General features: G+C 59.7%; 210 protein-coding genes and 6 pseudogenes (2 of these 216 running past the window's edge). 115 read left to right on the top strand and 101 right to left on the bottom strand.

What is annotated here, in order from left to right; translation table 11 throughout:
• A protein-coding gene (locus tag H097_RS02140; RefSeq protein ID WP_032856928.1) for an ATP-binding cassette domain-containing protein crosses the window boundary here: on the bottom strand, window positions 1-6 show its 5' end (the start). Its footprint begins 1,905 nt before the window's first position; only the first 6 of its 1,911 coding nucleotides appear in the window; the start codon lies at window positions 4-6; its stop codon lies beyond the left edge, outside the window.
• A 50-nt stretch (window positions 7-56) separates the two neighbouring features.
• Here H097_RS02140 and H097_RS02135 point away from each other — a divergent pair, with 50 nt between their 5' ends.
• Entirely contained in the window at window positions 57-521 is a 465-nt protein-coding gene (locus H097_RS02135; RefSeq protein WP_032856926.1) for a TIGR02444 family protein, read from the top strand.
• On the opposite strand, the gene H097_RS27435 is transcribed toward H097_RS02135, so the two are convergent.
• Entirely contained in the window at window positions 518-1,585 is a 1,068-nt protein-coding gene (locus H097_RS27435) for an AlgP family protein (protein ID WP_082445507.1), read from the bottom strand. The genes H097_RS02135 and H097_RS27435 overlap by 4 nt on opposite strands.
• 192 nt (window positions 1,586-1,777) lie before the next feature.
• On the opposite strand from H097_RS27435, the gene H097_RS02120 reads away from it, so the two are divergent.
• The gene (locus H097_RS02120; RefSeq protein ID WP_032856921.1) at window positions 1,778-2,443 is read left to right on the top strand and encodes an FKBP-type peptidyl-prolyl cis-trans isomerase; all 666 of its coding nucleotides are present in this window, start codon (window positions 1,778-1,780) and stop codon (window positions 2,441-2,443) included.
• Between the two features lie 54 nt (window positions 2,444-2,497).
• Here H097_RS02120 and H097_RS02115 read toward each other — a convergent pair whose 3' ends face one another.
• From H097_RS02115 to H097_RS02085, 7 genes are all read right to left on the bottom strand, one after another.
• Window positions 2,498-2,956 (bottom strand): Rsd/AlgQ family anti-sigma factor, encoded by a 459-nt coding sequence (locus tag H097_RS02115; RefSeq protein WP_032856919.1) that lies wholly within the window; start codon window positions 2,954-2,956, stop codon window positions 2,498-2,500.
• A 205-nt stretch (window positions 2,957-3,161) separates the two neighbouring features.
• Window positions 3,162-3,683: a disulfide bond formation protein B gene (locus H097_RS02110; protein WP_032856918.1), complete on the bottom strand. Its 522-nt coding sequence runs from the start codon at window positions 3,681-3,683 to the stop codon at window positions 3,162-3,164.
• A gap of 236 nt (window positions 3,684-3,919) precedes the next feature.
• Window positions 3,920-5,161 (bottom strand): heme biosynthesis protein HemY, encoded by a 1,242-nt coding sequence (locus H097_RS02105; RefSeq protein WP_032856917.1) that lies wholly within the window; start codon window positions 5,159-5,161, stop codon window positions 3,920-3,922.
• A gap of 5 nt (window positions 5,162-5,166) precedes the next feature.
• A complete protein-coding gene (locus H097_RS02100; protein ID WP_032856915.1) occupies window positions 5,167-6,279 on the bottom strand; it encodes a uroporphyrinogen-III C-methyltransferase in 1,113 nt (370 codons plus the stop codon).
• 19 nt (window positions 6,280-6,298) lie between these two features.
• A complete protein-coding gene (locus H097_RS02095) occupies window positions 6,299-7,066 on the bottom strand; it encodes a uroporphyrinogen-III synthase (protein ID WP_032856912.1) in 768 nt (255 codons plus the stop codon).
• Window positions 7,063-8,004, bottom strand: coding sequence for a hydroxymethylbilane synthase (gene hemC / locus H097_RS02090; RefSeq protein ID WP_032856911.1), 942 nt, complete (start codon window positions 8,002-8,004; stop codon window positions 7,063-7,065). The genes H097_RS02095 and hemC overlap by 4 nt, the downstream gene beginning before the upstream one ends.
• 138 nt (window positions 8,005-8,142) lie before the next feature.
• Window positions 8,143-8,889: a LytTR family DNA-binding domain-containing protein gene (locus tag H097_RS02085; protein ID WP_032856909.1), complete on the bottom strand. Its 747-nt coding sequence runs from the start codon at window positions 8,887-8,889 to the stop codon at window positions 8,143-8,145.
• 551 nt (window positions 8,890-9,440) lie between these two features.
• On the opposite strand from H097_RS02085, the gene argH reads away from it, so the two are divergent.
• Window positions 9,441-10,835: an argininosuccinate lyase gene (gene argH, locus H097_RS02075; protein ID WP_032856907.1), complete on the top strand. Its 1,395-nt coding sequence runs from the start codon at window positions 9,441-9,443 to the stop codon at window positions 10,833-10,835.
• A 170-nt stretch (window positions 10,836-11,005) separates the two neighbouring features.
• Here the strand turns inward: argH and H097_RS02070 are convergent, their stop codons facing one another.
• Window positions 11,006-11,665, bottom strand: coding sequence for a glutathione S-transferase (locus H097_RS02070; RefSeq protein ID WP_032856905.1), 660 nt, complete (start codon window positions 11,663-11,665; stop codon window positions 11,006-11,008).
• 126 nt (window positions 11,666-11,791) lie between these two features.
• Between H097_RS02070 and H097_RS02065 the strand changes: the two genes are divergently transcribed.
• The 3 genes from H097_RS02065 (at window position 11,792) to H097_RS02055 (ending at window position 15,523) form a co-directional block, all read left to right on the top strand.
• Window positions 11,792-12,076 (top strand): hypothetical protein, encoded by a 285-nt coding sequence (locus H097_RS02065; RefSeq protein WP_032856903.1) that lies wholly within the window; start codon window positions 11,792-11,794, stop codon window positions 12,074-12,076.
• A 186-nt stretch (window positions 12,077-12,262) separates the two neighbouring features.
• Window positions 12,263-12,517 carry a TIGR02647 family protein gene (locus H097_RS02060; protein ID WP_032856902.1) on the top strand — a complete coding sequence of 85 codons (255 nt, stop codon included), beginning with the start codon at window positions 12,263-12,265 and terminating at the stop codon, window positions 12,515-12,517.
• Window positions 12,518-12,685: 168 nt separating this feature from the next.
• Window positions 12,686-15,523, top strand: a complete 2,838-nt coding sequence (locus H097_RS02055; protein WP_032856901.1) for a class I adenylate cyclase — start codon at window positions 12,686-12,688, stop codon at window positions 15,521-15,523.
• On the opposite strand, the gene rnk is transcribed toward H097_RS02055, so the two are convergent.
• From rnk to cyaY, 3 genes are all read right to left on the bottom strand, one after another.
• On the bottom strand, window positions 15,520-15,930 hold the full coding sequence (gene rnk, locus H097_RS02050; protein ID WP_032856900.1) for a nucleoside diphosphate kinase regulator: 411 nt from the start codon (window positions 15,928-15,930) through the stop codon (window positions 15,520-15,522). The genes H097_RS02055 and rnk overlap by 4 nt on opposite strands.
• Before the next feature lie 143 nt (window positions 15,931-16,073).
• Window positions 16,074-16,292: a DUF1289 domain-containing protein gene (locus tag H097_RS02045; RefSeq protein WP_032856898.1), complete on the bottom strand. Its 219-nt coding sequence runs from the start codon at window positions 16,290-16,292 to the stop codon at window positions 16,074-16,076.
• A 2-nt stretch (window positions 16,293-16,294) separates the two neighbouring features.
• Window positions 16,295-16,627 (bottom strand): iron donor protein CyaY, encoded by a 333-nt coding sequence (gene cyaY, locus H097_RS02040; protein WP_032856896.1) that lies wholly within the window; start codon window positions 16,625-16,627, stop codon window positions 16,295-16,297.
• Between the two features lie 239 nt (window positions 16,628-16,866).
• On the opposite strand from cyaY, the gene H097_RS27425 reads away from it, so the two are divergent.
• Genes H097_RS27425 through H097_RS02015 form a run of 6 tightly spaced genes read left to right on the top strand, consistent with a single transcriptional unit; the run spans window position 16,867 to window position 21,453 of the window.
• Window positions 16,867-17,028 (top strand): lipoprotein, encoded by a 162-nt coding sequence (locus H097_RS27425; protein ID WP_032856894.1) that lies wholly within the window; start codon window positions 16,867-16,869, stop codon window positions 17,026-17,028.
• Window positions 17,029-17,037: 9 nt separating this feature from the next.
• The gene (gene lysA / locus H097_RS02035; protein ID WP_032856892.1) at window positions 17,038-18,285 is read left to right on the top strand and encodes a diaminopimelate decarboxylase; all 1,248 of its coding nucleotides are present in this window, start codon (window positions 17,038-17,040) and stop codon (window positions 18,283-18,285) included.
• A gap of 4 nt (window positions 18,286-18,289) precedes the next feature.
• Entirely contained in the window at window positions 18,290-19,120 is an 831-nt protein-coding gene (gene dapF, locus H097_RS02030; RefSeq protein ID WP_032856890.1) for a diaminopimelate epimerase, read from the top strand.
• Between the two features lie 13 nt (window positions 19,121-19,133).
• Window positions 19,134-19,859 carry a DUF484 family protein gene (locus H097_RS02025; protein WP_032856888.1) on the top strand — a complete coding sequence of 242 codons (726 nt, stop codon included), beginning with the start codon at window positions 19,134-19,136 and terminating at the stop codon, window positions 19,857-19,859.
• Between the two features lie 2 nt (window positions 19,860-19,861).
• Complete coding sequence (xerC, locus tag H097_RS02020; RefSeq protein WP_032856886.1) at window positions 19,862-20,761, top strand: tyrosine recombinase XerC; 900 nt, start codon at window positions 19,862-19,864, stop codon at window positions 20,759-20,761.
• Window positions 20,758-21,453, top strand: a complete 696-nt coding sequence (locus H097_RS02015) for an HAD-IA family hydrolase (protein ID WP_032856884.1) — start codon at window positions 20,758-20,760, stop codon at window positions 21,451-21,453. The genes xerC and H097_RS02015 overlap by 4 nt, the downstream gene beginning before the upstream one ends.
• Window positions 21,454-21,636: 183 nt before the next feature.
• Here the strand turns inward: H097_RS02015 and sutA are convergent, their stop codons facing one another.
• The 4 genes and pseudogenes from sutA to glnK form a co-directional block, all read right to left on the bottom strand.
• The gene (sutA, locus tag H097_RS02010; RefSeq protein WP_032856883.1) at window positions 21,637-21,963 is read right to left on the bottom strand and encodes a transcriptional regulator SutA; all 327 of its coding nucleotides are present in this window, start codon (window positions 21,961-21,963) and stop codon (window positions 21,637-21,639) included.
• Between the two features lie 103 nt (window positions 21,964-22,066).
• A pseudogene (locus H097_RS27415) lies at window positions 22,067-22,228 on the bottom strand (YjbQ family protein); the annotation flags it as partial.
• 249 nt (window positions 22,229-22,477) lie between these two features.
• On the bottom strand, window positions 22,478-23,815 hold the full coding sequence (locus tag H097_RS02005) for an ammonium transporter (protein ID WP_032856882.1): 1,338 nt from the start codon (window positions 23,813-23,815) through the stop codon (window positions 22,478-22,480).
• 34 nt (window positions 23,816-23,849) lie between these two features.
• Window positions 23,850-24,188, bottom strand: coding sequence for a P-II family nitrogen regulator (gene glnK, locus H097_RS02000; protein ID WP_002555808.1), 339 nt, complete (start codon window positions 24,186-24,188; stop codon window positions 23,850-23,852).
• 420 nt (window positions 24,189-24,608) lie between these two features.
• Between glnK and H097_RS01995 the strand changes: the two genes are divergently transcribed.
• Both H097_RS01995 and H097_RS01990 read left to right on the top strand, forming a co-directional pair.
• Window positions 24,609-24,869, top strand: coding sequence for an accessory factor UbiK family protein (locus H097_RS01995; RefSeq protein ID WP_032856880.1), 261 nt, complete (start codon window positions 24,609-24,611; stop codon window positions 24,867-24,869).
• A 208-nt stretch (window positions 24,870-25,077) separates the two neighbouring features.
• Window positions 25,078-25,284, top strand: a pseudogene (locus H097_RS01990) (magnesium chelatase domain-containing protein); the annotation flags it as partial.
• Window positions 25,285-26,257: 973 nt separating this feature from the next.
• On the opposite strand, the gene H097_RS28550 reads toward H097_RS01990, so the two are convergent.
• The 3 genes from H097_RS28550 to H097_RS01970 form a co-directional block, all read right to left on the bottom strand.
• Window positions 26,258-27,319, bottom strand: a complete 1,062-nt coding sequence (locus H097_RS28550) for a hypothetical protein (RefSeq protein WP_050593289.1) — start codon at window positions 27,317-27,319, stop codon at window positions 26,258-26,260.
• On the bottom strand, window positions 27,316-29,052 hold the full coding sequence (locus tag H097_RS01975; protein WP_032856876.1) for a hypothetical protein: 1,737 nt from the start codon (window positions 29,050-29,052) through the stop codon (window positions 27,316-27,318). Before H097_RS01975 ends, H097_RS28550 begins: the two co-directional genes overlap by 4 nt.
• 65 nt (window positions 29,053-29,117) lie before the next feature.
• Entirely contained in the window at window positions 29,118-29,594 is a 477-nt protein-coding gene (locus H097_RS01970) for a helix-turn-helix transcriptional regulator (protein ID WP_032856875.1), read from the bottom strand.
• 177 nt (window positions 29,595-29,771) lie between these two features.
• On the opposite strand from H097_RS01970, the gene H097_RS01965 reads away from it, so the two are divergent.
• The 4 genes from H097_RS01965 (at window position 29,772) to H097_RS01950 (ending at window position 32,205) form a co-directional block, all read left to right on the top strand.
• On the top strand, window positions 29,772-30,506 hold the full coding sequence (locus H097_RS01965) for a metallophosphoesterase (protein WP_032856874.1): 735 nt from the start codon (window positions 29,772-29,774) through the stop codon (window positions 30,504-30,506).
• 76 nt (window positions 30,507-30,582) lie between these two features.
• Window positions 30,583-30,897, top strand: a complete 315-nt coding sequence (locus tag H097_RS01960; RefSeq protein WP_032856873.1) for a hypothetical protein — start codon at window positions 30,583-30,585, stop codon at window positions 30,895-30,897.
• Window positions 30,898-30,995: 98 nt separating this feature from the next.
• A complete protein-coding gene (locus tag H097_RS01955; protein WP_032856872.1) occupies window positions 30,996-31,493 on the top strand; it encodes a hypothetical protein in 498 nt (165 codons plus the stop codon).
• An 82-nt stretch (window positions 31,494-31,575) separates the two neighbouring features.
• Window positions 31,576-32,205 (top strand): HAD family hydrolase, encoded by a 630-nt coding sequence (locus tag H097_RS01950; protein WP_032856871.1) that lies wholly within the window; start codon window positions 31,576-31,578, stop codon window positions 32,203-32,205.
• Window positions 32,206-32,620: 415 nt separating this feature from the next.
• On the opposite strand, the gene H097_RS01945 is transcribed toward H097_RS01950, so the two are convergent.
• From H097_RS01945 to arsN2, 4 genes are all read right to left on the bottom strand, one after another.
• Window positions 32,621-33,811 (bottom strand): MFS transporter, encoded by a 1,191-nt coding sequence (locus tag H097_RS01945; RefSeq protein WP_082445503.1) that lies wholly within the window; start codon window positions 33,809-33,811, stop codon window positions 32,621-32,623.
• A gap of 37 nt (window positions 33,812-33,848) precedes the next feature.
• On the bottom strand, window positions 33,849-34,934 hold the full coding sequence (locus tag H097_RS01940; RefSeq protein WP_032856866.1) for an NAD(P)/FAD-dependent oxidoreductase: 1,086 nt from the start codon (window positions 34,932-34,934) through the stop codon (window positions 33,849-33,851).
• A 38-nt stretch (window positions 34,935-34,972) separates the two neighbouring features.
• Complete coding sequence (locus H097_RS01935) at window positions 34,973-35,320, bottom strand: metalloregulator ArsR/SmtB family transcription factor (protein ID WP_032856864.1); 348 nt, start codon at window positions 35,318-35,320, stop codon at window positions 34,973-34,975.
• Window positions 35,321-35,500: 180 nt separating this feature from the next.
• A complete protein-coding gene (gene arsN2, locus H097_RS01930) occupies window positions 35,501-35,962 on the bottom strand; it encodes an arsenic resistance N-acetyltransferase ArsN2 (RefSeq protein ID WP_032856862.1) in 462 nt (153 codons plus the stop codon).
• A 129-nt stretch (window positions 35,963-36,091) separates the two neighbouring features.
• Between arsN2 and H097_RS01925 the strand changes: the two genes are divergently transcribed.
• The 7 genes from H097_RS01925 to H097_RS01895 are packed head-to-tail and all read left to right on the top strand — an operon-like array spanning window position 36,092 to window position 40,968.
• A complete protein-coding gene (locus H097_RS01925; protein ID WP_032856861.1) occupies window positions 36,092-36,514 on the top strand; it encodes an arsenate reductase ArsC in 423 nt (140 codons plus the stop codon).
• The gene (locus tag H097_RS01920; RefSeq protein WP_032856860.1) at window positions 36,511-36,867 is read left to right on the top strand and encodes a metalloregulator ArsR/SmtB family transcription factor; all 357 of its coding nucleotides are present in this window, start codon (window positions 36,511-36,513) and stop codon (window positions 36,865-36,867) included. Before H097_RS01925 ends, H097_RS01920 begins: the two co-directional genes overlap by 4 nt.
• Window positions 36,868-36,891: 24 nt before the next feature.
• Window positions 36,892-38,175 (top strand): arsenic transporter, encoded by a 1,284-nt coding sequence (locus tag H097_RS01915; RefSeq protein ID WP_032856859.1) that lies wholly within the window; start codon window positions 36,892-36,894, stop codon window positions 38,173-38,175.
• A gap of 16 nt (window positions 38,176-38,191) precedes the next feature.
• A complete protein-coding gene (locus H097_RS01910; RefSeq protein ID WP_032856857.1) occupies window positions 38,192-38,662 on the top strand; it encodes an arsenate reductase ArsC in 471 nt (156 codons plus the stop codon).
• A gap of 46 nt (window positions 38,663-38,708) precedes the next feature.
• Window positions 38,709-39,422, top strand: coding sequence for an arsenical resistance protein ArsH (gene arsH, locus H097_RS01905; RefSeq protein ID WP_032856856.1), 714 nt, complete (start codon window positions 38,709-38,711; stop codon window positions 39,420-39,422).
• Between the two features lie 20 nt (window positions 39,423-39,442).
• Window positions 39,443-39,865 carry an arsenate reductase (glutaredoxin) gene (gene arsC / locus H097_RS01900; protein WP_032856855.1) on the top strand — a complete coding sequence of 141 codons (423 nt, stop codon included), beginning with the start codon at window positions 39,443-39,445 and terminating at the stop codon, window positions 39,863-39,865.
• Window positions 39,866-39,894: 29 nt separating this feature from the next.
• Entirely contained in the window at window positions 39,895-40,968 is a 1,074-nt protein-coding gene (locus tag H097_RS01895) for an ArsO family NAD(P)H-dependent flavin-containing monooxygenase (protein ID WP_032856853.1), read from the top strand.
• A gap of 26 nt (window positions 40,969-40,994) precedes the next feature.
• Here the strand turns inward: H097_RS01895 and H097_RS01890 are convergent, their stop codons facing one another.
• Window positions 40,995-41,555: an arsinothricin resistance N-acetyltransferase ArsN1 family B gene (locus H097_RS01890; protein WP_032856852.1), complete on the bottom strand. Its 561-nt coding sequence runs from the start codon at window positions 41,553-41,555 to the stop codon at window positions 40,995-40,997.
• A gap of 830 nt (window positions 41,556-42,385) precedes the next feature.
• Here H097_RS01890 and H097_RS28095 point away from each other — a divergent pair.
• Window positions 42,386-42,733 (top strand): hypothetical protein, encoded by a 348-nt coding sequence (locus H097_RS28095; RefSeq protein ID WP_152979033.1) that lies wholly within the window; start codon window positions 42,386-42,388, stop codon window positions 42,731-42,733.
• Window positions 42,734-42,820: 87 nt separating this feature from the next.
• On the opposite strand, the gene H097_RS01880 is transcribed toward H097_RS28095, so the two are convergent.
• A complete protein-coding gene (locus H097_RS01880) occupies window positions 42,821-43,912 on the bottom strand; it encodes a TauD/TfdA family dioxygenase (protein ID WP_141687980.1) in 1,092 nt (363 codons plus the stop codon).
• Window positions 43,913-44,056: 144 nt separating this feature from the next.
• Between H097_RS01880 and H097_RS01875 the strand changes: the two genes are divergently transcribed.
• The 4 genes from H097_RS01875 to H097_RS01860 all read left to right on the top strand — a co-directional run bounded on the left by H097_RS01875 (window position 44,057) and on the right by H097_RS01860 (window position 52,575).
• A complete protein-coding gene (locus tag H097_RS01875) occupies window positions 44,057-45,022 on the top strand; it encodes a hypothetical protein (RefSeq protein ID WP_141687981.1) in 966 nt (321 codons plus the stop codon).
• Window positions 45,023-45,024: 2 nt separating this feature from the next.
• Window positions 45,025-48,330, top strand: a complete 3,306-nt coding sequence (locus tag H097_RS01870) for a UvrD-helicase domain-containing protein (protein ID WP_032856850.1) — start codon at window positions 45,025-45,027, stop codon at window positions 48,328-48,330.
• A 117-nt stretch (window positions 48,331-48,447) separates the two neighbouring features.
• Complete coding sequence (locus tag H097_RS01865) at window positions 48,448-49,161, top strand: hypothetical protein (protein ID WP_032856848.1); 714 nt, start codon at window positions 48,448-48,450, stop codon at window positions 49,159-49,161.
• Window positions 49,162-49,347: 186 nt separating this feature from the next.
• Window positions 49,348-52,575: a hypothetical protein gene (locus H097_RS01860; RefSeq protein ID WP_032856847.1), complete on the top strand. Its 3,228-nt coding sequence runs from the start codon at window positions 49,348-49,350 to the stop codon at window positions 52,573-52,575.
• A gap of 258 nt (window positions 52,576-52,833) precedes the next feature.
• On the opposite strand, the gene H097_RS01855 is transcribed toward H097_RS01860, so the two are convergent.
• A complete protein-coding gene (locus H097_RS01855) occupies window positions 52,834-53,334 on the bottom strand; it encodes a hypothetical protein (RefSeq protein ID WP_032856846.1) in 501 nt (166 codons plus the stop codon).
• Between the two features lie 387 nt (window positions 53,335-53,721).
• On the opposite strand from H097_RS01855, the gene H097_RS01850 reads away from it, so the two are divergent.
• Window positions 53,722-54,135: a hypothetical protein gene (locus H097_RS01850; protein ID WP_032856845.1), complete on the top strand. Its 414-nt coding sequence runs from the start codon at window positions 53,722-53,724 to the stop codon at window positions 54,133-54,135.
• Window positions 54,136-54,341: 206 nt separating this feature from the next.
• On the opposite strand, the gene H097_RS01845 is transcribed toward H097_RS01850, so the two are convergent.
• Genes H097_RS01845 through H097_RS01830 form a run of 4 tightly spaced genes read right to left on the bottom strand, consistent with a single transcriptional unit; the run spans window position 54,342 to window position 59,752 of the window.
• Entirely contained in the window at window positions 54,342-54,764 is a 423-nt protein-coding gene (locus tag H097_RS01845; RefSeq protein WP_050593288.1) for a hypothetical protein, read from the bottom strand.
• Window positions 54,757-56,814, bottom strand: a complete 2,058-nt coding sequence (locus tag H097_RS01840; RefSeq protein WP_032856844.1) for a hypothetical protein — start codon at window positions 56,812-56,814, stop codon at window positions 54,757-54,759. The genes H097_RS01845 and H097_RS01840 overlap by 8 nt, the downstream gene beginning before the upstream one ends.
• Window positions 56,811-58,445: a hypothetical protein gene (locus H097_RS01835; RefSeq protein ID WP_032856843.1), complete on the bottom strand. Its 1,635-nt coding sequence runs from the start codon at window positions 58,443-58,445 to the stop codon at window positions 56,811-56,813. The genes H097_RS01840 and H097_RS01835 overlap by 4 nt, the downstream gene beginning before the upstream one ends.
• Complete coding sequence (locus H097_RS01830) at window positions 58,442-59,752, bottom strand: tyrosine-type recombinase/integrase (protein WP_162237629.1); 1,311 nt, start codon at window positions 59,750-59,752, stop codon at window positions 58,442-58,444. The genes H097_RS01835 and H097_RS01830 overlap by 4 nt, the downstream gene beginning before the upstream one ends.
• 531 nt (window positions 59,753-60,283) lie before the next feature.
• Here H097_RS01830 and H097_RS01825 point away from each other — a divergent pair.
• Window positions 60,284-61,582 (top strand): annotated as a pseudogene (locus H097_RS01825) (YifB family Mg chelatase-like AAA ATPase); the annotation flags it as partial.
• On the opposite strand, the gene H097_RS01820 reads toward H097_RS01825, so the two are convergent.
• Window positions 61,579-62,163, bottom strand: a complete 585-nt coding sequence (locus tag H097_RS01820; protein WP_032856840.1) for a TetR family transcriptional regulator C-terminal domain-containing protein — start codon at window positions 62,161-62,163, stop codon at window positions 61,579-61,581. The pseudogene H097_RS01825 and the gene H097_RS01820 overlap by 4 nt on opposite strands.
• A gap of 113 nt (window positions 62,164-62,276) precedes the next feature.
• Here H097_RS01820 and H097_RS01815 point away from each other — a divergent pair, with 113 nt between their 5' ends.
• Window positions 62,277-63,188, top strand: a complete 912-nt coding sequence (locus H097_RS01815) for an ABC transporter six-transmembrane domain-containing protein (RefSeq protein WP_032856839.1) — start codon at window positions 62,277-62,279, stop codon at window positions 63,186-63,188.
• Window positions 63,189-63,194: 6 nt separating this feature from the next.
• Here the strand turns inward: H097_RS01815 and H097_RS01810 are convergent, their stop codons facing one another.
• On the bottom strand, window positions 63,195-65,171 hold the full coding sequence (locus tag H097_RS01810) for a methyl-accepting chemotaxis protein (RefSeq protein ID WP_032856838.1): 1,977 nt from the start codon (window positions 65,169-65,171) through the stop codon (window positions 63,195-63,197).
• 190 nt (window positions 65,172-65,361) lie between these two features.
• A complete protein-coding gene (locus H097_RS01805; RefSeq protein WP_032856837.1) occupies window positions 65,362-66,282 on the bottom strand; it encodes a LysR substrate-binding domain-containing protein in 921 nt (306 codons plus the stop codon).
• Between the two features lie 152 nt (window positions 66,283-66,434).
• Between H097_RS01805 and H097_RS01800 the strand changes: the two genes are divergently transcribed.
• Window positions 66,435-67,802 carry a NorM family multidrug efflux MATE transporter gene (locus H097_RS01800; RefSeq protein ID WP_032856836.1) on the top strand — a complete coding sequence of 456 codons (1,368 nt, stop codon included), beginning with the start codon at window positions 66,435-66,437 and terminating at the stop codon, window positions 67,800-67,802.
• Between the two features lie 61 nt (window positions 67,803-67,863).
• Here the strand turns inward: H097_RS01800 and H097_RS01795 are convergent, their stop codons facing one another.
• Window positions 67,864-69,537 carry a bifunctional diguanylate cyclase/phosphodiesterase gene (locus H097_RS01795; RefSeq protein ID WP_032856835.1) on the bottom strand — a complete coding sequence of 558 codons (1,674 nt, stop codon included), beginning with the start codon at window positions 69,535-69,537 and terminating at the stop codon, window positions 67,864-67,866.
• A 267-nt stretch (window positions 69,538-69,804) separates the two neighbouring features.
• On the opposite strand from H097_RS01795, the gene rep reads away from it, so the two are divergent.
• Together rep and H097_RS01785 are read left to right on the top strand one after the other, a co-directional pair.
• Window positions 69,805-71,814, top strand: a complete 2,010-nt coding sequence (gene rep, locus H097_RS01790) for a DNA helicase Rep (RefSeq protein WP_032856834.1) — start codon at window positions 69,805-69,807, stop codon at window positions 71,812-71,814.
• Window positions 71,815-71,871: 57 nt separating this feature from the next.
• Window positions 71,872-72,444, top strand: coding sequence for a xanthine phosphoribosyltransferase (locus H097_RS01785; protein ID WP_029289761.1), 573 nt, complete (start codon window positions 71,872-71,874; stop codon window positions 72,442-72,444).
• 130 nt (window positions 72,445-72,574) lie between these two features.
• On the opposite strand, the gene H097_RS01780 is transcribed toward H097_RS01785, so the two are convergent.
• The 6 genes from H097_RS01780 to dadA all read right to left on the bottom strand — a co-directional run bounded on the left by H097_RS01780 (window position 72,575) and on the right by dadA (window position 78,668).
• Window positions 72,575-74,497, bottom strand: a complete 1,923-nt coding sequence (locus tag H097_RS01780; RefSeq protein WP_032856833.1) for an acetyl-CoA hydrolase/transferase C-terminal domain-containing protein — start codon at window positions 74,495-74,497, stop codon at window positions 72,575-72,577.
• 133 nt (window positions 74,498-74,630) lie between these two features.
• Entirely contained in the window at window positions 74,631-75,044 is a 414-nt protein-coding gene (locus H097_RS01775) for a c-type cytochrome (RefSeq protein WP_032856832.1), read from the bottom strand.
• A gap of 181 nt (window positions 75,045-75,225) precedes the next feature.
• Window positions 75,226-75,774, bottom strand: a complete 549-nt coding sequence (locus tag H097_RS01770; protein WP_032856831.1) for a cupin domain-containing protein — start codon at window positions 75,772-75,774, stop codon at window positions 75,226-75,228.
• Between the two features lie 116 nt (window positions 75,775-75,890).
• Entirely contained in the window at window positions 75,891-76,964 is a 1,074-nt protein-coding gene (alr, locus tag H097_RS01765; RefSeq protein WP_032856830.1) for an alanine racemase, read from the bottom strand.
• A gap of 77 nt (window positions 76,965-77,041) precedes the next feature.
• Window positions 77,042-77,395, bottom strand: a complete 354-nt coding sequence (locus H097_RS01760) for a RidA family protein (RefSeq protein ID WP_032856829.1) — start codon at window positions 77,393-77,395, stop codon at window positions 77,042-77,044.
• Window positions 77,367-78,668 (bottom strand): D-amino acid dehydrogenase, encoded by a 1,302-nt coding sequence (gene dadA / locus H097_RS01755; protein ID WP_032856828.1) that lies wholly within the window; start codon window positions 78,666-78,668, stop codon window positions 77,367-77,369. The genes H097_RS01760 and dadA overlap by 29 nt, the downstream gene beginning before the upstream one ends.
• A 156-nt stretch (window positions 78,669-78,824) precedes the next feature.
• On the opposite strand from dadA, the gene H097_RS01750 reads away from it, so the two are divergent.
• Window positions 78,825-79,313 (top strand): Lrp/AsnC ligand binding domain-containing protein, encoded by a 489-nt coding sequence (locus tag H097_RS01750; RefSeq protein WP_003206849.1) that lies wholly within the window; start codon window positions 78,825-78,827, stop codon window positions 79,311-79,313.
• Between the two features lie 126 nt (window positions 79,314-79,439).
• Here H097_RS01750 and H097_RS01745 read toward each other — a convergent pair whose 3' ends face one another.
• A complete protein-coding gene (locus H097_RS01745; protein WP_029289779.1) occupies window positions 79,440-79,793 on the bottom strand; it encodes a YkgJ family cysteine cluster protein in 354 nt (117 codons plus the stop codon).
• 115 nt (window positions 79,794-79,908) lie between these two features.
• Here H097_RS01745 and H097_RS01740 point away from each other — a divergent pair, with 115 nt between their 5' ends.
• Complete coding sequence (locus tag H097_RS01740; protein ID WP_032856827.1) at window positions 79,909-81,201, top strand: FAD-binding oxidoreductase; 1,293 nt, start codon at window positions 79,909-79,911, stop codon at window positions 81,199-81,201.
• Between the two features lies 1 nt (window position 81,202).
• Here the strand turns inward: H097_RS01740 and H097_RS01735 are convergent, their stop codons facing one another.
• Window positions 81,203-81,436: a DUF1127 domain-containing protein gene (locus tag H097_RS01735; RefSeq protein ID WP_032856826.1), complete on the bottom strand. Its 234-nt coding sequence runs from the start codon at window positions 81,434-81,436 to the stop codon at window positions 81,203-81,205.
• Window positions 81,437-81,602: 166 nt separating this feature from the next.
• Between H097_RS01735 and H097_RS01730 the strand changes: the two genes are divergently transcribed.
• Both H097_RS01730 and H097_RS01725 read left to right on the top strand, forming a co-directional pair.
• The gene (locus H097_RS01730; protein WP_032856825.1) at window positions 81,603-83,036 is read left to right on the top strand and encodes a PLP-dependent aminotransferase family protein; all 1,434 of its coding nucleotides are present in this window, start codon (window positions 81,603-81,605) and stop codon (window positions 83,034-83,036) included.
• Window positions 83,037-83,098: 62 nt separating this feature from the next.
• Entirely contained in the window at window positions 83,099-84,667 is a 1,569-nt protein-coding gene (locus tag H097_RS01725) for a phospholipase D family protein (RefSeq protein ID WP_032856824.1), read from the top strand.
• Between the two features lie 22 nt (window positions 84,668-84,689).
• Here H097_RS01725 and H097_RS01720 read toward each other — a convergent pair whose 3' ends face one another.
• Window positions 84,690-85,832 (bottom strand): MFS transporter, encoded by a 1,143-nt coding sequence (locus tag H097_RS01720; RefSeq protein WP_032856823.1) that lies wholly within the window; start codon window positions 85,830-85,832, stop codon window positions 84,690-84,692.
• Between the two features lie 163 nt (window positions 85,833-85,995).
• Complete coding sequence (locus H097_RS01715) at window positions 85,996-87,489, bottom strand: aldehyde dehydrogenase (RefSeq protein ID WP_032856822.1); 1,494 nt, start codon at window positions 87,487-87,489, stop codon at window positions 85,996-85,998.
• 228 nt (window positions 87,490-87,717) lie between these two features.
• Between H097_RS01715 and H097_RS01710 the strand changes: the two genes are divergently transcribed.
• Window positions 87,718-88,080, top strand: coding sequence for a cupin domain-containing protein (locus tag H097_RS01710; protein WP_032856821.1), 363 nt, complete (start codon window positions 87,718-87,720; stop codon window positions 88,078-88,080).
• Window positions 88,081-88,160: 80 nt separating this feature from the next.
• Here the strand turns inward: H097_RS01710 and rpmG are convergent, their stop codons facing one another.
• Both rpmG and rpmB read right to left on the bottom strand, forming a co-directional pair.
• A complete protein-coding gene (rpmG, locus tag H097_RS01705) occupies window positions 88,161-88,316 on the bottom strand; it encodes a 50S ribosomal protein L33 (protein WP_003176906.1) in 156 nt (51 codons plus the stop codon).
• Between the two features lie 11 nt (window positions 88,317-88,327).
• Window positions 88,328-88,561, bottom strand: a complete 234-nt coding sequence (gene rpmB, locus H097_RS01700; protein ID WP_007920377.1) for a 50S ribosomal protein L28 — start codon at window positions 88,559-88,561, stop codon at window positions 88,328-88,330.
• 458 nt (window positions 88,562-89,019) lie between these two features.
• Between rpmB and H097_RS01695 the strand changes: the two genes are divergently transcribed.
• Window positions 89,020-90,612: an ABC transporter substrate-binding protein gene (locus H097_RS01695; RefSeq protein ID WP_032856819.1), complete on the top strand. Its 1,593-nt coding sequence runs from the start codon at window positions 89,020-89,022 to the stop codon at window positions 90,610-90,612.
• A gap of 47 nt (window positions 90,613-90,659) precedes the next feature.
• On the opposite strand, the gene radC is transcribed toward H097_RS01695, so the two are convergent.
• Entirely contained in the window at window positions 90,660-91,334 is a 675-nt protein-coding gene (gene radC, locus H097_RS01690) for a DNA repair protein RadC (protein ID WP_032856818.1), read from the bottom strand.
• Between the two features lie 131 nt (window positions 91,335-91,465).
• On the opposite strand from radC, the gene coaBC reads away from it, so the two are divergent.
• The 4 genes and pseudogenes from coaBC to argB all read left to right on the top strand — a co-directional run bounded on the left by coaBC (window position 91,466) and on the right by argB (window position 95,617).
• Window positions 91,466-92,674: a bifunctional phosphopantothenoylcysteine decarboxylase/phosphopantothenate--cysteine ligase CoaBC gene (coaBC, locus tag H097_RS01685; RefSeq protein ID WP_029289805.1), complete on the top strand. Its 1,209-nt coding sequence runs from the start codon at window positions 91,466-91,468 to the stop codon at window positions 92,672-92,674.
• A 5-nt stretch (window positions 92,675-92,679) separates the two neighbouring features.
• Window positions 92,680-93,135, top strand: a complete 456-nt coding sequence (dut, locus tag H097_RS01680) for a dUTP diphosphatase (protein ID WP_029289808.1) — start codon at window positions 92,680-92,682, stop codon at window positions 93,133-93,135.
• A gap of 148 nt (window positions 93,136-93,283) precedes the next feature.
• Window positions 93,284-94,690 (top strand): annotated as a pseudogene (locus H097_RS01675) (phosphomannomutase/phosphoglucomutase); the annotation flags it as partial.
• Window positions 94,691-94,711: 21 nt separating this feature from the next.
• Window positions 94,712-95,617 (top strand): acetylglutamate kinase, encoded by a 906-nt coding sequence (argB, locus tag H097_RS01670; RefSeq protein ID WP_029289812.1) that lies wholly within the window; start codon window positions 94,712-94,714, stop codon window positions 95,615-95,617.
• An 80-nt stretch (window positions 95,618-95,697) separates the two neighbouring features.
• Here argB and pyrE read toward each other — a convergent pair whose 3' ends face one another.
• Window positions 95,698-96,342 carry an orotate phosphoribosyltransferase gene (pyrE, locus tag H097_RS01665; RefSeq protein WP_021492595.1) on the bottom strand — a complete coding sequence of 215 codons (645 nt, stop codon included), beginning with the start codon at window positions 96,340-96,342 and terminating at the stop codon, window positions 95,698-95,700.
• Between the two features lie 82 nt (window positions 96,343-96,424).
• On the opposite strand from pyrE, the gene H097_RS01660 reads away from it, so the two are divergent.
• Window positions 96,425-97,204 (top strand): exodeoxyribonuclease III, encoded by a 780-nt coding sequence (locus H097_RS01660; protein ID WP_029289816.1) that lies wholly within the window; start codon window positions 96,425-96,427, stop codon window positions 97,202-97,204.
• 58 nt (window positions 97,205-97,262) lie between these two features.
• Here the strand turns inward: H097_RS01660 and H097_RS01655 are convergent, their stop codons facing one another.
• Both H097_RS01655 and rph read right to left on the bottom strand, forming a co-directional pair.
• On the bottom strand, window positions 97,263-97,631 hold the full coding sequence (locus tag H097_RS01655; protein WP_029289818.1) for a DUF4870 domain-containing protein: 369 nt from the start codon (window positions 97,629-97,631) through the stop codon (window positions 97,263-97,265).
• 23 nt (window positions 97,632-97,654) lie between these two features.
• Window positions 97,655-98,377, bottom strand: coding sequence for a ribonuclease PH (gene rph, locus H097_RS01650; protein WP_029289820.1), 723 nt, complete (start codon window positions 98,375-98,377; stop codon window positions 97,655-97,657).
• Between the two features lie 232 nt (window positions 98,378-98,609).
• Between rph and H097_RS01645 the strand changes: the two genes are divergently transcribed.
• The 7 genes from H097_RS01645 (at window position 98,610) to H097_RS01615 (ending at window position 104,719) form a co-directional block, all read left to right on the top strand.
• Window positions 98,610-99,473 carry a YicC/YloC family endoribonuclease gene (locus H097_RS01645; protein WP_032856813.1) on the top strand — a complete coding sequence of 288 codons (864 nt, stop codon included), beginning with the start codon at window positions 98,610-98,612 and terminating at the stop codon, window positions 99,471-99,473.
• Between the two features lie 10 nt (window positions 99,474-99,483).
• Window positions 99,484-100,104: a guanylate kinase gene (gene gmk, locus H097_RS01640; protein WP_032856812.1), complete on the top strand. Its 621-nt coding sequence runs from the start codon at window positions 99,484-99,486 to the stop codon at window positions 100,102-100,104.
• Between the two features lie 167 nt (window positions 100,105-100,271).
• Entirely contained in the window at window positions 100,272-100,535 is a 264-nt protein-coding gene (gene rpoZ, locus H097_RS01635; RefSeq protein ID WP_032856811.1) for a DNA-directed RNA polymerase subunit omega, read from the top strand.
• 60 nt (window positions 100,536-100,595) lie between these two features.
• A complete protein-coding gene (gene spoT / locus H097_RS01630; protein ID WP_032856810.1) occupies window positions 100,596-102,701 on the top strand; it encodes a bifunctional GTP diphosphokinase/guanosine-3',5'-bis pyrophosphate 3'-pyrophosphohydrolase in 2,106 nt (701 codons plus the stop codon).
• 38 nt (window positions 102,702-102,739) lie between these two features.
• Complete coding sequence (locus H097_RS01625) at window positions 102,740-103,120, top strand: RidA family protein (protein ID WP_025130815.1); 381 nt, start codon at window positions 102,740-102,742, stop codon at window positions 103,118-103,120.
• Between the two features lie 55 nt (window positions 103,121-103,175).
• Window positions 103,176-103,919 (top strand): hypothetical protein, encoded by a 744-nt coding sequence (locus tag H097_RS01620; RefSeq protein WP_032856809.1) that lies wholly within the window; start codon window positions 103,176-103,178, stop codon window positions 103,917-103,919.
• A gap of 65 nt (window positions 103,920-103,984) precedes the next feature.
• Window positions 103,985-104,719 carry a hypothetical protein gene (locus H097_RS01615; protein ID WP_032856808.1) on the top strand — a complete coding sequence of 245 codons (735 nt, stop codon included), beginning with the start codon at window positions 103,985-103,987 and terminating at the stop codon, window positions 104,717-104,719.
• Between the two features lie 44 nt (window positions 104,720-104,763).
• Here the strand turns inward: H097_RS01615 and H097_RS01610 are convergent, their stop codons facing one another.
• Window positions 104,764-105,615 carry an NAD-dependent epimerase/dehydratase family protein gene (locus H097_RS01610; RefSeq protein WP_032856806.1) on the bottom strand — a complete coding sequence of 284 codons (852 nt, stop codon included), beginning with the start codon at window positions 105,613-105,615 and terminating at the stop codon, window positions 104,764-104,766.
• Window positions 105,616-105,805: 190 nt separating this feature from the next.
• Here H097_RS01610 and exbB point away from each other — a divergent pair, with 190 nt between their 5' ends.
• From exbB to H097_RS01580, 6 genes are all read left to right on the top strand, one after another.
• Window positions 105,806-106,807, top strand: coding sequence for a tonB-system energizer ExbB (gene exbB, locus H097_RS01605; RefSeq protein ID WP_032856804.1), 1,002 nt, complete (start codon window positions 105,806-105,808; stop codon window positions 106,805-106,807).
• Between the two features lie 6 nt (window positions 106,808-106,813).
• A complete protein-coding gene (gene exbD, locus H097_RS01600; RefSeq protein WP_032856802.1) occupies window positions 106,814-107,239 on the top strand; it encodes a TonB system transport protein ExbD in 426 nt (141 codons plus the stop codon).
• On the top strand, window positions 107,236-107,982 hold the full coding sequence (locus tag H097_RS01595) for an energy transducer TonB (RefSeq protein WP_032856801.1): 747 nt from the start codon (window positions 107,236-107,238) through the stop codon (window positions 107,980-107,982). The genes exbD and H097_RS01595 overlap by 4 nt, the downstream gene beginning before the upstream one ends.
• A 159-nt stretch (window positions 107,983-108,141) precedes the next feature.
• Window positions 108,142-109,062 (top strand): hydrogen peroxide-inducible genes activator, encoded by a 921-nt coding sequence (locus H097_RS01590; RefSeq protein WP_032856799.1) that lies wholly within the window; start codon window positions 108,142-108,144, stop codon window positions 109,060-109,062.
• Window positions 109,063-109,070: 8 nt separating this feature from the next.
• Complete coding sequence (gene recG / locus H097_RS01585) at window positions 109,071-111,146, top strand: ATP-dependent DNA helicase RecG (RefSeq protein WP_032856798.1); 2,076 nt, start codon at window positions 109,071-109,073, stop codon at window positions 111,144-111,146.
• A 212-nt stretch (window positions 111,147-111,358) separates the two neighbouring features.
• Window positions 111,359-112,759 (top strand): aminoacyl-tRNA deacylase and HDOD domain-containing protein, encoded by a 1,401-nt coding sequence (locus H097_RS01580; protein WP_032856797.1) that lies wholly within the window; start codon window positions 111,359-111,361, stop codon window positions 112,757-112,759.
• 122 nt (window positions 112,760-112,881) lie between these two features.
• On the opposite strand, the gene H097_RS01575 is transcribed toward H097_RS01580, so the two are convergent.
• From H097_RS01575 to tagH, 13 genes are all read right to left on the bottom strand, one after another.
• On the bottom strand, window positions 112,882-113,259 hold the full coding sequence (locus H097_RS01575) for a hypothetical protein (RefSeq protein ID WP_029289848.1): 378 nt from the start codon (window positions 113,257-113,259) through the stop codon (window positions 112,882-112,884).
• 125 nt (window positions 113,260-113,384) lie between these two features.
• Complete coding sequence (gene tagQ, locus H097_RS01570) at window positions 113,385-114,314, bottom strand: type VI secretion system-associated lipoprotein TagQ (protein ID WP_032856795.1); 930 nt, start codon at window positions 114,312-114,314, stop codon at window positions 113,385-113,387.
• A gap of 83 nt (window positions 114,315-114,397) precedes the next feature.
• Window positions 114,398-116,110 carry an SUMF1/EgtB/PvdO family nonheme iron enzyme gene (locus tag H097_RS01565; protein WP_032856794.1) on the bottom strand — a complete coding sequence of 571 codons (1,713 nt, stop codon included), beginning with the start codon at window positions 116,108-116,110 and terminating at the stop codon, window positions 114,398-114,400.
• A complete protein-coding gene (locus H097_RS01560) occupies window positions 116,103-117,287 on the bottom strand; it encodes a membrane protein (protein ID WP_032856792.1) in 1,185 nt (394 codons plus the stop codon). Before H097_RS01560 ends, H097_RS01565 begins: the two co-directional genes overlap by 8 nt.
• The gene (locus H097_RS01555; RefSeq protein WP_032856791.1) at window positions 117,287-117,991 is read right to left on the bottom strand and encodes an ABC transporter ATP-binding protein; all 705 of its coding nucleotides are present in this window, start codon (window positions 117,989-117,991) and stop codon (window positions 117,287-117,289) included. The genes H097_RS01560 and H097_RS01555 overlap by 1 nt, the downstream gene beginning before the upstream one ends.
• Window positions 117,991-120,966 (bottom strand): serine/threonine-protein kinase, encoded by a 2,976-nt coding sequence (locus H097_RS01550; protein WP_032856789.1) that lies wholly within the window; start codon window positions 120,964-120,966, stop codon window positions 117,991-117,993. The genes H097_RS01555 and H097_RS01550 overlap by 1 nt, the downstream gene beginning before the upstream one ends.
• Entirely contained in the window at window positions 120,963-121,682 is a 720-nt protein-coding gene (locus H097_RS01545) for a protein phosphatase 2C domain-containing protein (RefSeq protein WP_032856788.1), read from the bottom strand. The genes H097_RS01550 and H097_RS01545 overlap by 4 nt, the downstream gene beginning before the upstream one ends.
• Window positions 121,683-122,336, bottom strand: coding sequence for a type VI secretion system-associated protein TagF (gene tagF / locus H097_RS01540; RefSeq protein ID WP_032856786.1), 654 nt, complete (start codon window positions 122,334-122,336; stop codon window positions 121,683-121,685). It lies immediately after the preceding gene.
• On the bottom strand, window positions 122,333-125,833 hold the full coding sequence (gene tssM, locus H097_RS01535; protein ID WP_032856785.1) for a type VI secretion system membrane subunit TssM: 3,501 nt from the start codon (window positions 125,831-125,833) through the stop codon (window positions 122,333-122,335). Before tssM ends, tagF begins: the two co-directional genes overlap by 4 nt.
• A complete protein-coding gene (locus H097_RS01530; RefSeq protein WP_032856783.1) occupies window positions 125,830-127,119 on the bottom strand; it encodes a DotU family type VI secretion system protein in 1,290 nt (429 codons plus the stop codon). Before H097_RS01530 ends, tssM begins: the two co-directional genes overlap by 4 nt.
• Window positions 127,120-127,125: 6 nt before the next feature.
• The gene (gene tssK, locus H097_RS01525; RefSeq protein ID WP_032856782.1) at window positions 127,126-128,460 is read right to left on the bottom strand and encodes a type VI secretion system baseplate subunit TssK; all 1,335 of its coding nucleotides are present in this window, start codon (window positions 128,458-128,460) and stop codon (window positions 127,126-127,128) included.
• 18 nt (window positions 128,461-128,478) lie between these two features.
• Window positions 128,479-128,985 (bottom strand): type VI secretion system lipoprotein TssJ, encoded by a 507-nt coding sequence (gene tssJ, locus H097_RS01520; RefSeq protein WP_032856780.1) that lies wholly within the window; start codon window positions 128,983-128,985, stop codon window positions 128,479-128,481.
• 43 nt (window positions 128,986-129,028) lie between these two features.
• Window positions 129,029-130,360 (bottom strand): type VI secretion system-associated FHA domain protein TagH, encoded by a 1,332-nt coding sequence (gene tagH / locus H097_RS01515; RefSeq protein WP_032856777.1) that lies wholly within the window; start codon window positions 130,358-130,360, stop codon window positions 129,029-129,031.
• Window positions 130,361-130,762: 402 nt separating this feature from the next.
• On the opposite strand from tagH, the gene tssA reads away from it, so the two are divergent.
• From tssA to tssC, 3 genes are read left to right on the top strand one after another with little or no spacing between them, the layout of a single operon-like run.
• Window positions 130,763-131,782 carry a type VI secretion system protein TssA gene (tssA, locus tag H097_RS01510; protein ID WP_032856776.1) on the top strand — a complete coding sequence of 340 codons (1,020 nt, stop codon included), beginning with the start codon at window positions 130,763-130,765 and terminating at the stop codon, window positions 131,780-131,782.
• A gap of 54 nt (window positions 131,783-131,836) precedes the next feature.
• Complete coding sequence (gene tssB, locus H097_RS01505; RefSeq protein WP_010207547.1) at window positions 131,837-132,343, top strand: type VI secretion system contractile sheath small subunit; 507 nt, start codon at window positions 131,837-131,839, stop codon at window positions 132,341-132,343.
• A gap of 2 nt (window positions 132,344-132,345) precedes the next feature.
• Window positions 132,346-133,842, top strand: a complete 1,497-nt coding sequence (gene tssC / locus H097_RS01500) for a type VI secretion system contractile sheath large subunit (protein ID WP_032856774.1) — start codon at window positions 132,346-132,348, stop codon at window positions 133,840-133,842.
• A gap of 23 nt (window positions 133,843-133,865) precedes the next feature.
• Here the strand turns inward: tssC and H097_RS28545 are convergent.
• A pseudogene (locus H097_RS28545) lies at window positions 133,866-133,985 on the bottom strand (outer membrane lipoprotein carrier protein LolA); the annotation flags it as partial.
• Between the two features lie 32 nt (window positions 133,986-134,017).
• On the opposite strand from H097_RS28545, the gene H097_RS01495 reads away from it, so the two are divergent.
• From H097_RS01495 to H097_RS01420, 16 genes are all read left to right on the top strand, one after another.
• Window positions 134,018-134,506 carry a type VI secretion system tube protein Hcp gene (locus H097_RS01495; protein WP_029289879.1) on the top strand — a complete coding sequence of 163 codons (489 nt, stop codon included), beginning with the start codon at window positions 134,018-134,020 and terminating at the stop codon, window positions 134,504-134,506.
• An 81-nt stretch (window positions 134,507-134,587) separates the two neighbouring features.
• On the top strand, window positions 134,588-135,046 hold the full coding sequence (locus tag H097_RS01490; protein ID WP_032856772.1) for a type VI secretion system amidase effector protein Tae4: 459 nt from the start codon (window positions 134,588-134,590) through the stop codon (window positions 135,044-135,046).
• Complete coding sequence (locus H097_RS01485; protein ID WP_032856771.1) at window positions 135,043-135,492, top strand: hypothetical protein; 450 nt, start codon at window positions 135,043-135,045, stop codon at window positions 135,490-135,492. The genes H097_RS01490 and H097_RS01485 overlap by 4 nt, the downstream gene beginning before the upstream one ends.
• A complete protein-coding gene (locus H097_RS01480; protein WP_032856770.1) occupies window positions 135,486-135,773 on the top strand; it encodes a hypothetical protein in 288 nt (95 codons plus the stop codon). Before H097_RS01485 ends, H097_RS01480 begins: the two co-directional genes overlap by 7 nt.
• 3 nt (window positions 135,774-135,776) lie before the next feature.
• Complete coding sequence (locus H097_RS01475; RefSeq protein WP_032856767.1) at window positions 135,777-136,226, top strand: type VI secretion system amidase effector protein Tae4; 450 nt, start codon at window positions 135,777-135,779, stop codon at window positions 136,224-136,226.
• Window positions 136,226-136,660, top strand: a complete 435-nt coding sequence (locus tag H097_RS01470; RefSeq protein ID WP_032856766.1) for a hypothetical protein — start codon at window positions 136,226-136,228, stop codon at window positions 136,658-136,660. Before H097_RS01475 ends, H097_RS01470 begins: the two co-directional genes overlap by 1 nt.
• Window positions 136,654-137,169, top strand: coding sequence for a type VI secretion system baseplate subunit TssE (gene tssE / locus H097_RS01465; RefSeq protein ID WP_032856764.1), 516 nt, complete (start codon window positions 136,654-136,656; stop codon window positions 137,167-137,169). The genes H097_RS01470 and tssE overlap by 7 nt, the downstream gene beginning before the upstream one ends.
• Window positions 137,166-139,022, top strand: coding sequence for a type VI secretion system baseplate subunit TssF (gene tssF, locus H097_RS01460; RefSeq protein ID WP_032856762.1), 1,857 nt, complete (start codon window positions 137,166-137,168; stop codon window positions 139,020-139,022). The genes tssE and tssF overlap by 4 nt, the downstream gene beginning before the upstream one ends.
• On the top strand, window positions 138,986-140,029 hold the full coding sequence (tssG, locus tag H097_RS01455) for a type VI secretion system baseplate subunit TssG (RefSeq protein ID WP_032856760.1): 1,044 nt from the start codon (window positions 138,986-138,988) through the stop codon (window positions 140,027-140,029). Before tssF ends, tssG begins: the two co-directional genes overlap by 37 nt.
• Entirely contained in the window at window positions 140,022-142,685 is a 2,664-nt protein-coding gene (gene tssH / locus H097_RS01450; protein WP_032856758.1) for a type VI secretion system ATPase TssH, read from the top strand. The genes tssG and tssH overlap by 8 nt, the downstream gene beginning before the upstream one ends.
• Before the next feature lie 158 nt (window positions 142,686-142,843).
• A complete protein-coding gene (locus H097_RS01445; RefSeq protein WP_032856756.1) occupies window positions 142,844-144,784 on the top strand; it encodes a type VI secretion system Vgr family protein in 1,941 nt (646 codons plus the stop codon).
• 15 nt (window positions 144,785-144,799) lie between these two features.
• Window positions 144,800-145,234, top strand: coding sequence for a DcrB-related protein (locus tag H097_RS01440; RefSeq protein ID WP_032856755.1), 435 nt, complete (start codon window positions 144,800-144,802; stop codon window positions 145,232-145,234).
• A gap of 12 nt (window positions 145,235-145,246) precedes the next feature.
• Complete coding sequence (locus tag H097_RS01435; RefSeq protein ID WP_082445501.1) at window positions 145,247-149,644, top strand: RHS repeat-associated core domain-containing protein; 4,398 nt, start codon at window positions 145,247-145,249, stop codon at window positions 149,642-149,644.
• A 21-nt stretch (window positions 149,645-149,665) separates the two neighbouring features.
• Window positions 149,666-150,313, top strand: coding sequence for a hypothetical protein (locus H097_RS01430; RefSeq protein ID WP_032856754.1), 648 nt, complete (start codon window positions 149,666-149,668; stop codon window positions 150,311-150,313).
• A 126-nt stretch (window positions 150,314-150,439) separates the two neighbouring features.
• Entirely contained in the window at window positions 150,440-151,126 is a 687-nt protein-coding gene (locus H097_RS01425) for a hypothetical protein (RefSeq protein WP_032856752.1), read from the top strand.
• A gap of 41 nt (window positions 151,127-151,167) precedes the next feature.
• Complete coding sequence (locus H097_RS01420; RefSeq protein ID WP_032856750.1) at window positions 151,168-151,482, top strand: hypothetical protein; 315 nt, start codon at window positions 151,168-151,170, stop codon at window positions 151,480-151,482.
• A gap of 220 nt (window positions 151,483-151,702) precedes the next feature.
• Here the strand turns inward: H097_RS01420 and H097_RS01415 are convergent, their stop codons facing one another.
• From H097_RS01415 to H097_RS01405, 3 genes are all read right to left on the bottom strand, one after another.
• The gene (locus H097_RS01415; protein WP_003213368.1) at window positions 151,703-151,978 is read right to left on the bottom strand and encodes an HU family DNA-binding protein; all 276 of its coding nucleotides are present in this window, start codon (window positions 151,976-151,978) and stop codon (window positions 151,703-151,705) included.
• A 190-nt stretch (window positions 151,979-152,168) separates the two neighbouring features.
• Window positions 152,169-153,317 carry an FAD-dependent oxidoreductase gene (locus H097_RS01410; RefSeq protein ID WP_032856749.1) on the bottom strand — a complete coding sequence of 383 codons (1,149 nt, stop codon included), beginning with the start codon at window positions 153,315-153,317 and terminating at the stop codon, window positions 152,169-152,171.
• Between the two features lie 38 nt (window positions 153,318-153,355).
• Window positions 153,356-153,523 (bottom strand): rubredoxin, encoded by a 168-nt coding sequence (locus tag H097_RS01405; RefSeq protein WP_032856748.1) that lies wholly within the window; start codon window positions 153,521-153,523, stop codon window positions 153,356-153,358.
• Window positions 153,524-153,719: 196 nt separating this feature from the next.
• Between H097_RS01405 and H097_RS01400 the strand changes: the two genes are divergently transcribed.
• The gene (locus tag H097_RS01400; RefSeq protein ID WP_032856747.1) at window positions 153,720-154,283 is read left to right on the top strand and encodes a chorismate lyase; all 564 of its coding nucleotides are present in this window, start codon (window positions 153,720-153,722) and stop codon (window positions 154,281-154,283) included.
• On the top strand, window positions 154,283-155,173 hold the full coding sequence (gene ubiA / locus H097_RS01395; RefSeq protein ID WP_032856746.1) for a 4-hydroxybenzoate octaprenyltransferase: 891 nt from the start codon (window positions 154,283-154,285) through the stop codon (window positions 155,171-155,173). The genes H097_RS01400 and ubiA overlap by 1 nt, the downstream gene beginning before the upstream one ends.
• A 31-nt stretch (window positions 155,174-155,204) precedes the next feature.
• Here ubiA and H097_RS01390 read toward each other — a convergent pair whose 3' ends face one another.
• Window positions 155,205-155,585: a hypothetical protein gene (locus H097_RS01390; RefSeq protein ID WP_032856744.1), complete on the bottom strand. Its 381-nt coding sequence runs from the start codon at window positions 155,583-155,585 to the stop codon at window positions 155,205-155,207.
• Window positions 155,586-155,737: 152 nt separating this feature from the next.
• Here H097_RS01390 and phoB point away from each other — a divergent pair, with 152 nt between their 5' ends.
• The 4 genes and pseudogenes from phoB to H097_RS28540 form a co-directional block, all read left to right on the top strand.
• On the top strand, window positions 155,738-156,427 hold the full coding sequence (gene phoB, locus H097_RS01385; protein WP_003176964.1) for a phosphate regulon transcriptional regulator PhoB: 690 nt from the start codon (window positions 155,738-155,740) through the stop codon (window positions 156,425-156,427).
• An 81-nt stretch (window positions 156,428-156,508) separates the two neighbouring features.
• On the top strand, window positions 156,509-157,795 hold the full coding sequence (gene phoR, locus H097_RS01380) for a phosphate regulon sensor histidine kinase PhoR (RefSeq protein ID WP_229689200.1): 1,287 nt from the start codon (window positions 156,509-156,511) through the stop codon (window positions 157,793-157,795).
• 258 nt (window positions 157,796-158,053) lie between these two features.
• The gene (locus H097_RS01375) at window positions 158,054-159,394 is read left to right on the top strand and encodes a hemolysin family protein (protein WP_032856740.1); all 1,341 of its coding nucleotides are present in this window, start codon (window positions 158,054-158,056) and stop codon (window positions 159,392-159,394) included.
• Window positions 159,395-159,418: 24 nt separating this feature from the next.
• Window positions 159,419-159,505: pseudogene (locus tag H097_RS28540) on the top strand (outer membrane lipoprotein carrier protein LolA); the annotation flags it as partial.
• Between the two features lie 6 nt (window positions 159,506-159,511).
• On the opposite strand, the gene H097_RS01370 reads toward H097_RS28540, so the two are convergent.
• The 10 genes from H097_RS01370 to H097_RS01325 all read right to left on the bottom strand — a co-directional run bounded on the left by H097_RS01370 (window position 159,512) and on the right by H097_RS01325 (window position 170,732).
• Complete coding sequence (locus H097_RS01370) at window positions 159,512-160,192, bottom strand: M23 family metallopeptidase (RefSeq protein ID WP_032856738.1); 681 nt, start codon at window positions 160,190-160,192, stop codon at window positions 159,512-159,514.
• A 65-nt stretch (window positions 160,193-160,257) separates the two neighbouring features.
• Window positions 160,258-160,557 (bottom strand): XRE family transcriptional regulator, encoded by a 300-nt coding sequence (locus tag H097_RS01365; RefSeq protein WP_032856736.1) that lies wholly within the window; start codon window positions 160,555-160,557, stop codon window positions 160,258-160,260.
• Between the two features lie 3 nt (window positions 160,558-160,560).
• Window positions 160,561-160,884, bottom strand: a complete 324-nt coding sequence (locus tag H097_RS01360) for a type II toxin-antitoxin system RelE/ParE family toxin (protein WP_032856735.1) — start codon at window positions 160,882-160,884, stop codon at window positions 160,561-160,563.
• Window positions 160,885-161,074: 190 nt separating this feature from the next.
• A complete protein-coding gene (locus tag H097_RS01355) occupies window positions 161,075-161,974 on the bottom strand; it encodes a response regulator (protein WP_032856733.1) in 900 nt (299 codons plus the stop codon).
• A gap of 170 nt (window positions 161,975-162,144) precedes the next feature.
• Window positions 162,145-162,906: a phosphate signaling complex protein PhoU gene (gene phoU / locus H097_RS01350; RefSeq protein ID WP_029289933.1), complete on the bottom strand. Its 762-nt coding sequence runs from the start codon at window positions 162,904-162,906 to the stop codon at window positions 162,145-162,147.
• 70 nt (window positions 162,907-162,976) lie between these two features.
• On the bottom strand, window positions 162,977-163,810 hold the full coding sequence (gene pstB / locus H097_RS01345; RefSeq protein ID WP_029289934.1) for a phosphate ABC transporter ATP-binding protein PstB: 834 nt from the start codon (window positions 163,808-163,810) through the stop codon (window positions 162,977-162,979).
• Between the two features lie 204 nt (window positions 163,811-164,014).
• Window positions 164,015-165,685, bottom strand: a complete 1,671-nt coding sequence (pstA, locus tag H097_RS01340; RefSeq protein ID WP_032856731.1) for a phosphate ABC transporter permease PstA — start codon at window positions 165,683-165,685, stop codon at window positions 164,015-164,017.
• Between the two features lie 15 nt (window positions 165,686-165,700).
• On the bottom strand, window positions 165,701-167,734 hold the full coding sequence (locus tag H097_RS01335) for an ABC transporter permease subunit (protein WP_174553315.1): 2,034 nt from the start codon (window positions 167,732-167,734) through the stop codon (window positions 165,701-165,703).
• A 486-nt stretch (window positions 167,735-168,220) separates the two neighbouring features.
• A complete protein-coding gene (locus H097_RS01330) occupies window positions 168,221-169,207 on the bottom strand; it encodes a phosphate ABC transporter substrate-binding protein PstS (RefSeq protein WP_032856729.1) in 987 nt (328 codons plus the stop codon).
• Window positions 169,208-169,451: 244 nt separating this feature from the next.
• The gene (locus tag H097_RS01325; RefSeq protein WP_175403868.1) at window positions 169,452-170,732 is read right to left on the bottom strand and encodes an MFS transporter; all 1,281 of its coding nucleotides are present in this window, start codon (window positions 170,730-170,732) and stop codon (window positions 169,452-169,454) included.
• Between the two features lie 562 nt (window positions 170,733-171,294).
• On the opposite strand from H097_RS01325, the gene H097_RS01320 reads away from it, so the two are divergent.
• Together H097_RS01320 and H097_RS01315 are read left to right on the top strand one after the other, a co-directional pair.
• A complete protein-coding gene (locus H097_RS01320) occupies window positions 171,295-171,699 on the top strand; it encodes an acyl-CoA thioesterase (RefSeq protein ID WP_003176975.1) in 405 nt (134 codons plus the stop codon).
• 57 nt (window positions 171,700-171,756) lie between these two features.
• Complete coding sequence (locus tag H097_RS01315; RefSeq protein WP_032856726.1) at window positions 171,757-172,644, top strand: D-hexose-6-phosphate mutarotase; 888 nt, start codon at window positions 171,757-171,759, stop codon at window positions 172,642-172,644.
• Between the two features lie 32 nt (window positions 172,645-172,676).
• On the opposite strand, the gene H097_RS01310 is transcribed toward H097_RS01315, so the two are convergent.
• The 5 genes from H097_RS01310 to H097_RS01290 form a co-directional block, all read right to left on the bottom strand.
• Window positions 172,677-173,213 carry a DUF3299 domain-containing protein gene (locus tag H097_RS01310; protein WP_032856725.1) on the bottom strand — a complete coding sequence of 179 codons (537 nt, stop codon included), beginning with the start codon at window positions 173,211-173,213 and terminating at the stop codon, window positions 172,677-172,679.
• A gap of 77 nt (window positions 173,214-173,290) precedes the next feature.
• Complete coding sequence (locus tag H097_RS01305) at window positions 173,291-173,536, bottom strand: GlsB/YeaQ/YmgE family stress response membrane protein (protein ID WP_029289950.1); 246 nt, start codon at window positions 173,534-173,536, stop codon at window positions 173,291-173,293.
• 100 nt (window positions 173,537-173,636) lie between these two features.
• Window positions 173,637-174,722, bottom strand: coding sequence for a 5-(carboxyamino)imidazole ribonucleotide synthase (locus H097_RS01300; protein ID WP_032856724.1), 1,086 nt, complete (start codon window positions 174,720-174,722; stop codon window positions 173,637-173,639).
• 9 nt (window positions 174,723-174,731) lie between these two features.
• Entirely contained in the window at window positions 174,732-175,223 is a 492-nt protein-coding gene (gene purE / locus H097_RS01295; RefSeq protein ID WP_029289954.1) for a 5-(carboxyamino)imidazole ribonucleotide mutase, read from the bottom strand.
• Between the two features lie 316 nt (window positions 175,224-175,539).
• Complete coding sequence (locus H097_RS01290) at window positions 175,540-176,463, bottom strand: LysR substrate-binding domain-containing protein (protein WP_029289957.1); 924 nt, start codon at window positions 176,461-176,463, stop codon at window positions 175,540-175,542.
• A gap of 180 nt (window positions 176,464-176,643) precedes the next feature.
• Between H097_RS01290 and aspA the strand changes: the two genes are divergently transcribed.
• The 7 genes from aspA (at window position 176,644) to H097_RS01255 (ending at window position 189,111) form a co-directional block, all read left to right on the top strand.
• Window positions 176,644-178,068 (top strand): aspartate ammonia-lyase, encoded by a 1,425-nt coding sequence (gene aspA, locus H097_RS01285; RefSeq protein ID WP_017739004.1) that lies wholly within the window; start codon window positions 176,644-176,646, stop codon window positions 178,066-178,068.
• Between the two features lie 482 nt (window positions 178,069-178,550).
• Window positions 178,551-179,996 (top strand): alanine/glycine:cation symporter family protein, encoded by a 1,446-nt coding sequence (locus H097_RS01280; RefSeq protein ID WP_032856722.1) that lies wholly within the window; start codon window positions 178,551-178,553, stop codon window positions 179,994-179,996.
• A gap of 76 nt (window positions 179,997-180,072) precedes the next feature.
• On the top strand, window positions 180,073-181,050 hold the full coding sequence (locus H097_RS01275) for an asparaginase (protein WP_032856720.1): 978 nt from the start codon (window positions 180,073-180,075) through the stop codon (window positions 181,048-181,050).
• Window positions 181,051-181,100: 50 nt separating this feature from the next.
• Window positions 181,101-182,093: an AraC family transcriptional regulator gene (locus H097_RS01270; RefSeq protein WP_032856718.1), complete on the top strand. Its 993-nt coding sequence runs from the start codon at window positions 181,101-181,103 to the stop codon at window positions 182,091-182,093.
• A gap of 165 nt (window positions 182,094-182,258) precedes the next feature.
• Entirely contained in the window at window positions 182,259-183,293 is a 1,035-nt protein-coding gene (locus H097_RS01265) for a histone deacetylase family protein (protein WP_032856717.1), read from the top strand.
• Complete coding sequence (locus tag H097_RS01260) at window positions 183,290-184,381, top strand: polyamine ABC transporter substrate-binding protein (RefSeq protein WP_032856715.1); 1,092 nt, start codon at window positions 183,290-183,292, stop codon at window positions 184,379-184,381. The genes H097_RS01265 and H097_RS01260 overlap by 4 nt, the downstream gene beginning before the upstream one ends.
• Before the next feature lie 116 nt (window positions 184,382-184,497).
• Window positions 184,498-189,111: a DUF6543 domain-containing protein gene (locus H097_RS01255; protein ID WP_032856714.1), complete on the top strand. Its 4,614-nt coding sequence runs from the start codon at window positions 184,498-184,500 to the stop codon at window positions 189,109-189,111.
• Window positions 189,112-189,114: 3 nt separating this feature from the next.
• Here H097_RS01255 and H097_RS01250 read toward each other — a convergent pair whose 3' ends face one another.
• Complete coding sequence (locus H097_RS01250) at window positions 189,115-190,668, bottom strand: PLP-dependent aminotransferase family protein (protein WP_032856712.1); 1,554 nt, start codon at window positions 190,666-190,668, stop codon at window positions 189,115-189,117.
• 103 nt (window positions 190,669-190,771) lie between these two features.
• Here H097_RS01250 and H097_RS01245 point away from each other — a divergent pair, with 103 nt between their 5' ends.
• From H097_RS01245 to H097_RS01235, 3 genes are read left to right on the top strand one after another with little or no spacing between them, the layout of a single operon-like run.
• Window positions 190,772-191,407, top strand: a complete 636-nt coding sequence (locus H097_RS01245; protein WP_032856710.1) for an FMN-binding negative transcriptional regulator — start codon at window positions 190,772-190,774, stop codon at window positions 191,405-191,407.
• Window positions 191,404-191,850, top strand: coding sequence for a GNAT family N-acetyltransferase (locus tag H097_RS01240; protein WP_032856709.1), 447 nt, complete (start codon window positions 191,404-191,406; stop codon window positions 191,848-191,850). The genes H097_RS01245 and H097_RS01240 overlap by 4 nt, the downstream gene beginning before the upstream one ends.
• Window positions 191,851-191,860: 10 nt before the next feature.
• Window positions 191,861-192,541 carry a GNAT family protein gene (locus tag H097_RS01235; protein ID WP_032856708.1) on the top strand — a complete coding sequence of 227 codons (681 nt, stop codon included), beginning with the start codon at window positions 191,861-191,863 and terminating at the stop codon, window positions 192,539-192,541.
• A 3-nt stretch (window positions 192,542-192,544) separates the two neighbouring features.
• On the opposite strand, the gene H097_RS01230 is transcribed toward H097_RS01235, so the two are convergent.
• A complete protein-coding gene (locus H097_RS01230; protein ID WP_032856706.1) occupies window positions 192,545-193,444 on the bottom strand; it encodes a homocysteine S-methyltransferase family protein in 900 nt (299 codons plus the stop codon).
• Between the two features lie 113 nt (window positions 193,445-193,557).
• Here H097_RS01230 and H097_RS01225 point away from each other — a divergent pair, with 113 nt between their 5' ends.
• Together H097_RS01225 and H097_RS01220 are read left to right on the top strand one after the other, a co-directional pair.
• Complete coding sequence (locus H097_RS01225; RefSeq protein WP_032856704.1) at window positions 193,558-194,379, top strand: ABC transporter substrate-binding protein; 822 nt, start codon at window positions 193,558-193,560, stop codon at window positions 194,377-194,379.
• The gene (locus tag H097_RS01220; RefSeq protein ID WP_032856702.1) at window positions 194,376-195,191 is read left to right on the top strand and encodes an amino acid ABC transporter permease; all 816 of its coding nucleotides are present in this window, start codon (window positions 194,376-194,378) and stop codon (window positions 195,189-195,191) included. Before H097_RS01225 ends, H097_RS01220 begins: the two co-directional genes overlap by 4 nt.
• Window positions 195,192-195,194: 3 nt before the next feature.
• Here H097_RS01220 and H097_RS01215 read toward each other — a convergent pair whose 3' ends face one another.
• Both H097_RS01215 and H097_RS01210 read right to left on the bottom strand, forming a co-directional pair.
• Window positions 195,195-195,473: a helix-turn-helix transcriptional regulator gene (locus tag H097_RS01215; protein ID WP_032856701.1), complete on the bottom strand. Its 279-nt coding sequence runs from the start codon at window positions 195,471-195,473 to the stop codon at window positions 195,195-195,197.
• Complete coding sequence (locus H097_RS01210) at window positions 195,470-196,804, bottom strand: HipA domain-containing protein (RefSeq protein ID WP_032856699.1); 1,335 nt, start codon at window positions 196,802-196,804, stop codon at window positions 195,470-195,472. Before H097_RS01210 ends, H097_RS01215 begins: the two co-directional genes overlap by 4 nt.
• A gap of 321 nt (window positions 196,805-197,125) precedes the next feature.
• Here H097_RS01210 and H097_RS01205 point away from each other — a divergent pair, with 321 nt between their 5' ends.
• A complete protein-coding gene (locus tag H097_RS01205) occupies window positions 197,126-198,406 on the top strand; it encodes an autotransporter outer membrane beta-barrel domain-containing protein (protein ID WP_032856697.1) in 1,281 nt (426 codons plus the stop codon).
• Between the two features lie 70 nt (window positions 198,407-198,476).
• On the opposite strand, the gene oadA is transcribed toward H097_RS01205, so the two are convergent.
• Entirely contained in the window at window positions 198,477-200,285 is a 1,809-nt protein-coding gene (gene oadA, locus H097_RS01200) for a sodium-extruding oxaloacetate decarboxylase subunit alpha (protein WP_032856696.1), read from the bottom strand.
• Window positions 200,286-200,296: 11 nt separating this feature from the next.
• Entirely contained in the window at window positions 200,297-201,712 is a 1,416-nt protein-coding gene (locus H097_RS01195) for an acetyl-CoA carboxylase biotin carboxylase subunit (protein ID WP_032856695.1), read from the bottom strand.
• Window positions 201,713-201,907: 195 nt separating this feature from the next.
• Here H097_RS01195 and H097_RS01190 point away from each other — a divergent pair, with 195 nt between their 5' ends.
• Complete coding sequence (locus H097_RS01190; RefSeq protein WP_032856693.1) at window positions 201,908-202,882, top strand: LysR family transcriptional regulator; 975 nt, start codon at window positions 201,908-201,910, stop codon at window positions 202,880-202,882.
• On the opposite strand, the gene H097_RS28535 is transcribed toward H097_RS01190, so the two are convergent.
• The 3 genes from H097_RS28535 to H097_RS01180 form a co-directional block, all read right to left on the bottom strand.
• Window positions 202,812-203,009, bottom strand: coding sequence for a hypothetical protein (locus H097_RS28535; RefSeq protein WP_082445499.1), 198 nt, complete (start codon window positions 203,007-203,009; stop codon window positions 202,812-202,814). The genes H097_RS01190 and H097_RS28535 overlap by 71 nt on opposite strands.
• Before the next feature lie 158 nt (window positions 203,010-203,167).
• Window positions 203,168-204,034, bottom strand: a complete 867-nt coding sequence (gene hexR, locus H097_RS01185; RefSeq protein WP_029290040.1) for a transcriptional regulator HexR — start codon at window positions 204,032-204,034, stop codon at window positions 203,168-203,170.
• Between the two features lie 162 nt (window positions 204,035-204,196).
• Entirely contained in the window at window positions 204,197-207,070 is a 2,874-nt protein-coding gene (locus tag H097_RS01180; RefSeq protein WP_032856691.1) for a GGDEF domain-containing phosphodiesterase, read from the bottom strand.
• A gap of 279 nt (window positions 207,071-207,349) precedes the next feature.
• Here H097_RS01180 and uvrD point away from each other — a divergent pair, with 279 nt between their 5' ends.
• From uvrD to H097_RS01135, 9 genes are all read left to right on the top strand, one after another.
• Window positions 207,350-209,533, top strand: a complete 2,184-nt coding sequence (gene uvrD / locus H097_RS01175; RefSeq protein WP_032856689.1) for a DNA helicase II — start codon at window positions 207,350-207,352, stop codon at window positions 209,531-209,533.
• Window positions 209,534-209,777: 244 nt separating this feature from the next.
• Window positions 209,778-210,650, top strand: coding sequence for a Tim44 domain-containing protein (locus H097_RS01170; RefSeq protein ID WP_032856687.1), 873 nt, complete (start codon window positions 209,778-209,780; stop codon window positions 210,648-210,650).
• 186 nt (window positions 210,651-210,836) lie between these two features.
• Window positions 210,837-211,334, top strand: coding sequence for an RNA polymerase sigma factor (locus H097_RS01165; RefSeq protein WP_032856686.1), 498 nt, complete (start codon window positions 210,837-210,839; stop codon window positions 211,332-211,334).
• A 43-nt stretch (window positions 211,335-211,377) separates the two neighbouring features.
• Window positions 211,378-212,358, top strand: coding sequence for a FecR domain-containing protein (locus H097_RS01160; protein WP_239695215.1), 981 nt, complete (start codon window positions 211,378-211,380; stop codon window positions 212,356-212,358).
• A 121-nt stretch (window positions 212,359-212,479) separates the two neighbouring features.
• On the top strand, window positions 212,480-215,593 hold the full coding sequence (locus H097_RS01155; RefSeq protein WP_032856684.1) for a TonB-dependent receptor: 3,114 nt from the start codon (window positions 212,480-212,482) through the stop codon (window positions 215,591-215,593).
• A gap of 37 nt (window positions 215,594-215,630) precedes the next feature.
• Window positions 215,631-216,380, top strand: coding sequence for a Slam-dependent surface lipoprotein (locus H097_RS01150; protein ID WP_032856682.1), 750 nt, complete (start codon window positions 215,631-215,633; stop codon window positions 216,378-216,380).
• 128 nt (window positions 216,381-216,508) lie between these two features.
• On the top strand, window positions 216,509-217,267 hold the full coding sequence (locus tag H097_RS01145) for a Slam-dependent surface lipoprotein (protein ID WP_032856681.1): 759 nt from the start codon (window positions 216,509-216,511) through the stop codon (window positions 217,265-217,267).
• Between the two features lie 159 nt (window positions 217,268-217,426).
• Window positions 217,427-218,860, top strand: a complete 1,434-nt coding sequence (locus H097_RS01140; protein WP_032856679.1) for a surface lipoprotein assembly modifier — start codon at window positions 217,427-217,429, stop codon at window positions 218,858-218,860.
• Window positions 218,861-218,959: 99 nt separating this feature from the next.
• Window positions 218,960-219,367 carry an SMI1/KNR4 family protein gene (locus H097_RS01135; RefSeq protein ID WP_029290059.1) on the top strand — a complete coding sequence of 136 codons (408 nt, stop codon included), beginning with the start codon at window positions 218,960-218,962 and terminating at the stop codon, window positions 219,365-219,367.
• Here the strand turns inward: H097_RS01135 and H097_RS01130 are convergent, their stop codons facing one another.
• Window positions 219,368-221,131: a cation:proton antiporter gene (locus H097_RS01130; protein ID WP_032856677.1), complete on the bottom strand. Its 1,764-nt coding sequence runs from the start codon at window positions 221,129-221,131 to the stop codon at window positions 219,368-219,370.
• Between the two features lie 292 nt (window positions 221,132-221,423).
• On the opposite strand from H097_RS01130, the gene H097_RS01125 reads away from it, so the two are divergent.
• Window positions 221,424-221,909, top strand: a complete 486-nt coding sequence (locus H097_RS01125; RefSeq protein ID WP_032856676.1) for an acyl-CoA thioesterase — start codon at window positions 221,424-221,426, stop codon at window positions 221,907-221,909.
• 68 nt (window positions 221,910-221,977) lie between these two features.
• On the opposite strand, the gene pdxY is transcribed toward H097_RS01125, so the two are convergent.
• Complete coding sequence (gene pdxY / locus H097_RS01120; RefSeq protein WP_032856675.1) at window positions 221,978-222,850, bottom strand: pyridoxal kinase PdxY; 873 nt, start codon at window positions 222,848-222,850, stop codon at window positions 221,978-221,980.
• Window positions 222,851-222,966: 116 nt separating this feature from the next.
• Between pdxY and H097_RS01115 the strand changes: the two genes are divergently transcribed.
• Entirely contained in the window at window positions 222,967-223,359 is a 393-nt protein-coding gene (locus H097_RS01115; protein ID WP_032856673.1) for a DUF3301 domain-containing protein, read from the top strand.
• Here H097_RS01115 and H097_RS01110 read toward each other — a convergent pair.
• The 4 genes from H097_RS01110 to dksA are packed head-to-tail and all read right to left on the bottom strand — an operon-like array spanning window position 223,353 to window position 226,644.
• The gene (locus tag H097_RS01110) at window positions 223,353-224,315 is read right to left on the bottom strand and encodes a CobW-like GTP-binding protein (RefSeq protein ID WP_032856982.1); all 963 of its coding nucleotides are present in this window, start codon (window positions 224,313-224,315) and stop codon (window positions 223,353-223,355) included. The genes H097_RS01115 and H097_RS01110 overlap by 7 nt on opposite strands.
• 45 nt (window positions 224,316-224,360) lie before the next feature.
• Window positions 224,361-225,005 (bottom strand): DUF1826 domain-containing protein, encoded by a 645-nt coding sequence (locus tag H097_RS01105; RefSeq protein ID WP_032856671.1) that lies wholly within the window; start codon window positions 225,003-225,005, stop codon window positions 224,361-224,363.
• The gene (gene zigA / locus H097_RS01100; RefSeq protein ID WP_032856669.1) at window positions 225,005-226,213 is read right to left on the bottom strand and encodes a zinc metallochaperone GTPase ZigA; all 1,209 of its coding nucleotides are present in this window, start codon (window positions 226,211-226,213) and stop codon (window positions 225,005-225,007) included. The genes H097_RS01105 and zigA overlap by 1 nt, the downstream gene beginning before the upstream one ends.
• A 26-nt stretch (window positions 226,214-226,239) precedes the next feature.
• Window positions 226,240-226,644 (bottom strand): RNA polymerase-binding protein DksA, encoded by a 405-nt coding sequence (gene dksA / locus H097_RS01095; RefSeq protein WP_032856668.1) that lies wholly within the window; start codon window positions 226,642-226,644, stop codon window positions 226,240-226,242.
• Window positions 226,645-226,770: 126 nt separating this feature from the next.
• Here dksA and H097_RS01090 point away from each other — a divergent pair, with 126 nt between their 5' ends.
• On the top strand, window positions 226,771-227,139 hold the full coding sequence (locus H097_RS01090) for a hypothetical protein (RefSeq protein WP_032856666.1): 369 nt from the start codon (window positions 226,771-226,773) through the stop codon (window positions 227,137-227,139).
• Here H097_RS01090 and H097_RS01085 read toward each other — a convergent pair.
• On the bottom strand, window positions 227,136-228,311 hold the full coding sequence (locus H097_RS01085; RefSeq protein ID WP_032856664.1) for an N-acetylmuramoyl-L-alanine amidase: 1,176 nt from the start codon (window positions 228,309-228,311) through the stop codon (window positions 227,136-227,138). The two genes, H097_RS01090 and H097_RS01085, sit on opposite strands and share 4 nt — an antisense overlap.
• Window positions 228,312-228,392: 81 nt before the next feature.
• On the opposite strand from H097_RS01085, the gene folE2 reads away from it, so the two are divergent.
• Together folE2 and H097_RS01075 are read left to right on the top strand one after the other, a co-directional pair.
• The gene (folE2, locus tag H097_RS01080; RefSeq protein ID WP_032856663.1) at window positions 228,393-229,289 is read left to right on the top strand and encodes a GTP cyclohydrolase FolE2; all 897 of its coding nucleotides are present in this window, start codon (window positions 228,393-228,395) and stop codon (window positions 229,287-229,289) included.
• A protein-coding gene (locus H097_RS01075) for an ATP-binding cassette domain-containing protein (RefSeq protein ID WP_032856981.1) crosses the window boundary here: on the top strand, window positions 229,286-229,314 show its 5' portion. 640 nt of this gene lie beyond the right edge of the window; the window shows 29 of its 669 coding nt (coding positions 1-29); it begins with the start codon at window positions 229,286-229,288; the stop codon falls past the right edge of the window. Before folE2 ends, H097_RS01075 begins: the two co-directional genes overlap by 4 nt.

The following is a 229,314-nucleotide window of genomic DNA, read 5'->3' as shown; positions in this document are numbered from 1 at the left end:
GATCATAATGGCGGCGGAGTCTACCAGCTTCGTTGGCCGCTGGCTTGGGTGTGAATATGTGCGCTGACCTGTGGAGCTTTGCTCTTTCGACCTACGCCCGTGCGGGCGTGGAAGACACGTGCCTGCGCTTGCAGGAACAAGGGACGGATGTGTGCCTGTTGTTGTGTGGGCTGTGGCTGGAGCAACGCGGGGCCGTACCTGAGCCTGAACGTGTGCGGGCGCTGCGAACAATTGCCGAGCCCTGGCAGGTAACCGTAGTGGAGCCCTTGCGCAAGGTACGCAAGCAATGGCGCGCTATGGCGCAGCAGGATGCCGGGCTGGGAGCGTTGCGCGAGCAGGTCAAGGCCCTGGAACTGGAAGCCGAACGGCAGTTGCTGTTACGTCTGGAGGCGTTGGCACAGGCTTGGCCAACGGGAGGAAGCGCCACGGATCAGAAATGGCTTGAAGGACTGGCGACCGAGGCCGCCAACCTCGACCACGGCGCGCTGCATCAACTGCGCGCCGCGGCCACCGGCACTTAGGAAGCGCTGGTTGGGGTGGTGCCTGGTGCTACCGGGGCAGACGTGCTGCTGGCCGGTGCAGTTGTAGCGGCTGGAGCGGCAGGGGTCGCTGGTTTGGCAGCAGCTGGAGCTGGCGCTGGTTTGGCGGCTGGTTTCGCAGCAACAGGTTTGGCAGCTGGCTTGGCAGCAGCAGGTTTGGCAGCCGGCTTGGCGGCTGGTTTCGCGACAGCAGCTTTAGCAACTGGCTTGGCGGCTGGTTTCGCGGCAGCAGCTTTAGCAACTGGCTTGGCGGCTGGTTTCGCGGCAGCAGCTTTAGCAACTGGCTTGGCGGCTGGTTTCGCAGCAGCAGTTTTAGCAGCAGGCTTGGCGGCTGGTTTCGCGGCAGCGGTTTTAGCAGCGGGCTTGGCGGCTGGTTTTGCGGCAGCAGTTTTAGCAGCGGGCTTGGCGGCTGGTTTTGCGGCAGCGGTTTTAGCAGCGGGCTTGGCGGCTGGTTTCGCGGCAGCCGTTTTAGCAACTGGCTTGGCGGCTGGTTTTGCGGCAGCAGTTTTAGCAACTGGCTTGGCGGCTGGTTTCGCAGCAGCGGTTTTAGCAGCTGGCTTGGCGGCTGGTTTCACAGGCGCTTTTTTAGCAGCAGGCTTGGCCGCAACTTTAGCCGGTGCCTTGGCAGCAACTGCCTTGGCCGGTGTACGAGTGCTCAACACTTTAGCCACCGCTTCTTTCACGCGACCAACGCCCTGCGCCAGTTTCAGGCTCTCTTGGGCATCGCGCTTGAGTTGAAGGATGTAGGTGCGGGTTTCGGATTGACGATCCTTGAGGGCATCGAGCAAGTCCTCAAGTTCTTTTACGGCGCCCTTGGCTTTGGTTTGTGCCTTGGCTTTGCCGGCGGTCGCGGCATCTTGCAGTTTGGTGCGGGATTTATGCAGTTTTTCCTGAGCCTTGCCGCGTTGCTTTTCCAGCTTGGCGAGCAATTTCTCTGCATCAGCCAAGGCTTGTGAGCAAGCGCTTTCCAAATGTTCGAGCAGGCTGCCCGAGAGTTGTTGGAGCAAGTGCAACGGGGTATTAACAGGCTTCTGTTTGGCCGACATGGTTTACCTCCTGGCTGACGTGGGTGCGGCTCATACTAGCCCTCTGCTCTTACCGCCGCTAGGGCATGTTGACAGTATCGAATGCGTTGCGTTGCACCGCACAGAAATTCTTATCGATATAACGAAAAACCACTCCGTTATTTACCCCTCCACACTGGCATAATCCACCGCACTTTCGGCTGGAGAATACCCATGTCGCGTTACCTTTTTTTCATCCTGGGTTTGTCGCTTTCAGTGGCCAACGCGAGTGAGCCGGCGGCGTCCAAAGACAGCCACGACCTGGCCTACAGCCTGGGCGCCAGCCTGGGTGAACGCCTGCGCCAGGAAGTTCCCGACCTGCAGATACAGGCCTTGCTCGACGGCCTCAAACAAGCCTATCAAGGCAAGCCCCTGGCACTGGATGACGCACGCATCGAACAGATTCTGGCCCAGCACGAAGCGCAGGCAAGCATCGAGTCACAGGTGCCGCAAAGCGAAAAGGCACTGGCCGCCGAACAGAAATTTCTCAGCACGGAAAAAGCCAAGTCCGGCGTGCGTGAATTGGCTGACGGCATCCTGCTCACCGAACTGACTCCCGGCAGCGGGAAAAAACCGGGCGCCAATGACCGTGTGCAAGTGAAGTATGTTGGACGATTGCCCGATGGGACGATTTTCGATCAGAGCACGCAGCCCCAATGGTTTCGCCTGGACAGCGTGATCAGCGGCTGGCAAAGCGCGCTGCAACAGATGCCGGTAGGCGCAAAATGGCGCCTGGTGATTCCTTCTGCACAGGCCTATGGCGCAGACGGTGCGGGCCAGTTGATCGCACCTTACACACCACTGGTTTTCGAGATTGAGTTGCTCGCCACAGGTGCCTGAACCCAACGAAAAACGGTGCGCCATGCGCACCGTTTTATGTCTTGCCGCCGGGGCTCAAGCCTGGGTTGCAGGCTCTTCCTTGTGGGCGTTGTGCAGCACTTCGATCAGGCAGTCTTCCAGCTCGAAACGCTCATGGAGCAGGCCGCCAAGCTCTTTGAATTTCGCGGCAACGCACTCGCCCTTGTCACAGAGGTCGTTGAAGGCGAGGAGCTTTTCGGTGATGACATCAATGCGCGGGTAAATGGTCTCGGCCAATTCCAGGCCACGTTGGTCATCGAAAGCCTCGGCCTCCTTGGTCAGTTGCTCATAGACCCCGAAGTGCCCTGCCGAAACGTAATCCACCAGCACTCCACAGAATTCCTGCAAAGGCCCACGGTTCTCAGCCAACGCCTCAGGCTTCTCGCCAAGCGCATCAAAGGAGCGGACCAGTTCGTGACGTGCCTTCAACCAGCTATCGATCAGCTTGTGCACACCACCCCAGCGTTCCTGAGCATTCTGACAACTTTCCAACATGATGATCTCTTCCCTTATGGGCGGTGCCGCTTTTGCCCGCGCAACACTTCGAGGATAAAGCGGCAACCGGACAACGCCGCATCGAACAAACTGTTTCAATAACGCGTGCGGGCCAGATTATGCCCGCATGACTATGGCTTCAAGGTACGCAGACCAGAAAGTTCATACAAGTGTTTAATCCCTTCCTACGCCCCAACACACCCAATCAGTGCTTCACGAACCGCAAACCCTGACCGGACAACAAGCGGGAAAACTGCGTTGCCCCCAGTATCAGCATGGCCACGAAGAACAGCAGGCTCCATTCCGGAATGCTCAGGTCGAACAACGTCCAGTTGATTTCCACACAGTCGACGGTGCCCTTGAATGCCAATTGCAGAGCTTGCCCCAGCGACAGGTTATCGATCATGTACTCCAGGCTTGGCCAGCAGTTGGGCATCTGGTCAGGGGGGATGTTCTGCAATAACACCTGGCGCACCGCCGTCACTGCACCGAGCAACGCACACCCCGTGCTCGCCGCCCAATACAGGTAAATGCCTACACGCCTGGGGCCATGGATCGCTGCTATCAGGTTGATCAGCGTGAACACCGCCAACAGGCTGCGCTGGATCAGGCACAGGAAACAAGGTCGCAAAAGAGCCCCGTATTCCAGATAAAAAGACGCGCCCAACGTCAACACACCGGCCATGAACGCCAGGAAGAACAAGGAGCGTGAGGGGGCCAAAGACATTGTTTATCCGCAACGCAAGAGATAGGTAGTTACGGTAGAGGAAAGACCTTACCCCTTTCAATACGCGCTGGAGCAGACGCTTCCGCGAGATTGCAGGGATATCCCGTCAGAGGGCAGGTAACTTTACGCGGTGCCGTGTGGGAAACCACCTCAAGCCCCTGAAGCCCGCAAAACCGAAGGATTTTGAAGAGTTGGTTGCCAGATGCTTCTGAGCCAACCCTTCAAAATATCCTACGTTAAACCCGGGCAGGCACCGGTAGCGGTGAAGCCAGCAGGCGACTGTCCAACAGACCCAGGCCCTCCTGGAACAGTTGATTACTGCGCTCGGTATCACCCAACTGCGCCAGCAACCGCGCCAACTCGGCACAGGCCTCGGGGTTGCGTTGCACCTGCAGGCTGCTTTCCAGATAGTCCCGCGCCTTGCCCCACAAACTGTTTTGCAGGCAGAGCCGACCCAGCGTCAGCAACAGGCTGGCATCCCCCGGATGGTCCTTGAGCCAGCCTTCGGCGAATTTCAACTGGCGGGCCGGATCCCCACCGCGCAGCAGGCCATACAAGCGGATCAGGTGACTGTCGTAACCGCGCTTGATCGCGCCACGCAAAGCCTCCTCGGCCTTGGTATCGGCGCCCAGTTGACGCAATTGTTCGGCATAAGCCAGCACCAGTTGCGGCTCCTGGCGCTGGGCCGAGGTCAATTGCTGCCAGGCCCGCTCAAGGGATTGCAGGCCGGCTTCACCGTGCTCTTCGCGCTGGACGGCCAGGCTCAGGTTTTCACCCCAGGCCCGGCGCTCCAGATCCGCCAGCTCGGTGGCGGGCAGTACTTTATCCTTGCGCAGTTCCGGCAATAACCGGATCACCGAGGACCAGTCACCCCGCTGCTGGTGCAAGCGCTGGAGCTGACGCAACACCTGGGCGTTGTGCGGATGGCGCTCATGCATGGCCTGTAGCGTCACCAGGGCGGCATCCGTGTCGCCACGGTCCATCTGCAACTGTGCATGGCTCAAAGCAATGGCCAACTCGGCCTGGGGCTGACGCTCCAGGGCACGCTCCAGCAAGCTGTCAGACTCTTCATAACGCCCCTGCTCGTTGGCTGCCCGGGCCGCACCAAGGTAATACAGCAAGGGTTGGCGCTCAGCTTGCGCAGCACGGTGCAAATGCCGCTCCGCACTGGCCCAACGCCCTTCCGCCAGGTCCATCTGACCCTGTTCGATAGCCACCTGCACCCGCCGGCTACGGTTGCGCCGCGACCAGGGATTGACCACGCCACCGGAGGTCGTCACCAGGCCCAGCAGCACCCGCAGCAGGTAGATCGCCAGACCGACGACAAACACCGCCACCAGGGTCGACCACAGGCCAGACTCGTAATGCAGCACATGGGGATAGCTGATCAGCACATAGCCGGTGTGTTTCGAGATGCCCACCGCCAGCGCCAGGGCGAGCGCAATCGCCAGCACGAGGATCACATAGAAACGCTTCATCGGCGTTACTCCTGGGTCGCCGGCTTACCGGCGGAAGCCTTGGCTTCGTCGGCAGACAGATGGCGGCGTTCAAGGTAAGCCTGCACCGCAGACAAACTCGCGGCGAGGTCCGGGGTCACCACCGAGACGGCCTTGGGCTCAAGCTCGGTGATGCGCGCCAGCATGGCCTGGCTTTGCGGGTTGTCCTGGTTGAAGTTGCCCTGCAACACACTGCGGGCCTCGCCCAATGCGCGGGCGTACACCGCTGGCTCGCCATTGAGCGCAGCCCATTGGGCTTGCTCAAGCGCCAGGCTCAGGGCCAGTCGCACCTGGTTCAGGCCTTGGCCTGCCAGCAGCGGACGGATGTTGTCGTCGGGGTTGAAATCGATGCGGAAGTAGCGGGAAATCTGCTCCCACCATTGGCTCCAGCGACTGTCCGTATCGGTAGTCGGGCGGCCCTGTGCGGTTTCTTGAAGCTGGAACTCCGGGGAAACGGCTGCCAACTGCACCACCTGGTCACGCAAGGCAGCCAACTGCAAGTACAGCCCGGTACGATCCGGCTGCTCGACACTGCGCAACGCCACCAGGCTCTTGGCCAACTGCTCACGGGCGGCGTAGGAGCCGGGGTCGCTCTGCTCACGCAGGATCTCATCGGCGCCCTGCACCAGCGCCTGGGCACTGTTGATGTCCTGCAGCGCTGACAGGCGCAGGCTGGCCAGACGCAACAAGTGCTCGGCCTCAGCCAGGCGCCAATCCTTGCGGCTGGCGCCCAGGACGGTTTCCAAACGCTGGTTCAGGCGTTGCTGGTCGCCCTGCAACTGCGCCACCAACCGACGGCGCTCCTCCAACTCATCAGCGCCCGGCAATTGTGCCAGGCGTGCGGCCAACTGCTGTTGTGCCTGCTTGATGCCCTGGGCTTGTTCGTCCAGGGTCTGTACCTGGCCAAACTGCTGCTGGCTGCTGGCTTGCAGGGCCCGGACCTGCCAGATCCCCCAGCCGCCGGCCGCAACACCTGCGGCACCGAGCAACAAGGCGAGGACCGCCAGGCCGTTACCACGGCGAGGCGCAGTGACCGGGGTCTCAACAGGCGCATCAAGCGCAGGCTGAGCTTCATCTTTAGGCAAGGCTGTTTCGCTCACGTGTCCATCCTTTGCGTTATTAGAGAGTGGGAACGGGCTGGCTCCGTAACGCCACTAGCAAAGCCGCGGCACTGGCACCGCGACAATCCACAACTTTTTCCGCGCCCGCCGCCCGCGCCATTTCGGCGACGCGTGGACTGGGCACGAACAACGGCAACTGTGCCACGCGTGGCCAATCGGCGCCGGCGAGCGCTTGCAGATGTAAAAAACCCTGCCCACTGCTGACCACCACGCCGTTCAAGCGTTCCACTTCAATGCGCTGCATCAGCACACCGGTGTCGTAGGCCGGAAGAAAACGACGATACAACTCCAGATAATCGACACTAGCACCTTGGCCGCGTAAACGCTCAGCCAGCAACTCGCGCCCACCCTGCCCGCGCAGGATCAAGACACGGGCAGCGTCGACAGCGACAGCCTCGCGCAACCTGGGCAAAGCAAGCAAGGCCTCGCTGTCATCCCCAAGCTCGGGGTAACTCACGTCCAGGCCATGCTCGGCCAGGACCTGGGCTGTTGCCGCACCGACGCTGAACCACGGCAAGCTCGGCACCGCTGGCGCGTATCGGTCGAGCAATTGCAGCGCCAGGCGCGCGGCCGGCTTGCTCACGACGATCACTGCGCAATAGCGATCCAGGTCCTGGAAAACCACCGAGTGTTCGCCAGCAAAGGGCAAGGCTTCGGTTTCCAGCAACGCCAGGCTGCTGCTGAAGATACCGGCATCAGACAGCGACACCGCCAGGGCTGCCGATTCCTCCGCAGGCCGTGTCAGCAGCACACGCCAGCCGGTCACTGCGGACCGGCCTCGCCATAGACTTTTTGCAGAATGGCACCGGCGCCTTTTGCCAGGAGTTCTTCGGCCACCTGGACACCCAGGTTCGCGGCGTCGGCTTGTGGCCCGCGGATTTCGGCAGTGAGCAGCAAGCCGCCGTCGGGGTCGCCCACCAGGCCGCGCAGCCAGAGGTTATCGCCCTCAAGCACCGCGTAACAGGCGATCGGCACCTGGCAACCACCGTTGAGGTGTTTGTTCAAGGCACGCTCGGCGGTGACGCGAATTTCGGTTTGCTGGTGATCCAGAGGCTTGAGCAGCGCCTGGATTTCGCGGTCAGCGGTGCGGCATTCGATACCGACGGCACCCTGGCCACCCGCAGGCAGGCTGTCCTCGACACTGATGGCCGAGGTGATGCGATCCTCAAAACCCAGGCGGATCAGGCCGGCTGCAGCCAGGATGATCGCGTCGTACTCGCCGGCATCCAGCTTGGCCAGGCGAGTGTTGACGTTGCCCCGCAGGAAACGGATTTGCAGGTCTGGGCGGCGGGTCAGCAGTTGCGCCTGGCGACGCAGGCTGGAGGTGCCGACGATGCTGCCCAGCGGCAGCTCATCCAGGGAGGCGTAGGTATTGGACACGAAGGCATCACGCGGGTCTTCACGCTCGCAGATGCAATACAGGCCCAGGCCCTCAGGAAAATCCATCGGCACGTCTTTCATCGAGTGCACGGCGATGTCGGCTTCATTCTCCAACAGGGCGGTTTCCAGCTCCTTGACGAACAGGCCCTTGCCACCGATTTTCGACAGCGGCGAGTCGAGCAGCTTGTCGCCGCGACTGACCATGGGTACCAGGGACACCGTGAGGCCCGGATGGGCCTGCTCAAGGCGGGCTTTGACGTATTCGGCCTGCCACAAGGCCAGGGCGCTTTTACGGGTGGCGATGCGGATTTCGCGAGAGGACATGGATCAATCCGTACTGAATAGATACGGCAGATAATAACAGCTCAGGCACAAGCGCCTTGATTTGAATCAGCAAGTGCGGGGCCTCCCTGGCCGCATCGCACCGGGATATGGGACATGAACATCGCCGCAACCCTTGGGCTAAAGCTGCTGCATCATCTTGCGCACACCTGCGACATGGCGCCGGCTGACGATCAACGCGTCGCCGTTAAGCCCTTTGAGGAATAACTGGAAATGCCCCAGGGGCGTGCGCTGCAGGCGCTCGATGCGCTCGCGGGCCACCAGCGCATTGCGGTGGATACGCACGAAGCGCTCGCCGAATTCATCTTCCAGGGCCTTGAGCGGCTCATCGAGCAGCACTTCACCGTGCTCGTGACGCAAGGTCACGTACTTGTGATCGGCAATAAAATAAACCACCTGATCCACAGGAATCAGCTCAATGCCCTTGCGGGTCCTGGCGCTGATGTGGCTGCGCGGGCCGTTGCCACTTTGCGCTGCGGGCTGGGTCAGGGCGGCAAGCTGGACGCGATTGGGTCGCTCCGCCTTCTTCAAGGCCTTGAGCACTGCATCGGCAGAGACCGGTTTGACCAGGAAGCTGACACCACTGGCCGCCAGGGCATCCGAGGAAAATTCCTCCTCGGTGGCGCACAACACCAGTGCTGGCGGCGACTCGCGCTCGCTCAACCGGGCGGCTACCTGCAAGCCATCGAGGCCCGGCATGCGGATATCGAGGAGCACGACATCCGGCTTCAAGCTTTCGATCAAGGTCAAGGCCTCGTCGCCACTTGCGGCGCTCGGCTCTAGGGCAGTGTATCCCTCAAGCTCACTGACCATACGGTTCAGTCGCTCGCGGGCTTGGGGTTCGTCATCAACGATCAGGACATTCATATTGCGCTGGATTCCTGCGTGAGTCTCGCACAAGGATAGCGTAGACAGGTGCGGTGACTTCCGTCACGGCGATCCACGCTAAGACTAGCGGGAGCGGCAAAAAGTGCCCCGAGAGCGGCACCAATATTTACCCGGACCTGCTCAATACCGCCAGAAGCCCGATACCGCAGGGCATCGTCATAGGGTTTGCTGATACACAATATGAACACCCCCTCTACTTTATGGTTAGCCTGGAGTTCGACTTCACCACCCGGCAATGGTGCACTGCACCCCTGTCAGTGGAACTGTAGACGCTCATGAAGACGATATAGCTCAATCGTCAAATATCGTTTCAATAAACACCCCATGTTTACCTCAGGAATCGCCCGCGTTAAAGCCCTTGTGCAATCCTGCCTCCAGTCTCATCCCGGACGCGGTCGACGGCAAGGCACTTTGCCATCCATCAAACAAATAAAAATGCCGATGCGGCGTATCAACGCCTCCACGGGCAACCCTGTTATTATCGACGGCACACTTTCATGCCCTCTTTTAAGCAGATCACGAGCGAATCCATGAGCACCGACAAGACCAACCAGTCCTGGGGCGGCCGCTTCAGTGAGCCCGTCGACGCCTTCGTCGCGCGCTTCACCGCCTCCGTCACCTTCGACCAGCGCCTCTATCGCCACGACATCATGGGCTCCATCGCCCACGCCACCATGCTGGCCAAGGTCGGCGTGCTGACCGATGCCGAGCGCGACAGCATCATTGATGGCCTGACCACCATCCGTGGCGAAATCGAGGCTGGCACCTTCGACTGGCGCGTGGACCTTGAAGATGTGCACATGAACATCGAAGCCCGCCTGACTGACCGTATCGGCGTGACGGGCAAGAAGCTGCACACCGGACGTAGCCGCAACGACCAGGTGGCCACCGATATCCGCCTGTGGCTGCGCGATGAAATCGACCTGATCCTGGGCGAAATCACCCGCCTGCAAAAAGGCCTGCTGGAACAGGCCGAGCGTGAATCGGACACCATCATGCCCGGTTTCACCCACCTGCAGACCGCGCAGCCCGTGACTTTCGGCCACCACCTGCTGGCCTGGTTCGAAATGCTCAGCCGCGACTACGAGCGCCTGGTCGATTGCCGCAAACGCGCCAACCGCATGCCGCTGGGCAGCGCCGCGCTGGCGGGCACCACCTACCCGATCGACCGCGAATACACCGCGCAACTGCTGGGTTTTGACGCCGTGGGCGGCAACTCCCTGGACGGCGTGTCGGATCGTGACTTCGCCATTGAGTTCTGCGCCGCGGCCAGCATCGCGATGATGCACTTGTCGCGGTTCTCCGAAGAACTGGTGCTGTGGACCAGCGCGCAGTTCCAGTTCATCGACCTGCCGGATCGTTTCTGCACCGGCAGCTCGATCATGCCGCAAAAGAAAAACCCTGACGTGCCAGAGCTGGTTCGTGGCAAGAGCGGCCGTGTTTTCGGTGCCTTGATGGGCCTGCTGACCCTGATGAAGGGCCAGCCCCTGGCCTACAACAAGGACAACCAGGAAGACAAGGAACCGCTGTTCGACGCCGCCGACACCCTGCGCGACTCGCTGCGCGCGTTTGCCGACATGATCCCGGCGATCAAGCCCAAGCACGCGATCATGCGTGAAGCGGCCCTGCGCGGTTTCTCCACCGCCACTGACCTTGCGGACTACCTGGTGCGCCGTGGCCTGCCGTTCCGTGACTGCCATGAAATCGTTGGCCATGCTGTGAAATACGGCGTGGACACCGGCAAGGATCTGGCGGAAATGAGCCTGGAAGAGCTGCGTAAGTTCAGCGACCAGATCGAGCAGGACGTGTTCGCGGTGCTGACCCTGGAAGGTTCGGTGAATGCCCGCAACCACATCGGCGGCACCGCACCGGCCCAGGTCAAGGCCGCCGCTGCGCGCGGCCAGGCACTGCTCGCCAGCCGCTAAAAGCATCGCAGGCAAGCCAGCTCCCACCTTTGACCGGGGCCTCCAATACAACTCGGTCAAAATGTGGGAGCTGGCTTGCCTGCGATAGCATCACCTTAGTGTCACTGACACACCGAGGTGCCTGCATCGCGGGCAAGCCCAGCGCCCACACAAGCCCGCTCCCACCGTTATTACTTCTTCGCCGCGATCATCGCCATGAAGGCTGGCATCGCCGCCTCCTTGTCCGCCGCCACTCGCTGGGCGTTAGGCATGTCTTGCAGCTTCTTCAGCAAGGCCTTGGCCTGCGGAAACTCAGCCAACAGATCCAGGCCAAACAGCTTCCCACCGACCGCACACGCCAAGTCCACGCTGTACAGGAAGTACAAGTCGGCCAACGTAAGACTCTCCCCCGCCACATACGGCGCAAACTTGCCGTGGCGCCCCAGCGACGCAATCCCCAGCAGCAGCTCGGCCCTGGACTTGTCCTTGATCGCTTCTGGCACCGACATGCCAAAGAACGCCTCGGCATAACACGCGCGGGCTGGCAGTTCGATGTACAACTCGATTTCCCTGCACAACGCCAACACCTGGGCACGCTGGAACGCATCGCCAGGCAGCAGGGCCGGGCCCGACTGTGTCTGTTCGAGGTATTCGAGAATCACGCTGGTTTCATTGATGAAGCCTTTTTCGACCTTCAGCACCGGCACCTTGCCGCGCGGGCTCACCGCCAGGGCTTCGGGGGTTTGCCCGGCATAAAACGGCACTTCCTCGAAGGGCAAGCCCTTTTCCAGGAGCGCCAGCTTGACCATGTTGTAGTAGTTACTGACCGAAAATCCGTAGAGCTTGAGCATCACAAAGCCTCCAGGCCGTGCAGGGGGTTGGCTGGGTAGGTTATAGATCGTGATGAGCCACCTGACCAGCAGCATCACCTGGCTGAATGGAGGTAAACTGGCGCCCTTTCCTGACAGGAGGCTGCCATGAGCGAGCCAACCGATATCGACAACGACGAAGAAGAGTTCGCCGAGTCCACCCTGACCCAAGCGATCGAAAACCAGATCGAAAGCGACAACCCGCCTGCGGCCAAGGCCACGTTCAACAAGCTGACCCTGGTGGGCTACGAGCGCGAAGACATCCTGAACCTGATGGCCCACGTGCTGGCCGTCGAAATCGACGCGATGCTGGAAGAAGACCGCCCGTTCAATACCGATTGGTATGAAACGGCGCTGCGCGCACTGCCAGAGCTGCCGCCCGAAAACCAGTGACCCTGCCCTTGTAGGAGCGAGCTTGTTCGCGAAAAACCTGAGCGCGCTGCGGTTACTCAACTGCCCCGCGTCAACGTTAGCGCTTTTCGCGAGCAAGCTCGCGCCTACACACTGGACAGTTCGCTCAAGTACGTTCACCTTAGGCTCTGCTAGCGTCTGACAATTCCTAGAACGTCTGGAGTCCTTATGTCGTATACCCCTGAGTTGGTTGCCGAACTGGAAATCCTTGTACTTTTCCCCCTGGATAGCACTCATGAAGGTCTGAAAGTCCACCAGACCGCCGCTCCAACTGCCATTGCTGCTGCCAAGCGCCTGTTCGAGAAAAAACTGATCGACCAGCCAGATGGCGGCTACCTGACCAGCCTGGGTCGTGACGCTGCCGAACAAGCCCAGACCTTGCTGACGATTCTGACCACCGCGACCACCAAAGAAGCCGCTTGATACCTCGTATCGCCCACGGGATCCTCTGTTCATGGATTCCGCGGGCACTCCTGCGCCCGCGATAAAATTCTGACGTCAAAAACAGATTCCTCTTAAACCTCCTACGATTCTGTCTGTAAACTCCTACACGGCTGCCCACGCCGGGCCCTGCGAGCCATTGAGTTCGACATGACCAGTACCCATGAAATCCGCCCTGACTTGGATGAAGGCATTGACCGCAAGGTACTGGCCCAACTGCGCGCGCGTTTCCTGACCCTCAACGCAGGCCGCATGGCCCGTGCCGTCGAAGGACTGACCCCGCGCCAGCAAAGCGTGCTGGCGCTGCTGCCGTTGTTTTTCCACGTCAATCACCCGCTGCTGCCGGGCTATGTCTCGGGCAGTACCCCGGCCGGGCTGTCGAATTTTGAACCGGACGCCCAGGTCCTGGCCGAAGCCCAACGCCTGACCCGCTCGTTTTCCTACAAGCCACGCCACGGCAACTCGCCAACCCCGATCCACGGTCTGTTTCTGATGGGCAGCCTCGGCACACTGGCCCAAGCCGACCAGAGCGATATGGACGTCTGGGTCTGCCACGCCGAAGACCTGGACGAGGTCGAACTGGGCGAATTGCGCAAGAAATGCCAGTTGCTGGAGACCTGGGCCCTGAGCATGGGGGCCGAGGCGCACTTTTTCCTGATCGAACCCAAGCGTTTTGTACAGGGTGGTCGCGATACCCAGCTCAGTTCGGATGACTGCGGTACCAGCCAGCACTATCTATTGCTGGACGAGTTTTACCGCACCGCAATCTGGCTGGCCGGACGCACGCCGATCTGGTGGCTGGTACCGGTCTACGAAGAAGCGCGCTATGCCGAATTTACCCACGCGCTGGTTTCCAAACGTTTTATCCGCGCCGACGAAACCCTCGACCTCGGGCATCTGGCTCATATTCCACCAGGAGAATTCATCGGCGCCGGTTTGTGGCAACTGTTCAAGGGCATCGAGTCGCCCTATAAGTCCGTGCTCAAGCTGTTGCTGACCGAGGTGTATGCCAGCGAGCACCCCAAGGTGCAGTGCCTGAGCCTGCGCTTCAAACGGGCGGTGTTCGCCAACCAACTGGATCTGGATGAGCTGGACCCGTACATCGTGGTCTATCGGCGTATCGAGGAATACCTGCTGGGCCGCAACGAGCCCGAGCGCCTGGAACTGGTGCGGCGCAGCCTGTACCTGAAGGTCAACCGCAAGCTCACCACCGGCCAGCGCACCACCGGGTGGCAACGTGCGCTGCTGGAGCGCCTGGCCAATGAATGGGGCTGGGACCCGCGACAACTGGCCCTGCTCGATAGCCGCAGCCAGTGGAAAGTGCGCCAGGTGGCGTCCGAGCGCCGCGCGCTGGTCAACGAGCTCAATTACAGCTATCGCTTCCTGACCCAGTTCGCCCGCACCGAGCAGACCGTCAGCCTGATCAACAAACGCGACCTCAATGTGCTGGGCCGGCGCCTGTACGCCGCCTTTGAACGCAAGGCCGGCAAAGTCGAGTTCATCAACCCAGGGATTGCCCCGGACCTGGCCGAAGACACCCTCACCCTGGTCCACTCGCCCAACCGCAAGGAGCCGGGCCAGTCCCATTGGGGCCTGTACAACGGCAGCCTGACCGCACTGGAATGGGAACACTTTGCCCCGATCAAGCGCAGCCGTGACCTGCTGGAGATGCTCACCTGGTGCCATCGCAACGGTGTGATCGACAGCAGCACCCGCCTGGCCTTGCACCCAGGCACCAGCGACTTGAGCGAGTTCGAGCTGTTCAACCTGCTGGGCAGCCTGCAACAAACCGTCGCCCTGCCCCTGACCACGGTCGATGAAGAGCGCTTGCTGCGCACAGCGATACCCGATGAAGTGCTGTTGCTGGTCAACGTCGGTGTCGACCCGCTCAAGCACCACCGCGATTTGAATATCCTGATGACCACCGAGCGCACCGACTCGTTGAGTTACGCCGGCGTCAGGGAAAACCTGGTGCTGACCCTGGATCAGGTGACGCTCAACAGCTGGAACGAGGTGATGGTCAGCCGCTACGACGGGCCCCACGCCCTGCTCGACTGCCTGCGCGACTATCTGAACCAGTTGCCGCGCAACCAACTGCCACGGCTGCGGGTGCGCTGTTTCTGCCACAACCGGGCACAGTTCATTGCCCAGCGTGTGGAAGAGATTTTCGATACCGCGCAAAACCTGATGCTCAGCCAGCTCAACCACCGCTACCTGATCCAGGTGCAACAGCATTATCACGTCATGGAACTGGCCCCAGGGCAAGCCACTCATGTGCCACTGGCCAGCCAGCAGGCGCTGGTGGATTACCTCAGCGAAGAATTGGCCAGCTACAGCCCGCTGCACCTGGATGCCATGGCCCTCGAAGACCACGACCTGGCAGCCTTGCTGCCCATGGGCCAGGCCGATTGTGTGCAAGTGTTTTATCGCATCAACGAGGGCTTCGCCGAGCTGTACGTGCTCGACGAGTTCAATGCGCTCTGGCAACAACGCCTGCCGTTTCACGATGAACAGAGCCTGTTGGTGCCATTGCAACGTTTCCTGCAATCGGTCATTTATCGGCGTGACGCGCTGTCACCGCTGGACCCGCAGCAGCCACTGGGGGCTGTGCAGGTGCTGTATTACCAACTGTCATCGGCAGGCGGCCGCGCCCGGCGGGTCGAGCCACGACCTGCGCCCCAGACGCCGGCCAACAAACCGTTCTACGACGTGCAGGCAATTATCGGCAAGGGCGCACCAGGGCAGGTGAGGATTACCCTGTACTGCAATCAGCGGGAGTTTTGCGAGCTGGAATTTGGCGACCAACTGTTTGCAGTCGTCGCCCAGGAGATCGTCGGGCAGCGCCGGGAAACCGAGCGCTATCGTTGCTACATCACCGATCTGGACCTGTCCGGCCTGCTCGGTGATGTTCAAAGCCCGAGCAATCTGTACCTGCGCTACAAGGCCGAGTTGGAGCAGGCGCTCAACCAGGCGTTGAACCAGGTTTAGAGTGGGAACGCGCCGCCGTCCTTGGGCTGGCCTTCGACACTCAGCAGCTCAAGCTTGAGGGTCTTGCCGCCCGGGGCTGGCCAATCGATATGCTGGCCGACTTGCAGGCCCAGCAACGCACTGCCCACCGGGGCCAGGATCGAAATTTTGCCTTCGTCGGCATTCGCATCCTTGGGGTAGACCAGGGTCAGGTGATAGTCCTTGCCGCTGCTTTGCTCACGGCAATGGACGCTGGAGTTCATGGTCACGACACCGGCAGGCACTTCATCGTGGCCGACCACTTCGTCAGCGCGGTCAAGTTCGGCTTGCAGGGCGATGACGCCTGGCAATTTGTCGTCCATACGGTCGATCAGTTGCTCAAGACGTTGCACATCGAGACGGGTGAGGATGATGGAAGGTGCAGTCATGATTGCGGCAGTCTCCTTTTTTTCTGCACAAAAAAGCAAAACCCCGCCAGGAAAAGGCGGGGTTCTCACGGACCTCGATGAGTTGAGGCGTACCCGGACACTACCACAGCACAACAAATAAACAAGATGGGCCGGCCTGAAGGTCAGGCGCCGGCCTTACGTTGCTCGGCCTGGGCGACAATCACGCGGCGCCGCTGATCGTCAGCGGAGCGCCATTCGCGGATGTCTTCCACGTGTCGGAAGCAGCCAAGGCAGACTTTTTGCTCATCCAGCCGACACAAACTGATACAAGGTGACGGCACTGCCGGGCTGACATTGCTGAACAGCGGCTTGGGCGCTCGGGCGGGTGCGGGCTGAGTCACAATCAGATCTCGTCGAAATCCAGCTCGACGCCGGCTTGTTCCTGGACGAGGCGCGCGAGCATTTCGCCCAACTGCTCTTCGGTTTTGTCACACATCCAGTGGCCACTTTCTTCGTCGTAGTCAAAGTGGAAACCACCGGAACGCGCGGCCAGCCAGAGCTGACGCAGCGGCTCCTGGCGACTGAAAATCAACTGGCTGCCGTTTTCGAACTTGACGGTGAGCACACCGGCGGAGTTCTCCTGATCCAGGTCTTCGCCACTCTCGTCGAAAATATCCTCCAGCGCTTGCTGGGTCGCATCGACCAGGTCGTGGAAGCGGGCTTCGGTCAAACTCATGGTGGGAACCTCAAAAAGTGTCTACTCACGCTCAAGCGGCGCACGATACGGACGCGCCATGATGATTGCAAAGGATACCGATTTCATTCCCGTCAGCCGCGTGAAATATCCGCGATTGATGTAGGCCACTTCACGACATACTCGGCAAAGCCCCGCCGGACGGGTGTCCCGGCGCATAGGCAAGCTGGCGGGTGGTCGGTATACTCGGGCGCAATTAATGCATATTCAAGGATTTAGCCATGAAGCGCCTGATCTCTTCCCTTGCTGCGCTCGTCGCGGTCGCTTGCCTCGTCAGTGCCTGTGGTCAAAAAGGCCCGCTGTACCTGCCCGATGACAGCAAAGACCCGAATGAACAGGCGCAAACGTCGCAATCCAAAGCGCACAAGCACGACACCAACTAAGGGAACATCATGGACGCTTTTAACTACCGGGACGGCGAGCTGTTCGCGGAAGGCGTGGCGCTGTCCGCGATTGCCGAACGCTTCGGTACCCCGACCTACGTGTACTCCCGTGCCCACATCGAAGCGCAATACCGCTCCTTTACCGATGCGCTCGTCGGCGTACCGCACCTGGTGTGCTACGCGGTCAAGGCCAACTCCAACCTCGGCGTGCTCAATGTCCTGGCGCGCCTGGGCGCTGGTTTCGACATCGTGTCCCGTGGTGAGCTGGAGCGTGTATTGGCCGCTGGCGGCCAGGCCGACAAGATTGTGTTCTCCGGTGTCGGCAAGACCCGCGAAGACATGCGCCGCGCCCTGGAAGTAGGCGTGCATTGCTTCAACATCGAATCCACCGACGAGCTGGAGCGCCTGCAAGTGGTAGCCGCCGAGATGGGCGTGCGCGCGCCGATCTCCCTGCGCGTCAACCCGGACGTCGATGCCGGCACCCACCCGTACATTTCCACCGGTCTCAAAGAAAACAAGTTCGGCATCGCCATTGCCGACGCCGAAGACGTGTACATCCGTGCCGCCCAGTTGCCAAACCTGGAAGTGCTGGGTGTGGACTGCCATATCGGCTCGCAATTGACCACTTTGCCACCGTTCATCGACGCCCTCGATCGCCTGCTGGCACTGATCGACCGCCTCGGTGAGTGCGGCATCTACCTGCACCACATCGACCTCGGTGGTGGCGTGGGCGTGCGTTATCGCGATGAAGAGCCGCCGCTGATTGCCGACTATATCCAGGCCGTGCGCGAGCGCATCGAAGGCCGCGACCTGACGCTGATGTTTGAGCCGGGCCGCTATATTGTCGCCAATGCGGGCGTGCTGCTGACCCAGGTCGAGTACCTCAAGCACACCGAACACAAGGATTTCGCCATCGTCGATGCGGCGATGAACGACCTGATCCGCCCGGCGCTGTACCAGGCCTGGATGAATGTCACCGCCGTGACGCCGCGCGCAAGCGTTGCCCGCGCCTATGACATCGTCGGCCCGATCTGCGAGACCGGCGATTTCCTGGCCAAGGACCGTGAACTGGCCCTGGAAGAAGGCGATCTGCTGGCCGTGCATTCGGCCGGTGCCTATGGGTTTGTCATGAGCTCCAACTACAACACCCGCGGGCGTACCGCCGAGGTGTTGGTGGACGGTGATCAAGCGTTTGAAGTGCGTCGCCGCGAGACGGTAGCCGAGTTGTTTGCTGGCGAAAGCCTGCTGCCGGAGTAATCCCATGCTGCTGCGTTTTACCAAGATGCACGGCCTGGGCAATGACTTCATGGTCCTTGACCTGGTCAGCCAGCACGCGCACATCCTGCCCAAGCACGCCAAGCTGTGGGGCGACCGCCATACCGGCATCGGCTTCGACCAGTTGCTGATCGTCGAGGCGCCGAGCAACCCGGAGGTGGATTTCCGTTATCGGATCTTCAACTCCGACGGTTCCGAAGTGGAACAGTGCGGCAACGGTGCGCGTTGTTTCGCCCGTTTTGTGCTGGACAAGCGCCTGACCGCCAAACGGCAGATTCGCGTCGAGACCAAAAGCGGCATTATCGAGCTGGATATCCGCAGTGACGGCCAGATCAGCGTCGACATGGGCGCCCCGCGCCTGGTGCCAGCCGATATTCCGTTCCAGGCTGACGCCCAGGCGCTGAGTTATCCGCTGGATGTCGACGGCACTGTCGTCGAGGTGGCAGCCGTGTCCATGGGCAACCCCCATGCCGTGCTGCGGGTCAACGACATCAACAATGCGCCGGTGCATGAACTGGGGCCGAAGATCGAACATCACCCGCGCTTTCCGGCACGGGTCAACGTCGGCTTCCTGCAGGTCATCGACCGCTCCCGTGCGCAATTGCGTGTGTGGGAGCGCGGCGCCGGGGAAACCCAGGCTTGCGGCACTGGCGCCTGCGCCGCTGCCGTGGCTGCGATCAGCCAGGGCTGGATGGATTCGCCACTGCTGATCGACCTGCCCGGCGGACGCCTGTCCATCGAATGGGCAGGCCCAGGCCAACCGGTGAAAATGACCGGCCCGGCATCCCGTGTATACGAAGGACAAGTCCGTCTATGAGAGCGCCTCGCCAATGACCGATAAGCCCCAGGCACCCGCCAAGCAGCCCGAAGGATCCCCTTGCGAAAGCCTGGAGGCAGCGGCCGTCGCCGCTTACCTGGAGGCTAATCCGGACTTCTTCGTCGAACACGAAGAACTGCTGCCGGCCTTGCGCATTCCCCACCAGCGCGGCGATACCGTGTCGCTGGTGGAACGGCAGATGAAAATCCTGCGCGAGCGCAACATCGAAATGCGCCATCGACTCTCGCAGCTGATGGACGTGGCCCGCGACAACGACCGTCTGTTCGACAAGACCCGCCGCCTGATCCTGGCGCTGCTGGATGCAGGCAGCCTGGAAGACCTGACCATTGCCGTCGAAGACAGCCTGCGTCAGGACTTCCAGGTGCCGTTTGTCAGCCTGATCCTGTTCAGCGACAACCCGATGCCGGTTGGGCGCTGGGTCAAGGGCAGCGAGGCGCAGACCGCCATTGGTGGCCTGCTGTCGGAAGGCAAGACCATCAGCGGCACCCTGCGTGAGCATGAGCTGGACTTCCTGTTTGGCGAGGACCAGCGCGTGCAGATCGGCTCTACCGCGGTGGTCGCCCTCAGCCATCAAGGCTTGCACGGTGTCCTGGCCATCGCCAGCCGTGATCCGCAGCACTACAAGAGCACCGTAGGCACGCTGTTTTTGACCTACATTGCCGAAGTGTTGAGCCGCAGCCTGCCGCGCTTCACCACCGCCCTGCGCGCGGTGCGCTAGCCATGGAACGACAACTGGACGCCTACTGCGCTCATCTGCGCAGCGAGCGCCAGGTGTCTCCCCATACGCTGGAGGCCTATCGGCGGGACTTGAACAAGGTCCTGGCGTTCTGCGAGAAACAACAGATCGGCAGCTGGAAGGCCCTCGATATCCAGGGCCTGCGCAGCCTGATTGCCCGCCTGCACCAGCAAGGCCAGTCCTCGCGCAGCCTGGCGCGCCTGCTGTCGGCGGTGCGCGGCCTCTATCACTACCTCAACCGCGAAGGCCTGTGCGATCACGACCCGGCCAACGGCCTGGCACCGCCCAAGGGCGAACGCCGCCTGCCCAAGACCCTGGATGCCGACCGCACCCTGCAACTGCTCGATGGCGCGGTCGAGGATGACTTCCTGGCGCACCGTGACCAGGCGATCCTGGAGCTGTTCTACTCTTCGGGCCTGCGCCTGTCGGAGCTGACCAGCCTCAACCTCGATCAGTTGGACCTGGCCGATGGCCTGGTGCAAGTACACGGTAAAGGCAGCAAGACCCGCGTGCTGCCCATCGGCAAAAAGGCCCGGGATGCCCTGCTGGTGTGGTTGCCCCTGCGGGCATTGAGCAATCCGCCGGACGCTGCGGTGTTTGTCAGCCAGCAAGGCCGACGCCTCGGGCCACGAGCCATTCAGTTACGGGTCAAGGCCGCCGGCGAGCGAGAGCTGGGGCAAAACCTGCATCCGCACATGCTGCGGCACTCCTTTGCCAGCCACCTGCTGGAATCGTCACAAGACTTGCGCGCAGTGCAGGAACTGCTCGGCCACTCGGATATCAAGACCACCCAGATCTACACCCACCTGGACTTCCAGCACCTGGCGACGGTGTACGACAGCGCCCATCCACGGGCCAAACGCGTTAAAGGCGGCGACTCATGAGCATCAAGCTAATCACCTTCGACCTGGACGATACCCTGTGGGATAACGTCCCCGTCATCATCAGCGCCGAAGCATCGATGCGCCAATGGCTGGCCACCCATGCGTCCAAGGTCGGCGACTTTTCCCTGGAGCATTTCGCCAGCCTGCGCCAGCAGGTGTTGCAGCGTCATCCCGAGCTCAAACACCGGATCAGCATCCTGCGCCACCGGGTGCTGATGCACGCCTTTGAAGAGGCCGGTTACCCACAACCGCAAGCTACGCAAATGGCCGATACCTGCTTTGAGGCGTTCATTCACGCGCGACACCAGCTCACGGTATTCCCGGAAGCAGAGCCAATGCTTGATGCCCTGCGCCAGCACTTTCTGCTGGGGGTGATCACCAATGGCAACGCCGATGTACAGCGCGTGGGCCTGGCGGATTACTTCCACTTTGCCCTGCGGGCCGAAGATATCGGCATCGCCAAGCCGGATGTGCGCTTGTTTCAGGAAGCATTGCAGCGGGGCGGGGTGGAGGCCAGTGCGGCGGTGCATATTGGCGATCACCCGGGTGATGACATCGCCGGGGCACAGCAGGCGGGGCTGCGGGCAGTGTGGTTCAACCCGACGGGCAAGGCCTGGGAAGGCGAGAAATTGCCGGATGCGCAGATTCGTAGCTTGACCGAGCTGCCCTCACTGCTCCACAGCTGGAAATAACTGTAGGAGCCGGCTTGCCGGCGAAAAACCCGAGAGCACCGCGTGACGTCAGGCACCCCGCATTATCGTTGACGATCTTCGCCGGCAAGCCGGCTCCTACAGAAGTCATCACCGCAGAAAAAGAGTCGCCCATGAAAAAGCCCGCAGCGACGGCGGGCTTTTTCAGCAAGCAAGTAACCGACCTCAGATAGGACGGCTGCCGTACTTGTTATCCGGCTTTTTCGGTGGATCTGCCACCACGTTGGCCTCGACTTCCTGCACTTTGCCGCCCTTGGCGAGGAATTCTTCCATCGCACGGGCCAGCGCATCGCGCTCTTTGTTCTTGGCTTCAACGCTCGGCAACTCGTCAACCGACACAGCAGCCTTGGCCTTGCCTTTGGCTGTCGGGGCCGGCGCGTCATCGCCGCCGTCGTCGTCAGCTACGTCTTCGGCAGCCGCCTCAAGACCTTCTTCGGTTTCATCGTCGTCACCTACTTCGAGGTCGTCGTTTTCCAGATCATCGTCGCTCATGTTCTACCTCATGACTTGCGAAAAGCAGATTAGTTATAGCCCAGCTTCACCATCTGTCGAAGGCTGCCGGAAAAAAATCAACGTCCACCGGATAACCAGTGGCTTATGCCCCATCACCATGCAAAGTGGCGAGGACTTCACGAGCACCGTCATGATCACGCTGCTCGCCCAGATAAACGCTTTGCCATGTGCCCATCACCAAGTGGCCGGACTTGACCGGCAAACTCAGTTGGCGGCTCGACAGGCTACCCTTGAAATGACCCGGGGCCTGGCCCGCAGAGTAATCAGAGCCTGTTGCCACCTACAGTTATGCGCCCATCGGCGCGCATTCTAGCGCGCTCTGGGAAAAAACAAAGTGCCGAATACGCCTACATGCCTGTAAGACATTCGCACAGTGAAAAGTACTTTGTGGATCCAATCACAAACTCGGCACAAAAAATCTCACACGCGTTCATGACAGCAAATACCAGACAAAAAAATGCCCGGCAAGCCGGGCATGTTTTTTCAAGCGTACTTACAAGTTGTAGCCGCGTTCGTTGTGCTCCGCCAGGTCCAGGCCAACAGCCTCTTCCTCTTCGGTCACCCGCAGGCCAATGGTCAGGTCCAGCGCCTTGAGAATCACAAAGGTCACGATACCGGTATAGATCACGGTGAAACCAACGCCCTTGGCCTGGATCCAGACCTGTGCGGCAATATCGGTCACCGTGCCGAAGCCACCCAGGATCGGAGCCGCGAACACACCGGTGAGGATTGCGCCGACGATACCGCCGACACCGTGCACACCGAAGGCATCCAGGGAGTCATCGTAGCCCAGCTTGCGCTTGAGGCTGGTGGCGCAGAAGAAGCAGATCACACCCGAAGCCAGGCCGATCACCAGGGCACCCATCGGGCCCACTGTACCGGCGGCCGGCGTAACGGCCACCAGGCCGGCAACCACACCAGAGGCAATGCCCAGGGCGCTTGGTTTGCCGTGGGTGATCCACTCGGCGAACATCCAGCCCAGCGCCGCAGCAGCGGTGGCGATCTGGGTCACCAGCATCGCCATGCCGGCGGTGCCGTTGGCCGCTGCAGCGGAGCCGGCGTTGAAGCCGAACCAGCCGATCCACAGCATCGCGGCACCAATCAGGGTGTAACCCAGGTTATGCGGGGCCATCGGGGTGGTCGGGTAGCCTTTACGCTTGCCGAGCACGATGCACGCTACCAGGCCAGCCACACCGGCGTTGATGTGCACCACGGTGCCGCCAGCGAAGTCCAGCACGCCCCAGTCCCACATCAGGCCGCCGTTGCCGCTCCAGACCATGTGCGCGATCGGCGCATAGACCAGGGTGAACCAGATGGCCATGAACAGCAGCATGGCGGAGAACTTCATGCGCTCAGCAAACGCACCGACGATCAGCGCCGGGGTGATGATCGCGAAGGTCATCTGGAAGGTGATGAACACCGCTTCCGGGAACAACGCCGCAGGGCCTGTGATGCTGGACGGAGTGACACCCGCCAGGAACGCCTTGCCCATGCCGCCGAAGAACGAGTTGAAGTTGACGACGCCCTGCTCCATGCCAGTCGTGTCGAACGCAATGCTATAGCCGTAGACGACCCACAGGATGCTGATCAGACCGGTAATGGCGAAACACTGCATCATCACGGAAAGAATATTCTTGGAGCGGACCATGCCGCCGTAGAACAGCGCGAGGCCAGGGATGGTCATGAACAGCACCAGCGCGGTAGCTGTCAGCATCCAGGCGGTGTCGCCGGAATTGAGGACTGGAGCCGCCACTTCGTCTGCCGCCATGGCCAGGCTGGGCATTACGATGGACAACAGGGCTCCTAGCCCTGCGAATTTACGCAGAGTCATATTGTTTTCTCCTGGGGCGTTGGGGTTTGGCGGCTTAGATTGCGTCGGTATCGGTTTCGCCGGTACGGATGCGAATAGCCTGTTCCAGATTGACCACGAAGATCTTGCCGTCACCGATCTTGCCGGTGTTGGCCGCCTTGGTTATCGCCTCGATAACCCGATCAAGATCCTTGTCGTCAATGGCGACATCAATCTTCACCTTCGGCAGGAAATCGACTACGTATTCCGCGCCGCGATACAGCTCGGTATGACCCTTCTGCCGACCGAAGCCTTTGACCTCAGTGACGGTAATGCCCTGCACGCCGATCTCGGACAGTGACTCGCGTACATCGTCCAACTTGAACGGCTTGATGATGGCAGTGACTAGCTTCATGAAAACTCTCTCCCGAATTGGTGGACTTGCCCCAGGAAAACAAACCCGTCTCAAGTCTAAGCGCAGTGCCTGGCTTTGTAACGCATCGTCGCCTCGGCAATTGCCTTTGCGACGCCAGCTAACCGTTGGTGACGAAACATGTACCCTGGTCCGTCAGCGCACTGCATTCGTCACAGCGACTGCATCAGTGCATGGGTCATGATCGTCTAAGCAGAAACCTTGCCAGCTCCGTAAAAATCACTGAAATCAATCCGTTGCCGGCTTACGTCCACCCATGGGCCCGTGCAGCGGCCTGGATACGCACAAAAACAGTGCACCACCATTCAGGCCAATGCGCGAAAACCGTGCGCAGGGCACATGAAAAAGACTATAGGCACTGCGTGATACACTGCCGGCCAACTGTTTTCCGGAATGTTTCCCATGCTCGCGCCCAAAGACCTCCTCGACGCCCTGAGCGGCCACGCCTCTCGCCTGTTCAGCGGCGACACCCCGCTGCCCCGCAATGAAATCGAAAGCCAGTTCAAGGCCTTGCTGCAAAGCGGGTTCAGCAAACTGGACCTGGTCAGCCGCGAAGAATTCGACAGCCAGATGGTCGTCCTGGCCCGCACCCGTGCACGGCTGGAGAGCCTGGAAGCGAAGGTGGCGGAGCTGGAAGCACGGTTGAAGCCCAGCGAGCAATAACACGCCGCCCCTGTAGGAGCGAGCTTGCTCGCGAAAAACCTGAGAACGCCGCGTGCATCCAGAAGCCCCGCGTTATCGTTGACGTTTTCCGCGAGCAAGCTCGCTCCTACATGGATACGTTCTGTAAAACCTGCGCACGGCATCCTCCCCTCCCTCGTCTACCCTTGAAAAACCCGCAGGAAGCGGTCGCCCATTTCAAGGATCGAGCATGTCCCTCGCCATCGTCCACAGCCGCGCCCAGATCGGCGTCGAAGCCCCTGCCGTCACGGTCGAAGTGCATATGGCCAATGGCTTGCCGTCGCTGACGTTGGTGGGCCTGCCGGAGACCGCCGTCAAGGAAAGCAAGGACCGCGTGCGCAGCGCCATTCTCAACAGCGCGCTGCAGTACCCCGCACGCCGCATCACCCTCAACGTCTAAAGGTCATCAATGAGGGGTATGGACACGGTTTTGAGCCCGCACTCTGGGGCCGTAGCCATCTTAGGTATGGACGTCAATAGCTGCGGCGATGTCCACGCTGATTTCTGTAATATTGAGATAGCCAATCCACCTCGCGTCTAGCGACATCGCTGCCCGCCAGATAGAGTTTCGAGACGAACAGAGTGCAATGCTCGATGCGTACGATCTGTACATGCGTGGATATCGTTCTGGTGCACACGCGACTTGCGAGGGCTTAAATGCCGCGTACCACCCAATGGTCAATCGTGCTCAGGTTGTCATGAAAGACAACAGGTTAGCCAGGCTACTGTGTCTTGGGCGACCTCAACGCCTTCAAGGCCCCAACCCAACTTTGGGGCGGAAGGGGAAGATGGTAGTGCCGACAAGCCATAACGAGAATGGGGTGGTGTCCAGACTCAATCACGGACAGTGCGCGGTATGCGGCATCGGCATCGCAGACGGCTTCTAGCCTCTGCATCGCCAACTCGCCATCGGCGGTGATGGGGATCTCACTGAAGGTAGCACCGTGACGTTGATCATTAGTGTAGAGGTGGCCTTCCGAATCGTTACTTACCATCCAAAACTGATGGTTGCAGTGCCGCAATGACTCATTCGCGAACTGCGCAAAGCCTTGAGTCATTTCGTTAGCCCCATCAATACTCGCCCAGAGCACCAGCAGGGGAATCAATGTGCTCCCTGACGTGTGCCATTGTCGGTATTGATCGGTCTTCTCCAATGGATGAGAGATTAGATCGCGATACCGGGAAATGTGCGTAGGGTATCGATCATGAAAACTGTACGCGAATTGGTAATGATCCAGAGATACAAGACAGTAGTCCCGAACAAAATCACGAAACTCGTCATAATTGGAAAGAAAAAGCAATGCGGTAGAAATTTCTACTGACTGTATGTCTGTGCATGGACTAAATAGGCAATCGTTATTATCAACCAGTTAAAAAATATGATCTGCAAGTGCCTTGGCGGCGCTCCGGTGTTGAGATTCAAGGTCTGGCTTAACACCCTTTTGACCTGCCTCCCAAAGCTTCCAGAGCCCCCGCTGAGCAAGCCTACCCAAGACTTCAAATAGCTTTAGGTTGGTATCAACAGGGCTATTACCCTGTACCGCTGCAGAAATAGCATGCTTCTTTCCCACAAAGGGAATTATTTTCTCACCGTAGTATTCATCCCAGATTCGAAAATGCAAGTGTAGAAGCTCTAGGAAGGTGTCACGCAGCTTTTTCGAATTGAGGCCCTTTGATCTTGTCTTTATGAAGTTCCAGGCATATAGAATGGCAAGCTCGCTGGCTCTATATGGGGCTTCTAGATTCTCAGCCTCTCGTGCCCATACGTAAAGTACAGAAAGACAGACATACGTCTGCCGGAACGAGCTCAGACAACGCTTACGATCTGATAGCTCATCAGGCAGCAGCCCCTTCAATAAAATAGAAAAATTTTGGTATGAAACCTCTGGTTCATCGAGCATGGCCACTGCCTTTTGAAAGCAGCTGCGCAGGTTCTTACTGACCAGTTGCTCTCGAAGAATTCCGGTACTGAGGAGTTCCGCGAGCTTGTCCCCATTCCACTCATCAAACGTCACATTATGCTGCTGTGAGTAGACTTCGGTCAGACCAGTCAAGCGGTCTCGCAGAGGCTCAGCCACATCACCCCCGAAGCAAATACAGATGACCTTTTCCAAATGCTTGTACTGGGAAGGAACTCGGGATCGAAAGTAAACGAATATAATGTCGTCTATTGAGCTCTTGAGAGACTGATGCGTTTTAGACCAATCATCACGCGTCAAGTCGCCTTTTTTTATGGTGAATGCGTAGAGCTTTTTTGTACCATTAGCGTCGCCAGGCCCTACCGCCAGAACGTCCACACCAGCTTGATCAGTGCCTCTGCCAGGGCGAGATATCACGTTGTAGCCCAACTCGCTTAACAGATCAGGCAAAACAACATCCAACTCATCCCGCTCACGCAGTGCCGCAACGTATTGTTTGAAAACCAGATTCACGGTCTGCTCTCCACCTTGTATAAATATATTCGCCTGTGCAACGCGACAGGTTCGTAGAAATATTGACAGGGCAAATTAAGTTTATGGCTAAAATGAGTGGCTTCGGTTTCTATGGGCTTAAGCTTTCCATGCTTGGGTATCAAGCTTATGGCTCCATTACCATGAAGTAGCGTCCGCTCTACGAATATGTCAGCGAAAAACGAAGCCTTTCTGCCTTCGTCAACCGCTTGCTGTACCTGGTCGCTGTGCCGCTCATATTCCAACTGCCTATGCAGTGCAGGAGGCTTCAGCTCATTCAGCGCGCCAACATTGTTAACTCCTGCTAAGTACACATCGAACAATCCCAGCGCACTCTTCACCATGCCACCCGCCAAGTCGTTCGCGTCGGCTGACACGGCAAGGCATCCGTGAGCAAGATCTGGATAGTTAATGAGAACGGGGTCAAACAGCAGATCCCGAATGACCTCGCGCTCATGTGCCGGCGCAGATGCCCCTAGTAGAACAAGGAATGACGCCAAGGAAGTCGGATAACTGAACAAGTAGCCAACAGCCTTTCGGGCAACAAAACCATATTCCCAAGGTTCCAAGGTCAATGGCGCGCTTCCAGGGATGAAGCAGTAGGGTTCTTCTCGGCCAAAGAAGAGACCCTGCTGGACGTCACTGCATAGCCGATGATTGCCAGTACGTAGCCAACTGATGACCCATGCGCTCAAGGTCGCCGGATCGCCTTGCATCAGCTCTCGCACTACGTCCTGAAAGTGGCTAAGACGATATTCTGAAGTTTCGTCACGCTTGGACAACAGCCGCCCCAAAAACGTACGTACCCGCCCAGACTCACCACTCCTCATCAGATGCCCCAGAAGAGTATCCAGAAAGTTGCAATCGCCAATCTGCAGGCGAGCGTTTTGAAGAACGGTAAGCAATGAGTCGAACAGAGGTTGTGGCAGGTGCCTAGAGTTGTGTCCGAGCGTTTTCGCGATTTCGGTGGTGACGGCTGGCGTCAGAAATTGCGTGATCTGCGCTATGAAGGCTTGTATGACGGGATGAGCGGTTGCTGGGGCCACCTCGAACCAACAGAGAACGGCTTCCAATACGCTTGCACGTAATTCCTCCGCTTGGTCGTGGTCGAGGGTTAGGCGCAAGAAGTCAAGGGTCGCCGGCCACGTCGCCTCCTCTTGGAAGTGAGCGTACCTCAGTCCTTGAGCCGTCTGGATTCTGTATGATGGATTCGCATGCTCCAGGTAGGAGTAGATACGCTGCACGTGGTGTCCATCATCGAACTGGCAAGCCTCTGAAATCGCAGCTTTCAGTATCTGAAACTTCTGGCAAATTTGTTCATCGGCCTCGACAAGCTCGAACATCTGCGCAATTCGGTCACGCCGCCTGTGGCACCAGGTCGTGAGTATCTTTGAGATACCGTGCCTATTCTCTAATGGAGTAAGTAAGTGCTCAATAATTTCCATCAGGGTTGAGAGGCTGATGTCCAGCTTCCCCAGAACCCCCTCATAGACCCTCTGCCCTTGGAATCCCATCATGCCTGAAAACCGGCTCAGGATGTCCGGTGACAAGCCACTCACCAAGTCGATCTGACCTCTATTGTGCATTTCAGCGAGAAGATCAGTGAATGCGCGAAACTCTGGAGTCCAGCAGTCCCGCCGCTGCGTGAACAAATCTTCGATCAGGGAACCGTTTCCTGACCTCTCCATGATTTCGGCATGCGAAAGCATTGCCATAGACACTCTCCTGGCTGTGTGAGACATCTTTTTTCAGACAGAGTCTAGTCGTGACTTCTGAGAGGTTAGCCCGGCAAATCCTTGAGCCAGTAACGCCTGACACTCGCTTCAGGTATAGCAAGCACCCGGCTCACCTCCGCCTTCGACATGCCACTGGCCTTGAGCTCTAGCACAGCTCGGATTCGGTCTGGACTGCTGGGTTTGCCTCGCGTGCGCTTTACCAGCCCTTCACCAGCGCCCCAGTGCCTCTTCAGGCCCTGCAAGCCTCCCAGGGCTATGAAGCCCTCCAAATCCTTCGAAGCCTTGGCCATGACATCGATAGGTGATGACCCATCCTGGAGGGCCTGACACAGCGCGACGAGAGCCACGAGGTCGAAATCTAGGGTGCGCGCGATCTTGCTCAGCTTGACCAAAGAGACCTGCGTTTTCCCCTGCTCCAATCGCGACAGATTGGCTTGGGAGCTGATCTCGGCAAGCTCCTCCTGAGCCGATCCTCTCAGGTCGCGCAGAGCTCGGACTATTGCTGCTATCTCGTTCTGCATGCTGAGCGCTCAAAACGAAGAATAGGGCCACAGCGTAGTGCGTCGATAAATATCGAAAGCTAGTAATAACGGCGATCATCGTTTATCGTTGGGATACTGATGGCAGCCTCGCCGCGTCCGAGCGACCGGGCCAGGGAATGATCAATTTATTAGAAAGTCGACGTCAGCAGGCTTGGGATGAAGCTTCATATACTGTCTGATCTGCATTGTGAGTTCGCCGATTTCGTCCCCCCTGTGGTGGACTGTGACGTGGTCGTATTAGCCGGCGACATCCACGTGAAGTCCAGGGGGGCCAGATGGGCCAGCCTGACCTTCAGCACGCCTGTCGTATATGCCATGGGCAATCATGAGCACTACAGCGGGAATATAGATCGAACCCACAGCAAGCTGCTTGACGCTGCTGAGGAGCACGTCCACGTCTTGGAAAATCAGGTTTTAGAGTACGGTGATGTGCAGTTTCTCTGTGCTACGGCTTGGACAAGCCTGGCCGCAACCGGAGACCCAGTAGCTGCTTCTTGGTGTGCTCGTGACTCACTGAATGACTTTCGCGCCATCCGTGTCGGTGAACAGTATCGGCGTTTGCGCCCTGATGACCTGATCGCGAGAAATCGAGAGACGAAGGAGTGGTTAGAGGCTCAGCTGTCGCTGCCATTCAACGGTAAGCGTGTAGTTGTGACTCACCATCCGCCCCTTATGAAGTTCGTGAGTGACCAAGGAGCCGATCCTCACTTGCGAGCAGCCTATGGCAACAATTGGGATGGCCTGATGAATTTTAAGATCGATCTATGGATCTTTGGCCATACCCACGAAGCCGTGGATGAGGTGGTTAACGGTATCCGGTTTGTGAGTAATCCTCGTGGTTATCCCAATGAAGAAACTGGCTTTCGGCCAGACCTAGTTGTCAGTGTATGAAGACTGACAGGGCTGCCGGCGTTTAGCTTTTTTCAGTAAGTGAGTAGGTTTCAAATTCGAACGTGATGGAGAATCCATGAGTTGTAATTCCCAGGACTGGACGGCTGAGGGCGGAATACGACTGCCCAGTCTGGTGTCAGCTAAGTTGGCGATTGCGCAGGCCCATGATTGGGGTGCACTAGTGGACGCGTATCTGGTAGATGCAGCTGAAGTTGGCGATCGTTTCGTTGCGTATGTGTATGGCGATCTTTCAGGGCAACTGGTTGATGGGATGACAATTGTCACACCCCCTAGTGAGGTGATAGCGGAGGTCGAAGGCATGGCGTTATTGCGGACAGTGTCAGGCAACGATCATTACGTCATGGTCAGCCGATTGCCTGTCGCTGCTTGAGTGCCCTCGCGTCGTCAAGGACGCTGTCTCAGCCTGCTTCATTTGGCCCCACCGTCATCTAATCCATTAATAGTTAATGTGTGTTTAAGGGAAGAAGCATGTCCGAGTTAAAGAAATTGACATTGACTGTTAAGAACTATGATGCTCAAGCGAGCGGTGATCTAGACGCTCTCTATCGACGTGTTAGATATGAAGATGAACACGGCGCTACGCTCTATTTCAAAGAGGTTGTGATGCTGAAATATCTTGCGAAGCATGGTGCTTTGGCGACTGATGTTCCGCGAACTTGGTACTATAAGCATGCCTCAAAGAAATCGATAATTGTTGTCGCTTTTGAGAAGGCTGGTGGGAAAGTTGAGTGCGATTTGGATGATCTGCGAATTATTGCAAGGTCGACTTTGATAAAGGGTGTGGTTATTTCGCTAGCAGCGGTTCCAGCTGGGATTATTGCTGCAACGGCCACCTTTGGAGTTGGGCTTGTCATTATTCCTATGTTTTTGTTGTATGGGTACAGGAACGTCTTCAAGCTTCCGAAAATGCTGGGTCGAAAAACGCTGGTGGATGAATTTTCAAAATTTGGCGTTACTCTTCGGTAGCTTTGTTTTTTTGGTTGTTGAACTTGATTCTCGATAGAGTGGCTGGCTGTCTTGCGGACGCTGACCTGCGAAGGAAACTCAGATGAAGACCAATGCCGTTATCTTTGACGCCTTCGGAACGCTGGTCGAGATACAACAGCCGACACATCCCTTTCGGCAGTTGCTGCGAGAAGGGCGACGCCAAGGCCGCTTGCCTCGCGCTGATGACATTCGAACGATCATGACCCGTTGCCTTTCTCTAAGCGAGGCTGCGCTGTACTTTGGTATCAAGATCTCGCCCTCCCAGCTTGCATTTCTCGACCAATGCCTGGAGGAGGAACTGGCAAGCATTCGGCCTTATCCAGACGCGGTTGAGGCCGTTGGGCTACTGCAAGCTGCAGGGCTGAGCCTGGCCGTATGTTCAAACTTGGCCATGCCCTACGGCCCCGTAGTGGAAAGTATTTTCCCGCACCTTGGGGCCTATGGTTTCAGCTATCGCATTGGTGTTATGAAACCGCAAGCCGCCATCTACCAGCACACCTGCGATCTGCTCAATGTCTGGCCAGAAAATGAGCTCAGTGGTCAGAGGCGGATTGTCATGATTGGCGACTCAGAAAGGTGTGATCGGGATGGGCCTGGCCAGGTTGGTATCAAGGGTTACCTGTTGCGCAGGAATGGAGGCGGGGCTTCCAATCTTTCCCATTTTGCACAATCAGTGCTGAGTGATAGGTAGCTGCTAGCAGATCCTCAATTCGATGGTAGGCGTTGCGTCTGAGCTAAAGGGCCGCGCCACGAGGTGGCCCTGCCAGGATGCCCCCTGCACAGAGTACGAGGGGCGACCAGACCAGTATCACCAGAGGGTGAAGCATGAATGAGCTTAGGATTGTCGGGCGATGCGTTCGCTCCCCGATCGGCTGCTGGAGTGCTAGGCATCGCTGTTTTCAGGCGCGTTACGAGCAGGTCTTCTCAATCGCACTTGAAGTGTTTGGAAGCCGAAAGAAGGCGCAGCGATGGCTTGTAAGATCTGTAGTAGGTGTAGGCCGTCAGACACCCTGCAGGGTGCTGTGCACACCTATGGGATTCACAATTATCCATGACGAGATTATGCGGCTTGATCACGGCATACGTGACTAATCCCATTTAGCCAGTCATTTGGCAGGGAGAGCAAGGCTCGTAATAAAGCTTATTGCTACTAGAATGCACATTCCAACTAACAGCGGAATTGATCCAAATCTTTCTAGAGCAAGTGCTGCTGCTACGGGGCCTACAGCCTGGGCAATCAGCATCGGGCGAGCCAGCAGCCCCATACGTGCTCCGTAGCCATCCGCGCCGAATAGAGCCAAGGGTAATGTTCCGCGAGCAATGGTCAGAATTCCATTACCTGCTCCGTAAAGCGCCAAGGCTACGAAGGCCAGCCACGGGATGGCCGGTAACAGCAGCGCAATACCCACCCCGCATAGCAGGATGGCGATACGAGCCGACCAGGTAGGGTGTAGGTTTCGCCCAATCGAAAACTCTGCAAGGCGTGCCATGACTTGAGATGGCCCAATCATCATTCCTATGGCCAGTGCTGTTGAAGTTGCGATGCCAAGCAGTTTTAGCACATCAAGTAGGTGGACTGAGACGGAAGAAATAACCAGCGACTGGAATGTCAGCAGCGCTGCCAGCAGGATGAATATGCGATTGGTTAATTTGCTGGAACTAGGAATGGACGGGGGACTTGTAAGAGGTGCAGATTCGGCTGGGGGGCCTTTCTCGCTGGGAATTGTCAGAAGATGGATTGGTAGTCCAACTACCAGGTGCATTGCGGCTAAGGCAAAGCAACTGTACCTCCACCCGATCTGGTGCTCTAGGCCTGCGATCAGTGGCCAGCCTAAGGTGCTGGCAAACCCACCTAGCAAGGTTAGACCAGTCATCGAGGCACGTGCGTGGTCGCCAAGTAGTCGTCCGAGTGTCGAAAAAGCTGCGTCATAAAGGCCAGCAGCCATGCCCGCACCGATCAGCGTCCATGCTAGGTAATAAACGGCCAAGTTACTGGCCAAGCCCATCAACAGCATACCCATCGCCAACAATAACGAGCTAGCTGCCAACACGGGGCGTCCCCCATTTCGGTCGATCCATCGTCCCACCATGGGCGAGCAAGCTCCTGCGACCAGCAGTCCCCATGACAATCCAATTACTACGCTCGTAACTGACCATCCTGTTTCTTTGGTGATTGGTGTCGCAAGAACTGCTGGCAGGTAATAGGTCGAACTCCAAGCGAGGATTTGTGCGATTCCTAATGCCCACACAAGCCTGAATCTATTGATAGGTTGCTGGCTGCTTTCTAGGTTTTTCACTAGCTACGGACTCTTGTGTTTTTCAGACGTAGGCTGCTCAGTTTTGCGTTACGAGCGTGGGGGCGGCTTCCAAATTACGAACTCGCTTTAGCAAATACCGAAGTATTTGTTCGGCATCAGGCCCCACGCCTCGTAGGGTTGCAGAGGCGAAGTTGCGTAGTTTGGGCAAGCCTACAAAGTACAAGCCTGGAACATGAACGGCTCGCCCGTCGCGCTGCGCCACTCGTCCCTGCTCATCCATTACTGGAAGGCCTTGGAGAAATGGCAGGTTCGGACGATAGCCAGTGGCAAAAATCAGGCTATCAACGGTTTCATGCTGCCCTTCGGCCCAAATAACGCCTGTTGAAGTGACCTCGGAGAACATTGCTGCTTGATTGAAGTATCCGGATTTCAGAGCCTTTCTGTACGTTCCGTCGTCCAGTACAGGCGTGCTTTGATCGTTTAGCCACTTAGTTTTCTCCAGGCCTGTCCATTTCAGCCAAGTATGAAAATCTGCTCCTAATATCCGTTGTGGCGCGAATCGAATCGCCTCTCGCGTGGCCAGAGTCACGGTTGCAACTTTGGATAGATCGTAAGCGATTTGTACAGCGGAGTTAGCGGCGCCAACTACGACAATGCGTTGTCCACTAAATGCTTCTGCATTCCGATAATGAGCACTGTGAAGCTGAGTGCCGCTGAAGTTTTTGAGCCCAGGGATATCGGGCACGTAGGGACGGCTGAAGGCTCCTGAGGCCACGACCACCGCTCTCGCCCAAAAGCGTTGTCCGTTCGTTGCAGTGATCCGAAATCCTTCGCCTTCCTGACCTACGTTCGCGACCCTAATCCCTTGGAGAATAGGTAGCCGGAAGAAGTCGGCATACCGTTCGAGGTAACGCACGACTTCATCTCTAGTAGGGTAGTGGCCTGCTGCTCCAGGGAAAGGAAGCCCCGGAAGAGAGGAATATGCTGCTGGTGAGAACAATTCAAGGCTGTCGTAGTAATTACGCCAGTTCCCCCCAGGCTGCGATTGCTCATCAAAAATGCGGAAATTGAGGCCGTGCTGCTTCAGGTGCCAACCGGTAGCCAACCCTGCTTGGCCAGCACCAATGACAATAACATCCAACATCTGACTGCTTATGTTCATGTATGCGCACTCATGCACGTATTTATGCAAAAAAAGGCTCAGACCTTTTCGCCTGGACAGCACAGTGGAACGATGCTTTTGGTGTGGATGAGGATGGCCTCTAGACGCTTGATAATGGCTGGGCCGTCCACTTCATAGAACATCTGGCGCCCTACCTTAGTGGCTCTAACGATCCCCGCCTCTAGTAGCACCTGAAGGTGGCGAGACACAACCGAACGCTCTTGAGGTAAGTCAGCCGCAATTTCAGTGACATCAGCACGGCCTAGTAGCATTACGCGCTTCAGCACTGCGATTCGCGGTGGCTCACAGAGGGCTTTGAAGAATGCACCGTCCAGCGACTCTATGGCGGCCTCGATTGCCTGGGTTCGGTTCAGTAATAAGGTCATGTAGCGACTATATGTGTATGTACGCGCACATGTAAAGGTCGGGTCGACAAAGCACGACCTGCCAGCACTCCGGAGGGCCGTGCCTATCTACTGACGAGCAACACCTCAATCCAGGTGCCAAACGTCTCAATGGGATGATCGGCCAACCTTCTGCTGCTAGGTTATCGGTAGCGTCTACAATCAGCCATCGTCCAGCGGTAACGCCTTGCACATGTAGCAAGCCGAGCCAGGGCAAAGCCCCCTGAACTGCTCCGTCTGAGAAATCAGAGGCGGCGCAGAGCCTCGCTGGTTCAGTGCGTAGCCCTGCCGTTCAAAAAAGCCTGATGCAGTTGTTGTCAGCAAATGAAATCGAGCGATTCCCTGCCCGGCGGCTATCGCTTCAATGACTCGAAGCATTTCAGCTCCAACCCCTTTCGATCTGTATGCGGGCTCCACGACCAGAGAACGCAGCAACCCGTCCGTACCATGCGTTTCGAATCCTCCCCATGCGACCGTCTCACTGTCCAGCGTGAACTCAAAAAAGGTTCGGCCAGGAAGATCAATATCGTCTGATGGAAGGTCAGCAGATTTCAGTGCATCGCGAAAGCGCTGCCATTGCCCTGCGGCTATTTCCGTTGCCTGGATCATCATCACCGTCTCCATCCTTTCATCTCCTTTGTGCCGCTTTGCATGGACTGTTACGGCTCAAGCCGAAGCCGAAGCCATCATATTCGCTTTACCGAATATCTGCCAAAGCGTATATTCGATTTTCCATATGCATCGAGTCTAGTCATGACCCCTGCTATCAAAGTGCTTTTCGTGTGCGTTGCCAACTCAGCCCGCTCCCAGCTTGCAGAGGCTTTGCTGCGTCACACCGACCCGCGCTTCGAGGCCTTCAGCGGAGGATCCCAACCCTCTGAGGTTGATCCGCGCACGATTCAGGCGTTGGAAGTGGTTGGAGTCGATGCAACGGGCCTGCGAAGCAAGTCCATCAGCGAGTTTCAAGCTGATCGATTCGATTACGTAATCACTCTTTGCGATAAATCCGCCAGCGAGTGCCTACCAATGCCCAGTGCAGGTGAAGTCATTGCCTGGGACTTTCCTGACCCAGTAACGAGCGATGATCCCGGTGCATTTCGCCACACGCTCCACGACATCCACGAGCGCATCAAGCTCTTCGTTTTGGTCAAGACCAAACACCTGGAGGATCTATGACAGAACCCATGAACCCCACCACGTTATTCAAGTGCTTGGCGGATGACACCCGAGCCAAAATTTCCCTGCTTGTCGTGAGCGAAGGCGAGCTGTGTGTCTGCGAGCTGACGGCGGCACTCGACCTGAACCAGCCGAAGATTTCTCGTCATTTGGCCCTGCTGCGTTCTGCTGGTTTGTTGATGGATCGCCGGCAAGGTCAGTGGGTGTACTACCGCCTGAACCCCGATTTGCCTGCGTGGGTAACTGCGGTTTTGAAAGAAGTCGTAGACGCCAATCAGCAATGGCTGGAAACCGAGACTAAACGCCTGTGCGGTATGAACGACCGTCCGATCAACCAGGCCGTGTGCAGCTGATTCACGCCCAACCGGATTAACGAAATGCTGATTGCCGTATTGATATTTATCGCCACCATCGTGCTCGTCATCTGGCAGCCCAAAGGGCTCGGAGTTGGTTGGAGTGCCACGTTGGGTGCCATCGTGGCGTTGCTGGCAGGCGTCGTTACTCTTGCAGACATACCCGAGGTCTGGCGCATCGTCTGGAATGCTACCGGAACTTTCATCGCGGTCATCATCATCAGTTTGCTGCTTGATGAGGCAGGCTTTTTTAAATGGGCTGCGCTGCATGTGGCCCGATGGGGAGGCGGAAGCACCCGCAAGCTGTTCGCATTTATCGTCCTGCTTGGCGCAGCGGTGTCGGCCCTGTTCGCCAATGACGGAGCAGCATTGATCCTCACACCCATTGTGATCGCGATGTTGCTGGCGTTGCGTTTTTCTCCTGCGGCTACTTTGGCATTCGTCATGGCAGCCGGTTTTATCGCCGACACGGCGAGCTTACCGCTGGTGGTTTCCAACCTGGTCAACATCGTTTCTGCCGACTACTTCGATATCGGCTTCAACGAATATGCTTCGATCATGGTGCCGGTAAACATCGTCAGCGTGGCAGCGACATTAGCCATGCTGCTGTGGTTTTTCCGCAAAGATTTACCAAAGACCTATGACCTCAACCAACTGAACAATCCGGACGAGGCAATCCACGACCGGGCCACGTTTGTAGCCGGCTGGTGGGTGCTGGCACTACTCCTGATCGGCTTCTTTGTCATTGAGCCATTGGGGGTGCCAATCAGCGCCATTGCAGCGGTCTGTGCGTTCATTCTCTATGTCATCGCGGCTCGTGGTCACGCCATCAACACAAGCAAGGTGCTCAAAGAGGCCCCATGGCAAGTGGTGATTTTTTCCTTGGGTATGTATCTGGTCGTCTATGGCCTGAAGAACGCGGGCCTGACCGACCACATCGCGCAGATCCTGAACGTGTTCGCCGGTTATGGCGTTTGGGGCGCGTCCCTGGGTACAGGGCTGCTAACAGCATTGCTGTCTTCGATCATGAACAACATGCCTACGGTTCTGGTTGGCGCCTTATCCATTCATGCCGCCGAAGTTGATGGCGTCGTACAGCAAGCGATGGTGTACGCCAACATCATTGGCTGCGATCTAGGCCCGAAGATCACTCCAATTGGCAGTCTGGCCACGCTGCTGTGGCTGCATGTGCTGGCCAAGAAGGACATCAAGATCAGCTGGGGTTACTACTTCAAGACTGGGATCGTGCTGACCTTGCCTATCCTCGTCGCCACCTTGTCTGCCCTGGCATTGCGCCTCAGTTTTTGAATCAAGGAATCGTCTGATGAAAGTCTTGTTCATGTGCACCCACAACAGCTGCCGAAGCATTCTGTCCGAGGCGCTGTTCAATCACCTTGCGCCTGGAAGCGTAGAAGCGGTCAGCTCAGGAAGCTTTCCCAGTGGCCGAGTGAATCAAAGGGCACTGCAGACGCTTGAGGCAGCGGGTATCTCTACGGCGGGCCTAAGCAGCAAGGCTTCGGATGCTTTTGAAGGCTCGCCTCCCGACATCGTGATTACTGTCTGTGATCGGGCTGCAGGAGAAGCATGCCCCATCTTTTTCGGCCCAGCTTTGAAGGCGCATTGGGGGCTGGCCGACCCGTCTGAGGCTAGCGGGTCGGAAGCCGAGATCACAGCAGCGTTTGAAACCACACTGGCCAAAATTCACGAACGCGTGAGCGCATTTCTTGCGCTGCCACTGAAGACCATCAGCACTGACCAGTTGAAAGCTGAATTGAATCGCATCGGTTCGCTTTAAAGATCAACCGAGGCGGCCCCAATCAGGCGCCGCCGTAGGAGTTTGTATGCAAGACGCATTGCCGAACGTACACGCCGACCTGATCGACATTCCTTCGCTGGAGCAACTGTCGCCTCGTACTCCATCGCTCCATAAACCTCGTATTCTTCTGCTGTATGGATCAACGCGAGAACGCTCATTCAGCCGGTTAGTCACGCAAGAGGCGGCACGCCTGCTGAATGAGTTTGGCGCTGAAACCAAGATCTTTGACCCATCAGGTCTCCCGCTGCCGGATGACGCTCCCGATACACATCCCAAGGTCGCTGAGCTGCGCGAGCTGATGCAATGGTCTGAGGGGCAGGTGTGGTGCTCCCCTGAGCGTCACGGCTCCATGAGCGCAGTATTCAAAGCCCAAATTGACTGGGTACCGCTGGCGATGGGCGCTGTACGGCCTACGCAAGGCAAAACCCTTGCAGTGATGCAGGTCTGCGGCGGCTCGCAATCTTTCAACGTGGTCAATCAGCTGCGGGTACTGGGCCGATGGATGCGGATGTTCACCATCCCAAACCAATCTTCGGTGGCCAAGGCATTTACCGAGTTCGACGAGGCAGGTCGTATGAAGCCGTCCTCGTACTACGACCGACTCGTGGACGTGATGGAAGAGCTGATGAAGTTCACCCTGCTGTTGCGGGATCGCCAGGATTATTTGGTTGATCGGTACTCCGAGCGCAAAGAGTCCGCCGAAGAGCTTTCCAAACGCGTCAACCAGCGCTCCATCTAACGTCAGTGCGAGGAAACTGTATGAGCCAGATCACGATCTATCACAACCCGCAATGTGGCACCTCTCGCAACACCTTGGAGCTGATCCGCAACAGCGGAGAAGAGCCGACTGTTATCGAGTACCTACAGACCCCACCTGACCGCACCACGCTTGTCAGGTTGATCAAGGATATGGGTATTGAGGTGCGGGCCCTGCTTCGCATCAAAGGCACTCCTTACGAGGAGTTGGGACTGGTCGATACGTCACTTACTGATGATCAGCTCATCGATGCCATGATGGCTCACCCCATCCTGATCAATCGCCCCATCGTCGTGACGCCCTTGGGCACACGCTTGTGTCGTCCGTCAGAGGCAGTCCTCGACCTTCTGCCGCAAGAGCAGCGCGGCAGCTTCGTCAAAGAAGACGGACAAGTCGTCATTGATGAGAATGGCCGCAGGGTTTAAACCGATGTAAAGCAGATGGGCCTGGGGGGATGCTGGTGAATCAAAACTCGAAATTTGATGTAGTGGTCATTGGCGGTGGCCAATCCGCGCTCACCGTAGCCTATTTCTTGAGGCGTACAGGCCTTTCCTATGTATTACTCGACGCCGAGTCAGCACCGGGAGGGGCCTGGCGGCATGGGTGGGATTCTCTCCGACTATTCTCGCCGTCTGCTTGGAGCTCAATTGCCGGCTGGCCCATGCCAGCAGTATCCGAGGGGACTCCTGGGCGGGACGATGTTATTGACTATCTAACTCTGTACGAGCGTCGATATGACTTTCCCATCATCCGATCCACGCGGGTAAACCGTGTCGAGAAAATCGAAGACGGATTACGGGTTGTCTCCGAGGACAGAGCCTGGGAGGCCAAAGCGGTTATCAGTGCAACAGGCACCTGGAGCCGCCCATTTATCCCAAGCTATTCCGGACAGGAGTTGTTTTTAGGGCAGCAGCTTCATTCCGCTCATTACGTTGGGCCGGATGAGTTTGAGGGGAAAACTGTCCTTGTCGTCGGTGGTGGCAACTCGGGAGCCCAGATTTACGCCGAGGTTTCCAAAGTGGCTCAGGCAACCTGGGTAACTCAAGAAGTCCCAAAGTTTCTACCTGATGAGGTTGATGGGCGCGTCCTGTTCGAACGAGCTACAGCTCGATTGAAGGCGCAACAGGATGGTGTGGAGCCTGAGCAGCCCGCTGGAGGGTTGGGCGACATCGTAATGGTGTCATCGGTGAAAGACGCTCGTGAACGCGGTGTATTGAGAGCGGTACGGCCATTCACGCACTTCACTTCGACAGGCGTTGTGTGGTCATCAGGAGACGAAACAAAGGTGGACGTTGTCATCTGGTGCACGGGATTTTCTCCCGCGCTCGACCACCTGAGCAGCCTGGGCGTTGTAGGCCTGGACGGTAAAGTGGCTGTGGACGAAAATCGAAGTGTTGCGTCACCCAATTTGTGGCTGGTGGGTTACGGCGATTGGACGGGGCTCGCCTCTGCGACATTGATCGGAGTAACCCGCACCGCTCGGGATGTAGTCAACCAAGTCCAAAGCTATCTCACTAGCGAACCCTGATGTCTCGCGACGCAAATCGAGTGTGCCTACTGTGATGCGACTTCAAGCTCAGGAAAGAGAATAGGCTCCAGTGGAGGAGTTGCCGGACACAGCCCGAGTCGCCAGTAGCCGACGTCGTGCCATTTCCCAAGCTTGAAGCCTACCTCCGGATATGTGCCGATGTGGACGAACCCCAGCGACTCGTGCAGGCCCACACTGCCTTCGTTTGGCTGCGCAATTCCGGCGTACGCTGCGCGAAATCTCTGCTTATCAAGAATCGGAAGCAAGGTCTCATAGAGCTCACGGCCAACGCCCTGCCGGCGAGCTGATTCAGCGACATAAACCGTCACGTCAACAGCCCATCGGTAGGCCGGACGAGCCCTGTGTTGGCTTGCGTAGGCGTAGCCCTTGATCTCGCCATCCTCTTCAGCCACTAGGTAGGGATATGTCTGAAGTGTCGTCGCTATCCGCTGAGCAATTTCCTCAACGCTTGGCGGGGTCTCTTCGAATGAGATCGCTGTATTTAGAACAATGGGAGCATAAATGCGCTGGATGGCTTCTGCGTCGGTGATTACTGCCGTACGAATTTTCAAACCCTTTACAGCCATCGTGAATGATCTCTCGTTGAATAGCCGTCGTTCGGCACTCGGAATCTAACTACACTCGCCGCAGCGATGCATTTCTGACTGAAGCCGGTGACTGGTATGACTTAGAGGCAGAAACGACCGGCATGGCCAATGTACCTGTTGGGCGCGCTCGTAGGCGATCAAAATTCGCATTTGGTGAATCGAAACTCATAAATGTTAGCGTTTTCGCCTGCTTTAAAGCATTTTTTATAGGTTTTCGAGGATTTTTGAGTGAAAACTCAGATTGACAAATAGGCAATTTATTTACCGTTCGTCGGCAATGTCCATTTTATTTTCACCCCCCCCCTCTTGAAAATTTTTAAGCGAGACGGAGTTCTTATATTTGAGAGCAAGATAAAAGCGGCAGTGGCCCAGGCACCGCTTTTCTCACAGGATTTCGCCGGCTTTTACATCTGATATTTACGGCTTCTAGATCACACGGTTTTGAGGACTGAAGGTGAATTTGAGGTTGGAATGGTGGGGCTGGGGGCGGAGGAGAAATCGCTTTACTTTGCAGCCGCAGGCTGCTGCTTACGCTTTGACGTCAAACCAATAGGGCTTTTTTGCTGGGATCAGTCCGTCTGAAATTCCACCCGTCTCGGACAACAGGCTCGGCTGGCGTCCGTCGCCTTCAATGTTCTAGCAAGACGCACTCGGTGGCCTACTGCGCGCTTCGAAAATTCGGATCTGTAAACTAAATTTTTGATCTGTAAACCTCGGCGGTTAACACGTCAAAAAATTGGTTTACAGGTTGATCTGGATTCTGGCCGCGCTTGGGGCTATTTTGCCAATTTATTGATAATGCGAGCCCAATGACCCTACTGTCTGATGGTCAGCTCTGGTCTCTTGCCTGCAAAGCCTATGGGGATGATCTTCCTGGAATCCTTGGATCGATTGTGAGCGCCTACGAGCGTCGTCCGGGGCTGAACAATCCTATCCGTGTTCACAGGTCGGTTATCGGCGTTGATGGCTTTACAGCGCTTCGAGAGGCCCTTACCACGCAGCGCTTCAGTGGCTTCCATCAGCTCGAAGGTTGCTTGGAGATCCGCGAGCCTCTGGCGTGGCATCTCGTACGCCATCTGCAGCAGAAGCTGATCATCGATGGGCATGCCCCTGCTTCAATCCGCGACCAGCGTTTTGCGGCAGACCTGGGGCTTTGACCTTGTCCAGTTGAGATACCTACGGATTCCGGACTTGCAGAGGCTTGCAGCGGACGAGCTCATTTGTGATAGCCCGAGCGCTGAGGTTTACGGGTATAGCTTGAAGTCGCTGCCCTCATGCCACTGGCTAGGATCGATATCAGTGATTTCTAGCCCGTAGGTGCGCAGGAGCCAGCGTGTTTGCTCGCCGTATTCACTTCCAGGCTCACTGCGGCCATGCAGCGCAATGCGATTGTTTACCAAGGCGATATCACCTGGCTGCAGAGGAACAGCGATTGCGCAGTCAGCACATGCGTGTTTCAGAGCGTCCATTGCCTCCTGCGCGGACTTGTGGTCGATGTCAGCAATCTGCGTGGTGCTGTGGCTGAATCGGATCCACCAGCTTCCATTCATTTGGAAGAGAAGCTGCGCATCATCGACATCAAGTTCGTCGCCTAGGATTTCTACCATCCCATCTTGGAAGGTCAGCTGCGAACCAATGATGTACTGGGGCTTCTGGAGTTCGTCGATATGCTCTTGGCTCAAGCGCGCCATGAGGTGGTCGAGAGGCATCACCGTAGTCGGAACTTGCTTCGGGTTGCGCAGTGCCGACAAGCACACAAAGTCTGGAGAGGGTGCAATGCGTTCATTCAGGGGGTCGCGGTATCCCCGCAACGGGAAGGTCACTCCATCCGTGTGCCCACTCATCTTGTCCGCCGATTTGACTGTGAATTTACCTCGGCCAGGCGGGAATACCACCAGATTCACGAACAGATCGCCTCCGTTCTCGGAGCCGTAGGAAACCGTGGCGGAATTGATAGCCGCAAGGCACGCGATCGCAGTAACTCGGGCAATAACCGTGCCTTCCGCTTCAGGCACCGGGCAAAAATCAATAGGGGTATCGGGTAGGTCATCTGGCCGGAAGATACCCTCCAGCGTCAGGCAAGGCTGTGCCCATGCAAAGGCTTGCACCTCTGCACAGCTACTCCCCCGGCTATTGAGCTCGCGTTCGATCGCAGGCTGCAGCTCACGCCCCAGATCGCCGGGGCGCGCCAGGTACTCAAGCACTTGCTCGTAGGTCACGTTCGCTCGCCATTCGCTGACTGCGACACGCACTGCTTCTGTAAAGATTGCCTGGATCAATTGTGTCCCTACACGCGCGAGTGATATAAAAGTGATGTATGTCAGCGTGATTATCACGCACGATCTCACCAGCGACCAAATCCGTCTATGAAAATGCCCAAGCTTCAGCCTGCCGATTATCTCCAAGGGTGCGCTAGTTTCCTAGCCTGCCTTAAGCCATTCATGCACTTGCGGGAGACCTCCCAGGGCATTGAGTGTGAGATGACCCTGGCTAATGGCCAGCCTGTAGTGGTCACCGGCAAGGACGAGCCGCACCTGCTGCTTGGCTTGATGTCCGTACTCGTCGAACTGATTCCTCAAGTCCCAGCCGACGAACGGTTAGCAATGCCACCTGTCTCACGCACGGTGCCTGCGGATAAGCAGACTTTGGAGGCGACCATGCAACCTACCGCTACTACCAAAATCACCGATGAACGAACCCAAGCTGCCCGCTTGCAAATTGGTTTAACTACCAAGGTCTCGCTTCATGAGTTGGTAAGACGCGTAGCAAAACGCCGTGGGGTATCGCTGTCGATCGCTGCGCGAGATCTGGTGCAGGACGGGCTGACCCGGTTCGATAAAGAATCAAGGACAGTAGACCCTTCGGAGCTGCTGACTGATTACGAGCGCACTGCCAATGATTACGCAGGTGCCGATTCGGAGAGTTGGATCATCCGGGCTGACAGGCGTCTGGTGATGAGAACGCGCTTACGCGCAGGTGAATATGAGCGCTCGTTGTCATCATTCACCAACTTCCTTCTCGCCAACGCTTTGAGCCATTGCCCTCACGCTGCTGCTGTGCGTGAGGCAACGACTAATTCGATTACCAGTGATGAGGTTGTCGTAGAGGCTATCAAGGCGATCGAGCAGGTCAGTGGGGTAAAAGCCCGTGCTCTCGCTCCTCAGATCGATCTAGGTGAGCAACGCGGCCTGACCAACATGATCCTTGGTGGCTCTGTACTGGCGCCTGCGCGAGTCCTGGCGAAGCTGGCTGTCGTTTTGAAGAAGCCTTTGGACGTTGTGTCGGTAGCCTTGGAGCGTCGGTTCGCCACCCAATGCGTTCCAGCTTTCAAAGCGACTGATGGAAAACCCACCGTGCAAGCGGAACGCAAGGCGTGGAGTGTCGCAGTCAAAGAGCTTCAGCTGCCGGCTGAGGAACAAGAGCGTCTCCTGAACCTAGAGGGCTAAGTGTGAATCCATTCGACCGGGCACGTCGGCAAGCATTCGAAACCCGAGAAGCCCTGGTCGGATTGGCCGCTTCTCTAGGTGGCGTCAGCTCCTCTGAGCTCCTGGCTCATGTTGAGGACACGCTCGAAATCGCGATTGAGCGCTTACCTTTCGGGCACCCGGAGTTGGGTGGCGGCAGCGGAGTGCTCAAGCGAGAAATTCAAACCATCTACATCCGCAACGATGTGTCTCCAGGAGAAACAGCCTATCTCATCGCCCATGAGTTGGGTCACTGGTACCTCGACGGCGATCGCCCTGCACAGACGGTCGCTCATCTGACCAGCATGACGGATTCCTATGGCAGTCAGGCTACGGTGGCGGTGGAAGCATACGGTGCTCGTGAGCGCTTGGAGCTTCAAGCCAACGTGTTTGCTCGTGAGCTTCTGCTACCCCGTGGTGTCGCAAGCCAACTGTTCTATAGCGGTACTGGTGCCACGGTCATCGCAGCCACTCTGGAGGTGCCGCTGGAGATCGTTCGTCTTCAGCTATTCGACGGCATTTTGCTCCCCATATTGCCTCCTGCTCCACCTCCTCCTCTGCCGCTTATGACGCAGGGGCAGCACGATGCTGCTACCGCGTCCGAAACCTTCGTCAACGTTGTTGCCGGGCCGGGTACTGGTAAAACGACGACACTGATCCATCGCATCAAGCACCTGGTCGAGCGCGGTATCCCTCCCAGCCAAATCTTGGTGCTGACCTTCACGAACAAGGCGGCTCATGAATTGGTTGAACGCCTGAAGGTGTCTGGCATCGCCGGAGCCGCCGAAGTGTGGGCCGGGACTTTTCATGCATTCGGGCTCGAATTCCTTCGCAAATACCATCAGATTTTCGGTCTGGAGTCCGACGTTCGGCTCGCAGATCCGCTGATGCAAGTTCGCCTGATGGTGAGCACGCTGCCCAAGGTGCGGCTCAAGTATTATCTGAGGCTACAGAACCCGTACGATTGGCTACCTGGCGTTCTGGGCCATATCAAACGACTCAAGGAAGAATGCCTCACGGTTGCCGACTACCGCACGCGCCTGTCTGCACTGCCGCCCTGCGAGCCGGATGTAGCCAATGAGCGCGAAGACATCGCCACCCTGTTTGAAGCCTACGAAACAGCAATGCGGAGTAAGCATTTGGTCGACTACGTTGACCTTATTGCCCTCCCTGCATCCCAGGCCAAGCGGGATCGAACAAGCGTTGCTCAGTACATCGACCATTTCTCGCACGTACTAGTGGACGAGTATCAGGATGTCACCGAGGTGATGGTCGACCTCCTTCGTCAATTGGCTCTCAATGCTCAATCGTTCTGGGTCGTCGGTGATGTGCGTCAGGCCATTCACCATTGGCGAGGCGCGTCGATCCGTAGCTTGATGCACTTCGACACCACGTTCTTGAGCACCATTCCAGGGGCAACGGTGCGCCGTTACGCTCTCGATCTGAACCGGCGAAGCACCCCTGATATCCTGGAGTTATTTTCCTGCGCAGGCATCCATCATGCACTCAGCGATCGGATGCCTCTGGAGCCAGTCACAGCGTTTCGTCCCTCGATCGGGGTCATACCTACCCTGTATGAATGCGACTCCAAGCCCTCCCAAGCCGTCACGATCGCTCAGCGAATAGATGGGCTGGTGCAGAGGGGTGTCCCGTACAGGGATCAAGTCGTGATCAGCCGTAAATCGGCAAACGTTGAGCAGATTGTTGAGTCGCTTGAGAACTTGAATGTGCCAGTGCTGCACATCGGCGATGTCTGCCAGCGCCCTGAGATTAAGAAGCTGCTGTGTCTGATGGAACTGCTGTGCATGCGACAGCCGCGCTCACTGGTCGGGCTGATCTCTGAGCCAGCGTTTCGAATGCCGCCCCAAGACATTGAGCACCTCATATTCCTGACCCGCAAAGGCGCGGGATTGAGCATGCAGCGAGGCCGGTGGCTATGGCTGCCTACGCCAGGCCTCTCGCCCGCTGGCCAGCAAGCCAAGTCAAATTTGGCGTTGCTGTTGAGAGGGCTCAAGCGGGATTCAAGGCCTTGGGATTTTGTCGCCAAAGTACTGCTCGATCAGCGCTACGGTCTTCCAAACCCTGCTGATCAGACCATTCAGGCCCATACTCAGCGCTTGGCAACATGGCTGTTCGTTTATGCCGTACGCAATGGTGACGGAGATATCCGCCAGGCACGGCTTTCCCAGTTCCTGCTTCGCGAGGAGCTACGCCGTAGGATCGGAGAAAAGCTAGGGGATCGCGGTTTACCGCCTGAAGCGCGAGTTCTGGATGCGGTGAGCGTTATGACCGTGCATTCCAGCAAGGGGCTTGAGTACCCAGCAGTTCACGTCACCGATGTTGACGACGCGTCATACGGTGCCAATCGACCCTATGCATACGATGTGCGGGGGTTGGATCTCATCCCTCCCGAAGTTTTGAACAGCACTGGGTCAGAGTTCATGTTCGAAGAGCGAGTAGAGCGCAATAACCTGCTCTATGTCGCCCTGTCTCGGGCTCGTGATTACTTGTATCTCTATGAGATCAGCGGTTGGCCACGTCCAGTTCCGCTCAATCGCGCTGCTCCCACGAGTCTGGTTAAGCGCTCGGGGGTGAAGGTACCGCCCGCACCCATCATACCGCTGCCGTTGGCTAGCAGCACCGTGGTACCCACTGTGAGCTATGAGGCGTTCCAGGCCTACATGAGCTGCCCCCTCCAGTACCACTATCGCTATGAGCTAGCGCTCACTGCTGAGCAGGAAATCGACGTCTCGATCCGTGCTCGCTGGGCGATTATGGACATGCTGTTGGCCGTGGCGAGGGATGGCACTGACCCCAACACGGCATTCCAAGCCGCATGGGCGTTACACGGACTTCCAGATAGGGCAGAAGACCCTGGCTTGATGGATGATGCGATTGCCGCCGCCAAGCGTGGGCTGGTGGTGGTTAACAGCGTCGGCGGTGCCGTCGAAGAAGGGATGGTTTCTGAAGTCAACGGTGTTCGCATTGAGCTCCCTTGGATGCTCGTCGATAAAGGGCAGCTGCACTGGATTCGAGCTCAGACGGGGATCCAGTACACCCTTAGTCACCTACGGCCCATGATGCTTGATATCAATGGATCTCGAAGGCCGAGTGCGAAGATCTACTCCATTATCACTGACCAGCACGTGATGGATGGCCCTTCCAAGCAGGCCGCGAGCACGTCCGTATACAAGATGGCTCAACGTTTTGCCGCAGGTGATCGATCCGCCTCCAGAGGTCGGCATTGTGGGCGGTGCGCGTATTTGAGCATCTGTGCCAGCATCCCCTGATCAACCTCAAGGGCTTCTGTGTTGCATCGCCATGGGGCTATCTCTCAGAGACGCGGAAAGCTGTGTGCTGAGATGAGGGGGTAGCTTGGCCACCATTACACAAGGACAGTTTTGGGTATGACCTACATTAACTTGCCGAGTAATCAGCAAGCTGCAATCAGCGACGTAGACGAGACAGCGCTTCGGACAGCAGTGCGCAAGTGCCTGGATGAAGAGCGCATAGGGCCGATTCATGGCCTAGGTCTCAGTGACTGTGGCCCCTACGTGGGTATCAAGCTTCACGCATTCCAACAAGCGATCGCTGAGTACAGCAAGGCCAAGGCCCATGCCAAGCGCGAACGCACTCGACAGGATGCGCTGCATGCCGGCAATGACCTCATTCACGCTGTGCAGCAGATGAAGGGTCGGCTTGAAACTGAGCACAAAGAGGGGGAGCTGTTTTTCATTGATGATCAGATCAGGCCGCCTTTCCATCTCAGCAAGCGACTGTCAGTGCAAGTGTCATTCCGCTGGCGAGCGTCACCGTCTTCGGACTGGAAGCACGGGCACCTGACGTTCGTCTACGAATTCTCCCCTCAGCCCAGCTATACCTTGCCGATGCCCAAGCGCAAGCCCAGCGCGGCGCAGGCAGCAAGGGATCTCGAAGACAGTCTTAACCGAGAATGGGAGCGGTTGAAGGCTCAGGCGCTTTTCTCTATGAGACAGTTCTTCCGCGATGGCGGCGATGGGGATGCGGTGCCAGAGGTGTTCGCGGTGAGGCCTAGTCCCTACGGCGGGGGCCTGAATAACTTCAGCTGTAATTTTTGGCAGCCCGAGAGGCCGACACCCTAAATTTGGTAGGCCATCAGGTTCGGTGCCGGTGGCTGGTATTAATGAACGTCCGCTCACCATGTCTGCGCGGACGTTACCAGGTATCGTGACCCGCACACCACACGATGACGTCGAGCCCTGCGTTGACCTAGGGCTAGAGCGTTAATCGTAGCAGGGCGATGCCATTGGTCATTTCAGGAGTGGATGATGGGCAAGGAACAATCGGCTACCAAGATCAATGGCCCTAAGCCGCAAGACTTCCTGCGAGCGAGACGTCCAGAGCAGTTCTCGGACTCTGTAAAGCTTCAAGAAGCTACCATCGACCGCTTGATGCTGGAGTATCACTTCGAGACCCTGAACAATCGAAGTCAAGAGCTTGAGTTCGAGATATTCGTACGGAAGCTTTGTGAGCGAGAAATCTGCCCCAACCTAGTTGCCCAGACCGGCCCGACTGCGGGTGGGGACGGTAAAACCGATACCGAGACGTATCCTGTAGCCGGCCAAATCGCCTTTTTCTGGGGATTAAACGAGACCCCGGAGTCCGAGCGATGGGCATTCGGTGTCAGTACCCAGAAAGACTGGAGGGCAAAATGCAGAAAGGACGTCGAGAGCATCATATCCACCGGGCGTGGGTACTCATGCATCTTCTGCGTCTCCAGTCGATTCATCAAGAATAGTCTTAGGGCGCAGCTTCAGGATGACCTTTCGGAAAAGCATGGCGTCAAGGTCACGATCCTCGATCGAACTTGGCTGCTTGATAAAACACTGCTGCCCAAGAATCAGCAGCTTGCCATCGACTACCTAGGTCTTACAGGCAGCATTGAGAGCAAGATTCAGATCGGCCCATTCGACGCTGACAAGCAAATTCAGCTCACAGAGATCGAACGCCAGATCGAACAGATTGAAGATCCGGGCCATCTGACGCTCTCCCAGGTCGACCTCTACACCAAGCGGGCCATCATTTACAAAGAGCTGGAACATGATGCCGTTGCTGTGGAGCACCAGTTCAATATTGCTGTGCGGACAGCGAAAAAGTTTGGTACCCAGAGACAGCATTTCGAGTCCCTTTATCAGCTGACATGGGCCGCGTATTGGTGGCTGGAAAATGCCGAGCTCTTCGAGGACACCTTTGAGAAAGCGCTTGGCGTGGCACAAGAGACCGACAACGTTGAGGTCTGGGAGAACGTCGTAACGCTGTTCAATCTGGTTGTCACCACTCATCGAGACGGCAAGTGCACCCTCGATGTGGCCTGCATCGAAGCCACCATTCGAGAGAAATTGAACTCGATAGCCGGCGACGCGGATATGATCAGCGGCGCATTGCAAGCCAAGACATCACTGGCACTCCTGGATCTTTTGGCTGCTAAAAGCGAGGAGCAGGTCAACAACACCTTCAGGTCTTTGGGCACCATCGCTGATAGTGCTCATAAGCTGATTGGCTACCCTATGGCTCGTCTCGTCAACTTGCTCGAAGAACTCGACGTGGCCTTTGGAGATCTCAAGGCCTACGAAGATCTCATGGATAAGCTCATTGATGATGCGGGTGAACGGGAAAATAGCCGGATAAAGGCAGATAAGTACCTGAGACGAGGAGCGCTGAGCAGCGATAAACAGGATTACTACAGGGCGATCAAGTGCTTCGGGTTATCCCTGTCTGGGCTGTATAGCAGTGAAAGCAAGGCGGAAGTCTTCGCTGCCCTTTATATGTTGTCCCATGCATACGATAAGCAGGGCCTGCTGTGGGCTGCGCGCGGAGCAGCGCTGATGGCAGCTTATGTGGTCACCTCTGACGCACTGAAGGAACAGCGAAGCAGTTCTAAGCAAGCAGCTATTTACCAACGACTCATGTGGATAGAAGGTCAACTAGGTCGTGTGAGTCAGTCTTTGACTTGGTACCACTTAGCTCAACTTGTCTCTCAAGCGGTGGATGAAAAGCTGTGGACAGAAAATCAGAAAATGAATTATGAAGTTCTGATTGGACAGCTATTTCTCAATGCTGATTTTTTAGACGTTGAAAGAATAGCCTGGCTGCCGGACAAGTTGAATCAGTTGGATCTAGGGCTCAGTGCAGATGCGCTATTGGTATGCTTAGGCCATGAAGATAAAGCGGGGCCTGAGGGTGAGCCAATTGATTTTCACCTTATGAACATGTGGCGCAGTATCGATATGGGCGCCCCGGTGGCCCCGCTCGACCTTTATCTGGATCGCTGGACAACCATAAGCTCCTGTATCCTGGGTTGTAAGGTGTCTGTGTCCTTCCCGGTAAAATCTCCATGCATTGAGTTAGCGCAGCAATTGCTTGCTGTGTTGGAGAGCTTCTGTGCACCGATGATGGCAGATCATGCAACGGCTACAGTGCCCGCCGTGAATATTGATATCTTATTGGAAGATGAGGATGGCTTCATACTGCAGCACAGCTTCGACACCGCTGCGCAGGTGACCTCTGCTGAGATCCTCTGTTCACAGTTCAGCATTTCCAGTTTGACCGATGAACAGCAAGATACGATCAGGCAATTTTACAGTGAGTTCTGCCTTCACTTTGTGTCCATTATTTGCCCTCAAATAAGCTGGTCGAAAATCGAAGAGATGCTTCGGGAAGACAAGGCCTTGGAGCGATCAGTTATCTTCAATTGTAATATTGGATTGGACAGCTATTTTATGGGGCGAAATGCTATACCTGGCATCGAGTCTCATCAGGATGCCTCCCTAGAATTTTACAAGCCAACTCGGCGCGTAACTTGGCATGAGCACCACAATATAGAACCTATGGACTGGCCCTCTAAATCTGATGAGCCTGAGGAGCGTCCAAAACATCCGTTTCAGTTTTCAACAATGAAGCATAGAGAGCTTAAAGTTGTTTCTATCATCCAAGAAAGCTTGTGGAGTCAAGCCGGCTGGAGGGGTTTAGGCTTTCAGACATGCGAAGGCGAAATTCCAGTGCTGATATTCGGCTTCGAGAATGCCGCTATCGGACATAAGATATTTGAGAATATCGCAAAAACTATCGGAGACAAAGACTCCAACAATACCTTGCGCATCGCATTGATACGGGGTATTGACAGTCAGAATCTTGCGCATTATCGCGTGGCGGTTACAAGTGATCTTGATCGATCTGAAGATGGGTCTTCGAGAGTTCAAGCGGGACTGTCTAGGCTACATACTATGACGCCAAGTTCCTCTGAAAATATTGACAGATTTTTGAAGGATTATGAAGTACGTAAGAAATGTCATGTCGCTACAGTGAATGCTAAGGGCAAGCTCGTTAGTCATTTGATAACTTCTGGCGTCGTTGTCATGTATGCCTGGGAGATCGATGAAAACGACCAGGAGATTTCGGCGATCCAGCCTGAGGACGATATCTTTGTGCCGGCAGGCGTGGAAAACCCTCCAATCAGCCGTGCGCTGGCGAAGCTTCGTTCATTTGAAGCTAGGTAGAGGTTATTCACCTACGAAGGTTGCTCCAGGAAAGTCTTCTCGACTGTCTGGGGCAAGGTGCCTTTTAGGCTGACTAATCAGCCTGCCCCGGCGTAGCACTTGGCGGCTGGGGACGGAATGTTGATTTCCTCGAAAGGTGCTAGAGGACTGCCCAGAGGCAACCTCGCTTCTCTGCTTCTTCGGCAGGAGCCCCGCTCTCTTCGATTCCAGCACGCCCGCATCATGCGTGAGCTGGTTTGGGTACCGGAAGGATGCTCGTTACTGAGCGCCGCGCATGCGGCTGAGCATTCGCCGGAATCGTCTCAATGGATTTTTGGTAGTTTCCCATTCCTCCTTCAGTAGGTGACGAGCTTCCAGGATCGACTGATCAGCCATCGTTCGCCATACGGCGTAACGGTTGTCGACGGGGAGGGTTCCCGGATCAACTGCCAATTTGCCTGGATCAAGCAGGTTCTCCAGCGACGCCAGCAGCCTATTGGCAGCATCATCGTTGGGGTGGAACCTCATTTGGATCTTGCGCAAGAGCCGGTAGGAATCGAACTTGAGGCTGTTTAGCTTGGAATACGCTTCCTGCTTGGTGCCTTGATCGGCATCATTGGTATCAAGGTATACCTGCATCCACTCATGTGCTTTGCTTGTGAAATCAGAGATTTCATCTCGAAGCCCGTTAATCCAGGCTTGTCGAAATTCAGAAATTTTCAACTCGCGGGCCATGAGCGCGACGAAAACTGCAAGTGCAACAGTGATGAAAGCCGTCATGTCTATCCTCGCCCGATGCCTTGGTAGAGGCGTTCTCCACCGATATTGACCCACTGAAAGAGGCGGTTTAGGGCATTTGACCAGTTGTAAGCGCGTGCTTCAACTCGGATGTGTGCCTAAGTATGTTGGACTGCTCGCACCTGCCTGCCGTCCTGGCGATAGGGGTTCTCGCTACGCGTGTGGGTGTCCACGCAGAAGGCCAGTGAAATCGACCAGTACCACCGCATCAGTGAATGCCCCTCCATCGCCAGGCGGGAGAACAGCGAGAGCACGTCAAGAGCGAGGGATGCAGTAAAAGCAGTGAGTTGAGTAGCGCTGCGGTGACTGTTCTGGGAAATTTTCCTTGAACTCATTCATTCCCAGTCCACTACCAAATCGGAGAGTCTGATGACAACGCACTCCCTTGTCGTTGCCAAATACCCGGCCCTGCAGTCCAAACGAACCCTGGCCCTGTTTTGGGTGCTGATCGCGACCCTCGCGGTTGCAGCCACATTCTCGGGGCCTCCGCCTTTCCTGCCTGAAGGCTTCGGCGCCGGCGAACGCTACTTAAGCGACCACATGCAGTTGCTCGCGGTGGTGTTCCTGGGGCTCTCGCGTTTGGCTGCCTTGTCAAAGCGGCCCCAGAAGCAGCTGATCAAACGACTGAAGCGTGAGCATGGCCTCAAAGTGAAGCCTACATGGAAGGCAGGCATCGCGGCTGGGAGATATCTGAATGGCGCGGCCTTGCTGATCCTCGCCTACTACCACACACAAGCCCTGGAGGCTCTTGTCTGGCTGGTACAGATGACGCTGCCTGTTTGACCTGCGAGTCTATCGGGAAAAGCTTTCTGTCGGGTATGGCAGGAAGCTCGGACGGCTCAGTCAGATGAATCAGGCCTGACGGCCACAAGCGCCGTCAGGTGGCCTTGCTGCGAAACTCTCTGCGCCTCCTTCGAGCGGCACAGCTGGATGGATCTGGACGGCAAGTTGGTATCGCTCACCTTGTCGATTGGCGCACGCGACATAATCTAAGTGAACACAATAGGAGCCGAGCCTTTGCCTGCATTGTCGTCTTCTTTGATTTTTGATGTCAGAAGTAGGATTCTGTCATTTGCTATCAAAAGCTTGGACAGGAGTAGGTCGCGTTCTTCTCGAAGCGCGTCCAGTTGGAGCATTGCATCCGCTAGCTGGGATTCAAGATGTGGATCCTTCGCATCCGCAATCACCACCTTTGTGGACGTGCCCGTCTTTGTGGAGGCGTGCCCTACAATCCAAGCCTGGATATCCGCGACGAGCTTAGGATATCGAGACTTCCTCAAGGCAGAAGGGTCTCTCCCGGCCTCCCTAGCAACGTTATTCTGAGAGACCGGGCTGCCGGGTGGAAGGATCAGGGTGTTTCCATACTTAAGCCTCTCGAAGGACGCACTGAAATCAAGCTCCGCCTTACCCATTATCATCACTCCGGAGAGTTTTGAGGGCTGCATCTATAGCCTTAATTTGGAACTCCATGGAAATATAATCCAAATCACCTGACTTGAAATCAACGAGGCGAGAAGTTAGGTCATCTTTAAGAGCGACTAATACAGCAACTTTACGTTTATCCCCCAGACCCTCTGCGCAGGTACCGCAATCGCCTACAAAAGTAATTCCACCTGATGAACAATAGCCTTTTTTCAAACATATACCGAAGAATGTTTCTCGGATCGAAAAAGACCTTGTGTCGGCAGTCTCGCCCAGGTCTTTGATGTCGGTCAAATCTACGAATTCGATGAGCTTCGCTTTATGCTCCTGACCATAGACAGAAACAAAATGGTTTTCTTTAAGACCCACAGCAGTTCTTGATAAACTTGCAACAATTTCAGCCATTAAGCCCTTACGCATTTCAGCGCTAAGATTGCTCTGAAAATTTGATATATAATAGCGAGTCATCGATGTATCCCGGTGTTTCGCTTGATACTGAGTTGATGACCTGCTTACCCCAGATTCAGTGGCGTCTATCAGTAGCGTACGTCTCAGCTGATGAAGAGCAAAAGGCCAAATATTGCCAACGGCAAATTCTTGTATGTCCAATGACGGGGTATACTTTTTGGCCAACAGGAAGTCTTCTTCAGTAATAGTGAGCACTCTTGTATCAAAAAGGTTAGGGCATACCCCCTGCCAGCCATTGTAGGAAAAATCCTTACAGAGTTCGACGCTCTTATCTAATGCTTCACCCCTAGCACGGCCCCAAGGCTCATAAGCACGTAGGAGCAGAAGAGGGTTGAGCATATCGGCGCCTACGACATCGCCCCGATTAAAAATTTTTGCGCACCTCAATCTCATTGCTGAAACGGCACCCAGCGCCTTTACGACCTCCCCACTATATTCATCAGTTACCCAAAGAGCATTGGGGTCATTGATTGTCTTTGATGTGCCGCCACAAAGAAAGTAAGCCTTACCCAGAACTTCATCATCATCTGAAATAAAGCAGTTCGCCCTCAACTTAGAAAGCTCGCCTCTTCGCATGCCGGAATAGTTACCCAGATAAAGCAAGCCCACATAAGAAACAGCGGTTAAATACGAAGAAAAAATTCTCGCCCCATCTTGAGAGACAATCGTATCAAGATCTCTTCCAAAAGGAACCATCCACTTTCTCAACAACGGAGACAATCTATAGAAAGTAGAATAATGGTGAAAGGTTAAATACCTATGATTTTCTTTACCGAATGGTTTGATATTATGGGTGTCGCTGGTGACGCGCCCCTTAACCCGCTTTCGATTATAATCAGACCCTTCGTATAGATCGATCAAACGGTTTTGGAGCCTACCTAGCCGCTCTGACGATGAGATGAAATCATCCATAAACTCCTTAAGCCGATCCTTCTGGTACTCCCAAATCCGCCATGGAATACATGGCGTTTGTTGAGACTCTACTGGCTCAAGCATTCGCTGCACCAAGGTGCTCTCCCACGGTGCCAAAAAATAAAAGCCTAAGCGACTACGTCCAACATACAAAACGGCAATGAGCTGAAGCATCACGCTAGCGCGACGGTGGAGCCCAAACACCTTGTAGGCCTGATCCTCATTCATTGGGGCTTCAAGCACATCCACATTATGCGAAGTCATTATGACGAAAAGGGCACGAAACTGCTTGTAGTAGTAACCGTAAGTCTCAATCGAGATTGAGTGCCCACGGTTAATCCACAAGTACGCCATTACCATCTTAAATGCTTTCCATCCCGAAGCAGAAATGTTCCCCTTCGCTGAATTTGAAACTCTATAGAAATAGAAGTTTTTAATTGTCCCAGAGACACTTGAAAAATCCCATCGATCTTGACTATAGGTGACAAGCACCTGATCCTGTCCCGTGGACAAATCCTTTTTCACCAAAATAGGATAGTCATTATCTAGCGGAAACTTGAGCCCTGTCCCCATGCCTTGCAAGACTTCCAGGCTCTCTAGACCTTCTGGGCTTTCTGGGCTTTCAAGACTATCGAAAAACTCAGAATCTAAAGCACTCATAAACTGGCCACGTCTAACAAATGAATAAAGCCGCTCCACCGAGGGTGGTAATTTCCCATCTGCGTCTGCTGCGCAGCTTTTGCTAACCATCCCGCACATTTCTTTCCAGCGGTCTCAAACGCGCCAATGATTTGGTCAAGGCGACTTATTGCAGATTCCAACCCAGAAACATCCGCATTACTGCGCAGAGAAACCAACTTTTCACGCTCGCGTAAAACCTTATAAGAAAGAATAGACCATATATAAGAATATGTTTTTATGCCTTTGTAACTAATACAGAAAATGCAAAGATTCGGATTAACGCAATTTGGTTTCTCAAAACCCGCTGGCAACTCTTTTACAGGAATAGGCTGGCCAGTACATTCTCCTACGAGTGCAGCACGCTTAGCCTTCGCACTACTTCTATAGTAGTTCGACCACTCAGTGGTCGCTGTCTGGTGATTTGGGCGCTCATAATATCTACCGAAAGTTTCCAAATCATGCTGGCCTATCTCAGCGGCGAGGGCGGGGTCACCTGCTTTTCGGGCTAACCAGTTCTGCCGGGTTTTCCGGAGCTCTCCCGCTATAACAAACGGACGCTCCAGCTTCTTCATCAAACGAATTAGTGAACGAGGGTTAGGATTGTCGCTAACAGTTCTTCCGGCCTGTGGCAACTTACCGAATAACAGGTTGGTATGTTCGCTGATGCCCAGCGCTTTTCTGAACGCAAGAAAATCCAAGAAATAAGGCTTATACTCACCGTAAGCCATGAATATAACTTCGCCTTGTTTTCGGCCTTTGTATGTGCGCGCTTCAAAACTGTCACCAACTGTGTAGAACTTTAGCTCCTGAAATTTGAGCCCTGCAGCGTCCGACAAGTTCATGGACGTCTGACTTATAAATAACATCAATTCAGTTTCCACTCGGACATTATATAAGGCATACCGAACTCTTAAACTTACATTTGCAAGCTTATCAGCCAGTAATTGTTCATGCTGAGTTAGGCCACTGTACAGCATTATCTCCTGACCATTTGACATCTTAAGCTGCGCTGGCAGAGGTCGCTGAAATGCTTCGATTCCTAAGCAGTTACGAATATCCATCAAGTCATCGATAAAGCGCTTAGCATCGCCAAGGTTTTGCTTATCTATTTGGGGGAATGCATTTTTTTTGCTAGGGGCCGTTAGCCCGGCATTTAATACAAAAAACTCCCGGCCCAGGCCTGTAGCGTTTCCGAGCAACGTCGCCATGCCACTAGCTTTCCCGTAATAGCCGTCCTCTTTAGCATCACCGCTATTAACACTTTTATAGAGGCTTTTGACCCATCCACAATACAGGCTGCAAGCATTTGCCTTGGTTGGGTCGATACCTAGTCCATCACTGTACATATAAAAAGCCCGTACACGAGACACACCGCCTTCCAAAGTTCTGGGACTACCCCCTGATGAAACAATCCCGTTCAATTCCGAGTGAAGGGCGTAGACGAGCGGGATGCGTGCAGTCACCACGAGCCCAAGGACGTTACCCAGACGATATTCTTCAAATTTCTTTGTATGGCAGCCAGCGCCATTCACGTAAAGGCAAGACCTCAACGTCAGTGGGATTCGCTCCTCCCCATAAACCACACCGTCAAATTCAAGATCGTCTATCATTTACTGCGCTCGTTATATCTGCCCATCATTGCTGCAGTGTATTCATTGGCATATTTGGCTTTGATTTTTGAATTTTGCAGAAACCTAACGTATTTCATTGTGGTTTCGACGTCTTTATGGAGAAGACAGTCCCTTGCGAAGCTCAAGATATCTGACAGTGGTATGCTGGGTTCGCATTCCATCCCACACTGAACTATCGCCACACCGAAGGTTGCACGAGCTCGATGGAAGTGAAAATCATCGAAGTTCAAACCCATCTTCCTCGCCTTTTCTTTTGCCGCAAAAACAAGAGAGTTTATGGCGCTGCCTTCAGTATCCGAACGACGACCGTAGGAGTTTCCATTTTTTGTTATGAATAACAGCTCGCCACAATCCTCAGATGCTCTATTTTCTCTAGTGATTCGCCGTATGGATTTGCAATATTCTTTCAGCTCATCTAAAAGCGCTGTGCCAATCATGACGGCCCCCTGCACCCCGAACTTAGTTGCAACAGGCGCGCCATCCACATTGGGCCCCACCTGTAACCAAGACAGCTCCGCATCAAAAAAATCAGGAGTGCCCCAGTTGACAGTATTGACTTTTAAATCACAGATCGACTCAATCCGTAGACCAGATTCAAACGCAACTCTAAGCATTAGATATAGGTCATAACTTAGATGATCGCGCGCAAAATCAATCAGCTCATTTCTATAGTCTATCGAAACTGGCATCAGCCCGCCTTCAACTCGATCTGCCGAGGCTTTGCGATTAGGAATAGCCAAGTTCGAAAAACTTACACTTACGGCTAACTCCCGGCCATATTGGTCAGGAACCTTAACTACCTTAACTCCGGTTACCTCAAAAGCAACGGCGCTAATGATCTTGTTTATCTGAGCCCATCTAAACAAGCGCAGCACGACAGACATTTTTGCGGAGACAGTTGATGGTGCTAGCTCACCGCTCTCTCTGGCGTCGATCAGGTGCTTTCTGTACCTGTTTATTGTCCTATCTGCAGGAATCAAGGGAAGATAATTCCATGGGCGCCCTTCGCTCTCTACAAATCGCATAAACGTTATCAGGGCATAGGCCAAAGACCTTATAGACTTAATTCGTATGCCCTGAGTAGGGATGCTTTGGGCAAGAGCACCTAGCCAAAGATTCGCCTCATCCCATAACGCGCCTGTCGACCACCGCAGGATCGGGAACCCCAGGACGACGTAATTCTTCTGCCGCTTGAGGTCATGCGCGAATGGAAGGGCGTAGGAGGCGACACCTGGAGCCACTGTAATGTGAAAAAGGGTGAGGGTAATGAACTCCACGTAAGCCACGCATTTCGAACCTTTAGCCATATATTGACAACGCCATACCCTTACCGTATTATTAGGTTATCTGGTCGATTCTGGAGGAACAATTTCGACCAAAGAAACGTATATTTTACGCCAGATTTACTGCTCGTCAATCTTGTAATTCTCTTGACTTCTATATCAAAATCAAGGGTTTGGCTTGAGAAAAGCCTGATATGCCGCTCCGCATTCCCATTACGTTGCCCCGCCTCGCTGCCTTTGTGCAGTAGCCATCCAGAATTCAGGCACGCGGCTTTCGCTAGGCAGCTCGTCGACCCTGACGATATTTGCCCTCCGCACCCCCAACCCATCTACAGAACTTCTTAGATCTGCTTGCTGGGCCATCTCGATCCTCATCTCCAGCAAAAGCTGCCAGTTATCGCAGCGACAACACTTCAGTTTGGGTCACTGGAAATCCCTTGGGATCATTGAAACTTTATTGGTTAATTAGGGCTGGACTGGAAGGCGTCCATATGGACATTTGTACTATAGATGTCCATACCTCGGTATTGACCTGTAAACCTGGCGCCCGCCGACCTGCCCAAGGACGGCGGGCGGTTTGACTTGGCGATTGCCTTGGGGATTCTCGCGGCCAGTGTGCAGGTGCCAGCGCTGGAGCTAGATGACGTGGAGTGTCTTGGCGAACTGGCCCTGTCCGGCGAGGTGCGAGCGGTGAAAGGCGTATTACCGGCCGCCCTGGCTGCACGCAAGGCCGGGCGCACACTGATCGTGCCTCGGGCCAATGCCGAGGAGGCGTGCCTGGCCTCCGGGCTGAAGGTGATTGCAGTGGATCACCTGCTGCAAGTGGTGGCACACCTGAATGGGCTGGTGCCGATCGAACCTTACAAGTCCGACGGGTTGCTGTACCTGAACAAGCCGTACCCGGACCTGAGCGAGGTGCAGGGCCAACTTGCCGCCAAGCGCGCGCTGCTGATTGCCGCAGCCGGTGCCCACAACCTGCTGTTCAGCGGACCACCCGGCACCGGCAAGACCTTGCTCGCCAGCCGCCTGCCCGGCTTGCTGCCACCGCTGAGTGAACAGGAAGCCCTGGAGGTCGCCGCGATCCAGTCGGTGGTCAGCCTCGCTCCGTTGAGCCACTGGCCCCACCGGCCATTCCGTCAGCCGCACCATTCAGCATCCGGGCCGGCGCTGGTGGGTGGCGGTTCGAAACCACAGCCTGGGGAAATCACCCTGGCCCATCACGGGGTGCTGTTTCTCGATGAATTGCCGGAGTTTGATCGCAAGGTACTTGAGGTGCTGCGCGAGCCGCTGGAGTCCGGGCATATCGTGATTTCCCGCGCCCGCGACCGCGTGAGTTTCCCAGCGCGGTTTCAACTGGTAGCGGCAATGAACCCCTGCCCCTGCGGCTACCTGGGCGAACCCAGCGGGCGCTGTCGTTGCACGCCGGAGCAGATCCAGCGCTACCGCAACAAACTCTCCGGGCCGTTGCTGGACCGCATCGACCTGCACCTGACCGTCGCCCGGGAAAGCACCGCACTGAACCCGGCCAGGCAAACCGGCAATGACACGGCCAGCGCTTCAGCCCTTGTCGCCAGCGCCAGGGATCGCCAGCAACAACGCCAGGGTTGTGCAAATGCCTTCCTCGACCTGACGGGCCTGCGGCGCCACTGCCTGCTCTCGAAAGTCGATGAAGGCTGGCTGGAAACCGCCTGCGAGCGCCTGACCTTGTCGTTGCGCGCAGCTCATCGGCTACTCAAGGTCGCACGCACCCTGGCGGATCTGGAGCAGGCAGAAAGCATCACGCGCAATCATTTGGCCGAAGCGTTGCAGTACCGGCCGGCAGCCATGAATTAAAGCGGCCTGGGCAGATCCAGCAACAGCCCCGCAACTTCCATCACCTCCTCCAGCACGGCTTCTGCCGACTCAACAGAGGGTTTGAGCAACAGGTCATCGGTATAGCCCATCGTCACGGCAAAGATCTGGCGCGCAGCACGGCTGGACGAGTCGCAGCGGAACACCCCGGTGGCGATCCCCTGCTCGATCACTTCGGCGAGCATGGCTTGCCACTGGGCATTGATCAGCAGATACGCCTGGGCCAGTTCCGCGTCATGCATCGCTTCATCCCAGGCATCCAGCCAGAGTGCCCAGCCAGCATCGGCGGTGCATGGCAGGCAGCCGCGCAAGAAGCCCACCAGGGCCTCAAGCGGCGGTGCATCCGCCAACGGCGCGCGCACTTCGTCCAGTTGCTCATTGGCAAAACGGATGAATGCTTCACGGCGCAGTTCTTTCCAGTCGCTGAAGTAGTGATACACGTGGCTGCGGGATAATCCGGCATGCTCCGCCAGGTCGCGGGTGGAGACATCGGCAAAACCCTTGCTGCGAAACAGCTCCAGGGCAGCAGCAATGATCTGGTCTTTACGGTCGATACGCGACATGGGCAATTCCTTACGGGCACCGGCAGATAAGCGGCGCTTGCTTTTTGAGCGACTGCTCAAGGATACTTGAGCGGTCGCTCAATAGTAGCGCCTATTACTCCTTTGGTGCACCCATGCCATCCGTAACGCCAAACATCCTGATCGAAGAAAGCAAGAAAATCGGCCAGCAATCCGCCAGCCAAACCCTCAAGGCAATCGCCAAGGCCTATCCCGGCAAGCTGTTCTGCACGCTGTCACTGGTCGCGCTGGAGAACGCATTGCTGCTGGCCTATCCCCTGTTTGCCGGTTTTGCGGTGGACTCGATCCTGCGCGGCGATGCCGGCAGTGCGTTGTTCTATGCGGCGGTGGTGATGGCTTTCTGGGTAGTCGGTGCCGCACGCCGGGCCCTGGATACCCGCACCTTCACCCGGATCTACGCCGATCTTGCCGTACCGGTGATTCTCAATCAGCGCCTGCAAAATCACAGCACGTCAAAGGCCGCCGCGCGGGTGGTGCTGGCGCGGGACTTTGTCGACTTCTTCGAAAAACATGTGCCAATTATTGCAACGGCCTTGGTGTCCATCGTCGGTGCAGCCGTGATGTTATTGGTGATTGAACCTTGGGTTGGCCTGGCTTGCTTTGCCGCGCTGGCGATATGCATCACCCTGCTGCCGCGCTTTGCCCGTCGTAACGAGCAACTGCACGAACGGTTGAACAACCGCCTGGAGAAGGAGATCGGCCTGGTAGAGAAAGTCGGCGCCCAAACCCTTCGACGCCATTATCAACTGCTGTCGCGCCTGCGGATCTGGCTGTCGGACCGCGAGGCCGCTGCCTACCTGTTCATCGGCGCGTTGGCCGCGCTGCTGTTCATCGTCGCGATCAGCCAACTGGCCTTGTCGCCGGCGGTCAAGGCCGGCCATATCTATGCAGTGATGACCTATCTGTGGACCTTTGTCAGCAGCCTCGACGAAGCGCCAGGGATGGTTGATCAACTGGCGCGGCTCAAGGACATCGGCAAACGGGTGGACCCGGGGCTGGGGGACTGATCAGCCTTAGCGGAACCGATCCACTTCCTGGCGCAACCCTGCCGCCAGGGTCTCCAGTTCCCTGGCGGTAACGGCCAGGTTCGACACCACTTCACGCTGTTCGCTGTTGGCCAGGGCGATGCTCTGCAGGTTGCTGCTGAGCAGGGTTGCGGTGCTGCTCTGCTCCTGGGTGGCGGTGGTGATCGCGGCAAACTGCTGGCCGGCCGAGCGGCTTTGTTCGTCAATGCGCGCCAGGGCCGACGCGACGTCGGCATTGCGCGACAGGCCTTCCCGCATCAGCACATTACCCTGCTCCATGGTGCTGATGGCATTGCCGGTTTCCTGCTGGATGCTCTGGATCATCCCGGAAATTTCATCGGTGGCCTGACGGGTACGCGACGCCAGGTTGCGCACTTCATCGGCGACCACCGCAAACCCACGCCCCTGCTCCCCGGCCCTTGCCGCCTCGATGGCGGCGTTGAGCGCCAGCAGGTTGGTCTGGTCGGCAATCGAGGTGATCACCCCGACGATGCCGCCGATTTCCTGGGAGCGCTGGCCCAGGGTATTGATCACCGTGGCCGTGCTGTTGAGTGCCGTGGCGATATGTTCCAGGGACGACGACGCCTCCTGCATCGAATCACGCCCGATGCGGGTCTGCTGCGCATTTTCCTGGGCCAGGCGTTCGGTATTGCCCATGTTGTCGGCGATGTTCAACGAGGTCGCGCTGAACTCCTCCACCGCGCCGGCCATGCTGGTGATCTCGCCGGACTGCTGCTCCATGCCTTCATAGGCCCCACCCGAAAGGCCCGACAGCGCCTGGGCACGGCTATTGACCTCCTCGGCCGCCTTGCGGATATGCGAGACCATGGTCGACAGGGCCTCGCCCATCTGGTTGAAACTGCGCGCCAGTTGACCGATTTCGTCATGGCTGGACACATTCAGCCGCGCACTCAGATCACCCGCGCCCAGGGCCTCGGCCTGGCGCACCAGATCGCCCAGGGGCTGCAGTTTGCTGCGCAGCAACCAGACCGCCGCACCCACGGCCAGCAGCATCGCCAACACACTGCCGATTACCAGGCGGATGCCCACTGCCCAGGTCACGGCACGAATCTCGGCCTTGGGCATGCTCGCCACTACCGACCACGGGCCGCCGTCAAACGGCACTGCAACGCTGTAGAAGTCTTCACTCTGGTCGCTCCAGAAACGCCCCTGGCCAGGCTTTTGCGCCAACTCCAGGATCACGGGAACCGCCTGCTCCAACGCCTGCACACCGGCAGGCGGCACCAGCCAGTGTTTTTGCTCGTCCAGCAGCGCCAGCGAGCCGGTCTGGCCAATGCGGAAACGCTTGAGGTTGGCGAACTGGGCGTTCTGCGCATCGGTGTAGTCAAAGCCGATAAACAACACCGCGATCACCTTGCCGCTGGCATCGCGTACCGGGCTGTACTGGGTCATGTAGGAACGTTCGAACAGCACCGCGCGGCCAATGTAGCTCTGCCCGGCGAGCAGACGCTGGTAGGCCGGCCCCTGGCGATCCAGCACCGTGCCGATGGCGCGGTTGCCGTCCTGTTTGGTCAGGGAGGTGCTGATGCGGATGAAATCTTCGCCACTGCGCACAAACACCGTGGCCACGCCGCCGGACATCTGCTTGAACTCATCGACGTCGTCGAAGTTGTTGTTCAGCGCTTCATCGCCCAGGTACAGGCTCGGGGTCTGCACCCCGGCCACGTTCACCCTCTGCTCGGGACGTACGCTCAAGCCGGCGCCGAAGCGCTTTTCAAACAGCCCGCTCAAACGCTGGGTGCTTTCGCGCAAGGTGCTGTGGAAGGTATTGAGTTGGTCGGCGAGCAAACGCGCTTCGCTGGCCAGGTGTTCTTCGCGGGTCTGCAGGTTGGCCGAATCGAGGGAGCGCAGGGCAAACACGGTACTGCCGCTGATCACGACAGCCAATATGACCGCCAGGGCAAGGCCCAGTTGCGAAGCTATGCGGGCGCGGGGTTGAGACATGACAGCTCCTGGCCGAGGCCGGATCATCCTGATCTCATAGCGCTAATCGGCGAATTTCTTGAAATAGGGGGCACGCTGGGCCGCGGCGTATTGGCGGCTCCGACACCCCTTACTTCGGCGGCCTGGATCAATACTTGAGCAAATCACAGGGGTATCACCCAAACACATGGTTTGCGGGCGCTGCATCGATTCAGTCGAGTTGCTCGACTGCCGGCAATTCCATGGCCCGGACCTCGCTTTGCAGGAAGTCCGACAACCGGCGCAGACGCTCACCGCCGGGGCGAGTCTTCGGCCAGACCAGGTAATAGCCTTCGCCGCTGGCCACTGCGGTCGGCCACGGCAGGCTCAAGCGTCCCTGGGCGACATCTTCGGCCACCATCAGCAGATCGCCCATGGACACACCATAGCCCCGGGCAGCGGCAATCATGCCCAGCTCCAGCGTATCGAACACCTGCCCGCCCTTGATCGCCACCCGTGCGGCCAATCCCGTGCGTTGCAGCCAACGCCGCCAGTCACGGCGATCCGGCGTGGGGTGCAGCAGTTCAGCGCTGGCCAGGCGCTCCACATCCCAGGAGCCATCGTTGAGCAAATTCGGGGCGCCTACCGGGATCAGCAACTCGGGAAACAGGTAACTGGCCTCCCAGTCCGCAGGAAAATGCCCATCGCTGAGCAGGACCGCGCAGTCGAACGGCTCCTGATTGAAGTCCACTTCATCGATGCTCATCCACGCGCTGGTCAACTGCACCTCATTACCAGGCTGTAGGTGCCGGAAGCGACTCAACCGCGCCAGCAACCAACGCATGGTCAAGGTGGACGGGGCCTTCATGCGCAGGATGTCATCTTCGGCATTCAAGGTATGGCAGGCGCGCTCCAGGGCGGCAAACCCTTCACGCACGCCCGGCAGCAGCAGGCGTGCCGACTCGGTGAGCTGCAAGGTGCGCCCGCTGCGCTGGAACAGGCGACAGGCGAAGTGCTCTTCCAGGGTGCGGATATGCCGGCTGACCGCACTTTGGGTAATTGACAACTCCTCGGCCGCGCGGGTGAAGGAGTTGTGCCGGGAGGCAGCTTCAAATGCGCGCAAGGCATACAGCGGAGGAAGACGGCGAGACATGAGGAAAACTCCGACGGCACGATCCCGAAACCCTACCAGAATCATCCTTACATGAGTTTTAATCATGCGAACGATCGCATTTATCCCTTTGTGCAAAGCGCTGAGAGCGCCGAGAATCAACCCTTGCACCCCTTCCTGAATTATTGAGCGTGATGATCATGCAGCATCCGGCGCGTACCGAACTCTGGGCCATTCTGCGGCTGTCAGGGCCGTTGATTGCCTCACAGTTGGCGCACATGCTGATGGTGCTGACCGACACCCTGATGATGGCCCGCCTGAGCCCCGAAGCCCTGGCCGGCGGCGGGCTGGGTGCGGCGAGCTATTCGTTTGTGTCGATCTTTTGCATCGGCGTGATTGCCGCCGTGGGCACCCTGGTCGCTATTCGCCAGGGCGCCGGTGACATCGAAGGAGCCACCCGCCTGACCCAGGCCGGGCTCTGGCTGGCCTGGCTGATGGCGCTGGTAGCCGGCTTGCTGCTGTGGAACCTCAAGCCAGTGCTGCTGCTGTTCGGCCAGACCGAAACCAACGTGCAGTCGGCCGGCCAGTTCCTGATGATCCTGCCGTTCGCCCTGCCCGGCTACCTGACGTTCATGGCCCTGCGCGGCTTCACCAGCGCCATCGGCAAAGCCACGCCGGTAATGGTGATCAGCCTGTGCGGCACGGTGATCAACTACCTGCTCAACCATGCATTGATCGAAGGCATGTTCGGCCTGCCCAAGCTGGGCCTGATGGGCATTGGCCTGGTCACCGCGATTGTCGCCAACTGCATGGCCCTGGCGCTGTTGTGGTACATCAAATACAACCGTGCCTACGCGGCCTATCCACTGGGCAAGGGCCTGCTGCGGCCCAACCTGCACTATTTGCGCGAGCTGTGGCGCCTGGGCCTGCCGATTGGCGGCACCTATGCGGTGGAAGTCGGGTTGTTCGCCTTCGCTGCGCTGTGCATGGGCACCATGGGCAGTACGCAGTTGGCTGCGCATCAGATCGCCCTGCAAATCGTCTCGGTGGCGTTCATGGTGCCGGCGGGCATGTCCTATGCCGTGACCATGCGCATCGGCTTGCACTACGGCGGCGGTCAGTTACTCGACGCACGGCTGGCCGGGCGGGTCGGGATTACCTTTGGCGCGACGGTAATGCTGGGGTTCGCCATGGTGTTCTGGCTGTTCTCGGACCCGCTGATCGGCCTATTCCTGGACCATGACGACCCAGCCTTTGCCCAGGTGATCAGCCTGGCCGTCAGCCTGTTGGCCGTGGCTGCGTGGTTCGAGCTGTTCGATGGCGTGCAGACCATCGCCATGGGCTGCATTCGTGGGCTCAAGGATGCCAAGACCACTTTCCTCGTCGGCCTGGGTTGCTACTGGTTGATTGGCGCACCAGCGGCCTGGTTGATGGCGTTTACCCTGGACTGGGGACCGACTGGCGTATGGTGGGGCTTGGCGCTGGGCCTAGCCTGTGCGGCGATTACCCTGACGTGGGCGTTTGAAAGAAAGATGAAGCGGATGATTGCCCAAGTAAGCTGAAGGATGCATGCGGTCAATGTGGGGCTTGCTCGCTCCCACATTTTTGATTGGGTTTACAGGGTTAGATCACCTCACCCAACAACGCCTGCTGGCTGCTGCCAAACGTCAGATACTCCACCAACTCCGGCAACGGCAATGGCTTGCTGATCAGGTAACCCTGGGCCTGGTCACAACCAAACAGCCGCAACAACGCCAGTTGCTCAGGGGTTTCCACGCCTTCGGCCACCACTTCCAGGTTGAGGTTGTGGGCCAGGTTGATCATCGCATGCACCAGCTTGCGGTTTTCCTCGCGCTCCTCCATGCCGCCGACAAAGCTCTTGTCGATCTTGAGCAAGGCAATCGGCAAGCTGTTGAGGTGGACGAACGAGGAGAATCCGGTGCCGAAGTCATCCAGGGAAAAACGCACACCCAGGCGGCCCAAGGCATCCATGGTCTGCTTGACCAGATCGCTGCGGCGCATCACGGCGGTTTCGGTAAGCTCGAATTCCAGCCATTGCGCCTCCACCCCACGCTCGGCAATCAGCCGGCTCAAGGTCGACAGCAACTGACTGTCCTGAAACTGGCGAAACGACAGGTTGACCGCCATGTGCAGCGCCGGCAGGCCGCGTTCGCGCAGGTCCTGCATATCGCGCAGGGCACGGGAAATCACCCAGTAGCCCAACGGCACGATCAGGCCGCTCTGCTCGGCCAGGGGCACGAACTCGCTCGGCGGCAACAGGCCGCGCTCGCCATGGCGCCAGCGCACCAGGGCTTCGAGGCCGACGATATGCCCATCGTCCAGGTCCAGGCGCGGTTGGTAATGCAGCTCCAGTTCGTCTCGGCGCAGCGCCCGGCGCAGTTCGCTTTCCAGGTCGGCAAGGCTACGGGCATTGCGGTTGATACGCTCGTTGAAGATATGAAAGGTGCAGCCCTGGGTGCTCTTGGCTTGCTGCATGGCGATATGCGCGTGCCACATCAACGGGTCGGCGCCGGCCTTGGCGCGGGCGTGGGCCACACCGAGGCTGCAACCGATCAGCAGGCTCTCGCCGTCGACCCAGTAAGGTTCGGCCATGGCCTCGGTGATACGTTCGGCCATCCACTCGGCGCGTTGCGGCGCGCGGCGGGTGTCGATCAGCAAGGCGAATTCGTCACTGCCCAGGCGCGCCAGTTGGTCGCCGGCTTCCAACTGGCTCTTGAGCCGCGAGACCACTTGCAGGATCAGCCGGTCGCCCGCCTGGTGGCCAAGGGCATCGTTGGCGTGGCGAAAGTTGTCCAGGTCCAGGTGACCAAGGGCCAGGCCCCGCCCGTCGTTTTCCGCCAGGCGTGCGGCCAGCAGGGTCTGGAACCCCTGGCGATTGGCGATGCCGGTCAGCGGATCTTGTTCGGCCAGGCGTTGCAGGGTGTTTTCCAGCAAGCCACGCTCGCGCACATGGCGCAGGCAGCGGCGCACCGTATCGACATCAAACGCACCGAGGATCAGCCAGTCACTGGCGCCCAGCGGCGCAACCAGCGGCTCCTGCTCCAGCAACAAGACGGTCGGCAGGCTGCAACGGCCCGGGCCGGGTTGCAGGCTGGGGGTGGTCAGCAAGACGGCCGTGCGGTCGTCATCGAACAGGCTGCTCACCGACTCCCAGTTTGGCGCACTGATCAGCACTGCCCCGTCGCCCATCGGCGCCAGGCACTCGCGCAACAACGCTGCCCACGTAGGCGTATCGGCCAATAGCAGCAAACGCAAGGGTTCGACAGGCGTAGACAAGCTAGCTCCCTAGACTGTGCAAGATTTCGTTGGCGGCGGGCATTATGACGTGCAGCCTGATAATCACCAATGATATTGGTTATCAAATACGCGCAGTGCGGCTCTAGATCGAACGATAGACCCAAAAACCCCGCACATCCTGCGTCAAAGTAACAAAAGCGGCAAATTTAGATCGAGTGGTACGTCACACTGTCGTTCAGAGGCAGCAGAATCTTGCCAGCCTGTTAAAATGCCCGCCCTTTTGAACAATGACTCCCAAAATTCCGTATGTCCCGACTCAATCCCCGGCAGCAAGAAGCCGTGAACTACGTCGGCGGCCCTCTATTGGTGCTCGCCGGTGCTGGCTCCGGCAAAACCAGCGTGATCACCCGCAAGATCGCGCACTTGATCCAGAACTGTGGCATCCGTGCCCAGTACATCGTCGCCATGACCTTTACCAACAAGGCCGCGCGCGAGATGAAAGAGCGCGTCGGCACCCTGCTCAAGGGTGGCGAAGGCCGTGGCCTCACCGTGTGTACCTTCCACAACCTGGGGCTGAACATCATCCGCAAGGAGCATGCGCGGCTGGGCTACAAGCCGGGCTTCTCGATCTTTGACGAGACCGACGTCAAGGCCCTGATGACCGACATCATGCAGAAGGAATACGCGGGCGACGACGGCGTCGACGAGATCAAGAACATGATCGGCGCCTGGAAAAACGACCTGATCCTGCCCCCCGAAGCCCTGGAAAACGCACGCAACCCCAAGGAACAGACCGCCGCTATCGTCTACACCCACTACCAGCGCACGCTCAAGGCGTTCAATGCGGTGGACTTCGACGACTTGATCCTGCAGCCGGTCAAGCTGTTCCAGGAACACGCCGACATCCTCGAAAAGTGGCAGAACAAGGTGCGCTACCTGCTGGTGGACGAATACCAGGACACCAACGCCAGCCAGTATTTGCTGGTGAAGTTGCTGATCGGTACGCGCAACCAGTTCACCGTGGTGGGCGACGACGACCAGTCGATCTACGCCTGGCGCGGTGCGCGCCCGGAAAACCTGATGCTGCTCAAGGTCGACTACCCGTCCTTGAAAGTGGTGATGCTGGAGCAGAACTACCGCTCCACCAGTCGTATCCTGCGTTGCGCCAACGTGCTGATCTCCAATAACCCCCACGAGTTTGAGAAACAACTGTGGAGTGAGATGGGCCATGGCGACGAAATCCGCGTGATCCGCTGCCGCAACGAAGATGCCGAAGCCGAGCGCGTGGCCGTCGAGTTGCTGACCTTGCACCTGCGCACCGACCGCCCCTACAGCGACTTCGCCATCCTGTATCGCGGCAACTACCAGGCCAAGCTGATCGAGCTGAAGTTGCAGCACCACCAGATTCCGTATCGCCTGTCGGGCGGCAACAGCTTTTTCGGACGCCAGGAAGTAAAGGATCTGATGGCCTACTTCCGGTTGATCGTGAACCCGGACGATGACAACGCCTTCCTGCGTGTGATCAACGTGCCGCGCCGGGAAATCGGCTCCACGACCCTGGAAAAACTCGGCAACTACGCCACCGAACGCAAGATCTCGATGTACGCCGCCACCGACGAAATCGGCCTGGGCGAGCACCTGGACACGCGCTTCACCGATCGCCTGTCGCGCTTCAAGCGCTTTATGGACAAGGTGCGCGAGCAGTGCGCCGGCGAAGACCCGATCAGCGCCCTGCGCAGCATGGTCATGGACATCGACTATGAAAACTGGCTGCGCACCAACAGCTCCAGCGACAAGGCCGCGGATTACCGCATGGGCAACGTCTGGTTCCTGATCGAAGCGTTGAAGAACACCCTGGAAAAAGACGAAGACGGCGAAATGACCGTCGAAGACGCGATCGGCAAGCTGGTCCTGCGCGACATGCTTGAACGTCAGCAGGAAGAAGAAGATGGCGCCGAAGGCGTGCAGATGATGACCTTGCATGCGTCCAAGGGCCTGGAATTCCCCTATGTGTTCATCATGGGCATGGAAGAGGAAATCCTCCCACACCGCTCCAGTATCGAAGCCGACACCATTGAAGAAGAACGGCGCCTGGCCTACGTAGGCATTACCCGCGCGCGCCAGACCCTGGCCTTCACCTTTGCGGCCAAGCGCAAGCAATACGGCGAGATCATCGACTGCGCCCCGAGCCGCTTCCTCGATGAACTGCCACCGGACGATTTGGCCTGGGAAGGCAACGACGACACCCCGACTGAAGTCAAGGCGGTACGCGGCAACACCGCCCTGGCAGATATACGCGCGATGCTAAAGCGCTAGAATCGACTACTTTTTAATCTACTTTCGGCGCCCCTTGCGCCACCAGAGGAAGCTTTTGTGGAAGCACTGCACAAGAAAATTCGCGAAGAAGGCATCGTGCTTTCCGACCAGGTACTCAAAGTCGACGCCTTTCTGAACCATCAGATCGACCCGGCGCTGATGAAGCTGATCGGCGACGAATTCGCCGCGCTGTTCAAGGACTCGGGGATCACCAAGATCGTTACCATCGAAGCCTCGGGCATCGCGCCGGCGATCATGACCGGCCTTAACCTCGGCGTGCCGGTGATTTTCGCCCGTAAGCAACAGTCCCTGACCCTGACGGAAAACCTGCTGTCGGCGACGGTGTATTCCTTCACCAAGAAAGTCGAAAGCACCGTGGCGATCTCCCCGCGCCACCTGACCAGCAGCGATCGCGTGCTGGTAATCGATGACTTCCTGGCCAACGGCAAGGCGTCCCAGGCGCTGATTTCGATCATCAAACAGGCCGGCGCCACCGTGGCGGGCCTGGGGATTGTGATCGAGAAGTCGTTCCAGGGTGGCCGTGCGGAGCTGGATGCCCAGGGCTACCGTGTTGAATCGCTGGCGCGGGTGAAGTCCCTGGCCGGTGGGGTCGTGACCTTCATCGACTGAAGGTGAGCGAGCACAGTTAAAAATGTGGGAGCGGGCTTGCTCGCGATAGCGGTGGATCAGCCACTCATGAACTGGCTGACAGACCGCATTCGCGAGCAAGCCCGCTCCCACATTGGGTTTGTGGTGGCCGTTAGTGTGTGGTGGCCTTGAGGCCTGCGAGCAGCAAGCGCTGATACAGGTCCTCTTTAAACCCCTGCGGCTTATCCAGGCGCATCCGCACCAGATGCCCGGGAAACGCCGCAGGCTCCGGCGCATCCAGCGCCGCCTTGCCCAACTCCAGAATCTCCGTCAGCTTGAACTTGCTCTTGAGCCAATTCAGCGCCCGCAACAAATCCCGCTCTTCATCACTGAAGTCACTGCCCAGCGGATACTCCGGAAACAGCCTTGAATGGCGCGCCTGCACCGCCTGCAACCGCTCGGGCGTATTGTCGGCAAAGCGTGGATCGAGCGCAAAATCCTTGGGCAACTTGCCGGCTTTTTGCGCCTGTTCGATCAAGTCGGCCTGGAACCGTGAGTCGGTGACATTGAGCAGCGCCTCGATCACCTTGGCGTCGGTCTGGCCGCGCAAGTCAGCGATGCCGTATTCCGTGATCACGATATCGCGCAGGTGTCGTGGAATCGTGCAATGGCCGTACTCCCAGACAATATTGGAGCTGACCTCGCCGGCCGATTCGCGCCAGCTGCGCAGGATCAGGATCGAGCGCGCGCCTTCCAGCGCATGACCCTGGGCGACAAAGTTGTATTGCCCGCCCACACCGCTGAGCACGCGGCCGTCTTCCAATTGGTCGGCAACGCCTGCACCCAGCAACGTCACCATGATCGCGCTGTTGATAAACCGCGCATCCACGCGCTGCAAACGCTTGAGTTCTTCCTGCCCGTACAGCTCGTTGATATAGCTGATGCGGGTCATGTTGAATGCCTGGCGCTTGGCGTGAGTCATTTCCTGCAAGCGCTGGTAAAAACTACGCGGCCCCAGGAAGAAACCGCCATGGATCGACACGCCGTCGGGCTGTGCTGCATCGTCCAGCAGGCCCGCGTTGGCCTGCGTCTGTGTCGCCACATCGGCGTAGACCTTGCGCCGCACAATCCCGGCATCGGCCAGCACCAGCAGGCCGTTGACGAACATCTCGCTGCAACCGTAGAGGCCCCGGGCAAACGGCTCGACCCCGCCCTCACGGCTGATCAGCGGCGCCCATTGGTACACATCCAGGTCAGTGAGCAACTGCCGGTAGCCTTCGTTATCGGCCTGGCGCGCCAGCAGCGCAGCGGTCAGGGCGTCACCCATCGAACCAATGCCGATCTGCAAGGTACCGCCATCGCGCACCAGGGTGCTGGCGTGCAAACCGATGAAATGGTCCTGGAACCCCACCGGCATGTTCGGTGTGGAGAACAGTGTGGTGTGGTCTTTCTCGTCGATCAGGAAGTCGAACTGGTCCATGCCCAACTCGGCGTCGCCCGGCATGTAGGGCAAGTCCTCATGCACCTGGCCGACCACCAGGATGGTCTCCCCGGCCGCGCGGCGCTTGGCGATCATCGGCAACAGGTCGAGGGTGATATCAGGGTTGCAGCTCAGGCTCAGGCGATCCGGGTGCTCACTGCTGCTGGCCACCAACTGCGCAACCAGGTTCAGGCCGGCAGCGTTGATATCGCGTGCGGCATGGCTGTAGTTGCTGCTGACGTAATCCTGCTGGGCCTGGGCGCTGTGCAACAGGCTGCCGGGCTGCATGAAGAACTGCTGCACGTGGATATTGGCCGGCAGGCTGTCCTTGCGCAGGGCGGCGAGGAAGTCCAGTTCAGGATAGTCGCCAAACACCCGCTCGATAAACGGTTCGAGAAAGCGCTTCTGCAAACCATCGCCCAACGGCGGGCGGCCCAGGCTCAGGGCGGTGTAGATCGTCAGCTCGCGCTCGGGCAGCTTGGCGATGCGCCGGTACAACGCGTTGGCAAACAGGTTCGGCTTGCCCAGGCCCAGCGGCATCCCCATGTGAATATGCGCAGGCAAGCGTGCCAGTACGTCGTCGACCGCTTGCTCGATTGAACACAACTGCACCATCCGACCCTCCTGAACATTCCATGAATTGGGGTTGGACCGAGCTTGCCGGGTCTTTGCTGCAATGAACAGCCTTGGCAACCAAATTGCGGGCACAAAAAAGCCGCTGGTCAGCGGCTTTTTGGCGAAGATCGGTTTATTTCAAACCAGACATCTTCTCGATCGCACCTTTGAGGTCAGCATCCGAGCAATCGGCGCACGTCCCTTTAGGCGGCATGGCATTGATGCCGGTGATGGCCTTGGCCAGGATGCCGTCAAGGCCGCCCTGGTGGTCGGCGCGCTCTTTCCAGGCTGCGGTGTCACCGATTTTCGGTGCGCCCAACAGGCCTGTGCTGTGGCAAGCGTTGCAGTGTTTGGCAATGATCTCGTCCGGCGTTTTCGCGCCGCCGCCGCCCGCTGTCACAGCGACTTCCATGCCCTTGCATTCTTCACCCTGAATACAGACCTTCCCGACGGGTTCAAGGCGCTTGGCAATATCATCATTGGTCGCAGCTTGAGCGCTGGCAGCCCAAAGGGCCAGTACGGTTGCTGGTACAGCCAGCATTTTCATAATTAGGTTCACGCGTTCACCCTCATGGTGGCTATTCACGCCTGCGGCCACGGTTTCGCAGGCGGCGAAAGTATAACGGTTAGGCCGCCTCACTGAAACAACCCTATTATCCAAGGGGAGATTCAGCAGGGCGAAATACAACTACGGGCACCTCTGCAAGGTAGGCAGGGCGCCTCTTCTGTTAAAAGTTCGCGGGTGTGGCTGCGCTGATTAGTCGCGCCGGCACATCGAACGGATTGCGAAAACGGTGCGGCTTGGTGCTTTCAAAGTAGTAGCTATCGCCGGCTTCGAGCACAAAAATTTCGGCGCCTACCACCAATTCCAGACGACCCTCCAACAGGATCCCGGTTTCCTCGCCATCATGGGTCAGCATTTCCTCGCCGGTATCAGCGCCTGGCGGGTAGATTTCGTTGAGAAACGCAATCGCCCGGCTGGGATGTGCCCGGCCCACCAGTTTCATGGTGACCGCGCCATCGGAGATGTCGATCAGCTCATTGGCTTTATAGACGATCTGCGTCGGTTTTTCCTGGAGGATCTCTTCGGAAAAGAACTCGACCATGGACATGGGGATGCCGCCCAGCACCTTGCGCAAGGAGCTGATGGAGGGGCTGACACTGTTTTTCTCGATCATCGAAATGGTGCTGTTGGTGACGCCCGCACGCTTGGCGAGTTCACGCTGGGAAAGACCTTTCAGTTTACGGATGGATTGCAGTCGTTCGCCGACGTCCAATGCAGGAGCCTCCTAGGATTCAGGCTTTGTTGTAATTGAGCGTTATCATGGCGACAGCGTTCAGTATTTACAACACTTTGGTCTGAATCCCGGTGGGCTTCATCTGTAGCCGGCGGCTAAGCGCCGGAATAGAGCCGTGGCACGCGGCGCAGGTTGCAGAAAATCTGATAGGGGATGGTCTCGGCGGCGGTCGCCACATCGCTGGCGAGGATGTTTTTGCCCCACAACTCGACGGTTGAACCCAGACCCGCCTGGGGTACATCGGTCAGGTCGATGCACAGCATGTCCATCGACACCCGCCCCAACAACTGGCTGCGCTGGCCGGCGACCAGTACCGGCGTGCCGGTCGGCGCATGCCGTGGATAACCATCGGCATAACCCATGGCAACCACACCGATACGCATCGGCTTGGGCGTCACGAATCGCGCGCCGTAACCCACTGGCTCGCCCGCCGGTAATTCGCGCACGCAGATGACTTTCGACTCCAGGGTCATCACCGGCTGCAAACGCGCGGCAACCGCCTGGTCTTCGCCGAAGGGCGTCGCACCGTAAAGCATGATGCCGGGCCGTACCCAGTCGCTGGAAACGCTCGGCCAGCCCATCACCGACGGCGAGTTGCGCAGGCTGACCTGGGCCGCCAAGCCCTGGCGCGCGGCCTCGAAGACCGCGACCTGTTCATCGCTGCTCGCGCAGTCCAGCTCATCGGCACGGGCGAAGTGGCTCATCAACACGATCTTGGCCACTTTGCCACTGGCCAGCAGGCGCTGGTAAGCGTCGTGATAATCCTTGGGATGCAACCCGACCCGGTGCATGCCCGAATCCAGCTTCAACCACACCGTCAGCGGCTTGCTCAGGCGCGCCTGTTCAATCGCTTCCAACTGCCACAACGAATGCACCACGCACCAGAAGTCATGCTCGATGATCAGCGGCAGTTCGTCGGCCTCGAAGAACCCTTCGAGCAACAACACCGGCCCACCAACTCCGGCAGCGCGCAGTTCCAGCGCCTCCTCGATACAGGCCACGGCAAAACCGTCGGCCTGGTCTTCCAGGGCCTGGGCCACGCGCACGGCGCCATGGCCGTAGGCGTCGGCCTTGATCACGGCAAGGGCCTTGGCCCCGGTCAGTTCGCGGGCCAATTGGTAGTTGTGGCGCAGGGCTTGTAGGTCGATCAGGGCACGGGCAGGACGCATGGCGGCAGGCTTCTAGGCGGCGGTAGGAAGAAAAAACCGGTACCAACCGACAGCGCCGGCACCGGAAGAGGGATCGTTTAAGGCAGAGCGGCCACGACAGACAGCTCGACCAGGATTTCTGGCTCACACAGTTTCGACTCGACCGTGGCACGGGCTGGTGCGACGCCTTTTGGCAGCCACTTGTCCCATACCGCGTTCATGCCGGCAAAGTCGGCGTCGATGTCTTTAAGGTAGATCGTCACCGACAGCAACTTGGTTTTGTCGGTACCGGCCAGATCCAGCAAACGCTCGATATTGGCCAGGGTTTCACGGGTCTGCTGTTCAATCCCGGCACTCATGTCGTCGCCGACCTGCCCTGCCAGATACACGGTACCGCTGTGGACAACGATCTGGCTCATGCGCTCATTGGTGAGCTGGCGCTGGATTGACATGTTTTGTGGACTCCTGAGGGCTGCCATAACGGGAAATATCAAGGCCTGCGGCACTGATCTGCGGGGTTTTCTTGGCCATCAGGTCCGCCAGCAAGCGACCAGAGCCACAGGCCATGGTCCAGCCGAGGGTGCCGTGGCCGGTATTCAAGAACAGATTCTTGAAAGGGGTGGCGCCGACAATTGGCGTACCGTCCGGGGTGGTCGGGCGCAGGCCGGTCCAGAACGTCGCTTCACTCAAATCACCGCCCTGAGGATAAAGGTCGTTGACGATCATCTCCAGGGTTTCGCGCCGGCGTGGGTTCAGCGACAGGTCAAAACCGGCTATTTCAGCCATGCCACCGACCCGGATGCGGTTGTCGAAGCGAGTGATCGCGACCTTGTAGGTTTCGTCGAGAATGGTCGAGGTCGGAGCCATCGCCGGGTTGGTGATCGGCACGGTCAGGGAGTAACCCTTGAGCGGATACACCGGCGCCTTGATCCCCAGCGGCTTGAGCAACTGTGGCGAGTAACTGCCCAGGGCCAGCACGTAGCGGTCAGCGGTTTCCAGCTTGCCGTCGATCCACACACCGTTGATACGATCACCGGCGTGGTCCAGGCGCTGGATGTCCTGCTCGAAACGGAACTCAACGCCCAACTGCTTGCACATATCGGCCAGGCGCGTGGTGAACATCTGGCAGTCGCCGGTCTGGTCATTGGGCAGGCGCAAGGCACCGGCCAGGATATCCGTGACGCTGGCCAGGGCCGGCTCGACGCGGGCAATGCCGGCACGGTCGAGCAGCTCGAACGGTACGCCGGACTCTTTGAGCACGGCAATATCCTTGGCCGCACCATCCAGTTGTGCCTGGGTGCGGAACAATTGGGTAGTACCCAGGCTACGGCCTTCGTAGGCAATGCCGGTTTCAGCGCGCAGTTCATCGAGGCAGTCGCGGCTGTACTCGGACAGACGCACCATGCGCTCCTTGTTCACCGCATAGCGATTGGCGGTGCAGTTACGCAGCATCTGCGCCATCCACAAGTACTGGTCGATATTGGCCGTGGCCTTGATCGCCAGTGGCGCATGGCGCTGCAGCAACCACTTGATAGCCTTGAGCGGTACGCCCGGCGCGGCCCATGGCGACGCATAGCCGGGCGAGACCTGGCCGGCGTTGGCGAAGCTGGTCTCCATTGCAACGGCCGGCTGACGGTCGACCACGACCACCTCAAAACCGGCACGCGCCAAATAGTAGGCACTGGCCACACCAATGACACCGCTACCCAAGACCAAAACGCGCATTTTTATATCCTCATCACGGCTTGACCGCTGACGTTTGTTGTTCAGCACAAAGATGTGGGCAGTATAAAAAGCAATGACCAGTGCATTTCACTATATAAGTGCCTATATTTGGCGACAATTCTCGGCAAAAACCCTTTTCACGGAGGAGCATCCCCTATGCGGACCAATACCCAGACCAAGCGGGAGCTGGACAAGATCGACCGCAACATCCTGCGCATCCTGCAAGCGGACGGGCGGATTTCGTTTACCGAGCTGGGGGAAAAGGTAGGGCTGTCGACCACGCCCTGCACCGAACGGGTCCGGCGCCTGGAGCGCGAGGGCATCATCATGGGCTACAACGCCCGCCTCAATCCGCAGCACTTGAAGGGTAGCCTGCTGGTGTTTGTCGAGATCAGCCTCGACTACAAATCCGGCGATACCTTCGAAGAATTCCGACGTGCTGTGCTGAAACTGCCCCATGTGCTGGAGTGCCACCTGGTTTCAGGGGATTTCGACTACCTGGTGAAGGCGCGGATTTCCGAGATGGCTTCGTACCGCAAACTGCTGGGCGACATCCTGCTCAAGCTGCCCCATGTGCGCGAATCCAAGAGCTATATCGTGATGGAAGAGGTGAAGGAAAGCCTGAACCTGCCGATCCCGGATTGAGAGTACGCCGCATATTCCTGTGGGAGCGGGCTTGCTCGCGAATGCGGTGTATCAGTCAACATATCCATGACTGACCCACCGCATTCGCGAGCAAGCCCGCTCCCACATTTTGACCACGTACATCGGCTAGACCAGCACCTGCCGGGTGGTCGCCATGTACTCGTGGATCTGCTTCTCCACCCGCGGGTGAATCAGCTCCACCGGCCCACGGTTGTTGGGGCATGGCAAGCTGGGCGTAGTACCAAACAACCTACAGATCAATGGGCGCTCGTCGTACACCGTGCAACCGTTGGGCCCCAGGTGTACACAGTTCAGCTCATCCATGGCCGCTTCCTGCTCGGCTGCGGTCTTGCGCGGCAGGCGCGACATTTCCTCGGTGGATGTAGTCACCGGCCCACAGCAATCATGGCAACCCGGCACACACTCAAACGAGGGAATCTGCCGGCGCAGCGCGTTGACTTTCTGGCTGTTGCAACTCATCGAAACCCATACCGAACGGCGAATAGGTGTGGATTTTGCCCTAAAACCCCTGGGTGAGACAGCTTCACCCGACCGCTGTATCCTGCGTCAAATTTTCCAGACACGGATGCTTCCCATGATCGCCAGCGCCCGGCACACCGCTTCCTACTACGCCGCCAGCAGCCTGCCGCAACCCGATTACCCGGCCTTGGCGGGCGAAGTCGTCGCCGATGTGTGCGTGGTGGGCGGCGGGTTCTCTGGGTTGAATACGGCCCTGGAGTTGGCTGAACGCGGGTTTAGCGTGGTGCTGCTGGAGGCGCGCAAGATCGGCTGGGGCGCCAGCGGGCGCAATGGCGGACAGTTGATTCGTGGCGTCGGCCATGGCCTCGATCAGTTTGCCAATGTGGTCGGCACCGAAGGCGTGCGGCAGATGAAGTTGATGGGCCTGGAAGCCGTGGAAATCGTGCGCCAGCGGGTCGAGCGCTTCCAGATTGATTGCGACCTGACCTGGGGTTACTGCGACCTCGCCAACAAGCCCCGCGACCTGCAAGGCTTGGCCGCCGATGCCGAAGAGTTGCACGACCTGGGTTATCGCCATGAACTGCGCCTGCTGCAAGCCGGGGAAATGCGCAGCGTGATCGGGTCCGACCGTTACGTGGGCGGCATGATCGACATGGGCTCCGGCCACCTGCACCCGCTGAACCTGGCCCTCGGTGAAGCCGCCGTCGCCCAGCAGTTGGGCGCACGGCTGTTTGAACAGTCCCAGGTGCTGCGCATCGACTACGGCCCTGAAGTCAAAGTCCACACCGCCCAGGGTTGCGTGCGCGCCAAGACCCTGGTGCTGGGCTGCAATGCCTATCTCAATGGCCTCAACCCCCACCTGAGCGGCAAGGTGCTGCCCGCCGGCAGCTACATCATCGCCACCGAACCCTTAAGCCCGGCCCAGGCCGCCGAACTGCTGCCGCAAAACATGGCCGTGTGTGATCAGCGGGTCACAGTGGATTACTTCCGGCTGTCGGCCGACCGGCGCCTGCTGTTTGGCGGTGCCTGCCATTATTCCGGGCGTGATCCCCAGGACATTGGCGCGTATATGCGGCCGAAGATGCTCAAGGTTTTCCCGCAATTGGCCGAGGTGAAGATCGACTACCAATGGGGCGGCATGATCGGCATCGGTGCCAACCGCCTACCGCAGATTGGCCGGCTGGCCGACCACCCCAATGTGTACTTTGCCCAGGCCTATGCCGGCCACGGTCTGAACGCCACCCACCTGGCGGGCAAGCTGCTGGCCGAAGCCATCAGCGGCCAGCACCGTGGGCGCTTCGATCTGTTTGCCCAGGTGCCCCACATCACCTTCCCCGGCGGCAAGCATTTGCGCTCACCGCTATTGGCCCTGGGCATGCTCTGGCACCGCATGAAAGAACTGCTCTGACTCACCCGCGCCAGAACGGCTTCAAGCCTTCCTGGCGCGCCTGTTCGGCAGTCAGGCCGATATCACGCAATTGCTCCCGGCTCAGGCCCAGCAAGGCCTTGCGCGTATGGCGACGGCGCCAGAACAGTTCCCAGCGGCTCGGATTGCCAGGCGCCAGCCCGGTCATCCCACGTTCCTGCCCTGCTTCCAGTTCCTGACTGTGTAGCGCCAGCCGCACATCGCTCAAGCCACTCATTGTCCTGCCCCTCATTTGCCTGTTGCCATGAGTGACTAGAATGAATGGCGCGACAAAACCATTACAGATTCAACAAACCTTTATTAAATCCATACAGATACTGCCAAACGCAGGCTGAATCCTGTATTTTCCCTTCATCTGTACTGGTCCCCCGGGAGCGACCGCCATGACCCTCTACGTCAATCTCGCCGAATTGCTGGGTACCCGCATCGAACAGGGCTTCTATCGCCCCGGCGATCGCCTGCCCTCGGTACGTGCCCTGAGCGTGGAACATGGGGTCAGCCTGAGCACCGTGCAGCAGGCTTATCGGCTGCTGGAAGACAACGGCCTGGCCACGCCCAAGCCAAAATCCGGCTACTTCGTGCCCGTCGGGCGCGAGCTGCCGGCGCTGCCCGCCGTGGGTCGGCCGGCCCAGCGTCCGGTGGAAATTTCCCAGTGGGACCAGGTACTGGAGCTGGTCCGCGCGGTGCCGCGCAAAGACGTCATACAGTTGGGCCGCGGCATGCCGGATGTACTGTCACCGACCATCAAGCCCTTGCTGCGCAGCCTCGCCCGGGTCAGCCGGCGCCAGGACCTGCCGGGCCTGTACTACGACAACATCTACGGCTGTATGGAATTGCGTGAGCAAATAGCCCGTCTGTCATTGGATTCCGGCTGCCAGCTCGACGCCCAGGACATCGTGATCACCACCGGCTGCCACGAGGCGTTGTCCTCCAGCATCCGTGCGATTTGCGAGCCCGGCGATATCGTCGCCGTGGACTCGCCGAGCTTCCACGGCGCCATGCAAACCCTCAAGGGCCTGGGCATGAAAGCCCTGGAAATCCCCACCGACCCGCTGACCGGTATCAGCCTCGAAGCCCTGGAACTGGCCCTGGAGCAATGGCCGATCAAGGTTATCCAGCTGACCCCCAACTGCAACAACCCCCTGGGCTACATCATGCCCGAGGCGCGCAAGCGGGCATTGCTGACCCTGGCCCAGCGCTTTGACGTGGCGATTATCGAAGACGATGTGTATGGCGAACTGGCCTACAGCTACCCACGACCGCGCACCATCAAATCCTTCGACGAAGATGGCCGTGTCCTACTCTGCAGCTCATTCTCCAAGACCCTGGCCCCCGGCCTGCGGATCGGCTGGGTGGCACCTGGCCGTTATCTGGAACGGGTGCTGCACATGAAGTACATCAGCACCGGTTCGACCGCCACCCAACCACAGATCGCCATTGCCGAATTCCTCAAGAACGGGCACTTCGAACCCCATTTGCGGCGGATGCGTACCCAATACCAACGCAATCGCGACCTGATGCTCGATTGGGTCAGCCGTTATTTCCCCGCCGGCACCCGGGCCAGCCGGCCCCAGGGCAGCTTTATGCTGTGGGTGGAACTGCCCGACGGGTTCGATACCCTCAAGCTCAACCGGGCCTTGGTCGAACAAGGGGTGCAGATTGCGGTAGGCAGCATCTTTTCCGCCTCGGGCAAATACCGGAACTGCCTGCGGATGAACTACGCTGCCAAGCCAACACCCCAGGTTGAAGAGGCGGTGCGCAAGGTCGGGGCAACAGCGATCAAGATGCTGGCCGAAGCCGAGCCACGGGTGGACTGACCTTTTGCCATCAATCACCGTCATATACCCACCACCGCCCTGATTCGGAACCTGTCTCCTTGATGAGCCAAAGGCTGTTAGCGTTTTTCCTGCTCGGGTTCCTGGGCCTGGGCGGTTGCGCCACCCTGGACGTACCCCGCGTGCCCAGCGAGGCGCTGCCGGCGACGCAGTCCGCCTTCGGCCGCTCGATCCAGGCCCAGGCCGCGCCCTACAAGGGCCGCTCCGGGTTTCGCCTGCTGCCCAACAGCAGCGAAGCGTTCATGGCCCGCGCCGAACTGATCCGCAATGCCCAGACCAGCCTCGACTTGCAGTACTACATCGTCCATGACGGCATCAGCACGCGCATGCTGGTAGACGAGTTGCTCACGGCGGCCGACCGTGGCGTGCGGGTGCGCATCCTGCTGGACGACACCACCAGCGACGGCCTGGACCAAATCATCGCCACCCTGGCCGCGCACCCGCAGATCCAGATTCGCCTGTTCAACCCATTGCACCTGGGCCGCAGCACCGGGGCGACGCGCGCCATGGGCCGGTTGTTCAACCTGTCGCTGCAACACCGGCGCATGCACAACAAGCTGTGGCTGGCGGATAACAGCGTGGCGATTGTCGGCGGGCGCAACCTGGGAGATGAGTATTTCGATGCCGAGCCCAACCTGAACTTCACCGACATCGACATGCTCAGCGTGGGGCCGGTGGCCGAACAGCTGGGCCACAGCTTTGATCAGTACTGGAACAGTGCGCTGAGCAAGCCTATCGCCGACTTTATCTCCAGCGCCCCGTCCTCCCGCGACCTGGCCACGGCGCGCGGGCTGCTGGAGACGTCCCTGGCCGAGTCGCGCCAGCAAAACCATGCCCTGTATAACCGCCTGCGGACCTACAAGACCCAACCACGCATGGAGATCTGGCGCCGGGAACTGATCTGGGCCTGGAACCAGGCGCTGTGGGACGCGCCGAGCAAGGTCCTGGCCAAGGCCGATCCTGATCCACGCTTGCTGCTCACCACTCAACTGGCGCCCGAGCTGGAAGGTGTGCGCCACGAACTGATGATGATCTCGGCCTACTTCGTCCCTGGCCAACCGGGCCTGGTGTACCTGACCAGTCGCGCGGACGCGGGGGTTGCGGTGAGCCTTTTGACCAACTCCCTGGAAGCCACCGACGTACCGGCGGTACACGGCGGCTACGCCCCCTATCGCAAGGCGCTGCTGGAACACGGGGTGAAACTCTACGAGCTGCGCCGCCAACCTGGAGACGGCGGCGGTGGCAGTGGCCCGCACCTGCTGGGCAGCCGTTCGCTGTATGGCTCGGACTCCAGCCTACACAGCAAGGCAATGATCTTTGATCGACAAAAATCGTTTATCGGCTCGTTCAATTCCGACCCGCGGTCGGTGCTGTGGAACACCGAAGTCGGGGTATTGGTGGACAGCCCGGAGCTGGCCGAGCATGTGCGCAAGCTGGCCCTGCAAGGGATGGCACCGGCCTTGAGTTATGAGGCCAAGCTGCAGGGTGGCCAAGTGGTCTGGGTGACGGAAGATAACGGCCAACTGCACACCCTGACCCGCGAACCAGGCAGTTGGTGGCGCCGGTTCAATGCCTGGTTCGCCACCACGGTGGGCTTGGAACGCATGCTCTGAATCCCTGTAGGAGCAGGCTTGCCTAGGCTGGTTGCTCGGCGCCAAACGCTCCTTGGCGCAGCAACAAAATCACCAGCCCCAACGCCCCCGCCGCCATCAACAGCGGCAACGCATGCCCGCTGATCCACTGGCTACCGGCGCCCGCCACCAGCGGCCCGATCAGGCAGCCAATGCCCCACAACTGCGCAATATGGGCATTGGCCCGCACCAGCGCATCGTCACGGTAGCGCTCGCCGATCAGAATCAACGACAAGGTGAACAAGCCGCCGGCGCTGGCACCAAACAGTACCCAGATCGGCCAGATCAGCCAGGTATCGAGCAACGGCGCAATCGCCAGGCTCGACACCAGCAACAGCACCGCACACCCCAGGAACAGGGTGCGCCTGGGCAGGTAATCGGCCAACGCACCAATCGGCAATTGCAGCAGCGCATCGCCTACAACCACGGTGCTGACCATCGCCAGTGCCACCTCGGCAGTGAAACCCTGCTGCAGGCAATACACCGGCAGCAGTGTCAGAATCATCGCCTCGAACGCGGCAAACAACGCCACCGCCCAGGCAATCGCCGGCAAGCCCCGGCAAAATCCCCATAAATCGCCAAAGGTCACGCTGAAGGCCTCCGCCGTCGGTGCCCCGCTACGCCCCAGCAGCAGGAATGGCGCAACGATCAACAGAGCGACGCCAACCCAAAAGCCATAGTCATGATCGGTACCCAGCACGCCGAGCAACAACGGCCCCGACAGCTGGCTCAAGGCGTAGGTACAGCCATACAGCGCCACCAGCCGGCCACGCCACTGTTCCACCACCAGTTGGTTGATCCAGCTTTCGCCGAGGATAAACACAATGGTCAGGATCACCCCGATCATCAACCGCAGCACCAGCCACACCGGGTAGCTGGGCAATACCGCCAGCAAACCGATGGAAATCGCCCCGGCCCACAGGCACAGGCGCATCAGGTTTGCCGTGCCCAGCCAGGAAGCCAGGCGACTGGACACCTTGGCGCCCAGCAACACGCCGAACGCCGGCATGGCCGCCATGATGCCGATGGCAAAGTTGCCATAGCCCCAGCTTTCCAGGCGCAGGGACACCAGCGGCATGCTGACGCCCAGGGCAAGGCCGACGCTGAGCACCGAAGCCAGGACGGCGAAGTAAGTCGCCCAACGCATTGCCACGCTCCTGTGGATAACTCATTTATGGACGGTAAAACGAACTGTAGGAGCGAGCTTGCTCGCGAAGAACTCAAGGACACCGCGTTCAACCAGACAGAACGCGTTATCGTTGACGTTTTTCGCGAGCAAGCTCGCTCCTACAAGGGATCAGCTAGGTTGCTTACAGCTTGATCCAGGTCGCCTTCAGTTCGGTGTATTTATCGAACGCGTGCAGCGACTTGTCGCGACCGTTACCCGACTGCTTGAACCCGCCAAACGGCGCGGTCATGTCACCGCCATCGTACTGGTTGATCCACACGCTGCCGGCACGCAGGGCCTTGGCGGTCAGGTGTGCCTTGGAGATATCCGAGGTCCATACCGCAGCGGCCAGGCCATAAGGCGTGTCGTTGGCGATGGCTACGGCTTCTTCAGCGCTGTCGAAGGTAATCACCGACAGGACCGGGCCAAAGATCTCTTCCTGGGCAATCTTCATGGCGTTGGTCACGCCGTCGAAAATCGTCGGCTCGACGTAGGTACCGCCGGTCTCCTGCAGGGTACGCTTGCCACCGGCCACCAGTTTGGCGCCATCGGCGTGCCCGGCTTCGATGTACGACAGCACGGTGTTCATCTGCTGGGTATCCACCAGCGCACCGACGTTAGTGGCCGGGTCCAGCGGGTTGCCCGGCTTCCAGCCCTTGAGGGCCTCGATCACCATCGGCAGGAATTTGTCCTTGATCGAACGCTCCACCAGCAGGCGCGAGCCGGCGGTGCAAACTTCGCCCTGGTTGAAGGCGATGGCGCCAGCGGCGGATTCGGCAGCGGCCTGCAGGTCCGGAGCATCGGCAAACACGATGTTCGGGCTCTTGCCGCCCGCTTCCAGCCAGACGCGCTTCATGTTCGACTCGCCGGAGTAGATCATCAGTTGCTTGGCGATCTTGGTGGAACCGGTGAACACCAAGGTGTCCACGTCCATATGCAGCGCCAGGGCCTTGCCCACGGTGTGGCCGTAGCCCGGCAGCACGTTGAGCACGCCTTTGGGGATACCGGCTTCAACGGCCAGGGCAGCGATGCGGATGGCGGTCAGCGGCGATTTTTCCGACGGCTTGAGGACGACCGAATTACCGGTGGAAAGCGCCGGCCCCAGTTTCCAGCAGGCCATCATCAGCGGGAAGTTCCACGGCACGATGGCCGCCACCACGCCGACGGGCTCGCGGGTCACCAGGCCCAGTTGGTCATGGGGAGTGGCAGCGACTTCGTCGTAAATCTTGTCGATGGCCTCGCCGCTCCAGCTCAGGGCTTGCGCTGCGCCTGGAATATCGATGCCCAGGGAGTCACCGATTGGCTTGCCCATGTCCAAGGTTTCAAGCAGGGCCAGCTCTTCGGCATTGGCCTTGAGCAGCGCGGCGAAACGGATCATGGTGGCTTTGCGCTTGGCCGGGGCCAGGCGTGACCAGGCGCCGGAGTTGAAGGTGGCACGGGCGTTTTCCACGGCGCGCTGGGCGTCGGCGACGTCACAGCTGGCAACCGTGGTCAGCAGGCGGCCATCGACCGGGCTGAGGCATTCGAACGTGTCGCCGGAAACGGCGGCGGTGTATTCGCCATTGATGTACGCGCGGCCTTCAATCTTCAGGTCCTTGGCGCGTTGTTCCCAGTCGGCACGGGTCAGGGTGGTCATGCGAGTGTCCTCCTCTTATTAAATATAAGGGCCCGGCGTTATCACCAGTTCCCTTCCAAATGCTTGCCCGGCCAGCCAGCTATTCGGTCCGAGGCACCCGCCACCCTAAACCAGCCACAAGGGATGTTTCAATATATTTGACATAACGGCAGCAAACGCCCTTGCGATGTTCATTTTAATAAACATAGACTTTGGCTCTCCAACCCCAGGCCTAGACGGGATACGTGCATGAACATTCAGGATATCGTCGATTTCAGCCAGGCGAACACCGCCGCCGAACGCTACCGCCCCGCCGCAGAAAAAATCCTCAAGGGCGATCCCGAGCAAACGGTCTACAACCACTACAACAGCCCGTGCGGCCAGATGAACGCCGGGGTCTGGGAAGGTGAAGCCGGGCAATGGAAGGTCAACTACACCGAACACGAGTATTGCGAGATCGTGCAGGGGGTTTCGGTGCTGCGCGATGCCGACGGCAACGCCAAGACCTTGCGCGCCGGCGATCGCTTCGTCATCCCGGCCGGCTTCAGTGGCACCTGGGAAGTGCTGGAGTCATGCCGCAAGATCTACGTGATATTCGAAGAAAAAGCCTGATCGGTCGCGCGCGACTTTTTCCAAGGCAAAAAAAACCCGCATCGTGAGATACGGGTTTTTTTCACAAGAAAGAAAACCAATTACTTGATTTTGCCTTCTTTGTAGATCACGTGCTTGCGAACGCGCGGGTCGAACATTTTCTTTTCGAGCTTGTCCGGGGTAGTACGCTTGTTCTTGTCGGTAGTGTAGAAGTGACCAGTACCGGCGCTAGAGATCATTCGAATCAATTCACGCATGATATAGCTCCTTAGATTTTGCCGTCGCGGCGCAGTTCAGCGAGCACGACAGTGATGCCACGCTTGTCGATGATGCGCATGCCTTTGGCAGATACGCGCAGACGGACAAAACGTTTCTCTTCTTCAACCCAGAAGCGGTGATGCTGCAGGTTTGGCAGGAAACGACGACGGGTTTTGTTGTTTGCGTGGGAAATGTTATTCCCAGTCACCGGACCCTTACCGGTAACTTGACAGACTCTCGACATGCCTCAGCCCTCTAAAACCACATGCCCAACCCGGCATGGGTTGGCCGCTTAATCTCTCAGTCATTTGGCGCCAGGCGCCGCGTTTCTTTAAGGGTCTTACCGGCTACACCTACAGTGAAGGAACCGGGCCCCTAGAAAAGAGCGCTGCTTTATACCAGAAAGACCCCAGTGCAACAACAGCCGGTGTGTTTTTCCCGCTGTAAATCTCGCCTGAATAGGTCTCAAGCGCTGCCAGGGTGGGCCGCTGTACAATTGAACCGCTCGTCGCACCGAATGTTTTATCGCTGCTACGTGTACGCCAGGGCGCCGGGCAAAATGATCTGCAGTGCCATCAAAACAGCATTTACGGCCCCTGCACAGGTAAATATGGGCTAGTCATTTGCCAATCAGCCTACTACGGTAGGACTTTTCCAGACTGCACTCGCAGATGGGCCTTCGATCTGCACAGGAAACCGACCATGCGTCTCGCTGCCCTACCCTTATTGCTCGCCCCGCTCTTCCTCGCCCCGCTGGCCCAGGCAGCCTCTACGCTGAGCGTCTGCACCGAGGCCAGCCCCGAAGGGTTCGATGTGGTGCAATACAACTCGCTGACCACCACCAACGCCTCGGCGGATGTGCTGATGAACCGCCTGGTGGACTTCGACGCCGCGAGCGGCAAGCTGGTGCCGAGCCTGGCCGATAGCTGGGAAGTCTCGCCGGACGGCCTGACCTACACCTTTAAATTGCACCCGGACGTCAAATTCCACCGCACCGCGTACTTCAGCCCGAGCCGCAGCCTGACCGCCGAAGACGTGCGTTTCAGCTTCGAGCGCATGCTCGACCCGGCCAACCCCTGGCACAAGATCGCCCAGAGCGGCTTCCCCCATGCCCAGTCGTTGCAACTGCCAGCGCTGATCAAAAAGATCGACGCCCTGGACCCGCTGACCGTGCGTTTTACCCTGGATCACGCCGACTCCACGTTCCTTGCCGCGCTGAGCATGGGCTTTGCCTCGATCTACCCGGCCGAATACGCAGGCAAGCTGCTCAAGGCCGGCACCCCGGAAAAGCTCAATAGCCAACCCATCGGCACCGGGCCGTTCGTGTTCGGGCGCTTCCAGAAAGATGCGGCCATTCGCTACAAGGCCAACCCGGATTACTTTGCCGGCAAACCGGCTGTGGATAACTTGATCTTTGCCATCACCCCGGACGCCAATGTGCGCTTGCAGAAGCTGCGCCGGGATGAATGCCAGATTGCCTTGTCGCCCAAGCCCCTGGATATCGGTGAGGCGCAAAAGGATGCAGCGCTCAAGGTGGAAAAAACTGCCGCCTTCATGACGGCCTTTGTCGCCATCAACAGCCAGCACCCGCCACTGGACAAACCCGAAGTGCGCCAGGCAATCAACCTGGCCTTCGACAAGGCCAGCTACCTCAAGGCTGTGTTTGAAGGCACCGCCGAAGCTGCCAATGGGCCTTACCCGCCCAATACCTGGGGTTTTGCCAAGGAGCTGCCGGGGTATCCACAGGACATCGCCAAGGCCAAGGGGCTGCTGGATCGCGCCGGGCTCAAGGACGGTTTCAAGACCACTATCTGGACCCGGCCATCTGGCAGCCTGCTCAATCCCAACCCGAGCCTGGGCGCCCAGCTATTGCAGGCCGACCTGGCCAAGATCGGCATCCAGGCAGAGATCCGCGTGATCGAATGGGGCGAGCTGATCCGCCGCGCCAAGGCCGGTGAGCACGACCTGCTGTTCATGGGCTGGGCCGGCGACAATGGCGACCCGGACAACTTCCTGACCCCGCAGTTTTCCTGCGCGGCGGTCAAATCCGGCACCAACTTCGCCCGTTACTGCGACCCGGCTCTGGACAAGCTGATCAGCGCTGGCAAGACCACCAACGAGCAAGGCGTGCGCAGCAAGCTGTACCAACAGGCGCAGGCGCAGATCCAACAGCAGGCGCTATGGTTGCCACTGGCTCACCCGACGGCCTTTGCCCTGACACGCAAGAATGTCGAGGGGTACCAGGTCAGCCCGTTTGGGCGGCAGGACTTCTCCAAAGTCAGCGTCAAACCCTGACCCGCCCCTTGTAGGAGCCGGCTTGCCGGCTCCTACAAGGGATTGCGTTATATCCATCCATATTCGGCCATCGACAGCGGGTCACCATCGCCGACAATAATGTGATCCAGTACCCGCACATCCACCAGATCCAGGGCCTTTTGCAGCACTTTGGTCAATTTTCGATCAGCAATGCTCGGCTCGGTGCTCCCGGATGGATGGTTGTGACACAGGATCAATGCCGCAGCGTTGTAGTCCAGGGCGCGCTTGACCACTTGTCGCGGGTAGACCGTAGCGCTGTCGATGGTGCCCTGGAACAATGCTTCGAAGCCCAGCACCCGATGCCTTGAGTCGAGAAACAGGCAACCAAATATCTCGTGGGGCTCATGACGCAGCAGGGCCTTGAGGTAATCACGCACCGCCACCGGGCTTTCCAGCACCGACTCATTACGCACATGCTCGGCCAGATGGCGCCGACCCATTTCCAGCACAGCCTGCAGTTGGGCAAACTTCGCCGGCCCCAGGCCCAGATGCTGGATGAATACGCTCTGCCTGGCCTCCAGCAGCGCACGCAGGCTGCCAAATTGCGCCAACAGATGGCGCGCCAGGTCCACGGCGCTTTTACCCGAGACGCCGGTACGCAGGAAAATCGCCAGCAGCTCGGCATCCGAGAGACTCGCCGCCCCCAACTCCAAAAGCTTCTCCCGTGGCCGCTCCGCCACAGGCCAGTTGCGAATACTCATGGCACCTCCGTGTGCATGTGCGCCGCTGTTGCATGGCGGGCGCTGTGTTATCTTAGCCGCTCTTTTTTGCGCGCGATTTCACCTGGGGAGGGGGGATCGCAACGCCATCACTGAACTGGAAAGGCAAACCAATGCAGCGTCTGTATCGGAAACGCATCGTTCTCGGCGTCGGCGGCGGCATTGCCGCCTACAAGAGCGCAGAGTTGGTTCGCAGGCTCCTGGACCAGGGCGCCGAAGTGCGCGTGGTCATGACCCGTGGCGGCAGTGAGTTCATCACCCCGCTGACCATGCAGGCCCTGTCCGGCCACCCGGTTCACCTGGATTTGCTGGACCCGGCCGCCGAAGCTGCCATGGGTCATATCGAGCTGGCCAAATGGGCCGACCTGGTGCTGATCGCACCCGCCACTGCCGACCTGATCGCCCGCCTCGCCCAAGGCATTGCCGACGATCTGCTGACCACACTGGTACTGGCCACCGACGCCACTGTCGCCATCGCTCCCGCGATGAACCAGGCCATGTGGCGCGACCCGGCGACCCAGGCCAACACCCAACTGCTGCAAAGCCGTGGCCTCAAGGTCTTCGGCCCGGCCTCCGGCAGCCAGGCCTGTGGCGACGTCGGCCTGGGCCGCATGCTCGAAGCCACCGACCTGGCGCTGTGCGCCGCCGAGTGCTTCCAGCACCTGGCCCTGACCGGCAAGCACGTGCTGATTACCGCCGGCCCGACCCAGGAAAACATCGACCCGGTGCGCTACATCACCAACCATAGCTCAGGGAAAATGGGCTTTGCCCTGGCTGAAGCGGCGGTTGAGGCAGGCGCGCGCGTGACCCTGATCACAGGCCCAGTGCATCTGCCAACCCCAGACCGGGTCACCCGCATCGACGTAGTCAGCGCCCGCGACATGCTTGCGGCCTGTGAGGCAGCGATTCCCTGCGATGTGTTTATCGCTTCGGCAGCGGTCGCAGACTACCGCCCGGAAGTGGTTGCGCCGCAAAAACTCAAGAAAGACCCTACAAGCGGCGACGGCCTGCTCCTGCAAATGGTGCGCAACCCGGACATTTTGGCCACCATCGCCACCCGCGCGGATCGTCCGTTCAGCGTCGGTTTCGCCGCCGAGACCGAAAACCTGCTGGACTACGCCGCACGCAAACTCAAAGACAAAAACCTCGACCTGATCGTTGCCAATGATGTCGCCAACCCGAGCATCGGCTTCAACAGCGAGGAAAACGCTTGCAGCGTGATTGACCGCGAACTGCACGCCACCCTTTTCGCCCAGACCAGCAAGGGCAAGATTGCCCGCCAACTGATCTCTTTTATCGCCCAACGGCTGAACCAGGTTTAATTTCCATGCACGCTTTGCAAGCCAAGATCCTCGACCCCCGCATCGGCAGCGAATTCCCACTGCCGGCCTACGCCACACCGGGCTCCGCCGGCCTGGACCTGCGCGCCATGCTCAAGCAGGACACCGTCCTTGAGCCGGGCCAGACCCTGCTGATCCCCACCGGCCTGTCGATCTACGTCGGCGATCCCGGCCTGGCAGCGCTGATCCTGCCGCGCTCCGGCCTGGGTCACAAACACGGGATCGTGCTGGGCAACCTCGTGGGCCTGATCGACTCCGACTACCAGGGCGAATTGATGGTCTCGTGCTGGAACCGTGGCCAGACCGCTTTCAACATCGCCGTCGGCGAGCGCATCGCTCAACTGGTCCTGGTGCCGGTGGTGCAAGCGCATTTCGAGCTGGTGACCGAGTTCGACGAAACCCAGCGTGGCGCGGGCGGTTTCGGGCATTCCGGCAGCCACTGACTACGCTCAGGCATGCCGGGCTCTGCGTCCGACATGCCCCGATGGCATTTTCGCACCACGAACTCTAGGGCAAAAACGCCGTCTTACCCTTCAGTTTGAGCCTGCCGGTCGCCACATTCAGGCCTGTCCGTACCGTATCGATGGAGTTTCCCCAGTGATGAGCAACGCAGCCCCAGTCGCACCGACGTTTCCCGACAGCATTTTCCGCGCCTACGACATCCGTGGCGTCGTGCCGAAAACCCTGACCGCCGAAACCGCCTACTGGATCGGCCGCGCCATCGGCTCCCAGAGCCTGGCCCAGGGCGAGCCCAACGTCTCGGTAGGCCGTGATGGCCGCCTGTCCGGCCCCGAGCTGGTGGAGCGCCTGATCCAGGGCCTGGCCGACAGCGGCTGCCATGTCAGCGACGTCGGCCTGGTGCCGACCCCGGCGCTGTACTACGCCGCCAACGTGCTGGCCGGCAAGTCGGGCGTCATGCTCACCGGCAGCCACAACCCGTCGGACTACAACGGCTTCAAGATCGTGATCGCCGGCGACACCCTGGCCAACGAACAGATCCAGGCCCTGCACACGCGCCTGAAAACCAACGACCTGACCAGCGGCAAAGGCAGCATCACCCAGGTCGATATCCTCCAGCGGTATTCGGATGAAATCACCCGTGACGTCAAGCTTGAGCGTCGCCTGAAGGTCGTGGTGGACTGCGGCAACGGCGCAGCCGGCGTGATAGCTCCGCAATTGCTCGAAGCCCTGAACTGCGAAGTGATCCCGCTGTTCTGCGACGTCGACGGCCACTTCCCCAACCATCACCCGGACCCGGGCAAACCTGAAAACCTGGTGGATCTGATCGCCAAGGTCGAAGAAGTGAGCGCCGATCTCGGCCTGGCCTTCGATGGCGACGGCGACCGCGTGGGCGTGGTGACCAACACCGGCAGCATCGTGTTCCCCGACCGCCTGCTGATGCTGTTCGCCCGCGACGTGGTGGCGCGCAACCCAGGCGCCGAGATTATTTTTGACGTGAAGTGCACCCGTCGCCTGACACCGCTGATCAAGGAATACGGTGGCCGTCCGCTGATGTGGAAGACCGGTCACTCGTTGATCAAAAAGAAAATGAAGGAAACCGGCGCCCTACTGGCCGGCGAAATGAGCGGCCACGTGTTCTTCAAGGAGCGCTGGTTCGGTTTTGACGACGGCATCTACAGTGCCGCGCGCCTGCTGGAGATCCTCAGCAAGGAGAAATCCAGCGCCGAAGATCTGTTCGAGACCTTCCCGAACGATATTTCCACGCCGGAAATCAATATCCATGTGACCGAAGAGAGCAAATTCAGCATCATTGACGCACTGCACGATGCGCAATGGGGTGAAGGCGCCAACCTGACCACCATTGATGGTGTGCGAGTCGATTATGCCGAAGGCTGGGGCCTGGTTCGCGCGTCCAACACCACGCCGGTGCTGGTCCTGCGTTTCGAGGCGGATACCGAGGCCGAGTTGCAGCGCATCAAGGACGTGTTCCACGCCCAGTTGAAACGTGTTGCCCCTGATCTCCAACTACCGTTCTGATTATTTGCCCCGGAGCCCTGAATGACCCTCGAACGCGAAGCCGCCGCCAACACCGCCAAGGTCCTTTCCGAAGCGCTTCCTTACATTCGACGCTACGTCGGCAAGACGCTGGTGATCAAGTACGGCGGCAATGCCATGGAAAGCGACGAGCTGAAAACCGGCTTTGCCCGCGACATCGTGTTGATGAAAGCCGTCGGGATCAACCCGGTGGTGGTGCACGGCGGCGGGCCGCAGATCGGTGACCTGCTCAAGCGCTTGTCCATCGAGAGTCATTTCATCGACGGCATGCGCGTCACCGATGCACAGACCATGGACGTGGTGGAGATGGTCCTCGGCGGCCAGGTGAACAAAGACATCGTCAACCTGATCAACCGCCACGGCGGCAGCGCTATCGGCCTGACCGGCAAGGACGCCGAACTGATCCGCGCGAAGAAACTTACCGTGACCCGCAAGACCCCTGAGATGACCCAGCCGGAAATCATCGACATCGGCCAGGTAGGCGAAGTGATCGGCATCAACACCGACTTGCTGAACCTGCTGGTCAAGGGCGACTTCATTCCGGTGATTGCGCCGATCGGCGTGGGTGCCAACGGTGAGTCCTACAACATCAACGCCGACCTGGTCGCCGGCAAAGTTGCCGAGGCCCTGAAGGCCGAGAAGCTGATGTTGCTGACCAACATCGCCGGCCTGATGGACAAGGAAGGCAAGGTCCTGACCGGCCTGACCACCCAGCAGGTCGACGATTTGATCGCCGACGGCACCATCTACGGCGGCATGCTGCCGAAGATCCGCTGCGCACTGGAGGCGGTGCAAGGTGGTGTTGGCAGCTCGTTGATCATCGATGGCCGGGTGCCGAACGCAGTGTTGCTGGAGATCTTCACCGATACCGGCATGGGCACGCTGATCAGCAATCGCAAGCGTCCTTAAGCACCAGAAAACACAAGGCCCCGCTCAATCAAATTGAGCGGGGCCTTTTGTTTGCACGCGATCCAAATGTGGGAGCGGTGTCAGACGCCGAATTGCTCGCGGTATGCACGAACAGCCGGCAGGTGCTGCTTGAGCTGTGGATCGTCTTCGAGGAACTGCAACACCTGGTTCAGCGAGACAATGCTCACCACCGGGATCCCGAAGTCACGCTCCACTTCCTGGATCGCCGACAACTCACCGTTGCCACGCTCCTGGCGGTTCAGCGCGATCAATACGCCAGCGGCCTTGGCGCCATCCTGGGACGCAATGATCTGCATCACTTCGCGGATCGCGGTGCCGGCGGTGATCACGTCATCGATGATCAGCACGTCACCGGTCAACGGTGCGCCGACCAGGCTGCCGCCTTCGCCATGGGCCTTGGCTTCCTTGCGGTTGAAGCACCACGGCAGATCCCTGCCGTGATGTTCAGCCAGGGCCACTGCGGTCGCAGCAGCCAACGGAATGCCTTTGTAGGCTGGGCCAAACAGCACGTCGAAGGAAATGCCGCTTTCAACGATGGCGGCCGCGTAGAAACGCCCCAGTTGCGCCAGGGCAGAACCCGAGTTGAACAGGCCGGCATTAAAGAAGTATGGGCTGGTGCGCCCGGACTTGAGGGTGAACTCACCGAAGCGCAAAACCCCGCGATCGATGGCAAAACGAATGAAATCGCGTTGATACGCCTGCATGAAAAAAGCCTCAGATACCACGGATTTAGCTAAATAGGTAGACGGCGTGTATCATACACGCACGCGATTTTTGGGGCCATTTATGCGGATCATCAGTGTGAACGTTAATGGTATTCAGGCTGCAGTCGAGCGTGGTTTGCTCAGTTGGCTGCAAGCCCAGAATGCCGACGTCATCTGCCTGCAGGACACCCGCGCCTCCGCCTTTGAACTGGACGACCCAGCCTTCCAACTGGATGGCTACTTCCTTTATGCCTGTGATGCCGAAGTCCCTGCCCAAGGTGGCGTGGCTCTGTACTCACGGTTGCAACCCAAGGCGGTCATCAGCGGCCTCGGCTTCGAGACAGCCGATCGCTACGGGCGCTACCTGCAAGCCGATTTCGACAAAGTCAGTATTGCTACCTTGCTGCTCCCTTCGGGGATGAACGGCGATGAAGACTTGAACCAGAAGTTCAAGCTAATGGACGATTTCGCCCGTTATCTGGATAAACAGCGACGCAAACGCCGCGAGTACATTTATTGTGGCTCGTTGTATGTGGCGCAACAGAAGCTGGATATCAAGAACTGGCGCGACAGCCAGCAATCCCCGGGTTTCCTGGCGCCGGAACGGGCCTGGATGGACGAGATTGTCGGCAACATGGGTTATGTAGATGCCCTGCGTGAAGTCAGCCGCGAAGGTGACCAGTACAGCTGGTGGCCGGACAACGAACAGGCCGAGATGCTCAATCTGGGCTGGCGTTTTGACTACCAACTGCTGACCCCCGGCCTGCGCCGGTTTGTCCGCAGCGCACGCCTGCCGCGTCAACCGCGCTTCTCGCAACATGCGCCGTTGATCGTGGATTACGACTGGACCTTGACCATCTGAGGTCAATATCCAGGTACAAAAAAACCGACATCGCTGTCGGTTTTTTTGTGGGCGATCATTATTTGATCAATCGCCATGTGCACGGGTAGCGGTAGGCAATGCCTTTATTGGCCTTGATACCCCCAATGATGGTCAGCACCAACGCGGCAATCACCAGCACCGCCATCATCAGGAAACCAATGATCACAAAACCCAGGACAAAGCAGACCAGCCAGGCAATGGCCACGGTCAGCTGGAAGTTCAGCGCTTCCTTGCCCTGATCATCGATCAGCGGGTCCATGTCCTTTTTCACTTGCCACAGGATCAACGGCCCCAGCACGCTGCCAAACGGAAACACCAGGCCGAGGAACGCCGCGAAATGACAGAGCATGGCCCACTGGCGCACTTCCTTGGTCTGGGCTGGCACAGGAAGCTGGTTGTCACTCATGGCGTTGCTCCTTGAGGCTGGTTTCAGTCAGCCAGTGCGGCGGTCTGTAGTTCGAAGATTTCGCTCATGCCTTTCTGGGCCAGGGCCAGCATGGCGTTCAGGTCTGCCGGCTGGAACGGCGCGCCTTCGGCGGTGCCCTGCACTTCGATGAAACCACCGGTGCTGGTCATGACCACGTTCAGGTCGGTCTCGGCCGCCGAGTCCTCCAGGTAGTCCAGGTCCAGCACCGGCTCGCCCTGATACATGCCCACCGAAACGGCGGCAATCATCTGCTTGAGCGGGTCGCCGCCTTTCAGGCCGCCGCGCTTCTTGATTACTTTCAACGCATCAACCAGGGCCACCATGGCGCCAGTAATGGATGCGGTGCGAGTGCCGCCGTCGGCCTGGATCACGTCGCAGTCGACGTACAGGGTCACGTCGCCCAGTTTAGACATGTCCAGCGCCGCGCGCAGGGAGCGGCCGATCAGGCGCTGGATCTCCAGGGTGCGGCCGCCTTGCTTGCCACGGCTGGCTTCACGCTGGTTACGCTCGCCGGTGGCGCGCGGCAACATGCCGTATTCGGCGGTCAACCAACCCTGGCCCTGGCCCTTGAGGAAACGTGGCACGCCATTTTCAACGCTGACGGTGCAGATGACCTTGGTATCGCCAAACTCGACCAGTACAGATCCCTCGGCGTGTTTGGTGTAGTTGCGGGTGATGCGGATCGAGCGGAGCTGATCGGCAGCGCGACCACTTGGACGTTTCATAGGGGATACCTGTACTGAGGACGAAAAACTGCCGAGCATTATAGAGCCGCAGGCCACTTCTCGGCACTGCTAATAAATTCGGTTACGAATAGACACCCCTGGCACCCTTTGTCACAGCCAGCATTTGGGGGCGCTCGCCCCGTTGCGCTACAATCCTGCGCCTTCGCAGCCACTTGGCTTCAATCTACCTATCAGCCCGCCCGTTTGCGGGACTGTATCGCGAGGTACCTCCATGGTGCATAGCATGACCGCCTTCGCCCGCGTCGAAAAAGCCGGCGTCCAGGGCACCTTGAGCTGGGAATTGCGCTCGGTCAACAGCCGCTACCTGGAGCCGCACCTGCGCCTGCCCGAGTCCTTTCGCGACCTTGAAGGCGCAGTGCGCGAAGCCCTGCGCGCCGGCATCTCGCGCGGCAAGCTGGAATGCACCCTGCGCTTTACCGAAGAAACCACCGGCAAGCCACTGCAGGTTGACCGCGAGCGCGCTGCACAGTTGGTCGCCGCCGCCGAAACCATTGCCAGCCTGATCAAGCAGCCAGCGGCCCTGAACCCCCTGGAAGTCCTGGCCTGGCCCGGCGTACTGGTGGCCGACGCCACTGACCCGCAGGCGCTGAACGCCGAAGCCCTGACCCTGTTCAACCAGGGCCTCAAGGAGCTCAAGGCCGGCCGTGAGCGCGAAGGCGCCGAACTGGCCCGCCTGATCAATGAGCGCCTGACGGCCATCGAAGAAGACGTCGTGACCCTGCGCGAACTGGTGCCGCAAATGCTGGCCACCCAGCGCCAGAAGGTGCTCGACCGCTTCACCGACATGAAGGCCGACCTCGACCCGGTACGCTTGGAACAGGAAATGGTCCTGCTCGCGCAAAAAAGCGACGTCGCCGAAGAACTCGACCGCCTGAGCACCCACATCCTGGAAGTGCGCCGCGTGCTCAAGTCGGCAGGTGCCGCTGGTCGGCGCCTGGACTTCCTGATGCAGGAACTCAACCGCGAAGCCAATACACTGGGCTCCAAAGCCTTCGATCCGCGTAGTACCCAGGCTGCGGTCAACCTCAAAGTGTTGATCGAGCAAATGCGCGAACAAGTACAGAATATTGAGTAAGGCAACTCCCATGACCCACAGCACCGGCACCCTGTACATCATTTCCGCCCCCTCGGGCGCGGGCAAAAGCAGCCTGGTCAAGGCCCTGACTGACGCCAACCCGGAGATCCGCGTGTCGGTCTCCCACACCACTCGCGCCATGCGTCCCGGTGAGGTGAACGGCGTGAACTATCACTTCGTCGAGCGCAGCGAGTTCGTGAAGATGATCGAACATGGCGACTTCCTGGAGCGTGCCGAAGTGTTCGGCAATCTCTATGGCACGTCCCAGAGCCATTTGCAGCAGACCCTGGACGAAGGCCACGACCTGATCCTGGAAATCGACTGGCAGGGCGCCGAACAGGTGCGCCAATTGATGCCCAAGGCGCGTTCGATCTTCATTCTGCCGCCGTCCCTGGAGGCCTTGCACCAGCGCCTGACCAATCGCGGCCAGGACAGTGACGAGATCATCGACGGGCGCATGCGCGAAGCCGTCAGCGAAATGAGCCACTATGTCGACTACGACTACCTGATCATCAACGACGATTTTGCCCACGCCCTGGATGACCTGAAGGCGATTTTCCGCGCCAATCAGCTCCAGCAAAAACGCCAACAGCAGCGTTTTGGCAAATTGCTGGCCGAACTGCTCGGTTGAATGGCTCTTCCCAAAACCGCTGCAAGGGCCTTACATTGGCACTTGTAGCGTGTTTGCCGGGGCCTGCGCAAAATCAGCGCTTCCCTAAACGCTGGTGATTTTTTAAACTGTTGAGTCCGCTCGCCCAACCGGGCAGCGCGCATCTTGCATTCGCTCCGAGGAATACCATGGCCCGCGTAACCGTTGAAGACTGCCTAGAACACGTGGATAACCGCTTTGAGCTGGTCATGCTCTCTACCAAGCGTGCCCGTCAATTGGCCACTGGCGGCAAAGAGCCGTTGCTCAATTGGGAAAATGACAAGCCTACCGTTATGGCCCTGCGCGAAATCGCTGCCGGCGTGATGAGCTATGACTACATCGCCAGCGCTGAAATCGTTGAAGACGAACCGCTGTTTGCAGCGTTCGAGGACGAGTCCAACGAGGCCGTCTAAGCCTATGCCTGGTCGACGTAGCACGGCGCGGGGTCACAGCCTACGGCAGGAGTTAATACTTTGCCGAGCATAGACGCCCTCGCCGATCGCTTATCGACCTACCTCGGTACCGACCAGGTCAACCTGGTCCGCCGAGCGTATTTCTACGCCGAGCAAGCCCACGACGGCCAACGCCGCCGCAGCGGCGAGGCGTACGTCACCCATCCTCTTGCGGTGGCCAATATTCTTGCCGACATGCACATGGACCATCAAAGCCTGATGGCCGCGATGCTGCATGACGTGATCGAAGACACCGGCATTGCCAAGGAAGCGCTCAGTGCGCAATTTGGCGAAACCGTGGCCGACCTGGTCGACGGGGTCAGCAAGCTGACCCAGATGAACTTCGAGACCAAGGCCGAGGCCCAGGCGGAAAACTTCCAGAAGATGGCCATGGCCATGGCCCGGGATATCCGGGTGATCCTGGTCAAGCTGGCCGACCGGCTGCACAACATGCGCACGCTGGAAGTGCTGTCCGGTGAAAAACGCCGGCGCATCGCCAAGGAAACCCTGGAAATCTACGCGCCCATCGCCAACCGGCTGGGCATGCATGCCATTCGTATCGAATTCGAAGACCTTGGCTTCAAGGCGATGCACCCGATGCGCTCGGCGCGCATCTACCAGGCGGTCAAGCGCGCCCGGGGCAATCGCAAGGAAATCGTCAACAAGATCGAAGAGTCCCTGAGCCACTGCCTGGCAATCGACGAGATTGAAGGCGAAGTCAGCGGGCGGCAGAAGCATATCTACGGCATCTACAAGAAGATGCGCGGCAAGCGCCGGGCCTTCAACGAGATCATGGACGTGTATGCGTTCCGGATCATCGTCGACAAGGTCGATACCTGTTACCGCGTGCTGGGCGCTGTACATAATTTGTACAAACCCCTGCCGGGGCGCTTCAAGGACTACATCGCCATTCCCAAGGCCAACGGCTACCAGTCGCTGCATACCACGCTGTTCGGTATGCATGGGGTGCCGATCGAGATCCAGATCCGCACCCGGGAAATGGAAGAGATGGCCAACAACGGCATCGCCGCCCATTGGCTGTACAAATCCAGCGGCGACGAGCAGCCCAAAGGCACCCATGCCCGCGCCCGCCAGTGGGTCAAGGGCGTGTTGGAAATGCAGCAACGCGCTGGCAACTCCCTGGAATTCATCGAAAGCGTGAAGATCGACCTGTTCCCGGACGAGGTCTACGTGTTCACGCCCAAAGGCCGGATCATGGAGCTGCCCAAGGGCTCCACGGCGGTCGACTTTGCCTACGCGGTCCACACCGACGTCGGCAACAGCTGCATCGCATGCCGGATCAATCGTCGCCTGGCCCCGCTGTCGGAACCGCTGCAAAGCGGCTCCACCGTGGAGATCGTCAGCGCGCCAGGGGCCCGGCCGAATCCGGCGTGGCTCAACTTCGTGGTCACCGGCAAGGCACGTACCCATATTCGCCATGCGCTGAAGCTGCAACGCCGCTCCGAGTCCATCAGCCTGGGCGAGCGCCTGCTGAACAAGGTACTCAACGGTTTCGACAGCTCCCTGGAGAAGATCCCCGCCGAGCGCGTACAGGCGATCCTCCACGAGTACCGCCAGGAAACCATCGAAGACCTGCTCGAAGATATCGGCCTGGGCAATCGCATGGCCTACGTCGTCGCCCGCCGCCTGCTGGGCGAAGGCGAGCAACTACCGAGCCCCGAAGGCCCGCTGGCCATTCGCGGCACCGAGGGCCTGGTCCTCAGCTACGCCAAGTGCTGCACGCCGATCCCGGGCGACCCGATTGTCGGGCACCTGTCCGCCGGCAAAGGCATGGTGGTGCACCTGGACAACTGCCGCAATATCAGTGAAATCCGCCACAACCCGGAAAAATGCATCCAGCTGTCATGGGCCAAGGATGTCACCGGCGAATTCAACGTCGAGCTGCGGGTCGAGCTGGAGCACCAGCGCGGGCTGATCGCCTTGCTGGCCAGCAGCGTCAACGCGGCCGATGGCAATATCGAAAAAATCAGCATGGACGAACGCGATGGTCGCATCAGCGTGGTCCAACTGGTGGTCAGCGTGCACGACCGCGTACACCTGGCCCGCGTGATCAAGAAACTGCGTGCCCTGACCGGGGTTATCCGCATCACTCGCATGCGCGCATAACGCCTCCCCTATAGCCCGGACATTACAAGGAGTCATTCATGACCAAGACTGTTATCACCAGCGACAAGGCACCTGCCGCCATCGGTACTTATTCCCAGGCGATCAAGGCGGGCAACACCGTCTACATGTCCGGCCAGATCCCACTGGACCCAAAGACCATGGAGCTGGTTGAAGGCTTCGAAGCCCAGACCGTACAAGTCTTCGAAAACCTCAAGTCGGTAGCCGAAGCAGCGGGCGGTTCGTTCAAGGACATCGTCAAGCTGAACATTTTCCTCACCGACCTGAGCCACTTCGCCAAGGTCAACGAGATCATGGGCAAGTACTTCGAACAACCCTACCCAGCCCGCGCCGCCATTGGCGTTGCCGCCCTGCCCAAGGGTTCGCAGGTTGAGATGGACGCGATTCTGGTCATCGAGTAATACATTCGGCGCAACCCAATAGGTTGCGCCGACTTCGTTTTAAAAGGATTTCGTAATGCGCAAAGCGCTCGTTGCCTCCACGCTGCTCGCCCTACTCCTTGGCGGCTGCGCCAGCAATCCAGCCGACCGGGATGTGAGCGGTACCTGGATCAACCAGGTCGCCATCGATGCGGCGTCCAAGGGCGGCCCTTTGCGTGAAGCCCTGCAAGCCTACGGCCCGAACCTCGAATGGGAGGTCAATACCCGGGCCTACCAGGCGCGCTACTTCAATGGCTTCGAACGGCCTGAAGGCAAGCTGGAGGGTGAAAAGTCAGGCACCTGGAACGTCGACTTCTACGGCAGCTCCACCACCGAACTCAAGCGTGATGGCAAGCAATTGCTGCAAGTGGCCAACGACAACGAGCCCGAACAGCTCTTTGATCGCCCCAAGGACCCTGCCCCCGAAGGCGCACCCCTGGGCGCCAACTTCGAGCGCGCGCTGTACTCGGCTTATATGGGCGGTAGCTGGAAAATCACCAGCGGCAGCGGCAGCGGCGCGACCGTGCAGTTCCAGGCCAACGGCCAAGTGACCGGCCTGCCGGGCGCTGACCAGTATTCGCTGTGCCTGGCAGGCGATTGCGCGTCCATGAGCGGTGGCTACGACAGCATCTGGCTGCAACAAGGCGGCCAGGGCAACCCGTGGATCTTCAGCCGCAATGACAAGCAACTGGAGATTTTCCAGGCGATCAATACGTCCCAGGCCGACGAAGTGCCTTCGTTCACCCCTGGGCCACGCCAGTGGTTGCTGGAAAAACAGTGATACAGAACAAAGGAGCCTACGGGCTCCTTTTTCGTTAGTTACACTCCCTTGTCTCGGACGACCCCATGTTCAAACCACTCCTCATTGGCCTGGCCTTGCTGGGCGGCTGCACCCAAGCGCCGCAACCCGCTGACATCAGTGGGATCTGGATCAACCAGGCCGCCATCGATGCCGCCGCGCAGGGCCGGCCGTTACTCAAGACCCTGAGCGCCAATGGCCGGAACCTGGAGTGGGATATCGATACCCGCACCGCTAGGGCGAATGCCAGCAGTGCCTTTGAGGTTGATGAAGGCCAACTCCTGCCAAAAGCACCCGGCGTATGGACCGTCGACCACAACGGCTATGGCAGTGACGAACTGCAATTAAAGGGTCAGCAACTACTCCAACTGCCTCGCAAGGATCTTCCCGGCCAAGTGTTCCAGCGTCCCTACCCACCCGCCGCAGAGGGTACGCAATGGGGGAACACATTCCGGCAGGCGCTGAACTCAGCCTATATGGGTGGCCAATGGAAAATCCTTGAAGGGCAGGGCGCCGGCGGCACCGTAGTGTTCAACGCGGATGGCAACCTATCGGGACTGGGGAAGAGTGACCGCTACGAGCTATGCCTGGGCGGGGATTGCGCCACTCAGGGCGCCGGCAATGACACCCTGTACCTGGGCAAAGGCGATGTGGGAGACAGCTGGATTTTCGTACGCTACGGCAACACGCTGGAAATTGTCCAGGCGATCAATCATTCCCGGCCAGACGAAGTCCCTCAGTTGAGCCCCGGGCCACGCCAGTGGTTGCTGGAAAAACAGTAACCTAAATGTGGGAACGGGCCCGCTCCCACATTTTCAACCGCGCTTCAGCCTTTGAGGATGGCCGCATAGCCTTCGCGGTAGCTTGGATACGTTGGCGTCCAGCCCAGTGCCTTGGCCCGCGCATTGCTGCACTGCTTGCTGCCCGCGCGCCGCACACTGGCGTCTTCGGCCCACTCGGTGACCCCAAGGTACTCACGCAGCCAGCCCACGACTTCAGACAGCGGCGCAGGCGCGTCGTCGACACCGATATAGACCTTGTCCAACGTACCGCCCTGCTCCACATGCAACAGCAAAAAGGCCAACAGCCCCGCCGCATCATCGACATGTATGCGGTTGCCATATAGAGGCGGCTCAACAGCCACGCGATAGCCTTGACGCACCTGGCTCAACAGCCACTCACGACCCGGACCGTAAATGCCGGTCAAGCGCAGTGTCGTGGCTGGGATACCGCTGTCGAATGCCACTTGCTCGGCTTCCAGCATCACCTGCCCAGAATAGCCAACGGCCTGGGTGGCCGAGGTTTCATCGACCCACTCGCCATCCTGCTGGCCGTAGACGCTGCTGCTGGAGACGAAAACAAGATGTTTGGGCTCCTGGCCATAGTCGCCCAGCCACTCCAACACATGCTCCAGGCCCTGGACATAAGCCTTGCGATAGCCCGCCTCGTCGTGATCGGTTGCAGCGGCGCAGTACACCAGGTAATCCACGCCGCCGATCGGCCACGTGTCGGGACACTCTTTATTGAACAGGTCACCGGCAATGCCAATCACCCCTTCCGGCAGGCGCGAGACATTACGTCGCAGGCCATGCACCTCCCATCCCGCGGCCAGCAATTGACTTGCCAGCCGGCTCCCTACATCACCACAACCGGCAATCACCACAGAAGGCGCAGACATCACAAAACTCCGTTCTCAAAGGTCTAGATTAGCCCTCGCAGGTGACCAGCGGCCAGGAAAAGCACAAATAAAGTTACTGTATTACTTCTGTTAACAAGAATTACTTGCAATAATAACCGCCCGTTTGTCCTCGGCCGCCCTCCGGCCTGGCAGGACAATTACTTATTTTCAACTCTCAGGTCCGGCCAGCATGACACGCAATAACCTCCCCGCTTCGCCAACCAAGCCTCACAGCCCGTCCCGCGCCTGGCGCGCGATTGCTGCGGTGCTGTTCAGCGCCTTGCTGGCACCGACCGCCGCTTTCGCCGATGTCACGGCCCCGGCTACCCCGCCGGCCGCTACTGCGCCGGCCCCGGCCGCCGCAGCCCCCGCACCTGAGCAAAATGCCGCAGTACCCGGCGCCCCGGCTGCCGCACCTGCCGCTGCCGAAGGCGTAGCCCCCACAGATGAAACCGGTCTTGTCCTGGAAGAAGACAACACCCTGGGCATGGCCCACGACCTGTCACCTTGGGGCATGTACCAGAACGCTGACATCATCGTGAAGATCGTGATGATCGGCCTGGCCATCGCCTCGATCATCACCTGGACCATCTGGATCGCCAAGGGCTTCGAGCTGCTGGGCGCCAAACGTCGCCTGCGCACCGAAATCGCCAACCTGAAAAAAGCCACCACCCTCAAGGAAGCCAGCGAAAGCGCGGCCATCAAGGGCACCCTCGCGCACCTGCTGGTGCACGACGCCCTGGAAGAAATGCGCCTGTCGGCCAACACCCGTGAGAAGGAAGGCATCAAGGAGCGTGTGAGTTTCCGCCTTGAGCGCCTGGTAGCGGCCTGCGGTCGCAACATGAGCAATGGCACCGGCGTGCTGGCAACCATCGGTTCCACCGCACCGTTTGTCGGCCTGTTCGGTACCGTGTGGGGCATCATGAACAGCTTCATCGGCATCGCCAAGACCCAGACCACCAACCTCGCCGTCGTCGCTCCCGGTATTGCCGAAGCCCTGCTGGCAACTGCCCTGGGCCTGGTCGCCGCGATTCCTGCGGTGGTGATCTACAACGTGTTCGCCCGTTCGATCGCCGGCTACAAGGCCCAGGTGTCGGATGCTTCGGCAGAAGTCCTGTTGCTGGTCAGCCGTGACCTCGATCACCTGCCTACCGAGCGCAGCTCGCAACCGCACATGGTGAAAGTGGGGTAATCGGCCATGGGCCTGCATTTGAATCAAGGTGACGACGAGCTCGTCGAGAACCACGAAATCAACGTCACACCGTTTATCGACGTGATGCTGGTGCTGCTGATCATCTTCATGGTCGCAGCACCCCTGGCTACGGTGGACATCAAGGTCGACCTCCCCGCCTCCAGCGCGAAACCCGCGCCGCGACCGGAGAAACCGGTGTTCCTCAGCGTCAAGGCTGACCAGCGCCTGTTCCTGGGCGAAGAAGAAGTCAAATCCGAAACCCTCGGTGCGGTGCTCGACGTCCGGACCCAGGGCAAGAAAGACACGACGATCTTCTTCCAGGCCGACAAAGGCGTGGACTACGGCGACCTGATGAGCGTGATGGATGCCCTGCGGGCGGCCGGTTACCTCAAGGTCGGTCTGGTCGGACTTGAGACGGCAGCCAAGAAATGATCACGACGCGCCACAAACTGACGCGTTATGGCACCAGCCTCGCCGTCGTGCTGGGCGTCCACGCCGTCGCGATCATCCTCGCGCTCCAGTGGTCGGCGCCACACATGGTGCAGTTGCCACCGGCGGCCATGGTCATCGACCTGGCGCCGATGCCGGCGCCACCCCCTCCGGCCCCGCCGAAGGTGGTGACGCCACCGCAACCGCCGGCACCGGTGGAAGAGTTGCCATTGCCCAAGCTGGCCGAGGCACCGAAACCCACCATTTCCGTGCCCAAGCCGGTCAAGCCAAAGCCCAAGCCACAGCCGCCCAAGCCGGAGAAAAAGGTCGAGCCGCCCAAGGAGAAACCTTCCGAGGATCCGCCAAGCGAAAGCCCGGCGAATAATGCGCCTTCGGAAAAGTCGGCGCAGCCACAACCCGGTCCTTCGCCGGCGCAGATCGCGGCCAAGGCAACGTGGGAAAGTACGCTGCTCGGTCACTTGGCGAAGTACAAGAAGTACCCGCCAGGCGCCCAGGCCCGTGGCAAGGAAGGCTTGAACCGCTTGCGGTTCGTGGTGGATGCCGAAGGCAAGGTGCTGTCCTATGAACTGGTGGGCCGCTCCGGCAACGCCGACCTGGACCGCGCTACCCTGGAGATGATCCGTCGTGCCCAGCCGCTGCCCAAGCCACCGGCCGATATGTTGAAAAACGGCAGCATCGAAATCGTTGCGCCGTTTGTCTACAACATCGAGAAACGTCGCCGCTGATCCCCTGTCTGTATGAGCAGGCTTGCCTGCTCATACAGACAGTCCCGGGCTTCAGCAAAATCCCCCGCACAAACCGCTCAATCCCCACTCCAGTTCTGATAACGTGCGCCTATCGATTGCAGCCGGTATGCTTGGCCCGCAACCTCATGGACGCCCGCTATGACTCTTACAGAATTACGCTACATCGTGACCCTCGCCCAAGAGCAACACTTCGGCCATGCCGCAGAACGTTGCCATGTCAGCCAGCCGACGCTGTCGGTGGGTGTGAAGAAGCTTGAAGACGAACTCGGTGTGCTGATTTTCGAGCGCAGCAAAAGCGCCGTGCGCCTCACCCCGGTAGGCGAAGGCATTGTTGCCCAGGCCCAGAAGGTGCTGGAGCAGGCCCAGAGCATTCGTGAGCTGGCCCAGGCCGGCAAGAACCAACTGACCGCCCCGCTGAAAGTCGGCGCAATCTACACCGTCGGCCCGTACCTGTTCCCACACCTGATCCCGCAACTGCACCGCGTCGCGCCGCAGATGCCGCTGTATATCGAAGAAAACTTCACCCACGTGTTGCGCGACAAGCTGCGCAACGGTGAGTTGGACGCGATCATCATCGCCCTGCCATTCAACGAAGCCGACGTGCTGACGCTACCGCTCTACGACGAGCCGTTCTCTGTGCTGATGCCTGCGTCCCATCCATGGACCCAGAAAGACACGATCGACGCCAGCCTGCTCAACGACAAGAGCCTGCTGCTGCTTGGCGAAGGCCACTGCTTCCGTGACCAGGTGCTGGAGGCCTGTCCAACCCTGAGCAAGGGCAACGACGGCGCCAAACACACCACTGTGGAGTCCAGCTCCCTGGAGACCATTCGCCACATGGTAGCGTCCGGCCTGGGCATCTCGATCCTGCCGCTGTCGGCCGTGGACAGCCATCACTACGCTGCCGGCGTGATTGAAGTGCGTCCGCTCACCCCGCCCGTGCCATTCCGTACCGTGGCGATTGCGTGGCGTGCCAGTTTCCCGCGCCCCAAAGCGATTGATATCCTCGCCGACTCGATCCGCCTGTGCTCGGTGGCCAAGCCGCCTGCTGCGAGCTAAGCACTTGTATGACTGAACTGTCGCAGGTGTCGGTGACGGCACTCAAGGGTGTCGGTGAAGCCATGGCCGAGAAACTGGCCAAGGTTGGCCTGGAAAACCTCCAGGACGTGCTGTTTCACCTGCCCCTGCGTTACCAGGACCGCACCCGTGTAGTGCCCATCGGCCATCTGCGCCCCGGGCAGGATGCCGTGGTCGAGGGCACCGTCAGCGGTGCAGATGTGGTGATGGGCAAACGCCGCAGCCTAGTGGTGCGCCTGCAGGACGGTACCGGTGGCCTGAGCCTGCGCTTCTACCATTTCAGCAACGCACAAAAGGAAGGCCTCAAGCGTGGCACCCGCGTGCGTTGCTACGGTGAAGCCCGGCCAGGGGCCTCGGGCCTGGAAATCTATCACCCGGAATATCGCGCCATCACCGGCGACGAGCCACCACCGGTAGACACCACCCTCACCCCGATCTACCCGCTCACCGAAGGCCTGACGCAACAGCGCCTGCGCCAATTATGCATGCAGACCCTGGCCCTGCTCGGCCCGCAAAGCCTGCCCGACTGGCTACCGCAGGAGCTGGCCCGGGACTACCAGTTGGCGCCCCTGGATGACGCGATCCGCTACCTGCACCATCCACCGGCCGATGCCGATGTCGATGAGCTAGCTCTGGGTCATCACTGGGCCCAGCATCGCCTGGCCTTTGAAGAACTGCTGACCCATCAACTGTCCCAGCAACGCCTGCGCGAAAGCATGCGTTCCCTGCGCGCGCCGGCGATGCCCAAGGCCACGCGCCTGCCCGCGCAATACCTGGCCAACCTCGGCTTTGCGCCGACCGGTGCACAACAGCGCGTAGGCAATGAAATCGCCTACGACCTGAGCCAGAAAGAACCCATGCTGCGCCTGATCCAGGGCGACGTCGGTGCCGGCAAGACCGTGGTCGCCGCCCTGGCTGCGCTGCAGGCCCTGGAGGCCGGTTATCAAGTGGCCCTGATGGCGCCGACCGAGATCCTTGCCGAACAGCACTTCATCACCTTCAAGCGCTGGCTCGAACCCCTGGGCCTGGAAGTGGCGTGGCTAGCGGGCAAGCTCAAGGGCAAGAACCGCGCGGCCGCCCTGGAGCAGATCGCCGCCGGCGCACCGATGGTGGTGGGCACTCACGCGCTGTTCCAGGATGAAGTGAAATTCAAGAACCTGGCCCTGGTGATCATCGACGAACAGCACCGTTTCGGTGTGCAGCAACGCCTGGCCCTGCGCGAAAAAGGCGTGGGCGGACGGATGAATCCGCACCAGTTGATCATGACCGCCACCCCGATCCCACGCACCTTGGCCATGAGTGCCTACGCCGATCTCGACACCTCGATTCTCGATGAACTGCCGCCCGGCCGCACCCCGGTCAACACCGTGCTGGTCACCGACACCCGTCGGGTCGAAGTGATCGAACGGGTACGCGGGGCCTGCACCGAAGGGCGCCAGGCCTATTGGGTGTGTACGCTGATCGAAGAGTCGGAAGAGCTGACCTGCCAGGCGGCTGAAACCACCTATGAAGACCTCACCAGTGCCTTGGGCGAGCTCAAGGTCGGGCTGATCCACGGGCGCATGAAGCCTGCGGAAAAAGCCGCGGTGATGGCCGAGTTCAAGGCCGGCAACCTGCAACTGCTGGTGGCCACTACGGTGATTGAAGTCGGCGTGGATGTGCCCAACGCCAGCCTGATGATCATCGAAAACCCCGAGCGCCTGGGCCTGGCTCAATTGCACCAACTGCGTGGCCGCGTCGGTCGGGGCAGTGCCGCCAGTCACTGCGTGCTGCTCTACCATCCGCCGCTGTCGCAGATTGGTCGCCAGCGCCTGGGGATCATGCGCGAAACCAACGATGGCTTCGTGATTGCCGAAAAGGATCTGGAACTGCGCGGCCCAGGCGAGATGCTTGGCACCCGCCAGACCGGGTTGCTGCAGTTCAAGGTCGCTGACCTGATGCGTGATGCCGACCTGCTGCCAGCGGTGCGCGACGCCGCCCAGGCCCTGCTGGAACGCTGGCCGCACCACGTCAGCCCGTTGCTCGATCGCTGGCTGCGTCATGGCCAGCAATACGGCCAGGTCTGACCCAGCGCCCCTGTAGGAGCGAGCTTGCTCGCGAAGAACTCACAGGCGCCACGTATATGCCGGTGCCCCGCGTTATCGCTAAGGTTCTTCGCGAGCAAGCTCGCTCCTACAGTAATGGGGACCGCCAACACCATCACAAACCACAGTTAGACACCACTCAGCCGGACCAAGCTGGTTATACTCCAAGCAAATGTAGGAGATTGGATCCGGCCATGTCAGAAGTTGCCCACGCCACAGCCCCGCCGACCGCACCCTCGGTCATTCGGGACCTGCTCGCGAAACTCGCCATCAGCTACACGCAAGTCACCGAACACCCAGGGCTGAATCCGGCCCGAAAGGTTCAAGCGGTGCTGCTCGATGACGCCGTGGGCGCCCTCATGGTGCTGTTCCCCCAGAGCCAATTGCTGGACCTCAACCGCCTCACCGAACTGACCGGCCGCAACCTGACTGCTGTCTCGCCGGAACGCCTGGAGCGCATGCTCGGCAAGCACAGCCTGAGCCTGTTGCCTGGTCTGCCGCCGCTGACCAGTTCACCGTGCCTGTACGAAGAAAGTCTGCTGCGCGAGCCAACCCTGCTGGTGCATTCGGGCGAAGCCACGGTGCTGCTGGAAATCACCAGCGATGACTTCAAGCGCATGCTGAGCAAGGCCAGTGCCGCCAACTTCGGCGAGCCCCTGAGCAGCATCCGGCCCAACTTCGACCGTCCTGCCGACGATCGTGACGAGATCACCCAGGCAATGCAGGCGTTTACCGCCCGCCGCATCCAGCAACGCCTGGAAGCCACCATCGAGATCCCGCCGCTGGCCGATACCGCGCAGAAGATCATCAAGCTGCGGGTCGATCCCAACGCGACCATCGACGACATTACCGGCGTGGTCGAAACCGACCCAGCCCTGGCCGCGCAAGTCGTGAGCTGGGCGGCATCGCCGTATTACGCCTCGCCGGGCAAGATCCGCTCGGTGGAAGATGCGATTGTGCGCGTGCTGGGCTTCGACCTGGTGATCAACCTGGCCCTCGGCCTGGCGCTGGGCAAGACCTTGAGCCTGCCCAAGGACCATCCGCAACAGGCTACGCCCTACTGGCACCAGTCGATCTACACCGCGGCGGTAATCGAAGGGCTGACCCGTGCCATGCCGCGCGCCCAGCGCCCGGAAGCCGGCCTGACCTACTTGGCGGGCCTGCTGCACAACTTTGGCTATCTGTTGCTGGCCCACGTCTTCCCGCCGCACTTCTCGCTGATCTGCCGGCACCTGGAGGTCAACCCGCACCTGTGCCACAGCTATGTCGAGCAACACTTGCTGGGGATCAGCCGCGAGCAGATCGGTGCCTGGTTGATGCGTTACTGGGACATGCCGCAAGAGCTGTCCACTGCCCTGCGCTTCCAGCATGACCCGACCTACGACGGCCAATACGCCGAATACCCGAACCTGGTGTGCCTGGCCGTACGCCTGTTGCGCGGGCGCGGCATCGGCTCCGGGCCTGAGGCCGAGATCCCGGACGAGCTGCTGGAGCGCCTGGGCCTGGACCGCAGCAAAGCTGAGGATGTAGTGAGCAAGGTGCTGGATGCCGAGGTGTTGTTGCGGGAGTTGGCGTCGCAGTTCAGCCAGGGGTGAAGCGGGCGTCTGTCAAACCGCTATCGCAGGCAAGCCAGCTCCCACAGTTGACCGAGTTCCAACGTTGGAATGCACTCAAAATGTGGGAGCTGGCTTGCCTGCGATGAATCCAACTCGGTCTCTCAGGCCTTCTTTTTCTTCGGCTTCAAGTACTTGGTCAACCCCTGGAACCACATCACCAGCGCCGGGTTGCCCTTGATCTGGATCGACTTGTCCTGAATCCCTGTCATGAATGCCAGTTGCTTGTTCTTCGCCTGCATCGTGGCGAAGCCGTAGGCGGCGTCTTTGAAGGCAATAGCAAACGCAGGCTCCGGGTGGACACCCGAGCGGCTGGTGATGCGCTGGTCTTTGACGATGAAGTGACGGGCAACCTTGCCGTCAAGGGTCTGCAGCTGGAACGCCAGGTCCTTGTCACCCAACTGCTGCTGGAATGCAGGGTTGTTGCGGCTGGCTTTGGCCATCATCAGGCCCAGCACCCACAGAAGAAAACGAAATTTCATGCACACGGCCTCAGTGTAATTATTGGGTGGCCGCAGCAGTTTAACGATTTGTGCGCGGAACGCTACCGATCTCCCGCGTTAGCAGGAGATCGGTTGGCGTTTACCGCTTATAGCAACAACTTGGCTTAAACGTTAGGGCAAGGCACCGGTGCCCAGTCAGCCAGATTCGGATCGCGGCAGGTGCCTTCGATCTGCGCTTTACCGGCGCTGGCCACTTGCTTGCTCTCGGCCTGCTTGACCTTGACGGTCTGGATGGTTTTCTCGGTGCTCACCGCTTCTGTCGGCACCTTGGGTAGTGGCGGACGCTTGGTCACGACTTTGCTAGTCGATTTGCCTTTCTTCGCCGGGACCACCGCCGGGGCGGCCTCTGCCGTGGCCACCGTCACCACGTCATTGCGCTGCACGCCCACCTGTTGCAGGTCTTTCTCGTAGGCCTGGGTGTAGTTGTTCAGGTCTTCGCTGGCCTTGCCGTTGACTGCAACGACCAGGTCGTTGGACTCCTTGAGGCCGGCGACGATTTCCGCCAGGCGCTTGCGGCCTTCGGTGTCGTTGACGGTCTTGGCCTTGCGGTCGGCCACAAGCTTCGTGAACGCGCTCTGGTAGCACTGCTGGGACGCCTTGGCGTACGCGGTGCTGCGGTCGATATCGGAGGCGCTTTTGTTGAAGTCAGTGGCGTAGGACGCGATGCGCTGGTTGTCGTCGCTGATCTGCTTCTGACGCTCGGTGTAGTAACCCGCTGCGCCGCCCGCCAGGGCACCACCCGCCGCGCCAATGGCCGCGTTGCGGCCACGCTTGTCGGAGTCGCCGGTCAGGGCGCCCAACAACGCACCACCGGCCGCGCCAAGGGCGGCGCCCGTGACGACCGACTTGGTCATGTCCGAATCGGTGGCACGCAGGTGCTGCACCGGCTCGTAGCAACTCGGGTAGTACTCAACCTTGGTGCTCGACGCGACCTTGGAGGCCGGCGACGTGGCGCAACCTGTCAGCACAGTGCTGAAACCAGCCGCGACCAGCAGCAAGTGACGCTTGGAAACCGCCTTACGGGAAAAAAGCATAGGTGTGTTCTCTTTTAAGTTTGACTTGCCCAGCACGGCCCATGCCGCCTGAGTCCCTTCCAGGCTCGCCATACAACCAACGGTCAAGACCGCTGACCGCTCGCTGCGAGCAATTGCTTCAAAATCGTTGCCGGGTCGGCTCGCTGTTGCTTGCGATAGTTGCCGACATGGCGAACGAATAACGTCGCGCGCGTCACCAGGCTCTTGCCCAGTACCGGCTTGCGCTCCAATTCTTGCTGGATCCGTTGAAACTGCGCCTGGATCACCGCATCGGTGTAGCGCGTGCCAGTGGCCAGGTTATCGATATAGATCGCCACCGCGCCGTCCAGCGCGCTGCGGCCATTGGCGATCGCCGTGGCGAACAACTGCGCGCTGGCCTCGTCCTTGGCGTCCAGGGACTGCTGGCGACTCTTCTGCAGATTGATCAGGCGGATGTTGTAGTTATTGATGGTCTCGGCCACCAGGGCAGCAGACTGGATCAAGTTGCCGGCCGCCTCCTCGCGCTGCTGGGCAATCAGCGACACGTTGCGCTTGAGCTCTTCGTTGACCAGCCCCAACTCGGCCTGCAACCGTGGGTCGACGCTGGCGGCGATGATGCTGTCCAGGCGTTTGGTCGGGTCTTGGGCGTCGTCGATGGCGTCGGTCAGCGCGGCCAGACGGCCCTCTTTCTGCCACTGGGCGAACAGTTCGTTGTAGCGTGAACGTGGTGCCGACAGCGCACCAATCGCCACGCGAAAACCGGTGGTCTCGTTGCTTTGCTCAGTGCCATCGGCGCCGAACAACGGGTATTCGCGGCGCATGCCGCTGAACAGCGTGCCCTCGCCCTCCAGGTAGTTGCCGCCCTTGACGATAAAGCCGCCATAGGTGCCCTGGCGGCGGCCGGCGTGCACCAGTTGGAACGATTCCTGGACCATCTCGGCGGCGTTGCCGATCACGTCGAACATGCCGATGGGGTTCGGCAACTTGGTGCCGATGGGCATCAGTCGCGCCGCCTGGCCAGTGCCGCCAGCGACCTGGTTGAACACCGCCCAATCGGCCAGCGGGCCGTCGCTGTCGCTGCCCTCGATGCGTCGGGGGAACAACCGGCCTTCTAGGTCCTGGCGGCTCACCGCCTGGCCGCCGCGCGCGGCGAATTCCCACTCCACTTCAGTCGGTAGCCGCACAAAGCCCAGGCCGCCATCCTCTGCCGAAGAACCACGGCCACTGACCGGCAGCAAGTCGCGGTGGTATTTCATCAACCAGGCGCTGTACACCGCCGAGAAGCGCTCGGCTTCAAAACGCGACAGCTTGACCTTGGGCAAGCGCCCGGCCATGCCTTCAGGCACCTCGCACGCCGGGGCCGGCTCGCCGCTGGCCAGCGACTGGGCCTGGGACATGACCTGGGCGTACTGGCGCGCGGTGACTTCGTACTTGCCGATAAAGTAGAGCATCGGCTTGAGCGGGGTCTTGGCGTCAGTCTTGGGCATCAGCGGCGCGATGACCTTGTTCCAGCCCTTGGGCAAATCCTTGAGGGTGAATTGACCGTTGATAAAGTCTCGGCGATAGCCGGAGATAAACGACTGCTTGTAGCCCGCCTCACCTTCGCTGAACGGGTAGCCGAGGCTGACCTCACGGTCGTCCAGGGTGCCCTGGGCCAGGACATAGGCGTAGCGGAACACCATATTGCCTTCGCACGGCAGCGGCAGGCTGACGTCATCGGCCAACGGCTTGGGGTTGTCCAGCTTATCGCTTGCCTCATCGGCCCAGGCCACAGAGGCCAGGCTCAGCGCCACAGCGGCGGCCAATAACTTATACATCTCGGATGCCCTCAGAAGCCTGGATACGCACCACACGCCACCCCCCACACGCAGCCGCCACGGCGCTGACGCCGAGCACCGCGAGCAGGGCCAGCAGGTAATGCCGCGCCAGCAGGTGGCTGGCGTATTCGCCCGGCACCTGCACGAATAATTGATTCAAACCCGCCTCGGCCAGGCCATACAGGCCGGCACTGAGCACGGCAGCGAAACCCGCGCTGTAGAGCGCCTGCATCACCACAAACAGCAACAGCGCGCCGGTGGAAAATCCCAGCAGGCGCAACACCGACAATTCCCGACGCTTGCGCGCCACGGCGGCCAACGCCCCGGCGAAGATCGCCGCAAATGCACCCGCCAAGGCCAGCCCGGCGATGATCCAAAACACAATCGACAAGTTGCGGCTCAACGACTGCACTTGGGCGATGCTCAGCGCCTGGGTCGAGACCAACAGGTCCTGTGCGGCGAAATACACCCGCAGCGGCTCTACATCAGTGAGGCTGCGCGCATACAAACGAAACGCCGGATACACCCGCTGCTCGCTCACTCCCGCCGCGTCACCGTCCCAACCCAGCGCCGGTACAGCCCGGCCATCGCGGTAATCTTCCGCCGCTTCCAGCAGGCTCAACCCGGCAAATAATCCGTCCCGTGCGAACGCCTCCAGGGGCAGCACCGCCAGCACCTGCAGCCGTGTGTGCTGGGCCTCGACGCGCCCGGCCACTTGCCGCGCAAACTGGGTTTGCAACCAATCCCCCGGCCGCGCCGCCAGCTTCTCGGCGGCGGTGTGGCTCAGCACGATCTGGTCCAGGCCCACCGGTATCGGCAGACCGCCCAGCAACGGATCACCTGGCGCGGTTGGCAGCATTTCCAGGGTCAACGTCCCCACCTGCGCCGTGGCCGCAATCTGCCGCGTGCGCGGGATGGCAAACGCTACATCGCGGCGTAGGCCAAGCTGCTCGACAAAGGTGCGGCTGAATCGACCACCGCCCAACGGGATGATTTCCCGGGTCGCCGGATCATTCTCCAGGCGCTCGGTCAGGCTGCTGACCAGCCCGAATTTGAGGCCGAACAACACCAGCAACGGCGCGATCACGGCCACCAGCGCCAGCACCGAACAGGCCGACAGCCACCCATCGTTGCGGTAATCCTGCCAAGCAAGGGAGGCCACCAGAGGGATACGCATCAGCACGCCTCCCCGAGGGTCGCGGTGACGCCACCGTCAGGGTCGCGCTGGCAACTGATACGCCGCACCTGCAAGCCGCTGGCGCGGGCCAGGGGCTCGTCATGGGTGGCGATCACGCAGGCGGCGCGGTGCTCGCGGGCCTGGGCCAGCAGCGCCTGCATGACACGCTCGGCGTTAAGCGGGTCAAGGGACGCGGTCGGCTCATCCGCCAGCACCAATTGCGGGGCATGGGCCAAGGCTCGGGCGCAACTGACGCGTTGGCGTTGGCCCACCGATAACGCAGCGGGTTTCTTGGCCAACTGGTCACTGATTTGCAACTGCTCCGCCAGGCGCGCCACGCTGCCATCGTCCTTGAGCCCCAACAGTTGCCGGGACAGGGCAATATTGCCGCGCACATCGAGAAAGCCCAGCAGGCCGCCGGTCTGCAACACATAACCGAGGTGCCGGCTGCGTAACCCGGCCAACATGGATTGCTGATTGGCGCGCCATAAACCACCAATATCCAGTTGGTTGAATTCAAACCGGCCCACCTGATCCGGTGCCAATACCAACGCCAGCAGATCCAGCAAGGTGCTTTTGCCGCAGCCGCTCGGCCCGACAATCGCCAATTGCTCCCCGGCACACAGGTGCAACGCTGGAATCACCAGGCTATAGCGCTGGCTACCGACGCCCCGGCTCTTGTGCACCGCGCTCAGGTTCAGCATCAAGGCAGCGTCGACAATGGCACGCGGTACAACGCATCGCCCGGTTCGGCATCACCGAAACGGACCCAGTTGGCCACATCGTTATGGAAGGTCTCAAAGAGGCGGATTTTCGAATCCAGTTCGTCGATAAAGTCTTCCTGTTCGGCCACGCTCAACGACAGCCACAGGTCCTGGGTCATGTTCAAGGACTTGCTGCGGTACGGCAGGCCCTCCAGGTATTCGCCGAGGATGCCGCCGGCGGCGAGGTTGCCGCCCTTGCGCAAAGCCTGCGGGTCACGGCTCATGTAGGCCGAGGCACTGGCGATTTCCTGGAAGAAATCCTTGGGTGAGGTCTGGGTCTTGCGGGCCGCATCGACGATCAATTTGAGCGACTGCTGCAAGTCGTTGAGCTGCAATTTGGTGAGCATCACACAGACCTGGAACGCCGGCAGTGCGGGGTTGGTCAGGTCACGGTCGGCGGTCCAGGCACTGACCAGTTGCGGCGCCTGGCTGGCGCCTTTGTGGCCGAGGAAATCCATATGCATGGCATAGCCGACGGCGGCGGATTTGTCCGCCAGGCTCGGCGCACTGCTGAGCAACGGTACCGGCTGCGGGGTGTTGCTGCGCACTTGATGCACCAGATTGGCGAACACCGTACCGATCTCATCGACACGCTCGCCCAGTTTGCGCACATCGCCGCCCGGCACCGCGGTGTACAGATCACCGATCCGCGGGTTGGCGTCGGCGGTCAGGGTGCGGTACTGGGATTCGGCGCCGCCATGGGTTTTCTTGCCGGCATCGGTGCGCAGGTGCAGGGCATAGATCTTGATCTGCTTGCCCAGCGCAGCCTGGCGCACTTCGGCTTCGTTCATCTGGGTCGCGGCGAACGGGTCGTTCTTGCGCAAGGCGCCGGCATCGGTCACCAGCAGGATCAGGCGTCCGCCGTAGCCCGACCAGTCCATGCCTTCGACCGCCTGCATCACTCCGGCGAACGCGTCTTCGTTGAAGGAGTGGCTGGAAACGCTCGAGGCCTTGACCTGCCGCGCCATGTCGAGAAAACGCTGGGGGTCGCGTCCCTGATCGAGGGTGATCAGGGTCTTGGCCACATATTCCAGGCCCGGGGTTTTCTTCACGCTGCTGCGAAAGCCAACCATGCCAAAGCTGACGCTGTCCAACTCGCCACGCTCGGCAATGCGCGTCTGCAACTCGTGGACCACGTCGCGCACTTGGTCGATGTAGGGCTGCATCGACACGGTGGTGTCCACCACCAGCACCACGGCGGTGCGGAAGGCATCGGCATTCGCACTGAGCACCGGAGTGGCCGGCTTGGCGGCGGCACTACCGGGATCGATGGACGCCACATTGAGCAACTGCACCGGCTGGCCATTCTCGTCGAAGCTCTCTTTGGCATCGAAGATCGGCAACAGGTAGAACTGGTTCTGCGGCACGGCGCTGGCGGCAGGCTCCAGGGCCAGGACCTGCTGATTGTCCTCGGGGTTTTTCTGCGCCTTGAGCAGCAGGTTTTTTGCCGAAGCGGGATCCGCCAGGAGTTTTTCCACCTCGCCAGCCTGGCGCAGGAACATCACCGGCGCACGCCCCGAACGCTCGGTGAACTTGAGTACCAGGCTCTGCTTCCAGTCGCTGACTTGCGCGGCCGGCAACCAGCCGTCGCTGCGCCCGTCGGTGGCGGTGCCAACACGCAGCCACGGGCTGGCGTCGATGTCCTTGCGTTGGTACACGTAAAGCACGGAAAACGCCGGCAAGGTCTTGCCCGGTGCGCCACCCGCCTCGCTGGAGAGCTTGGCGCCGGGCTTGCTCAGGACCCGTTGGAACAGGGTTTTCTTGCCAGCCATCAGCAAGGGGCGTTGACCGCCGTCGATATCGGCGGCCAACGGTGTGACGGCTGCAGGCGTAGCGGGCACTGGCGCAGCAGGTGGCGATGCCGGTGCGTCGGCACTCAACCACCAGTAACTGGCGCCACCCATGGCCAGCGCAACAGCCACCGCCAGGCCAGCCAATGCCAGGACCGGGCCACGCCGTTGTTCGGCAACGGCGCGATGCTGGGTGGGCGTCACCACTGGCTGGCGTAGCACTTGCGGCTGCGGCGGGTCGCTGGGAATGTCGATGGAGACTGGAGTCATGCCGGCCAGATCGCGGCTGACCGGTCGAATCAGCGTTGCCTCCAGCACTTCTTGGGGTGCTTCGGCTGGCAGTTGATCCAGCGCCAGCAACAACGCCGTCGCATCCGGGTAGCGCTCTGCCGGATCTTTGGCCAGGAGCTTTTTCAGCACCTGTTGATAACGGCCATGGTGCAGCGGCAATTCCGGCAAGGGCTCGGTCAGGTGCGCCAGGGCCGTGGAGAGTGCATCGGTGCCGTTGTAAGGCAGCTTGCCGACAAGGATTTCATAGAGCACCACACCCAGGGCGTAGAGATCGGCGCGGCCATCGATTTCCTGGCCCCGCGCCTGTTCCGGGCTCATGTAACTGGGGGTACCTACGGCAAACCCGGCCTGGGTGAACTGGGTCCGGTCATCCAGGGACTTGGCAATCCCAAAGTCCGACAGCACCGCCGTGCCATCGGCGCGAAACAGGATGTTCGCCGGCTTGACGTCGCGGTGCACCAGGCCCTGGGCATGGGCATAACCCAGCGCCGAGGCGATCTGGCGGATATACACCAGCCCCTGCTCCGGCGTCAGGCCGGCGGCGATGCGCTCCTTGAGCGTGCCGTTGGGCAGGTATTCCATGGCCATGTAATACAGTTCGCCAACATTGCCGATGTCATGGATGGTCACCGTGTGCGGGTGCGACAGCCGCGCCAGGGTCTTGCCCTCACGCAGGAAACGTTCACAGAAGCTCGGGTCGGCGGCCAGCGCAGCGGCCATGACCTTCAACGCCACCTTGCGCTCCAGGGAGCGCTGGGTGGCCAGGTAGACACTGGCCATGGCGCCTTCACCGATTTCGCCGTCGATGTCGTAGCCGGGAATAATCAGGGTCATGGCGACACCTTCACGACGAGGGTGGTGATGTTGTCGGGCGCACCGCGGTTAAGCCCCAGGTGCACCAGACTGCGGGCAATTTCGTCAGGCTCGGCATGGCTCAGTACTTCGTGGATCTCGTGGTCTTCGACGGTCTTGTTCAGGCCATCGCTGCACAGCAGGTAACTGTCGCCGGGGGCGATCAACAGGTCGACCACCGACAGCTCCAATTGCGCCTCCACGCCAATGGCGCGGGTCACGATATTGGCCCGTGGATGCACCCGCGCATCGGCCTCACTGAGCAGGCCGCTGTCCTGCAAATCCTGCACGTAGCTGTGATCGCGGGAGATGCGTTCCAGCTCGCCATCGCGCAGGCGATACAAGCGGCTGTCACCGGCCCACAGGCACACGCCGCGCAGGCCGCGCGCAGCCAGCACAACCACGGTGCTGCCCATCATGGTCACGCCACGGTTGGCGGTTTCTTCACGTACGGCCGCGTTGACCCGGGTCAGCTCGGTGCGCAGTGCGGCCGTGTATTCGTCCAGGGACCGCCCCACGGGCAGGCTGCGCAGGCTGTCGACAATCAAGCTGCTGACATAGTCGCCCGCCGCATGCCCGCCCATGCCATCGGCCACCACCCACAGGCGGTTTTCCGGCAGGTCCAGGCACGCGTCTTCATTGACCTGGCGCACCATGCCCACATGGCTTTTGCTCGCGGATTTGTACGTCGACCCCATCTACATCACACCTTCTTGTCCGAGCAGAAATTGCGCAAAATCACCGGCAGCCGGCAAGCCCTGGCACCGCAGCAAACCAGGGGAAATACGTTGCGAGCCACGGCCCCACCAGAGGCTCGCGCCTTCGCAGGCCTGTTCGGCAAGCGCGGCCATGCGGCCATCGGGCACGGTGGCGGCCACCCGCTGCAGACCGGCGAAGCGACTGTCCAGCGCACGCGGCTCACTCAGCGGCAAACCCAGGCGGTCAAGGCCATCGTTGAACCCTTCGAACGTGGCGCCAGCATCCAAGGTGTGCAGCAACAACTCCTCGGCCTGCTCGAACCAGGTGTCCGGGCCACCCACCAGGGACGCCGGATTGGTGTCGTGATCCAACAACGTCACCACCGCCAGCGGGAAGTACCGGCCAACCCGATCAATGCTTGGCATCACCACACCCGCCGCCGCATCCGGCCCGCACACCCCCGGTGCCAGCACAAATCGCCACAGCGGGCTGACCAGGTACACGTTGAGCCAGTCGCCGCCCAGGCTGTGTTGACTGGCGAGCAAACCGGCGGCCAGCCAACTGTCCCAGGGGCCGATAAAACTCTGGGGCAAGGCGCGGCTGACAAAGTCCCCGCGGCTGGCCAACTTGCCGTAGAAGCCCAACGTGGTCATAACCGCTCCGGCAGGCTGAACCCGCCCAGCACGCGGCTCTTGAACGGGTTGAAGGCGCTGTTGGCACGCAACTCATAGGCGATGCTTGCGCCATCGACCCGCAGGCGCAGGTTGAAGCGATCCGGCGAATTGCCGGCAGACAGGTCCGATTGCTCCAGCAGGCGAAACCACGCCCACGGGCCATCCAGGGTCACGCCCGAACGCCCACTGGCGGCTGGCGGCATGATCGAGATCCGCACCCCGCCACTGTTGCCGGGATTCGGCCACTGCATCGCCACCGCCCGGCTCGGGCCGTGGTCGTAGCTCAGTTGCTGGCCGTCGAGGTCGAGCAGGAACTGGGTGATGGTCGCGTCCATCGCCACCGGCTTGAGTTCGAAGCGCACGATGGGCTGGGTGCCGCCAGTGCGGAAAAACGCATCGCGAATGGTCGCCGCGCGCTGGAAGGTTTGCAGCACGCCCGGCGCGATCCCGAGCTTCTGCGCCGCCCCCGGCTGCCAGCGCCAGGTTTGCGCCGAGGTGTCGACATAAGGTTGCAGGTATTTGCGGAAGTAGTTGTCCATCACCCCTCCCACCCCGAAGAACTGGCCGAAGTCGTCCAGGGTGGCATCGCGGGCACTGCCAGGAGACATCGGGTAACGCCCGGCCAGGGACTGGCGATAGACATTGACCACTTCGCTAACCCAGGCCGCGTTCAGTTGATTGCGCACCCCGCCCATCATGCTGTTGGTGGTTGAGTTGACCACCGACTTGACCATGCCCTGTACCAGCGGCGGCTGGCGTTCGGCATTCAGGCTGACCCGCGTGGCGGCGGCGGCGGCCTGGTTCTTGGCTTCGCCGAGCAATGCATCGCCACTGGCGCCGACCATGGCGCTGACCTGCACATACAACGCATTCATGTCCGCCAGCAGGCCGTCGATGGCGGCCGGCTCACCTTCGTTCTTGGCGACGATGCTATTGAGCTCGGCAAAATGCGCGGTCACCGGGTCTTCCGTCAGGGCCGGCGCGCTGGCCGTTGGTTGGGCCTCGCCGAGCAGGCTGCCGAGACGCTCCTTGAGTTTGTCGACACCCCCCTCCACCGGCACGCCCTTGGCAGCCAGTTGACGCTCTTCAGCCTGCAGGTCGGTTTCCTTGGCCACCGCCACCAGCAGCTTCTTCAGCGGCGAACTCGGGCCGGAGATCACTCGCAACACGTCGGCCGCCTGGGCCACGCTGGTGATGGGCACAAAGTCGATATCGGCCAGCAAGGCGTCCCACTGGCGCTGATAATCCTGGAAATACAGGCGCCGCACATCAGCGGCAAGGCTGGCGACATTCTGTTGATCTGCGGGTGCATGACCCAATACCCACTGCTCTTCAGCCAGGGTGCCGGCCTGGTTCAGGCTGGTCAGCAAAAAGCCCTGGCGATAGCCCTTGGCGGTAAACAATCCACTCAACGGCTCACCCAGCGGCTTGCCACTTTTACGGCTGAATACCAGCGCGGCATCGCGGCCAGCCGCTTCGTTGATGCGAAAATCCGTCACGCCTTCAGGCAGCTTCTGGCGCTTGACCCGGTCGTATACGCGCTGGGCCACCGGCAGTTGTTGCAGCTGCCGACGCAAGTCATCGATCAGCCGTGGGTCGAGGCGCGCATTCGGTGGGTGGCGGTCGAACAGCGCCTGCAAGTGCCCGGTCAGTGCCTGGCGCTGGTCGGCGGGCAGGTCGCGCGGCAGGTTGCGGTCCCAGTCCAGGGCGATCCAGGCCTTGATGAAGTCCGGGTCGTAATGCTCGCTGTCAGCCAGCATCAGGTAGGCCTTCAAGCCTTCATAGAGGAAGTCGGAATTGCCACCGCCGTGCAGTTGCTCTTCGATACGCGTGACCAGGCGTGGCGCAAAGACTGCAATCAACAGCTTGCGGTAGACGCTAGCGGACTCGGCTTCCAGCATGTCGCCCTGGTACAGGCCCAGGCCCTCGGACCAGCTTGGCGAGTCGCCCGCCAGGTTTTTCACCGCATTGAGCAGCGGCAGCACGGCCAACACCTCGCGCTGTGCCGGGCTCAGGGTCTGCACGGCCTGGCCCAATGGCGCGACTTTCTGGTCGACCTGGGCGATATACGCCTGGTTGGCGCGATAACTCACCCACCACAGCGTACTGACCACCAGCACCACCGCCACGGTTGCGGCCAGGACGCCACGGGCCAGCCATTTGCGGCGGCGTTCGACCTTCGGGTTGACTCCGACCAATCCGCGCTCGGCAAAGGCCACGGCGCTGAACAGTTTTTCGATGAAGTAACTGCGCCCGGTGCCGCTCTGGCGCGCCAGGTGCTGGCGGTCCAGGTTCATGCTCTGGGCCATGGCGCCGATCAGTCGGTCGATCGGGCTGCCTTCCTGGGTGCCACTGGTGAAATACACCCCGCGCAGCAGTACGCGCTCTTCAAAGGCATTGGGTTTGAACACACCCTCAAGGAAACTTTGCAGGCAGTCCTTCAACGCACCGAACTGCTGCGGGAAACCGTAGATCAGGTCACGCCGCGCCGGGTCGCGCTCCTGTTGCAGGCGCTCCACCAAGCGTTCGTTGAGGCGCTGTTCCAGGCCGGCGAATTCGCTTTGCAAATGGGCCAACGGGCTGTCGCTGTGCTTGCCGTCGTCCAGGGCAAAGGTCATGCCCCACACCTGGGCGCGGTCTTCCTTGCTCAGGTTGTCGAAAAACTCCATGAAGCCCGGCACCAGGTCGAGCTTGGTCAGCATCAGGTAGATCGGGAAGCGCACGCCCAGTTGGGTGTACAGCTCCTGGATCCGCAGGCGGATCGCCGCAGCATGGGCGCCGCGCTCGGCGTCGCTGCCCAGCAGCAGGTCCGAAAGGCTGATGGCGATAAATGCGCCGTCAATCGGGCGACGTGCGCGCTGCTTTTTCAGCAGGTCGAGAAAGCCCAGCCAGGCGGCTTTATCCACTGTCGAGTTGCTGTCCTGGGTGGTGTAGCGGCCTGCCGTGTCCAGCAGCACGGCTTGATCGGTGAACCACCAATCGCAATTGCGCGTACCGCCTACGCCACGCACCGCGCCGGCGCCCAACTGGGCGGCCAGTGGGAAATGCAGCCCGGAATTGACCAGCGCCGTGGTCTTGCCCGAGCCCGGTGGACCGATGATCACGTACCACGGCAGCTCATAGAGATTGCGCCGCTCGTCGCCGCCCAGCTTGGCCTTTTTCAGCAGCGCCAGGGCTTCGTCCATGCGCTGGCGCAGGGTCGCGAGTTCTTCAGCAGTGGCGACGCTATTGGGATCGGCCGGGGTTTCGGCGGCCAGGCTGCGCATCACTTCGGCGGCCTGGCGGCGGGCCTGGATGATGCGAAACACGCGGTAGGCGATCCACACCACGAATATCAGGATGATCAACGCCCAGCGTCGGCCTTCAGGCACCAGCACGTCGAGCAACGGCCCGACAAACCAGATGATCAGGCCCAGGGCAATCAGGCCCAGCACGGGGATCACCCAGCGAATCATAAAACTGAAAAACGCCTTCACTCGACGCCCTCCGCCAATACGGTGATTTCAACCCGGCGATTGCGGGCACGGCCTTCGGCTGTGGCGTTGGTCGCCACCGGTTCGGTGTCGCTGCGACCTTCGGCACTGAAGCGCTCGCCCTGGCCGGTCTTGGCCGCGAGGATCTCCAGCACCGACTTGGCCCGTGCTTCGGACAAGGCCCAGTTGGACGGGAAACGCAGGGTGGCAATCGGGCGGTTATCGCTGTGCCCGGTCACCCGCACCTGGCCCTTGACCTTGCGGATGGCGTCGGCGATGCGCAGCATCAGCGGCTGGTAGTCATCGACAATGCTGGAGCTGGCCGAGGCGAACAGCTCATCGCCACGGATCGTCACCACGGAACGGTCGACGGCATCTTCCACCGCCACCCGGCCCGCCTTGATGTCTTCGACCAGAAAGCCAGCCAGGCGCGGGCGTTCGATGATCTTTGGCTGCGCCACCGGACGGTCGATGGCCTGCACCGGAATTTCGCCCAGGGCATGGATATTCTTGAAGACCGGCTCGGCATCCGACGCCAGTTTCAGGCGCAGGCCAAACAGCAAGGCCAGCAACAAGGCCAGGCCGATGGCGACCGCAATCCATGGCGGCATGAATTGCGCCAGGCGATCACGGGCCACGGTGACGCCGCGCCAATGGGGCGACAGCTCACGCTCATGTTCGCCACGGGCGCTGCGAATCGCCGCTGCGGTGCGTTCGCGCAATGCTTCCAACTGGCTACGCCCGTCGTTCATGACGCGGTAGCGGCCTTCAAAACCCAGGCACATACATAGGTACAACAGTTCCAACAGATACAGGCGCTCGCGCGGGCTTTGCAGGCAATGATCCAGCAGTTGGAAGACCTTTTCTCCGCCCCAGGCTTCGTTGTGCACGGTGATCAACAGGCTCTGCTTGCCCCAGTCACTGGCACTGCCCCAGGGCGTGCTCAGCACCGCTTCATCAAGGGCGGTACACAGCGCGTAACGGGCCAGCAGCACCTCGTTGCGGGCCACTCCGGCCGCCTCGGCGCGCTCTTCGAACTGGCGCAGGTAGGCCAGCAATTGCGCGCGCAGGCTCGACGGCGCGGGATGGGCGATGGTGTTACGCAGGCGTGTCAGCAGCGCCAGCAATGGGCCGGCGGCACTTTCCAGAGGGTTGAGGCCCTGGCTCTTGCCGGTGAGGATCGGCGCCGCCGGCATCGACAAAGGCGCCGGCTCTGCACGCGCAGGCTCCGGCGCACGGCCACCCGGGCGCGGCATGAACTGGGTGCGGTCGTCATCATTGGGATGCATCGCGGATTATCCTCGGATCGCCCAGAAGGCCAGGTTCAAGCCCGGGAATTGCCCGGCAATGTGGAAGGCAAAACCGCCGGAGTGGATCAGTTGCTGCCAGTGCTCGCTGCCGCGATCCAGTTCGTAGTAGGTGGAGCCCGCGTGGTACGGGATCTGCCGTGGCGCCACCGGCAGCGGCAGCAGGCCGATGCCTGGCAGTTGCAGGTTGACCAGGTCACGGATGTGTTCCACCGAACCAACCTTGCTCTGCTGGCCGAAGCGCGCGCGCAGGGTTTCGCCCGGTACATCGGCACGTACCACGAGGATGAAACTGGCGCTGTCGATCAGGGTTTTATCCGCCAGCATCGCCACGTGCACGCCGTAGGCTTTCTCGACAATCGGGATCGGTGTGGCCTTGCTGTCGATCAGCATCGACAGCGCTTCGCGCAAGGCCTGCATCACCGGAGCGAAGCTCAGCGCCAGGTCGTCATGCTGGTAACGCGGGTACTCCTGCGGGCGGCGGCCAGAGGTGGAAAAGGTCGAGAATTCGCCAGCCAGGCTCACCAGTTCACTGAAGAAACGCTCCGGGTGCAGCGGGCTCAACTGGCTCAGATGCTGGATCAGCGGCTGGGCGCGGTTGACCAGTTGCAGCAGCATGAAATCGGCAATCTCCGAAGCACCACCGGCACCCGAAGCCACCACGCGTCCGGCCAGGGCTTCACCCCGCTGGTGCAACAGGCCCAGCAATTCGCTGCGAAACGCCGTCAGCGGCTTGCTCGCGGCCACGTCCAGTACCGGCGGGATGTAACTGTCATCCAACACCAGGGCACGGTCGGCGCGTTTTTCCTTGATGCGGACCAGGCCGATGGCGGCGTAGTCACTGATGCCATCGGCGGCGGTCAGCAAGCGCAAGGCGCGCGAGCCAACGGCCACCGGGGCGCGATTTTCGAAAGGTGCGTTGTCATCGCGCACCTCGCGCACCTGGCTCAGGTAACGCGCGGCGCCCAGGGCCTCGCCTTCATCTACGGTGTCGCGGGCACCAGCGCGCTTGAGGGGCAAGGCCAGGTACACCAGGCCATCACGCAGGTTGTCATCGATATTCAGCGGGCTTGGTGCCAGGTCGTCCTGGGGAATGTTGAACGGCGTGCCATCGGGCAACAGGCCCCGCGCCGAGACAATGGCCAGCTTGCCCTGGGCCAGCAGGCCCTGGTCGATCAGCAACTCGGAAACCCCCCAGGCACCGGCCGACAGTGGGCGACTGCGGGCATCGATCAGGTTTTCCAGGTAACGGTCATGCTGCTGGAAGTGCTGCGTTCCGATGAACATGCCTTCCGACCAGACCACGCGATTGTTCCAGGACATGGGGGCTCCGATTGCTTCTTATTGGGCAGGGCTGGATGGGGCAACACTGAGGTGCGCACGTACGGAGCGCACATCAAGGCTGATCTGGTATTCGCTGGCCTGGCGTGGCGGCACGCTGAGGACCGTGCGCCATTGCGCGCGGTCCAATTCGCGATAGCCCACCAGCAGGCCGATCTGCCGGGTGGCCGGGTCGAGATCGCGCTGGATGCTCACTTGCTGGCCGGGCTGGATCACTACTTCATCCTGGTCCAGCAGGTCCAGGCCGAGGGTCGGCTGGGCGCGATCCGCCAGGGCGAAGTAATCGGCACGGCTGAAGGTCGCGGCGTTTTTCAGCTCGAAAATCCGCACCCGCACCGGTGCTGGCTGGCCCGTGGTGCCAGGGTTGAGGCCGCTGATGGCATGGAAGTGCAACTCGACGCGGGTAGAGTCGATGGGTGTCTCTGGCGCCTGGGGTGGCGCGGTATCCTTGGCACAAGCCGTCAGCAGCAACAGGCTGGCGGTAGCGAGTAAAAACCTGGAAATCATCCTGCGTCCTCAATGACGTATGTGGCTGTCCGTTGTTCCAGTTTCAGCGCCGCTGTCGTGCGCTGTGTGCTTCATAGGCCCGGCTGAACTCACGGCCGAACAGGTCCTGGAAATCCTCCTGGGCCTCGCGGGAAATACTGTTGTAGAGCTCGGTGAACTGTTGCCAGTACTGGGCCTGGCGCGAACCGTTGAACAGGCTCGACAACCCGCCGGGCTTGCCCATGCGCTCTTCCAACTGCGCAGGTTCAAAACGCGTCAGCAGGTGTTTGATAGCCGCCTCGACGCCGGCCATCACCGCCAGTTGATGGGCACGCAGATCGTCGAAACTGTCGCGCACAGCCAGATCCGGCGCCATAAACGCCTGGTTGCCGTGGCGAAGCAGCAGCAGTAACGCTTCGTCGGCATTGGGGGCGAATTTCAACGGATTGTTTTCCACCGGCTGGATCGTCGTCTGCTGCATGCGGAACTCGCCCTTGAGGCTGCTGCGTGCACGCAATACGTCGATCAAGCCTTCAACCATCAGCCGGTAGCTGCGGCCGATGCTTTCCATCTGTGCCTCGGCCTGGGCCTTGTCCAGGCGCAGTTGATCCAGGCCGGCACCGCGCAGGAAGGCTTGCAGCAAATCGGGTTGGGCGGCATCTGCCACGGCGAGCGGCGGCTCAACCACAGGCAGTGCACTGGGTGGCTCAGGCACGACAACAGGTGTCGGCGGGCTGATCACCGGCGCCGGCGCTTCACCAAGCAGGTCCCAGTCTTCTGGAATCACCGAGCCCGACATCACCGGTGCGGGCGGCTCGGCCACGGGTGTCGGCGGGCGAAAGTCATGCTGCTCGGCCGGCACATGATCGGGCTGGGTCGGCGGTGGAACAGCGGTTGGGGTGAGAAAGTCGAACAGGTCCGGCAGGGTGTCCATCGCCGACGCGCCCTGGAACTGCGGCGCGATTACCGGAGTGGGCAGTGGCGCATTCACGACGGCACCCTGGCGCCCCATCAGGGCTTCGAAACTGTTGGAGTCCCCGCCGGCAAACGGAGAGCTGTCTGTCACTTTCACGCCAGAGTCGATACGGGCCTGGATCTCGTAATCACCAATACGGATCAACTCGCCATCCTGTAGTGGCTCACTGTTTCCCCGGCGCAGGCGAATGCCGGCGTTAACCAATTCCACACCATTAGTGCTGTTATCGGTTAGATAGTAACGGCCATCCTTGTATTGAATTACGCAATGTTGCGCGGAGACCAAACGTTCTGGATCAGGCAATATCCAGTCATTTTCGTTAGAGCGGCCAATTGCCATCACTCCACTATCCATGGACTTTTCCGGACATTGACCTGGGGTGATCTTGTGATAACTAGTGATAGTCAAACACAGCGACATCTTGCCTCCTTGCTGAACCTCGCGCACGGCCGACCCAAGGGAAAACCCTTCCCAAGCGTCACCCGCAAAATCCTTTAAACAACCTTGAAAAGCCACTTTTACCAGCATGATCGCTGATCTTAACCGGCTCTTGTGACAAAAATCTTCCAGCGGTGCCTGCTTTGACTCATGGGTCGCACAGGTTGTTAAGCACCGCACATCTGTCACACGGGACGAATAGCTTACCTTGACAACGCCTAACTACTACACCAAAAATGCACAACTTCTTGAAGATAAGTAGTGGCACATTGAAATCAATGCGCCAGCTGAACCAAGAAAACATGCCGATGAAATGCGCAACTAGCTGCGCAACTAACGCATGAACCGCCCGAGACTAAAGGGCCGATATGGAGATCGAATTTAGTGGATGTGCCGTTGCTGCTCACCGCTGTTTCCGCGACTTCGCCGTGTGGCGAAGACTTGGAATATGACGCGGATTTCCTGCACTTGGAACGTGCTGCCCAGGGTCAACCCGAGCGCAGCATGGGCGACGCTATTTTGCCCGCCGAACCGCCCGAGTGGCGCAGCATCCAGCAACAAAGCCTGGACCTGCTGCAACGCAGCAAAGACCTGCGCATCAGCCATTTCCTGCTGCAAAGTTCCCTCGCCCTGCAAGGCGTTGGTGGGTTGGCCAGTGCCCTGACCCTGATCAGCGAACTGCTCCAGCAATACTGGGCCGACCTGCATCCGCGCCTGGATGCCGATGATGACAACGACCCCACCGTACGCATCAACGCCCTCACCGGATTGACCTGCGACACGAACATCCGCCTGCTGCGCGAAAGCGTCCTCGCACGCTCGCGCGCCTTCGGCCCCGTGAGCCTGCGTGGCGCCCTGAATGCCAGCGGCCTGCAAAGCTTTCCCGGGGAAAATCTCGGTACTGAACAACTGGCCGCAGCCTTCCTCGACAGCGATCCAGAACAGCTGCAAGCCACCCACGCCGCCCTCGTCGAGGCCCGTGCGGCCTGTGAAACCATTGAGCAATACGTCAGCGAGCAAGTCGGTTCCGCCCAGGGCGTGGACCTCGGCGCGCTGAAGCATCCGCTCAAGCAGGCCCTGCAGATTTTCAGCCAGTTCGCTGCGCAGAGCGGCGACAGCCGTGAACCCGAGGTTGTCAGTGACGACAGCCACGCCTCGGTCGAACACGCTGGCGCCCCTGCCGTACCCCGCAACACGGGCGAGATCGCCAGCCGCGAAGAAGTGCTGCGCGACCTCGACCGAATCCTTGCGTACTACACCCGGCACGAGCCTTCGAGCCCGCTGCCGGTGCTGTTGAGCCGGGCAAAAAACCTGGTGCACGCCGATTTTGCAGCCATCGTGCGCAATCTGATTCCCGATGGCATGTCCCAATTTGAAAACCTGCGCGGCCCGGACGGCGAGTAAGTCGCCAGGCTTTGCAGTAACAACACCGTCGCTCAAGCGACCAGGAGCAGCAACGTGGCGAAGCAAAGTTCTCAGAAATTCATCGCGCGCAACCGCGCGCCTCGGGTGCAGATCGAGTACGACGTCGAGCTTTACGGCGCCGAGAAAAAGGTCCAACTGCCCTTCGTGATGGGTGTGATGGCCGACCTCGCCGGCAAACCTGCCGAGCCTCTGGCGCCGGTGGCTGATCGCAAGTTCCTTGAAGTGGACGTCGACAACTTCGACTCGCGCCTCAAGGCCATGCAGCCGCGCGTGGCCTTCCACGTACCCAACGAGCTGACAGGCGAAGGCAACCTGAGCCTGGATATCACCTTCGAAAGCATGGACGACTTCAGCCCGGCAGCCGTGGCACGCAAGGTCGACTCGCTGAACCAGTTGCTCGAAGCCCGCACCCAGCTGGCGAACCTGCTGACCTACATGGACGGCAAGACCGGCGCTGAAGAAATCATCATGAAGGCAATCAAGGACCCGGCATTGCTGCAGGCCCTTGCGAGCGCGCCGAAACCTGCTGGGGACCAGTAATCATGACCGACAATACCGCCCGCGAAGGCGCTCAGAACCTGGGTGCCACCCAAGAAGCCAGCGAGTTTGCAAACCTGCTGCTGCAAGAATTCAAGCCCAAGACCGAGCGTGCCCGCGAAGCCGTCGAGACCGCCGTGCGCACCCTGGCCGAGCAGGCCCTGGCGCAGACGGACCTGGTGTCCAACGACGCGATCAAGTCGATCGAATCGATCATCGCCGCCATCGACGCCAAGCTCACCGCCCAGGTCAACCAGGTCATCCACCACCCGGATTTCCAGCAGTTGGAAAGCGCCTGGCGCGGCCTGCACTACCTGGTCAACAACACCGAGAGCGATGAGCAGCTGAAGATTCGCGTGCTCAACATCTCGAAAAATGACCTGCACAAGACCTTGAAAAAATTCAAGGGCACCGCGTGGGACCAAAGCCCGATCTTCAAGAAGATGTACGAGGAAGAGTACGGCCAGTTCGGTGGTGAACCTTACGGTTGCCTGGTGGGCGATTACTACTTCGACCAGTCGCCTCCGGATGTGGAGCTGCTGGGCGAGCTGTCGAAGGTCTGCGCCGCCATGCACTCGCCATTCATTGCCGCCGCTTCGCCGACCGTGATGGGCATGGGCTCGTGGCAGGAACTGTCGAACCCGCGCGACCTGACCAAGATCTTCACCACCCCGGAATACGCCGGCTGGCGCTCGCTGCGTGAGTCGGAAGACTCGCGCTACATCGGCCTGACCATGCCGCGCTTCCTGGCACGTCTGCCGTATGGCGCCAAGACCGATCCGGTGGAAGCCTTCGCCTTCGAAGAAAACACCGACGGCGCCGACAGCTCCAAGTACACCTGGGCCAACGCCGCGTACGCGATGGCGGTGAACATCAACCGTTCGTTCAAACACTTCGGCTGGTGCTCGCGCATTCGTGGCGTGGAGTCTGGCGGCGAGGTGGAAAACCTGCCAGCCCATACGTTCCCGACCGATGACGGTGGCGTGGACATGAAGTGCCCGACCGAAATCGCCATCAGCGACCGCCGTGAAGCGGAGCTGGCGAAGAACGGTTTCATGCCGCTGCTGCACAAGAAAAACACCGACTTCGCCGCGTTCATCGGCGCCCAGTCGTTGCAGAAACCGGCCGAATACGACGACCCGGACGCCACCGCCAACGCCAACCTGGCCGCGCGCCTGCCGTACCTGTTCGCCACCTGCCGTTTCGCCCACTACTTGAAGTGCATCGTGCGCGACAAGATCGGTTCCTTCAAAGAGAAGGACGAGATGCAGCGCTGGTTGCAGGACTGGATCCTCAACTACGTCGACGGGGATCCTGCGCACTCCACCGAAACCACCAAGGCCCAGCACCCATTGGCTGCCGCCGAGGTGATCGTGGAAGACGTCGAAGGCAACCCGGGGTACTACAACTCCAAGTTCTACCTGCGTCCGCACTACCAGCTCGAAGGGCTGACCGTGTCACTGCGCCTGGTATCGAAACTGCCTTCGGCAAAAAGCGCGTAAAAAATCGGGACTGGCTCGCTCCCTGTAGGAGCGAGCTTGCTCGCGAAAAACTTGAAGGCGCTGCGTTCATTCAGGATGCCCGCGTCACCGTTGACGACCTTCGCGAGCAAGCTCGCTCCTACAGGGGTCGGCGGCGTAAACAAATATCGTGGCTCAGACCACACAGGGAGAAAACATGGCTGTTGATATTTTCATCAAGATCGGCGACATCAAGGGCGAGTCCATGGACAAGGCCCACAAGGACGAAATCGACGTGCTGAACTGGAGCTGGGGCATGGCCCAGTCCGGCAACATGCACGTTGGCAGCGGCGGCGGCGCGGGCAAGGTGAACATCCAGGACCTGTCGCTGACCAAGTACGTCGACAAGGCTTCGCCCAACCTGATGATGCATTGCGCCAGCGGCAAGCACATCGACAAGGTCAAGCTGACCGTGCGCAAGGCCGGCGGCGAGAGCCAGGTCGAGTACATGATCATCAACCTTGAAGAAGTGCTGATCACCTCCCTGAGCACCGGCGGTTCGGGCAGCGATGATCGCCTGACCGAAAACGTCACCCTGAACTTTGCCCAGGTGATGGTCGACTACCAGCCGCAGAAAGCCGACGGCACCAAGGACGGCGGCCCGATCAAGTTCGGCTGGAATATCCGTTCCAACACCAAGCGTTGATACGAAGACCCCTGGCGCCACGCGCCGGGGTTTTTTGGTGCTTGCTCGAATTTCGACCTTCCTCTTTTCGGTATCTGAGTCATGGCCAAACCTTCGTTTATCAATTTGTGGAAGGCGTATTCCGATCTTTTGGTTACGCACCCAAACGCAAAACCCTGTGATGGCCCTTGGGACAATCAATGCGCCATCCGCATGAGTATTACCCTCAACGCAGAACTGACTATCAAGGTCAACAAATCCACCTATACCGAGCCCAAATGTTCCCATGGGCATGCGCGAGGTGCTGAGTCCCTGGCAAATTGGTTGTGGAAGCATCACTTGGGGCGCCCAACTATTCTTGGAGGCAGCTCAGAAGAGCGCCGCAAGTTGATGGATAAAAAAGGCCTGGTTTTCTTCAAGGATTGTTTCCAACAACTGGGAGAGTCTCCCGATAGCCGTACCGGTGACCATATCGATCTTTGGAACCGTGGCATTACCGCTAGCCGGTATGACGATCCCGCCTACCGATCAAGAGCCATCTGGTTCTGGGAGCTCGTATGATCAGAGTCCATCATTTCGCGTTTATTGGCTGCTTGTTATCAAGCCTTTCTGCGTGTGCCGAGCCTCAAGATCAAATAGCGACGCCATCCGTTGCCGCGGCCCAGATCGTCTCAATAAATGGGCAACTACTGACCCTGGAAAACGACCAACAGCGCTGCGTATTACGCAAACCAGACCAAAGCATATTGCCACTCGACATGCCGTGGCCCTGCCAATTTACGGTTGACCAACAAGGCAAATCGCATGTCGAGACCTTCGGTAAGGTTCCCATTGTGATCGTTATTCATACGGCGGCAGACCCTGAGAACAGTGACAGGTGTCGCTCTGAGTACCGCGCCATACGCCAGATCAATGGCCAACTCGAACCCTCAATAATCGCTCGTGGCGGTAGTTGCATGGTTGGCACAGGTGATCAGAAAAATTATACGGGCCTATTCATTTGGTAACCGAAATCGCCACCCGCGACCGCCTGCAACCGTCCCTTTTGGACCGGTTGACCGACGACGAGCCGAGCATCCTGCGCCACACTCGGCGGGCCAAGGTGCGCGTGGCCCAGGGCGAGATGAATCACAGCACCTTGAGGTTCGAGATCGAGGGCGACCTGTGGATGCCGCCACGGCTGGAATATCCGTTCCAACACCCAGCATTGATACGAAGCCCCATGGCGCCGCGCGCCAGTTTTTTTGGTGCTTGCTCGAATTTCGACCTTCTCCTTTTCGGTATCTGAGTCATGGCCAAACCTTCGTTTATCAATTTGTGGAACAGCTATCCGCGCTACACCCATACCGACCCCGCCTGCAGCGGTCCCTGGGCGAACCAGTGCGCCATTCGCGTGAGCATTGCGCTGTGTGGCGAACGCACGCTACCGGTCAACTCGTCGACCTATAACCTCGGCCCACTCTGTGCGCATGGACACGCCCGAGGTGCAGAGTCGCTGGCGCACTGGCTGTCGAAAAAGCGCCAGCTCAGCCCACCAAAAACCTATACCAACAGCGTGGCCGACCGCGCCACGTTGCGGGGCAAGACCGGCATCATTTTCTTCAAGGACTGCTACCAGACCAATACTGATCGGGCTGGCCAGCCCACTGGCGACCATATCGACCTGTGGAACCGTGGCCTGACCAAGAGCGGTGACCTGTCCTCAAGTGCCAAGGAAATCTGGTTCTGGGAGCTTTTGTAATGCGTAGGCCTTTTGTTTTTGCGGCCCTGGCCGCGAGCCTTGTAAGCCTGAGTGCGTGCGCGGCGGAAGACGTACCAACACCAACCGCTGCCACACAAGCGATGTTTGTCGACCAGCCCCTGAGCCTGGTAGATGATCAAGGTCACTGCACGCTGGTCAAGCCCGACCAGACTCGCATGCAGTTAGACATGGAGTGGCCTTGCAGCTTCAGCCTGGATGCACAGCAGAAGCTACGCGTAGAGACGTTCAACAACACCCCGATTTTTGCAGTTTGGCGTAGCGAGCATATGCCCGCGCCCAGCCATGACTGCCTCAGCAAGATGCAAGCTGTTCGCCAGTATCAAGGGATTTTTGAGGCGGGGGCAGTTAGCACCTTTGCGGCCTGCGGCTCGGGTGGCGACCAAAAAATGTATGTAGCGCCCTTCACGTGGTAACCGAAATCGCCACCCGCGACCGTCTGCAACCGTCCCTGCTGGACCGGTTGACCGACGACGAGCCGAGCAATCCCAAGGAAAGCGCGGACAAGCGCGTGCTGTCCCTGACCCAGCTCAAAGCCTCGGTGCTGCGGGACCTGGCGTGGCTGCTCAATACCACGTCGCTGCTCAATGCCGATGCCACGCTGCACACCCCGGCCGGTACATCCGTGGTCAATTACGGCCTGCCGGCGCTGGCGGGCAACAGTGCGTCGAGCGTCGATATCAATGCCCTGGAGGCCTTGATCTACCAGGCGATTGCCACCTTTGAGCCGCGCATCCTGCGCCACACCCTGCGGGTCAAGGCGCGTGTGGCCCATGGCGAGATGAACCACAACGCCTTGAGTTTCGAGATCGAAGGCGACCTGTGGGCCCAGCCCGTGCCCTTGCGCCTGCTGCTGCAGACCGACCTGGACCTGGAGTCTGGCCACGTGCGCGTGGTCAACGCCGACCAGCGGAGGCGCCCATGAACCCGCGCCTGCTGGAGCTGTATAACCAGGAGCTGCACCACGTGCGCGAGAGCGCCGCGGAGTTCGCCAAGGAATACCCGAAGATCGCCAGTCGGCTGACCCTGTCCGGCATGGACTGCGCCGACCCGTACGTCGAGCGCCTGCTCGAAGGCTTCGCGTATCTCACCGCCCGGGTGCAACTCAAACTCGATGCCGAGTACCCGACCTTCACCCATAACCTGCTGGAAATCGCCTACCCGCACTACCTGGCGCCGACCCCGTCGATGACCGTGGTGCAGTTGCAGGCCGACCCCGATGAAGGTTCGCTGGCCAGCGGTTTTCCACTGCCCCGCGACACCGTGCTGCGCGCAGCCCTTGGCCGCGAAACCCAGACCTGCTGCGAGTACCGCACCGCCCACCCGGTGATGCTGTGGCCGTTGCAGGTCAGCCAGGCCGATTACTTCGGCAACCCGTCCGCCGTACTCGGGCGCCTGGCCGCCAGCGAGCCCAAGGCCAAGGCCGGGCTGCGCCTGACCCTGCGCACCGGCGCCGAGCTGCCCTTCAACAGCCTGGCCCTGGACAATCTGCCGCTGTACCTGAGCGGCGCCGATGAGCAGCCGTTCCGCCTCTACGAGCAATTGCTGGGCAATGTCTGCGCGGTGTTTGCGCGCCAGCCCGGCAGTGACTGGGTGGAACGCCTGCCGCAGGACGCGTTGCGCTCGCGCGGGTTCGACGACGCCGATGCGGCGATGCCGGTGGTATCGCGAGCCTTCCAGGGTTACCGCCTGCTGCAGGAATACTTCGCCCTGCCCCATCGCTACCTGTTCGTCGAGTTCACCGAACTGAGCCGCGCCGTACAGCGCTGCGATGGCCAGGAACTGGAGCTGATCGTACTCTTCGACCGCCACGATCCGAGCCTGGAAGGCAGTGTTGGCGCCGCGCAGTTCGTGCCCTTCTGCACCCCGGCGATCAACCTGTTCCCCAAGCGGGTAGACCGCATTCACTTGTCCGAACGGGTCAACGAACACCATGTGATTGCCGACCGCACCCGGCCCATGGATTTTGAAATTCACTCCCTGAGCGGCATCACCGGCCACGGCACCGGGCCGGAGCAACCCTTCTTGCCGTTCTACGCCGTGCGTGATCCGTCGCGCTACGGCCGCGACCAGACTTACTACAGCGTGCGCCGCGAGCCGCGCGTGCTGTCCAGCGACCAGCGGCGCAATGGTCCGCGCTCCACTTACGTGGGCAGCGAGACCTTTGTCAGCCTGGTGGACAGCCAGCAGGCGCCCTACCGCCACGACCTGCGTCAATTGGGCGTGACCGCGCTGTGCACCAACCGCGACCTGCCGTTGTTCATGAGCGTGGGCAACGGCAAGACCGACTTCACCCTGGCCGATAGTGCCCCGGTAATGGCGGTGCGCTGCGTGGCCGGCCCCAGCCGGCCGCGCGCCAGCCACGCCCACGATGCCAAGGCCTGGCGCCTGATCAGCCAGTTGTCGCTCAACTACCTGTCCCTGAGCGAGGGCCAGGGTGCCGCGGCGTTGCGTGAGCTGCTGCGCCTGTATGGCGACAGCAACGACGCGGCCCTGCAATTGCAGATCGAAGGCCTGCGCGAGGTCACTAGCAAAGCGGTGACCCGGCGCCTGCCGATGCCCGGCCCGATCGTGTTTGGCCGGGGCCTGGAAATCACCCTGGAATTTGATGAAAACGCGTTCCGCGGCACCGGCGTGTTCCTGCTCGGCGCAGTGCTGGAACGCTTCCTGGCGCGTTACGTGTCGATCAACAGTTTTACCGAGACGGTGATCCGTACCACCGAACGCGGCGAGATCATGCGATGGAAAGCCAAGCCCGGACGGCGTCCGACCCTGTGAGTACCCTGGATGCGATGCATCAGGAGCCCTGGGAATATGACTTCTTCCAGGCCCTGCGCCGTATCGAGTGCGAATCGCCCCACCTGCCGCGCCTGGGGCATTCCCTGCGCCTGGCCGATGATCCGCTGCGCCTCGGGCAACGGGCTGACTGCACCTTCGCGCCGGCCACCCTGGCGTCGGTGGATCCCGGCGGCGACGGCACACCTGCGCGCCTGGAGCAGTTCTTTTTCGGCCTCGGCGGCCCCAACGGCCCGCTGCCGCTGCACATCACCGAGTACGTGCGCGAACGCCAGCGCAACAGCGCCGACAGCACCAGCAAACGTTTCCTGGATGTGTTCCACCATCGCCTGCTGACTCTGTTCTATCGGGCCTGGGCCGAGGCGCGGCCGACCGTCAGCCATGATCGGCCCGACGATGACTACTGGTCCGCCCGCCTCGCGGCGCTCAGTGGCCGCGGCATGCCCAGCCTGCTCGGCCAGGGCCTGATCCCCGACACGGCAAAGCTGCACTACAGCGGCCACCTCTCGGCGCAAACCCGCTACCCGGACGGCTTGAAGGCGATTCTCGGCGAGTATTTCGGCCTGCCGGTCGAAATTGAAGAGTACGTCGGCCAATGGCTGGAGCTGCCCGAGCGCAGCCGGGTCAGCGTCAGTGCCAATCAGCTGGGCGTGGACTTCTGCCTGGGCAGCCATGTGTGGGATCGCCAGCACAAATTCCGCATCCGTCTCGGGCCCCTGACGCTCGACGACTACATGGGCATGCTGCCCGGCAGCCAGCCGTTCAATGAGCTGGTGGCCTGGGTCGCCGAATACCTGGGCCATGAACTGGACTGGGACCTGAACCTGATTCTCCAACAACCGCAAGTGCCACCGTTGCAGCTCAACGGGCAGTTTCGGTTGGGTTTCAACACCTGGCTCGGCCAACCCGGGCAGGACGCCAACGACCTAATCCTGGCCCGGCATTACGCCGATCAGGCCACCACCTCAAGGAATCCAGAGCATGGGTGAAATCAGTCGCGCCGCGCTGTTCGGCAAACTCAACAGCGTGGCCTACAAGGCCATCGAAGCCGCCACGGTGTTCTGCAAATTGCGCGGTAACCCCTACGTGGAGCTGGCCCATTGGTTCCACCAGTTGCTGCAACTGCAGGATTCGGACCTGCATCGCATCATCCGCCAGTTCAACGTCGAGCCGGCGCGCCTGGCCCGTGACCTTACCGAAGCCCTGGACCGCCTGCCCCGTGGCTCAACGTCGATCACCGACCTGTCCTCCCATGTGGAAGAAGCCGTGGAACGCGGCTGGGTGTACGGCAGCCTGATGTTTGGCGAAAGCCAGGTGCGCACCGGCTACCTGGTGCTGGGAATCCTGAAGACGCCAAGCCTGCGGCATGCGCTGCTGGGCTTGTCTGCGGAATTCGACAAGATCAAGGCCGAGGCCCTGAGCGAACGCTTTGATGAATATGTCGGTGATTCGCCGGAAAACGCCCTGAGCGCCAGTGATGGTTTCAACGCCGGCAGTGTGCCGGGCGAGGCCAGTGGTGCCATGGCGCCGAGTGCCATGGGCAAACAGGAAGCCCTCAAGCGTTTTACCGTGGACCTGACCGAACAGGCACGCAGCGGCAAGCTCGACCCGATCGTGGGGCGTGACGAAGAGATCCGCCAACTGGTGGACATCCTGATGCGTCGGCGCCAGAACAACCCAATCCTCACCGGTGAAGCCGGGGTGGGCAAGACCGCCGTGGTCGAAGGTTTTGCCCTGCGCATCGTCGCCGGCGACGTGCCGCCGGCGTTGAAAGACGTGGAGCTGCGCAGCCTCGATGTGGGCCTGCTGCAAGCCGGCGCCAGCATGAAAGGCGAATTCGAACAGCGCCTGCGCCAAGTCATCGAAGACGTCCAGGCCTCGCCAAAACCGATCATCTTGTTTATCGACGAGGCCCACACCCTGGTCGGTGCCGGTGGCGCCGCCGGCACCGGTGATGCGGCCAACCTGCTCAAGCCGGCCCTGGCCCGTGGCACCTTGCGCACCGTAGCTGCCACGACCTGGGCCGAGTACAAGAAGCACATCGAGAAAGACCCGGCGCTGACCCGGCGCTTCCAGGTGGTGCAAGTGGCCGAGCCGTCGGAAGACAAGGCGTTGCTGATGATGCGTGGCGTGGCCTCGACCATGGAAAAGCACCACCAGGTGCAGATCCTCGATGAAGCCCTGGAAGCTTCGGTGAAGCTGTCCCACCGCTATATTCCGGCACGCCAGTTGCCAGATAAATCCGTGAGCCTGCTGGACACCGCCTGCGCCCGCGTCGCCATCAGCCTGCACGCGGTGCCGGCCGAGGTGGACGACAGCCGTCGCCGCATCGAAGCCCTGGAAACCGAACTGCAAATCATCGCCCGCGAGCATGCCATCGGCATCGCCATTGGCACACGCCAGAGCAACAGCGAAGCCTTGCTGACTGCCGAGCGCGAGCGCCTGGCAACCCTGGAAAACCGCTGGGCCGAAGAGAAAGCCCTGGTCGACGAGTTGCTCGCCACCCGCGCGACCCTGCGCGAGAAAGCGGGCGTTGTCGACAGCGGCAACGACCAATTGCGTGCGCAACTGGTGGACCTGCAACAGCGCCTCAGCGCCCTGCAAGGTGAAACCCCGCTAATCTTGCCGACCGTGGATTACCAGGCCGTGGCCTCGGTGGTCGCCGACTGGACCGGCATTCCGGTGGGCCGCATGGCGCGCAATGAGCTGGAGACGGTGCTCAACCTCGACCAGCACCTGAAAAAACGCATCATCGGCCAGGACCACGCCTTGCAGATGATCGCCAAGCGCATCCAGACCTCCCGCGCCGGCCTCGACAACCCGAGCAAGCCGATTGGCGTGTTCATGCTGGCCGGCACCTCGGGCGTGGGCAAGACCGAAACCGCCCTGGCCCTAGCCGAAGCCATGTACGGCGGCGAGCAGAACGTGATCACCATCAATATGAGTGAGTTCCAGGAAGCCCACACCGTGTCGACGCTCAAGGGCGCGCCACCGGGTTATATCGGCTATGGCGAAGGCGGCGTGCTGACCGAAGCCGTGCGGCGCAAACCCTACAGCGTGGTGCTGCTGGACGAGGTGGAAAAAGCCCACCCGGACGTGCATGAGATCTTCTTCCAGGTCTTCGACAAGGGCGTGATGGAGGACGGCGAAGGCCGGGTGATCGACTTCAAGAACACCTTGATCCTGCTGACCACCAACGCCGGCACCGAGTTGATTTCCCACGTCTGCAAAGACCCGGCAAACGTGCCCGACCCGGAGGCAATCGCCAAGGCCCTGCGCCAGCCGCTGCTGGAGATTTTCCCGCCGGCCCTGCTCGGGCGCCTGGTGACGATTCCGTATTACCCGCTCAGCGACGTGATGCTCAAGGCGATCACCCGCCTGCAACTGGACCGCATCAAGAAGCGCGTGGAAAACACCCACAAAGTCGCGTTCGACTACGACGACGCGGTGATCGACCTGATCGTCTCACGCTGCACCGAAACCGAAAGCGGCGGGCGGATGATCGACACCATCCTGACCAACAGCCTGCTGCCGGACATGAGCCGCGAGTTCCTCACGCGCATGCTTGAAGGCAAGGCGCTGGCGGGGGTGCGGATCAGCAGCCGGGAAAACGAATTGCACTACGACTTCAGCGACGCCGATTGACCTGACGCAATGCAATCCAAATGTGGGAGCGGGCTTGCTCGCGAAAACGGTGTGTCAGTTGATGCATCCGGTGACTGATTCACCGCATTCGCGAGCAAGCCCGCTCCCACATTTCTGAGTCGGTTTCTTCAGTCATTACGGTATTTACGGGACCACCAATGCTATTCAACCAAGCCTCACGCCTGGCCAAGATCACCAGTCCCCTGGGGCCGGATGTGCTGCTGCTCAATGAAATGGGCGGCGGCGAAGAGCTGGGGCGGCTGTTCTACTACGACCTGCAACTGAACTCGCTGGACGCCAACATCGACCTCAACCAGTTGCTGGGCAAGCCGATGAACGTCAGCCTGCAACTGGCGGACGGCGGCGAGCGGTATTTCCATGGCATTGTCGCGCGCTGCAGCCAGAACATCGACCAGGGCCAGTTCGCCAGTTACCAGGTGACGCTGCGCCCGTGGCTGTGGCTGTTGAGCCGCACCTCCGACTGCCGGATTTTCCAGAACCTGAGCATCCCGCAGATCATCAAGCAGGTGTTCCGCGACCTGGGGTTTTCCGACTTCGAAGACGCCCTGAGCCGGCCGTATCGCGAGTGGGAATACTGCGTGCAGTACCGCGAGACCAGCTTCGATTTCGTCAGCCGCCTGATGGAACAGGAAGGTATCTACTACTTCTTCCGCCACGAACAGGACCGCCATGTGCTGGTGTTGGCCGATGCCTATGGCGCCCACGCCACGGTGCCCGGCTACACCTCAGTGCCTTACTACCCCAAGGACGAACAGCAGCGCGAGCGCGACCATATGCACAACTGGCAATTGGCGCAGCAAGTTCAATCCGGCTCCCTTGAGCTCAACGACTACGATTTCCAGCGCCCCAGCGCGAGCATCGACGTACGCTCGGCCATGCCACGCCCGCACACTGCCGGCGACTACCCGCTGTACGATTACCCCGGCACCTACGTCAAAAGCGAGGACGGCGAACACTACGCACGTACCCGCATCGAAGCCCTGCAAGCCCTGCATGAACAAGTGGAGTTCAGCGGCAATGCACGCGGCCTGGGCGCCGGCCACCTGTTCAGCCTTACCGGCTTCAGTCGGCGTGACCAGAACCGCGAATACCTGATCCTCATTGCGCATTACCGCATCACTCAGGAACGCCTGGAGTCCGGCGGCGGCGGCGCGGCGGCGCAGTTCGACAGCAGCCTGACCTGCATCGACGCGCAACAGAGCTTCCGCCCGCAGGCCAACACCCATCGCCCTATCGTCAAAGGCCCGCAGACCGCGCTGGTGGTCGGGCCCAAGGGCGAGGAAATCTGGACCGACCAGTATGGCCGGGTGAAAGTGCATTTCTATTGGGACCGCCACGACCAATCCAACGAAAACAGCTCCTGCTGGATTCGCGTGTCGCAATCCTGGGCCGGGAAAAACTGGGGTTCGATGCAGATCCCGCGCATCGGCCAGGAAGTGATTGTCAGCTTCCTCGAAGGCGACCCGGATCGCCCGATCATTACCGGCCGGGTGTACAACGCCGAACAGACGGTGCCCTACGACCTGCCGGAAAACGCCACCCAGAGCGGCATGAAAAGCCGTTCCAGCAAGGGCGGCAGCCCGGCGAACTTCAATGAAATCCGCATGGAGGACAAGAAGGGCCTGGAGCAGTTGTACATCCATGCCGAGCGTAATCAGGACATTGTGGTGGAAGTGGATGAAAGCCACTCGGTGGGGCATGACCGCAACAAGAGCATTGGGCACAACGAGACGGTGACCATTGGCAACAACCGCCTGCGCATCGTCAAACAGGAAGACATCCTTTCCGTTGGCCAGAAGAAGACCGACAGCATCAGCCAGAGCTATGTCATCGAGGTCGGCGAAAACCTGCGCCTGGTCTGCGGTGAAAGCATCCTGGAGCTCAACGCCAGCGGGCAAATCAACCTTACCGGCGTGCAGATCAGCTTCTACGCCAGTGGCGATGCCGAGTTCAACACTGGCGGCGTGCTGCACCTCAACAATGGCGGCGGGCCTGGCGCCACACCGGATGGCCAGGGCATAAAAGCCAGCATCGACGCCAATATCAAAGCCGCGTTCCCCGCGCCCAAAAGCTCCTGACGAGACCTGCCTGCCATGACGTACCGCATCAACGAATTCCAGTTTCAACTGCCCGCCAGTGAGTTGCAGGACGCGACCATCAATATCCTCAAGTTCCCGGCGCTGGGGACTTCACTGATCGTCAGCCGCAGCTTGCTGGCTGAAGGCGAAACCTTGCACAGCAACTTCGACGACCAACTCAAGCGCCTGGAAAAACAAGTACAGGACCTGCGTTGCCTACCCAGCGTGCCGGTGCGCCTGGGGGCCGCCCAGGAGGTCGAAGGGATCGAGCTGCGCAGCCAGTTCAGCAAGGGCAACGACAAGGTGTTTCAGTATCAACTCGCCCTGGTGTTGCCGGGCACACGCAAGATGCTCGCGCTGAGTTATGTGAAGGCCGACAAACTCGGCGATGCCGAAGCGGCGCACTGGGCGACGATTAAAAACTCGTTGTCGTTTGACGCTGTTTCCTGATGAGCGACCTGCATGTCTGACGCGTTATGGGCCGCCCGCCTGGGCGATGCGATGGAACACACCTCGATGATGGCCGACATTCTCGGCGGAGTGCTGGAGGTGGCGGCTAACATCGCGATTACCGCGCTGGCCACGGCGGCGGTAGTAGCTGCCACCGGGATTACCGTGGTCACGGGCGGGCTGGGTTGCTTTCTCCTGGGCGCGGTCGTCGGCGTGGTCGTGGGCCTTGTGATGAGCAAGAGCGGGGCCGACAAGGGCCTGAGCAATTTATGCGAGGGCATCGGCAACGCGCTGTTTCCGCCCACGGTGCAGGCCAACATCCTCACCGGCTCCCTCGACACGCTCACCAATAACATCCCCGCCGCCCGCGCGGCAGGGGCGGTTGTTTCACATGTCGCACCGGCCGGCACCGAGTTGGAAATGCCGGCGCCGGAAGAAGAAGCCAGCTACCTGGACATGGCCGGCGAGTTCTTCTCACAGATGTGGCGCCCCACCGTGGCTTCGCCTGCACCAGGCACGGAGACCAAGCCGGAAGACCTGGTGCTTTGCATGAAGCACCCTCCGATGCCACCGCAATTCATGGCCGAAGGCTCGGACAAGGTGACCATCAACGGCCAGCCCGCCGTACGCAGCGGTGACCGCAGCACCTGCGATGCGAAGGTGGTGTCCTCCGGGCTGATCTCCTCCAACGTCACCATTGGCGGCGGTTCGGTGGTGGTGCGCGAGATTCGTAGCGGCAAGACCCCAGGCGTCGGGCTGGCCGTCACGGCGCTGCTGATGCTCAAAGGTGGCAAGGGCAAGTTTTTCAGCAAACTGCCCTGCATGCTGGTGGGCGGGGCCGCGTCGATGGCCGTCAGCAGCGCCATGGGCGCAGCGGCCAACGCGGCCATGGGTTCCTCGAACCCGGTGCATGCGGCTACCGGCGCCAAGGTGCTGGGCGATGACCAGGAACTGGATTTCGTCCTGCCCGGCCTGTTTCCGCTCGATTGGCAGCGCTTCTACAACAGTCGCGACGAACGCCGTGGCAGTCTGTTCGGCGCTGGCTGGAGTGTGCCGTATGAGGTGTGCGTCGAGATCCAACCCCATCCCGAAGGCGGCGAAACGCTTGTCTACACCGATGAACAGGGCCGGCCTATCGACATGGGTTCCATCCCCTTGGGCGGCGCAGTATTCAGTGCAGGTGAAGGGCTTGCCGTACGGCGCAACCGCAACGGCCAATTGTTGATTGAAAGCGACGACGGCACGTACCGCTTGTTTGAACCCACCCCCGCAACCCCGTCGCTGCTGCGCCTGAGCCAACTGGGTGACCGCAACGACAACCGCATCTACCTTGATTATGACGACGCAGGACGCCTGGTGCGGCTGCGCGACACGTTTGATCTGGTGCAGGTCGAACTGATCCGCGACCCGGCCCACGTGACCTGCATCGAGCGCGTGTACCCCGATCAACGCCGAGAAGTGCTCGCAAGCTACGGTTACGACGCCATCGGCAGCCTGACCGAGGTGCGCGATGCCAGCGGCCAGGTGCAGCGGCGCTTTGCCTACGACAGCGGGCAACGCATGGTGGAACACCAGTTGCCCAGCGGCTTGCACTGCTTTTATGAATGGGCCTTGATTGATGGCCTGGAATGGCGCGTGGTCAAGCATTGGACCAACGAAGGTGACGCTTACCAGTTCGACTATGACGTGCAGGCCGGCACCACACGTATTACCGACAGTTTGCAGCGTGTCAGCATCCGCCACTGGAACACTCAGCACCAGATCACTCACTACAGCGACAACCTCGGCCAGACCTGGCTGTTCGAATGGAACGACGAGCGCCAATTGCTCAACGCCACCGACCCACAGGGTGGCCGCTATGAATACAGCTACGACGAGGCCGGCAACCTCATCGGCGAAACCGACCCCCTGGGGCGCAGCGACTCGACGTTGTGGCTGGAACACTGGGCCCTGCCGTTGGTGCAAACCGACGCCGCCGGCAACAGTTGGCGCTACCGCTATGATCAACGCGGCAACTGCACCGTCGCCATCGACCCGCTGGGCCATGTCACCCGCTACCGCTATGACGCCCATGGCCAGGTCGTCGAGATTATCGACGCCACGGGCAAAAGCAAAAAACTGCGCTGGAACCCGTTCGGGCAACTGGTCGAACACACCGATTGCTCGGGTTACCCGACGCGGTTCGGCTATAACGAGCAGGGTTTTTTGCAGGTCATCACCGATGCCCTCGGTGAACGGACCCAGTTCCACTATGACGCCCTGGGTCGCTTGCTCAGCAGCCAATTACCCGACGGACGTAGCGAGCAGTACCAGCGTGATATCAGCGGCCAACTGACGGCTTACACCGACCCGGCCGGCCACACCACGTGCTATCAACACAACCGTCGCGGCCAGGTCCGTCAGCGCACCGATGCCCATGGTCGGCAGGTGCAGTTCGGCTATGACAGCTTTGGTCGGCTGCAAGCGCTGATCAACGAGAACGGGGAACGTTATCGGTTTGCCTGGGATGATGGGGATCGGTTGACGGAGCAGCAAGACCTGGACGGCAGCGCCAAGCGTTACAGCTACGACCGCCTGGACAACGTCACCACTGTGACCGCCCTTGCGGCGCCTTATGGCACGGGCCTGGCCGTGGTCCCCGAGACGCCGCCCGCCCCTATCGTGCATCGACTGGAGCGCGATGCCATTGGCCGCTTGATTGCCAAAACCACTGACGATGGCCGCACGGACTACACCTACGATCCATTGGACCAGCTTACGGACGTGTCCTTCACCGACCTGCAGGGCAATGCCCAAGCCTTGAGCTTTGCCTATGACGCGGTTGGCCAATTGCTCGCCGAGCGCAGTTCGACCGGTGAGTTGCAGCACCACTACGACGAACTCGGCAACCTGATCCAGACCCAACTCCCGGACGGCCGCTGGCTCAATCGCTTGTATTACGGCAGCGGCCATCTGCATCAGATCAACCTCGACGGCCAGGTCATCAGCGACTTCGAGCGCGACCGCCTGCACCGCGAAGTGCTGCGCACCCAAGGCCAGATCAGCACCCGCAGCGAGTACGACCGCAGCGGCCGCCTGCGCGCCCGTCAACGCCGTCACACCAGCCAGCCGGCGTTGATGCCGGCGGCGGTGCAAAAGCACTTTGAATACGACCCCGCCGACAACCTGATCGGCAAACTCGACCAGCAACCCAGCGCGCAACATCGCCAACTCCTGCACTACGACGCCACCGGCCGCATTATCGCAAGCCAGGACAGCCTGCACGGCCAGCGCGAAACCTTCGCCTACGACGCGGCGGCAAACCTGCTGGACGGCCCACAGTCCGGGGCCGGGCTGGTGGTACACAACAAACTGCTGACCTATCAGGACAAACGCTACCGCTACGATGCCTTTGGCCGAATGATCGAAAAACGCAGCGGCGCTCGTGGCGTACAACACTTTGCGTACGACGCCGAAAGCCGACTGATCGAAGTGCGCAATGAAGGCGGCAGCGTGGTGCGGATGGCCTACGACCCACTGGGCCGACGCATCGGCAAGACCGAACACGGCAGCAATGGCTATCCGCTAAGCGAAACCCAATTCATGTGGGACGGCTTGCGTCTATTGCAGGAGCATAAACACAGCCAAACCAGCCTTTACGTCTATGAAGACGAAGGCTACCAACCCCTGGCCCGCGTTGACGGCATCGGGGCGCTGCAAAAAATTCGTTATTACCACAACGATCTCAACGGCTTGCCGGAACAGGTCACCGAGGCTGACGGACACACCCTGTGGCAGGCAACATATCGGGTGTGGGGCAATACAGTGGAAGAGGTGCGGGAACCGTACTTCATTGAAGAGCAGAACCTGCGGTTTCAGGGGCAGTACCTGGACCGGGAGACGGGGCTGCATTTTAATACGTTCAGGTTTTATGATCCGGATGTGGGAAGGTTTACGACGCCGGATCCGATTGGGTTGGCGGGTGGGATCAATACTTACACCTACGCCGATAATCCTTTTGGCTGGGTCGATCCATTAGGACTCACTCCCTGCGGTGGCAGCGGAAAAGTCCACGGCAACAGCCATGCAAGCAAAAACCCTAACCATGTCTATGTCATCGTTGATACGAAAACCGGGCGAATGATGAAGCCTGGCATCAGCGGACGTCCGCTGAACAAAAATGGCACTTCTCCCCGCGCAAACCAACAGGTCAACGCGCTTAACAAGCCTCAAGCTGGGCGTTATAAGGCAGTGATAGTAGAGAAAAATAAAACTCGACTTCAAGCCAAGGCTACCGAGCAAAAAATTACAGATAAACATGCAGCAAGAAACAACGGGAATATGCCTTCACCGATTCACAAAAATCCTTTGCCACAGGTTGACACGAGAGATGGCTACCTTAAATTATACGGCACGCCTGATAACCGCTAGTTTTTCCAAGCGAGTATAGCAATGAGTCTGAAGATACTTACTCTACAAGAAAGTGACGAAGCCGCTCTAACAATGGGCATTCGCATCCGTCATTTAAGCCACCACATCACCCAGATATTCATGGAGTTTCTGCCTAAAATTGATATAAATGGCAGCAGTAAAATAGTTGTTTCACTAGGTCCACGTGGCGATGAGGACTTGTTCGACAACGTACTAGGGTCAACAAATATTTTTGTAGAAAGCTTTGACTTCAAGAATTTTCTATCTTTGAGCCGTCTCAGCCAAGATATAGAGTTGTTGGAAGAGTTACGTCGCGCGCTAATTGTAATCGCCACAACAAAAGAAAGTAACGATGTGATCGTAGAACTAATAAATCAAACTGCTGAAAAAGTCTTAATAACTAATTTTCAACTGGAGAGCTCAATTAAAAAACTTTCAAAAACAAGCAAAAACAAAAAGCACAAAATCAATGTTTTTAGAGTTCTTAATGCAGAGGTAGGTGAAAGTTGGTATTGCCAAGATCAGCTCTTTCCAGAAAATAAAATCTGGATGCATGAGCCTCCTGGTTTTATTGACCGAACTGATCTTTTCAAAACTGCTGAGTTCGGTGAAAACAGTTACCTAATCAAAAACAGGCTAGGTAAAATCGTTTTTGAACTTCCGTTCTAAAAAGCAAAATAAACAAAAGGGCACAGATATATTTAATAGGCTTTTTAATAAAACTAAATCTGTTCCCTTTACCTTGTATGGGGAACTCTAAAAGGGGTTAAAACAAAATCCGAATTCGAGCAAGGTTTGAAGACACTCATCCTTGAACTCAGCGGCGGAAAAACTTTCCCGCTGGCCAAATGGGGGACCGCTATGAAAGTCCTTTTACTCAAATTGCTAAATGAATACAACGACAAATACCCTAAACTAATATCATTGGCAGAACATACACACAAAACCAAAAAATGGGATATGGGAGTCATGCCCTCATATAATCCGGCACCGTACACCTGCGAATTACAAGGGTGTAAACCCGGGTGCTTACTTAAAAATTCGGAGCTGGCTAAAGACAGGCAGTGCTACTTCTTAGACGGAAACGACAACTTTGTAGCCGAAATACAATACGCCAAATATGTAAAACTTAAAAGCCAATGGATTGTATACAGGAGATTTTTTATTAACGAACCGAACCGCATTATAGAACTGGCATTCGGCAGCAACTTTGAAGACAGCACAGATGCCAATCTTGACTCAGCTTCTATTACTACGCTTACAAGCTTTCATCCAACAGCGCGCTATAGCTTACTCAATACAGGCGAGTACGTCGAAACGCTCTATAAATACGATACCGACACAATATCTTCAATCACTGAAAACATATGGCGAGAAACCTTCACAACGAGACACTATAAAATAAAGAACACGAATGATGACTTGACGATTCTTGAAATACTTCCGGATAATATAAAAACCCCAGTATATCCAGAAAGCTAAACTAACTATGCCTGCCTTTCCGTCCTGACATGGAAATTTTTATGCCTCTTGACTTTATGGCAGCAGAAAATCAAAAAGACGTTAATGAGAACACTCCGATTTTTTGCTTGAGTGAATCTATCCATGGCGTTCTTATGGACGCATCAGCACCAAGAAAAGATTTCCCAAAGACGCATAAATTTTCTGTTTATTACGCCGACACAAGTATTTTGTTCGGCGAAATTCTACCTTTAGTGACTGAAATCGAAAAAGCGATAAAATCAAAAAACTTAAATTCCAGCGAATTAAAAGACCTAGTCAAGTTTCTTCAAAGTGCCTATAGCAAAAAACTAAATATTTTTATTTATTGCGACTAACCCTATCACTGGTATTTGTTTGCGCGTCATTTGAAGAGCTCATGACTGAACTCACAAACGGATATTAGCGTTGTACTTGCCCTAGTAAACAGGACCGCACAACGCCTGCTGACGCGGTTCAACAGAGCCTGATGATACACCCCAACAAAAATGGGCACCCGACCCAGTCGGCGTGCCCATTTTTCATACCACCCCGCCTCCCTTCGAGACGGTGCCGCGCTTACGGGTTGACGCTGTCTTTGAGCGACTTGCCCGGTTTGAACGCTACGGTGTTGCTCGCCTTGATTTTCACCGGCTCGCCGGTTTGCGGGTTTTTGCCGGTGCGGGCGCCACGGTGGCGTTGCAGGAAGGTGCCGAAACCAACCAGGGTGACGCTGTCCTTGCGGTGCAGGGCGCCGGTGATTTCTTCAAGTACGGCGTTGAGGACGCGGTTGGCCTGTTCTTTGGTCAGGTCTGCTTTTTCTGCAATGGCGGCTGCGAGTTCTGGTTTACGCATAGGTGAAGCCTCTTTGACGGTTTTTTGTTGTTATGTCCGTGCTGCTCTCTGCTGGAGCAGCGCCAAGGCGCCGCAGGCTCTACTCTGCGGCAGACGGGAGTGAGGATGGCATGCCATTGGTGCCTGCGCCAGTCTCACGGCGACCTTTCTAGGGGGAAAAAGGTGGTTATTCCGACAGAACGACCAGCATTTACGCCAGCAGTGGCGGAAGTTCCTTATTCAGGGCCAGTTTTTCCATGACCGCCGTGCCGGTCAGGGCATAGCCCAGCAGGCGCCCGGAGGAATCGCGGCACAAAGCCTTGATGTCACCACCCTGCCCTTCGACGCTCCACACGCCTTCAGTGCCCCGTGGCGGTGGCGAGACCACCAGCGGGCAGGCCGGGGTTTTCACTGTGACCGGCATCGGCCCGTAGTTGACCGCCGTGGCGTTGCCCGCCAGGGTCTGGGCCAGGGCGCGGGCGCAGCTCATCAGGGGCATGACGTACAGCAGGTTCAGGCCATCGACCTCGGCGCAGTCGCCCAGGGCGTAGATATTGGCGTGGGAGGTCTTGAGGTGGCGGTCGACCATGATCCCACGGTTGATTTGCAGGCCAGCCGCAGCCGCCAGGTCCACCCGGGGGCGCAGGCCGATGGCGGAGACCACCAGGTCGCATTCGATCACCGTGCCATCGGACAGATGGGCTTCCAGGCCGTCAGCCGTGCGTTGCAGGCGGTTGAGCACCGGCCCCAGGTGGAAGCGCGCACCGAGGCCTTCGAGCCCGGCCTGCACCGCTGCAGCCGCAGCCGGGTGCAGCAGGGTCGGCATGACTTGCTCGCACGGTGCCACCAAGTCGATTGCATAGCCGCCGAGGATCAGGTCGTTGGCAAATTCACAGCCGATCAGGCCCGCGCCCAACAGCAGCACGCGGCGCTTGCCGGCGGCGGCGTGGCGAAAGCGTGCGTAGTCTTCCAGGTCGTTGATCGGGAAAATCAGTTCAGCGGCATCGCCCTCGACCGGTACCTGCACGGTCTGGGCGCCCCAGGCCAGGATCAGGTCGCGGTAGGCCACCGCCTCCTCGCCGATCCACAGGCGCTTGTGCCCAGGGTCGATCCCGCTGATTCGCGTATGGGTGCGCACTTCGGCCTTCAGTTGCTCGGCCATGGTGCCCGGGGTCGCCATGCTCAGGCCATCAGCATCCTTGTTTTTGCCAAAACCGGTGGAGAGCATGGGTTTGGAGTAGGAACGCCCGTCATCTGCAGTGATCAGCAACAGCGGGGTTTCGCTGTCGAGCTTACGAAACTCCCGAGCCAGGTTGTAACCGGCCAAGCCCGTACCGATGATCACGACAGGTGCGCTCATTCCTTTCTCCTTGTAGTTCGTTTCTTAAATTCAGCGAATCAACCGATTTCGATCATTTCGAAATCCATTTTGCCGACGCCGCAGTCCGGGCACAGCCAGTCTTCAGGGACGTCCTGCCACAGGGTGCCTGGGGCGATCCCATCATCCGGCCAACCGTCTGCTTCGTTGTAGATCAGGCCGCAGACTACACATTGCCACTTCTTCATTACTTGCTTCCTCAGGGTCCAGGCTTACTGGCCGACAGTCGATAGATCCAGCATTGCCGTCCGGCTCAGGGCGTTTTGTACTGATCGGGGCGCCCAGATGCAAGCACGTTCGGCCCAATGTCCCGGCGCAGCCCGGCAAAAATTCGGGTGAGCATGGTAAGCTCGGCGCCTCATTAACTGCCAATAATGACTCCCCGTGCCGCATTCGATTGCCGTTCCCGATGCCTGCCAATGGCTGAACCAGAGCCTTCTGCACCCTCTGCCCGCACCCCTTGCCCTCGACTGGCTGTTCGATGAGGGCTCGCTGACTCGCCGCCTGACGCACCTGTCCAACGATGGCTTCAGTGTCACGCCACTGTTCGAAGGCTGGCAGCCCCTGCGAGACGACGAATGCGCCGCCCTCGACCTGCCAGCGGCCAGTATTGGCTGGGTGCGCGAGGTGTATTTGCGCGGTCACGGCCAGGCCTGGGTGTTCGCCCGCAGCGTGGCGGCCCGTAGTGCCTTGCAGGGCGACGGCCTGCATATGGATGAGTTGGGCAGTCGCTCGTTGGGTGAACTGCTGTTTTGTGACCAGGCCTTCGCCCGCCAGGCTATCGAGGTTTGCCACTACCCACGTGCCTGGCTGCCGACGGCAGATCAGACCAACGGTTTGTGGGCCCGGCGCTCGCGCTTTGATCGCGGCGCGTTGAGCGTGTTGGTGGCGGAAGTCTTCCTGCCAAGCCTGTGGCAAGCGGTGCACGAATCTGCGGAGAATTGCTGATGTACCAGCGCCTGCTCCAATCTTTGAACCGCCTGAACCCTCGGGCCTGGGACTTCGTTCAACTGACGCGCATGGACAAGCCCATCGGCATCTACCTGCTGCTGTGGCCCACCCTGTGGGCGCTGTGGATCGCCGGCAAGGGTTCGCCGTCGCTGAGCAATATCGTGATTTTTGTCCTCGGCGTGACACTGACCCGGGCCGCCGGTTGTGTGATCAATGACTGGGCTGACCGCAAGGTCGACGGCCACGTGAAGCGCACGGCGCAACGTCCGTTGGCGAGCGGCAAGATCAGTTCCAAGGAAGCGCTGGTGTTCTTTGCAGTGCTGATGAGCATCAGCTTCCTGCTGGTGCTGCTGACCAACGCCGCGACCATCTGGCTGTCGCTGGGCGGTCTGGCCCTGGCTGTCAGCTACCCGTTCATGAAGCGCTACACCTATTACCCGCAAGTGGTGCTGGGCGCGGCGTTTTCCTGGGGCATGCCCATGGCGTTCACCGCCGAGACCGGCAGCCTGCCGGCCATTGCGTGGTTGCTGTACATCGCCAATCTGCTGTGGACGGTGGCCTACGACACGTATTACGCGATGACCGACCGCGATGACGATTTGAAAATCGGCGTCAAATCCACCGCCATTCTGTTTGGCGATGCCGACCGCATCATCATCCTCACCTTGCAGGGGCTGGCGCTAGTTTGCCTGCTGCTGGCAGGCTCGCGCTTTGAGCTGGGAGGCTGGTTCCACCTGGGCCTGCTGGCAGCGGCGGGGTGTTTTGCCTGGGAGTTCTGGTACACCCGGGATCGGGACCGGATGAAGTGCTTCAAGGCGTTCTTGCACAACCATTGGGCGGGACTGGCGATTTTTCTCGGGATTGTGGCGGACTACGCCTTTCGATAAGGAGCCGGCTTGCCGGCTCCTACAAGGAAGGTCAGGGCTTGGCGATCTTCCAGGCGCCCTCCATTTTGCCGTCGCCGGTCGCATCGCCAGCCTTCTTGTCGGCAATGAAGGTGTACAACGGCTTGCCGTCGTAAGCCCATTGGCTGGTGTTGTCGTCACGGGTGATGACGGTCCATTCGCCCATCGACTTATCGGTGGACTCGGCCTTCAACGGCGGCCAGTTGGTCGCGCACTTGTCATTGCACATGGATTTGCCGCCAGCATCCTTGGCGAAGGTATAGAGCGTCATGCCCTTGTGATCTACCAACATCCCGTCTTTAGTCATGGCTGGCTCTGCCGCAAATGCCAGTGTCGGCAGCGTCAGCACCGCCGTGACCAGCAGGGCTTTCCAGGAAAAAGTACGTTGAGTCATCGGAACCTTCCTTTTGCGGTTGTCAGGATTCGGACTCAAAGCGTAGTTCAGGACCAGTCCGATTGCGCAGGCCAGTAAAATACTGTCACACGACTGCAATAATTCCGTTATCTAATGCGGCGCAAGACAGTTAAATGACAAGAGGACTTAGCATGGTTGGCAGGAGCATTCTGATCGTTGACGACGAAGCGCCCATTCGCGAAATGATCGCCGTTGCGTTGGAAATGGCCGGCTATGACTGCCTGGAGGCAGAGAACTCCCAGCAGGCCCACGCCATTATCGTCGACCGCAAGCCGGACCTGATCCTGCTGGACTGGATGCTGCCCGGCACCTCCGGCATCGAATTGGCCCGGCGTCTCAAGCGCGATGAGCTGACCGGGGATATCCCGATCATCATGCTCACCGCCAAGGGCGAAGAGGACAACAAGATCCAGGGCCTGGAAGTCGGTGCCGATGACTACATCACCAAGCCATTTTCCCCACGGGAATTGGTCGCACGTCTGAAGGCCGTACTGCGCCGCGCCGGTCCGACCGATGGCGAGGCGCCGATTGAAGTCGGCGGCCTGCTGCTGGACCCGATCAGCCACCGCGTAACCATCGATGGCAAGCCGGCCGAGATGGGCCCCACCGAATACCGCCTGTTGCAGTTCTTCATGACCCACCAGGAACGCGCCTATACCCGTGGGCAATTGCTCGACCAGGTGTGGGGCGGCAACGTGTATGTCGAGGAGCGCACCGTTGACGTGCATATCCGCCGCCTGCGCAAAGCCTTGGGCGATGCCTACGAGAATCTGGTACAAACCGTGCGCGGTACCGGTTATAGGTTTTCAACCAAAGGCTGAGCCAGCCCTATCCAGACTTAACAGCCGACAAGGACGCATGTTCAAGTGAATCAAAACTGGCATGGCACCCTGATCCGCCACATGCTCCTGCTGGTCACCGGCTGCCTGTTGGTCGGCCTTATCAGCGGCTACTACGGCTGGAGCCTGGCCATCGGCCTGGGCCTCTACCTGGGCTGGACCCTCAAGCAATTGCTGCGCCTGCACGAGTGGCTGCGCCAGCACAAACCCGATGAGGCACCACCCGACGGCTACGGCCTGTGGGGTGAGGTGTTCGACAGCATCTACCACCTGCAACGCCGCGACCAACGGGTACGTGGCCGCCTGCAAGCGGTGATCGACCGGGTCCAGGAGTCGACCGCCGCGCTCAAGGACGCGGTGATCATGCTCGACAGCGACGGCAACCTGGAATGGTGGAACCGCGCCGCCGAGACTCTGCTGGGCCTCAAGACGCCCCAGGACAGCGGCCAGCCGGTGACCAACCTGGTGCGCCACCCGCGCTTCAAGGAATACTTCGAACAGGATAACTACGAAGAAGCCCTGGAAATCCCGTCGCCCACCAACGACCGGGTGCGTATCCAGCTGTACCTCACGCGCTACGGCAACAACGAACACTTGATGCTGGTGCGCGACGTGACCCGTATCCATCAGCTGGAACAGATGCGCAAGGATTTCGTCGCCAACGTCTCCCATGAGCTGCGTACCCCGCTGACGGTGATCTGCGGCTACCTGGAGACGCTGCTGGACAACGTCGAAGAGGTCAACCCGCGCTGGAGCCGTGCCTTGCAGCAAATGCAGCAACAAGGCTCGCGCATGCAGACTCTGCTCAACGACCTACTGCTGCTGGCCAAGCTGGAAGCCACCGACTACCCCTCGGACAACCATCCCGTGGCCGTACAGAGCCTGCTGCAGACCATCAAGAACGATGCCCAGGCCCTGTCCGGCGAACGCGGCCAGTACATCACCCTGGAGGCCGACCCGTCGGTGCTGCTCAAAGGCAGCGAGGGCGAGTTGCGCAGCGCCTTTTCCAACCTGGTGTTCAACGCCGTGAAATACACCCAGGACACAGGCACGATCCGCATCCGCTGGTGGGCCGATCAGCACGGCGCGCACCTGAGCGTGCAGGATTCGGGGATCGGTATCGACAGCAAGCATTTGCCACGCCTGACCGAGCGCTTCTACCGTGTCGACTCCAGCCGCAACTCCAACACCGGCGGCACCGGGCTGGGCCTGGCGATCGTCAAGCATGTGCTGTTGCGCCATCGGGCCCGCCTGGAAATCAGCAGCGTACTGGGCCACGGCAGTACCTTTACCTGCCACTTTGCGCCAGCACAGGTCAGCCGCTCGCCGGCAATCGCGGCGAAGGATTAATCTGAAAATCCCCTCCATCCCATGTAGGAGCTGGCTTGCCGGCGATAGCATCACCTCGGTGCTTCTGTAAGACCGAGGCGTCTGCATCGCAGGCAAGCCAGCTCCCACATAAGCCCTATGCAGCATGCATTCGCGCGCCCACCCGGCAGCCGCCACTAGGCAAGCGCTCCTTCAGCCGCTACATTGCCTGACTTGTGCCCGCCCTTGAGGCACAGCCATCACCCCTTTTTGAACACACGGAACTCGCAAAACCCCATCATGGACCCTTCCCCTGGTATCACCCTCGCGACACTCTTCGCCGATTTCGGCATGATTCTTTTTGCACTGATCCTGGTACTGCTCAACGGTTTCTTCGTTGCGGCGGAATTTGCTATGGTCAAACTGCGCGCCACCCGGGTCGAGGCAATCGCCCATACCAATGGCTGGCGCGGGCAGATCCTGCGCACCGTACACAGCCAGCTCGACGCTTACCTGTCGGCCTGCCAACTGGGTATCACCCTGGCGTCCCTGGGCCTGGGCTGGGTCGGCGAGCCGGCTTTCGCGCACATCCTGGAGCCGCTGCTGGGCGCGATGGGCGTCGAATCGCCTGAAGTGATCAAGGGCGTGTCGTTCTTTGCCGCCTTCTTTGTGATTTCGTACCTGCACATCGTGGTCGGTGAGCTGGCCCCCAAGTCCTGGGCCATTCGCAAGCCCGAGTTGCTGTCGCTGTGGACCGCCGTGCCGCTGTACCTGTTCTACTGGGCGATGTACCCGGCGATCTACCTGCTCAACGCCAGCGCCAACGCGATCCTGCGTATTGCCGGCCAAGGCGAGCCAGGCCCGCACCACGAGCACCATTACAGCCGTGAAGAACTCAAGCTGATCCTGCACTCCAGCCGCGGCCAGGACCCGAGCGACCAGGGCATGCGTGTACTGGCCTCGGCCGTGGAAATGGGCGAGCTGGAAGTAGTGGATTGGGCCAACTCCCGAGAAGACCTGGTGACGCTGGACTTCAACGCGCCACTCAAGGAAATCCTCGCGCTGTTCCGCCGCCACAAATTCAGTCGCTATCCGGTGTACGACGCCGTGCGCGGTGAGTTTGTCGGCCTGCTGCACATCAAGGACCTGCTGCTGGAACTGGCGGCCCTGGACCATATTCCCGAGTCGTTCAACCTGGCCGAGCTGACCCGCCCGCTGGAGCGCGTTTCGCGGCACATGCCGCTATCGCAACTGCTGGAGCAATTTCGCAAGGGCGGCGCGCACTTTGCGCTGGTTGAAGAAGCCGACGGCAACATCATCGGCTACCTGACCATGGAAGACGTGCTCGAAGTGCTGGTGGGCGATATCCAGGACGAACACCGCAAGGCCGAACGCGGCATCCTCGCCTATCAGCCGGGCAAGCTGTTGGTACGTGGCGATACGCCGCTGTTCAAGATCGAACGCCTGCTGGGTATCGACCTGGATCACATCGAAGCCGAAACCCTCGCTGGCTTGATCTACGAAACCCTGAACCGGGTGCCGGAAGAGGAAGAAGTGCTGGAAGTGGAAGGCCTGCGGATCATCATCAAGAAGATGAAAGGCCCGAAAATCGTGCTGGCCAAGGTCTTGATGCTCGACTAGGGCACACCCCCTGTAGGAGCGAGCTTGCTCGCGAAGGACGTTAACGATAACGCTGGGATCCTGACACCCGGCAGCGCCCTCAGGTTTTTCGCGAGCAAGCTCGCTCCTACAAAAGCCTTACCGCGTGCCCGACGCAAAGTTGGGCAACGCCTGTACCGGCTGCGTGAACTCATACGGAATCGACACCCACCCCGCCCCCGTATCGCGCTGCACCACAAAGTGCAGGTGTGGCCCACTGCTGTTGCCGGTATTGCCCGACAGCGCCAATGGGCTGCCCACCGCCACCCGCTGCCCTTCCCTGACACTGACCGACCCCAGCTTGAGGTGCAGATACACACTCTGGGTGCCGTCATCGTGTAACACCCGCACGAAGTTGCCCGACGGGTCACTGCCCCGCCCCGATTGGCTGTTCTCGGTCTTCACCACCACCCCGCCTCGCGCAGCGATGATCGGCGTGCCTTCAGGCATGGCGATATCCATGGCGTAGCGACTTTTGACGTCAGAGTGACTGAACGTGCCGCCAGGCCCCTGGGTCAGGCGGAAGGGGCCACCGCGCCAGGGCAACGGGTAGCGCTGAAACTGCGCTGGCCGCAGGTTACGCGGCGGCAGGGGATCAAGCACCTGGCGCTTCACCGGCACGACCCGGCGCTCCTGGAACACAAACGCCTGGGCGCCAGGGGTTTTCTGGTCGCTGAAAAACACCACGCCACGGGCATCGGTGGAACGATAGAGGGTCATGGCCAGGGACGATGAAGCGACCGCGCACAGGCCACAAAACAACATAAAACGCACAAGCATGGGATAAACCTGCCGGGTATGACCGAACGGCAGGCTAGCAAGGGTTCATGACAGTGTTGTGTGGATCAGGCCGGTTGCGTCGAGAAGCAAATATCTACGTTCATATCGGCGGCGGCGGACAGATTGACCAAGGCATCGAGGGAGAACTTGTCGATCTTGCCACTGAGTACATCGTTGAGTCGTGGCTGGCTTATATGAAGCCGCTGGGCCGCGTCCTTCTGGGAGAGCTTCCAGCCACGAATGGCTTTGCACAATTCCAGCAGCAACTTTGAGCGCAAACGCATGTTTGCGGCCTCTTGGGGAGCGTCTTCCAGGGCGTCCCAAACACTGGCGAAGCGTTCGGTATGAAGCTTTTGGTCAGTCATGGCTTAACCTAACTCCTGCAATCTGGCGCGAGCCAGTTCGATATCCCGCGTTTCAGCTTTTTGCGTGGTTTTGCGAAACGCATGCAACACATAAACCGCCTCGGGCCGATTGACCACATAGAACACCCGAAACGCTCCTGACTCATCGGTGATACGAATCTCATTGACCCCGCGCCCAATGGTTTTCATCGGCTTGCAGTCAAAAGGCTGTTCGCCCTGCTGCAAAAGATCCAATTGAAAACCAGCGGCTCTTCGCGCCTCAATCGGGAACGACCTGAGATCCTTGAGTGCACTTCCCACAAACACCACATCCTTGTGCCTGGGCATTCACTTCTCCTTTCCTGGAAAGAAAAAGCGTAATCGACGATTCAGTCAACAGCAGCAGCGGTGTGTTTCAAGGCATGGCGGGCACTCGACAGCACCGAAGCGCTATCGAGAGATTATATCGAAACAGATATAAATCAAGACGGGCGCCGAGAATCAGACAATTGGTCGATCCACGGCATTTTTGCCCAGGTTATGCACCCGGCACAAAATGCTTCTGCGCCGTACCCCGGGCGATCAGCCGGGAGATGTAGTCGAGCTTCTGCGCGTCCTGGTCGATAAAGCGGAAGGTCAGTTGCAGCCAGTCGCTGTCGGGGCGCGGTTCGTAGGCGACGATTGCATGCAGGTAGCCATTGAGGCGCGCGGTTTCAGCGTTCTCGCCTTGCTCCAGGTCGAGCACCGCACTTTCCAGCACTTGGGGCAGGACGTCGCCACGGCGCACCACCAGCAGCGCCTCCTTGATGCTCAGGGCCTTGATCACACATTGCTGGGTGCCACTGGACAGGCGCAACTGGCCCTGGCCACGACCGCTGGCGGCCGAGGGGGCGACGGCGGCTTGCACAGGCGGACTGTTGAGCAGGCCTTTGCTCGGCGCGGCCACCGGGGCTGGCTTGACGGCTTCGGGCTTGCCGCCGGTCAGGGCGCTGAGGGAGTCGTTGCCAAAGGCCGAGTTCATCTTGGTCGGTGCACTGGCCAGCAAGGCGTCGAGGCGACCGATCTTGTTCAGGGCCTGCTTGACCTTGTTCAGCAACTGCTCGTTGGTGAATGGCTTGCTGACGTAGCCGGAGACCCCGGCCTGGATCGCCTGGACCACGTTTTCCTTGTCGCCACGGCTGGTGACCATGACAAATGGCATGGCCTTGAGCTGCGGCTGCTCGCGGCACCAGGTCAACAGTTCCAGGCCCGACATTTCCGGCATTTCCCAGTCGCACAAAACCATGTCGAAGGTTTCGCGCATCAGGATGGCCTGGGCCTTTTTGCCGTTTACCGCATCTTCAATCTTGATGCCGGGGAAGTAGTTACGCAGGCACTTCTTTACCAAGTCGCGAATAAACGAGGCGTCATCCACCACCAACACACTGACTTTACTCATCGACCCTTCATCCTCTCAAAACCCCGGCAAGCAAAACGCTTCACAATGATGGCATTTTGCCAAAAACTCATCAGTCACGCCGGGACTTTATGGCTGCCCGCAGCGCAAAACTCATACGCCACAAACGAAAACGCCCGACCAGAGGCCGGGCGTTTATTTCTCGGGCAATCTTACTTATCGTCAGATTCGTCCGGAACATTAGGGATTTGATCGGCTGTGCCTTCAACTTCGGCTTTCATGCGCTTGAGGCCCATGTGCCGTACGTCGGTGCCGCGCACCAGGTAAATGACCAATTCCGAGATATTGCGCGCGTGGTCGCCGATCCGTTCCAGGGAGCGCAGTACCCAGATGATGCTCAACACCCGCGAGATAGAGCGCGGGTCTTCCATCATGTAGGTCGCCAGCTCACGCAGCGCGGTCTTGTATTCGCGGTCGATGATCTTGTCGTACTGGGCCACCGACAACGCCAGGTCGGCGTCGAAGCGGGCAAACGCATCCAGCGCATCGCGGACCATGTTGCGCACCTGGTCGCCGATGTGGCGCACTTCGACGTAGCCCCGCGGCGCTTCGCCTTCTTCGCACAACTGGATGGCACGACGGGCGATCTTGGTGGCTTCGTCGCCGATACGCTCCAGATCGATCACCGACTTGGAGATGCTGATGATCAAGCGCAGGTCGGAAGCCGCCGGCTGGCGACGGGCGAGGATGCGCAGGCATTCCTCGTCGATATTGCGTTCCATCTGGTTGATCTGGTCATCGATCTCGCGCACTTGCTGGGCAAGGCCCGAGTCAGCCTCGATCAGCGCGGTCACTGCATCGTTGACTTGCTTCTCCACCAGCCCGCCCATGGCCAGGAGGTGGCTGCGCACTTCCTCAAGCTCGGCGTTGAACTGCGCGGAGATGTGGTGGGTAAGGCCTTCTTTGCTAATCATGTTGGCGTCCTTGGAGCGTCCGGTAAGGTGCGGAGAACCGCAGCGTCAGTGCAATCAGAACCACAGCTTCCTAGCCGTAGCGACCGGTGATGTAGTCTTCGGTCTGCTTCTTCGCCGGATTGGTGAACAGGGTATCGGTATCGCCGAATTCCACCAGTTTGCCCATGTACATGAACGCGGTGTAGTCCGAAACCCGTGCCGCCTGCTGCATGTTGTGGGTCACGATGACGATGGTGAACTTGGACTTGAGCTCGTAGATCAGCTCTTCGACCTTCAGCGTCGAAATCGGGTCGAGTGCCGAGCACGGTTCGTCGAGCAACAGCACTTCCGGCTCCACGGCGATGGTACGGGCAATCACCAGACGCTGCTGTTGGCCGCCAGACAGGCCGAGGGCCGATTCGTGCAGGCGGTCCTTGACCTCGTCCCACAGCGCCGCGCCTTTAAGGGCCCACTCGACGGCTTCGTCGAGGATGCGTTTTTTGTTGATGCCCTGGATGCGCAAGCCGTAGACCACGTTTTCGTAGATGGTCTTGGGGAACGGGTTGGGCTTCTGGAACACCATGCCCACACGGCGACGCAGCTCGGCCACGTCTTCGCCCTTGCGGTAGATGTTGCTGCCGTAGAGGTTGATTGCACCCTCCACACGGCAACCGTCCACCAGGTCGTTCATGCGGTTGAAGGTACGCAGCAGCGTGGACTTGCCGCAGCCCGACGGGCCGATAAAGGCGGTCACGCGCTGCTTGGGGATGTTCATGCTGACGTCGAACAGCGCCTGCTTCTCACCGTAGTACAGGCTCAGGCCCGGGACTTCGATGGCTACGGTTTCTTCGGCCAGGCTCAGGCTCTGCTTGTCGCGACCCAGGGCTGACATGTTGATGCCGTGGGAATGGGTTTCATGTTGCATGGGATGCTCCCTGTGCTACCAATTCGTTTCGTTGAACCGCGGCTTCATAGTGGGCCTTGCGGTTTACCTCAAATCTGTTTCCAACCCGGTTCCCTGTGGGAGCGGGCTTGCTCGCGAAAGCGTCAGGTCAGTCGACCCATCTGTTACTGATACACCGCATTCGCGAGCAAGCCCGCTCCCACATTGGGTCCGCGTTCAATTCAATCAGCTATCCAGCGCCTTGTACTTCTCGCGCAGGTGGTTACGAATCCATACCGCCGACAGGTTCAGCGTGGCGATCACCAGCACCAGCAGGAACGCGGTGGCGTACACCAGCGGACGTGCTGCTTCAACGTTGGGGCTCTGGAAGCCGACGTCGTAGATATGGAAGCCCAGGTGCATGATCTTCTGGTCCAGGTGCAAGTACGGGTAGTTGCCGTCCAGCGGCAGCGACGGTGCCAGCTTCACCACACCCACCAGCATCAGCGGTGCCACTTCACCAGCGGCGCGGGCCACGGCGAGGATCATGCCGGTCATCATCGCCGGGCTGGCCATGGGCAGGACGATTTTCCACAGCGTTTCCGCCTTGGTCGCACCCAGTGCCAGGGAACCTTCACGCACGGTGCGAGGGATCCGCGCCAGGCCTTCTTCGGTGGCCACGATCACCACCGGTACCGCCAGCAGCGCCAGGGTCAACGAGGCCCACAACAGGCCCGGTGTACCGAAGGTCGGCGCCGGCAGGGCTTCGGGGAAGAACAACCGGTCCACCGAACCACCCAGTACGTAGACGAAGAAGCCCAGGCCGAACACACCGTAGACAATCGCCGGGACGCCCGCCAGGTTGTTCACCGCGATGCGGATGATGCGGGTCAAGGTGTTCTGCTTGGCGTATTCACGCAGGTAGACCGCCGCCAGCACGCCGAACGGGGTCACGATCATCGCCATGATCAGGGTCATCATCACGGTGCCGAAGATCGCCGGGAAGATCCCGCCTTCGGTGTTGGCTTCCCGTGGGTCGTCGCTCAAGAACTCCCAGACCTTACTGATGTAGAAGCCGATCTTGGTCATGGTGCCCATGGCGTTCGGCTGGAACGCATGCACCACATGACCGATATTGATATCAAGCTCTTTGCCGTTGGCATCGCGGGCCGTCAGGCTGTCGCGGTTGAACTGGGCATGCAGGTCGGTCAGGCGCGCTTCCACAGCCTGGTAACGCGCATTCAGTTCAGCGCGATCGGCATCCATGTCGGCCTGGGCGGCGGCGTCGAGCTTGCCGCTGAGTTCCAGTTTGCGACCGTGCAGGCGGATACGCTCAAGACCTGCGTTGATCGCACCGATGTCGCTCTTCTCAAGGCTCTTGAGATCAGCGGCCAACCGGTTCACCCGGTCAACCCGCGCTTGCAGCTCGGGCCATGCAGCCTGGCCTTCAGCGATCACCTTGCCGTCTTGCTTGACGTTGACCAGGGTGCCGTAGAAGTTGCCCCACTCACGACGCTCGATAGCCATCAACTCGGCAGGCGTGGTCTGGTCGGTCAGCCACTCGCCGACGATCCAGGTGAAGTCGTTGCCGTTCAAATCGCGGTTGCCGACCTTGATCAGCTCACGGGTCATGAACTCCGGACCTTCGTCCGGTACCGGCAAGCCCGCGCTTTTCAGGCGCTCGCGTGGCACTTGTTCTTTCTGCACCACTTCGCCGATGACGATGTGGTTGGCCTGGCCCGGCACGTTGTAGTTGGCCTGGATCAGGTCGGCCGGCCAGAAGTGACCCAAGCCGCGCACGGCGATCACAGCCAGCAGGCCAATGGTCATGATGACCGCGATGGCCACCGCGCCACCGCTGATCCAGACGCCTGGGGCGCCGCTCTTGAACCATCCATTCAGGGAGTTCTGTTTCACAGACTTCTACCTTTCTTAAAGCGACGAGTATTTCTTGCGCAGACGCTGACGGATCAGCTCGGCGAGGGTGTTCATGATGAAGGTGAACAACAGCAGCACCAGTGCCGAGAGGAACAGCACCCGGTAGTGACTGCCGCCCACTTCCGACTCGGGCATTTCCACCGCGACGTTGGCTGCCAGGGTGCGCAGGCCTTCGAACAGGTTCATTTCCATGACCGGGGTGTTACCGGTGGCCATCAACACGATCATGGTTTCCCCGACCGCACGGCCCATGCCGATCATCAGCGCCGAGAAAATCCCCGGGCTTGCGGTGAGCAACACAACCCGCGTCATGGTCTGCCATGGCGTGGCGCCCAATGCCAGGGAGCCCAGGGTCAGGCCGCGTGGCACGCTGAACACGGCGTCTTCGGCGATGGAGTAGATGTTCGGGATCACCGCAAAACCCATGGCCAGGCCGACTACCAGGGCGTTGCGCTGGTCGTAGGTAATTCCCAGGTCATGGGAGATCCACATGCGCATGTCGCCACCGAAGAACCAGGTTTCCAGGTACGGGCTCATGTACAGCGAGAGCCAGCCCACAAACAGGATCACCGGGATCAGGATCGCGCTTTCCCAGCCATCCGGCACCCGCAGGCGGATCGACTCAGGCAGGCGGCTGAAAATGAAGCCCGCCAGCAGAATGCCAATCGGCAACAACATCAGCAGGCTGAAAATCCCCGGCAGATGCCCTTCGACATACGGCGCCAGGAACAGGCCGGCGAAGAAACCGAGGATCACCGTCGGCATCGCTTCCATCAACTCGATCACCGGCTTGACCTTGCGGCGCAGGCTCGGAGCCATGAAGTAGGCGGTGTAGATAGCGGCGGCGATGGCCAGGGGTGCGGCCAGCAGCATGGCGTAGAACGCGGCCTTGAGCGTACCGAAGGTCAGTGGCGCCAGGCTCATCTTGGGTTCGAAGTCGCTGTTGGCGGCGGTCGATTGCCAGACGTATTTAGGCTCGTCGTAGTTTTCGTACCAGACCTTGCTCCACAACGCGCTCCAGGACACTTCCGGGTGCGGGTTGTCCAGCGCCAACGGCTGCAGCTTGCCGCCGGCCTCGACGATCACACGGTTGGCCCGTGGCGACATGCCGAAGATGCCCTGGCCTTCGACCACCGGGTCCACCAGCAAGGTACGGTGCGCGGTGCTGTGGAACACACCGAACTTACCGGAGGCATCGAGGGCGACGAAGCCTTTGCGACGCTCTTCGGCGGTGATTTCAACGATAGGCGTGGTGCCCATCTGGAAGGTGCGGATCTGCTTGAGGTGTTGCTCGCCATCCGGGTCGCGGGCCATGAACCACTGGGCCAGGCCGCCCTTGGAGTCACCGACGATCAGCGAGATACCGCCCACCAGCTGGGTGCTGGCGGTGATTTCGGCGTTGCCATCTTCCAGCAATTTGTAGCGACCGTTGAGGCTGTTGTCCCGCAGGCTGAACACATCGGCCAGGGCGCGACCGTTGATCACGTACAGCCATTGCTGGCGCGGATCGACGAAGATCGCTTTCACCGGCTCAGTCATTTGTGGCAGTTCGATGCGCTTCTGCTCGCTGACCACTTCGCCGGTCATCATGTTTTCTTCGCGGCTCACCGACAGCACGTTCAGGTGCGAACCTGCGGAGCCGGCAATGATCAGCGAGGTGTCAGTGGCGTTGAGGGCAACGTGTTCCAACGGACGACCGGCTTCATCGAGCACCATCGGCGCTTCGCCGTAGGGGTATTCGATCTCGGGCGAGATGGTCTTCTTGCCGTCCGGGTAGGTCACTTTATAGGAGTGGCGGAACACCAGGGACTGGCCATTGGACAGACCGAGGATCACCAACGGGCTGCCCGGCTGATCTTTACCGATGGACACCACGCTGGCGCCGGCTGGCAGGGCCAGGTCGACACGCTTGAGTTCAGCGCCGGTATCAACCGTGAAGAACAATGCCTGGCCTTTGTCGGAAACCCGCATGGCGACCTGGTTCTGCTCTTCCAGCGAGATCAGCAACGGCTTGCCGGCATCCTGCATCCAGGCCGGGCTCAGGGCGTCGTCCTTGGTCAGGCTGGCACCCTGGAACAGCGGCGCGACCACGTAGGCCAGGAAGAAGAAAATCAGCGTGATAGCGCCGAGAACGGCGAGGCCGCCGACCAGCACGTACCAGCGGGTCAGGCGATCCTTGAGCGCGCGGATGCGGCGCTTGCGTTGCAGCTCAGGCGTATTGAAATCAATGCGCTTGGGGGGAGAAGTCGTCGTCATGGTGGAATTGGCCAGATCATTCATGCGCACACCCTAGCGATCCTGTATGACAGAAAGATGACAATGCAGTGACGCAAGAAATCCGCCGCGTAGCAGGGCTGGCAGCGGACCGAAAAATTAGGAGTTTCTGTAGGAGCGAGCTTGCTCGCGAAAAACGTCAAGGCACCGCGTTGACTCAGATACGGCGCGTTATCGTTAACGCTTTTCGCGAGCAAGCTCGCGCCTACAGAAAAGGCCGGTTTTACCCGGCCCCGTAGCTTATTTACCTTCTTTCAAACCCAGGTCAGCCAGTGCCTTTGCGACAACTTTGGCTGGCAGTGGGATGTAGCCGTCCTTGACTACAACTTCCTGGCCCTGCTTGGACAGAACCAGTTTCACGAACTCGGCTTCCAGCGGGGCCAGAGGCTTGTTCGGGGCTTTGTTGATGTACACGTAGAGGAAGCGCGACAGCGGGTACTTGCCGTTCAGGGCGTTCTCTTCGGTGTCTTCGACGAACTCGCCGCCTTCTTTCTTGGCCAGGGCCACGGTTTTCACGCTGGCGGTCTTGTAGCCGATGCCCGAGTAACCAATGCCGTTGAGCGAAGAGCTGATCGACTGCACGACCGAAGCCGAGCCTGGTTGTTCGTTGACGTTTGGCTTGAAGTCACCTTTGCACAGGGCTTCTTCCTTGAAGTAGCCGTAGGTGCCGGATACCGAGTTACGACCGAACAGTTGCACTGGCTTGTTGGCCAGGTCACCGGTCACGCCCAGGTCGCCCCAGGTCTTGGCATCAGCCTTGGCGCCGCACAGGCGAGTCGACGAGAACACTGCGTCGACCTGGGCCATGGTCAGGTGCTTGATCGGGTTGTCTTTGTGTACGAACACCGCCAGGGCGTCCACGGCCACCGGGATTGCAGTCGGCTTGTAGCCGTACTTCTGCTCGAAAGCCTGCAGTTCGTTGTCCTTCATCTTGCGGCTCATCGGGCCCAGGTTGGCGGTGCCTTCGGTGAGTGCAGGCGGCGCGGTAGAGGAACCGGCGGCTTGAATCTGGATGTTTACGTTCGGGTATTCTTTCTTGTAGTTCTCGGCCCACAAGGTCATCAGGTTGGCCAGGGTATCGGAACCGACGCTGGACAAGTTGCCCGATACACCAGTGGTTTTGGTATAGGCCGCAATTGCCGGGTCAACACCAGCGGCCACCGCGTGGGCAGTCGCAACGCCAGCAGCGACAAAGGTCATTGCCGCCATCAAACGCTTCAGTTTCATGCCTTACTCCTAGCAGATAGGGATAGTTGGATCGGGGCCAAGTATCGGTAGGCCGTGTGAACACTCTATGTCTGGAATATGACAATTAGATGAAAGGCCAGTATTGGAAGAACCGGCAGGCGCGGGGAGAGGCTGAGTAAATGCGGGGGTGGAGCGCGGGATTGCGGTAATTCAGAAACACCCTGTAAACGTTGATTGCCTACAAAACCTTGTAGGAGCCGGCTTGCCGGCTCCTACAGGGGGCTCAGCGCCCGCGCTTCCACAGGTACCCGCCCACCACCATCCCCATCACACAAAGGATGGCAACGTAGTAAGACGGGCCCATCGGGCTTTCTTTCATCAGTAGCGACACCACCAGCGGCGTCAGGCCACCGAACACGGCGTAGGCCACGTTGTATGAGAACGACAGGCCGCTGAAGCGCACCACTGGCGGGAAGGCCTTGACCATCACGTAGGGCACCACGCCGATGGTGCCGACAAACAAACCGGTCAAGGCGTACAGCGGGAACAGCCAGTCCGGGTGATCCAGCAGGCTGTGATACAGCGTCCAGGAGGTCGCGAGCAGCAACGCGCAACCGGCGACCAGCACGCGGCCCGCACCAAAACGATCAGCCAGGGCGCCGGACGCGATGCAACCCAAACTCAGGGTGACGATCGCCAGGCTGTTGGCCTGCAACGACACCGTCGGGCTGAAGTGGTAAATGGTCTGCAGCACCGTCGGGGTCATCAGGATGACGACGACGATGCCGGCCGACAGCAGCCACGTCAGCAACATCGACAGCACGATGGCGCCACGGTGGTCGCGCAATACCGCACGCAACGGCAACTCGGCCGCCAGGGTCTTGCGCTGCTGCATCTCGGCGAAGATCGGCGTTTCGTGCAGCCAGCGGCGCAGGTACACCGAAAACAGGCCGAATACACCGCCCAGCAGGAACGGGATCCGCCAGGCGTAATCGGAGACCTGCTCCGGGGTATAGGCCGTATTGATCGCGGTGGCGACCAGCGAACCCAGCAAAATCCCGCCGGTCAGGCCGCTGGTCAGGGTGCCGCAGGCGTAGCCGATATGGCGTGGCGGTACGTGTTCGGAAACGAAGACCCACGCGCCGGGCACCTCGCCACCAATCGCCGCGCCCTGGATCACGCGCATCAGCAGCAACAGGATCGGCGCCCACAGGCCGATCTGCGCGTAGGTTGGCAGCAGGCCCATGATCAGGGTCGGTACGGCCATCATGAAGATGCTCAGGGTGAACATCTTCTTACGGCCCAGCAGGTCACCAAAGTGCGCCATGATGATCCCGCCCAGCGGCCGGGCCAGGTAGCCGGCAGCGAAGATACCGAAGGTCTGCATCATGCGCAGCCATTCAGGCATGTCGGCGGGGAAGAACAGCTTCCCGACCACCGTGGCGAAGAACACAAAAATGATGAAGTCGTAGAACTCCAGCGCCCCGCCCAAGGCAGACAGCGACAGGGTTTTATAATCGTTGCGGTTCAGCGGTCGTGCGGGAGGCGCAATGCTTGAAGGCACTGTGGTCATGGCAAGGCTTCTCTTATTAGGTCAGATCAGGAATCCGCAACAGCGTGGGTTTGCGCCAGGCAGGTCCGGCAAGATAACAAATTGCCTGGAAAAGCACAGTCTAAACACCTGCACCGCGGTTAGCGCCGACTCGCAAAGTCACCCCCTTGCGAGGCCCGCCTGTTCCCTCTTCGAATTATTGTCGGGGCCCGAAAACGCCTGCAAATACTGGCGGCCAGCGTTAAAAAGAAACAATGGTCAAACCCCTCAAGTTGCCTGACTGTTTTGGCCATTTTCTTGACGCCTGTAAAGCCATGTAGATAGATGTACAAAATCAGGAACCGACAGTCGTCGTACAGGCTACCGACCGATATACTGCCCAGCTTGCACCTGCTTATAGTGGAAGTTGCGCGAAAACGTCGTTGGCACCGACCAGCCGATTTCGCAGAGTTTCCCTCAAGGCGCCTTTCGAAAAACGTGACGAACGTAGTATGTTCGGGGCTGAATCGTTTTTCCAAGACGGCTATTCACCGATTACATAGTCCAAGAGTCACGGGTCAGAGGCACCCCCGGCATGATCGAACTCGAACAAGAAGATCCTATCCCGCAAGGCGATCTCGCCCTGCAAATCACCGCACTGCCCCGTGAAACCAACGGTTTCGGCGATATTTTCGGCGGTTGGCTGGTCGCACAGATGGACCTGGCCGGCACGGCAATGGCCAGCAAGGTCGCGGGTGGCCGCGTGGCTACCGTGGCGATCGATCGCATGGCTTTCCTGGTGCCGGTGGCGGTGGGCGCACAGTTGTCCTTCTACACCCAGGCCCTGGAAATCGGCCGCAGCTCGATCCAGATGATGGTCGAAGTGTGGAGCGATGACCCGCTGTCCAGCGAATGGCGAAAAGTCACCGAAGCGGTGTTTGTGTTCGTTGCCATTGATGGTAGCGGTCGCACCCGGTCGGTTCCATCGCGGGCGCGTTAAACCTCGCGGCGGTTTGACGGTCCATTGCCCCATTGCCTGTGATTGAGAGAGCCTTGTATGCCTATGCCCCACGTTGAAACCGTGAAAATGGATGAGCTGGACTGCTGGCGCATCCGCCACAACGGCGCCCAAGTGCTGGTGGCCCAACAGGGTGCGCACCTCTTCAGTTACCAGCCTGCTGGCGCAAAACCGGTGATCTGGCCCAACGACAAGGCGCTGTTCAAGCAAGGCAAAGGCATCCGTACTGGCGTGCCGGTGTGCTGGCCGTGGTTTGGCGTGTTCGACCGCAACCCGCAGAGCGTGAAAGCGATGCGCCAGAGTGATCAGCCCGCGGGTGCCCATGGTTTTGCGCGCACCGCCCTCTGGACCTTGGCCGGCGTCGAAGACAACCGGGTTGAGCTGGTGCTACCGGCGCCGGCGGGCGGGTTCCCGGGCTGGCCACACCAGGTCGACCTGAAAATGAGCATCCTGCTGGATGATCAACTGCAGATCCGCCTGAGCAGCCACAACCGTGGCAGCGATACCGTGACCATCAGCCAGGCGCTGCACAGCTACTTCGCCGTCAGCGATGTGCGCACTGTGCAGGTCGAAGGCCTGGACGGGCTGGACTATATCGATACCGCCGACGGCTGGCAGACCAAACAACAGTCTGGAGCGCTGAACTTCAGCGCCGAGACCGACCGCATCTACCTCGACACCCCGGCACAATTGAACATCGTTGATAAAGACTGGCAGCGCCGTATCCAGCTCACCAGCGAAGGGTCGAAATCGACGGTGATCTGGAACCCCTGGACTGAACGCGCCAAGGCGCTCGATGACATGGCCGACGATGGCTGGCAGGGCATGCTGTGCATCGAGACGGCCAATGTGCTGGACGATGTAGTGGTGCTGGCACCTGGCGCGAGCCACACCATGGGCGTGAGCATCGCCAGCCTGCCCCTGTAGACCTGCTCCCACAGGGGGATTTGTGGCGCTGGTTACAGGTCTGACTCCTGCACCACCCGCACCACCCCCGCATCCAGCGCATACGCCGCATCCGCCAGGTCGTTGTTGACCGTCTCCACCTTCAACGTGCCCGTCACCCACAGCGGCGTATAGATATCGTCCAGCTTCAAGCCCTTGGGATAGCGCACCAGCACCAACTGGTTGGGCGGCGGCGGTGGCACGTGGATGCAGGCGCCCGGGTAAGGCACCAGGAAGAACAGGGTGCTGCGCCCCTTGGCATCGGTTTCCAGCGGCACCGGGTAGCCACCCAGGCGGATGTGCTTGCCATTCATGGCAGCCACGGTCTTGGTCGAATACATTACCGCCGGCAACCCCTTGCTCTGCTTCAGGCCACCCTTTTCGGTAAAGGTGCCCAGGGCTTCCGGGGAGTTGTGGTCGATATCAGGCATTTGTTCGAGGGCTTTCTGGTCCGACTTGGGCATCAGTTCCAGCCAGTCGGTTTCCGCCAGCTCAGCGGTGTGGGCCAGGCTTGAGCCCAGCAAAAGGACAGTCAACAGAAGACGGCGCATGGAGTGGCTCGACCAATAAACAAGTGTCGGCATTCTAGCCCTCTGCGCCTGCGCAGCGCAGAGGGCTTGACGCTAAATCATTTCTTTTTCAGCAGACCGTAGATCACCAGCAACACGATGGCACCGACCAGCGCGCCAATGAAGCCTGCGCCTTGGCCTGCCTGGTAGATCCCCAGTGCCTGACCGCCATAGGTGGCCGCCAGAGAGCCGGCGATACCCAGCAGGATGGTCATGATCCAGCCCATGCTGTCATCGCCTGGTTTCAGGAAACGCGCCAGCAGGCCGACGATCAAACCGATAAAGATGGTTCCAATGATACCCATGGCATTTCCCTCTGAATGAAAGTTAGCTGAAGCCTAGTCAGACTTTGGCATCCTGCAATCAGAGGATGGCGGCAACCAATGGTTCCCGCCTACCCCAGGGTTATTGCGCGGCGATCAGCGCCTGGACCTTGGCAATCTGCGCGTCGAGGGTCGCGCGATCCTTGCAACGCAGGTTGGCGTGGCCGACCTTGCGCCCGACCTTGAAGGCCTTGCCGTAGTGATGCAGGTGGCAGTCATCAATCGCAATGACCTGCTCCACCGGCGGCACAACGCCAATGAAGTTGAGCATCGCGCTCTCGCCAACCTTGGCCGTGGAACCCAACGGCAAGCCCGCTACCGCCCGCAGGTGGTTTTCGAACTGGCTGCATTCGGCGCCTTCGGTAGTCCAGTGCCCGGAGTTGTGTACGCGCGGGGCGATTTCGTTGGCCTTGAGGCCACCGTCGACTTCAAAGAACTCGAACGCCATCACCCCGACATAATCCAGTTGCTTCAACACGCGGCTGGAATAGTCTTCGGCCAACGCCTGCAACGGGTGGTCGGTACTGGCCACGGACAGCTTGAGGATGCCGCTGTCGTGGGTGTTGTGCACCAACGGGTAGAAACGGGTTTCGCCATCACGGGCCCGCACGGCCACCAGCGAGACTTCGCCGGTGAACGGCACGAAGCCTTCCAGCAGGCAGGCGACGCTGCCCAGTTCGGCGAAAGTACCGACCACATCGGCGTCGGTGCGCAGGACTTTCTGGCCCTTGCCGTCATAACCCAGGGTGCGGGTTTTCAGCACGGCCGGCAGGCCGATGCTGGCGACCGCCGCGTCCAGGTCCGCCTGGGACTGGATGTCGGCGAAGGCCGGGGTCGGAATGCCCAGGTCCTTGAACATGCTTTTTTCGAACCAGCGGTCGCGAGCGATACGCAAGGCTTCGGCGCTCGGGTACACCGGCACGAATTGTGACAAAAAAGCCACGGTTTCGGCCGGGACGCTTTCGAACTCGAAGGTCACCAGGTCGACTTCATCGGCCAGTTGGCGCAAGTGGTCCGGGTCGCTGTAGTCCGCCCGCAGGTGTTCACCCAGGGCCGCCGCACAGGCGTCCGGCGCCGGATCGAGAAACGCGAAGTTCATCCCCAGCGGAGTACCCGCCAAAGCCAGCATGCGGCCCAGTTGGCCGCCACCGATTACACCGATTTTCATCAATCAACCTCAGGCGATGCGTGGGTCTGGATTGTCCAGGACACTGTCAGTCTGTTCCGCGCGGAACTTCTTCAGTGCCGCGTGGAACTGCGGGTGCTTGGCGCCCAGGATACTGGCGGCCAGCAATGCCGCGTTGATCGCGCCAGCCTTGCCGATCGCCAGGGTAGCCACTGGAATCCCGGCCGGCATCTGCACGATGGACAACAGCGAATCCACGCCCGAGAGCATCGACGACTGCACCGGCACGCCGAGTACCGGCAAGTGGGTCTTGGCCGCACACATGCCCGGCAGGTGGGCTGCGCCACCGGCACCGGCGATGATCACCTCGATGCCACGGGATTCTGCTTCATCGGCATACTGGAACAGCAAGTCCGGCGTGCGGTGGGCAGAGACCACCTTCACTTCGAACGCAATGCCGAGTTTTTCCAGCATATCGGCGGTGTGGCTAAGGGTGGACCAATCGGACTTGGAGCCCATGATCACGCCAACCAATGCACTCATCGTCGTGCCTCTTCTCTCTGGGCGCCCGCAGGCGCGTCAAAAAACAACAAGCCACGCGGGAAATCCGGCGTGGCTTGTTGTACGAATTAAGGCCGGTTGGACCGGCCGAAGGCCGCGCAGTATACCGTAATAATGCAGATAAACAGCCCCTTGGATGACCATCTGTCTTACGCTTTAAACCTGCGATTTTATTGACTTCCAGGTCAGCGAAAACACCACAAAATACTGTGGGAGCTGGCTTGCCTGCGATGGCGGAGGGTCAGTGCCTGAAATGTCAGCTGATACACCGCTATCGCAGGCAAGCCAGCTCCCACATTTAACCGCGCTCAGCCGCCGGGGACTGCGCTGCGCCGCCTTCCAGCTTGCGCCACAACAACCGCACGTTGGCCTTGCGCACCAACGCGCAGCGATACAGGCGAATCTCCAGCGGCACATGCCACTGCGCCCCGCCGCACACCACCAGCTCGCCGCGCGCCAGTTCGGCGCGCACGCTCAACTGTGGCACCCAGGCAATTCCCAATCCTTCCAGGGCCATGCTTTTCAGGCTGTCGGCCATCGCGGTTTCGTAAATCGTGGTAAAGCGCAGGGCACGTTGGCGCAAGAGCAGATTGACCGAGCGCCCGAGAAACGCACCCGCACTGTAGGCCAGCAGTGGCACGCTGCCCTCGCCCTCCAGGTCGAACAACGGCTTGCCATCGGCATCGGCGGCGCACACCGGGAGCATTTCTGTGTTGCCCAGGTGCAGCGACGGGAAAATGTCCGGGTCCATCTGCATCGCGGCATCCGGGTCGTAGAACGCCAGCATCAAGTCGCAACCGCCTTCACGCAGTGCATGCACGGCGTCGCCGACGTTGGTGGCCACCAGCCGCGTGGCGATGTTCAGCCCTTCATTGCGCAATTGCGCGATCCAGCGTGGGAAAAAGCCCAATGCCAGGGAGTGCGCGGCGGCCACTTGCATGACTTCGCCCTGCCCGCCTTCGAGGTGGTGCAAATGGCGCAGCACTTCGCCCAGTTGTTCGACCACCGTGCGCGCCGTCACCAAAAACAATTGCCCCGCCGCCGTCAGTTCGACGGGCGTGCGCGAGCGGTTGACCAGGGTCAGCCCCAACGCGGCCTCCAGGCTGCGGATACGTCGGCTGAAGGCCGGCTGGGTGACAAAGCGCCGCTCGGCAGCCTGGGAGAAACTGCGCGTGGCAGCCAGGGCGCTAAAGTCTTCCAGCCATTTGCTTTCAAGGTTCATCTGATTCTCCAGGGCATGCACCATTTTGGCACACACGCCCGCCATGATAACCGGGTCACATCAACATTATGCCGTTTGTGCATAGGCCAGTGCTTAACAGCATTGGCCCAAAAACTTCTGCAAGCCTAGCATTCGCAGCGTTCCGGCCTGTTCCGGGTCCATATCGAGATGATTTCCGTCATGTCCTCCGCTGCATCATTCCGCACAGAAAAAGACCTGCTTGGCGTACTCGAAGTACCTGCCCAAGCGTATTACGGCATCCAGACCCTGCGAGCCGTGAATAACTTCCGTCTCTCCGGCGTTCCGATTTCGCATTACCCGAAATTGGTGGTCGGTCTGGCAATGGTCAAGCAAGCCGCCGCTGACGCCAACCGCGAGTTGGGCCAGCTCAGCGAAGCCAAGCACGCTGCCATCAGCGAAGCCTGCGCCCGCCTGATCCGCGGCGACTTCCACGAAGAGTTCGTGGTGGACATGATTCAAGGCGGCGCTGGCACTTCAACCAACATGAATGCCAACGAAGTCATCGCCAACATCGCGCTGGAGGCCATGGGCCACCAGAAGGGCGAATACCAGTACCTGCACCCCAACAACGACGTGAACATGGCGCAGTCGACCAACGACGCCTACCCGACCGCGATCCGCCTGGGTCTGCTGTTGGGCCATGACGCGCTGCTGGCCAGCCTCGACAGCCTGATCCAGGCGTTCGCCGCCAAAGGTGTCGAGTTCGGCCACGTCCTGAAAATGGGCCGCACCCAGCTGCAAGACGCCGTGCCGATGACCCTCGGCCAGGAATTCCGCGCCTTCGCCACCACCCTGGGTGAAGACCTGGCCCGCCTGAAGACCCTGGCTCCGGAGCTGTTGACCGAAGTCAACCTGGGCGGCACCGCCATCGGTACCGGCATCAACGCCGACCCGCGCTACCAGGCCCTGGCCGTACAACGCCTGGCCACCATCAGCGGCCAGCCGCTGGTGCCAGCCGCCGACCTGATCGAAGCCACCTCCGACATGGGCGCCTTTGTGCTGTTCTCCGGCATGCTCAAGCGTACTGCGGTGAAGCTGTCGAAGATCTGCAACGACCTGCGCCTACTGTCCAGCGGCCCGCGTACCGGGATCAACGAAATCAACCTGCCAGCGCGTCAACCAGGCAGCTCGATCATGCCCGGCAAGGTCAACCCGGTGATCCCGGAAGCGGTGAACCAGGTCGCGTTCCAGGTGATCGGTAACGACCTGGCCCTGACCATGGCGGCCGAAGGCGGCCAACTGCAACTGAACGTGATGGAACCGCTGATCGCCTTCAAGATCTTCGACTCGATCCGCCTGCTGCAACGCGCCATGGACATGCTGCGCGAACACTGCATCGTCGGCATCACCGCCAACGAAGCCCGCTGCCGCGAACTGGTGGAACACTCCATCGGCCTGGTCACCGCGCTGAACCCGTACATCGGTTATGAAAACGCCACCCGCATCGCCCGTATCGCCCTTGAAAGCGGCCGCGGCGTGCTGGAACTGGTGCGTGAAGAAGGCTTGCTCGACGACGCCATGCTCGACGACATCCTGCGCCCGGAAAACATGATTGCCCCGCGTCTGGTGCCTTTGAAGGCCTGAACGCATGTAGCACCGCTCACCAGGTTGAGGGACTAGACACCTCTCACCCTTTTGAGGGCTTGAAGACTTGTTCTTCAGGCCCTTTTTTTGCCTGTTTTTTAACGCCTGCTCCCTGTAGGAGCGAGCTTGCTCGCGAAAAACCTGAGAGCGCCGCGCTCATCCAGCAAGTCCGCGTTATCGTTAACGTTCTTCGCGAGCAAGCTCGCGCCTACAAAAGTGAACCGGTTCAGCCCTTTGCCCGCCTACCATTCCTCGCCCAGTTGCGCTGCTTGCAGACGGCTGGCGCGCACATCGGTATAGTGCCGCCCCTCTTCGCATGCACGGTCGTCAACCGCATGCGAACGCCGAACTAATAACAACCCGCGACTTGGAACCGGGACGAACACTCGACCCACCTATCGTGCTGCCTGCGCGATTGTATGTAACACGATGTGTCGAACCGTCCGGCTTTTGCCTTTACAAAAAACAGCGAGGAATACTCCATGCTAGAAGTCATCAACGACTTCCTCTCAGGAAAAGTGCTGATCGTGCTCATTGTCGGGCTCGGTGGCTACTTCACGATCCGCTCGCGTTTCGTTCAGTTTCGTCACTTCTTTCATATGTTCGCGGTGTTTCGCGACAGCCTGAAAAGCAGCGCCGGCCAACTCAGTTCGTTCCAGGCGCTGATGCTCAGCCTGGCCGGGCGGGTGGGCGCCGGTAACATCGCCGGCGTCGGCATTGCCGTGACCCTCGGCGGCCCGGGTGCCGTGTTCTGGATGTGGGTCACCGCACTGGTGGGCATGTCTTCGAGCTTTATCGAGTGTTCCCTCGGCCAGCTCTACAAGCGCACCGACGCTGAAGGCACCTACCGTGGCGGCCCGGCCTATTACATCCAGCACGGCCTGCAAAAACGCTGGCTGGGCATGGTCATGGCATTCCTGCTGCTGGTGACCTTCGGCTTTGCCTTCAACGGCCTGCAAGCCCATGCCGTGACCCACTCGCTGAACAATGCTTTTGGCTTCGACACCACCTACACCGGCCTGGCCCTGGCGGTATTGCTGGGCCTGGTGTTCATCGGCGGGATTAAGCGCATTGCCTCGATCGCCGACCTGCTGGTGCCGGTCAAGACCCTGGTCTACATCGCCGTGACGGTCTACGTGATCGTGCTGCAATTCGACCAGGTGCCGGGCATGTTGATGACCATCGTCAAGAGCGCCTTTGGCCTGGACCAAGCCTTCGGCGGCCTGGTGGGCAGCGCGATCATCATGGGCGTGAAACGCGGCGTGTTCGCCAACGAAGCCGGCCTGGGCAGTGCGCCCAACGTGGCCGCCGTGGCCTCGGTCGAGCACCCGGTCGCCCAGGGTGTGGTGCAAGCGTTCAGCGTGTTCCTCGACACCTTCATCATTTGCACCTGCACCGCGCTGCTGATCCTGCTCTCGGGGTTCTACACCCCAGGTTTTGAAGGCGACGGCATTGCCCTGACCCAGAACTCCCTGGCTGCGGTGGTGGGTGACTGGGGCCGGATGTTCATCTCGGTGGCCCTGGCTTTGTTCGTGTTCACCTCGATCATGTACAACTACTACCTGGGCGAGAGCAATCTGCGCTTTTTGGTGGGTAACAACCGCAAGGTGCTGATCGGTTACCGTGCGCTGGTGCTGGTGCTGATCTTCTGGGGCTCGATCGAGAACCTGGGCACCGTGTTCGCCTTCGCCGACATCACCATGACCATGCTGGCGTTCGTCAACCTGTTCGCCCTGGCGTTCCTGTTCAAGATCGCCATGCGCCTGCTCAAGGACTACGACGACCAGCGCGCCGCCGGGATCAAGACCCCGGTGTTCGACTCCAGCCAGTTCCCCGACCTGGACCTGGACCGCAAGGCCTGGCCGGCCAACCCGGTGCAACCGGACGCAGCCCCATCGGTTGAACTGAACGCTCAAGTGCAACGCTGAGCGTAGATAGATGACACGCCGCCTGGCCTTGGGCATGCTCTGGGCCCGGCGGCGTTTTTCGTTCAGGAGAAAATTCATGTCCCCATCCAACAACGTCATGGTGCTCTACACCGGTGGCACCATCGGCATGCAAGCCAGCGCCAACGGCCTGGCGCCTGCATCGGGTTTCGAGGCGCGCATGCGCGAGCAGCTTGCCAACCTGCAAGTGCCCGCGTGGCGCTTCCGGGAGATGGCGCCGCTGATCGACAGCGCCAACATGACCCCCGCTTACTGGCAGCAACTGCGCAGCGCCGTGGTCGAGGCTGTGGACAACGGCGCCGATGCCGTACTGATCCTGCACGGCACTGACACCCTGGCCTACAGCGCGGCGGCCATGTGTTTCCAACTGCTGGGCCTGCCGGCGCCCGTGGTGTTTACCGGGTCTATGCTGCCGGCCGGCGTGCCCGACAGCGATGCCTGGGAAAACGTCAGCGGCGCCCTGGCCGCGTTGGGCGAAGGCCTGGCACCGGGTGTGCAGCTGTATTTCCACGGCGCGCTGATGGCACCGACCCGCTGCGCGAAGGTCCGCAGCTTTGGTCGCCATCCGTTTGCCGCACTGCAGCGCAACGGCGGCGTGGCCAAGGCCCAGGCAATTCCCGCCAGCCTGGATTACCGCCAACCCAAGGCCCTGGCCAATGTCGGTGTGCTACCGCTGGTGCCGGGCATCACCGCTGGGCAACTGGATGCACTGGTCGACAGCGGTATCCAGGCGCTGGTCCTGGAGTGCTTCGGCAGCGGTACCGGGCCGAGCGATAACCCAGCGTTTCTCGCCAGCCTCCAGCGTGCGCAGGAGCACAACGTAGTGGTGGTGGCAATTACCCAATGCCATGAAGGCGGCGTGGAACTGGATGTGTACGAAGCGGGCAGCCGTTTGCGCGGTGTGGGCGTTTTGTCTGGAGGCGGCATGACCCGCGAAGCGGTTTTCGGCAAATTACAGGCCCTGCTCGGCGCCGGCCTTGCAACCCACGAAGTCCGCCGCCTGGTGGAACTGGACCTGTGCGGCGAACTGAGCTGAGCGGCATATAACTTGCTCCACTTCCAGCCATCCCCTGGCTGGAAGTTCCCATGTTGCACTCCCACCTCACTACCCTCAATGCCGTTTCCCTGGTGCTCAGCACCTTCAAGGCCGAAGGCTGGCCCGCCGAAGCGCTGCTGGCCGGCAGTGGCATCTGTGCGGCGGACTTGAGCCGCGCCGACACACGCATCGCCACGCACCAGGAGATGCAGGTGTGCGCCAATGCCGTGGCCTTGCAGCGCGATATCGGGCTGATCGTGGGACAGCGAATGCACGTATCGGCCTACGGCATGCTCGGCTATGCCCTGCTCACCAGTGCCACTTTCGGTGACGCTTTGCGCCTGGCCCTGCGTTATCCGGCGCTGTTGGGAACACTGTTTGAGCTGAGCCTGGAGGAGGACGGCGAACGTATCTGGTTCACCGCCAGCGATTACCGAGAAAACCCGGCGCTGACTGCCTTCAATGTGGAGCTGTGCCTGGGGTCGTTGAAGGTTATCTGCGACGACCTGCTCGGCCACCCGCTGCCTCTGCTGGGCGCGCGCTTTGAGCATGATGCGCCGGATTATCAGGCACGCTACGCCGAGTGCTTCGACTGCCCGTTGCAGTTCCAGGCCACTGCCAATGCGTTCGCCTTTGACCAACGCTGGCTTGCCCAACCTTTGCCTCTGGCCGATACCGTGACCCACCGGGCCATGGCTGAGCGCTGCCGCAAACAGAACACCGAATTCACCGGGCGCGAGGCCTGGCTGGGACGGGTCCGCCAGTTGCTCGCTGCACAACTGCACGCCGCACCCGGGCTGGATGGCCTGGCCCAGCAGATGAACTGTTCGCCGCGCACCCTGCGCCGGCACCTGCATGACCTGGGCTGCAGTTACCAGGAGTTGCTGGACGAGCTGCGCTTCGAGCAGGCCAAGCAACTGTTGTCGCAAGACCAGTGGCCGATCTATCGGATTGCCGAGGCCCTGGGGTTCAGCGAGACCGCAAGTTTTCGGCACGCATTTGTGCGCTGGAGCGGTGTGGCGCCTAGTCAATTTCGCCCCTGACCCGCACCGCGGTGATGCCTTCGCGAGCAAGCCCGCTCCCACATGGGGCGAATTTCGGACAGATAATTTGGCCGTATTAATCCCCTTTTGGCCGCTCCTGCCGTTCTCTTAAATCGCGCTCGCCGCAAGACTGCATTCACCGATACAGCCTGCGGAGAACAACAAATGCTGACGATCTACTCAGACGATCACCACCTGCACCACGGCCGTTGCGAACTGATGGACGGGCAATTGATGCCCTGCTTTGAAATGCCCTCGCGCGCCGACCACGTGCTGCAACGGGTCAAGGACCGCGAACTGGGCCCGGTGCAGGCGCCCCAGGATTTCGGCCTGGCACCGCTGCAGCGTATCCACAGCCGTGCCTACCTGGACTTCTTCAAGGGGGCTTGGGCGCGCTGGACCGAGTTCGGCCAGGACGGCGACCTGTTGCCCTACACCTGGCCCGCACGCACCTTGCGGCGTGTACTGCCCACCAGCCTGCATGGCCAATTGGGCTATTACAGCTTCGACGGCGGCGCGCCGATCACCGCCGGCACGTGGCAAGCAGCGTACAGCGCGGCGCAGGTCGCTCTCACAGCCCAGGCAGCCATCCAGCAGGGCGCCCACAGTGCCTTCGCACTCTGCCGCCCACCGGGGCACCACGCCGCCAGTGACTTGATGGGCGGTTATTGCTACCTCAACAACGCTGCTATTGCCGCCCAGGCCTTCCTTGACCAAGGCCATAAAAAGGTCGCGATCCTGGACGTGGATTACCACCACGGTAACGGTACCCAATCGATTTTCTATGAGCGCAGCGATGTGCTGTTCACCTCGATCCACGGCCACCCGGAAGCGGAGTTTCCGTTTTTCCTGGGCTATGCCGACGAATTGGGTGATGGGGCCGGTGAAGGCTTCAACTTCAACTACCCGCTGCCGGCTGGTTCCGGCTGGGAATCCTGGAGTGCAGCACTTGAAGACGCCTGCACGGAGATTGAACGTTACGGCGCCGAGATCATCGTGGTGTCCCTTGGCGTGGACACGTTCAAGGACGACCCTATCTCGCAGTTCAAACTCGACAGCCCGGACTACCTGGCCATGGGCGCACGTATCGCGCGCTTGGGCAGGCCCACGCTGTTTGTGATGGAGGGCGGTTACGCGGTGGAAGAAATCGGCATCAATGCCGTCAACGTTCTCGAAGGTTTTGAGGGAGCAGCCCAATGAACATGCTCAAGTCGCTTGTGCTCTGCGCCGCCGTGCTGAGCACCACCGCCCATGCACAAGAAAACACCCTGCGGGTCTATAACTGGTTCGACTACATCACCCCCAAGGCGCTGGACGACTTCAAGGCCCGGAACCCGGCGATCAAGCTGATCTACGACATCTTCGACACCAACGAAGCCCTGGAAGCCAAGTTGCTGACTGGCAACTCCGGCTATGACGTGGTGGTGCCGTCCAATGTGTTCCTGGCCAAACAGATCGAAGCCGGTGTGTTCCAACCCCTGGACCGCAGCCAACTGCCGAACTGGAACCACCTCGACCCCAAGCTGATGAAGTTGATCGAGGCCAACGACCCCGGCAATAAATTCGCCGTGCCGTACATGTACGGCACCATTTTGATCGGCTTCAACCCGGCCAAGGTCAAGGCCGCGCTGGGAGACAGCGCCCCCGTGGACAGCTGGGACCTGATCTTCAAGGAAGAGAACATCAGCAAGCTCAAGCAGTGCGGCGTCGCCCTTCTCGATTCGCCGTCGGAAATCCTGCCCCTGGCCTTGCAACACCTGGGCCTGGACCCCAACAGCAGCAACCCCAAGGACTATGAAAAAGCCGAGGCCCTGCTGCTCAAGATCCGGCCGTACATCACCTATTTTCACTCCTCCAAATACATGGCCGACATCGCCAACGGTGATATCTGCGTGGCCGTCGGCTATTCCGGCAGCTTCTCCCAGGCTGCCAACCGTGCCAAAGAAGCCAAGAACGGGGTGACGGTCGATATGCGCCTGCCCAAGGAAGGCGCGCCGATCTGGTTCGACATGCTTGCGATACCCAAGGGCGCCAAAAACCCGCAAGACGCCTACACCTTTATCAACTACCTGCTGCAACCCCAGGTCATCGCCCCCATCAGCGATTTTGTCGGTTATCCCAACCCCAACAAGGACGCCACCGAACAGGTGGATCCAGCGATCCGCAACAACCCCAACCTGTACCCCAGCGAAGCAGCGATGGCCACGCTCTACACCTTGAAACCCCTGGCCCGCGATGCCGAACGTGCCAGGACCCGCGCCTGGACCAAGATCAAGTCCGGGACATAATCACTCATGGCCGGGGAGAGCCCGCCCCGGCCATGATTATTTATCTACCGTCTTTCCCTCCCTCCCGGAAACTACCTTGGCGCTCTTAAAGCCTGACACTGGCCAAGGAGCTGCAGATGCCCAACGACTCATCCCTCACCAACAACCACCCTCCCAGTAACTATGAACTGTTGACGCAATTGAGCGTTGGTCCGTCCATTCGGGATGTCGCCGCCAACCTGTTGCGCTCCTCCCTCATTGAGCAATACCCGACACTCACTATCGACCCGGACCTGGCCATGGTTATCACGCCACACTGGCGCATCGTCGGCGATGTCATTCAGTCGGCGCCCGCCTCCGCGCAATCACTGACCTCGATCCTGGCCAACCAGGCCATGTCGCCGAGCATGGTGATCTATATCGACGGTGAGCATTTCCTCACCCTGGAGCCGGAGGCCCAGCCTGCCGTGCACCTACCGGTGAAGATCGATGCCATCGCACGGTTGATCAATGAGCTATCGGCCCTGATATTCACCGCCTTCCAGGAGCAGCAGCTCGATTACTGGAATGCCTCCAATGGCCTGTCAGGCCCGCGCTGGCAGACGCTCTCCCATTCCCTGCGCAAGGTGTGGAATGTCACCACCCAGGAAGGTTGGGATGAGCACGATTGCGCCATGGCCAGGACGTTGTTCCACGCTCCGGAGCTGGACAAGCGCAAGGCCTCCGATACGTACCAGACACACGCTTACCTGATCGACATGGATGGGCATCACAACAACAATGACGTTCACATTGGCCTATCGGATATGGCCGTGCTGATCGGTGTACACGAGCAGCGCCAGCGAATTCTGGCGTACTCGCTGATCAGCGGTTACGAGAAATTCGAGTCGCTGGATAAACTCGGCGAAGCGTTGCCGGCGAGCCTTACTCAATATCAACCCGACGTGAGTGTGCAATGGCGACTGTACGAACCTACCGGTGATTTCTTCGATAGCCTGGCGTGCAATCTGATCGCCCTGCAACTGCAAGAAATCGGCGTAGTTGGCTCGTCCAGCCTCGAAGCACCTCCCGCAACGGTCGTCACCGGCCAGGCGGTAGCCCGCATCCTGCCGGTGATTGAAGACTTGAGCGATGACTCGCTGTCGAATATCCGCCAGATCCATCAACAGCTCCCCAACTGGCTCGCTCGTGCCTCGGACCTGGATGTATCGACCTACAGCCGGTGCGTGATCGAGCTGGCCGAACTGCATACGCACAATCATGGGCAGTCTTTCCAGGACGGTATCCCACCGATCCGCGACTACGCCCGGCAGCAGCTGCAAAACCAGATGCAGACCCACAGAAATGACGCGAGCCTGAACCTGGACAAAATCGAGATCAGTATCGAGAGCCCGGTGCTCTGGGGTACCTTTGTGCTACCAGGCACCAGTGACATCACCCGGTGCAACCTGATCGACCTGGCCCTGGATAATCTCACCGGGCTACCCACCGGCACGGCCAGCGTGCGCTACAACGGTGGCAATGGCCCCACATGGTTGACGTACAGCTACCTCAAGGACCTGATCGAAACCCTCGACCTGGGCGAACACTATCCGAACCTCATCAAGCGCACCTTGCTTGACGACCCTATTGAGTCAAAGAGCCGGCAAACCCTCTACACCTCACACTTGCAGGTGCAACTGCCGCTGCTGGCACTGCAGTGGAAAATTCAACGCCTGCATGGCCTCGATGATCGTGGTTACCGCTATATCGCCGCTGTCATGCACGCGCAAGCGCATGAACGGCAGGTCGATGGGCAAGCAATCGTCATCCGACGCCTGGCGTTTGTCCCCACCTTGCGCCCCGGCCAGACACAGGATGTGGTGGCCAATATGTTCGTGATCGGTCCCCGCGACCACACCCAAGGCCCGTGCCTACTGTATCGCCCACTGCTGGAGCCGGTGCTGGTTCAGTACCCGTCACGGCAAAACCTGCTCTATGCCATCAAGCATCACCGCACCTTGCGCGACTCGGTGCTGGCCTGGTTACCCGAAAACGTGCGCTTTAACTACGAGCAATACGTCTTCCCCACCGCACTGCCCTCACCGTGGACCGTCGTGCGCGGGCTGGTGGAGCCGCAGGTGGTGATGCAAATGAGCGGTCCCATTGCCTTGAGCGATGAAGTGGTAGGCAACGACACCCTGGCGACGCTGTTCAAGGACAACGCCAATGCGATGGTTGAACTGGCCACTCGGCAATCGGTATCCAACGTGAAGAAACGCTGGGCAAGCTACCGGCAAGCCGGCTGGATGATTTTCAGCGCAGCCTTGCCATTCATGGGGCGTACAGCCGGGATCGCCGTCTGGATCTGGCAAATCATGGACGACCTGCAAGCATCCGCCCAAACCGAGCCAGGGCCCGACGGGAAAGCTTCCTGGGCGGCGCAGGTCGACCTGCTGCTCAACCTGGGCATGGCCCTGGTGCTGCACGTCGCCCTGCGACATCCGCCGGGGCGAAAGACGATCAAGGAGCAACCGCCGGTACCTGAATCCACCCCCGTGACGGATCCTGAAATCGTACCGCTACCGGCCCGCAAAGTCCCCGTGACGCAACAACCCAACCTGCCCGATGCCGATCTACCCGCTCACCATCAAGGGCCCCTGTATACCAGCGGCCCGCTCAATCGCGCACCCGCAAACCTGGGAACAACACTGGAGCGCTTCAACATTGCCAAACCCGAAGGGCTGGGGGAGCCGATCAAAGAAGCAGGGGCTCACCTGCATCTCTATTCGCTTGCCGATAAATGGTATGCACCCGTCGGAGTCCGCTGGTTCGAGGTCACGGTGGATGAAAACGACAGTGTCGTGATCGTCGACCCAAAACGCCCCTCCCACAACGGCCCTTTACTGGTGAGTAACCTGGCCGGTCAATGGTTTGTCGATACCCGCCTGCGCCTGCGTGGCGCCGGCTTCCGGAACCGCCGGCAATCTGCCCGAGGCAAGACACCCTCCCGGATCAACGACCTCAGGGAGAAACTCAACAAATTCGACGCCGAAGAAAAACGCGGGCAGGCCGAAGTATCAGCGGCGCACGCGGCGATAGACCCGACTCCCGGGCCGTCCGCCGACCGCCAGCGCCAGACATTCCTCGACAAGGTGGACAGCCGCCTGGCCGAATATGACGTGCCCATTCGTCAACTGCGATCGCTGAACATCCTCGACTCGGTGCCCAACTACCAGAGCAGCATGATCGATTACTTGAACAAACAACTGCTGCTGACACGCTCTGCTATCTCAGAACGTCTCCCTGTCTTTCGCGAAAAGTTGTTGGTAGCGGTGGGAGACATAGAAGCCGTTACCGGCCAGAACTTAAAACAGCGCAGCGAAATCGCCCAGACAATGGCTAAGTTGAACCTGGATATGATCAACCGCATGGAGTACGCGCTTTCGCGCTTTCGCGAGTTGGAGGGCCTAGGCATAGAGGGTGCAAAAGTCATCCAGACCACCATGAAAGCCTTGCCCGAATTCAAGCTTTACGACCTCAAGGCGCTGCAACTCACCCTCAGCCGCTACCTGTGTATTGGCGAAGGCAGTGGGGAGGCCTTCACCAACGCCCACGCCCAACTCAATGACATCATCGATATCGCCGATCTCAACGTACAAACGTGGATCGAGACACTGGTAGAAGCCAGCGTCAGTGACCTGAACGAGCGCATTGAAGTGTTGAACAGCCTGCTCGACCAATTTGCAATTGTCGACCAGCGCCTGCTGGACCTACACACCGAATACCCGGAGCAGGTGCAACGAGAGCCGCTGGAAAACCTCCGCCAACAAGTCGAACAATTCAACCAGCAGGCGGTTCAGGAACTGGTGGGGCTGCTCAAGGAAAGAAAAGCCCAGGAGCCCAAACCCGGCCCATCAAAAACACCGCCGGCGCCCAAACGCAAAGTCATCAAGACGCGCTTCAACGGGGTCGTGGTGGGCGAGCCCCGTGAAGCCGAACGTAGCCTGGTGGACGTCAAGGCACCCGTGACGGGCAAGGTCATCGCGACCTTTCACGAAAAAAGCCCAGGGGTCTGGGTCGAGCGGGAGAGCCCCTCCTCAGCTTCCCTTGTACCCCAGGCCATCGACCTGAGTCGGAGTATCAATACCGGGCAGAGCCTGTTGGACGAAGAGCCCGCCGCCACCTTGCGAACCTTGAGCCACTCGAAGAAAGCCGGACGCATCCCGGTGGAAATCGAAGAAATGTTTCATCAGTACGCTGCACGCCTGGAACGCGCGGCGAGCACCATCGAAGAAGCTCTGACTCAACTCAACCTCACCGAAAGCGACCGCCCTCCCGCCGCCACCCTCAACCGCAAACTCAACAACGCGGCTACGCGGCTCTACGAGCTGGGAACAAGCACCCGCATCGAAATGACCAAACAGCAACCGCCGACGGCAGCACGGGTGGAATGGCTGCATAGCCAAGGGCTGGTGAAAATCGCCAAAGTGCTCACCCGCCGACGGCTCAAGGGCCCCGGGAAAAACTACCTCGACGAATACGAGGTGCGTGATCATCAAACTCACGCGGTGCTTTGGTACGCGCACTTTCACTATGAGTCGCCGCAAGCAGAGCTCGAACACTACATCGCCGGCCACCTCAAGACCCGCAACCAACAGAAACTTGGAGGCGCCATCCACCGCACAGGCTTGAGTGTCCGCGACCAGATCGCAATCTATCGCAGTGAAATCAGTCCGCAGTTGGCCCGCTCCCTATTCTTCCAGAGCTGATTATCATCCGACCTGCCAGGCCTTGCGCAACCTTGCCAGGGCCTGGGCGATGGCCTCTTCGGGCACGGCGGCAAACCCCAATACCAGGCCGGCGCGCGAGTCTGGTATCGGGATGGAATCGGGCAACCAGTAGCTGCTCAAACCGTTGATTTCGACATCCATCGCCCGGGCCTGGGCCAGCAATTGCGCTTCCCGAGCCAGGCTTTCCACCCGCACTGTGAGGTGCAACCCTGCTGCGACACCGGGCAGGCTGCCCATACCTGGCACATTGGCAGGCCAACCGGCCAGCAAGGCATTGCGTCGACTCAAGGCGGCACGACGCATCCGACGGATATGCCGCTGGAAATGCCCCGCTACCATGAACTCGGCCATCACCGCCTGAGTGCTGACCTCCGAATGCCGCACATCCACGGCGCGGCGCCGGGTGAAGGCGTCCACCATTGCCTGTGGCAGGACCAGATAACCCAGGCGCAACGCCGGGAACGCCACCTTGCCGAATGTGCCCACGTAGAGCACCCGACCGCTGCGATCCAGGGCCGCCAGCGGTGCCAGGGGCGCGCCGCTGTAACGGTACTCGCCGTCGTAATCGTCCTCGATGATCCAGCCGCCCGTGCGCTCGGCCCAGGCCAGTAATTCCAGGCGTCGCACCAGGCTCATCACCACCCCAGTCGGGTACTGGTGGGACGGCGTGACATAGGCCAGACGGCAGTCGTTGAGTGCGTTCAATGCCGTGCAATCGATGCCTTCGGCGTCTACCGCTACGCCATGGAGTTTGGCACCGGCAATCGCGAACGCATGCCCTGCCGCCCGGTAGCCGGGATTTTCGATCGCTACGGCATCTCCGGGCTCCACCAGCAGCTGTGCACAAAGGCTTATTCCCTGTTGCGCGCCACTGGTGATCACTATTTGCTCAGCGGTGCACTGCATGCCTCTGGAACTGCGCAGGTAGGCCGCGATCAGCCCGCGTAGGCGTTCGTCCCCCGCCGGGTCGCCATAGCACAGTTGCTGTAAGTCCGGCTTGCGCCAGAAAGCCGCATTGAGCTTGGCCCAGACGTCGAACGGAAATAAATCAAAGGCCGGCACACCCACCCTGAAAGCCCGAGGCGGACCACTGGGTGGCGATGGTAAATGGTTGTTTTGCAGGCGCTCCAGGGCCGGGCTGTGGATAACTTTACTGGACAAGTTTCCAGCTAAATCTTCACGTTTTGTGGATAAGGCTGGGGATAAGCCTGTTGATAACCCTGTGGACACTTTTGTGGATAGTTTTTTGGCCACCGTCTTGCTGGTAGGCAGTTGTGCCACGTAGGTTCCATCACCCACCCGTCCTTCGATAAAGCCTTCGGCATACAGCTGATCGTAGGCCCGCACCACGCTGTTACGGGAAATCGCCAAGGCCGCCGCCAGATCGCGGCTGGCCGGTAGTCGCGTGCCGCTGACCAGCCGCCCATCCAGAACCCGCAGACGCAGCGCCTCGTATAACTGGCGCGTCAGGCCCTGGCGGCGATCCAGGTCAATCCCGGCCGGGTTGAACGACAGCGGCGGCTCTAACGGGGGCATGACAGACACTCCGTAAATTGGACCTATGAAATAGGCCAAAGATGGCTCTTACAACGAACCATTAGCCTGCCTAGGATGCAGGCATTCGCCAAGGAAAATTTCCATGTACACACCCCGTGCCTTTGCCCTCGACGATCTGCCCGAGCTGCAGCAACTGATCCAGCACACCCGCCTGGCGCAGTTGGTGACCTTTGGCGAGCAGGGCCTGCAGGCCAGCCACCTGCCGTTGCTGCTCAATCCTGATGAAGGCCCCAACGGCACCCTCTACGGACACTTGGCCAAGGCCAACCCGCAGTGGCAGGACCTGCAAAACGCCAGCGCGGCCCTGGTGATTTTTGCTGGTGCCGAGGCCTACGTCAGCCCGGCGTTTTATCCGGCCAAGGCCGAGCACGGCAAAGTCGTGCCGACCTGGAACTACATCGCCGTACACGCTTACGGCCAGGCCGAGGTGTTCACCGATGCCGAGCGCCTGCTGGGTGTCGTCGGCGCCCTCACCGAGCGCCACGAAACCGGTCGCGCCCAGCCATGGAAAGTCAGCGATGCCCCGGCCGACTATATTGACGGCATGCTCAAGGCCATCGTCGGATTCGCCCTGCCGATCGAGCGCTTGATCGGCAAACGCAAACTCAGCCAGAACCGCAGCGCGGCGGATATTGCCGGCGTGCGTGAAGGCCTGGCTGCCAGCCTCGATGTGCGCGACCAGACCCTCGCCCGATTCATGCCCAAGGAGCCCGTATGAACCCGATTGAAATCCGCCAGGTCACCCATGCCGACCACGCCGCATGGTTGCCGCTGTGGCAGGCTTACCTGCGCTTCTACAACACCGAACTGCCGGACGCGGTCAGCACCAGCACCTGGCAACGCCTGATCGACCCCAACGAACCAACCCATTCGGCCCTGGCCTGGCACGACGGCAAGGCAGTGGGCATGGTCAACTTCATCTACCATCGCTCCAACTGGAGCATCGAGAACGCCTGCTACCTGCAGGACTTGCTGGTGGACCCCGCCCAGCGCGGTACCGGGGTTGGGCGCAAGCTGATCGAATTCGTCTACACCACCGCCAAGGCTGACGGTTGCTGCAAGGTCCACTGGTTGACCCATGAAAGCAACGCGACCGCCATTACCCTCTACGAACGTATCGCCGAGCGCCCTGGTTTTATCCAGTTTCGCAAAGGCCTTTAAGGAGCACCGCATGTCGATATCACCGGCCGACTGGAAAGGCGCCCCGGCGCCCAGCGCAGAGCTGATCGAAGGACGCTTTATCCGCCTGGAAAAACTCGACCCGGCCCGCCACGGCGATGGTTTGTGGCAAGCCCTCGAAGGGCCCGGCGCCGACCCCAAGCTGTGGGACTACTTGCCCTATGGCCCGTTTCCCGAGCGCGCGGCCTTCGACGCCTGGCTGAACAATCACGCGCTTAACAGCGACCCGTACTTTTTCAGTGTGATCGACCGTGCCAGCGGCGACGTGCAGGGCATCCTCAGCCTGATGTCGATCGTCCCGGCCCAGGGTCGCATCGAAATCGGCCACGTCACCTTCGGCGCGCCGATGCAGCGCTCGCCAAAAAGCACCGAGGCGGTGTATCTGCTGGCCAGGCATTCCTTTGAACTGGGCTACCGACGCCTGGAATGGAAGTGCAACAACGCCAATGCCCGCTCCAAGTACGCAGCCGAGCGCCTGGGCTTCAGTTTTGAAGGGGTATTCCGCCAGCACATGGTGGTCAAGGGGCAGAACCGCGATACCGCGTGGTATTCGATTCTGGATGGGGAGTGGCCGACGGTGGGCGCGGGGTTTGAGGCGTGGTTGTCTGAGGGTAACCAGGTGGGTTCGGGCCAGTTGAAGGGCCTGGCGGAGTGTCGCCGCCAGGCGCTTTAAGCCTTAACCCAGTTTTTGCGCCAGCACCGCAATATGCTCCGGCCCAATCCCGCAGCAACCGCCCAGATGGCTGGCGCCGCGCGCTTGCCAATCGGTGGCCCAGTGCAGGTAGCCGGGCGGGTCAAGGTCCTCGCGCAGCGGGTCGAGGCCGTCGTTGGCTGTGGCCTCCTTGGGTTGCGGTGGGAAGGCGTTGGCGTAGGCGCCGATCTGAATCGTCACCCCCAGGCGGGCAAATGCCTGGTGGGCGGCATCAATCGCCGCACCGATCACCTCGGGCTGGCTGCAATTGAACAACAACACCTGCACACCCAACTGTGCCGCCGCTTCGGCCGCGTCCGCCACCGGTTCGCCGGAGCGCAGGCGCGGTGTTGCGTCGGTGTCTTCATCCTTGAGGGTAAACGACAGCCAGAACGGCTTGCCGTCCTCTGGCAGCCCCGCGTGGATGGCGCGTGCTTCGGCAATTGAACTCTGGGTTTCTGCCAGCCACAGGTCCACATGGGGGGACAGGCCTGCCACCAGTGGTGCTAGCAATTCGCTTGCCCTCGCCGCCTCAAACAGGTCGGGCCGATAGGAACCGAACAGCGGCGGCAACGAGCCCGCCACCCGCACCGCCTTACCCGATGCATTCACCGCCCGCCGTGCCAGTTCGCCAGCCAACGCCGCCAGGGCCTGCCCTTCAGCGGCAAACCGCGCTTCACCAATATGAAAAGGCACAACCGCATAGCTGTTACTGGTGATCACATTGGCACCGCTCTGGATATAAGCCGCGTGTACCGCCTCCACCGCCTGCGGTGCTTCGCTCAATGCCAGCGCCGACCATTCCGGTTGCCTGAAGGGCGCGCCACGGCGCTGCAGTTCGCGGCCCATGCCGCCGTCCAAAATTACTGTAGTTGCTGCGCCCATATGCTTTTTACTCATAAGCTTATGAAAATAACTCACTATGAGAGTCGTTCTTATAACTATTTAATACGCTCAATTCGCCTTATCACAACCTCTTTTTTAGTCAGGTGCCCTCCTTGAACATCAAACCGCTATTGGCCCTGGGCCTGACAATTTTGGCTGCCTCGACCCAAGCCTTCGGCGGTGCCACCCTGGACCGTATCGAGCAGAAAAAGGAGTTGGTCGGCGTGCTGATGGAAAGCTACCCACCGTTCTCGTTCCTCAATGAGCAAAACCAACTCGACGGCTTCGATGTGGATGTGGCCAAGGCGGTGGCGCAGAAGCTGGGCGTGAAGCTGCGCCTGGAAACCCCTTCATGGGATGTGATCGCCGCCGGCCGCTGGAGCGGGCGTTACGACATTTGCATCTGCTCCATGACCCCGAGCAAGGCCCGCGCCGAGGTGTTTGATTTCCCGGTGCAGTACTACGCCTCGCCGGCGGTGATTGTGGTCAATGCCAAGGATGAGCGGATCCACGGCGCCAAGGACCTGAGCGGCAAGAAGGTCGGGCTCACCAGCGCTTCAAGCTATGAAAGCTACCTGAACAAGAATCTGGTGATCGAAGGGGCCGAAGACACGCACTTGCAGTACCCGTTCGAGAATGTGCAGATCGCGCCCTACGACACCGATAACGTGGCCTTCCAGGACCTCGGCCTGGGCGCTGGTGTGCGTCTGGATGCGATCCTCACCAACCTGGTAACCGCCCAACCGCGCCTGAGCGAAGACAAACGTTTCAAGCTCGCCGGCGAGGCACTGTACTCGGAGCCCAATTCGGTGGCCATCGAGAAAGGCGACCCGCAATGGGACAACAAAGTGCGTGAAGTCTTCGCCCAACTGAAACAGGACGGCACCTTGAGCAAGCTGTCGCAGAAGTGGATCGGCGCCGATATCAGCCAATGAGCGCGTTCCCTACACCTCCCGAATCGCGCGTGCAGCGGCTGTTCGGTTTCCGCACCCGCCTGTACCTGACCTGGGCGGCATTGTTTGTGCTGTTCGCGAGTTTTTTCCTGAGCTTTGACCTGAAGTTCTCGATCATCCTCGACAAACTGCCCAATCTGCTGGGCCTGCACCTAGCGCCCAATGGCTTCCTGCAAGGCGCAGCGCTGACGCTATTTCTATGCCTGTGTTCGATTGTGGCGTCGTCGGTGCTGGGCTTTGTCACCGCGCTGGGGCGCTTGTCGAAAAGTGCCGTGGCCTTTGGCATTGCCAGTTTCTACGCGTCGTTCTTTCGCGGCACCCCGCTGCTGATCCAGATCCTGCTGATCTATCTGGGCTTGCCGCAACTGGGCCTGGTGCTGGGCGCCATCGCCGCCGGGATCATCGCCTTGTCGCTGAACTATGGCGCTTATCTGAGCGAGATTTTTCGCGCCGGCATTCTCGGCGTACCCCACGGCCAACGGGAAGCCGCCCTGGCCCTGGGCATGCGCGACAGCGCGATCTTCTGGCACGTGACCCTGCCGCAGGCCATGCGCACGATTATTCCGCCGACCACCAACCAGTTCATCTCGATGCTCAAGGATTCTTCGCTGATTTCGGTGATGGGCGTCTGGGAAGTGATGTTCCTCGCACAATCCTATGGCCGGTCGAGCTATCGCTATATCGAAATGCTGACCACCGCAGCGATTATCTACTGGATGCTGTCCATCGGGCTGGAGCTGATCCAGGCGCGGATGGAGCGCCATTACGGCAAGGGGTATGTACGACGCGGCTGATGTTCAGCCCGTCTGACGTCGCACCTTGACCACGCCCATCTGCAAACCGAACGGCCGGAACACCGCGTTCAACGACTTGAGCGTCTGATTGCCCTCGCCATGCTCGATATGCACCAGGGTGCGCACGGAAATCTTGCACATCCTGGCGAATTGGCTCTGGTGCAGGCCCGTGACTTCAACCCGCAGCCGGCGCACGGCTTCGCCGATCTGCAGGGTGCCCTGGGCCAGGCCCTGTTCCACGCTCTCAATCAACAAGGCGCGTGTATCCATGCTGATGGTCATCCGAGCCCCCATTGCTTCAATCGTTGGTCCAGCTTGCCGAGCGCGATGGCCGGGTGATTCAGGGTGACGGCTGGCAAACCGCTTGCCACCAGGAGGTCCGGCAACGCCCGCAAGTGCTCGGCATCTGCTCGCAGTCGTTCAAAGGCTTGCTGCGGATCGACAAAACCGGCCAGCGCGGTGCATACGCCGCGCCAGTTGATTTCACCGGCCACTTCCAGGGCCTTGGGCCACTTGGTGGTGCGGGTAATACCCTCGGCATCCATGACCATCGGGGCCAAGTCGTAAATCGGCGCCAGGCGCACAGAGGCACGTTCGCGAATAATCGAGGTGTTACGCCCATGGTTATCCGAGTTGCCGAGGATTTTGTTGAGCAAGTCCCGCCGCAAATAGTCGGCAATCAGGTCCGCGACTTCATCTGCCTGGCCAACCTTTATCCATTGATCGGCCAGCATCTGCACAACTTCCAGATGATCCATGTAGCTGCCAGGTGTGATCACACCCGCCAATGAATAAATCGACTCGACCGCCAGCCGCTCGACACCCGTCGCCGTCACATTACGATCAAACCGATGCATCCACAGGCTGGGCTTGGACGCCTCCTCCAATGCCAACCCCTGGGCGGCGACGGTTTCGATGCCTAATGCCTGGAGCGCCTTGTAGTAGTGAAATTCGCTCCTGAGGATCGCTTGATCGTTGAGGGTCGCACCATTGCGGGCAAATTTGATAAACCAATGCTGGGCAACATCGGCGTCTTCAAGAATCGCATCCGGATACAGCAGGCCTTCGCGACTCTGCGCCATCAATAGCTTCGGCGCCTCCCCCCCTGCTCCGGTCGCTCCGCCAATGGCGGCGCCTTGCTCGTAGGCATATTCCAGAAAACCGTTATCGCGGCTAATCACATCCTGCCGGGCAAAGCCGATGGGCAAGCGGGCACCCAATGCCTCAACGGATTCCTTGATACGCAAGTTGCCAATGGGCGCCGGCGTGCAGCGGCCGAGTAAAAACAGGTCCACGCTGACATTGTCCGGCTTGCTCTCGCCGACTCGCCTCATCAGAAAACGCTTCGCCGCACCTGCCGGCGCAATGTCGTGTAAGAACGCGGGAGCTGTCTTGAGGAAAGTAACATCCCACTCCAGAGGGAAACGGCCACTCACGGCGTTGGAAAACGCCTGTTGAATGTCATCAAGGTTTTCGACGAGATAATCCTGGCGATAGTGAAACCGACAGGGCCCCTCAAAGCCTTTTTGCGGCTCGGAGAACTCCAGCCGCATGGCATCGTGCCAATGACCCTCAGTATAAATTTGCAGCATGAGTGAGTGGATCGGTTCCATTTGCAATTTAATGCATCCTCAAGAGGTTAGCCGGCACCTAATATGCAATATAGTGCATCCAAATCGACAGACGCGCTGATTTAACGCATTAAAATGCATCCAGAGCAGATCAGTACCCTATAAAACGCAATAAAATGCAAATCCATCACACCTCGTCTGCCCTTGCCGCAGGGCGGCAGCGTCTTTTCAGACCACAACCCCCACGCCTTGATTCGCCCCGGACTAAAGACATCTCCCGCTGGCCTCGAACGCGCCCCCCGACAGTTATCCTCCCGCAGCCTCGCTAAATTCCCCGCCTCACATATTAGAGGTTGGGACCGTATGCCCTGCACATCCAAGCGACTTGCCCTTGTCATTGCCTTCGCGCTGAGCGCCTTCAGCATTCAAATAGCCTCAGCACGCGGGGATATGGAACCGCCCAGCGACCACCCGCCCGCCTCCCCCGAACCGGCCACGCCGTTTTACTTCGTCGATTACGCCACCACCGATAACGCTCGGGGCGTGGCCCAGGTGCTGGACCGTGCGGTGGACGCCTTGCTGGAGTCAGGCAACTTGAGCGTGCGCGAGCAGTATCTGATTGCAGATGACGCCCGTTACATGGGCAACCTGGCCCCTGGAAGAATCGGTGCGGTGCTGGAGCAACTGGCCGGCAGCCAGAACGCCAATCTGGGCAGTGCCACACAAAACAACATGAACCAGATCAGCAACGGCCTGCTCTCGGCCATGCGCGAGTTGAATGACTCCACCACTCGCTCCGGCCCTGGCCGGCTCTGGGTCCAAGGCCTGGGTAACACCGGCAGGCTCGACGGCCAACGCGGCAGCGCTGGTGTGAAGCAAAGCACTCAAGGTTTGATGCTGGGCGCCGACTGGGCGGTGGACCCCGCATGGCGGGTGGGCGCAATGGTCGGTAAATCGGACAGTGACCTGAGCGCCAAACGCTTCAAGGCCGACCTCGACAGCTGGCACCTGGGCGCGTATGCCGTGCGCCAGGATGGGCCACTCGCGCTGCGCCTGGGGGCGATCCATAGCAACCACAGTGGCCAGAACAAGCGCAGCATCGACTTCGACTTCATTGACTACCGCGAACGCGTCAACGGCCAATACAAGGCCCAAAGCCAGAATGCCTTCACCGAGTTGGGCTATCGGTTGGACAGCGGCACGTTCAATACAGAACCTTTTATCGGCCTGGGCTATCAGCGTTACCAGCGTAAGAGTTTCAAGGAAAAGGGCGGCATGACAGCCCTGAACGTCGGCGCGCAGACCCAGGACAACCTCAGCAGCACCTTGGGTGTGCGCCTGGCCAGCCTCTACACACTGGACAACCAGATGGCCCTCAAGCCACACCTGAGCACCCACTGGGAACACCTTTACGGGGATGTCACCAGTCGCGTGCGCCAGTCTTCGGCGTGGGTGAACAAGGCCGTGTTCAACAGTGACTTCGTCATCGACGGCTCCTCGCTGGACCGCGACAGTCTTGCGCTGAAGGCTGGGCTGGATGTGGGAGTCTCCGCCAGCCAGAGCATCGGCCTGACCTACAGCAGCGAATTCGGCACGCGTAGCAGTAACCAGAGTGTCCTCGGACAATGGACGCTGAGCTTCTAATAATCCAGGCGAAAAAAAAGGGGGGCACATGCCCCCCCGAGGATTAAGCGGTAGTGTCGAAGGCTGTCGATCAGCCTTCGATCTCAATCAGGATCTCGCCAGGGTTGACCCGGTCGCCCTTGGCCACATGAACAGCGGTGACCTTGCCGGCGATGGCCGCCTGCACTTCGGTCTCCATCTTCATCGCTTCGGTGATCAGCACGGCCTGGCCGGCCTTGACCACGTCGCCTTCCTTGACCAACACATCGACGATATTGCCCGGCATCGCGGTGCTCACATGCCCAGGCGCGCTGGCCTGCTTGCGTTTGCTGGTGCCGCCGCCGACGAACTCGTTGAGCGGTTCGAACACCACCTCTTCCGGCATGCCGTCGATGGACAGGTAGAAGTGACGCTTGCCTTCAGCCTTGACGCCGACACCGGTGATGTCGACGCGGTAGCTTTCGCCGTGCACGTCGATGACGAACTCGGTCGGCACACCTTCGCCACCAGCACGCGCCACGCCGCCCGCTTCGGGGATTGGCAACAGCACTTCAGGGGACAAGGTGCCGGCTTCACGCTCTTCGAGGAACTTGCGCCCGATATCGGGGAACATGGCGTAGGTCAGCACGTCTTCTTCGGACTTGGCCAACGCGCCGATTTCGCCGCGCAGTTTGGTCATTTCCGGCTTGAGCAGGTCGGCCGGGCGCACGTCGATCACGTCTTCGCTGCCGATGGCCTGGCGCCGCAGTTTCTCATCCACCGTGCCCGGCGCCTTGCCGTAGCCGCCTTGCAGGTAGAGCTTCACTTCGTTGGTGATGGTCTTGTAGCGCTCGCCGGCCAGCACGTTGAAAAACGCCTGGGTACCGACGATCTGCGAGGTCGGGGTCACCAGCGGCGGGAAGCCCAGGTCTTCACGCACCCGCGGGATTTCAGCCAGCACTTCACTCATGCGGTTGAGGGCGCCCTGCTCTTTCAACTGGTTGGCCAGGTTGGAAATCATCCCGCCCGGTACCTGGTTGACTTGCACACGGGTGTCGACGGCGGTGAATTCGCTTTCGAACTGGTGGTACTTCTTGCGCACGGCATAGAAGTACAGGCCGATTTCCTGCAACAGTTCCAGGTCCAGGCCGGTGTCGAATTCGCTGCCTTTGAGGGCCGCGACCATCGACTCGGTGCCTGGGTGGCTGGTGCCCCAGGCGAAGCTGGAGATGGCGGTGTCGATATGATCGGCGCCGTTTTCGATGGCCTTGAGTTGGCACATCGCAGCCAAGCCAGCGGTGTCGTGGGAGTGAATAAAGATCGGCAGGCTTTGCTCGGCCTTCAGCGCCTTGACCAGTTCGCCGGTAGCGTACGGGGTCAGCAGGCCGGCCATGTCCTTGATCGCCACCGAGTCGCAACCCATGGCCTCCATTTGCTTGGCCTGGGCCACGAACGCCTCGATGGTGTGCACCGGGCTGGTGGTGTAGGCGATAGTGCCCTGGGCGTGTTTGCCCGCCGCTTTCACCGCTTCGATGGCCACGCGCAGGTTACGCACGTCGTTCATGGCGTCGAAGATGCGGAACACGTCGATGCCATTCACGGCGGCCTTGGCGACGAAGGCTTTGACCACATCGTCGCTGTAGTGGCGGTAGCCCAGCAGGTTCTGCCCACGCAGGAGCATTTGCAGACGCGTGTTAGGCAACGCAGCGCGCAGTTTGCGCAGGCGCTCCCACGGGTCTTCTTTCAAGAAGCGCACACAGGCGTCGAAGGTCGCACCGCCCCAGACTTCCAGGGACCAGTAGCCGACTTTGTCGAGCTTGTCGCAGATCGGCAGCATGTCATCAGTGCGCATCCGGGTCGCCAGCAACGACTGGTGGGCGTCGCGCAGGATGGTGTCGGTAACGAAGATCTTCTTGCTCATTGTTATATTCCTCACAGGCCTGCGTGGGCGGCGATGGCGGCGGCGATGGCCAGGGCCAGCTCTTCGGGTTTGCGCTTGATCGAGTAGTTGGTCAGCTCAGGGTGGCTTTCCACAAAACTGGTGTTGAACTGGCCGCTGCGAAATTCCGGGTTGCGCAGGATTTCCTGGTAGTAGGCGGCGGTGGTCTTCACGCCTTGCAGGCGCATGTCGTCCAGGGCACGCAGGCCGCGATCCATGGCTTCTTCCCAGGTCAACGCCCACACCACCAGTTTCAGGCACATGGAGTCGTAGAACGGCGGGATGGTGTAGCCGGTGTAGATCGCCGTATCGGTACGCACGCCGGGGCCGCCAGGCGCGTAGTAGCGGGTGATCTTGCCAAAGCTGGGCAGGAAGTTGTTCTTCGGGTCTTCGGCGTTGATGCGGAACTGCAACGCAAAGCCACGGTGCTGGATGTCTTCCTGTTTCACCGACAGCGGCAGGCCCGAGGCGATACGGATCTGCTCACGGACGATGTCGATCCCGGTGATTTCTTCGGTGATGGTGTGTTCCACCTGCACCCGGGTGTTCATCTCCATGAAGTACACCTCGCCCTCGGCGAGCAGGAACTCCACGGTGCCGGCGTTCTCGTAGCCCACGGCCTTGGCCGCGCGCACCGACAGGTCGCCGATGTAGGCGCGCTGCTCGGGGGTCAGTTGCGGGCTTGGGGCAATTTCGATGAGCTTCTGGTTACGGCGCTGGATCGAGCAGTCGCGCTCGAACAGGTGCACCACGTTGCCAAAGCTGTCACCGAGGATCTGCGCCTCGATGTGCTTGGGGTTGACGATGCATTTTTCCAGGAACACTTCCGCTGAACCGAAGGCCTTGGTGGCCTCGGAGATTACGCGGGGGAAGGCTTGTTCGAGTTCTTCGCGGCTGTTGCAACGACGGATACCGCGACCGCCACCACCGGAGGTGGCCTTGAGCATCACCGGGTAACCAATACGGTCGCCTTCGGTGAGGGCTTCGGCGATGTCGGCGACGTTGCCTTCGGTGCCTGGGGTGACCGGTACGCCAGCCTTGATCATGCTGCGGCGCGCTTCAGTCTTGTCGCCCATGCGGCGAATCACTTCGGCCGATGGACCAATGAATTTGATTCCGCGTTCGGCACAGATATCGGCCAGTTCGGCGTTTTCCGACAGGAAACCGTAGCCGGGGTGCAACGCGTCGCAGCCGGTTTCCACCGCCAGGTTCACCAGCTTGCGCGGGTTCAGGTAACCGGCCAGGGGCTCGGCACCAATGCTGTGGGCCTCGTCGGCGCGCTTGACGTGCAAGGCATGACGGTCAGCGTCGGAAAAGACCGCCACCGAACGGATACCCATTTCGGCACAGGCCCGCACGATGCGGACGGCAATCTCACCACGGTTGGCGATCAGGATCTTTGTTATCACTTGGAAATTCCCTTGAGCCGATTGCTGCGTTCTTCGACCTGCTAGACCAGGTCGGCGCGTGACCAAATGTTTCCAGCCAGTCGCGAGAGACACACTATGCGCACTTAGGGATTAACAAAAATCAATAATTATTGGGTTGTGTATAAGTAAAGACTTATAGTTGATCGGACAGACCCCGGCGAGACCTTTTGAATTATGCGTAAGTCATTGATGCGTATGACATTACGCCAGTTGCAGATCTTCAATGAAGTCTGCGATTTGCGTTCCTACAGCCGTGCAGCCGAGGAAATGTCTCTGACCCAACCGGCGGTCAGCCTGCAAATCCGCCAGCTCGAAGAGCTGATCGGCCAGCCGCTGTTCGACTACGTAGGCAAAAAGCTCTACATGACCGAAGCCGCCGAAGCCCTGCAACGCGCCAGCCGGGACATCTTCGGGCGCCTGGAAAACCTCGATATGCAGCTCTCGGACATGCAGGGCTCGCTACAGGGCCAACTGAAACTGGCGGTGGAATCCAGCGCCAAATACTTCGTGCCGCACTTGTTCGCCGCCTTCAAGCGCCAGCACCCGGAGGTGCAACTGCACCTCACGGTGGTCAACCGCGCCCAGGTGATCCGCCGGCTGTCGGACAACCGTGACGACCTGGTGATCATGTCCATGGTGCCCCAGGACATGGGCCTGGAGTTCCTGCCGTTTCTCAACAACCCGATCGTGGCGGTGGCGCCGCCAGACCATCCGCTGAGCCTGCAAGGCCCGTTGCGCCTGCAAGACCTGGAGCCTTACACCCTGCTGCTGCGCGAGCCGGGTTCCGGGACGCGACTGGCCTGCGAGGAATATTTCAAGGAAAAGCGCGTGCACTTCACCCAGACGGTGGAAGTGGCCTCGGCCGAGGCACAGCGCGAGTGCGTCGTGGCGGGGTTGGGCGTGGCGCTTTTGACACGCCACGCCCTGAACCTGGAGCTGGCCACCGGCGGGCTCAAGGAGCTGCCGGTGGAAGAGCTGCCGCTGTACCGCAGTTGGTGCCTGGTGCAAGCCAAGGCCAAGCGCCTGTCACCGGTGGCCCATGCGTTCCTGGGCTTTATCCGCAACGAGCGGGTGCAGATCAGCGCGTTGGCTGAACGCTTCGCTGGGCGGCCGCGGGGGCCTGCCAGTGCAGCTCCGGATAATCACTGATGCTTTGCTGTAATTGGCGCTGGTCGCAACGGTCTTCAATTGCACGCCGGAACGCCATGCGGCGCTGGTCTTCCTGCTGACGACGGGTCTTGACGGTGCTGGTGCTGTCTTCGTAGTGCCGGGCCATTTCGAGTCTCCCAATGCGAGTACGGGGAGTACAGGATGGGCGCGGGGGATGACGGTTTGGCGGCGCGGGGGTTACAGGACGATGAATCTTCCTGAATCCGCTGAAGATCCAAATGTGGGAATGGGCTTGCTCCCACATTTTTGATCGGTGTACGACTCTTAGTCGTCGAGGGCTTTGACGGACTTGGGCGACAACCGCAGGCTGCGCAAACTGCGCTTGACGCTCTTGAGGTGGTTGACCAGGCTCGGCCCGCGCGCCATCGCCACGCCCATTGCCAGCACGTCGATCACGACCAGGTGGGCGATACGCGAGGTCAGCGGGGTGTAGATCTCGGTGTCTTCATGTACATCGATCGCCAGGTTGACGGTGGACAGTTCCGCCAACGGTGTCTGGCTCGGGCACAAGGTGATCAGCGAGGCGCCGCTTTCACGCACCAGGTTGGCGGTGATCAGCAAGTCCTTGGAACGGCCGGACTGGGAAATGCAGATCGCCACATCGGTGGGCTTCAACGTTACCGCCGACATCGCCTGCATGTGCGGGTCGCTGTAGGCCGCCGCCGTCAGCAGCAAGCGAAAGAACTTGTGCTGGGCATCCGCCGCCACCGCGCCGGACGCACCAAAGCCATAGAACTCCACGCGCTGGGCCTGGGACATGGCAGTCACGGCTTTTTGCAGCTCGATCGGGTCGAGCTTCTCCCGCACCTCCATCAGGGTGTGCAGGGTGGTGTCGAAGATTTTCAGGCTGTAGTCGGCGACGGAGTCGTCTTCATGAATGGCGAACTGGCCGAAGCTGGCGCCGGCCGCCAGGCTCTGGGCCAGCTTCAGCTTCAAGTCCTGGAACCCCGAACAACCGATGGCGCGGCAGAAGCGCACGATGGTCGGCTCGCTGATCCCCACGCTGTGGGCCAGGTCAGCCATGGAACTGTGCATCACGGCCGCAGGGTCAAGCAGCACGTGATCGGCAACCTTGAGTTCCGATTTGCGTAACAGGTGGCGCGACTGGGCGATATGTTGCAACAGGTTCAAAGGGCTGGACTCTTGTTATTGGCAGACGCCAGGGATGTAGCAAGCTTGTAGTTATACTACAAGAATTGTTGATTTGCCCGTTCGATGCATCACTAAATCGCCCTGCTGCCCCCTGAATCAGCGGGCAAATGCTTTGTAGCTGCGGGTGCGCACGCGTTCCGGCTAGGGAAAAAGCGCATTTTTTCGTAACAAATCCGCCAAGCCTTCGGCCTCGATGGGTCGACTGATCAAGTAGCCCTGCACTTCATCGCAGTGTTCGGCCCGCAGGAAATCCATCTGCTGCTGGTCCTCCACACCCTCGGCCACCACCTTGAGCGCCAACCCGTGGGCCATGGCGATGATTGCCCGGGTAATCGCCAGGTCTTCACGCCCTTGGCCCAGGCCACGAATAAAGGTCTGGTCGATCTTCACGTAATCCACAGGGATGCGCTTGAGGTAACTGAGGGACGAATAGCCGGTGCCAAAGTCATCAATGGCCAACTTCACCCCCAGGTCGCGCAATTGCTGGAAGGTGGCGATGATGTGCTCGACGCTGTCGAGCAACTGGCTTTCAGTCAGTTCCAGTTCCAGGTATTGCGGCGCCAGCCCGGTTTCGTCCAAGACCTGGCGCACCAGGCTCACCAGCTTGCCTTGGCGCAACTGATGCACCGACAGGTTGACCGACACCCGGATCGGCGCCAGGCCCTGGCGCTGCCACTCGCACGCCTGCCAGCAGGCCTGGCGCAGCACGAATTCACCCAACGGGACAATCAACCCGGTCTCTTCCGCCAGCCCGATAAAATCACCGGGCGGCACGCTGCCCCATTGCGGGTGGTCCCAACGCACCAGCGCCTCGGCGGCGTTCATCTTGCCGGTGGCCAGGCACAACTTGGGTTGGTAGAACACCTTCAGTTGGCGCTCATCAATGGCTTTGCGCAGTTGATTTTCCAACTGCAGGCGCTCAAGGGTGCTGGCTTGCAGGCTGTCGGTGTAGAACTGGAAGTTATTGCCGCCCAGGTGCTTGGCGTGTTGCATGGCCATGTTCGACTGGCTGACCAGTGCGGAAATTTCCCGCGCGTTATCGGGTAACAGGCTGACCCCGATTGAGGCGCTGACCACCAACTCATGCCCATCCACCGTCATCGGCACCCGCAGCTTGGCCAGCAGCCGGGTGGCGACCCGCGCCAGACTCGACAGGCTGCCATAAGCATCGAACAGCACCGCGAATTCGTCGCCGGACAGCCGCGCAATGGTGTCGGCTTCCGGTAATGCATTGATCAGGCGCCGGGCCATTTTTTGCAGCAACTGGTCGGCGACTTCATGACCCAGGCTGTCATTGAGCAGCTTGAAACGGTCCAGGTTGATATGCAGCAACGCCAGGCTGCGGCCACCCTGGCGTACCCGTTGATGGGCTTCACGCAGGCGCTCACGAAACAGCGAACGGTTGGCCAGGCCCGTCAGCTCGTCGTAATGGGTGAGGTAGCGCATGCGCTCCTCGGATTCGCGGCGTGCCGACAGATCAGCGAAGAAGCCGACGATATGGCTGACATTTCCCCGAACATCACGCACCACGCTCAATTGCAGCCATTGTGGATAAAGCTCGCCGTTCTTGCGCGCCTCCACCAACTCACCCTGCCAACTGCCGTGACTCAACAAGGCCTGGCGAATCACCGGGAAGTGTCGGCGCGCATCGCGGCTGCACGGCAGCTCCACGACATTGCGCCCGAGCATATCGTCGATATCAAAGCCGGTGACGCGGCTGAAGGCCTGATTGACCGCAATCAGCACGTACTCCGGGTCCAGGATCACAATGCCTTCGCTGGCCGCCTCAAATACCGTCGACGCCAGTCGCAGCTGTTCTTCCACCGCCTTGCCGGCGCTGATATCGCGCCGGGTACCGAGCATGCGCGTCACGCGTCCGCTGGCGGTACGCTCCACAGCGCGCCCACGGTCCTCGATCCACACCCAGCGCCCATCGCCATGGCGCACGCGGTACTCCACTTGATAGTCCTCGCTGCGCCCCGTCAAATGCTCCACCAGCGCGCGCTTGAGCAGCGGCAAATCGTCCGGGTGCAGGCGGGGCTTGAGGTCGCGCAGCATCGCCGTCACGTATTCCGGCTCCAGGCCAAACAATTCCTTGAGCTGGGTGTGATGGACCTCATCGGTTTGCAGGTTCCAGTCCCACAAGCCCAGTTCACTGGCCTGCAACGCCATGGCCAGGCGCGCCTCGCTTTTGCTCAGGGCCAGGCTGGCGGCGTCCAGTTGCTGGCCGCGTTGTTCGACGCGATGTTGCAGGCCGACCTGGGCCTCGCGCAGTTCCTGTTCGACCTGGCGCCGCTGCTCGACCTCGCGCACCAGTTCCTGATTCAACTGCTCACTGCGCTGGCGGGCCTGTTGCAGGTGTTCGATCAAGGCCTGGTTCTGGAAACGCCGCAGCAAACCGCGCTGGATCAGGCGGTTGACCTGCCACGCCACCAGGCTCAGGGACGCCAGCAGAATCAGGCCCAGGTAACTCCAGCCCTGCAATCGCGGTTCGCCGCTGAAGAATAGATAGAGGATGGTGGGCACCAGGCAGGGCAAGGCAAACGACAAAAAGGCCGGCACACTCACGGCGTAGGCCACGCTGGCCGATAGCGTCGCCACGCCAATCAGGCCAAAGATCCAGGCCTGCTGTACGAAACTGTCCAAGGGCACCAGGGCAATGGCTGCGCTCGCCAGGGTCAGGCCGCTGGCCGCCGAGCCCAACATGAACATCCGTCGCCAGATCGGCTGTGCCTGCCGGCTGGGCAGGGCGCTGTCGAAGGCCGCCACCTGGATCACCCGCATCGCCACCAGCGCCAGCAACCACACCAGCCAACCGCCGACCAGCACATAGCGCGGCGGGCTCCAGAGCAACCAGGCGCAGACCAGACCGTTGATCAACATTAATAAAGTGGGCAGCAACGAACCTTGGTACAACAGACGCGTGCGCTCGACCGCCATCTCCATGGCGTAGTGCTTGCGGATAACCTGCGCCGGCGCGACAGAAGGGCCAGGCAGGTCAGTGCTGAGGGTCATAGGCAGTGTTCTTATAATGGTGAGCCCGAAACGTCGACGGAGCATACACAAGCAGGCCGGCAGACCAAACTGCTCTGGATCATAAAATTCTGCGAATAAACCCGCGCAAACCTTTGGCCCAGAGGGGCTGAACAAGACGGGACGCGGGCTGCAGGCGATGACTTACCAGTCATCACGGCGACGCGATTATTTGCCGATTGAAGATCACCGGCGGTTTTTTGTGCCGACCACCCGGCAATGGGATTTGCCCCCCTTCCCCCGGCACCCTAGAATGCGCCGATGCGCGATGATCTCTCCCTTTTGCTGAACTCCCTCAACGATGCCCAACGCCAGGCCGTAGCAGCCCCCGTTGGCCGTCAGTTGGTCCTGGCCGGTGCTGGCTCCGGTAAAACCCGAGTGCTGGTGCACCGTATCGCCTGGTTGATCCAGGTCGAGAACGCGTCCCCGCATTCCATCCTGTCGGTGACCTTCACCAACAAGGCCGCTGCCGAGATGCGCCACCGCATCGAGCAGTTGATGGGCATCAGCCCGGCCGGCATGTGGGTTGGCACCTTCCACGGCCTGGCGCACCGCTTGTTGCGGGCCCACTGGCAGGAAGCAGGCCTGGCCCAGAGCTTCCAGATTCTTGACAGCGATGACCAGCAACGCCTGGTCAAGCGGGTGATCCGCGAGCTGGGCCTGGATGAACAACGCTGGCCGGTGCGCCAGGCCCAGTGGTTCATCAATGGCCAGAAAGACGAAGGCCTGCGCCCGCAACATATCCAGGCCAGCGGCGATCTGTTCCTGGCCACCATGCGCAGCATTTATGAAGCCTACGAAGTGGCCTGCCAGCGTGCCGGCGTCATCGACTTCTCCGAATTGCTGCTGCGGGCCCTCGACCTGTGGCGCGACAACCCCGGTTTGCTGGCGCATTACCAGAAGCGCTTCCGGCACATTCTGGTGGACGAGTTCCAGGACACCAACGCCGTGCAGTACGCCTGGTTGCGCCTGCTGGCCAAGGGCGGCGACAGCTTGATGGTGGTGGGCGACGACGACCAGTCGATCTACGGCTGGCGCGGCGCGAAAATCGAGAACATCTACCAGTATTCCGACGACTTCCCGGACGCCGAGACCATTCGCCTGGAGCAGAACTATCGCTCCACCGCCGGGATCCTCAAGGCCGCCAACGCCTTGATCGCCAATAACACCGGGCGCCTGGGCAAGGAACTGTGGACCGACGGCGGCGAAGGCGAGGCGATCAACCTCTACGCAGCCTTCAACGAACACGACGAAGCGCGCTACGTGGTGGAAACCATTGAAAGCGCCCTGAAAACCGGGCTGGCCCGCAGCGACATCGCCATTCTGTATCGCTCCAACGCCCAATCGCGGGTGCTGGAAGAAGCCTTGCTGCGCGAACGTATCCCATACCGCATCTATGGCGGCCAGCGCTTCTTCGAACGTGCGGAAATCAAAAACGCCATGGCCTACCTGCGCCTGCTGGAAGGTCGCGGCAACGATGCGGCGCTGGAGCGGGTGATCAACGTACCGGCGCGGGGTATTGGCGAGAAAACCGTCGAGGCGATCCGCGAACACGCGCGTCACAGCGATGTGTCGATGTGGGAGGCGATGCGCCTGCTGATCGTCAATAAAGGCCTGACAGGTCGCGCTGCCGGGGCGTTGGGTGGGTTTGTCGAGTTGATCGACAACCTCGCCGCCAAGTGCCTGGAAATGCCGCTGCACCTGATGACCCAGACCGTGATCGAACAGTCTGGCCTGATCGCTTATCACGAAGCGGAAAAAGGCGAGAAAGGCCAGGCCCGGGTAGAAAACCTTGAGGAACTGGTCAGCGCCGCCCGGGCTTTCGAGAACAGCGAGGAAGATGCCGACCTGTCGCCATTGGCGGCGTTCCTCGGCCATGCATCGCTGGAAGCCGGCGATACCCAGGCCGACGAGCACGAAGACAGCGTGCAATTGATGACGCTGCACAGTGCCAAGGGCCTGGAATTCCCCTACGTGTTCCTGGTGGGCATGGAAGAAGGCCTGTTCCCGCACAAGATGAGCCTGGAAGAGCCCGGCCGCCTTGAGGAGGAACGCCGCCTGGCCTACGTGGGCATCACCCGGGCCATGCAGAACCTGGTGATGACCTACGCCGAGACACGTCGTCTGTACGGCAGCGAGACCTACAACAAGGTGTCGCGCTTCGTACGAGAAGTGCCGAAAGGGCTGATTCAGGAAGTGCGCTTGTCCAATAGCGTCAGCCGGCCGTTTGGCGGTGGCCAGCAGCAGAATTCCAGCAACATGTTTGCCGGCTCGGAAATTCCCGAAACCCCGTTCAGCCTGGGCCAGTTGGTCAAGCATGCGATCTTTGGCGAGGGTGTGATCCTCAACTTCGAAGGCGCCGGGGCCCAGGCCCGGGTGCAGGTGAACTTCGCCGAAGGCAGCAAGTGGCTGATGATGGGCTACGCCAAGCTCGAAGCGGTCTAAAGCCTGCCCTGCGTAGGAGCGAGCTTGCTCGCGAAGATCGTCAACGATCACGCGGGCATCCTGGATGAGCGTGGTGTCTTGGAGTTTTTCGCGAGCAAGCTCGCTCCTACACAGGGCACGGATACACCCTACAGAGCATTCGGATTAGGCCTTACGCAAAAGCCCGAAACATTATGTCGCTAGCCACTGTCAGTACACCTGTGCAACATGGCGCGCGTGCAATCCACAAATGGGAATTCCCTTTATGAAACGTTTTCTTAGCATCGCCATGGCGTTGTGCATCGGCCTGACGATGAGCCTCGACGCCAACGCCAAACGCTTCGGTGGCGGTAAAAGCTCCGGCGCAGCGCCGAGCCACCAGACCAGCCAAATGGCCCCAGCCGCTGGCGGCATGGGTGGAGCGGCTGCCACCGCAGGTGCAGCCGGTGCCGCGGGCGCTGCTGCCAAGGCCGGCGGTGCTTCGCGCTGGTTGGGCCCTCTGGCCGGTATCGCTGCCGGTGGCCTGCTCGCCTCCATGTTCATGGGCGGCGGCTTCCAGGGCATGCAGATCTTCGACATCCTGATCATGGCCGTCATCGCCTTTGTGATCTTCCGCTTTATCGCCGCCCGTCGTCGCAAGCAACAGGAGCACCTGGCTCCAGCTGGCGCGCCAATGCAGCGTGAAGTGTTCGAGCAGAAGCCGGCCATGGGTTCGATCTTCGGCGGCTCGGCGGCACCTGCGGCTGCGCGTCCGGTGATCAATGCGCCAGCCTGGTTCAACGAAGAGCGTTTCGTCGAAGCGGCCCGCAACCACTTCCAGTCCCTGCAGCAACACTGGGACGCCAACGAAATGGACAAGATCGCCGAGTTCGTGACCCCGCAACTGCTGGAGTTCCTCAAGCGCGAACGTGCCGAGTTGGGCGACGCTTTCCAGTCGACCTACATCGACGACCTGCGCGTGCAACTGGAAGGTGTGGATGACCGCGCCGACAAGACCATCGCCACCCTGACCTTCAGCGGTGTGTCGAAGACCTCGCGCTTCGACCAGGGCGAAGTGTTCAGCGAAAGCTGGAACATGGAACGTCCGCAAGGCGAAAACCAGCCTTGGCTGGTAGCCGGTATCCGCCAGAACGGCTGATCCGCAAAGGCGCATAGCCTGCTGTAACAAACACCCCGGTCGAGTGCAGTGCTCCAAAGAGCCTGCACCACCGGGGTGTTTTTTTGCCTGTGGAAAACTCAGTGAGGAGTTTTACTGGATTAATGAGAACGACTCTCATTATACTCGCCCTCCCCCGGTTCTGCCCGTGCATAGGAAAGTGCCGCCGTGCTGGAAAAACTGTTCACTCAACACGCCCCTGCGTTGCATCGATATCTGTTGCGCAAGAAGTGCTCCCCCAGCCTGGCCTCGGACCTGGTGCAGGACACATTTTTGCGCATCGCCCAGCTGGAGAGCCTGGAGCGCGTGCTCTGCGCGCCGTCCTATCTGTTTCGGGTAGCGCACAACCTGATGATCGACCATCACCGGCGCTTTGGTGAAAAGCGCTACGAAAACGACTCCACGGCCTTTTTCGCCACCCTGGTCGATGAAACCAGTTGCCCTGAAGAACAGGCACTCGGCGCACTCGAACTGGAGCACCTGGAAAGCCTGCTTGAACGCATGCCTGCCCGTACCCGCGACGTATTTATGCTCTGTCGCGTCGAGGGCATGACGCACAAAGAGACCGCGCGCTATTTACGGATATCCACAAGCTCTGTACAAAAACACATGGCAATGGCCCTGGCCAGGATTGGCCGGGCGCTAGAGCCAGACCAAGAGGGCTGAGCCTTGTGTATGACAAAGAGCCAAAAGGTAAATAGACCGAACCGTGAACGCCTCCCCACAGACTATCGACCCGGTAGAGCGCAAAGCTGCCGACTGGGTGATGCGCCATCGCCAAGGACAGCTTTCGGCACGTGAACTTGAGGCTTTTGCGCGTTGGCTGGCTGCCGACCCATTGCACGCGGCTGCCGTTGAGCGCGCCAATCGTGCCTGGCAGGCCACGGCATCGCTCAAGCAACGCCCCGGTTATGTAAAACCCCAGCGCCCGCCGCGCTCGGCCTGGCTACGCATGCCAATCATCAGTGGAGGCGCGGCGACGGCCTTCGCCCTCGGCTGCTGGATGCTGCTGGCGCCGCCTTTTTGGGCACAAGCCCTGACCAGCGACTACCACACCGGTTTTGGCGAAGTACGCCAGATCACCCTGGCCGACGGCAGCCAGGTGCAGTTGGGTAGCCACAGTATTCTCAACCTGGCCTACGACGATCAGACCCGGCGCGTGCGCTTGAGTCAGGGCGAAGCCGTGTTCACACCTGCGCCGATGAATGAACAGGAGCGACGCCCCTTCACCGTCCAGGCACCCGGCGCCGATATCACGGCACGCGGCACCCGCTATCTGGTGGGTATCGGCAAGGATCGCGAAGGCTGGGTAGGCGTATTGCAGCACCGGGTCGAGGTCAATCTGACCGATCACGGGCGCGATGAGGCCGCCGGCTCGGCATTGCTTGAACAGGGCAACAGCCTGCGCTTCAGCCCAAAATCTGGGCTTGTACCGCTGAACACCAGCCCTGAGGAGCTGGCCAGTTGGCAGGAAGGACGACTGGTATTCCAGCGTGAATCCCTGGCCGACGCCGCAGCCCGCATCAACCGCTATCGACCTGGGCTGGTACTGGTCAAAGGTGAGGCACTGCGCAACGTCAAAATCAGTGCAGTGATGCGCCTGGATAACCTCGACGAGGCGCTCAAGCACCTGGTGGCGCAAGTTCATGGGCGTATTGTCGAGCTGCCTAGGCTGACACTGATCTACTGATCGATCTTAAAAAATCAAATAAAAAATCATATTCATAGATCATAACGATCTATCGCGTTTTTGCAGCTGAGCCGTTTCTACTACATGTGAATAAATCTTATTTACTTTAGTGAGGCCGGTTTTGCAGACGCACGAGAACAACAAAAAGCGCCAGGCAACAAAACGTACCCGACTGAGCCTGGGGATTCAGTTGGCCGTCATTGCGCTGGTCGCCGATGCCACGACTATCAGCCCGGTACTGGCAGCCCCGGCCGTCAGTGCAACACACGCCCCGGCCACTGATGTGCACAATTTCGATGTGCCGACCCTGGCCCTGGATCAAGCCCTGGTGCTGCTGGCGCGCCAGGCCGGTGTCGAGCTGTACCTGGGCAGCAACGACTTCACCAACAGCTACGGCAACCCGGTCAAGGGTCGCCTGTCCCTGGACGCAGCGCTGCAAACATTGCTGGCCAATCAAGGTGTCACCTACAGCCTCAGCGGCCCGTCCGACCGCCCGATCATCCAGGTGCAGCCCGGGCCGAACTCGGCCGGCATCCTGCCTGGCGACCTGCATCCCACCTACGTGCTTGGCATGGAGGGCAAACAGTCGCGCGATGAAAAAGGCTACAACGACGTCTACGACCAGGACATCTCCACGGTCTATGCCGGCAAGGAGCAGATCGAGCGCTACAAAGGCGCAGCCCCCGCCGATATGTTCAAGGGCATGCTTAACGTCTACAGCGGCGATTCGCGTAACAGCGGCGCGCTGGACCCGAACATCCGCGGCATCCAGGGCCCGGGGCGCGTGCCGCTGACCATCGACGGCACCGAGCAGGCACTGACGGTGTATCGCGGCTATATGGGCGCCAACAACCGCAACTACATCGACCCCAACCTGATCGGCAGCATCAAGGTGCTCAAAGGCCCGAACCTGGAGCGCAACGTCTATAGCGGCGTCGGTGGTGCGGTGGTAGCCAGCACCCTTAACGTCGATGACATTCTCAAGCAAGACCAGGAGTTCGGTGGCGAACTCAAGATGGAAGGCAGCAACAATTCGGTTTCACCCAAGCTGCCAACGCTGATGACCGGGCAGATGCCCAGCCCTGACCATATCTATTATCCCGTCCACTCGTACTACGATCCATCGCTGTACAAACACCCGCGCACAAGCAGTAGCAACAACCTGTTGTCCAGTGACGACTCTGCCTATCGCCTGGCCCTGGGCACGCGCCAGGAAAAATTCGAACTGCTCGCTGCCTACGCCTTCCGGGAAAAGGGCAACCACTACGCTGGCAAGAACAAAAGCGACTTTTACGCGACCGGTAAGCAGATCAACGGCCAATTTGATTACATCCCCAACCTGGCCAATATCTACAAGCCAGGCGATGAAGTGCCCAATACCTCCAGCAAGATGGAGTCTTGGTTGGCCAAGGCCAAACTCAAGATCGATGAAGGCCAATCCCTGGAGTTCGGCTACCGCGACACGGATGCGCTATATGGCGAAATCATGCCATCGCGCATCTCGTTCTTCAGGCCCCAGGACCGATATGACGCAGCCACCTACGGCGTACCGCAGTGGCCCTTGAGCCATGTACAAAGCAAAGCCTATAACCTGGAATACAACCTCAAGCCCGAAGATAACCCGTGGGTAGATTTCTATTCCAACCTGTGGGCAACCAACACCCGCAGTGATACCTACAGCAGCGGTGGTGTCCCCAATGCCAGCACCATAGACGACCCGGTGTACAGGAACACCGCACTGGCCAATGCCCAGCACGACCGCACCGGCTTGATTGCGAGCAACAAATTCAAGTTGCTCGACAGCCTCGACCTGACTCTTGGCGGCAGTTATCAACATGAAAAACTGGGGTCGAACGACAACTACTACGATCCCATCATCAGCGATACCTTGCGCATGTACCCCCGGGCCGGGCGCCGTGAGGAAAAGGAATACAACTTCAACTTCGATTGGCGCCCTGTCAGCTTTGCCCGATTCAACGCCGGAATGCGTTATTCATCTTACTGGGCGTTTGATGACTATTTGAAAAGTGAACAAGACAAGACCGGCATAACGTCAAAACCCGTAGAAACCGGGCGAAAAGTCACTTATACCACTCAAAAAACCCTGACAGACACTGAGTGGCAAACCGATATTGACCGGAAAATTGCCTTCGAAAAAATCTTCTGGGACATGTTTGACACCCCTGAATCAGATCGTCAGGAATTAACAGAACTTATTAAAAACAATACGCCGCGCGTCCAAAACACCGAGCATACGGTGAACTGGGAACATGATGGCAAAGGTCGTTATTCGCGCGATAACAATCCGTGTATCAACGGTGCTGCTGGAGAAAATATGATCCAGTGCACTGCATCGGTGGGCGAAATCTATGAGCAAAAAGATATCAAGGCCAAACACCAGAAAGACAGCGGCTGGGCGCCAAACTTATCTGCCACGTTCTACACCTCGGAAAATGGCCGAGTCTACCTTCGCTACAGTGAGGCCATCCGTTACCCGAGCATGTTTGAAAGCACTATAGGCTTCTCGTCATCTACCAACCCTTGGGGACTTGAGCCCGAACACGCCTACAACTACGAAGCCGCCTACATCCATAACCTCGCCGGCTGGGGTGGCAGTGAACATGCGGATATCAAGCTGACCTATTACCACAACACTATCAAGAACGTGATCGAACGCAGCCCCGAACTGCGCTTTAGTAACCTGGAAAAACAAACCACCTCCGGCGTCGAGTTTCAAGGGCGCTACGACAGCGGGCGTTTTTTCACCGATGTAAGCCTTGCCCATGTATTGAAAAACAAAGTCTGTGACGAGACTTCGGCGATGTTGATCAGCTACGACGGCAGTACCCCCAATTGCGTGGATGATGGTTTTGTAGGCGGTTATCTGGTGAGCATGTCGCAGCCGGAGTGGTCAGCCAACCTAGGCCTGGGTGCGCGATTCTTTGATCGAAAGCTGGAAGTGGGCGGACGCGCGATTTATTACCGCCAACACCAAAGTAAGTTCTATAGCAACTATGCAAACAGCGCCATGGTCAGTTACTACATCAATACGCCCATGTCGTGGGACGACATTGTCACTTATGACGCCTACGTCAACTACAAGCTGACCGATGATGCCTCCCTTGAGTTGACCGGTACTAACTTGAGTAACCTCTACTACATCGATCCCCTGACGCGTTCCGCAATGCCCGCTCCCGGTCGAACCCTGAAGCTTGCATTTACCACAAACTTTTGAAGTTTCAAAACATTCATCGAATTCAAGGAGCGATAAAATGAAAGTCATCACCCGTGCCTTTTTGGCGCTTACCGCCTTTAGTCTGGCTGGTATCGTTCAAGCGGGGAACGCCTCGGGGCAAAGCTACATTAATTATTTCGTTGCAGGCTCCACGTATAACTCTGGATTACCCGAGTATCCCAGTGTGCCAGGCCAACCGGGTCTGAAACTTACCAACTTCCATAGCGGTATAACGCTCGCCTTCAATGCACTAAAAGGCTATGCACGCCCTGATAGCAGCGGCGTTTACAGCCTGGCCTACTTGCCGCCGCCTGCGATGGGTCACTTCGACTTCAAAGACGTTGCCGGGCAAGAGGTTTACTACGGCGAATGGTCAAATAACGGCACCCACAACGACCCAACACGGGTCGTGTATTACTCCGGCGACACGGCAGGCCGTGTATTGCCCACGGCCACCGTGACCTATGCCGTCCAGGGTATCAGCAACTACTCGGGCGCCAATCTACTACAGGGTGAGCTGTTCGCAAGCTTCGGCACTGCCACCCCCAAACTGGTGGGCACATTGAGCAATAGCAGCCTGAGCATCCAGTTGGCGGCACCTATCAACACCACTGACGCCAACTTCAATGGCGTTGCGGCAGCACGCAATACCATCGACGGCAAGCTGCTTTCGACCGGCAACACCCAGGGCAGCTTCTATGGAGCAGGCGCCAACGCCTCGCTGGCCGGTATCGCCAAGTTCGCGAATCGTGATTACGACACGGCGTTCGGTGGGGTTGTTAAGTAACAGCCGCTTCTTATCTGAATCGTTTTTCCACAACTTTAAACTTGCGAGGTGAGCCATGGGAGGCTGAAGAAGCAATCGGCAACTGCTTGACGTGTTGACTTAATTTAAATCACTCAATGGATCATGAAATGAAAACTTTAAACTACACAGTACTGGCAATCGCTCTTCTTGGTCTGACTGGGGTTGCCCAGGCAGATTCTGCTTCCGGTCAAAGTTACACCGGTGCCATTGTCGTTGGCGGTACTGGCGCTTCGTCGCCTAACCACCCTAGCTCCCCAGGGGTGCCAGCTGTTGGCGTCGTGGCCTTCTACGGCGGTGCAAAAGTACCGTTCAGTGGCTTGAAAGGCATGGTTGCCACCGATGGCAATGGGGTCACCACTATTACCCCCGCCATGATGCCAGCCTCCCACGCCGCCCTGGGCAACTTCGACTTCAAACAAGTCGCCAACCAGCAGGTGTACTACGGCGAATGGTCGCAAAACGGCACCAACAACGACCCGACTCGCGTCGTGTACTACTCCGGCGACACCGCCGGCCGCGTACTGCCAACAGCCAACGTGACCTATGCCGTACAGGGCATCAACAACTACTCCGGGGCTAACGTGCTGTCCGGCGACCTGACCGCCTCGTTCGGCAACGCTGCACCCACCTTGACCGGCTCGCTGAGCAACAGCGCGCTGAAAGTTCAAGTCACCGCCGCCATCGACACCGCCACCGCAGGCTTCGCCGGTACTGCCCAAGCGCGTAATACCGCAACCAACGCACTGCTTTCGTCGGGCACCTCGCAAGGCAGCTTCTTCGGCGCAGGCTCTACCGCGTCGCTGGCCGGTATCGCCAAGTTCTCCGATCGCAACTACGACACCGCCTTCGGTGGCGTCGCCAAGTAATCGCCGGTTGAACCTGTTGTAGCACCACCCAAGCAAGTGCCTGCCCCCAGGCACTTGTTTTTGGCGTTTTGAAGCGATCCCGAGAGCCCAGTAATGCCCCAGCCCTACTGCAAACGATCCCCTGCGCTCCACGCTTTACCCTTTTCCCTGCTGCTGTTAATGGCCCCTGCGGTATTTGCTGCCGACCAGGACACCAGCCTGCGCCTGAACCAGACCATCGAGTACCGCGCCAACCAGCAAGAGCGCGAGTTGCTCAAGGATGAACTGCCCAGCGACGGCGCCGCGCCACTGTTGAACATCGATGGCCAGGACTACACCGTCGGCAACAACCTGGATGAGTTGGGCCGTGCGGTGTACGTGTCCCTCTCGCGCCAGAACTGGCCACAGGCCAGGGACTATCTCAAACGCTACACCGCCCTGCCCGGCCACGACCCGATGCTCACCGCCTATGCCAAGGGCGGCCTGGCCCGCGCCGATGGCGATCTGGAACAGGCCGAAGATTATTACCGGCAGTTGCTGGCGATACAGTCCGACTTCCTGCCGGGCCGCCTGGAGCTGGCGCGGGTGCTGTTCGAGAACCGCAAGGATGGCGAGTCCAACGCCGTATTCCAGCAGATCAGCAGCGGCCTCAGCCCCGCCGACGCGCAGGCCATGGGCCTGGGCAAGACCGTCGACAGTTTCAAGCAGGCCCTGGATCACCGTGAAGACTGGCAAGGCTCCTTCGCCATCGGCCCGACCTGGGGCAAAAACCTCAATCAGTCACCCGAAAGCACGGTGACGTATCGCTACGTCACTGCCGAAGAAACCATTCTGGTCCAACGCTCGCTGCCCAAGGCCGTGTCTGCCCACGGCGCGGATTACGAGGCCACGCTCAACAAACGCATCGCCCTCAGCGGCCATCACGGGGTATTCATGCGCTCGCTGTTGTACGGCCAGGCGTATGAAAAAGAGAGCAAGTACAACGAAGGCACAGTGATCAACAATGCCGGCTACAGCTACCACGATGCCAAGAACCAGTACTCCTTCGGGCCGTCGTATGAGTTCAACACCATTGCCGACAACGCCATGTACAGCGCCTGGGGGCTGCGGGGCGAATGGATCCACACGTTATCGGCCACGCGCATGTTCAAGCTCGAAGGCGAATACAAGGACATGGCCTACAAGCACGACCTCAATACCAACCTCGACGGCGGCATCAGTTCGGTCTACGCCACCCTATGGCAGGCACTGCCCCAGCGCTGGACGCTGTTCGGCGGCGTGGACCTGAGCCAGCGCAACGCCCAGGACCGTACCCAGGCTTACCTGCAAAAAGGTGTGCGGCTGGGCGTCGCCAAGGATTTCGAGGTGGGTGTCAGCGCCGTGCTGTTCGCGTCATACCGCAAGCGCCAATACGATGCCTACAGCGCGATTGTTGATGACCGTCGCAGCGACGATGAACAAGGCTACACGTTTATCCTGCGCGCCCCACGCCTGGCGGTGATGGATGTGGTGCCCAGTCTGACAGTCAAGTACAACAAGGTCGTAAGCAATGTCGACTGGCTTTATTCCTACGACAAAAACAGCATCAGCCTAAAGCTGGAAAAGCAGTTTTAACCGTCTTCACCGGGTTTTCTATTTCGCGGTTGCACTTATAGCGAGCTACTGTATAAAACGCCCCTATAAACCGCGCCATCTAGCATGAGGATCCCGGCCGTGGAAGAAGTTATCGAACAATTGCGTGAAGCCAACGAACCGGTACCGGTTCCTCTGGAACTGCCCGACGAAGACCAGTTGGTGGAAGTCGAAGAACAGCTGTTTATCAACATCCCGTTTGTGTTCAAGGAATTCCTGCTGACCGTCAGCGATGTGGTGTATGGCAGCCTGGAGCCGGTGACCATCACCGACCCACAGTCCCACACCTATCTGCCGGAAGTCGCAGCCAATGCCTGGGATATCGGCGTGCCTCGCGAGCTGATCCCGATCTGCCAGGACGGTGACGATTACTACTGCGTCGAGGAAGACGGCACGGTCGTGCTGTGGTCCGGCGAAGAAGAGCTGGTCACCGAAGAGTCCTGGGAATCGGTGTGGCACTGGGCGCGGGACGTCTGGCTGGAAAGCTGATCAGTGTTCGTGGGTGTCCTTGTGGTTATCCAGGGTTTCCAGCAAGGCCACCTGCATGCGCGTATGTATGCGGATAAACCAGCGCCAGAGCACCGCTGCGACTGCGGCGGTCACCACCGCAATCAACACCAGCAACTTGTTGGTCGGCAAAATACTGGCCGACAAGGCTGCCAATAGCAGGAAAATCACCAGCAGCGAAAGGATCGGGATCAACTCGGCAATCACCCGTCGCACACGCTGGGTATGGCGCCCGGCCATTTCCGGCTTCACGCTCATCTCCGCCAGCAGCATCGACAGCGCCTTGAGCTTGCGATACGCGGCAATCAAGAATGGCAGCGACAACAACAATGCGCCGCCCCAGATCAATGCCTTTTGCCAGCTCGGATCACTGATCCAGCCTTGCAGATACCCGCCTATACGCGCCGCGAAGAAACTGCCGGTAAAGAAAATTGCGACCACCAGCGCCAGGTTCACCCCCACCTGCAGGATGATCTTGCGGATCATCGACGCCAGCATTGCGCCTTCGCCCTGGGGTTGAATGCTGCGCAGCCATTCGCCATACAGGCCAAACACCCGGCTCAGGCGCTGCGGCATCACCGCTGCAATCTTCAACGACAGAGGATCGGCACCACGAATCAGGTACGGCGTCAGCAGCGTAGTAATCGCAGAAACCGCCACCGCCACCGGGTAGAGAAAGTCGCTGGTGACCTGCAACGTCATCCCCAGCGCCGCAATGATGAAAGAAAACTCGCCAATCTGTGACAGCCCCATCCCTACCCGCAACGAGGTGCGGCCGTCGTTACCAGCGATAAACGCGCCAAGGCCACAGGACAACATCTTGCCCAGCACCACCGCCACGGTAATCACCGCGATCGGCCAGGCGTATTGCAGCAGGATCTGCGGGTCGATCATCAAGCCGATGGCGACAAAGAAAATCGCACTGAACATGTCGCGAACCGGCTCGATCAGACGCTCGATTTTCAGCAACTGCCGGGATTCGGCCATGATCGCGCCGATCAGGAAGGCCCCCAGCACCATGCTGTATTCGAGCTTGACCACCAACAGGCAAAACCCGAAACACAGGCCCAGGACGGTAATCAGCAGCATCTCGTTGCTTTCGAATTTGGCCACGTAGGCCAGCAGCCGCGGCACCAGCAAAATGCCGATCACCAGCGCCACAATCATGAACAGCGAGAGCTTGCCGACGGTGGAAAACACTTCGCCGGAGCTGACTGTACCGCTGACGGCGATGCTCGACAGCAAGGCAATGATGCCGATACCCAGGATGTCTTCGACGATCAGCACGCCAAAGATCAGTTGGGCAAAGCGCTGGTTTTTCATCTTCAGGTCGTTGAGCGCCTTGACGATGATGGTGGTCGAGGAAATCGCCAGGATCGCGCCGAGGAACAGCGAGTCCATGGTGTTCCAATCGAACCATTGGCCAATTTCGTAGCCAATCCAGATCATCAGGATGATTTCGAGGAAGGCTGCGATAAACGCCGTGGCGCCCACCTTGAACAGCTTGCGCAGGCTGAACTCCAGGCCCAGGCAGAACATCAGGAAGATCACCCCCAGCTCGGCCAGGGTCTTGATCGTGTCTTCGTCGTGGATCAGCCCGAATGGCGGAGTGTGCGGGCCGATGATGAAGCCAGCGACGATGTACCCCAGGACCACTGGCTGCTTGAGGCGATGGAACAGGATGGTCACCACCCCTGCCACGAGCATGATCACGGCCAAGTCCTGGATAAAGCTGATGGCGTGCATGGCGAGGGGCTCCTTGAGGGTACTGGCACTTTCCCAAGTTCCACGCAGCCACCACAACGGCTCGTAATGTGCGGAAGGAAAAGTCTGCCTTAATCGTAAGAAATGCCCTTGAACTAGGCTTTTGAAGGGTAACACCGCGACTTCCGGCAGAAAGCCGGTGCAATATATGGAAACAGATCGCTCCCGGCGTGACGGCAAGCCCCGTCCCGGCGTCCCGTAAGGGATGGCGCTGTAATGATTCCAGCATCCGCAGAGGTGCCCCCCAACCAATGCCTACAACCGTGAGTGTGCTATGGAACCCGGAAACGCCCAGCTGTCGATGACGGTATTGATGACCCCTGACATGGCCAACTTCTCAGGCAATGTCCACGGCGGCACCCTGCTCAAGTACCTCGACGAAGTGGCCTACGCCTGCGCCAGCCGTTATGCCGGCCGCTACGTAGTCACACTGTCGGTGGACCAGGTGATTTTTCGCGAGCCGATCCATGTCGGCGAGTTGGTGACGTTCCTGGCGTCGGTCAACTACACCGGCAACACGTCGATGGAAGTGGGGATCAAGGTCGTCACCGAGAACATCCGCGAGCGCTCGGTACGCCATACCAACAGCTGCTTTTTTACCATGGTCGCTGTCGACGACGACCGCAAACCGGCCGCCGTGCCCGCGTTGCAGCCACAGAACAGTGAAGACAAGCGCCGGTTTATCCAGGGCAAGCAGCGTCGCCAGGTTCGCCAGGAGCTGGAGAAGCGCTACCAGGAAATCAAGGCCGACGCCCTCTGATCCCAAACTGTAAACCCAACCCTAATGTGGGAGCGGGCTTGCCCGCTCCCACATTAGGGTTGGTGGTGTTACAGGCTGATCGGCGTGGCTTCGAAGCGCACGCGCGGGTGGGCGATGCGGTCCTGGGCTCGTACCAACTCCAACTCGTAACTGGCGCACGCCTGGGTTTCCAGCAGCACTTCATGCACAGCCGCCGCAGTGAACTCGAAGGCCGCCAGCAGGCTGTCGCCCAGCAGCACCCGCGCCAGGAACAAACCTGAGGTCAAGTCGCCCACGCCCACCGGCTGGCGCGGGAATGCCAACAGCGGCCGGCGCAGGTGCCAGCTGCCTTCGGCAGTCACCAACAACATCTCGAAACCGTCCGCCAGCTTGCCCGGATAGTCCAGGTGCTTGACCAGCACCGCTTTGGGGCCGCGCGCCAGCAGCGCTCGCGCCATGCCCAGGCAATCGAACAGCGACTGCGGCTTGCGCCCCGAGAAGCTGTCCAGTTCCAGTTGGTTGGGGCACAGGAAGTCGGCCATGGCGACGGCTTCGTCCAGCAAAAAATCACTGACTTCCTGCGGCACGATGCAGCCTTTTTCCGGGTGGCCCATCACCGGGTCGCACAGGTACAGCGCCTTGGGGTTGATCGCCTTGATCCGCGCCACACCGGTCAGGATCGCCCGGCCCTGGGCGGCGCTGCCCAGGTAGCCAGACAGCACCGCGTCGCAGTTACCCAGCTCGCCAATCGCCGCGATCCCTTCTACCAACGCAGGAATTTGCTGCGGCGCCAACACTTCTCCCGCCCACTGGCCATACTGGGTATGGTTGGAGAACTGCACGGTGTTGAGCGGCCAGACATTCACCCCCACCCGCTGCATGGGAAACACGGCGGCGCTGTTGCCGGCATGGCCGAAGACCACATGGGACTGGATCGCAAGCAGATGAGGCGTACGTTTCATGCAGGGGATTTCCGTAAAACCGTTAAATTCTGGCCGCGCAGTATGCGACTAAAAGCAGCCTGTACGACAGACCGGAGACACAGTTAAGCTGGCCTTACTTTGTTGGAGCAAATCGCATGCTGACCCTGGGAAATATCTTTGTGCTGATGCTGCTGGCGGCGGCTGCCGCTTGGGTGTGGCACAACCACGGCCTGCGCGAGCGCGCGCTGGAGAGGGTCAAGCAGCATTGCGCCAAGCTCGACATCGAGCTGCTCGACGGCGCCGTGGCCTTGAAACGCATCGGTTTCGTCAAGGACGCCAACGGCCGTCGGCGTTTGGCGCGGGTCTACAACTTTGAGTTCACCGTGACCGGCGAAGCACGCCATCCCGGTACCATCACCCAGTTTGGTGCCCACAGTGCGCAGATCGAACTGGCGCCCTATCCGTTTGAAATAAAGACGCCGCCGCCCACTGCCGAAGTGATTGAACTGAGCCAGTGGCGCCAGGAGCACAGCAAGACCCGTCACTGACGGCAATTGGCCAAGGCTGCTTGCAGCATAGCCACGTCCTGTTCCTCGCTGAAAATCAGCTCGATACGTGAGTCCCGCCGCCATTCGCTGGGCTGCCAGGTGAGCGTGGTGTTATCCACAGCGTTGGCCGAGACCCAGCCACCGACACTGTGGATAACCAGTTTGGCGCGCTGCCAGTCCAAACTTTCCAGCCATTGCCGGACCTTGCTGGTGTCGAACTGCTGGCTCGGATGCCAGCGCCAACCGATGCTCCACGCACCTGCCTGGGCCTGATGCAGGCAAATCGGCACGCACGGATCGCTCCAGACAGCCGGGATCTGCCCCAGCCCCTTGGGTGTTTCGAAGTTATCCACAACCGCCCCCGCCTGAGCATCGAGCCCCGGCAGCCGGGCCAATGGCAGTTGCGCCTGTCGGGTCCAGAAAATCTCGCAAGCCGGCAGCGCCCTTTCAATCTCGCCACGCTGTACGGCGTCCAGCCCTTCATCCTTGTTCAGCACCAGCAACCCGGCACTGACCAGCGCCTCACGCTGGGCCTCGGGCAATGACCTGCCCGCCGCCAGCGCCTGGGCGTCGAGTACCAGCACACAAGGCTGGACGGCCAGCACGGTGTGCCAGGGCGCCTGGCGCAACTGCTGGAGCAATTGCGCCGGGTGGCCAAGCCCCGAGGGCTCGATAAACAACCGGTCGGGCTTGGCCTTACGCAACAAACGGCCCAGGCCTACCTGGAACGGCGCGCCATTCACACAACACAAGCAGCCGCCAGCCACTTCGCCCAAGGCAATACCATCGTCATCCAGGGTCAGCAGCGCGGCATCCAGGCCAATCTGCCCGAACTCATTGATCAACACTGCCCAGCGTTCGTGGGGCGGGCGCTGGGCGAGCAGGTGCTTGATCAGGCTGGTCTTGCCGGCGCCCAAAGGCCCGGCAATCACATGAGTGGGAATATTTTGCAGCATGCTGGACATTATTCTGACCGTGTAGAGAGGCTTGATCCTACCCGGTTATGCCAACCAATCCAGCGTCAGAATCAGCCGTCGCTCGTTGGCGGCCAGCGCCGGCGAGCGATGAATCAAGCCGTAGCCTTCATTACCGCGCCACTTTTCGCCTTTGAGCAGGGCAACCTCACCACAGTGGATCTGCTCGATGCGCTCGCTGGGTTCCGAGTCTGCCTGGCTCAACTGGCGGCGGTCCATCACCCCTTCGCGCAGCCACTGACTGCCGATGCCGGCGTAGGTGGTGATCAAGCGCACCGGCACATGATCGACATGAAAACGCGGGCACATGGCCTTATCCAGCAGCCTCAGCCGCACGCCGATGCGCTTGGCCCCCAACAGGCAGGCAAAGGCGCTGACCAGCCACGCCACATCGGCGATAAACCCGTCGTAGCCTTCCAGATCACGACAGCCTGCGGCCAGGCCCAGCAAGTTGGGCTCAGCCTCTTCGCTGTCCAACTCCACCACCAGCGACTCGGCAAGCGGCTCGTTCAGCGAGACCAGCAAGGCGCCAAACTCGGCAATATGCAGCGGCAACTGGCGCTGCCACAGCGCCAGGTTCACACCGTTGTCCAGGATGTCGGCGAGGGCCAGCGGGGTTTCCCCACGGGTCTGGCGAATCACCGGGCGCAGTTGAATCACAGGTGCCAGCATCAGGCGGCTGCCTCCTCGTACCAAGGGCCAAAAGGGTCGACCATATGGCGCCAACCTTCGACGCCCAGGGCCATTTCTTCATCGGTCAGCAGGCACGCGTCCAGCTCAACACGCAGTTGCGCAAAATCGATGTTCTGCCCGATAAACACCAGTTCCTGGCGGCAATCGCCAGTACTCAACTGCCAGTTGCCCATGATCGCCGCAACGCTTTCCTGGTCCTCAGGCCATTGGCTCTTGGGCACGAAGCGCCACCAGCGACCGGCAAAACCATGGCGCATCAAGCCGCCGGCCTGGGACCAACTGCCGGCGTCGCGGTGCTTGCTGGCCAGCCAGAAAAACCCCTTGGAGCGCAGCAGTTTGCCGTTGGTCCACGGGCGGTCGATAAAGTCGAAAAACCGTTGCGGGTGGAATGGCCGACGCGCCCGATAGGCCGTGGAGGCAATGCCATATTCCTCGGTCTCCGGCACATGTTCACCGCGCAACTCTTGCAACCAGCCCGGCGCCTGGGCCGCGCGCTCGAAGTCGAAACGCCCGGTGTTGAGGATCTCGGCCAACGGCACTTCGCCCATGACCATGGGAATGATGCGCGCCTGGGCATTCAGGCGCTCAAGGATGGCCACCAGTTCTTCACGTTCGTGGCTGCTGATCAGGTCGATCTTGCTGATCAGGATGACGTCGGCAAACTCGATCTGTTCGATCAGCAAGTCAGTGATAGAACGCTCGTCCTCCTCACCCAGGGTTTCGCCACGGGACGCCAGGCTTTCGGCCGCCTGGTAATCGAGCAGGAAGTTCATGCCGTCGACCACCGTAACCATGGTGTCCAGGCGCGCAATATCCGCCAGGCTCTGACCGTTTTCATCGCGAAAGGTGAAGGTTTCGGCCACTGGCAGCGGCTCGGAAATGCCGGTGGACTCAATCAACAAGTAATCGAACCGGCCATCCCTGGCGAGCTTTGTGACCTCAATCAGTAAGTCTTCACGCAAGGTGCAGCAGATGCAGCCGTTGCTCATCTCGACCAGTTTTTCTTCCGAGCGGTTGAGGCTGACGTCGCGCTGGACCTCGCCACCATCAATGTTGATCTCGCTCATGTCGTTGACGATCACCGCCACCCGCAGGTTCTCGCGGTTGCGCAGGACGTAATTGAGCAGGGTGCTTTTGCCGGCGCCGAGAAATCCGGACAGCACGGTAACGGGTAGACGGTCGGTCATCAGGTGTTCCTCATCAGGGTGGCCGGTCAAATCGCCCGTTGATGGCGTTCGCGCAGCTCTTCACGTTCTTTGGCTTCGATACACAGGGTCGCTGTAGGCCGCAGCAACAGGCGCTTGAGGCCAATCGGCTCGCCCGTTTCGCGGCACCAGCCGTATTCACCGCGGGCCAGGAGCTCCAGGGCTTCGTCGATCTTGTCCAACAGCTTCTTTTCTCGCTCCAGCAGGCGCAGTTGCCATTGGCGCTGTTCTTCGGCGCTGCCGACATCGGCGGGGTCGCTGTTGGGTTCCTGCTCGCGCAGCACCATGAACTCGGCGTCGATGCGCGCTTGCAAGTCAGCGCGCTGGGCCAGCAGTAACTGGCGGAAAAAGGTTTGCTGGGGCTCGCTCATGTAATCGGCGGGCGATTGGGCAAGCAGGTCTTGTTCAGTCATCAGGTCGGTTCACGGGTCAGGCTTCGCTTTAATGTTATAGTATAACAATGCAAATAAGCTAATCCCCGCTTGCCTGACGCGACGAAGGGCGCAATCCTTGAGCCCGTCCATGCCCCGAGAAGCCTTATGAAATACCTGTTGTGCGGCATGTTGCTGCTGGTCGCGAACCAGGTCAGCGCGCAAGTGCCGAGCCAATTGGCCACCTGCACCCGCAGCGCCACCCTGTTGGCCTGCGTCGATGCCCAGGGCAACGCGTACAGCGTCGCCACCGTGGGCAGCACCACCTATTTGCGCGGGTTCGAGGTGATCGGCAAGCGCTACTGGGCCCAGACCAACAGCCGTTATGGCCAGTTGACGTTTTTTACCGGGCTGGCCTCCGATGGTGAGGCATGGGTTGGCTACACGCAGCGCGTGGGCTGGACCACGATCAACCGGTTTTCCAGCTCCGGCGGCGCCAGCGCCAAGTTCACGTGTAGCCGCATCACCGGCTGCTAGGCCTGGCCGTTCTTCTGCTGCTGGGCCCAGGCCATGTAACTGTTGATCGGTGGGTTTTTCTGGAAGTAGCGCTGCAACCCTTCAAACAGGCCATCCGCGATTGCCTGTTGATGACGCGCAGTGACCAGCCGCTGGCTGTCACGGACATTGGAGATAAAGCCGGTTTCCACCAGGATCGACGGCACGTCCGGCGACTTGAGAACCGCGAACCCCGCCTGCTCCACACGCTTTTGATGCAACGTGGTGATGCCCGCCAGGCTGCCCAGTACGGTATTGCCCAGTTGCAGGCTGGCGGCCAGGGTGGCACTCATCGACATATCGAGGATGACCCCGGCGAGCATCGGGTCCTTGTCCTTGAGGTTGAGCAGGCTGGTGGCGCCCAACAGGTCGGCGCCGTTTTCCCGCTGCGCCATGAAGCGCGCCGTTGCCGACGTGGCACCGCCTTCGGACAAGGCATACACCGAAGCCCCCGACGCCGTCAGCCGTGGCGCCGCATCTGCGTGAACCGAGATAAACATATCGGCCTTGTAGCGCCGGGCGATCTCCACCCGTTTGCGCAGCGGTACGAAGAAATCATCGTTGCGTACCAGCTTTACGGTAAAGCCCTTCTCGCGCTTGAGCCGCTTGGCCAGCAACTGGGAGATGGCCAGGACCACATCCTTTTCCCGCTCACCTTTGGCGCCAACAGCACCGGGGTCCTTGCCACCGTGGCCAGGGTCGACCACAACGATAATGTCGCGCTTCGGATGCGCTTTCTCCACCGACGCTTGGCGGGCGCTGCTGCTCAGGTCCAGCACCAGGCGATGCCCCTGCCCATCCTGCGGCGGCAGGACAAAGCTGTTGAGCTGCATCGGTTGGGCCAGGTCGAGGACGATTCGGGTGTCGCCCGTACCCTGGCGCCCGGAGCGAATCGCGGTAATGCCACTGTTGGCCAGTGCCAATTGGCTGAAATCACCGCTCAGGCCCGCGCCGCTCAAGTCGATGATCAGCCGCTCGGGCGCGCTCAGGGAAAAGGTCTTGTAGCTCACCGGGCCGCTGAGATCGAACACCAACCGCAGCTTGTCATTGGAACGCCACAGGCGCGCATTGCGGATCTGCGTCGCATGCAGCGCAAAAGGCAAAGTAAACACGGAGCTGGCCAGCAGCAGGCTAAGGAGTTGACGTCTGTGCATGACATTCACCGCAGAAAAATAATCGTCGACTGAATTGCTATACTATAACATGTCAGTTTATATCCAACGATGGACCTGCTTATGAATGCGCTGACTCTGCCGGATATCGCCGCGCAGGCTTCTCGCCAAGCCTTGCCACTCGACTGGGTGGGCATGTGTGGCATTGCCCTGCCCATCCTGATCGACGGCCAACGTTTGAGCGCCAAGGCCGATGCAGGAGTAAGCCTGGACGATGGCGAGGCGCGCGGCATTCATATGTCGCGCTTATACCTGGCGCTGGAAATGCTTGAGTCACAAGACCTGCAACCGGCGCTGCTGCGCCAGGTGCTACAGCGTTTTCTCGATAGCCATGAAGGCTTGTCGAACAGTGCGTACCTGCGGATTCATACCGACTTGTTGCTTAAACGTCCTGCGCTGGTCAGCCCATTAGCCGGTTGGAAGAGCTATCCGGTGAGCATCGAAGCACGCCTGGAAAAGCAGATGTTCCACGTGGAACTAAAAATTGACGTTAGTTATTCCTCAACCTGCCCGTGCTCGGCTGCCCTCGCCAGGCAGTTGATTCAGCAGCAATTTATCGATGACTTCGCTAACACGTCGTTGCAACACGAAGACGTGTTGGCCTGGCTTGGCAGCGCCAAAGGGATCATCGCCACACCGCACAGCCAGCGCAGCACTGCGCACTTGCGGGTTGATCTGCAACCTGGGCAACCCTCGCTGCCACTGACTGAGTTGATCGACCAGGCCGAAGCCGCCCTTGGCACAGCCGTACAAACCGCGGTCAAACGGGCCGATGAACAAGCCTTCGCCTTGGCCAACGGGCAGAACCTGATGTTCTGTGAAGACGCCGCCCGCCGCCTGAACCTGGCGCTGCAACGCTCGGACGCCGTGCAAGCCTTTCACCTCAAAGTCATCCACGCCGAAAGCTTGCACGCCCACGACGCCGTGGCCGAAAGCCGTTGGACGAGGGCTCGCGCGTGATCCGTTGCAATGCCTTGCGCTGGGG

It is taken from the genome of Pseudomonas sp. FH4 (assembly GCF_000510915.2).
Taxonomy (GTDB): Bacteria; Pseudomonadota; Gammaproteobacteria; order Pseudomonadales; family Pseudomonadaceae; genus Aquipseudomonas; species Aquipseudomonas brenneri.
This window is presented reverse-complemented; position numbering and strand designations above follow the sequence as displayed.

Excerpts from the sequence above, each read along its gene's own strand:
- tagH (WP_032856777.1), bottom strand. The coding sequence starts at position 130,360 with ATGTCGCTGTGTTTGACTATCACTAGTTATCACAAGATCACCCCAGGT.
- H097_RS01580 (WP_032856797.1), top strand. The coding sequence starts at position 111,359 with ATGTCAGAAGTTGCCCACGCCACAGCCCCGCCGACCGCACCCTCGGTC.
- H097_RS01550 (WP_032856789.1), bottom strand. The coding sequence starts at position 120,966 with ATGACCCTGATTATTCCCGGCTACGACATCGACGGCGAAATCGGTGAA.
- H097_RS01805 (WP_032856837.1), bottom strand. The coding sequence starts at position 66,282 with ATGTCTCGCCGTCTTCCTCCGCTGTATGCCTTGCGCGCATTTGAAGCT.
- H097_RS01090 (WP_032856666.1), top strand. The coding sequence starts at position 226,771 with ATGAAATACCTGTTGTGCGGCATGTTGCTGCTGGTCGCGAACCAGGTC.
- pyrE (WP_021492595.1), bottom strand. The coding sequence starts at position 96,342 with ATGCAGGCGTATCAACGCGATTTCATTCGTTTTGCCATCGATCGCGGG.
- H097_RS01495 (WP_029289879.1), top strand. The coding sequence starts at position 134,018 with ATGGCTGTTGATATTTTCATCAAGATCGGCGACATCAAGGGCGAGTCC.
- H097_RS01270 (WP_032856718.1), top strand. The coding sequence starts at position 181,101 with ATGTTGCACTCCCACCTCACTACCCTCAATGCCGTTTCCCTGGTGCTC.
- H097_RS01235 (WP_032856708.1), top strand. The coding sequence starts at position 191,861 with ATGTCGATATCACCGGCCGACTGGAAAGGCGCCCCGGCGCCCAGCGCA.
- rpmG (WP_003176906.1), bottom strand. The coding sequence starts at position 88,316 with ATGCGTGAATTGATTCGAATGATCTCTAGCGCCGGTACTGGTCACTTC.
- H097_RS01415 (WP_003213368.1), bottom strand. The coding sequence starts at position 151,978 with ATGCGTAAACCAGAACTCGCAGCCGCCATTGCAGAAAAAGCAGACCTG.
- H097_RS01910 (WP_032856857.1), top strand. The coding sequence starts at position 38,192 with ATGAAAGTCTTGTTCATGTGCACCCACAACAGCTGCCGAAGCATTCTG.
- H097_RS01565 (WP_032856794.1), bottom strand. The coding sequence starts at position 116,110 with ATGTATAAGTTATTGGCCGCCGCTGTGGCGCTGAGCCTGGCCTCTGTG.
- recG (WP_032856798.1), top strand. The coding sequence starts at position 109,071 with ATGACTGAACTGTCGCAGGTGTCGGTGACGGCACTCAAGGGTGTCGGT.
- H097_RS02070 (WP_032856905.1), bottom strand. The coding sequence starts at position 11,665 with ATGCTCAAGCTCTACGGATTTTCGGTCAGTAACTACTACAACATGGTC.
- rnk (WP_032856900.1), bottom strand. The coding sequence starts at position 15,930 with ATGACTGCACCTTCCATCATCCTCACCCGTCTCGATGTGCAACGTCTT.
- H097_RS02015 (WP_032856884.1), top strand. The coding sequence starts at position 20,758 with ATGAGCATCAAGCTAATCACCTTCGACCTGGACGATACCCTGTGGGAT.
- H097_RS01240 (WP_032856709.1), top strand. The coding sequence starts at position 191,404 with ATGAACCCGATTGAAATCCGCCAGGTCACCCATGCCGACCACGCCGCA.
- tssF (WP_032856762.1), top strand. The coding sequence starts at position 137,166 with ATGAACCCGCGCCTGCTGGAGCTGTATAACCAGGAGCTGCACCACGTG.
- gmk (WP_032856812.1), top strand. The coding sequence starts at position 99,484 with ATGACCCACAGCACCGGCACCCTGTACATCATTTCCGCCCCCTCGGGC.
- H097_RS28095 (WP_152979033.1), top strand. The coding sequence starts at position 42,386 with ATGACCCTACTGTCTGATGGTCAGCTCTGGTCTCTTGCCTGCAAAGCC.
- arsH (WP_032856856.1), top strand. The coding sequence starts at position 38,709 with ATGCAAGACGCATTGCCGAACGTACACGCCGACCTGATCGACATTCCT.
- H097_RS01310 (WP_032856725.1), bottom strand. The coding sequence starts at position 173,213 with ATGCGCCGTCTTCTGTTGACTGTCCTTTTGCTGGGCTCAAGCCTGGCC.
- H097_RS01290 (WP_029289957.1), bottom strand. The coding sequence starts at position 176,463 with ATGAACCTTGAAAGCAAATGGCTGGAAGACTTTAGCGCCCTGGCTGCC.
- H097_RS01125 (WP_032856676.1), top strand. The coding sequence starts at position 221,424 with ATGGAACCCGGAAACGCCCAGCTGTCGATGACGGTATTGATGACCCCT.
- H097_RS01970 (WP_032856875.1), bottom strand. The coding sequence starts at position 29,594 with ATGCAGAACGAGATAGCAGCAATAGTCCGAGCTCTGCGCGACCTGAGA.
- H097_RS01925 (WP_032856861.1), top strand. The coding sequence starts at position 36,092 with ATGACCCCTGCTATCAAAGTGCTTTTCGTGTGCGTTGCCAACTCAGCC.
- dut (WP_029289808.1), top strand. The coding sequence starts at position 92,680 with ATGCACGCTTTGCAAGCCAAGATCCTCGACCCCCGCATCGGCAGCGAA.
- H097_RS01800 (WP_032856836.1), top strand. The coding sequence starts at position 66,435 with ATGATCATGCAGCATCCGGCGCGTACCGAACTCTGGGCCATTCTGCGG.
- H097_RS01475 (WP_032856767.1), top strand. The coding sequence starts at position 135,777 with ATGGCCAAACCTTCGTTTATCAATTTGTGGAACAGCTATCCGCGCTAC.
- H097_RS01750 (WP_003206849.1), top strand. The coding sequence starts at position 78,825 with ATGCGGACCAATACCCAGACCAAGCGGGAGCTGGACAAGATCGACCGC.
- coaBC (WP_029289805.1), top strand. The coding sequence starts at position 91,466 with ATGCAGCGTCTGTATCGGAAACGCATCGTTCTCGGCGTCGGCGGCGGC.
- argB (WP_029289812.1), top strand. The coding sequence starts at position 94,712 with ATGACCCTCGAACGCGAAGCCGCCGCCAACACCGCCAAGGTCCTTTCC.
- H097_RS01960 (WP_032856873.1), top strand. The coding sequence starts at position 30,583 with ATGAGTTGTAATTCCCAGGACTGGACGGCTGAGGGCGGAATACGACTG.
- sutA (WP_032856883.1), bottom strand. The coding sequence starts at position 21,963 with ATGAGCGACGATGATCTGGAAAACGACGACCTCGAAGTAGGTGACGAC.
- H097_RS01315 (WP_032856726.1), top strand. The coding sequence starts at position 171,757 with ATGCCTATGCCCCACGTTGAAACCGTGAAAATGGATGAGCTGGACTGC.
- H097_RS01775 (WP_032856832.1), bottom strand. The coding sequence starts at position 75,044 with ATGAAAATGCTGGCTGTACCAGCAACCGTACTGGCCCTTTGGGCTGCC.
- exbD (WP_032856802.1), top strand. The coding sequence starts at position 106,814 with ATGGGCCTGCATTTGAATCAAGGTGACGACGAGCTCGTCGAGAACCAC.
- H097_RS01975 (WP_032856876.1), bottom strand. The coding sequence starts at position 29,052 with ATGGCAATGCTTTCGCATGCCGAAATCATGGAGAGGTCAGGAAACGGT.
- H097_RS01410 (WP_032856749.1), bottom strand. The coding sequence starts at position 153,317 with ATGAGCGCACCTGTCGTGATCATCGGTACGGGCTTGGCCGGTTACAAC.
- H097_RS01835 (WP_032856843.1), bottom strand. The coding sequence starts at position 58,445 with ATGATAGACGATCTTGAATTTGACGGTGTGGTTTATGGGGAGGAGCGA.
- tssH (WP_032856758.1), top strand. The coding sequence starts at position 140,022 with ATGGGTGAAATCAGTCGCGCCGCGCTGTTCGGCAAACTCAACAGCGTG.
- tssJ (WP_032856780.1), bottom strand. The coding sequence starts at position 128,985 with ATGATTTCCAGGTTTTTACTCGCTACCGCCAGCCTGTTGCTGCTGACG.
- H097_RS01485 (WP_032856771.1), top strand. The coding sequence starts at position 135,043 with ATGATCAGAGTCCATCATTTCGCGTTTATTGGCTGCTTGTTATCAAGC.
- H097_RS01300 (WP_032856724.1), bottom strand. The coding sequence starts at position 174,722 with ATGAAAATCGGTGTAATCGGTGGCGGCCAACTGGGCCGCATGCTGGCT.
- rpmB (WP_007920377.1), bottom strand. The coding sequence starts at position 88,561 with ATGTCGAGAGTCTGTCAAGTTACCGGTAAGGGTCCGGTGACTGGGAAT.
- H097_RS01335 (WP_174553315.1), bottom strand. The coding sequence starts at position 167,734 with ATGCAGGATGCCGGCAAGCCGTTGCTGATCTCGCTGGAAGAGCAGAAC.
- H097_RS27425 (WP_032856894.1), top strand. The coding sequence starts at position 16,867 with ATGAAGCGCCTGATCTCTTCCCTTGCTGCGCTCGTCGCGGTCGCTTGC.
- cyaY (WP_032856896.1), bottom strand. The coding sequence starts at position 16,627 with ATGAGTTTGACCGAAGCCCGCTTCCACGACCTGGTCGATGCGACCCAG.
- phoB (WP_003176964.1), top strand. The coding sequence starts at position 155,738 with ATGGTTGGCAGGAGCATTCTGATCGTTGACGACGAAGCGCCCATTCGC.
- folE2 (WP_032856663.1), top strand. The coding sequence starts at position 228,393 with ATGAATGCGCTGACTCTGCCGGATATCGCCGCGCAGGCTTCTCGCCAA.
- xerC (WP_032856886.1), top strand. The coding sequence starts at position 19,862 with ATGGAACGACAACTGGACGCCTACTGCGCTCATCTGCGCAGCGAGCGC.
- H097_RS01145 (WP_032856681.1), top strand. The coding sequence starts at position 216,509 with ATGAAAACTTTAAACTACACAGTACTGGCAATCGCTCTTCTTGGTCTG.
- H097_RS02060 (WP_032856902.1), top strand. The coding sequence starts at position 12,263 with ATGTCGTATACCCCTGAGTTGGTTGCCGAACTGGAAATCCTTGTACTT.
- dapF (WP_032856890.1), top strand. The coding sequence starts at position 18,290 with ATGCTGCTGCGTTTTACCAAGATGCACGGCCTGGGCAATGACTTCATG.
- H097_RS01840 (WP_032856844.1), bottom strand. The coding sequence starts at position 56,814 with ATGAGTGCTTTAGATTCTGAGTTTTTCGATAGTCTTGAAAGCCCAGAA.
- rep (WP_032856834.1), top strand. The coding sequence starts at position 69,805 with ATGTCCCGACTCAATCCCCGGCAGCAAGAAGCCGTGAACTACGTCGGC.
- H097_RS01780 (WP_032856833.1), bottom strand. The coding sequence starts at position 74,497 with ATGGTGCAGTTGTGTTCAATCGAGCAAGCGGTCGACGACGTACTGGCA.
- H097_RS01305 (WP_029289950.1), bottom strand. The coding sequence starts at position 173,536 with ATGGGTATCATTGGAACCATCTTTATCGGTTTGATCGTCGGCCTGCTG.
- tssG (WP_032856760.1), top strand. The coding sequence starts at position 138,986 with ATGGAAAGCCAAGCCCGGACGGCGTCCGACCCTGTGAGTACCCTGGAT.
- pstB (WP_029289934.1), bottom strand. The coding sequence starts at position 163,810 with ATGCAACATGAAACCCATTCCCACGGCATCAACATGTCAGCCCTGGGT.
- tagQ (WP_032856795.1), bottom strand. The coding sequence starts at position 114,314 with ATGCTTTTTTCCCGTAAGGCGGTTTCCAAGCGTCACTTGCTGCTGGTC.
- pdxY (WP_032856675.1), bottom strand. The coding sequence starts at position 222,850 with ATGAAACGTACGCCTCATCTGCTTGCGATCCAGTCCCATGTGGTCTTC.
- tssC (WP_032856774.1), top strand. The coding sequence starts at position 132,346 with ATGACCGACAATACCGCCCGCGAAGGCGCTCAGAACCTGGGTGCCACC.
- H097_RS01595 (WP_032856801.1), top strand. The coding sequence starts at position 107,236 with ATGATCACGACGCGCCACAAACTGACGCGTTATGGCACCAGCCTCGCC.
- H097_RS01085 (WP_032856664.1), bottom strand. The coding sequence starts at position 228,311 with ATGCACAGACGTCAACTCCTTAGCCTGCTGCTGGCCAGCTCCGTGTTT.
- hemC (WP_032856911.1), bottom strand. The coding sequence starts at position 8,004 with ATGTCCTCTCGCGAAATCCGCATCGCCACCCGTAAAAGCGCCCTGGCC.
- H097_RS01950 (WP_032856871.1), top strand. The coding sequence starts at position 31,576 with ATGAAGACCAATGCCGTTATCTTTGACGCCTTCGGAACGCTGGTCGAG.
- H097_RS02110 (WP_032856918.1), bottom strand. The coding sequence starts at position 3,683 with ATGTCTTTGGCCCCCTCACGCTCCTTGTTCTTCCTGGCGTTCATGGCC.
- H097_RS01820 (WP_032856840.1), bottom strand. The coding sequence starts at position 62,163 with ATGTCGCGTATCGACCGTAAAGACCAGATCATTGCTGCTGCCCTGGAG.
- H097_RS02135 (WP_032856926.1), top strand. The coding sequence starts at position 57 with ATGTGCGCTGACCTGTGGAGCTTTGCTCTTTCGACCTACGCCCGTGCG.
- uvrD (WP_032856689.1), top strand. The coding sequence starts at position 207,350 with ATGCGCGATGATCTCTCCCTTTTGCTGAACTCCCTCAACGATGCCCAA.
- H097_RS01730 (WP_032856825.1), top strand. The coding sequence starts at position 81,603 with ATGACCCTCTACGTCAATCTCGCCGAATTGCTGGGTACCCGCATCGAA.
- H097_RS01895 (WP_032856853.1), top strand. The coding sequence starts at position 39,895 with ATGCTGGTGAATCAAAACTCGAAATTTGATGTAGTGGTCATTGGCGGT.
- H097_RS01440 (WP_032856755.1), top strand. The coding sequence starts at position 144,800 with ATGACGTACCGCATCAACGAATTCCAGTTTCAACTGCCCGCCAGTGAG.
- H097_RS01320 (WP_003176975.1), top strand. The coding sequence starts at position 171,295 with ATGATCGAACTCGAACAAGAAGATCCTATCCCGCAAGGCGATCTCGCC.
- H097_RS01725 (WP_032856824.1), top strand. The coding sequence starts at position 83,099 with ATGAGCCAAAGGCTGTTAGCGTTTTTCCTGCTCGGGTTCCTGGGCCTG.
- H097_RS01890 (WP_032856852.1), bottom strand. The coding sequence starts at position 41,555 with ATGGCTGTAAAGGGTTTGAAAATTCGTACGGCAGTAATCACCGACGCA.
- H097_RS01655 (WP_029289818.1), bottom strand. The coding sequence starts at position 97,631 with ATGAGTGACAACCAGCTTCCTGTGCCAGCCCAGACCAAGGAAGTGCGC.
- dksA (WP_032856668.1), bottom strand. The coding sequence starts at position 226,644 with ATGACTGAACAAGACCTGCTTGCCCAATCGCCCGCCGATTACATGAGC.
- H097_RS01490 (WP_032856772.1), top strand. The coding sequence starts at position 134,588 with ATGGCCAAACCTTCGTTTATCAATTTGTGGAAGGCGTATTCCGATCTT.
- H097_RS01260 (WP_032856715.1), top strand. The coding sequence starts at position 183,290 with ATGAACATGCTCAAGTCGCTTGTGCTCTGCGCCGCCGTGCTGAGCACC.
- H097_RS01995 (WP_032856880.1), top strand. The coding sequence starts at position 24,609 with ATGCTCGCGCCCAAAGACCTCCTCGACGCCCTGAGCGGCCACGCCTCT.
- H097_RS02085 (WP_032856909.1), bottom strand. The coding sequence starts at position 8,889 with ATGAATGTCCTGATCGTTGATGACGAACCCCAAGCCCGCGAGCGACTG.
- H097_RS01815 (WP_032856839.1), top strand. The coding sequence starts at position 62,277 with ATGCCATCCGTAACGCCAAACATCCTGATCGAAGAAAGCAAGAAAATC.
- H097_RS01575 (WP_029289848.1), bottom strand. The coding sequence starts at position 113,259 with ATGAAATTTCGTTTTCTTCTGTGGGTGCTGGGCCTGATGATGGCCAAA.
- radC (WP_032856818.1), bottom strand. The coding sequence starts at position 91,334 with ATGAGTATTCGCAACTGGCCTGTGGCGGAGCGGCCACGGGAGAAGCTT.
- H097_RS01130 (WP_032856677.1), bottom strand. The coding sequence starts at position 221,131 with ATGCACGCCATCAGCTTTATCCAGGACTTGGCCGTGATCATGCTCGTG.
- H097_RS01610 (WP_032856806.1), bottom strand. The coding sequence starts at position 105,615 with ATGTCTGCGCCTTCTGTGGTGATTGCCGGTTGTGGTGATGTAGGGAGC.
- H097_RS01760 (WP_032856829.1), bottom strand. The coding sequence starts at position 77,395 with ATGTCAATCCAGCGCCAGCTCACCAATGAGCGCATGAGCCAGATCGTT.
- H097_RS01745 (WP_029289779.1), bottom strand. The coding sequence starts at position 79,793 with ATGAGTTGCAACAGCCAGAAAGTCAACGCGCTGCGCCGGCAGATTCCC.
- H097_RS01920 (WP_032856860.1), top strand. The coding sequence starts at position 36,511 with ATGACAGAACCCATGAACCCCACCACGTTATTCAAGTGCTTGGCGGAT.
- H097_RS02025 (WP_032856888.1), top strand. The coding sequence starts at position 19,134 with ATGACCGATAAGCCCCAGGCACCCGCCAAGCAGCCCGAAGGATCCCCT.
- H097_RS01855 (WP_032856846.1), bottom strand. The coding sequence starts at position 53,334 with ATGACGGCTTTCATCACTGTTGCACTTGCAGTTTTCGTCGCGCTCATG.
- rph (WP_029289820.1), bottom strand. The coding sequence starts at position 98,377 with ATGAAACGTCCAAGTGGTCGCGCTGCCGATCAGCTCCGCTCGATCCGC.
- tagF (WP_032856786.1), bottom strand. The coding sequence starts at position 122,336 with ATGACCACGTTGGGCTTCTACGGCAAGTTGGCCAGCCGCGGGGACTTT.
- H097_RS01865 (WP_032856848.1), top strand. The coding sequence starts at position 48,448 with ATGACCTACATTAACTTGCCGAGTAATCAGCAAGCTGCAATCAGCGAC.
- H097_RS01445 (WP_032856756.1), top strand. The coding sequence starts at position 142,844 with ATGCTATTCAACCAAGCCTCACGCCTGGCCAAGATCACCAGTCCCCTG.
- H097_RS01230 (WP_032856706.1), bottom strand. The coding sequence starts at position 193,444 with ATGGGCGCAGCAACTACAGTAATTTTGGACGGCGGCATGGGCCGCGAA.
- oadA (WP_032856696.1), bottom strand. The coding sequence starts at position 200,285 with ATGAGCAAGAAGATCTTCGTTACCGACACCATCCTGCGCGACGCCCAC.
- H097_RS01150 (WP_032856682.1), top strand. The coding sequence starts at position 215,631 with ATGAAAGTCATCACCCGTGCCTTTTTGGCGCTTACCGCCTTTAGTCTG.
- H097_RS01590 (WP_032856799.1), top strand. The coding sequence starts at position 108,142 with ATGACTCTTACAGAATTACGCTACATCGTGACCCTCGCCCAAGAGCAA.
- lysA (WP_032856892.1), top strand. The coding sequence starts at position 17,038 with ATGGACGCTTTTAACTACCGGGACGGCGAGCTGTTCGCGGAAGGCGTG.
- H097_RS01390 (WP_032856744.1), bottom strand. The coding sequence starts at position 155,585 with ATGACTCAACGTACTTTTTCCTGGAAAGCCCTGCTGGTCACGGCGGTG.
- H097_RS02005 (WP_032856882.1), bottom strand. The coding sequence starts at position 23,815 with ATGACTCTGCGTAAATTCGCAGGGCTAGGAGCCCTGTTGTCCATCGTA.
- rpoZ (WP_032856811.1), top strand. The coding sequence starts at position 100,272 with ATGGCCCGCGTAACCGTTGAAGACTGCCTAGAACACGTGGATAACCGC.
- H097_RS01205 (WP_032856697.1), top strand. The coding sequence starts at position 197,126 with ATGCCCTGCACATCCAAGCGACTTGCCCTTGTCATTGCCTTCGCGCTG.
- H097_RS01220 (WP_032856702.1), top strand. The coding sequence starts at position 194,376 with ATGAGCGCGTTCCCTACACCTCCCGAATCGCGCGTGCAGCGGCTGTTC.
- H097_RS01365 (WP_032856736.1), bottom strand. The coding sequence starts at position 160,557 with ATGACTGACCAAAAGCTTCATACCGAACGCTTCGCCAGTGTTTGGGAC.
- H097_RS01370 (WP_032856738.1), bottom strand. The coding sequence starts at position 160,192 with ATGCTTGTGCGTTTTATGTTGTTTTGTGGCCTGTGCGCGGTCGCTTCA.
- H097_RS01245 (WP_032856710.1), top strand. The coding sequence starts at position 190,772 with ATGTACACACCCCGTGCCTTTGCCCTCGACGATCTGCCCGAGCTGCAG.
- H097_RS01215 (WP_032856701.1), bottom strand. The coding sequence starts at position 195,473 with ATGACCATCAGCATGGATACACGCGCCTTGTTGATTGAGAGCGTGGAA.
- H097_RS01250 (WP_032856712.1), bottom strand. The coding sequence starts at position 190,668 with ATGCCCCCGTTAGAGCCGCCGCTGTCGTTCAACCCGGCCGGGATTGAC.
- H097_RS01180 (WP_032856691.1), bottom strand. The coding sequence starts at position 207,070 with ATGACCCTCAGCACTGACCTGCCTGGCCCTTCTGTCGCGCCGGCGCAG.
- H097_RS01965 (WP_032856874.1), top strand. The coding sequence starts at position 29,772 with ATGAAGCTTCATATACTGTCTGATCTGCATTGTGAGTTCGCCGATTTC.
- dadA (WP_032856828.1), bottom strand. The coding sequence starts at position 78,668 with ATGCGCGTTTTGGTCTTGGGTAGCGGTGTCATTGGTGTGGCCAGTGCC.
- H097_RS01355 (WP_032856733.1), bottom strand. The coding sequence starts at position 161,974 with ATGAGTAAAGTCAGTGTGTTGGTGGTGGATGACGCCTCGTTTATTCGC.
- purE (WP_029289954.1), bottom strand. The coding sequence starts at position 175,223 with ATGAGTGCATTGGTTGGCGTGATCATGGGCTCCAAGTCCGATTGGTCC.
- H097_RS01615 (WP_032856808.1), top strand. The coding sequence starts at position 103,985 with ATGTTCAAACCACTCCTCATTGGCCTGGCCTTGCTGGGCGGCTGCACC.
- aspA (WP_017739004.1), top strand. The coding sequence starts at position 176,644 with ATGTCCTCCGCTGCATCATTCCGCACAGAAAAAGACCTGCTTGGCGTA.
- alr (WP_032856830.1), bottom strand. The coding sequence starts at position 76,964 with ATGCGTCCTGCCCGTGCCCTGATCGACCTACAAGCCCTGCGCCACAAC.
- H097_RS01555 (WP_032856791.1), bottom strand. The coding sequence starts at position 117,991 with ATGCTGAACCTGAGCGCGGTGCACAAGAGCCGGGGCGTCGGTAGCCAG.
- H097_RS01405 (WP_032856748.1), bottom strand. The coding sequence starts at position 153,523 with ATGAAGAAGTGGCAATGTGTAGTCTGCGGCCTGATCTACAACGAAGCA.
- H097_RS01190 (WP_032856693.1), top strand. The coding sequence starts at position 201,908 with ATGCGTAAGTCATTGATGCGTATGACATTACGCCAGTTGCAGATCTTC.
- H097_RS01860 (WP_032856847.1), top strand. The coding sequence starts at position 49,348 with ATGGGCAAGGAACAATCGGCTACCAAGATCAATGGCCCTAAGCCGCAA.
- argH (WP_032856907.1), top strand. The coding sequence starts at position 9,441 with ATGAGCACCGACAAGACCAACCAGTCCTGGGGCGGCCGCTTCAGTGAG.
- H097_RS02105 (WP_032856917.1), bottom strand. The coding sequence starts at position 5,161 with ATGAAGCGTTTCTATGTGATCCTCGTGCTGGCGATTGCGCTCGCCCTG.
- phoU (WP_029289933.1), bottom strand. The coding sequence starts at position 162,906 with ATGATTAGCAAAGAAGGCCTTACCCACCACATCTCCGCGCAGTTCAAC.
- H097_RS01850 (WP_032856845.1), top strand. The coding sequence starts at position 53,722 with ATGACAACGCACTCCCTTGTCGTTGCCAAATACCCGGCCCTGCAGTCC.
- H097_RS01620 (WP_032856809.1), top strand. The coding sequence starts at position 103,176 with ATGCGCAAAGCGCTCGTTGCCTCCACGCTGCTCGCCCTACTCCTTGGC.
- H097_RS01115 (WP_032856673.1), top strand. The coding sequence starts at position 222,967 with ATGCTGACCCTGGGAAATATCTTTGTGCTGATGCTGCTGGCGGCGGCT.
- H097_RS02120 (WP_032856921.1), top strand. The coding sequence starts at position 1,778 with ATGTCGCGTTACCTTTTTTTCATCCTGGGTTTGTCGCTTTCAGTGGCC.
- glnK (WP_002555808.1), bottom strand. The coding sequence starts at position 24,188 with ATGAAGCTAGTCACTGCCATCATCAAGCCGTTCAAGTTGGACGATGTA.
- H097_RS01375 (WP_032856740.1), top strand. The coding sequence starts at position 158,054 with ATGGACCCTTCCCCTGGTATCACCCTCGCGACACTCTTCGCCGATTTC.
- H097_RS01470 (WP_032856766.1), top strand. The coding sequence starts at position 136,226 with ATGCGTAGGCCTTTTGTTTTTGCGGCCCTGGCCGCGAGCCTTGTAAGC.
- H097_RS01660 (WP_029289816.1), top strand. The coding sequence starts at position 96,425 with ATGCGGATCATCAGTGTGAACGTTAATGGTATTCAGGCTGCAGTCGAG.
- H097_RS01110 (WP_032856982.1), bottom strand. The coding sequence starts at position 224,315 with ATGCTGCAAAATATTCCCACTCATGTGATTGCCGGGCCTTTGGGCGCC.
- H097_RS01105 (WP_032856671.1), bottom strand. The coding sequence starts at position 225,005 with ATGCTGGCACCTGTGATTCAACTGCGCCCGGTGATTCGCCAGACCCGT.
- zigA (WP_032856669.1), bottom strand. The coding sequence starts at position 226,213 with ATGACCGACCGTCTACCCGTTACCGTGCTGTCCGGATTTCTCGGCGCC.
- H097_RS01430 (WP_032856754.1), top strand. The coding sequence starts at position 149,666 with ATGAGTCTGAAGATACTTACTCTACAAGAAAGTGACGAAGCCGCTCTA.
- H097_RS01360 (WP_032856735.1), bottom strand. The coding sequence starts at position 160,884 with ATGCCCAGGCACAAGGATGTGGTGTTTGTGGGAAGTGCACTCAAGGAT.
- H097_RS01255 (WP_032856714.1), top strand. The coding sequence starts at position 184,498 with ATGCCCAACGACTCATCCCTCACCAACAACCACCCTCCCAGTAACTAT.
- H097_RS01275 (WP_032856720.1), top strand. The coding sequence starts at position 180,073 with ATGTCCCCATCCAACAACGTCATGGTGCTCTACACCGGTGGCACCATC.
- H097_RS01940 (WP_032856866.1), bottom strand. The coding sequence starts at position 34,934 with ATGAACATAAGCAGTCAGATGTTGGATGTTATTGTCATTGGTGCTGGC.
- arsN2 (WP_032856862.1), bottom strand. The coding sequence starts at position 35,962 with ATGGAGACGGTGATGATGATCCAGGCAACGGAAATAGCCGCAGGGCAA.
- H097_RS01330 (WP_032856729.1), bottom strand. The coding sequence starts at position 169,207 with ATGAAACTGAAGCGTTTGATGGCGGCAATGACCTTTGTCGCTGCTGGC.
- H097_RS02065 (WP_032856903.1), top strand. The coding sequence starts at position 11,792 with ATGAGCGAGCCAACCGATATCGACAACGACGAAGAAGAGTTCGCCGAG.
- H097_RS02055 (WP_032856901.1), top strand. The coding sequence starts at position 12,686 with ATGACCAGTACCCATGAAATCCGCCCTGACTTGGATGAAGGCATTGAC.
- H097_RS27435 (WP_082445507.1), bottom strand. The coding sequence starts at position 1,585 with ATGTCGGCCAAACAGAAGCCTGTTAATACCCCGTTGCACTTGCTCCAA.
- H097_RS01695 (WP_032856819.1), top strand. The coding sequence starts at position 89,020 with ATGCGTCTCGCTGCCCTACCCTTATTGCTCGCCCCGCTCTTCCTCGCC.
- ubiA (WP_032856746.1), top strand. The coding sequence starts at position 154,283 with ATGTACCAGCGCCTGCTCCAATCTTTGAACCGCCTGAACCCTCGGGCC.
- phoR (WP_229689200.1), top strand. The coding sequence starts at position 156,509 with ATGCTCCTGCTGGTCACCGGCTGCCTGTTGGTCGGCCTTATCAGCGGC.
- H097_RS01645 (WP_032856813.1), top strand. The coding sequence starts at position 98,610 with ATGGTGCATAGCATGACCGCCTTCGCCCGCGTCGAAAAAGCCGGCGTC.
- arsC (WP_032856855.1), top strand. The coding sequence starts at position 39,443 with ATGAGCCAGATCACGATCTATCACAACCCGCAATGTGGCACCTCTCGC.
- H097_RS01845 (WP_050593288.1), bottom strand. The coding sequence starts at position 54,764 with ATGGGTAAGGCGGAGCTTGATTTCAGTGCGTCCTTCGAGAGGCTTAAG.
- tssK (WP_032856782.1), bottom strand. The coding sequence starts at position 128,460 with ATGTCCTGGAACAATCGCGTGGTCTGGTCGGAAGGCATGTTCATCGGA.
- H097_RS01530 (WP_032856783.1), bottom strand. The coding sequence starts at position 127,119 with ATGCATCCCAATGATGACGACCGCACCCAGTTCATGCCGCGCCCGGGT.
- H097_RS01735 (WP_032856826.1), bottom strand. The coding sequence starts at position 81,436 with ATGAGTGGCTTGAGCGATGTGCGGCTGGCGCTACACAGTCAGGAACTG.
- H097_RS01810 (WP_032856838.1), bottom strand. The coding sequence starts at position 65,171 with ATGTCTCAACCCCGCGCCCGCATAGCTTCGCAACTGGGCCTTGCCCTG.
- H097_RS01740 (WP_032856827.1), top strand. The coding sequence starts at position 79,909 with ATGATCGCCAGCGCCCGGCACACCGCTTCCTACTACGCCGCCAGCAGC.
- H097_RS01710 (WP_032856821.1), top strand. The coding sequence starts at position 87,718 with ATGAACATTCAGGATATCGTCGATTTCAGCCAGGCGAACACCGCCGCC.
- H097_RS01140 (WP_032856679.1), top strand. The coding sequence starts at position 217,427 with ATGGCCCCTGCGGTATTTGCTGCCGACCAGGACACCAGCCTGCGCCTG.
- H097_RS01545 (WP_032856788.1), bottom strand. The coding sequence starts at position 121,682 with ATGGGGTCGACGTACAAATCCGCGAGCAAAAGCCATGTGGGCATGGTG.
- H097_RS01715 (WP_032856822.1), bottom strand. The coding sequence starts at position 87,489 with ATGACCACCCTGACCCGTGCCGACTGGGAACAACGCGCCAAGGACCTG.
- H097_RS01435 (WP_082445501.1), top strand. The coding sequence starts at position 145,247 with ATGTCTGACGCGTTATGGGCCGCCCGCCTGGGCGATGCGATGGAACAC.
- H097_RS01420 (WP_032856750.1), top strand. The coding sequence starts at position 151,168 with ATGCCTCTTGACTTTATGGCAGCAGAAAATCAAAAAGACGTTAATGAG.
- H097_RS02115 (WP_032856919.1), bottom strand. The coding sequence starts at position 2,956 with ATGTTGGAAAGTTGTCAGAATGCTCAGGAACGCTGGGGTGGTGTGCAC.
- H097_RS01955 (WP_032856872.1), top strand. The coding sequence starts at position 30,996 with ATGTCCGAGTTAAAGAAATTGACATTGACTGTTAAGAACTATGATGCT.
- H097_RS01915 (WP_032856859.1), top strand. The coding sequence starts at position 36,892 with ATGCTGATTGCCGTATTGATATTTATCGCCACCATCGTGCTCGTCATC.
- H097_RS01720 (WP_032856823.1), bottom strand. The coding sequence starts at position 85,832 with ATGCGTTGGGCGACTTACTTCGCCGTCCTGGCTTCGGTGCTCAGCGTC.
- H097_RS01560 (WP_032856792.1), bottom strand. The coding sequence starts at position 117,287 with ATGCGTATCCCTCTGGTGGCCTCCCTTGCTTGGCAGGATTACCGCAAC.
- H097_RS01280 (WP_032856722.1), top strand. The coding sequence starts at position 178,551 with ATGCTAGAAGTCATCAACGACTTCCTCTCAGGAAAAGTGCTGATCGTG.
- H097_RS01935 (WP_032856864.1), bottom strand. The coding sequence starts at position 35,320 with ATGACCTTATTACTGAACCGAACCCAGGCAATCGAGGCCGCCATAGAG.
- H097_RS01875 (WP_141687981.1), top strand. The coding sequence starts at position 44,057 with ATGACCCTGGCTAATGGCCAGCCTGTAGTGGTCACCGGCAAGGACGAG.
- exbB (WP_032856804.1), top strand. The coding sequence starts at position 105,806 with ATGACACGCAATAACCTCCCCGCTTCGCCAACCAAGCCTCACAGCCCG.
- H097_RS28535 (WP_082445499.1), bottom strand. The coding sequence starts at position 203,009 with ATGGCCCGGCACTACGAAGACAGCACCAGCACCGTCAAGACCCGTCGT.
- H097_RS01265 (WP_032856717.1), top strand. The coding sequence starts at position 182,259 with ATGCTGACGATCTACTCAGACGATCACCACCTGCACCACGGCCGTTGC.
- H097_RS01210 (WP_032856699.1), bottom strand. The coding sequence starts at position 196,804 with ATGGAACCGATCCACTCACTCATGCTGCAAATTTATACTGAGGGTCAT.
- H097_RS01625 (WP_025130815.1), top strand. The coding sequence starts at position 102,740 with ATGACCAAGACTGTTATCACCAGCGACAAGGCACCTGCCGCCATCGGT.
- H097_RS01170 (WP_032856687.1), top strand. The coding sequence starts at position 209,778 with ATGAAACGTTTTCTTAGCATCGCCATGGCGTTGTGCATCGGCCTGACG.